This window comes from Candidatus Sodalis pierantonius str. SOPE, from assembly GCF_000517405.1.
GTDB lineage: Bacteria > Pseudomonadota > Gammaproteobacteria > Enterobacterales > Enterobacteriaceae > Sodalis_C > Sodalis_C pierantonii.
Window position 1 is genome coordinate 980418 of the sequence record NZ_CP006568.1, and the last position, 230686, is coordinate 1211103.

Here is a 230686-nt window from a genome sequence, read left to right on the forward strand (position 1 = left end):
GCAGTGCGGCGACAAACTTCTGGTGGGCGCCTTCTTGCACAATGCGCAACTGGCCTTCATCGCAGGCCACGCGCAGACCGCCGGCGGTAAAGGTGCCGCCGAATACCATTTTTTTGGAGTTTTGACTGATGTTGATAAATCCGCCAACGCCGCGCTTTGTTGAATAAATCCGAAATTTTTGACGACTTCCTCCCTATCAGGGCGATTGTTACATGATGCGGACGCTGTTTGGCATTCCTAACAACGTGATCCGGTTAAGCGCTTTGACCATTGCCATAGCCTCACCTACCTGCGCGTCATAGTCATGCAGACTCAGATGACCACCCAGAAGTATTTTAAACCGGAACATGGCCGTTTCAGCCAGTGAACGCCGGTGATAACCTACTTTCTTTTTCCAGGTATCGTTATTGCCGCTCAGATGCTGATTTGCCACCGCATGGTTACGCTCATGGTATCGAGCTGGCCAATATTGCGCACCACTTCGCGGTGGGATAAGCGGCTTTATTTTTTTCCTCAGCAGAGCATCATGACAGTAACGCGTATCGTAAGCACTGTCAGCCGACGCTTCCCTGATTTTCCGGTGGGTTTGGTTAATCAGCCCGGGCAGCGCCTGCGCATCTGTCGTACCGCTTAGCGATAAATCGGCACAGATAATTTCATGTGTCGCGCTATCTACTGCCAGATGAAGCTTGCGCCATACTCTGCGCCTCTCAGCCCCATGCTGCCTGACTTTCCATTCGCCTTCGCCGAAGATTTTCAGGCCGGTGCCATCGATGACCAGGTGTGAGATTTCGCCGCGGGTTGGCGTTTTTATGCTGATGTCGACGGTTTTTGCTCGCCGGCTGACCAGAGAGTAATCTGGGCAGCGCAGCGACAGCCCCATCAGTTTAAAAATCGAGTCAACGAAACCCTGTAACGCCCGGAGCGAAAGGTTAAACACGCGCTTTATCATCAGAACCGTGGTAATGGCCATATCGGTGTAGTGAAGCGGCCGGCCACGATGTTCAGGTGGTGTACTCTCAGTCCATGCAGCAATGGCTGACTCATCAAGCCATACTGTCAGGTCCCCCCGCTGCCTGAGCGCATTGTTATATGCGGGCCAGTTGGTAATTTTAAACTTTTGCTTTGCCATGGGGACCTGATGTTGAAACGAATGTAGTGATCATAGCCGCCAGTCACCTAAAAGTTCGATTTATTCAACAAAGCCCCAACGCCGATGAGTTTCTTGGCGAAGCGGCTGATATTGACGCTGCCGCCGGCGTCGATTTCCGCCGCCGACAGAAAGGCGATATCAATCCCGCCGTCATCATAAAAGTCGAACTGATAGGGCTGATCCACCAACGCGCTGTAATTGCGCGCGGCACCGGCGTCCAGCCCGGCGGCGGGCGCGCCGCCGATAAGGGCGCCGGACAGTTCTCGGCACATGGCAATGCCGGAAAACCGATAACGGGTGGGAAATAAATTTGAGAGAAAATCCCCCTGTGCGCCGCCGGTGCATCCCCAACTGATGCCATAAATCGCACTGACGCCAAGCGCCGCCAGCAAGGTATTTTTGGTATCTACGAGATAAAACAGCGGATAGACAAAGAACAACGCAAACAGGGCGCCGTAAATAAATATTTTGACGCTGCCATAGCGGTCGGCCAACCATCCGCCAATCGGTCCGCAAATAAGCGTAAACGTCAACGCGATGATTAATACCATCAGGCCGTCCGTTTTCGACATGCCGAGGGTGTTTATCATATAACTGAGCGCTAAGGTGTTAAGGACATAGGTCAGCGCCTGATGCCCCCCCATGGCGAAGAAACCACAAAGCAACTCGCGTGGACTCTCCCTAAACAGTTGGCGTATCGGGCATTTTGCTGCTGACGCTGGCGCTGCGTTTTATCCATGGCATTTACGTATTCCGGCGTTTCGGCCAGCTTGGAGCGAATATAAAACGCTATCACAAACAACAGCACCGAGAGCGGGAAATGCACGCGCCATACCCAGCTTAATAACGTCTCTTCCGGCAGCCAGGAGAAAAACAGGAATGTCAGAGTCGCGATCAAAACGCCGAAATTGGTGGCGGTATTGGGGATGGCGGTAAAAAAGCCGCGTCGTTTAACCGGCGTGTATTCCGCGACCAAAGTAATGGCGCCCGCCAGTTCGGCGCCGGCGCCGAAACTCTGCAAAATGCGCAGGAAAATTAATAATATCGGCGCCCATATGCCAATGCTGTGCCATGTCGGCAGCAGACCGACCCCGACGGTGGCCACCCCCATAATGGAAATACAGAAGATGAGGGCGGGTTTACGGCCAAACTTATCGCCAATATGTGAAATAACGATGCCGCCCACGGGGCGGATAATAAAGCCGATGGCGAAGGTGGCAAAGGCCGCCAACATACCGCCGAGCTGGCTGAGCTGAGGGAAGAACAGTTTATTAATAATCAGCCCGGAGGCGGCGGCATATAATCCGTAATCGTACCACTCGATAATGGTTCCCAGCGTTGATGCAAAAATGCGCTTTGTTGAATAAATCCGAAATTTTTGACGACTTCCTCCCTATCAGGGCGATTGTTACATGATGCGGACGCTGTTTGGCATTCCTAACAACGTGATCCGGTTAAGCGCTTTGACCATTGCCATAGCCTCACCTACCTGCGCGTCATAGTCATGCAGACTCAGATGACCACCCAGAAGTATTTTAAACCGGAACATGGCCGTTTCAGCCAGTGAACGCCGGTGATAACCTACTTTCTTTTTCCAGGTATCGTTATTGCCGCTCAGATGCTGATTTGCCACCGCATGGTTACGCTCATGGTATCGAGCTGGCCAATATTGCGCACCACTTCGCGGTGGGATAAGCGGCTTTATTTTTTTCCTCAGCAGAGCATCATGACAGTAACGCGTATCGTAAGCACTGTCAGCCGACGCTTTCCTGATTTTCCGGTGGGTTTGGTTAATCAGCCCGGGCAGCGCCTGCGCATCTGTCGTACCGCTTAGCGATAAATCGGCACAGATAATTTCATGTGTCGCGCTATCTACTGCCAGATGAAGCTTGCGCCATACTCTGCGCCTCTCAGCCCCATGCTGCCTGACTTTCCATTCGCCTTCGCCGAAGATTTTCAGGCCGGTGCCATCGATGACCAGGTGTGAGATTTCGCCGCGGGTTGGCGTTTTTATGCTGATGTCGACGGTTTTTGCTCGCCGGCTGACCAGAGAGTAATCTGGGCAGCGCAGCGACAGCCCCATCAGTTTAAAAATCGAGTCAACGAAACCCTGTAACGCCCGGAGCGAAAGGTTAAACACGCGCTTTATCATCAGAACCGTGGTAATGGCCATATCGGTGTAGTGAAGCGGCCGGCCACGATGTTCAGGTGGTGTACTCTCAGTCCATGCAGCAATGGCTGACTCATCAAGCCATACTGTCAGGTCCCCCCGCTGCCTGAGCGCATTGTTATATGCGGGCCAGTTGGTGATTTTAAACTTTTGCTTTGCCATGGGGACCTGATGTTGAAACGAATGTAGTGATCAGAGCCGCCAGTCACCTAAAAGTTCGATTTATTCAACAAAGCCGCAAAAATGGCGCGTTTGACATTGTTATCGATTTTTTCGGGTTGCTGCGATATCGGGTTCATCGAACGTTCTCCTGCACACAGGACGTGAAGTTCTTCCTCACAACATAATAAGAAGAGCGTTTAGCCTTATGGGATCTTATTGCCGCCGCGGGGCGGCCGGCAAAGATCTGATATTGCGGGCGTGGTGTCCTTTGAAAGGAAACGCCAGCCTGCGCCGGGTGTGTCACGATCGTTGTTGGCTAAACGTCTCCGCGCCTTGTTGGTAATTGCTGACGGCAAAGCATAAGGTGGTCAATTCGTTCTCATATTGCATGCCGGCTTCCAGCGGCATGGATAACGAGGCGCGAACGGCGCTCTTGACGGCCTGGACCGCTAACGGATGATGTTCAGCCAATCGCTGGCATAAAGACAGGGCGGTGTCGTTGACCTCATTATCCGCCACCAGGTATTCCACCAAGCCAATGCACCAGGCCTCCTGTGCGTCGATGTTGTCGCCGCTTAACAATAACCTCATCGCCTGACCATAGCCCACCAGCCGCGGCAGTAATTGCGAGGCGCCGCCGCCGCCCACCCAGCCGCGCACCACCTCCGGCGCGCCGAATTTGACGCTATGGCCCGCCACGCGGATATCCGCCGCCAGCATCATTTCCAGGCCACCGCCAAGCACCCAGCCTTTAAGCGCCGCCACTACCGGCTTGCGCGCGCGGCGCACGGTCGTGCCGTAATCGGTGCGTTGGCGGAAATCCATGGCTGAATGATAGCTGGAGAGCGTTCGCAAATCGCTGCCGGCGCTGAAGGCCCGTTCGCCTTCGCCTCTCAGCAGGATGACATGCACCGCGTCCTCCTCATTGAGCCGGGTAAACAGCAACGCCAGGGCTTCACTCATTTCCGGCGTCATGGCGTTCATTTTCTCCGGCCGGTTGATCACCACTTCAGCCACGGCCCCATGCCGGTATAAAGCGATATTATCGCTCATAATGTGTCCTCATCGTGTTGGGCGGGGGTAGCGCGTAAGTAGTTACACTTACTTACTAGTAAGTAAGTGGTGATCAACATAACATTTTTATAACTTGGTCATTACCTCATGATGCTTTTCTCGGGAATTAACTGGGACGCGGCGTCGTTTGGACGTCCTGGACGGCGGTCTGGGTGAGGAGCACTTTCTGCTGTGACGGATAGATAAGGCGCATGCATAACCATGCCGCGATATAGGTGAAGCCGCAGATGATAAACAGAACGTTGTAGCCCAAACCGATTTTGCCCAACACCTTGAAATGATCGAGCACCGCGCCGACCACAAACGGAAACAGCGCCGAGGTCAAGCCGCTCGCCATACCGCCAATGCCCACGACCGACGCCACGACCCGTTTGGGAAACATATCGGACGCCAGGGTAAACATATTGGCCGACCAGCCCTGATGCGCCGCCACGGTCAAGCTCAGCAATCCGACAATGATCCACATATTATCAATCCACGGCGCCGTCATTAGCGGCATGACCAGCACCGCAAGCCCCAGCATCGTCGTTTGGCGGGCGCGGCTCACGGACCAGCCCCGGGCGATAAACGTCGACGCCGCCCAACCGCCCAACACGCTACCGATGTAGGTGGACACATACACAATGATGAGCGGCAGACCGAGGCGCTGCAAATCCAGATTAAAGCGGCTATTGAAATAAGAGGGCAGCCAGAATAATAAAAACCACCAGATGGGGTCGGTCATGCCTTTACCGACCACGATTGACCAGGTGGCGCGGTGTTTGAACAGCGAAAACCAACCGACGGTTTGCCCGTCATCCTTTTCCTGGACCGTCTCTTTATCCTGTCGAATGACCTGTAATTCCTGCGGGGTGACGCGAGGATGTTTCTGCGGCGCATAATACATGACATACCAGAAGGCAAACCAGATGAAGCCTGGAATACCGGTCAACAAAAAGGCGCTTTGCCAGCCGAAGCTTACCGCGAGCCAGGGGAACAACGCCGGCGCTAATACGGCACCGATACTGGTGCCGGAGGTAATAATGCCCACGGCCAATGACTGCTCTTTGCGCGGAAACCATTCCGACACCGCTTTTACCGCACAGGGAAAACTGTCCGCCTCCGCCAGGCCGAGAAAGGCGCGCATAACGCCGAATCCCAACATGTTGCGGATAATAGCATGACCGCAGCAGGCTAGGCTCCAAACCAACACGCAGACGCTGTAGCCCATCTTGACGCCGAACCGGTCGGCGAATTTTCCGGCGAAAACCATGCCAAGCGCGTAGCAAAAGGCAAATATCGTTACGACATAGCCGTAATCCGTTTCGGTCCAGTGAAATCTCGCCGCTAATTCGGGTTTGAGAATACCGAGCACCTGGCGATTAAGGTAATTGATGCTGATGGCAACAAAGAGTAGGGCGCAAATACGTCACCGATAATGCCTTAAAACGTTTTTCATTGTTATTACCTTCAGTAGATTACTGCCGTCAGATAACCCATCCGTCGCTTAACGGCAGAACGCGTTAACGGCCATAGACCGCCAGCCCGCGCTGCCTTTCGTTGCCCGTGCTGGTTCCGGTCACATCCGATCACTGATTCCGATTTCACCCGATCACTAATTCTGATTTCATCCGATCACTGATTCCGGTCGCCCGATCAGCGATTCCGATTCTGTCCGATCGCTCATCTTCTGTTCCGCCATACTCTGGAGACTTTTAGCTTCCGGGGGCATGGCATGGCACGTAAAAAAAAGAAAGCGAGAACGGAAATGTGCATCTATATTAATATCTTACGTATGAAATTCGAGCAGCGTCGCTCGAATCGCACTATCGCAGCAGCGCTCGGCATAGGCTGTACTACCGTGCACGATATCCTCGGCCGATTCACGGTAGCTAACCTGGTCTGGCCATTGCCGGCGGAACTGTCCCCCGTCGACCTCGACCGCCTGCTCTATCCCGGCAAATCCGGAAAAGTTATCAATACCTTACCCAGCTGGCTTGATATCGATACCGAGTTAAGCCGCAAGGGCATGACCAAGCAGCTGCTCTGGATGGAATATCAGTCCGCCGTGGGCGGTGATGCCCTCGGTTACTCACAGTTTTGTGCACTGTTCCGTGACTGGAAAAAGAAGCAGCGGCGTTCTATGCGCATGGAGCACAAGGCTGGCGAAAAGCTCTTCATCGACTTCTGTGGCCCCACCGTACCTATCGTCAACCCTGCGACCAGTAGCGTACGCCAGGTCGCTATCTTCGTCGCTGCCATGGGCGTGTCAGGCTATGCGTATATCGAAGCCTGCGAAGGCCAGGACATGGCATCGTGGCTCAACGCCAATAGCCGCTGTCTGCACTTCATGGGTGGGGTTCCGGAGCTGATGATACCTGATAATCTGCGCAGCGCTGTCAGCACCCCTGACCGCTATGAGCCGGTCATAAACCAGAGCTACCAGGCGCTGGCAAATCACTATGAGACAGTGGTGCTACCGGCGCGCCCGAGAAAACCGAAAGACAAGGCGAAGGCAGAATCAACTGTGCAGCTGGTAGAACGCTGGGTTTTGGCCCGGTTGCGTAAACGTAGGTTCTACTCGCTGGCCGAACTCAACCAGGTGATACGAGAACTCAATCATGAGTTGAATCTGCGCCCGATGCGTCATTACGGCGGACAAAGTCGCCTTGAACGCTTCGAGCAGCTGGACAAACCGGCTCTTGGGCCTCTACCGCCCACACAATGGGAATACAGTGAGTATCTCGTTGCCCGAGTGGGACCTGATTACCACATAGACTACGGCAAAAACTGGTACTCGGTGCCGCATCCGCTGGTTGGCGAGCGCGTTGACGTCATCGCCACCCAACGGCTGGTGCAAATCCACCATAAGGGCGTCTGCGTGGCTACGCACCCTCGCAGCGATAACTCCTATAGGCACACGACTCAGGCGGCGCACATGCCGGCTAACCATAAGGGGCAGAGTCAGTGGACGCCGGAAAGGCTGTGCAGTTGGGCGCTGTCGGTGGGTGTGTGCACACTGAAAGTGGTCGAGTCCATCCAAAAGAGCAAAGCCCATCCGGAGCAGGCTTACCGCTCCGTGCTGGGGCTACTCAATCTGCAACGGCGCTATGAGACGACGCGACAGGAAAAGGCCTGCGCGCTGGCGTTGGAGAAAGGGTGCATTAACCGCTCTTTCATAGCCAACGTATTGAAACACGGTCGTGAAAGTGAGGTCACCCAGGACGGAGCCGGCGTATCAATGCTGGTTCACGAAAACCTCCGAGGTCCGGATAGTTATCACTAAGGAGAATAAATATGGATACACTGTTAATGGCTCTGCGAGAGCTGAAGTTGTCGGCAATGGTCCAGGCGTTGGAGACGCAACGCGAACTCCCGGGGAGTTATGGGGAACTGGGGTTCGAGGAGCGGTTGTCGCTGATGGTAGAAGCGGAAAATTTGCATAGAAAAAACAACAACATATTCCGTCTTCGACGGCAATCGCAAATGCGCTTGCAGGCAAAACCGGAAGATATCCGCTATATCCCTAGCCGAGGAGTGACACCGGAACAGATGCGAGATCTGCTAGGGGGACAATATCTGAAATATCAGAAAAGCATACTCATCACGGGGCCGACAGGTACGGGCAAAACCTGGCTCAGTTGTGCGCTTAGTGAGCAGGCATGCCGGCAGCAATATAGCGTGCGTTACTGGCGAGTGGGTCGGTTGCTGGCCCATCTTCACCAGTGTCAGGTAGACGGGACCTATCTAAAACAGCTTAAGCAGTTAGAAAAAATAGAGTTACTGATCTTGGACGATGTGGGCCTAGAATCAATAAGTCCGATGCAGGCAACGATGCTGTTGGAGGTGATGGAAGATCGCTACGACAAAAGCAGCAGCATCCTGATCAGTCAACTGCCGGTGAAAAAATGGTATGGACTGATAGAAAACCCCACGACAGCTGACGCGTTACTCGATCGGTCAGTACACCCCAGCTATAGACTGGAACTTAAAGGCGAATCACTACGCAAAGAGCAAGGAGTAGCCAGCACAGGAAAAATAGACTAAACTCGAGTCAGAAGATGAGCGAACACGTGATCGAATATCACTGGAATGGGTGATCGGAAAATATCGGAATAACTGATCGGATGTCGCCGGAACAGCTGATCGGATACGTCGGAATCTGCAGCCCGCAGGGCGTTATTCGGCCCGGTATCGCGCGGGAGGGGCGCGAGCTCCTGATCGCGGCCAAAATCAGCCGGGCGTTTTTCACGAAACGCCGCGACGCCTTCCCGCGCATCTGCCGTCCCTTTGCAAACCGACGCGGCTAACTCATGGGCGACATCCAGCGCCGGCGGTTTAATCATGCGCATCAGCCGCTTTCCGACGGCGAGCGCCGCAGAGAAACGCGAGGTCAACCGCGCGCAGATTCCCCATTCCAGCGCCTGCTGCGCGGTAATTCACCCAACATGACGAGGTGATGCATTCTGCCGGCCCCCGCCAGGGTATACAGCCGCTGCGCGCCCAGCCAACCGGGAATGGCGCCGAGCGAGGCTTCGGGCAACCCAAGTTTGATCCCCTCGGCCGCATAGCGGAAATCACAGGCCAGCGCCAGTCCCAACCCTCCGCCGAGGGCATGGCCGGACATGACCGCAATGGTGGCAACGTCCATCTCCCGAATACGGCGAAAAACGCGATTGCCGGCGCGGATAAACAGGCTGCCCATTTTTTCAGGGTCAATATCCCCCCCCCACTCTTTGATATCCGCGTCGCTGCAAAAAAACGCTCGCTGGTTGAGGAAAAGACAATACACCGGATGTCATCCCTCGCCTCCAATTGGGCGAGGCCCGCATCCAGCGCGCGCAGCATGTCGAGGGTGAGTGCATTGTGCGTCGCGGATTTATTGAGCGTGAATCTGGCGATGCCCTGTTCGACCTCAAGCTCTATGTCATGATGTAGCGCCATAATCGTCCTCTTATTCGCATGTAACGAACTTGTTCGTTACTTAAGCTGGCATCCCTTTTTGTCGCTCTCAAGAGGCCAACGCCTTTCGCTAACCCCGGCATCGGAAAAAAGTTTCAATGTGGGATAGCGATCAAATTTTGCCAGCACGTTAGCCGTTCGAGCACGGCTTGCTAGCAGAAATAACGCCAGGGGGTTTAGGGGCGTTTTCCCCACAGTGACACCCTGCATTGGGCGAAGCGCAGGCGGGATATTCTTGTCCAAACGGTGCAAAACAACCGGAATTTAGCGTATAGTTTTCATTAAAATTGAATAAATAAGCTGAGCCTATGCAACAGAACCCGCCAAAAAAAAGCGTCCGCGCGATTCGGTGCAGACGAAAGCGCTGATCCTTGCGGCGGCGATGGATGAATTCGCCGGTCTTGGGCTGGGAGGGGCGCGCATCGACGGTATAGCGGCCAAGGCAGGCGTGAACAAGCGTCTGATCTATGAATATTTCAGGGTCTTCCCCTGTTGTGGTGGCTCAATCGACAGTTCTGCATTTTTACTTTACTTATTCTTTTGGCTGGAACTTGGACTTCTATATGGATGACAAACGTATTTACGTTTAAAGGAATAACGTTCATGTCATGCTTAAAAAAATATGCATATACCCCATTTATCTTACTGCTTCATGGTATTGCAGCATCGGCCTCACCAAATATGATGTATGACACTGATAATAAAGACTATTCACTGTCACCAGAGGTAACGCCAAAATTATCTTGGGAGAAAAGTGAGTCTCAAGTTGATAAAACTCAATATTGTCTTACCCCTAGCGATCCGGGATGCAGCAATATGTGGCAAAAGGAAAAAGAAAAGGAGAATGACGAGCGAATACAACATCACCAGCAAAAAAAATTTTATAACTCCCTTAAATGATTGCTCAAAAATTCATATTTAGTTTCCCATAGTGGAACATTACGCCCAGCTTGAAACGTTCTTTGTTCCTGAAGCCCCGTGACTTGATCCTGAGCAGCCGTATTTTGCTGTTCAGGGACTCCGCATTCCCATTTGATACCCGGTTTTTCATTGCATTCAGAATGCCGTAAAGGCGTTTTGCCACCATGCGGGCAATGCTGGCCATGAGCGGTATGCCGGTGTCTTTAGCCATCGCCATCCATTCCTGCCACAGCTTACGGCTATGATTGTCATAGCGGCGGTGCCACAGATCGCGAGCAAGCTCTTTCATTACCCAGCACTGGCTCGTTTGGGGTAACACCAGCCGGGCAACTTCTAACCTCTCTGCCCGGCACCCGAGGCGATTTTGTTTGCTGTAAAACCATAGATAGCGTGAGCGGTGGGCGTCTTTCCTGTCTGACGACGGGATCTGTTTCATCTCAGCCTGACGGGTTTTATCAACGACGGCGCACAACATTTTTGCCACATGGAAGTGATCGAAAGCGATTTTATCGACGGCATTGGGGAGATGGATGCGGGCTGCATTGATATAGGCCATGTTCATGTCCATAGACAGCGTTTTTATCTCATCAAGCTGGTGATCTCTCAGGCTGCGCAGATAACTGGCAAGGCTTTCTACACCGCGGTTGTCGGTCAGTTGCAAAGCGCGTCCCTGCCTGTCAGAGATAACGGTGACGTACTGGTGTCCTTTTTTGAACCCGACTTCATCCACGCAGAGGTGACGGGCGGATAAGGGTTGTTTTATCCGGGCCAAGCCTCGTTTGACTGCGCGCATCATGATGCCGTCAACGGCATTCCAACTGAGTTTGAGCTGCTTTCTGACAGCATCCACGGTGCTGACTTTCAGCCATGAAAGAACAAAGGCTTCGAACAACAAGGTGTAGCGGCTGCCTGACCCTGCCCAGGGAACAGGCAGTGTCTGGCAACCGTGCTCGGGGCAGTCAACACGGGGGACATTAGCCTCAACCAGCGTGGTGAACTGACAGGTATCGAGGTGACGCCATTTACGACGCCGGTGATCATGTATGGAGCAGGATTTACCGCAGGTTGGGCAGGCCAGTTGTGTGTGCTCGGCAATGCCGACAATTACCGTCACTGATCCAGATTTTTCATCAAGAGAAAGGGATTGTACCTGCCACGGTGCGGACAGGTTAAGGATGAGCCTGTTTAGAAATTTGTGTATTTGCCTGATTTTGATATGTTCAATCCAACATCAAAAACAGGTTAATTTATGGACGAAAAACAGTTGCAGGATCTGGCTAACGAACTGGCCAAAAATCTCAAAACCCCTGAAAATCTCAGTCACTTCGATCGGCTGCTGAAAAAAATCAGCGTCGAAGCAGCTCTCAATGCCGAAATGACCCATCACCTCGGCTACGATAAAAATCAGCCTAAACCGGGGGCCAACGCCCGCAACGGCTATTCCACAAAAACCGTTACCACTGGCGATGGCCCGCTGGCACTGCGTACTCCGCGCGATCGTGACGGTTCCTTTGAACCGCAACTGGTGAAGAAGAACCAGACCCGGATTACCGGGATGGATAACCAGATTTTATCGTTGTACGCCAAAGGGATGACTACCCGCGAGATCGCCGCCGCGTTCAAGAGCTGTATAACGCCGATGTCTCGCCGGCGCTGGTCTCAAAGTCACCGATGCGGTCATGGAGCAGGTTGTCGAATGGCAAACCGGCCTCTTGATGCAGTCTATCCCATTGTTTATCTTGACTGTATCGTTCTAAAAGTCCGGCAGGACAGCCGCATCATCAACAAATCTGTGTTCCTGGCGCTGGGCATCAACATCGAAGGCCAGAAAGAGTTGCTAGGTATGTGGCTGGCCGAAAATGAAGGCGCAAAGTTCTGGCTGAACGTGCTGACAGAGCTGAAAAACCGCGGCCTGAACGATATCCTTATCGCCTGCGTTGACGGCCTGAAAGGTTTCCCTGACGCTATTAACGCGGTGTATCCGGAGGCGCGGCTCCAGCTGTGTATCGTACATATGGTGCGCAACAGCCTGCGGTTCGTCTCCTGGAAGGACTACAAGGCCGTCACCCGCGACCTGAAAGCTATCTATCAGGCCCCTACGGAAGAAGCCGGCTTGCAGGCGCTGGAAGCGTTCTCCAGTGCCTGGGACATCCGCTACCCGCAAATAAGTCGAAGCTGGCAGGCAAACTGGGCCAATCTGGCCACGTTCTTTGCCTACCCAACGGACATTCGCAAGGTGATCTACACGACCAACGCCATCGAGTCGTTAAACAGCGTGATCCGGCATGCCATCAAAAAGCGCAAGGTGTTCCCGACGGATGACGCAGTGAAAAAGGTGGTGTGGCTGGCAATCCAGGCGGCGTCACAGAAATGGACAATGCCTTTGAGGGACTGGCGCATTGCAATGAACCGCTTTATTATCGAGTTCGGTGAACGCCTGGACGGTCACTTCTGAGAAAAGGCATTTACACAGAATCGTGTACAGGGTCTTTAAACTCCCTTTTTTCTTGCGGTTAGATTCTGCCATCTCTTGATAAATTGAATCCGTTGCACGGGGTAACCGCCTTCCTGCTGAACGATGGTGTTCCAGCCTCTCTCTGAAATAAGATCGCAGGTCTTCCGGTTGCTCGATCTCAACTTGTGACGGCCTTACAGAGACATATTCATGCGTTCTTTGTAAGCAACAGCAGCGGCGGTCAAATCAACATTCACCTTATCCATCTCCTCTTTGGGTAGAATCACTAAATTAAATGATTTTGTTTTTTTCATTGGTGCGCCTGCATCATCACAAATTCAATAAACGCTTCTATCTTGGCTTTATCCTCATTCGATAATGCGGCATAGCGGGAGCGGTCATAATTGATGACCGTTGGGTCTTTATGCTGCAGCAGGAGTTCATAGCCACGCCGCCCGAAAGCTTTGGCGATTGCTTCCAAATTATTCAGAGTGATATTGCCTTCTCGGTTTAGGACACGGTTAATGGTCGTCTGCCCAACCCCCGCTGCTTTGGCTATTTTCGTCTGGCTGGGAAGCTCACGGCTGCTGCTCATCCACAACTCAAGATTGCGAGCAACAACAGCACCAACCTCGGTTTCTCCAGCTCCGGGTTCATCACCTGCAGCTATAGCGAGAAAGTGATCACGGTCAAGCCAGTGGAGCGGTTTATTCGCAACTTTTTCCAGCTTACGTGCAATCGCATCCCCTATGTTCTTGTGATTCTTGTCAGTCTCAGGTTTCAACCACCGACTAATCAAATTAGGTGTTATGCCCATCTTTTCGGCCAGCCGGATCTGCCGGTTATCAAAGTCTTTGCCGATGATGTCCCGAAGGTTCTCTCGGCGAATATCATGGATACTTTTCATGTTTGTACTCTTTTGAATGTTGCTTTAGTTGAGTGCATTTAAAACAAAATTACCCTATCGGTAAACAAACCAATAAGGTAATAAACCTTTACTATCCACACCATTTAGGTAATCATCATGCGATTAAGATGGATTTATATGGTGGTTTTATGAACGAATTTAACTTCAAAAAATTCTGGCTATCTCTTAGCTTTGAGGAAAGAAAAACGCTAGCCAATGAGGCGGGAACAACAGCAAATTACATCATGACGCACGTTCAGCGCAGAGAGAAAATACCCGGAATAGTCCTTATGTGCAGGCTTTTTGAAGCATGTGAACGTCTAAATCCCGGACTTGAAAAAGGGCAGTTTCTCGCGTTCTTTTACTGATGTTGATCACCTTTTCCACAGGCCGCTTATGCGGCCTTTTTTGTGTCTGCAATGTATAAGGTAATATTTATTTTTTTTCGGTTGATCTTTTCGCATTGGCGTGCAAAATAGTCGTAATCCTAAATCATGCAGTGAGGCTAAACAGTGAAAATCATTACCCGCGTCGAGGCAGCAAAGCTTGGTTTGTCGCGTTACTACACAGGAAAGCCTTGTTTACATGGACACCATAGCGAGCGCTGGACTTATAACGGCCATTGCGTGGCTTGCACAATAGAAAGCAACAAACGGCGACGAGCAGAAATCAGGGAAATGATGAAGGCTGCCCAGGGGGTGAGCTGATGGCTCACATATGAACAGTAAAGCCTGATTTTTGGACAGATGAAAAAGTCGTCGAATGTTCATTCGAGGCCCGTCTTTTGTTTATTGGGCTTTTTAACTTCGCTGATGACAACGGGAACATGGTTAACTCACATCGCCGGATTAAAATGCAAATTTTTCCGGCTGATGTCATCGATTATAAACCACTGATCGACGAACTGATAAAACATGGATTAGTTATTTCTTATAAATTTAATGGGATTAACTATCTGAATATAAAAGGTTTCAAGAAACATCAGTACATAAAAAAACCATCTAAAACGACCCTGTACACGATTCTGTGTAAATGCCTTTTCTCAGAAGTGACCGTCCAGGCGGTCACCGAACTCGATAATAAAGCGGCTCATTGCCATGCGCCAATCCCTCAAAGGCATTGTCCATTTCTGTGAGGCCGCCTGTATCGCCAGCCACACCACCTTTTTCACTGCGTCGTCGGTCGGGAACACCTTGCGCTTTTTGATGGCATGCCGGATCACGCTGTTTAACGACTCGATGGCGTTGGTCGTGTAGATCACCTTGCGGATGTCCGTTGGGTAGGCAAAGAACGTGGCCAGATTGGCCCAGTTTGCCTGCCAGCTTCGACTTATTTGCGGGTAGCGGATGTCCCAGGCACTGGAGAACGCTTCCAGCGCCTGCAAGCCGGCTTCTTCCGTAGGGGCCTGATAGATAGCTTTCAGGTCGCGGGTGACGGCCTTGTAGTCCTTCCAGGAGACGAACCGCAGGCTGTTGCGCACCATATGCACGATACACAGCTGGAGCCGCGCCTCCGGATACACCGCGTTAATAGCGTCAGGGGAACCTTTCAGCCCGTCTACGCAGGCGATAAGGATATCGTTCAGGCCGCGGTTTTTCAGCTCTGTCAACACGTTCAGCCAGAACTTTGCGCCTTCATTTTCGGCCAGCCACATACCTAGCAACTCTTTCTGGCCTTCGATGTTGATGCCCAGCGCCAGGAACACAGATTTGTTGATGATGCGGCTGTCCTGCCGGACTTTTAGAACGATACAGTCAAGATAAACAATGGGATAGACTGCATCCAGAGGCCGGTTTTGCCATTCGACAACCTGCTCCATGACCGCATCGGTGACCTTTAAGACCAGCGCCGGCGAGACATCGACGTCATACAGCTCTTTGAACGCGGCGGCGATCTCGCGGGTGGTCATCCCTTTGGCGTACAACGATAAAATCTGGTTATCCATCCCGGTAATCCGGGTCTGGTTCTTCTTCACCAGTTGCGGTTCAAAGGAACCGTCACGATCGCGCGGGGTACGCAGCGCCAGCGGGCCATCGCCAGTGGTAACGGTTTTTGTGGAATAGCCGTTGCGGGCGTTGGTCCCCGGTTTAGGCTGATTTTTATCGTAGCCGAGGTGATGGGTCATTTCGGCATTGAGAGCTGCTTCGACGCTGATTTTTTTCAGCAGCCGATCGAAGTGACTGAGATCTTCAGGGGTTTTGAGATTTTTGGCCAGTTCGTTAGCCAGAGCCTGCAACTGTTTTTCGTCCATAAATTAACCTGTTTTTGATGTTGGATTGAACATATCAAAATCAGGCAAATACACAAATTTCTAAACAGGCTCGCTGTATACTAGTGGCGCTGAGAAATTTCCTTGGCGCCACCCTGTATTCTACTGGATTGTATGCGCTGCTCGTCGAGCAATGTATCAGCGCTGTCTGAACGAAGCTGAAGTCGAAAAGTACGCAGCGAAGAAGCTAGACGAGTGGTCGGAAAGGTAGCCGATGGTGAATCTATCCCTGAACCGATCAAGGGGATTGATGTTAAACCCGATCTTAAATCGGAGACGATGGAGACAACGAAGCATCAGGGGGCTACAAACGTAGATACATGCCCAATGCAGCAATGCTTGGCTCGGTAACGCCAGCCCAATGGCTTTACGCCGAGTACAAACGGAAAAAAGCTGCTGAAATAGCAACGCCTCGGGCGGATACGGATTTTTGATAGCCAAAGTCCGAACTGAGCGGGACATGGTGAGCATATCTCGATGCAACCCAAGTCACCCTATATCATCAATAATGTAAGCCAATAGAGAGCCGTATAGAGCGTTTTAGGACATATGCGATTTGTGAGAGCAATCGCCATTTTTTATTTGATATTAGTTACCAATTGGTAAATACTATTTAATTTGGTAACTATTTGGAGAAGATCGCTTGCAACGTAAACATCCGCATTCTTTTGCCACTAGGACGCTTAAAAGCAGGGCTAATGAACAAGACCGAAGAGGCGTACAGTCGATACCTAGAGATCAAAAAATCAGCAGGATTGCTTGTCTGGTTCAAGTTTGAAGGAGTAAAGCTGCGTCTGGCCGACAACACATTCTACACGCCTGATTTTGTCGTGATGAACAGCGATGGCACTATGGAAATGCACGAGATTAAAGGATTCTGGACCGATGACGCTAGGGTCAAAATCAAAGTCGCTGCTGACATGTACCCATTCAAATTTTTGGCCATCAAGGCTCAGAGCAAAAAAGCTGGCGGGGGCTGGCAAATCGAAGAGTTTTAATTATGTCAAATGGTGAATAATTTCTTGTTTTTCCTCATGCCTGGTGAGTTCAATAAATCTGCAGGATATGGCGACATGAGAGACATTAAGTATGTGTTAGAAAGCTGGGGAGCATGGGTAGTCAACTCGAGTGATAATTCCATAGCCAAGTCTTTGTCAGGCCTGATCCCGCACAAAATTAAGTCCAGAAAACGATGTTCAGATGATGACGGTATATGTATTTCTAATTGCATGACATCACTTCATGAGAAAAATCCTGAAGCGTATGATTTGTTATCGCTTTGTTGAATAAATTCGAAATTTGTGACGACTTCCTCCCTATCAGGGCGATTGTTACATGATGCGGACGCTGTTTGGCATTCCTAACAGCGTGATCCGGTTAAGCGCTTTGACCATTGCCATAGCCTCACCTACCTGCGCGTCATAGTCATGCAGACTCAGATAACCACCCAGAAGTGTTTTAAACCGGAACATGGCCGTTTCAGCCAGTGAACGCCGGTGATAACCTACTTTGAGCTTGTTTAGAAATTTGTGTATTTGCCTGATTTTGATATGTTCAATCCAACATCAAAAACAGGTTAATTTATGGACGAAAAACAGTTGCAGGCTCTGGCTAACGAACTGGCCAAAAATCTCAAAACCCCTGAAAATCTCAGTCACTTCGATCGGCTGCTGAAAAAAATCAGCGTGGAAGCAGCTCTCAATGCCGAAATGACCCATCACCTCGGCTACGATAAAAATCAGCCTAAACCGGGGACCAACGCCCGCAACGGCTATTCCACAAAAACCGTTACCACTGGCGAGATGGCCCGCTGGCGCTGCGTACTCCGCGCGATCGTGACGGTTCCTTTGAACCGCAACTGGTGAAGAAGAACCAGACCCGGATTACCGGGATGGATAACCAGATTTTATCGTTGTACGCCAAAGGGATGACCACCCGCGAGATCGCCGCCGCGTTCAAAGAGCTGTATGACGCCGATGTCTCGCCGGCGCTGGTCTCAAAGGTCACCGATGCGGTCATGGAGCAGGTTGTCGAATGGCAAAACCGGCCTCTGGATCCAGTCTATCCCATTGTTTATCTTGACTGTATCGTTCTAAAAGTCCAGCAGGACAGCCGCATCATCAACAAATCTGTGTTTCTGGCGCTGGGCATCAACATCGAAGGCCAGAAAGAGTTGCTAGGTATGTAGCTGGCCGAAAATGAAGGCGCAAAGTTCTGGCTGAACGTGCTGACAGAGCTGAAAAACCGCGGCCTGAACGATATCCTTATCGCCTGCGTAGACGGGCTGAAAGGTTTCCCTGACGCTATTAACGCGGTGTATCCGGAGGCGCGGCTCCAGCTGTGTATCGTGCATATGGTGCGCAACAGCCTGCGGTTCGTCTCCTGGAGGGACTACAAGGCCGTCACCCGCGACCTGAAAGCTATCTATCAGGCCCCTACGGAAGAAGCCGGCTTGCAGGCGCTGGAAGCGTTCTCCAGTGCCTGGGACATCCGCTACCCGCAAATAAGTCGAAGCTGGCAGGCAAACTGGGCCAATCTGGCCACGTTCTTTGCCTACCCAGCGGACATCCGCAAGGTGATCTACACGACCAACGCCATCGAGTCGTTAAACAGCATGATCTGGCATGCCATCAAAAAGCGCAAGGTGTTCCCGACCGACGACGCAGTGAAAAAGGTGGTGTGGCTGGCGATACAGGTGGCCTCACAGAAATGGACAATGCCTTTGAGGGACTGGCGCATGGCAATGAGCCGCTTTATTATCGAGTTCGGTGACCGCCTGGACGGTCACTTCTGAGAAAAGGCATTTACACAGAATCGTGTACAGGGTCGAAAACCTGCATAAAGCCATTCATGTCAAACGATCTACACGTTTTGCCCTGCTGCACGTGAATTTTGTCGGCAGGATCAAACGCATCCTGGATCGCGGCGTGGCGGCCGGCGTCTTTCGCGCGGGCGTGGATCCTGGGCAGCTGTATATTACGATGGCGTCGGTAGGGTATTATTATTTGAACAATCGCTATACTCTCGAAGTCATATATGACCAGAATTTCGTTTCAGACGACGCCCTCGACGCGCGCTTTGCCTTTAACGTCGATACCATTTTGCGTCTTCTCAAGCCCTGACACAGGCGATTGGCGCAAGCGGCTTGGCCCGCGCTCACCTCGCGAAGGCGTCACGGCAACCTCAACCCGCCCCCCGCTGTAGCGCAGCCCGTCGGGCGCAAAAGCCAAAAGCCCGGAAGACGGCCATCACGGCCTGTCACCAGGTAGGCGCCTGCCCTTTCGCGTCAGCGAAGGGGCGCACCCCTGAGCGATCGGCGGCCCATGCCACCAAGGAGATCGGCGCCCGCCGCTGCCGCCGGCGGCGTGAAAAGCCGGGCTGCCCGTCGATGCCATCAATCGCCCCGGTCGAGCGCCTCAATCGCGCCGATGGGCGCGAGGCATCCCCCTAAGGCGACGCCACGAATAGTACTTGCGGAATGATTCATGTTACTTATATAATTAAATAATTATCATTTACTTTTATGTCCAAGCGTTATGTCGCCGGGCGCGACGGTCTGTCATGGGTTAGCCGACAGGCACAGCCCGCCGCCGTGACGGCGAGCGCCGGATTACCGCCATCGTCATGATATATCACACACATTTTGCCAGGACGCGCACGCTGCGCCCGCGAATCAGATAGAGCCTATGCCTAACGCAAACCCACCATCACACGCTCATTTTAGCCTGCGCGGGCTTAGCTTTGCCGTGCCCGGCCGTATGCTGCTGCATCCGCTAGATTTCTCCTTTCCGCCCGGCCAGGTGTGCGGTCTGATTGGCCATAACGGCTCCGGTAAATCGACGCTTTTGAAGATCCTCGGCCGTCATCAACCGGCCAGCGGCGGCGAAGCGCGGCTCAATGACCGGCCGCTGGCGGAATGGGACAGTAAGGCATTCGCCCGGCAGGTGGCCTATTTGCCGCAGCAATTGCCCGCCGCGGAAGGCATGACGGTGCGGGAGCTGGTGGCGCTGGGGCGCTACCCGTGGCATGGCGCCCTTGGCCGTTTTAGCATCGCCGATCGCGAGCATGTGCAGGAGGCTATCGAACTGGTGGGGCTGGACGCTTTCGCCGATCGGTTGGTGGACAGTTTGTCCGGCGGCGAGCGGCAGCGCGCCTGGCTGGCGATGACGATGGCGCAGGACAGCCGTTGCCTGCTGCTGGACGAGCCGACCTCGGCGCTGGATATTGCGCACCAGGTGGAAGTGTTGGCGCTGGTGCAGCGGCTGAGTCGCCAGCGTGGCCTCACCGTGATTGCCGTCCTGCACGATATCAATATGGCGGCGGGCTACTGCGACCACCTGGCGGCGTTGCGCGAAGGCCGGCTGATTGCCAAGGGATCGCCGTCGCAGCTGATGTGCGGCGAGGTACTGGAGCGTATTTACGGGATTCCCATGGGCATTCTGCCCCATCCCGGCGGCGGTGCGCCGGTGAGCTTTGTCTACTGATGGCCCACCTCTTATCTACCCCCTGTCTCCCACGCAGGCGGTTATTGAGCGCGATACTGCTGGCGCGATAAGCCCTGGCCACGCCGTTGCCGGCCGCGCCGCGCATCGTGGCGGTCGAATGGCTGCCGGCCGAGCTGTTATTCGCCCTGGGCATTACCCCTATTGCGGTGGCGGATATCGTCTCTTATCGCCAGTGGGTGCAACAGCCGGTGCCGCCGCCGGAGGTGATTGATGTCGGGGAGCGCGTGACGCCCAATCTGGAGTTGATAGCGGCATTGCAGCCGGACATGATCCTCTATTCCGCCGGCTACGGTCCGCGTGCGGCGCAGCTGAAGGCCGTCGCGCCCGCGATGGGATTCGCCTACACCGATGCCGCGGGAAAACCGCTGGATATGGCGCGCGTCTCCATTATGGCGCTGGCGCGAAGGCTCGATCGCGAGGCCGTCGGTAGGGCGCATTTAGCCTGATTCGACCGGCAACTGGCGCAGGCGGCGCCGACGTTGGCATCTTATCGGCGGCAGCCGCTATTGGTCTTCTCGGTGATGGATGAGTGCCACGCGCTGGTGGTCGGGCGTAATCACCTGTTCCAGCAGGTGCTGGATCAACTGGGCATCGACAATTTATGGCAGGGTGAGACCAATTTCTGGGGCACCGCGGTAGTGGGTATCGAGAAGTTAATCGCGTTAGCGCCGGGCCGCGCCATTTTACTCGAGCAGGACGACGGCGCTTTGCGTCGGCGCATAAGCAAAACGCCGCTGTGGCAGGCCATTCCCTTTGTGCGGCAGCAGAGTTGGCGGCCGGCGCCGGCGATTTGGTATTACGGCGCCACCTTGGCGGCACTGCGTTTTTGCCGGTTGCTTGAGCAATTGGAAGGGGAGTGGTCATGAAAACCGAGGTGAATATCGCCGTGCCTTCCCGCCGCAGCGTGGGTAAACGGGGAACGGCTTATGTGCTGCTGGGGCTTTTCGCGCTGGTGGCGCGCGCTTTGGTTCCCGGATGCGGCCGATGTGACGCAGCTGATTTTTCACTACAGCTTGATGCCGAGGCTGGCGGTGGCGCTGTTGGTGGGGGGCGGACTGGGGTTGGCCGGCGTCCTGTTTCAGCAAGTATTGCGCAATCCGCTGGCGGAGCCGTCGACACTGGGGGTGGCCAGCGGCGCGCAATTAGGCGTCACGGTGGCGACTCTGTGGCTGCTGCCTGGCGGCGAAACCACGCGGCAGTTGGCGGCGCTATTGGGTGCGCATGCTGGGCTTCCATAAACTGGTGGCGCAGGGGCTGATGGCCTCGGCGATCGGCGGCCTGCTGATGATGTTCGCCGACTGGTGCGGGCGCATGGTGATGTTCCCCAATCAAATTCCCGTCGGATTGCAGGCGACCTTTATCGGCGCGCCGTATTTCATCTGGCTGCTGCGCCGCCAGGGGCGGTAACGCGGTGGTGACGATCTCCGCCGCGTTGTGACGATATCGCTAGCGCGGCGTCGACAGGGAGAGCCGCGCCGGGAAAGAGGCGCCCCGCGTTTGGGGCGGTGTTGCTTCCGGCCACGGCCGCAGGGGAGAGCGGCGGAAAAACCGCGCAAGCCTGGCCCGCGCGGCAAACCGGTTACAACTGGGCGAAACTCTGTGCGGCGGCCTCCAGCGTGAGGCGAATCTCGGCGTCACCGTGCGCCAGCGACATAAAGCCGGCTTCATACGCCGACGGCGCCAGATAAATCCCCGCCGACAGCATGGCGTGGAAGAACCGCTTGAAACGTTCCTCGTCGCACGTCTGTACGTCCTGGAAGCAGGTAACGCACGGCAAATCGGTGAAAAACAGACCGAACATGCCGCCGACGCGGTTGACCACCAACGGCACGCCCGCCGATTCCGCCGCCGACAGTAGCCCCTGCGCCAGACGCTCTGTCTGCTGCGTTAACTGTTGATGTACGCCCGGCCGGGCGACCTCGCGCAGGCAGGCATAACCGGCCGCCATGGCGACCGGATTGCCCGACAGAGTGCCTGCCTGATAGACCGGTCCCGTCGGCGCCAGCGCCGCCATCACCTCCCGACGGCCGCCAAAGGCGCCGACCGGCATGCCGCCGCCGATGATTTTGCCCAGACAAGTCAAATCCGGTTTCACATCGTAATAGGCCTGCGCGCCGCCCAGCGCCACGCGAAAACCGGTCATCACCTCATCGATAATCAACAGCGCGCCAAACTCGTCGCACAGCGCGCGCAGACCGGACAAAAACCCGGGCAGCGGCGGAACGCAGTTCATATTCCCCGCCACCGGTTCGACGATGATGCAGGCGATATCGCGGGGATAAAGCGTGAATGCCTCGCGCACCGACTGCAAATCGTTATAGCTGCAGGTGAGGGTATATTTGGCGAAATCGGCCGGTACGCCGGGAGAACTGGGCTGCCCCAGGGTGAGCGCGCCGGATCCGGCCTTGACCAGCAGCCCGTCCGCGTGGCCGTGATAGCAACCCTCAAATTTAATCACCCGATCGCGGCCGGTATAGCCGCGCGCCAGCCGGATGGCGCTCATGGTGGCTTCGGTGCCGGAGTTGACCATGCGCACGCTCTCGATAGACGGCACCAGCTCGGTCACCAGCCGCGCCATTTTCACTTCGATTTCGGTGGGTGCGCCGAAGCTAAGGCCGCGCTGTACGGCGTCCAGCACCGCCTGGCGGACCGCCGGATGGTTATGGCCCAGCACCATGGGGCCCCAAGAGCCGACATAGTCGATATAGCTGTTACCGTCGGCGTCGGTGATGCGGGCGCCGTCGGCGCTGGCGATAAACCGCGGCGTACCACCAACGCCATTGAATGCACGCACCGGTGAATTGACCCCGCCGGGGATCAGCTGTTGCGCCTCGGCGTACAAACTTGCGGAATGACTCATCAATCGGCTCCTGAATGGCAAAATAAACCTAATCCCTGTAGTGTAATCAACTGGCGGGCATTGTGAAATCATCCTCTTGACGCGCGCCTGCAGATTCCGACGTATCCGATCAGCTGTTCCGGCGACATCCGATCAGTTATTCCGATATTTTCCGATCACCCATTCCAGTGATATTCGTTCACGTGTTCGCTCATCTTCTGACTCGGGTTCAGTCTATTTTTCCTGTGCTGGCTACTCCTTGCTCTTTGCGTAGTGATTCGCCTTTAAGTTCCAGTCTATAGCTGGGGTGTACTAACCGATCGAGTAACGCGTCAGCTGTCGTGGGGTTTTCTATCAGTCCATACCATTTTTTCACCGGCAGTTGACTGATCAGGATGCTGCTGCTTTTGTCGTAGCGATCTTCCATCACCTCCAACAGCATCGTTGCCTGCATCGGACTTATTGATTCTAGGCCCACGTCGTCCAAGATTCAGTAACTCTATTTTTTCTAACTGCTTAAGCTGTTTTAGATAGGTCCCGTCTACCTGACACTGGTGAAGATGGGCCAGCAACCGACCCACTCGCCAGTAACACACGCTATATTGCTGCCGGCATGCCTGCTCACCAAGCGCACAACTGAGCCAGGTTTTGCCCGTACCTGTTGGCCCCGTGATGAGTATGCTTTTCTGATATTTCAGATATTGTCCCCCTAGCAGATCTCGCATCTGTTCCGGTGTCACTCCTCGGCTAGGGATATAGCGGATATCTTCCGGTTTTGCCTGCAAGCGCATTTGCGATTGCCGTCGCATACGGCATATATGGTTGTTTTTTCTATGAAAATTTTCCGCTTCTACCATCAGCGACAACCGCTCCTCGAACCCCAGCTCCCCATAACTCCCCGGGAGTTCGCGTTGCGTCTCCAACGCCTGGACCATTGCCGACAACTTCAGCTCTCGCAGAGCCATTAACAGTGTATCCATATTTATTCTCCTTAGTGATAACTGTCCGGACCTCGGAGGTTTTCGTGAACCAGCATTGATACGCCGGCTCCGTCCTGGGTGACCTCACTTTCACGACCGTGTTTCAATACGTTGGCTATGAAAGAGCGGTTAATGCACCCTTTCTCCAACGCCAGCGCGCAGGCCTTCTCCAGTCGCGTCGTCTCATAGCGCCGTTGCAGATTGAGTAGCCCCAGCACGGAGCGGTAAGCCTGCTCCGGATGGGCTTTGCTCTTTTGGATGGACTCGACCACTTTCAGTGTGCACACACCCACCGACAGCGCCCAACTGCACAGCCTTTCCGGCGTCCACTGACTCTGCCCCTTATGGTTAGCCGGCATGTGCGCCGCCTGAGTCGTGTGCCTATAGGCGTTATCGCTGCGAGGGTACGTAGCCACGCAGACGCCCTTATGGTGGATTTGCACCAGCCGTTGGGTGGCGATGACGTCAACGCGCTCGCCAACCAGCGGATGCGGCACCGAGTACCAGTTTTTGCCGTAGTCTATGTGGTAATCAGGTCCCACTCGGGCAACGAGATACTCACTGTATTCCCATTGTGTGGGCGGTAGAGGCCCAAGAGCCGGTTTGTCCAGCTGCTCGAAGCGTTCAAGGCGACTTTGTCCGCCGTAATGACGCATCGGGCGCAAATTCAACTCATGATTGAGTTCTCGTATCACCTGGTTGAGTTCGGCCAGCGAGTAGAACCTACGTTTACGCAACCGGGCCAAAACCCAGCGTTCTACCAGCTGCACAGTTGATTCTGCCTTCGCCTTGTCTTTCGGTTTTCTCGGGCGCGCCGGTAGCACCACTGTCTCATAGTGATTTGCCAGCGCCTGGTAGCTCTGGTTTATGACCGGCTCATAGCGGTCAGGGGTGCTGACAGCGCTGCGCAGATTATCAGGTATCATCAGCTCCGGAACCCCACCCATGAAGTGCAGGCAGCGGCTATTGGCGTTGAGCCACGATGCCATGTCCTGGCCTTCGCAGGCTTCGATATACGCATAGCCTGACACGCCCATGGCAGCGACGAAGATAGCGACCTGGCGTACGCTACCGGTCGCAGGGTTGACGATAGGTACGGTGGGGCCACAGAAGTCGATGAAGAGCTTTTCGCCAGCCTTGTGCTCCATGCGCATAGAACGCCGCTGCTTCTTTTTCCAGTCACGGAACAGTGCACAAAACTGTGAGTAACCGAGGGCATCACCGCCCACGGCGGACTGATATTCCATCCAGAGCAGCTGCTTGGTCATGCCCTTGCGGCTTAACTCGGTATCGATATCAAGCCAGCTGGGTAAGGTATTGATAACTTTTCCGGATTTGCCGGGATAGAGCAGGCGGTCGAGGTCGACGGGGGACAGTTCCGCCGGCAATGGCCAGACCAGGTTAGCTACCGTGAATCGGCCGAGGATATCGTGCACGGTAGTACAGCCTATGCCGAGCGCTGCTGCGATAGTGCGATTCGAGCGACGCTGCTCGAATTTCATACGTAAGACATTAATATAGATGCACATTTCCGTTCTCGCTTTCTTCTTTTTACGTGCCATGCCCCCGGAAGCTAAAAGTCTCCAGAGTATGGCGGAACAGAAGATGAGCGATCGGACAGAATTGGAATCAGTGATCGGATGAAATCAGAATTAGTGATCGGGTGAAATCGGAATCAGTGATCGGATGTGACCGGAACCAGCAGCGCCCGCGCAACGGGGTATTTAAGCGACGCCGGCGACAGCGCCGTTCGGGTCACTCAAACTGACGTGGTGGACTTACAGGCAATTTATCTTTATGGCAAAAACAACTCCTTCCTACACCTCGGTACCGCGGGAGCGGCAGGCGCGCCGGCATATGTTTCGCAAACTTCTCTATCGCGATAAGACGCCGGTGCTGATCCTGTTCATGGCCGCTTTAGTGGGCGTGTTTGCCGGGCTCGTGGGCGTGCTGTTCGAGAAAGCGGTCAATGGCGTACAGGCTTTACGTATCGCAGCGCTGGCGGAGCTGGGGCAGCAGACCTGGCTGCTGGCGTCGGCGGCGTTTGTCCTCTCTGCGTTGCTGACGATGATGGGATACTTTCTGGTATGCCGTTACGCCCCGGAGGCCGGCGGTTCCGGCATTCCTGAGATTGAAGGCGCGCTGGAGGACCTGCGACCGGTGCGTTGGTGGCGGGTTATTCCGGTGAAGTTTATCGGCGGCATGGGGACGCTTGGCGCCGGCATGGTGCTGGGGCGGGAGGGGCCTACGGTGCAATTAGGGGGCAATCTTGGCCGTATGGTAGTGGATGTTTGCAGGCTGCGCGGCGCGGAAGCGCGCCACACGCTCCTGGCGACCGGGGCGGCGGCCGGATTGACCGCGGCGTTCAATGCGCCGTTGGCGGGGATTTTGTTCATCATTGAAGAGATGAGGCCGCAGTTTCGTTACAATTTGATCTCGATTAAAGCAGTGTTTATCGGCGTCATTATGGCCAGCATTGTGTTTCGGCTGTTCAACGGCGAGCGGACCGTTATCGCGGTGGGCAAATTGGCCTTCGCGCCGGTCAATACTTTGTGGCTTTATCTGCTACAGGGCGCTATTTTCGGCGCGGTGGGCGTCCTGTTCAATGCGCTTATTCTTGCGCGTACAGGCCGTTTTCTTACGCCTGCACGGCGGCGACTGGCGCAAAATCATCGCCATAGGCGGTCTGCTGGGGGGGGGGGGCGGTTGCGGCATCCTGACGCTGATAGGTCCGTTTGCGGCCGGCGGCGGCTTTAATCTGATCCCGCTGGCCGCCGCCGGGCATTACACGTTCAGCCTGCTGCTCTTCATCTTTTTGGCGCGCATGCTTACCACGCTGCTGTGCTTTTGTTCGGGCGCGCCAGGGGGCATCTTCGCGCCGATGCTGGCGTTAGGGACTTTGCTCGGCACGGCGTTCGGCGTCGGCGCCATGACCTTATTGCCGGAAGACGGTTTACAAGCCGGCACTTTTGCCATCGCCGGCATGGGGGCGCTGTTCGCCGTCTCGGTGCGCGCGCCCTTGACCGGCATCGTGCTGGTGCTGGAAATGACGGATAACTATCAACTGATTTTGCTGATGATTATCACCTGTCTGGGCGCAACCCTGGTGGCGCAATTTCTGGGCGGTAAGCCGCTGTACTCCTTCCTGTTGGCCCGCACGTTGCAGCGCCAGGAGCAGGAAAATCATGCCCAGCAAACGCACACGGAAATAAACGCGATTTCACCGATGCGCGATACTTGAACGTAAACGATGCCTAACGGATAATAGCCTTAACGATCGGGTTGACATGCCTTCAGCCTGACGATGGCCCGGGAGTAGAATTATGAGTGAGACGGCAGCATTGCCATTACAGTTTACCGATTCAGCGGCAAGCAAGGTCAAAAACCTTATCGCGGACGAAGATAATCCGAATCTGAAATTGCGGGTCTATATCATCGGCGGCGGCTGCAGCGGCTTCCAGTATGGTTTCACCTTTGACGATAAAGTGAACGAAGACGACTTCACCATCGAGAAACAGGCTGTAGCGCTGGTGGTCGACCCTATGAGCCTGCAATACCTGGTGGGCGGGTCGGTAGATTACAGCGAAGGGCTGGAAGGGTCGCGTTTTATCGTCACCAATCCCAACGCCAAAACCACCTGCGGTTGCGGGTCGTCATTCAGCATCTAGCGCGCCGCGCGTTTAGCCGGCAAGACCGCAACGCTACGCGTGCCGGTTTTTTATGCCCGCAAAATGGCCTAGGTCGGTTGCGGCGGCGCGGCGGTCCGCGCTAGTCGCGGTTATGAAATTCAAACACCGGCAGCTTCAGATGCCAGCGGATGGCCGCCAGCCGAATAAGCAGCGTCGTCGCCATTCCCAGCATGGCGGCGTGCTTGAGGGGGAAATGCCACTCGCTGTAGGTCACGGTATGCACAATACCGCCGGCGATGCAGGCGGTGGCGTAAATTTCGGTGCGCAGGACAAGCGGGATCTCCCGCGCCAGCACGTCCCGCAGCATGCCGCCGCCCACGCCGATAATTACCCCCATACACACCGCAATGAGCGGCACGGCGCCGCTGGCGAACGCTTTATTGACGCCGATACCGACAAACACCGCCAGTCCGATGGCATCAAGCACCGGCAGGATCCATTTCGGCGGCTGGCACGCCTGGCCGATGGTCAGGAGGGTGACGAAACAGGTGATAATCGCCACCACCAAATCGGTGGGATCGCTTACCCAGAATACCGGTCCGTTAGCCAGCGCCATATCGCGGATCGTGCCGCCGCCAACCGCGGTCACCACGCCGAGCACCAGCACACCGAACGGATCCATCCGAAGTTTGCCGGCCAGCAGGACGCCGGAAATGGCGAACACCGCCGTACCCAGAATATCGAGCCAATAGAGCATCAGGGCGCCTCAACCGGAAGGGCGGAACGGAGTTGCGCCGGCTGCGCGCAGAGCTGCCGCGCCGCCAATAGGATACGCGGTCCCGGACGGGTAAAGCTGTCTTCGTTGACGGCAATCACCGGCACCGTTAACTGCGGCCGCCAAAAATCGCTCACCTGGCGGGCGGCGGTGGCGTCGCCCGGCGCGATAATGACTTGGGGATGCCGTATCAGCACCTGCTCGCGGCTTACCTGCGGCCAGGGGACCGGGCTTGCGGCGAAGACATTGCGCCCGCCGCACAGGGCGAGGATCTGGCTTTGCAGCGTTGCGCCGCCGGCATAACGTTTCGCGAGCGTCGCCTGTTGGTTACGCAGCGCGCTCGCCGCCTGACGCGCCTGCGCCGGATGCGGGCTATATAGGCGGCCAATGTCTCCAGCACGCGCTGCGGATTGCCGCCGCGCCAGCCCAGCACCAGATCCGGTTTCAGCGCCAGGATGCGCTCGATGTTCACGCCCTGCCACGAGGCGACCTGCTCAAGGCGCCGCGCCGCGGGAGGGTAATCCGACCAGTCGCTGGCGGCCACCAGTACCTCGCCCATGCCGGCGGCGTAGGCCAACTCCGTCGCGTGAGGCGCCAGGCTTATCACCCGCCGCGCCGCCAGCACCGGCCAGACCAGCAGTAGGCAAAGTAACGCGGCCAGCGCCGCACGTCCGTGGCGCATTTACCGCTGGCCGGCCAGCGCGTGCACCATTTCCTCGACCAGGCGGGAGGAGCTTTGTGCCGCCACGGTGAGGAACTCTTCAAAGCTCAGATGGGACGCTTGATCCGCGACATCAGAGATGGCGCGCACCACGACGAAGGGTACGGCAAATTGGTGGCACACATGGGCGATGGCGGTAGCCTCCATTTCCACGGCGATCGCCTGCGGGAAGGTCCGGCGGATACGGGCCAGCCCTTCTGCGCCGTTGATAAAAGCGTCGCCGCTAACCACCAGACCGCGTACTGCATGCATGCCGAGGCGATCGATGATTTCCTCCGTCAGCGCCACCAGCGACGGGGCGGCATTAAACGACGCTGGACACTGCGCCATCTGGCCGGGCTCATAGCCGAAGGCGGTGACGTCGACATCGTGATAGCGCACTTCATGGGACACCACAATATCGCCGACTTTCAGCGACGGCGCCAGACCGCCGGCGGAACCGGTATTGATGACCAGCTCAGGCTTGAAATGATCCAGCAGCAGCGTGGTCCCCAACGCGGCGGAAACCTTGCCGATGCCGGATTTCACCAGCGCTATCTCAACGCCGTGTAGCTGACCGGTATAAATTTCACATCCCGCCTGCTGATGGAGGGTAGAGTGGCTCAAGCGGTCGCGCAGCAGCGCGACTTCCTGTTCCATTGCGCCGATAATGCCAATTTTTATACAAAGCGTTCCTGTTAACAAAATAGCGGGTTTAAATGATAGCGGGTATTCATAGGGTGCATTCTAGCACGCCTGCCGCGGGGAAATAACGGCCGGTAGGGTTGCGTTTGCCGGCGGGCATTGGTATTACGGTAGGGTGCGGATCTCATGCGGGGAAAACATGTCCGATATCAACTTCAGCCATAAAATCAGTTTCCAACGTCCTTTCAGTCCGGCGATAAGCGCCCAGGATGATTATGCTATTATCCGCCAATTTGAAAGCGACCGCGGGCGCATTATCAATTCCGCCGCAATACGCCGGCTACAGCAAAAAACCCAGGTTTTTCCCCTTGAGCGCAATGCCGCGGTGCGCTCGCGCCTGACCCACTCGCTGGAGGTACAGCAGGTGGGCCGCCATATCGTTAAAGAGATCTTTCATCGCCTCAAAAGCGACGGGCGCATTGGCGCGTTGGGTTTATCGCAGATGGAAGCGCCCTGCGAGAGCATGGTGGAGATGACCTGCCTGATGCACGATATCGGTAATCCGCCGTTTGGTCATTTCGGCGAAGCGGCAATCAACGACTGGTTTCGCCGCCGGCTGGATATCGCCAGCCTGGAGCAGGACGCCCTCGGTAACGATCGGTGCCAGGTGGTCAGCCTGCGCCTGCGAGCCGGCGACGAAGACAACAATGCGCTGCGCGGCCGCATTCGTCTCGATTTGTGCCATTTTGAAGGCAACGCCCAGGCCATCCGTATGGTGCATAGTCTGCTTAAGCTTAATTTGACCTATGCGCAGGTCGGCTGCATTCTTAAGTACACCCGCCCGGCCTACTGGCAGGGCCCGTCGCCGGCGGCGTTCAGCTATCTAATGAAGAAACCGGGTTTTTATCTCTCGGAAGAAGAGTATGTCCAAACGCTGCGGCGCAAATTATCGCTAGGGGAATTTCACCGTTTTCCGCTGACGTATATTATGGAAGCCGCCGACGATATTTCCTATTGTATTGCCGACCTGGAAGATGCGGTAGAGAAAAAAATCTTTACCGTGGAGCAACTGTATCTTTTCCTGCAAAAAGAGTGGGGCAGCGTCGTTAAAGGCGATCTATTCGATAAAGTGATAGGCCAGGCGTTCAACAAAATAAGACGTTATCAAGGGCTGCGCAGCGGCGATCAGTTTTTTATGTATTTACGCGTCAATACCGTGGCGCGGTTAGTGCCGCATGCGGCGCAGCGTTTTCTGGATAATCTGGCGCCCATTTACGACGGCAGTTTCAATCAGGCGCTGCTGGAGGACTCGAGTCCGGCGTTTCGGCTGTTAAAGATATTTAAAAGTGTTGCTTTCAAGCATGTGTTTAATCATCCTGAAGTCGAGCAGTTGGAACTGCAGGGCTATCGGGTGATAAGCGGGCTGCTGGAAATTTATAACCCCTTGCTTGACATGTCGCAGCAGGATTTTCAACGGTTGGCGGCGGAGGATTATCACCCCGCGCATCCCATCGCCAGCCGCCTGTATCATAAACTGTCCGCCAAACATCGTCTGGCCTATGGCGAGGCGATGGAGACGGTCAACCGCTATCCCGCTGGCCAGCAACCCATGATGGAATTTTATTATCGCGCGCGTTTAATCCAGGATTATATTAGCGGTATGACCGATCTTTATGCCTGGGATGAATATCGTCGGCTGATGGCCGCCGAGTAGCCGCGAACACTGTGGTCATTTGTAAAGCGGATCAATATTTTTTTACCTTTGCCGCTTTTTTTGCGCTGAACTACGGGGTATTTCATAACTCTCATGGAGAAACGCAGCACGTTCTGCATAGTGCCCCCTTACTATTAAGTCGAGATAATCACAGATGAAAAAATCCACATTGGTCCTGACGGCGCTTGCTCTCAGTCTGGGCATGGCGCTCAGTCCCGTCTCTGTCTTTGCGGCAGAAACCGCCGCGACCCATCAACAGTTGCCCAGCCTGGCGCCGATGCTGGAAAAAGTCATGCCCTCCGTGGTGAGTATCAGCGTCGAGGGCAGTACGCCGGTCACGTCGCGGCAAATGCCCGATCAACTCAAGCAATTCTTCGGTCAAAATTCGCCGCTGTGCCAGGACGGCTCGCCCTTCCAGGCGTCACCGTTGTGCCAGGGCGGCGATGAGGGGAGCGATGACGGTGGTGATAAAGGCGGCGCGCCGGCCCAGGAAAAATTCCAGGCGCTGGGAGCCGGGGTCATTATCGACGCCGATAAGGGCTATGTGGTGACCAACAATCATGTAGTGAATGACGCGTCTAAAATACAGGTACAGCTCAACGACGGACGTAAATTCGACGCCAAGCTTATCGGTAAGGATCCGCGATCCGATATTGCGCTGGTGCAGCTGATTGACTTCAAAAACCTGACCGCCATCAAAATGGCCGATTCCGATCAACTGCGGGTCGGGGATTATACCGTGGCTATCGGCAATCCCTACGGGCTGGGGGAAGCGGCGACCTCCGGTATTGTCTCGGCGCTCGGACGCAGCGGGTTGAATATCGAAAATTATGAGAACTTTATCCAGACCGACGCGGCCATCAACCGCGGCAATTCCGGCGGCGCGCTGGTGAATCTGAACGGCGAGCTTATCGGTATTAATACCGCCATATTGGCGCCGGACGGCGGTAATATCGGCATCGGTTTTGCCATACCGAGCAATATGGTCAAAAACCTGACCAAGCAAATTGTTGAATTCGGTCAGGTAAAACGCGGCGAAATTGGCATCCTCGGCACCGAGTTGACGCCGGAACTGGCGAAAGCTATGAAGATCGATGCCCAGCGCGGCGCATTCGTCAGCCAGGTAATGCCGAAATCCGCCGCGGAGAAAGCCGGCGTGAAAGCGGGGGATGTGATCGTCACCATGAACGGTAAGGCGCTGAACAGCTTCGCCTCGTTCCGGGCCGACATCAGCTCGCAGCCGGTGGGCACCAAAATGACCCTCGGCCTGCTGCGCGACGGTAAACCGGTCACGGTCACCGTTACCCTGGAGCAAAGCACGCAATCCCAGGTGGATTCCGGGATGGTCTTTACCGGCATCGAAGGCGCGGAGCTCAGCAATACCGAGCTTGACGGCCAGAAAGGCGTGCGGGTAGATAACGTCAAGGCCGGCAGCACCGCCGAGCGGGTCGGGCTGAAGAAGGGCGATGTTATTCTCGGCGTGAATCAGCAGTCGGTGGAAAATATCGGCGAGCTGCGCAAAATTCTCGACACCAAACCCAATGTGCTGGCGCTGAATATTCGCCGCGGTGATACTTCGCTGTATCTATTGGCGCAATAACTGACTGCATGACACTGGCCGGACGGCCATGACGCCGTCCGGTTTTTTTTGCCCGCAAAAAAACGTGATGCTCACCACAACTTGCGTGCGTGGTCTCTGATTTTGTGCGTTTGCACAATGCTAGGAGGCGCGGCTGTGGGTATGCTGCAAAGATTGAGCAATCAGCGGTGAGGATGGCGATGGCGACTTATCATCTTGATGCCAAGCTGGCGCAGGAAATCGTGGCAAGAACCATGCAGATAATCGACAGCAACATTAACGTGATGGACACCCGTGGCCGGATAATCGGCAGCGGCGATCGGGAACGTATCGGCGAGCTGCATGAGGGCGCGCTGCTGGCGCTGTCCCAGGCGCGGGTGGTGGATATCGACGACGGGGTGGCCAAGCATTTGCATGGCGTGCGTCCCGGGATTAATCTGCCACTGAAAATCGACGGTAATATCGTTGGCGTCATCGGGTTAACCGGTAATCCCGGCCAGCTGCGCCAATATGGCGAACTGGTGTGCATGACCGCCGAGATGATGCTGGAGCAGGCGCGGTTGCTGCATATGCTGGCGCAGGACAGCCGGCTGCGAGAAGAATTAGTGCTGAATCTTATCCGCGCCGAAGAAGTGACGCCGGCGCTGTCCGAATGGGCGCAGCGCCTGGGGATCGATATTCATCAGCCGCGCGTGGCGGCGGTGGTGGAGGTGGACAGCGGGCAGTTCGGCGTCGATAGCGCCATGGCCGAGCTGCAACAGTTACAGACCCTGTTGATTACCCCTGAGCGGGACAATCTTATCGCTATCGTCTCCCTGACCGAAATGGTGGTTTTGAAGCCGGCGCTGAACAGCCACGGCCGCTGGGATGCCGACGAGCACCGGCGCCGCGTGGATAGTCTATTTTCCTGCATGACCGAGGGTGCGTATTGCGCTAGGTAACTTTTTTACCGGACCGGGAGGGATCGCCCGCTCCTGGCGCACCGCCGTTACCACTATGGCGGTGGGCAAGCAGCGCCACCCGGACGAGCGCCGCTATTTTTATCCCGATTTGATGTTGCCGGTGTTATTGGACAGCCTGCGCGGCGGTTGGCAAGCCAATAAGCTGGTGCGGCCGCTGGTCAAACTCAAAGCCATGGACAGCAATGGTTTATTGCGGCGAACCCTTATCGCCTGGTTTCGCCATAACGTTCAGCCGACGCCCACCTCGCGCGCGCTGTTTATTCACCGCAATATGCTGGAATACCGTTTGAACCGCATTTCCGAAATGACCGGCCTGAATCTGGCCAACTTTGACGATCGGCTGCTGCTGTATGTAGCGCTACAGCTGGATGATAATGTCTGAGATGCGGATATTGATGCGATGCCAATGCTGATAATGATGCGATTACAGATACCAAAGCAGATATCAGTGTAAAGGCGAAGGCTAGCGGTAGTAAGACGAACAACGGTAAAGGCTAGCGCAGGTTTAAAAGCAAATGAAGAGGCAGAAGCGCAGGCGGATGCCGGCGTAAAGGTAAACGCAGTGGGTATAGACTGAACCGTAAACCGTAAACCGTGCGGGGGCATAAAGTCGCGCAGGCCGGGAAGCGCCCTGTGGGGCGCCTCCCGGGTTCCCAGGCCGCGAGAGGTTTTAGCTCCAGGCGCTGGATTTTGCCGACGATAAACAAATAGCTAACGATAACCATCAAGCCGTTGGCGGCGACATAAATCAGCACGCCGTCAAAGGAGCCGGTACGCTGTAGAATGTAGCCAATCACGATGGGCGTGGTAATGGCGCCGATTTGGGTCACCAAATTCAAAACCCCGCCGTTGAGGCCGACAATCTGCTTTGGTGCGGTGTCGGCGTTCACCGTCCAGCCGAGTGCGCCGATGCCCTTGTCAAAGAACGCCAGGCTCATGGCCGCCACCACCACATCGGAGGTGGTGTAATTGCAGATAACCATACTGGTGCATAATAGCATGCCGACGATGATGGGCGTTTTGCGCGCCACCGACAGCGAATAACCGCGGTTGAGCAGATAGTCGGAAAACACGCCGCCCAGCACGCCGCCGATACAGCCGCAAATCGCCGGCAGCGCCGCGACAAAACCCGCCTCCAGAATCGACATGCCGCGTCCTTTAACCAAATAAATGGGAAACCAGGACAGGAAGAACCAGGTAATCGCGTTAACGCAATAATTGGCCAGATAAATACCTAACAGCATACGGCTGGACAGCAACTGTTTGATATAGCCCAACTGCGGCGCGCGATCCGCCTTGGGACCCGCCGCGGCGTCCATCTCCACCAGCGCGCCGCCCGCGCGCAGATATTCCAGTTCGCTTTGGCTCACCCGCGGATGGTTCAGTGGGCTGTACATGGTTTTCACCCATACCGCCGACAGCACAATCCCCACCACGCCCATCACGATAAACACATATTCCCAGCTGACCTCTTGGGTGATCCAGCCCAGCAGCGGGTTGAACACCACCAGCGTGGCATATTGCGAGATGTTGAATATCGCCGAGGCGGTACCGCGTTCCCGCACCGGAAACCAGGCGGAAACGATGCGGCTGTTGGCCGGCATGACCGGCGCTTCGGCAAAACCCACCATGAAGCGCAATATGAACAGCATCATGGCGGCATTGGCGAAGAAATGGACAAAGCCCTGTCAGAAGGTAAATACCGACCAGATCAAGATCGCGCAACCGTAGACTTTTTTGGATCCGAACTTATCCAGCAACCAGCCACCCGGCAGCTGAGCGAGGGTATACGCCCAGCCGAAGGCCGAGAAGATATAGCCCATTTGCAGCGGATCCAGACCCAAATCCCGCGCCACATGCGGGCCGGCGATGGACAAAGTGGACCGGTCGGCGTAGTTGACGGTGCTGATGATGAATAACACCGCCGGGATCCAAAAGCGCGAGCGTGTTTTATGCGCGCTGGCGTCTATCACCATGTTATCCATGGTAGGCGCCTCCCGGTAGTGAGCCCGCAGGGGATGTCGCGCGGCGAGTCAAAACCCGGTGTCCGCAGCGGACGGTGTACATGACGATCCATTGGCTGAATAGCTGCATAGTAGTGTCCTGAACGGTAGGGAAGTAAGAATGAACGTTTTTTAATCTAAATAGCGGTTCAGCAGCAGTATAAGAGTTAATGTCCCGGCAGACATTGGGCTTATGACTGAATGCGGGGGCGGATGCGCGGGCTTTTTACAGCAAAGCGCTAGAGGGAAGTGATATCGATCACTTATCGCCACGGCCTTGCGGATAATTAAAAAGAGGTTTCATTTTTGGTCTTAGACAAGCCTGTTTAGAAATTTGTGTATTTGCTTGATTTTGATATGTTCAATCCAACATCAAAAACAGGTTAATTTATGGACGAAAAACAGTTGCAGGCTCTGGCTAACGAACTGGCCAAAAATCTCAAAACCCCTGAAGATCTCAGTCACTTCGATCGGCTGCTGAAAAAAATCAGCGTCGAAGCAGCTCTCAATGCCGAAATGACCCATCACCTCGGCTACGATAAAAATCAGCCTAAACCGGGGGCCAACGCCCGCAACGGCTATTCCACAAAAACCGTTACCACTGGCGATGGCCCGCTGGCACTGCGTACTCCGCGCGATCGTGACGGTTCCTTTGAACCGCAACTGGTGAAGAAGAACCAGACCCGGATTACCGGGATGGATAACCAGATTTTATCGTTGTACGCCAAAGGGATGACCACCCGCGAGATCGCCGCCGCGTTCAAAGAGCTGTATAACGCCGATGTCTCGCCGGCGCTGGTCTCAAAGGTCACCGATGCGGTCATGGAGCAGGTTGTCGAATGGCAAAACCGGCCTCTGGATGCAGTCTATCCCATTGTTTATCTTGACTGTATCGTTCTAAAAGTCCGGCAGGACAGCCGCATCATCAACAAATCTGTGTTCCTGGCGCTGGGCATCAACATCGAAGGCCAGAAAGAGTTGCTAGGTATGTGGCTGGCCGAAAATGAAGGCGCAAAGTTCTGGCTGAACGTGCTGACAGAGCTGAAAAACCGCGGCCTGAACGATATCCTTATCGCCTGCGTTGACGGCCTGAAAGGTTTCCCTGACGCTATTAACGCGGTGTATCCGGAGGCGCGGCTCCAGCTGTGTATCGTACATATGGTGCGCAACAGCCTGCGGTTCGTCTCCTGGAAGGACTACAAGGCCGTCACCCGCGACCTGAAAGCTATCTATCAGGCCCCTACGGAAGAAGCCGGCTTGCAGGCGCTGGAAGCGTTCTCCAGTGCCTGGGACATCCGCTACCCGCAAATAAGTCGAAGCTGGCAGGCAAACTGGGCCAATCTGGCCACGTTCTTTGCCTACCCAACGGACATTCGCAAGGTGATCTACACGACCAACGCCATCGAGTCGTTAAACAGCGTGATCCGGCATGCCATCAAAAAGCGCAAGGTGTTCCCGACGGATGACGCAGTGAAAAAGGTGGTGTGGCTGGCAATCCAGGCGGCGTCACAGAAATGGACAATGCCTTTGAGGGACTGGCGCATTGCAATGAACCGCTTTATTATCGAGTTCGGTGAACGCCTGGACGGTCACTTCTGAGAAAAGGCATTTACACAGAATCGTGTACAGGGTCCCTTAGACGTCTGGCGGCGGCCGGTTTGTGAACTCGCGCCTATCGCCTTGGGCATCCGCTGCAATCCATCGCCGCTCTTGGCCTTTTTTATTATGATGATGCCCAATGAAAAGGGCGCGATAATGTCCTTATACTGAGGTATTAATTGCTTAAACCCTGGGCTTCCCCGCGTCCGGCGGAGAAGCGACAGCGTTTTTTCGTATGAGGAAGAGTCAATGGCCAATACCTAAAGCGGTCCCGTGATTACCGAGATGAAAGTGATCCCGGTCGCGGGACATGACAGCATGCTGCTGAATATCGGCGGCGCGCACAGTGCTTGGTTTACCCGCAATCTCGTGGTGGTTAAGGACAGCGCCGGCCATACCGGCGTCGGCGAAGCCCCGGGCGGCGAAGTCATCCTAAAAACGCTGCAAGAGGCGACTCCGCTGGTGGTCGGCACCGAAGTGGCGCGGATGAACCGGCTGGTGCAACAGGTGCATTTGGGTAATCAATCCTTTGACTTCGACGCCTTCGGCGGCGGCGCCTGGACGTTTGAACTGCGGGTCAACGCGGTGGCGGCGCTGCTGGACTTGCTGGGGCAGTGCCTCGGCGTGCCGGTGGTGGAGCTGCTCGGTCCGGGCAAGCAGCGCGACGCGGTGACGGTGCTAGGCTATCTGTTTTATGTCGGCGATCGCGAGCGTACCGATCTCCCCTATCAACGCGGCGAACAAGGCGGCCATGACTGGTATCATTTACGCCATCAAAAAGCCATGGATAGCGCGGCGGTGGTGCGGCTGGCGGAAGCGGCGCAGGATCGCTACGGCTTTAAGAACTTCAAGCTAAAGGGCGGCGTTTTCCCCGGCGAGCAGGAAATCGAGGCGGTAACGGCGCTGGCGAAGCGTTTCCCCGACGCGCGTATCACCCTTGATCCCAACGGCGCCTGGTCGCTGCGCGAGGCCATCGAGCTCGGTAAATCCCTGCGCCACGTGCTGGCCTACGCCGAGGATCCCTGCGGCGCCGAACAGGGTTTTTCCGGCCGCGAAGTGATGGCCGAATTCCGCCGCGCTACCGGCCTGCCGACCGCCATCAATATGATAGCCACCGATTGGTGGCAAATGTGTCATGCCATCGCGCTACAGGCGGTGGATATTCCGCTGGCGGATCCGCATTTCTGGACAATGCAGGGCGCCGTCCGGGTTGCCCAGCTTTGCCATGCGGCCGGATTGACGTGGGGATCGCATTCCAATAATCATTTTGATATTTCGCTGGCGATGTTTACCCATGTGGCCGCCGCCGCTCCCGGCGCGATCACCGCCATTGATACCCACTGGATCTGGCAGGAAGGCAATCAGCGCCTGACCAAGACGCCGCTGGTGATTAGCGGCGGCAAGGTGACGGTGCCGTCGACGCCGGGGCTCGGCGTCGAGGTGTCGAGGTGGATAGGGATCGGATCATGCAGGCCCATGCGCTATACCGCCGCCATGGATTGGGGGCGCGCGACGATGCCGCCGGGATGCAGGCGCTGATCCCCGGCTGGAGATTTGACGCAAAACGTCCCTGTATGGTGCGCTAACTTCAGGGCGTCATGAGGTCGCTCGCTGTTGGCCTCATGTCATTCCCCCCTGCGGTTCAGAATCGTCGTCCCGCCGAACATCAATTGCTGCGTCATCGGACGGCCCATGAACCGCGCCGGGAAGATCGGCGCCAGGGCGCTGGCCTTTTCCAAGCGGTCGCATTGATGCTCAGGGAAGACGACGGACAGGGCTTTAAAGTTGTCTTCGGCTTGCTCCAACGTGCGCGCCCCCACAATTGGCGCGACCACGGCCGGATTAAGCAGCGTCCACGCCAGCGCCACCTGCGAGCGCGAGGCCCCCAGTTCATCGGCGATTTCGCCCACGACATCGGCGATATCCAGCGCCTGCGCGTTGAGGTGCCCGGTAGAGGCAATGATCCCTTTGCGGGTGGGTGATACGTCGGCGACGTTCTCCTCCGACAGGTCGGCGCGACGGTATTTGCCGGTCAAGATACCCCCGCCGAGCGGAGACCAGGGTAGTACACCCAGACCCAGCGCCTGCGCCATCGGCAACAGCTCATGCTCAACAGATCGCTCGACCAGGCTGTATTCTACCTGTAGCGCGACGAAAGGGGACCAGCCGCGCAGGTCGGCCAGGGTTTGCATCTGTGAGATGCGCCAAGCGGGTGTATTGCAGATGGCGACATAGAAGATTTTCCCCGCCCGCACCATGTCATCAAGCACACGCATTACCTCTTCGGGCGTTGTGGTAAAGTCCCAGGCATGCACGTGCAGAAGGTCGATGCGATCCGTGTCGAGTTGGCGCAAACTGTCCTCCACCGAGCGGACGAGATTATAGCGATGGTTACCGTCCGAATTGGGATTGCCCTGCTCGCGAGCCATGGTGAACTTGGTTGACAGGACGAGACGCTCTCGCTTGTCCTTGATCATCCCCTCGAGGATTTTCTCGGCGCTGCCGTTAGTATAGTTGACCGCGGTGTCAATGAAATTGCCGCCGCGATCAACATAGGCATCAAAGATGCGCTTTGCCTCACCCTCCGCCACCCGGCATCCGCCAAGGAGGAGAGCCCCCCTCTTGCTGGGTTAACGTTGAACAAAATCTCCCCTCAATTGCTTGATGCGACAATCCGCCTGCTCGGGCTGCTGGATACACCCGATGACATCAATGCCCTCGCGCCGCTTACCCTGCGTGAAATCCTCTATCGTCTCCTGGTCGGGCCCAGTGGGGACATCATCAGGAACATGGCGCTGGCGGACAGCCGGCTCAATCAAATTGCCCGAGCGATCCTGTGGATCAGAGCACACTTTCGCGAACCTTGTCGTATTGCCTATGCCGCCGAGATTGCGGGAATGAGCCGCTCCACCTTCCACCTTCATTTCAAGGCGGTGACGACCTTAAGTCCTATTGAGTTCCGCACGCACCTGCGGCTACAGGAAGCGCGGCGGCTGATGGTGAGTGAGGCAGCCGACGCGGCCAGCGCTGGCTTCCAGGTGGGTTATGAAAGCCCTTCACAGTTCAGCCGTGACTATGCCCGCGTATTCGGCATCTTCCCGGCCAAGCATGCCCACCGGTTGAGACAGGCACAGGGCAGCCAGACGGCCGCAACTTAAAAATCACTCTACGCTGCCGGTAACGGATTGCCTTACGCCTGGCATAATATCAATGATGTGAATAACGATTTTTCTGCCAGCCGTAGGCGGCTGATGCCGACGGGCAAAGCCCCGGTCAGCGGGCGCGGGGCCGTGGGATATACAGGCCGGCGTACAACGCCAGCATCGCGCTGGCGTCCTTCGCGTCAGGTTACTGGCGCCGGATTGAATACCGACAGCGCGTTATGGATCACCCATTGGTCAGACCAGGTTTTCTTCCGGCCGCTGGCAATCTCCAAGATAAAGTGGAACAGCTGCCAGCCGACGTCCTCAATGGTGGCCTCGCCGGTGGCGATAGTACCGGCATTAATGTCCATCAAATCATACCAGCGGTCCGCCAGCGCCGTGCGGGTCGCCATTTCAATCACCGGCACCGCCGCCAGGCCGTAAGGCGTCCCGCGTCCGGTGGTGAATACTTGCACCGTAACCCCGGACGCCAGCTGCTGGGTGCCGCAAATAAAATCGCTCGCCGGCGTGGCGGCATAAATCAGGCCGCGTCGGGTGGGGCGCTGACCGGGAGAGAGTACTTCGACGATGGCGCTGGTGCCGGATTTGGCGATTGAGCCGAGCGTCTTTTCCACCACGTTGGCCAATCCGCCCTTTTTGTTGCCGGGAGAGGGGTTGGCGCTGCGGTCGGTCTGGCCCAGGCTGAGATAATTGTCGTACCAGGCCATCTCCTCCAGCAGGCGGCGGCCCACGGCTTCATCGGCGGCGCGGGGGGTCAGTAGATGGATAGCGTCGCGCACCTCGATAACTTCGGAAAACATTACCGTAGCGCCGCAGCGCACGAGCAAATCCGAGGCGAACCCCACCGCCGGATTGGCGGTCACGCCGGAAAACGCGTCGCTGCCGCCGCACTGCATGCCCACCACCAGCTCCGACGTCGGGCACGTTTCGCGCTGGCGGCCGTTAAGATGCTGAAGATGACGCTCCGCCACCGCCAGAATATCCGCCACCATCGATTGAAAACCAACGTGCTTTTCATCTTGCAAACGCACAATGCTTGCCGCTTCCATCGCAATCGGCTGTACGTCTTCGGTATCGGCCAGCAGGCGCTCCGGCTGGAGTTTTTCGCAGCCCAACCCAACGACCATCACCTCGCCGCCGAAGTTGGGATTAAGGGCGATATTATGAATCGTGCGAATGGGTACCACCGCGGCCGGCGCATTGATCGCCACGCCGCAGCCGTACAGATGATTCAGGCCCACCACGCCGTCAACGTTCGGGTATTTCGGCAGTAAATCGCGTTCGATAAGCTTCACCACGAACTCCACCACGCCGGCAACGCAATGAACGCTGGTGGTGATGCCGAGCAGGTTCTTGGTGCCGACGCTGCCGTCGGGGTTGCGATAGCCCTCGAAGGTGTAGCCTTCCAACGGAGGCAGCGGCGGCGGCACCTTGGTCGCCAGCGGCAGGGTTTCCAGCGCCGGCGCCACCGGCAGCTCTACCAACGATTCATCAATCCCACTGCCACGCGCGATGGCGCGCAGCGCATAGCCAATGATTTCGCCGTAGCGAATAATGGCGCCGCCTTTGGCGATATCGTTCAGCGCGACTTTATGTCCCTGGGGAATATGCTCAATTAATTCCAGTCCGTCCGGAAAACGGCTGCCGGCCGACAAGTCATGATCATTGACGATAATGGCCACATTATCGGTATCGTGCACTTTTATATAGAAGGCTTGCTCAGCGCTTCGCGTATGAATAACAGACATAAAGGTCTCCGTAACAACAGCTAGGGTGGGTTGACCTGAAAGTGAGGACGATAAGCGATAACAACACGGTTTATGCCGTTATTATAATCTCAATGCCGACGGCTGGCATTGTGCAAATGACCTGTTTTATACTCATGAAACGGCAATTTATCAGGCGGATGATGAACGGGATGTGACTAGGGTCACTAAGGCGCGGCGGGACTGGCCTCGCGCTAAGATAACGTGACGCGCATCGACTCGCGCTGGATATCGGCACGAAAATACCACGTTATTCAGGGTTATTGTTGTGCAAACGCATAATATTATTTCCAGCGGTGATTTTTATACTAAACGGGCCTTATTAAGTGAAGGCACTAGCAATACGGTGAAAAAAATAGCCTCTTACGAGAATAGTAAACCCTGGATAGCGCACGCATACCCTTTTGCCTTTTATTTTCGCGCGTCGTTATCGCCTGATTAGGGCCTGACCTATGAGTATTGCACCTCTGACCGCTAATAAAACCAAGACCCATATACGTTACTGGATTTTGTTCATCATCTTTATGGTCACCGCCATCAACTATGCCGACCGGGCCACCCTGTCGATTGCGGGAACCGATATTGCGAAAGAACTCGGCCTGGATGCCGGCCAAATGGGGCAGATTTTCTCGGCCTTCGGCTGGGCGTATTTGATTATGCAAATTCCTGGCGGCTGGTTACTAGACCGATACGGATCGAAAAAGGTCTACAGCTACAGTCTGTTTTTCTGGTCGCTGTTTACCTTTTTACAAGGGTTCGTCGGTTTCTTCCCTATCGCCTATGCCGCCATGACGCTGTTTTTCCTGCGCTTTATGCTAGGATTTTCGGAGGCGCTGTCATTTCCGGCTAACGCCCGTATCGTCGCCGCCTGGTTCTCGACCCGCGAGCGCGGTACCGCCTCGGCCATCTTCAATTCGGCGCAATACTTCTCGCTGGCGATTTTCTCGCCGCTGCTGGGCTGGTTGACCTATACCTGGGGCTGGGAACATGTCTTTACCGTGATGGGGGCCGTGGGCTTCGTCCTGACGGTGATATGGATTAAATTTATCCATAACCCGAATAAGCATCCCCAGGTGTCGGCGCAAGAGCTGGAATATATGTCCGCCGGCGGCGCGGTAGTGGATATGGACTCGCCCGCGGCCGGTAAAAAAGAGGGGCCGCACTGGAGCGATGTGCGCCAGATGTTGACCAGCCGCATGATGCTCGGCGTGTTTTTCGGCCAGTATTTTATCAATAGTATCACCTGGTTCTTCCTCACCTGGTTTCCCATTTACCTGGTACAGGACAAGGGGATGTCGATACTGAAAGTCGGCCTGGTGGCGTCGATTCCGGCGCAGTGCGGTTTCGCCGGCGGCGTGTTGGGCGGCATTGTGTCGGATAATTTGCTGCGGCGCGGGTTTTCGCTGACCGTGGCGCGTAAAATTCCCATCGTGCTGGGCATGCTGCTGGCGACCAGCATTATCTTGTGCAACTACACCGACAATACCGTTGTCGTGGTAGCGTTAATGGCGCTGGCGTTCTTCGGTAAAGGCTTCGGCGCGCTCGGCTGGCCGGTGGTGGCGGATACCGCGCCGAAAGAGATGATCGGGCTGTGCGGCGGGCTGTTTAACGTGTTCGGTAACGTTGCCTCCATCGTCACGCCGCTGGTCATCGGCTATATGGTCAAAGAGTTGCACTCCTTCAATATGGCGCTGGTGTTTGTCGGCTGCTCCGCCCTGGCGGCCATGTTCTCCTATCTGGTGGTGGTAGGCGAAATCAAACGTCTGGTGCTGAAAAAATCCTGACGAGGCGGCCGGCGACCGGCCGGCCGCGCCGCACTTTAATCCAAATGTAAGAGGATCATTATGAACAATCCATTACTGCCGAACCGTTTTCGTCAGCGTTTACTGCAAGGGGATACTCTGAATCGGCTGCTGGTGTGCGCTGGCCAATCCGGTGTCCACCGAAGTGCTGGGGCTGGCGGGATTCGACTGGCTGGTATTGGACGACGAACACGCGCCCAATGATATCACGACCTTCGTTCCGCAGCTGATGGCGCTCAAAGGCAGCCCCAGCGCGCCGGTGGTGCGCCCGCCCACCAACGAACCGGTGATAATCAAGCGTCTGCTGGATATTGGTTTCTATAATTTTCTCATTCCTTTCGTCGAAACCGAGGAGCAAGCGCTGCGGGCCGTGTCGTCCACTCGCTATCCGCCCGCGGGCATCCGCGGCGTCTCGGTGTCCCACCGCTGCAACAATTACGGCACCGTGCCGGAGTATTTTTCGCTAATCAACGACAACATTACCGTGTTGACGCAAATCGAGAGCCAGGACGGGATGGACAATATCGATGCCATCGCCGCGGTGGATGGCGTGGACGGTATTTTTGTCGGCCCGGGGGATTTGTCGGCGGCGCTGGGCTACCTCGGGGCGCCTAATCATCCCGAAGTGCAGCGGGTGATCCAGCATATTTTCGCCCGTGCGCGGGCGCAGGGCAAACCGAGCGGCATTCTGGCGCCGGCCGATGCCCGGCGCTATCTGAAATGGGGCGCGCGCTTTGTCGCCGTCGGCAGCGATTTGGGCGTGTTTCGCAGCGCGACCCAGTCTCTGTGCGACAAATTCAAAGGCTGAGCGCCTGGCGCTAAACGCAAAATGCTGAACGCCGAGCGCTAAACGCCGCGCCGCGTCAATTACACGAGTCAAGAGGATGTTACGATGAAGATTGGATTTATTGGCCTGGGGATCATGGGTAAACCGATGAGTAAAAACCTGCTGAAGGCGGGTTACGCATTGGTCGTGCTGGATCGCAACACCGAATCGGTTGAGGAAGAGTTGGCCGCCGGCGCCGAGCGGGCGACGTCGCCGAAAGCGGTGGCCGAGCAGTGCGAGATTATCATTACCATGCTGCCTAACTCACCCCATGTCAAAGAGGTGGTGCTCGGCGAAAATGGCGTGATAGAGGGAGCCAAAGCCGGCAGCGTGGTCATCGGTATGAGTTCAATCGCGCCGCTGGCCAGCCGGGAAATTGCCGCGGCTCTGGTCGAGAAACAGATACAAATGCTGGACGCGCCGGTAAGCGGCGGCGAGCCGAAGGCTATCGACGGCACGCTGTCGGTGATGGTCGGCGGCGATAAAGGCATCTTCGAGCGCTATGTGGACATGCTCAAGTCGATGGCCGGCTCGGTGGTGCATACCGGCGACATTGGCGCCGGTAATGTCACCAAACTGGCGAATCAGGTGATTGTGGCGCTGAATATCGCCGCCATGTCGGAAGCGATGGTGCTTGCCACCAAGGCCGGCGTGGATCCGGAACTGGTGTATCAAGCAATCCGCGGCGGTCTGGCCGGCAGCACCGTGCTGGATGCCAAAGCGCTGATGGTGCTGGACCGCAATTTCAAACCCGGTTTCCGTATTGATCTGCACATCAAGGATTTGGCCAATGCGCTGGATACGTCCCACGGCGTGGGCGCACAACTGCCGCTGACCGCCGCGGTGATGGAAATGATGCAGGCGCTGAAGCAAGACGATTTGGGCAACGCGGATCATAGCGCGCTGGCCTGCTATTATGAAAAATTGGCTCATGTTGTCGTGCAGCGGCAATGACGGCCTCGGGCGCCTGCCGGGCGCTCCTTCAACCGGTGGAACGCCCACTCCGCCGGCTTCAGCTCTCAACAGGCGTAGCGGGTAGTTTATGAAAATAGTCATCGCTCCGGATTCATATAAAGAGAGTTTATCGGCGTTGGAAGTCGCGACGCAGATCGAAAAAGGATTTCGTGAGGTGTTTCCCGACGCCGATTACGTCAAGCTGCCGGTGGCGGATGGCGGATGGCGGATGGCGGATGGCGGATGGCGGATGGCGGTGAGGGCACCGTGGAGGCCATGGTAGCGGCCACCGGCGGCGAAATTATCCGCGTGCAGGTCACGGGGCGCCTCGGCGGTCTTAGGCCCGCAAAAGGGGGCAACGCCGGTGATGATCCGCGAATTGGATGTGGCGTTAAAACATTATGCCGACATTATTAAGCGCGATTTGGATCAGGATGTCGATCGGGTGTCCGGCGCCGGCGCGGCCGGCGGAATGGGCGCCGGTTTGCAGGCGTTTTGCGGCGCCGAGTTGCGCAAGGGAATCGAAATTGTCACCGAAGCGCTGGGGCTGGAGCAATTGGTGAAAGATGCGTCGCTGGTGATTACCGGTGAAGGGCGTATCGACAGCCAGACGTTGCAGGGCAAGGTGCCGATCGGCGTCGCGCGGGTGGCGAAACGGTACCACAAACCGGTTATCGGCATCGCCGGCAGCCTGACCGCCGATGTGGGCGTGGTGCATCAGCACGGCCTGGATGCGGTATTCAGCGTACTGTATAGCATTTGTACGCTGGAGCAGGCGCTGGACAACGCCGGGGAGAATGTGCGTATGGCGGCGCGCAATATCGCTGCTACGGTGAAGCTCGTCCAGACGCGAGCGCGCAGCCCGCTAACCGCTAAGCCAGGCGCGGGCGGCGATGCGCACGTTCTCAATTTCGTCGAGCATTTCCAGCCATTCCGGCTCCAGCGCCGCGACCTCAACCCCGCTGCGCAACTGCTGCTCAATATTGGCGCACAGCCGCCGCAGCCGCGGCACACCGCTGTAGCTGCAACTGCCGTGCAGTTTGTGGATCAAGCTGCCGATGTGCTCGTCGTGCGCGCCGCTCGCCACCGCTTTCACCCGCTGTTTGATTTCGGGTAAAAACTCCAGCAGCATCCCCAGCATTTCCCGCGCCAAATCCGGTTTGTCCGCCGCCTGACGCAGCGCCAGCTGCCAATCGAGCGAAACATCCTGATTGCCGGCCGGCGCCGGCGGCGGTCTGACGTCGCCCGGCCCCTCGCGCGGCCCCGCGAGCGCCGCGCTATCGTGCACGCCGTGGTGCGATAGTAGCCGGCGCAGCATCGCTTCATCGATAGGTTTGGCTAGACAATCAATCATGCCGGCATCCAGCAGTCGCTGCCGTTCATCGCTAATGGTATGGGCGGTGACCGCTACGATCGGCGTATGGGCGTGAAGCGGCAGTTGGCGAATCAGCTCCGCGGCGCGCAGACCATCGATTTCCGGCATCTGGATATCCATCAAAATAATATCCAGCGGCTTTTTGCCGGCGTAGGCGATAACTTCGGCGGCGCTGTTACATAAAATGGTGTGCTCCACCTGCTCTTGTAGCAGGGCGCCGATCAGTTTGAGATTAGCGGGATTATCATCTACCGCCATCACGGTTAGCGGCAGGCAGGGCGTGCCGGCCTCGGGCTCGTCGCCCGATCGCGGGGCCGGCGGCGATTGCAGCAGCGGCAGCAGGCGCTGGCCGGACACCGGCTTGGTCAGACAAGCGTCCGCGCCCATTTGTTTTAGCAGCTCCGCCTCCACCATCCATGCGCCCGGCAGCGCCAGGATGATACAGCGGGCATGGCCGCTGGCCCGCAGCAGCTCGTAGCGTATTTCCGGCAGCGACAGCGTCGCGGTCACCGGTTTACCGATGAGTAAAATATCCACCTGCGCATCGCCCAGCGCGTCCATATCGGGATAGTGACTGACCTCGAGCGGCGTGTCCGCCAAAAGCTCGAGGGTGGCCTGCGCCGACGCGCTGTTGGCCTCGATCAACGCCAGACGCTTATGCATCAGGGCATCGTAGCGATGCGGGTCCACCCAGGCGTGGCAGTTGATCTGTAGCGGAATATGGAACCAAAAGGTTGAGCCCCGGCCGGCGCGGCTGCGGAAGTTGATCTCTCCGCCCATCTCCCGCACCAGCTTTTGCGTAATCACCAGCCCCAGACCGGTACCACCGTGGCGGCGGGTAATGCTGGCATCGGCCTGGCGGAAAGCCTGGAACAGCTGCGATTGCTGGCGTTCGGCGATGCCGATACCGGTATCGCGGATCTGCACGTTGATCTCCACCCGCTCCCGCTCGTGGCCCTGGCGGCTGACGCGAATGATGATATGCCCTTGCTCGGTGAATTTAATAGCGTTACCGATAAGGTTGGTCATCACCTGCTGGAGCCGCAGCGGATCGCCGATGACATATTCCGGCACTTCGCGCTGTACCTGTAAAATCAGCTCCAGGCCCTTTTCGTGGGCGGTATGGGCCAGCAGGATCACCACCTCATCCATTGTGGCGCGCAGCGCGAAGGGGATCGTTTCCAGCATCAGTTTGCCGGCTTCCAATTTGGAGAAGTCCAGCACGTCGTTAATAATGCTGAGTAAATGATTGCCAGATCGCTCAATGGTTTGCAGGTAGTCGCGCTGGGTGGAAGTGAGCGGTGTTTTCAGCGTCTGGCGGGTAAAACCGATAACGCCGTTGAGCGGCGTGCGCAGCTCGTGGGACATATTCGCCAGAAATTCCGACTTGATACGCACCGCCTCCTGGGCGCGTTTTTTCGCCAGATCCAGTTCGACGTTCTGGATTTCCATTTGCTCGAGGGTCTCACGCAGATCCGAGGTTGCCTGATCGATATTCTGCTGCAGCTCTTCGTGGTAGGCGCTAAGCGACATCGCCATGGCGTTAATGCCGTTTTTCAACATATCCAGTTCGCCGAGCATGTAGCCCTCCACCCGGCTGTCCAACTGGCCGCGGCGGATGCGATCGACGGTGCTGACCATATTGCGGATAGGGCCCGTGACATCGCGCATCAGCCGGTAGGCAAACAGCCCGGCGCAACAAAGGCACAACAGCAACAGTAGCGTGGAAATAAACGCCTCTTTGTACTGCTGCAGCCGCACCGCGTCCATATCCAGTTCGATGGCGATATAACCAAGCGGTTTTATCGCATCGCTGGCCGCACCGTACGCGCGCTCGCCGTCCGGCAGACTGTCTTCGCGCACGATGGGCGTGAGCATGATGAGCGACGACCCCGAGCGCAACAACGTTAGCCCCTCGGGCAGCGGCGCGCCGTCCGGCAGCTTTAGCCGCGCCATATTCTGTTGATAATTGGAGGTGACGAACAGGGTATTGTTGACGTCGAACAGCGAGATGGACCGCACAATATCCGAGTGGTGGCGATGCAGCAGATTAACCAGATGGCGCACCGATTCGCGATTGTGAAACGTCATACCGTATTTGCTGGACAGCGCCAGCGGCTCGATAATGCTGGCGCCGGCGTCCACCAATTGATGTTGCAGCTCATTATAGCGGTGGACGACAAAAAAAGCGCTAAGCAGTAAGCCAATGAAAAGCGTCGGAGCCAGGATCAGTATCATCATCTGCGCGCGCAAGCTGTATTTGGTCATAGCGGTCCAATATGGGAGAATAGCGTCAGGCTCATTTCGCAAAGGCGTTTCCGGCAATCTATGGCGCAATTCTACTCTGCAAACCGTCGCGTGGCGACCCGGGAAAGGGTCATGGTCCTGTGTGACCAACTGGATGCGTTCGGCCAGGGGCTGGCGCGCCACCGGGGCAAGGTCATGTTCATCCCCGGGCTGTTGCCGGGGGAGCAGGCCGAGGTGCGTCTCACCGAGGATAAGCGCCAATACAGCCGCGGCGAAGTGGTCCGCCGCCTGAACGATGCCCCCGACCGGGTCGCTCCCCGCTACCCCCATTATGGGGTGTGCGGCGGCTGTCAGCAGCAGCATATCAGTCAGGCGCTGCAGCAGCGCACCAAGGCGGCGGCGCTGGCGCAGCTGTTTGCGCGCGAACAGCCAGGCGCGGTGCCCGAGGTGGCGCAAATCGGATCCAGCGCCTATGGTTACCGGCGTCGCACGCGCCTGGGGTTGGTCTATCGCCCGAAATCCCGCCAACTTAGCATGGGTTATCGGCAGGCAAAGTCGAGCGATTTAGTCGATATTCACGCCTGCCCGATTTTGCGACCGGCGCTCGAGCGGCTCATCGCGCCCTTGCGCGCCTATCTACAGGGGTTGCGGGCCGTGGCGCAACTGGGGCATGTCGAACTGGCGGCGTCGGATAACGGTCCGTTGATAGTGCTGCGCCACCTGCAACCGCTGGTGGAGGAGGATCGTCGCCGGCTGCTGGATTTCGCCGCCGCCCAGCAGGTCAGCGTATGGCTCGCGCCCGATAGCGAACGCCTGGAATGCCTCAGCGGCGAGCCGCCCTATTATCGGGTAGCGGCGTTGACGCTGCGTTTCAGTCCGCGCGACTTCATCCAGATCAATGACGAGGTCAACCGGCAAATGGTGGCCCAGGCGCTGGATTGGCTGGCGCCGGCGCCCGGCGAACGGGTGTTGGATCTCTTTTGCGGCATGGGCAATTTTACCCTACCGCTGGCGCGTTTGAGCGGGCAGGTCACCGGCGTTGAGGGGGTTGCGGCGCTGGTAGCGAATGGGCAATATAATACGCAGAGTAATTCACTAAGCAACGTGACTTTTTTTCACGAAAATCTTGAGCAAGATGTGATGCATCAACCGTGGGCCGTGGGCGGATTTGATAAGATATTGCTCGACCCGGCCAGAGCGGGTGCGGCCGGCGTGATGCCCCTATTGGCGGCGTGGGCGCCGTAGCGCATTGTCTACGTTTCTTGCAATCCGGCGACCCTTGCGCGGGATAGCAAAATTTTATTGGCGGCAGGCTACACCCTGGCACGCCTGGCGATGCTGGATATGTTTCCGCATAGCGGCCATCTTGAGTCGATGGCGTTATTTATCAAGCGTTCCGGCATCTCTGCAAGATAGGGAGTGGGTATGGTTGCGGTAAGAAGTGCACATTTGAACCCGGCGGGCGAGTTTGCCGTGGACGACTGGGTTGCCAGTCTGGGCCTCGCCAATCCGCAATCAAGTGAACGGCTGGCCGACACCTGGCGCTACTGCGAGCAGCGGTGCAAGGACCATCTTGATGCCCCTCTGCTGCTGTGGCGCGGCATTGAAATGGTGGAAATTCTGTCCATGCTCAGTATGGACAACGACAGCCTGTGCGCGGCGCTATTGTTCCCGCTGGCCGATGCCGGTGTGGTGGAAGAGACGGTGCTGGAGGCGGAATTCGGCAAGAGCATCGTCGAACTGGTTCACGGCGTGCGCGATATGGACGCCATCCGCCAGTTGAAGGCAACCCATAATGATTCCATGGCGCCGGAGCAGGTGGACAACGTGCGCCGCATGCTGCTGGCGATCGTCGAAGATTTCCGCTGCGTGGTGATAAAGCTCGCCGAGCGTATCGCCCATTTGCGCGAGCTGAAGGATGCGCCCGAAGACGAACGGGTGCTGGCGGCGAAAGAGAGCACCAATATTTATGCCCCGCTCGCCAACCGTCTCGGCATCGGCCAGCTCAAGTGGGAGCTGGAAGATTTCTGCTTCCGCTACCTGCATCCCGAAGAATACAAGCGCATCGCCAAGTTGTTGCACGAGCGGCGTATCGACCGCGAACAGTATATCGAAGATTTTGTCGCCTCCTTGCGCAAGGCCATGCAGGAGGAAGGGCTGAAGGCCGATATCTACGGCCGGCCGAAACACATCTATAGCATCTGGCGCAAAATGCAGAAAAAGACGCTGGAATTCGACGAGCTGTTCGACGTGCGCGCGGTGCGGGTGGTGGTGGAACGCCTACAGGACTGCTATGCCGCCCTCGGCATTGTGCATACCCATTTTCGCCATTTGCCGGATGAGTTCGACGACTACGTCGCCAACCCGAAACCCAACGGCTATCAATCGATCCATACCGTGGTGTTGGGCCCGCGCGGCAAAACGCTGGAAATCCAGATCCGCACGCGTCAGATGCATGAGGACGCCGAGCTGGGGGTGGCCGCGCACTGGAAGTATAAAGAGGGCGGCACCGCCCTGACCGGCGGCCGATCCGGCTATGAGCAGCGCATTGCCTGGCTGCGCAAGCTGCTGGCTTGGCAGGAAGAGATGGCGGACTCCGGCGAGATGCTCGACGAAGTGCGCAGCCAAGTGTTTGACGATCGCGTCTATGTGTTTACGCCTAAAGGGGACGTGGTGGATTTGCCGGCCGGCTCCACGCCGCTGGACTTCGCCTACCATATTCATAGCGATGTGGGCCACCGCTGTATCGGCGCCAAAATCAGCGGCCGTATCGTGCCCTTCACCTATCAGTTGCGTATGGGCGATCAGGTCGAAATTATCACCCAGAAACACCCAAATCCGAGCCGCGACTGGCTGAATCCCAATTTGGGTTATGTCACCACCAGCCGCGGGCGCTCCAAAATCCATAACTGGTTTCGCAAGCAGGATCGGGATAAAAACATTGTCGCCGGCCGCCAACTGTTGGAAGAGGAGCTGGAGCATCTGGATATCAGCATGCGCGAGGCGGAAAAACTGCTGCTGCCGCGCTACAACGTCAATACGCTCGATGAACTGCTGGCGTCCATCGGTGGCGGCGACGTGCGCATTAACCAGATGGTCAATTACCTGCAAAGCAAGCTGAACAAACCCAGCGCCGAAGAGGAAGACAAGCAGGCGCTGCGTCAGCTGACGCAGAAAACCCCGCCGGTGCCGCGCAACCGCGATAACGGCCGGGTGGTGGTGGAAGGGGTAGGCAACCTGATGCACCATATCGCCCGCTGCTGCCAGCCGATCCCGGGGGACGATATCAGCGGTTTTATCACCCAGGGACGCGGCATTTCCATCCATCGCGCCGATTGCGAGCAGCTGGCGGATCTGCAGGCCAACGCGCCGGAACGCATTGTGGACGCGGTGTGGGGCGAGAGCTACTCCAGCGGGTACTCGCTGGTGGTCAGAGTGACCGCCAACGACCGCAGCGGCCTGCTGCGCGACATCACCACCATTCTCGCCAACGAGAAAGTCAACGTGCTCGGCGTTGCCAGCCGCAGCGATGTGAAAAAACAGCTGGCCACCATTGATATGGATATCGAGATCTATAACCAGCAGGTGCTGGGGCGGATGCTGTCGAAACTCAACCAACTGCCAGACGTCATTGACGCGCGTCGGCTGCACGGTAACTGACTCGTCAAAGGATGCTCTATGTCTGAACCGCATGCCGCAACGGCGCTGCACCGGCTGTTAACCATCATGACCCGTCTGCGCGACCCGCAGGCGGGCTGCCCCTGGGATAAAAGCCAGATTTTTGACTCCATCGCGCCCTGCACGCTGGAGGAGACCTATGAAGTACTCGACGCCATCGCACGGCGCGACTTTGGCGACCTGCGCGCTGAGCTGGGCGATCTGCTGTTCCAGGTGGTGTTTTACGCCGAGCTGGCGTGCGAGCAGGGGCGATTCGATTTCACCGCTATCTGTGAGGCCATCAGCGATAAGCTTGAGCGCCGGCATCCGCACCTGTTCAGCGCCGCGCCAGTCGCGCCGGTGGATCATCGCGCGCAGTGGGAACGGCTGAAGGCACAGGAGCGGGCGGAAAAATCCCGCCCGTCGCCGCTGGACGATATCCCCGCCGCGCTGCCGGCGCTGATGAAAGCCCAGAAAATCCAGCAACGTTGCGCGGCGGTGGGTTTTGACTGGTCAACTCTCGGGCCGGTGCTGGCGAAAGTACATGAAGAGATCGATGAAGTCATGCATGAGGCGCGTCAGCCGGAGGTGGACTCGGCCAAGCTTGCGGAGGAGGTAGGCGATTTGCTGTTCGCCACGGTAAGCCTGTCGCGCCATTTGGGCCAGACGGCGGAAGTGGCTCTGCAACAGGCCAACCGCAAATTCGAGCGCCGCTTCCGCCAGGTAGAAGCCATTATTGACGCACAGGGGCTTACGCTTGCGCAGGTAAGCCTGGCGCAAATGGAACAGGCCTGGCAGCAGGTCAAGCGCCGGGAAAAAGAGGCGTGAGCGTTCACCGTCGAGCCAGCCCGCGACTTTTCGACAAGGGCGGAGGTTCCGGTCGCCGCTGACGCGCCGCGACAGGGGATACGGCCCGTTTGTTGTTTATGGGATTGTTATTTAACCGGTTTGTCATCATCTCGCTGGGCGACGCGGCGCGCAATCGGCAATGGAGCGCGGGCGGATGAGCAAAACGAATATTTGTGGCGCAATGCGGCTTCAGGTATACTGTTTTCCCGTCTTGGTTATTCCGTCTTTACACCTAATTTCTCAGGTTCAGCATGACAACAAACTATATTTTTGTAACCGGCGGGGTCGTCTCCTCCTTGGGTAAAGGCATTGCCGCAGCCTCCCTGGCGACTATTCTCGAAGCCCGGGGCCTTAACGTTACCATCATGAAGCTGGACCCCTACATCAATGTGGATCCGGGTACCATGAGCCCTATTCAACACGGCGAAGTTTTCGTCACCGAAGACGGTGCCGAAACGGATTTGGACTTAGGGCACTATGAGCGCTTCATCCGTACCAAAATGTCGCGCCGCAACAACTTCACCACCGGCCGTATCTATTCCGACGTGCTGCGCAAAGAGCGCCGCGGCGACTATCTGGGCGCCACCATTCAGGTGATTCCCCACATTACTAACGCCATTAAAGAACGCATTATCGAAGGCGGCGAAGGCCATGATGTGGTGCTCGTGGAAATTGGCGGTACGGTGGGGGATATTGAATCGCTGCCGTTTCTGGAGGCCATTCGCCAAATGGCGGTGGAAGTCGGGCGCGAGCACACCCTCTACATGCACTTGACCCTGGTGCCCTATATGGCGGCGTCGGGGGAGGTGAAAACCAAACCGACCCAGCATTCGGTGAAAGAGCTGCTGTCCATCGGTATCCAGCCTGACGTGCTGATATGCCGTTCCGATCGGTCGGTGCCCAACAACGAACGGGCGAAAATTGCTTTATTCTGTAACGTGCCGGAAAAGGCGGTGATTTCGCTTAAAGATATTGATTCAATTTATAAAATCCCGGCGCTATTGAAATCGCAAGGGCTGGACGATTATATTTGTAAACGATTCATCTTGAACTGTCCCGATGCGGATCTGTCAGAATGGGAGCAGGTGATTTACCAGCAGGCGAATCCGGTCGGTGAAGTGACCATTGGCATGGTCGGAAAATATATCGAGTTACCGGACGCCTATAAATCGGTTATCGAGGCCCTGAAACACGCCGGACTGAAAAATCGCCTGACGGTAAATATCCGCCTGATCGATTCTCAGGATGTTGAAACCCGCGGTGTCGAAATATTGAAAGATTTGGACGCTATCCTCATCCCCGGCGGCTTCGGCTATCGCGGCGTGGAGGGGAAAATCCTGACCGCGCAATACGCGCGCGAGCAAAAGATCCCCTACCTGGGCATCTGCCTGGGCATGCAGGTGGCGTTAATCGAATTTGCTCGCCATATGGCGGGGATGCAGGATGCAAACTCCACCGAATTTGTGCCAGACTGTAAGTATCCGGTGGTGGCGCTTATCACCGAATGGCGCGATGAGGACGGCAATGTGGAAATGCACAGCGAGCAAAGCGACCTGGGCGGCACCATGCGCCTCGGCAGCCAGCCCTGCCACCTGGCGGACGGCAGCCTGGCGCGTGCGTTATACGGCGAGGCCACCATTATGGAACGCCACCGCCATCGCTATGAAGTCAACAATATGCTGTTGAAACACATTGAGGCCGCCGGGCTGCGCGTCGCCGGCTGGTCTGGAGATAATAAGCTGGTGGAGATTATCGAATACCCGGATCATCCGTGGTTTGTCGCCAGCCAGTTCCACCCGGAGTTCACCTCGACGCCCCGTGATGGTCATCCGTTATTCGCGGGCTTCGTCAAAGCCGCGGGCGACTATCAAAAACGGGCGCAGAAATAAAAACAAGGGGCGGCCAGAGCGCGAGCGGCGCCGGCAGCCCGTCAGGAATTGTGTTTTAACTTGTACTGAGGAAATACGAATGTCCAAAATTGTAAAAGTCATTGGCCGTGAAATCATCGACTCCCGCGGAAATCCGACCGTAGAAGCAGAAGTACACCTGAAGGGTGGTTTCGTTGGTCTGGCTGCTGCGCCGTCGGGCGCCTCCACCGGTTCGCGCGAAGCGCTGGAGCTGCGTGACGGCGACAAATCCCGTTTCCTGGGCAAAGGCGTCACCAAAGCGGTTGACGCGGTGAACGGTCCTATCGCTCAGGCCCTGACCGGTAAAGACGCCAAAGATCAGGCCGCGCTGGATAAAACCATGATCGACCTGGACGGCACCGAAAACAAATCCAAGTTTGGCGCCAACGCCATTCTGGCCGTGTCGCTCGCCGCCGCCAAAGCCGCCGCCGCCTCAAAAGGCATGCCTTTGTATGAGCATATCGCGGAGCTGAACGGCACCCCTGGCAAATTCTCCATGCCGCTGCCGATGATGAACATCATCAACGGTGGTGAACACGCCGATAACAACGTCGACATCCAGGAATTCATGATCCAGCCGGTCGGCGCGAAAACCATCAAAGAAGCGGTACGTATGGGCTCAGAAGTGTTCCACAATCTGGCCAAGGTACTGAAGGGCAAAGGCATGAACACCGCCGTGGGTGACGAGGGCGGCTATGCGCCGAACCTGGAATCCAACGCCGCGGCGCTGGCCGCTATCAAGGAAGCGGTTGAGAAAGCCGGTTACGTGCTGGGTAAAGACATCACCCTGGCGATGGACTGCGCGGCCTCTGAGTTCTTTGAAGAATCTACCGGTAACTACAACTTGAAAGGCGAAGGCAAAACCTTTACCTCGCAGGAGTTCACCCATTACCTGGAAGATCTGACCAAACAGTACCCGATCGTTTCCATTGAAGATGGCCTGAACGAGTCCGACTGGAACGGTTTTGCTTACCAGACCAAAGTGCTGGGCGACAAAATCCAGCTGGTGGGCGACGATCTGTTCGTGACCAATACCAAGATCCTGAAAGAAGGTATCGACAAAGGTATCGCCAACTCCATCCTTATCAAATTCAACCAGATTGGTTCGCTGACTGAAACGCTGGCGGCAATCAAGATGGCCAAGGATGCCGGTTATACCACCATCATTTCCCACCGTTCCGGCGAAACCGAAGACGCGACCATCGCCGACCTGGCGGTAGGGACCGCGGCTAGCCAGATCAAAACCGGTTCGATGAGCCGTTCCGACCGCGTGGCAAAATACAACCAGCTGATTCGTATCGAAGAAGCCCTAGGTGACCGCGCGCCGTTCAACGGTCTGCGTGAAGTGAAAGGCCAGGCGTAAGCCCGGTAGTCGACTCCGCTCTGGGTCCAAACGCCTCGGGCCGGAGCCTGAAAGCGCTCCGGCCCGCTTCGGCGGGCTTTTTTTTATTCACAGCGGCGGCCCCCGCTGGCGATATCCGACGGGCAGGCAATACTCAGTCTTATTCGCAGCCGTCATCACGAGAAATGTATGCAGTACCCGCTTAACGAAATTTTCCAGACCCTCCAGGGAGAAGGCTATTTTACCGGCGTGCCGGCGATCTTTATTCGTCTGCAGGGGTGTCCGGTGGGATGCAGCTGGTGCGATACCAAACATACCTGGCAACAGGACGAGACCGATCATGTGCCGGCGGGGGAAATACCGCTGAAGACCGCCGACAGCAGCCGTTGGGCCAGCCTCACGGCGGAGGAGATGATCGCGATGATCGCGATGATCGCGCAGCAGGGCTGGACCGCCCGGCACGTCGTGATAACCGGCGGCGAGCCCTGTTTGCATGATCTGATGCCCCTGACCCACGCCCTGGAACAGCAGGGATTCAGCTGCCAGATTGAAACCAGCGGTACCCAGGACGTTCACTGCACGCCGCAAACCTGGGTGACGGTGTCGCCGAAAATCAACATGCGCGGTGGCTTGCCGGTGCTGGCGCAGGCGCTGGGCCGCAGCGATGAAATCAAGCATCCGGTGGCGCGTCAGCGCGATATCGACGAGTTGGATGCGCTGTTGCAGACTCTGCATGATACAAAACAGCGGGTTATCGCGCTCCAGCCCATCAGTCAGAAAGAGGCGGCCACCCGCTTGTGTATCGAGACCTGCATCGCCCGTAACTGGCGGTTATCGATGCAAACCCACAAGTACCTCAACATCGCCTAGGGGCGGTCCGCCACCGTCTTGATGTTTTCATTTCTTGTAGGATAAAAAGATAACTCACTGTTCCGATTATCAGAGCGATAAACGCGGTAGGCAGGTCGCTTTAGCGTTCTTCCTGACGGATACCCGCAAGGGAACGCCCTTTTCCCCTAACAACTGACATAGAGTAATCTACCGGGGGTAACACGCTGAATCCGAGGAAAGTCGTGATTTTCAAAACCCGTGAGGATAGGGTACTTTGCCCGAGCGGGCGGGCGGGCGGAGCGGGTCCTTTGCCAAGGGCGTCTTTATTGGCCGCGGTAGACGCAGCCCGCGGTACAGGTTTCTTTGACGGTCACGGCGCTTAACAGCGGCAGTTGCGGTTTTAGCTGCTACCAGATCCATTGCGCCAGCACTTCGCTGGTAGGATTCTCCAGGCCAGGGATATCATTAAGATAATAATGATCTAGCCGGTTGAGGATGGGTTTAAAGGCGGCCTTCAAGTCGGCGAAATCCATAATCCAGCCGGTGTGGGGATCCACTTCGCCGGTCACTTCCAGGCGCACTAAAAAGGAGTGTCCATGCAGTCGGCCGCACTTATGTCCCGCGGGGACATGGGGAATACGGTGGGTGGATTCAAAGGTAAAATCTTTATATAACGTGGTAATCACTGTCGCTTCTCTTCTACTACATTGACTGCATAATAACGGTTAGCGCGCTATGATGCCATGGATCGCGCCGCCGGCAACCCTCCCAACGGAAAATAAGATGATTTGGCGCGCTGCCCGCGCGGCTGACGGTGTCATCCCCCGCGTAAAGATCAGGGGATCCTGGGGGGCTATTCTATCGGTAATTACGGTAAGTTTAACCTTATTTATACCTTATGATGTTTAGTTATTTATTATTCACATCGCATCCTTTATTGTAAACCGGCGAGTGGTTAACCTTACAAACTCTAATGGTCTTTATTGCCCGGCCTGGCGTGCCGGCCCAAGGAACTTCCTACCCCCATGACGAAACAGGTCCCCTCTTCCACAGTGCTGCCGCTAAGCGCGGAGCAGCTGGATCGCTTGCAGACAGCGACCAGTGATTTTTCTCCCCTGCAACTGGCCTGGATTTCCGGTTATTTTTGGGGACGGGTAGCGGAAGGCCAGCCCTCGGGCGTCGCGGCGCCCGCACAGCCTCAGGGGGCCGCCGCCGCGGCGCCGATTACGCTGCTGAGCGCCTCGCAGACCGGCAACGCGCGCCGGCTGGCGGAGCAACTGCGCGATGATTTGATCGCCGCGCAGCTTGATGTGGTGCTGATTAACGCGGGCGACTATAAATTCAAACAGATCGCGCAGGAAAAACTGCTGCTGGTGGTGACCTCCACGCAGGGTGAGGGGGATCCGCCGGAAGAGGCGATCGCGCTGTATAAATATCTTTTCTCTAAAAAGGCGCCGGCGCTGCCGGATACCCAATTCGCCGTGTTCGGCCTGGGCGACAGCTCCTATGAGCATTTTGCCAAAACCGGCAAAGATTTCGACAGCCGACTGGCGGCGCTGGGAGCGCAGCGTTTGTACGACCGGGTGGACGCCGATGTGGACTACCAGTCGCAGGCCGAGGCCTGGCGCGCCGCGATGGTGGAACGGCTGAAGGCGCGGGTGGCGATCGCCAGTCCGGCGCAGCAGCAATTGGCGGTCAGCGGCAATGTCAACGAAGTGGACTCCAGCCCCTACACCAAAGACGCGCCGCTCAGCGCGCATTTGTCGGTGACTCAGAAGATAACCAGCCGGCAATCGCACAAAGATGTGCGCCATCTGGAGATCGATCTGGCGGATTCCGGGCTGCGTTATCAGCCAGGCGATGCGCTGGGGATATGGTACGAAAACGACCCGGCGCTGATTGGCGAATTGCTGGCGCTGCTGTGGCTTAAGGGCGACGAGCCGGTCGAGGTGGCGGGGCAGACGCTGTCCCTCGGCGAGGCGCTGCAAAAACATTACGAGCTAACGCAAAACACCCCGGCCATCGTAGAGAGCTATGCCGCCCTCGCGCGGGTTGAGGCGCTGTTGGCGGTCGTGGCGGACAAAGCGCAATTGCAACAATTTGCGCTTGCGACGCCTATCGTCGATATGGTGCGCCGCGCGCCCATTGAACTGCGCGCCGAGCAGCTTTTGGGGCTGCTGCGCCCGCTGACGCCGCGCCTGTATTCCATCGCGTCGTCGCAGGCGGAGGTGGGCGAAGAGGTGCATATTACCGTGGGCGTGGTGCGCTATGAAATCGATGGCCGGCCGCGCACCGGCGGCGCCAGCGGCTTTTTGGCCGACAGGCTGGCGGAAGACGATGAGCTGCGGGTATTTATCGAGCACAACGATAATTTCCGTCTGCCGAGCGATCCCAACACGCCGGTGATTATGATAGGACCGGGCACCGGGATCGCGCCGTTCCGGGCGTTCTTGCAGCAGCGCGAGGCCGACGGCGCGCCGGGGCAAAATTGGCTGTTCTTCGGCAATCCCCATTTCATCGATGACTTTCTTTACCAGGTGGAATGGCAGCGCTATGTCAAAGAGGGGCTGCTGACCAAAATTGATCTTGCCTGGTCGCGGGATCAGGCGGAAAAAATCTACGTGCAGGATAGAGTGCGCGAGAAGGGCGCCGAAGTGTGGCGCTGGATCCAACAGGGCTCGCATATTTATGTCTGCGGCGACGCCAACCGTATGGCCCGTGATGTCGAGCAGGCGCTGGTGGCGGTGGTGGCCGAGCACGGCGGCATGGATGTTGAGCAAGCGGACGAATTTTTAAGTGAGCTGCGCATTGAGCGCCGTTATCAGCGGGATGTCTATTGATGAGCGAACAACAACCGAAAGCCAAATTCTCCGACAACGAACGGTTAAAAAGCGAAAGCAATTTTCTGCGCGGTACCATCGCGCAGGATCTGCAGGACGGGCTGACCGGCGGCTTCAATGGCGATAATTTTCAGTTGATCCGCTTTCACGGCATGTACCAGCAAGACGATCGCGACCTGCGCGCCGAGCGCGCCGAGGCGAAGCTGGAGCCGCTGATTAATATGATGCTGCGCTGCCGCCTGCCGGGCGGGGTGATCACGCCGCAGCAGTGGCTGGGTATCGACGCGTTCGCCGCCGAAGAGACTTTCTACGGCAGCATCCGCCTGACTACCCGGCAAACGTTCCAGTTTCACGGCGTGCTTAAGCCGAAGCTGAAAGGCATGCATCAACTGCTGCACCGCCTGGGACTGGACTTTATCGCGACCGCCGGCGACGTTAACCGTAACGTACTGTGCACCTCCAATCCCATCGAGTCGGTGCTGCATCGGCAGGCCTGGGAATGGGCGAAGAAGATCTCCGAACATCTGCTGCCGAAAACCCGCGCCTATGCGGAAATCTGGCTGGACGGCGTAAAGACCGAAACCACCGACCAGGAACCGATCCTGGGGCCGACCTATCTGCCGCGTAAATTTAAAACCACGGTGGTGGTGCCGCCGCTGAACGATGTAGATTTGCACGCCAACGATCTGAACTTTGTCGCCATCAGCGATAACGGCCAATTGGTGGGGTTCAACGTGCTGGTGGGCGGCGGCCTGGCGATGACCCACGGCGATAAGAGCACCTATCCGCGCAAGGCCAGTGAGTTCGGCTTTATCGCCCTGGAGAATACGCTGAAAATCGCCGAAGCGGTGGTGACCACGCAGCGTGACTGGGGCAACCGCGCCAATCGCAAGAACGCCAAGACCAAATATACCCTAGAGCGTGAAGGCGTCGGCGCGTTCCGCGATGAAGTGGAAATCCGCGCGGGCGTTCAATTCGCCCCTATCCGCCCTTATGCTTTTACCGAACGCGGCGATCGCTTCGACTGGGTCAAGGGGATCGATAACCAATGGCATCTGACGCTGTTTATCGAAAACGGCCGCATCCTTGATTACCCGGACCGCACGCTAAAAACCGGCCTGGCGGAAATCGCCCGCATCCATAAAGGGGATTTCCGTCTGACCGCCAACCAAAACCTGATTATCGCCGGCGTCGATAAGAAGGATAAAGCGGCTATCGAAGCGCTGGCGCGGCGCCACGGGCTGATTAACGATGATGTCAGCGCGCAGCGTAAGGCATCCATGGCCTGCGTGGCGTTTCCCACCTGTCCGCTGGCGATGGCCGAAGCAGAGCGTTTCCTGCCGCAGTTTGTCAGTAAGGTGGAGAACATCATGTCGGGTCACGGGCTGGGAGACGACGAGATTATCCTGCGCGTGACCGGCTGTCCAAACGGCTGTGGTCGCGCGATGCTGGCGGAAATCGGGCTGGTGGGTAAAGCCATTGGCCGCTATAACTTGTATTTGGGCGGCGATCGCATTGGTACCCGCATTCCGCGCATATATCGGGAAAATATTACCGAAGACGAAATCCTGAGCATCATCGATGACACCGCGGGCCGCTGGGCGCGTGAGCGCCAGCCGCGTGAATCCTACGGCGATTATGTGGTGCGGGCCGGCATAGTTCGCCCGGTGGTGGATTCGGCGCGCGACTTTTACGATTAATCGGAGGGTGACGGTATGAGCGATTGGGATCTCGGCGAATTAACCGCGCTGGACAAGACGCAGCAAACGGCGGCGCTGGCGGCGGTCAATCAGCAGTTGGAAAGCCAAACGGTGGAACAGCGGGTCGCCTGGGCGCTGGAGCATCTGCCCGAGCAGGCGGTGCTGTCATCAAGTTTTGGTATTCAGGCGGCGGTCAGTCTGCATCTGGTGACCCGCCAGCGTCCGGATATTCCGGTGATTTTGACCGACACGGGTTATCTGTTCCCGGAAACTTACCGCTTTATCGATGAGCTGACCGAGACTCTGGGGCTTAACCTACAGATCTTCCGCGCCAACACTTCCCCCGCCTGGCAGGAGGCGCGCTACGGCAAGCTGTGGGAACAGGGTGTCGAGGGTATTGAGCGCTATAACCAACTCAACAAAGTAGAACCGATGAACCGCGCGCTGGCGACCCTTGGCGCCGGGACCTGGTTCGCGGGTCTGCGGCGCGAGCAGTCCGGTAGCCGCGCCCGGTTACCGGTGCTGGCGATCCAGCGCGGCGTGTTTAAGCTACTGCCGATTATCGACTGGGATAATCGGCAGGTTTATCACTATCTCACCCGCCACGGCCTGAGCTATCACCCGCTGTGGGAGCAGGGCTACCTGTCGGTGGGCGATACCCATACAACGCGCAAATGGGAGCCGGGCATGAGCGAGGAGGGGACGCGCTTTTTCGGGCTGAAACGCGAGTGCGGCCTGCATGAAGGCTAACGGCGCGCCGCGCTAAGCCTGCCTGCCGACGCGGTCACGGTTCGCCGCGGCTTTGGTCTGCGCGGCGCCGGTAAGATCGCGCAGAAGCGGCCGCAGCAGGATCAGGCGGGTGCGGCGTGCCAGCTGCCCGTGAAGGTGGCGGTCAAGCCACAATACATTATCGCGCTGGCTCTGATAACGTACCGTGCCCTGAGGGAAGTGGGCGCTGACTTTCCGCTCTAGGCAGCTGTCGCCGGCCACCCCGGAAGTCATCTCCAGCACCGGCAGCCCGGCGCGGGCGAACGGCAGCAGCAGCGACGGGCATGCCGGACGATCGCGCAAACCTTTGCTGAGCAGCAGCGGTATGCCGGCGCGGCGGGCCTGCGCGCACAGGGCGTTGATCTGCGCCGACAGCGCGCTTGTGCCCGCCGGCAGCTGATAATCCACGCGCAGCTTTTCGCCGGCGATCAGCTGCTGCAAATTCACTACCAGCCGCGTTTGTTGTTTCTCCCGTGGCGACATGCGGTCCAGATAATCCTGGCTGCCCGCTAGGTCGGGAACGCCGGCGCTCAAGGCGACAAAACGCACGCCGACCTGCAGCGGCAGCTGACCCAGTTCGCGCGCCAGGGCCAGCATGATACCCAGCCCGGCGGCACTGTCGTCCACCCCCTGTAGCGTCACACCACCCAGAATGAGGTTCAGATCGCGATCGCTGCGCGGCAGGTAAGTGTCGAGGTGGGCAATGACCAGAATCTTCCCTTTTCCGGCCTGGCCGGCTTTGGCGGCGATGGTGGAACTGGCGGTAATGCGGCGCCAGTCCACTTTGTCGCCCGGCGTGCCGTAGCGATAGCGGGTATTGAAGGCGCTCAGGTCGCTTTGATAGCCCAGCGCGCGAAATTGCTGCTGCAATTGCTCGGCGGCCAGCAACTCCGTGGAACTGCCCGCCATACGGCCGGGAAAATAGGTGGCGATAGCGCGTGTTTGCGCTTGGGCATAGCGTTCAGGGGAGGGCGTGGAGTCGGCCTGGACGGCCGGCGGCGGCAACGCGCTGACCAAGAGCCAGAACGCAACACGCAGGCAAGCGGGGTAACGCATAACGGAAAGTCCTTGTTTACCGGAACGGCCTCAATATTCGGCCGCGCAACTGTCGGCTATAGTATGGGGCGGCGACGGCGGCAAAACAATCCCACTTCGCTGGAAAGTCAATGGTGTCGTTATTCCATAAAGGTAAATGAAATTCCAATTAAGAATTTCATTTACCAGAAATGGTCGACGTATAGTCATAATATTGCTAAACACGAATAGAAAGGTTGCTGTGGAATATTTACCGCTATTTGCCGATCTCAGGCGACGTCCGGTACTGGTGGTTGGCGGTGGCGATGTTGCCGCGCGCAAAATTCAGCTGTTAATGCGCGCCGGCGCCCAAATCAGAGTGGCGGCGCGGGCGTTATGCCCGGCACTGACGGAAATTCACCGCGCCGGCGGCCTGTCATGGCTAGGCGAATCGTTTGAACCGGCCATGCTGGACGACGTCTTCCTGGTCATTGCCGCCACCGATGACGCGGCGCTGAACGCCCAGGTCTCGCAGTGCGCGGAACAGCGCCATTTGCTGGCCAACGTGGTGGACGACCAGCCGTACTGCTCATTCATTTTTCCCTCGATTATCGATCGCGCGCCCATCGTGGTGGCCATCTCCTCCGGCGGCACGGCGCCGGTGCTCGCGCGCATCCTGCGCGAGAAACTTGAATCGATGCTGCCGACGTTTCTCGGCCCCATGGCGGCCATGGCGGGCGCCTGGCGCGGTCGGGTAAAGCAGCGGATCCGCAGTATGGCCGGCCGCCGCCGGTTTTGGGAGAAAGCGCTCAATGGCCGCTTCGCCAGTCTGGTGGCGCAGGGACGGTTGGAACAGGCCGAGCAAGCGCTGGAGCAGGCTCTCTATGCCGACCCGGAACACGGAGGCGAGGTGGCGTTGGTCGGCGCCGGTCCCGGCGACAGCGGGCTATTGACGCTGCGCGGACTGCAACTGATGCAGCAGGCGGATGTGGTGCTGTATGACTACCTGGTAAGCCAAGAGATCCTTGAGCTGGTGCGCCGCGATGCGGATCGGATCTGCGTGGGCAAGCGCGCCGGCGAGCAGTCGATGCCGCAGCAGGAGATCAATCGCCTGCTGGTGACGCTGGCGCAGCAGGGCAAAAAAGTGGTGCGGCTCAAAGGGGGCGATCCTTTTATATTCGGCCGCGGCGGCGAAGAGCTGCAAGCCGTGGCGGCGGTGGGCATACCTTTTCAAGTGGTGTCCGGCATCACCGCCGCCGCGGGCGCCACCGCCTATGCCGGCATCCCGCTGACCCATCGTGAGCATGCCCAGAGCATTACCTTTATTACCGGGCATGTGCGCGACGGCGCCGATGCCCTGGATTGGCAGGCGCTGGCGCGCGGGCGTCAGACGTTGGCGATATACATGGGGGTGGTCAAGGCGGCGGAAATCAGCAGCCAGCTCATTCGCCACGGCCGGTCGACGCAAACCCCGGTGGCGGTGATAAGCCGCGGGACCCGCAGCAGCGACCAGTACGTGCAAACGGGGACCCTGGCGGCGCTGGATCAACTGGCGCAGGGGGCGCCGACCCCCGCATTGCTGGTGATAGGCGAAGTGGTCGCCCTTCATCATGAAATCAATTGGTTTGGTCAGCAAAACCTGGAGGCGCAAAAGCGCGCGTCGGTGGTCAATCTGGCGTAAGGATGTCATTTATGGATCAACAACGTTTTACCCATCTGCGGCAGCTGGAGGCTGAGAGTATCCATATTATCCGTGAGGTGGCTGCCGAATTCAGCAATCCGGTGATGATGTACTCCATCGGCAAAGACTCGTCCGTGATGCTGCATCTGGCGCGGAAGGCCTTTCATCCCGGCAAACTGCCGTTTCCGCTGCTGCATGTGGATACCGGCTGGAAATTCCGCGAAATGTATGCATTTCGCGATCACACAGCCAAGGCCTACGGTTTCGAGCTGCTGGTGCATAAAAACCCGGAAGGGGTGGCGATGGGCATCAACCCCTTCGTTCACGGCAGCGCCAAGCATACCGATATCATGAAGACCGAAGGCCTGAAGCAGGCGCTGAATCAATACGGCTTCGATGCCGCCTTTGGTGGCGCCCGGCGCGATGAGGAGAAATCCCGCGCCAAGGAACGTATTTACTCGTTCCGCGATCGCTTTCATCGCTGGGATCCGAAAAATCAGCGTCCGGAGCTGTGGCACAACTATAACGGTCAGATCAACAAGGGGGAGAGCATTCGCGTGTTCCCGCTCTCCAACTGGACCGAGCTGGATATCTGGCAATACATTTTTCTGGAAAACATCGACATCGTCCCGCTGTATCTGGCCAAGAAACGGCCCGTGCTGGAGCACGACGGCATGCTGATGATGGTGGACGATGACCGTATCGACCTACAGCCGGGAGAAGTGATCGAACAGCGCATGGTTCGCTTTCGCACGCTCGGCTGCTGGCCGCTGACCGGCGCGGTGGCGTCGAGCGCGCAGACCCTGCCTGAAATTATCGAGGAGATGCTGGTCTCCACCACCAGCGAGCGTCAGGGCCGGGTTATCGATCGCGATCAGTCCGGGTCGATGGAAATGAAAAAGCGTCAGGGTTATTTTTAAGGAGCCATCGACATGAACAATGCCATAGCCCAACAAATCGCCGAGCAGGGCGGGGTAGAAGCGTATCTACACGCCCAGCAGCATAAAAGCCTGCTGCGTTTTTTGACCTGCGGCAGCGTCGATGACGGCAAAAGCACCCTGATAGGCCGCCTGCTGCACGATACTCGGCAAATCTACGAAGATCAGCTATCGACGCTGCACACCGACAGCAAGCGCCTTGGCACTCAGGGCGACAAGCTGGATCTGGCGCTGCTGGTGGACGGTCTGCAGGCCGAGCGCGAGCAGGGCATCACTATTGATGTCGCCTATCGTTATTTTTCGACCGAAAAACGCAAATTTATCATTGCCGACACGCCAGGCCATGAACAATACACCTGCAATATGGCCACCGGCGCCTCGACCTGCGACCTGGCCATCCTGCTTATCGATGCGCGCAAAGGCGTGCTGGACCAGACCCGGCGCCACAGCTTCATCAGCACCCTGTTAGGCATCCGCCATTTGGTGGTGGCGGTGAACAAAATGGATCTGGTGGCGTTCGGCCAGCAGGTATTCGAGCGTATCCGCCAGGATTATCTGCGCTTCGCCGAACAGTTACCGGTGGATTTGAACATCACTTTTGTGCCGCTGTCGGCGCTGGAGGGCGATAACGTCGCCGCACCGGCCACCCACATGCCCTGGTATGCCGGCCCCACGCTATTGGACGTGCTGGAAACGGTGGAGGTGGTCAACCTAAACGAGCGGCAGCCGATGCGCTTCCCGGTGCAGTACGTCAACCGACCCAATCTGGATTTTCGCGGCTACGCCGGTACCGTGGCGGCGGGCGTCGTGCAGGTGGGGCAGGCGGTGCAGGTGCTGCCGTCCGGTGTAACGTCCACTATCAGCCGCATCGTGACCTTCGACGGCGATTTGCCGGAGGCCTGGGCCGGCGAAGCGGTTACGCTGGTCCTGGCGGATGAGGTGGACATCAGCCGTGGCGATCTGCTGGTGGACGCCAGCGAGACTCTGCCGGCGGTGCACAACGCCCAGGTGGATGTGGTGTGGATGACCGACCAGCCGCTGGTGGCGGGCCAGAGTTTCGATATCAAGATTGCCGGCAAGAAAACCCGCGCGCGGGTGTACAATATCCAGTATCAGGTGGATATTAATACGCTGACCCAGTGCGTGGCGGACAGTCTGCCGCTAAACGGTATCGGCCTGGTAGAGCTGGTGTTTGATGAACCGATGATCCTGGATAAGTATGCCGATAACCCGACTACCGGCGGCATGATTTTCATCGATAGGTTGAGTAATGTCACCGTCGGCGCCGGCATGGTACGCCAGCCGCTACAGGACGTTTATCGTGAACCCGGTCCCTACGGTGAATTCGAGCTGGCGCTGAACGCGCTGGTGCGCCGCCATTTCCCCCATTGGGGCGCGCGCGACCTGCTGGGAGGTAAATGATGGCCGACGCCGCCGGGCTTCCGCTTAATGAAAATGTGGTGTGGCACCCGCACCCGGTGACCCGCCAGGATCGCGAGGCATTGCATAAGCACCAGGGCGCGGTGCTGTGGTTTACTGGTCTGTCCGGTTCGGGGAAATCCACCCTGGCCGGCGCGCTGGAGCAGGCGCTGCATCAGCGGGGCGTCAGTACGTATTTGTTGGACGGCGACAACGTGCGCCACGGCCTGTGCCGCGATCTGGGCTTCGGCGATGATGACCGACGCGAGAATATCCGCCGGGTGGGCGAGGTGGCGCGGCTGATGGTGGACGCCGGCCTTATTGTGCTGACGGCCTTCATTTCCCCCCACCGCGCCGAGCGGCAGCTGGTGCGCGATATGCTGCCCGCCGGCCGCTTTATCGAAGTGTTTGTCGATACTCCGCTGGCCGTTTGCGAGGCGCGCGATCCCAAAGGGCTATACCAAAAAGCCCGCGCCGGCGAGCTGCGTAATTTCACCGGTATCGACGCAGTTTACGAGGCGCCGCAGCGGCCGGATTTGCATCTGGACGGCGAACAATTGGTAACAAATTTGACCGGCCGTTTATTAGATCTGCTGGACGAGCACGTTATTATCGAGTCCTGAATGCGCTGCCGGCGAAAGGGGAACCTTCGCCGGCGTTTACCAGCCAGAGACAGGTCTTGATGCCGAACGTTACCGAGATAAAACGCGCTCTCCCTTTCAAATTCAGCCTAGCGCCTGACCGTACGCTTCGCCGGGATGAGCCGCCATACGCCCTGTGGGGCGGCATCGCCAGGTTTATCTTTTACTGGCTGGCTTTTGCCGCGCCTATCCTGCAATTTGGCGCCAATGCCCTGTTTTTCCTGCTCTACACCTGGCCTTTTTTTCTGGCGCTGCTGTTAGTGTGCGTGTTGGTGGGGGTGGTCTTTAGCGTGCTGCTCGGCGGCAAATTATGGCTGACGGTGCTGGTCACCGGCCTGTCGGTGTTCTGTCTGTTCTGGCTAGTGTTTACCTTTCTCTCGGGGTGGTAAGCGCCTCGGTGCCCCCGGTCCGGTAACAAAGCGTAAAAAATCGGTAAAAAAGTCCCACAACCGCCGGCTTTTTGGTGGTTTTGCCGCGGTATTTGCCGGCTGGTGTGGAGTCCGGCCGCAAGTTATGGGATGATTATGCCGTCATTCAGGGGGCGGGATGGGAAAACTTACGCTGCTATTATTAGTATTGCTTGGCTGGTTGCAGTATTCACTGTGGCTGGGTAAAAACGGTGTGCACGATTTGGTGCGCGTTGAGAGCGACGTCGCGGCGCAACAAAGCAATAACGCGCAGCTCAAAGCGCGCAACGATCAACTGTTCGCCGAAATTGACGATCTCAACAGTGGCCAGGAAGCTATCGAGGAACGCTCACGCAACGAACTTGGCATGATTAAGCCGGGCGAGACCTTCTATCGCCTGGTACCAGAGCAGGCGAAACGGCAGCCGGCGGCGCCCGCAACGCAAGACAATCAATAATGACCTTATCAGTGGGGCCTGTCCTTGACGTTATCGCTATACTGCCGGCGGCCGGAATCGGCAGCCGTATGCAGACCGCCTTGCCCAAACAATATCTCACCATCGGCGACAAAACCCTGCTTGAGCACGCTATCGACGCGCTGCTGCGCCAACCCTGCATCCGCGAGGCGATCGTGGCGATAAGTCCCGCGGATCGCTGGTATCACCAACTTCCGGTGGCTGCCGACCCGCGGGTTCGTGTGGTCACCGGCGGCGAAGCGCGCGCCGATTCGGTGATGGCCGCGCTGCGCCGCGTGTGCACGGCGTCCTGGGTGCTGGTGCATGACGTCGCGCGTCCCTGCCTGTATCAAGACGATTTGCGCCGCCTGCTGGCGATCACCGCGCACACCGAGGTGGGTGGGCTGCTGGCGTCGCCGGTGCGCGACACCATGAAACGCGCCTGCGCCGGTACCGACATTATCGCGAGCACCGTCGAGCGCGAGGATTTATGGCATGCGCTAACGCCGCAGCTGTTCGCGCGCGATCTGCTGAAAAACTGCTTGGAGCGTGCGCTGGCGGAAGGCGCGACGGTGACCGATGAAGCCTCGGCGCTGGAGTATTGCGGCTACGCGCCGCTGCTGGTGCCGGGGCGCGCGGACAACATCAAAGTGACCCGCCCGGAAGATTTGGTGTTGGCCCGCTTCTTTTTTTCTCAATTGGCTAATACGGAGAGCGCGTAAATGCGTATCGGACACGGTTTCGACGTGCACCAGTTCGGCGGCGAAGGCCCGCTTATTATCGGCGGTGTGCGTATCCCTTATCCGCAGGGTCTGTTGGCGCATTCCGATGGCGATGTCGCGCTGCACGCCGCGACCGATGCCCTGCTGGGCGCCGCCGCCCTCGGCGATATCGGCAAATTATTTCCCGATACCGATCCGGTCTACAAAGGGGCCGACAGCCGCGCGCTATTGCGCGAAGCCTGGCGGCGGATTGTGGCCAAGGGGTACCGTCTTGGCAACTTGGACATCACCCTTATCGTCCAGGCGCCGAAGATGGCGCCGCACATTCCGCAAATGCGCGTGCATATCGCCGAGGATCTCGGCTGCCATATGGATGATATCAACGTCAAGGCGACCACCACCGAACGGCTGGGCTTTACCGGCCGCGGCGAAGGCATCGCCTGCGAGGCGGTAGCGCTACTGGTCTGAACGGCATGACCGACGACCTGTACTATCACCGGCTGCACCGGCTGCATTGGCTGCTCGGCAAGCCCGCCGCGACCGGTCGCGTGAAGGCCGAGGCGGCGGATTTCCAGGTGCGCGGGCAGCTTGGTTTCGCGCCCGATGGCGAAGGGGAGCACCTGCTGGTGCACCTGCGTAAAACCGGCTACAACACGCCCGACGTCGCCGAGGCGCTGGCCGGCGTTCGCCGGCATCCCCGCCCGCGCGGTCAGCTACGCCGGGCTCAAAGATCGCCACGCCGTCACCGAACAGTTGTTTTGCCTGCATCTGCCCGGCAAAAGCGATCCCGACTTCGCGGCATTTCAACTCGCCGGCTGCGCTATCCTCGCCGCCGACCGCCACCGACGTAAACTGCGTATCGGCGCCCTCAAGGGCAACGCCTTTACCCTGACGCTACGTGAGATAAGCGATGGTGAGGACGTTGAGGCGGGGCTGAACCGCATCTGCGATGAAGGGGTGCCAAACTATTTCGGCCATCAGCGCTTTGGTCATCAGGGCAATAATCTGACGCTGGCGTGGCGCTGGGCGAATAACGAATTGCGCATCAAAGACCGCAGCAAACGCAGCTTTACGCTTTCTGCCGCCCGCAGCGCGTTGTTCAATAGGGTGGTCAGCCAACGCTTGGCGCAGTTGGGGCCGGCGCGCCTATTGAACGGAGACGCCCTGCAATTGACCGGCCGGGGTAGTTGGTTTGTGGCAAGCACGGCGGAGATGCCGGCGTTGACCGCGCGGCTGGCGGCGGGGGAGCTCTCCCTAACGGCGCCGATGCCGGGGGAGGGCGCACTGGGCGCCCTTGACGAAGCCGAGGCGTTTGAACACGCCTGCCTCGCGACGCAGCCGGCGCTGATGGCGTTGCTGGCGCGTGAACGGCTAACGCCCGCGCGGCGCGCGCTGTTGCTTCAGCCAGAAGGGCTAAGCTGGCGCTGGCAAGATCCCGCGACGCTGACGCTTTCTTTCAGCTTGCCTGCCGGCAGTTATGCCACAGCGGTAGTGCGTGAATTGCTGGACGCTCCCGCCGATATCGCCCACTAGTCCGCCGCCGGCCCGCTGACGCCAGCACGAAACCTTTCAGCTGGAGCATTCCCGACGCGGTCAGCGCGCTACTTCGCCGGCGCGAGAGGCACGTCGCGCAACGGCTAAATTTGCTGCAACCACTGAATTGACGGCTTCACCACGGTGACGTTTCATGCCATTATTGTTTTATATTCCCGCCCTGATCTTTCGCCGGTGTTGCTGACCGGCGGCGGGCCAGGCCGGTTTTTTGCCTTTCACCGCAGGGCGGCGTGGTGCGGGTGATTTTCTTATAAAGTCAAAAAACACTATGCACATACTTTTAAGCAATGATGATGGCATTCATGCGCCGGGCATTCAGCAGCTGGCGGTCGCGTTGCGCCAGCTTGCCACCGTACAGATTGTGGCGCCGGACCGTGACCGCAGCGGCGCGTCCAATTCGTTGACGCTGGACGCGCCGCTGCGCACGCAAACCCAGCCCAACGGCGATATCGCTATCCTCTCCGGCACGCCCACCGATTGCGTCTATCTCGGCGTTAATGCCTTAATGCGTCCCGGCCCGGATATCGTCGTGTCGGGCATTAACGCCGGGCCGAATCTGGGCGATGACGTCATCTATTCCGGCACCGTCGCCGCCGCGATGGAAGGACGTCATCTGGGCTATCCGGCGCTGGCGGTGTCGCTCGACGGCAGCCGTCATTTCGCCACCGCCGCCGCCGTCACCTGTCGCCTGCTGCGTGCATTGACCCGCGCGCCGCTGCGCACCGGCAAGATCCTCAATGTCAACGTCCCTGACCTGCCGCTATCGTCAATCAAGGGCTGCAAAGTGACCCGCTGCGGCAGCCGTCATCCCGCCAGCGAAGTCATCCGCCAGACGGATCCGCGCGGCCGCGAGATGCTGTGGATCGGCCCCCCGGCCGGCTCGTTTGATGAAGGGCCGGGCACCGATTTCGAGGCCGTCAGTCAGGGCTATGTCTCACTGACGCCGCTACAGGTGGATCTCACCGCCAACGCCGCGCTGCCTGTGCTGAGCGATTGGCTCGACGATACCGAGGGGCTCGCTCCATGGTAGACGGACGGACGCAGACGTTGCTGGCGCAGCTGCGTCAGCAAGGCATCCGCGATGAACGCCTGCTACAGGCGATGGAGGCGGTGCCGCGCGAACGTTTTATCGACGAGGCTTTCGAGCATAAAGCCTACGATAACACCGCGCTGCCCATCGGGCTCGGGCAAACCATTTCCCAACCTTATATCGTGGCGCGTATGACCGAGCTGCTGGCGCTGCGGCCGGAATCGCGGGTGCTGGAAATCGGCACCGGCTCCGGCTATCAGACCGCCATTCTGGCCCATTTGGTGAAGCACGTCTGTTCGGTGGAGCGGATCAAAAAATTGCAGTGGCAGGCCAAGCGCCGGCTGAAACTGCTTGATTTACATAATATCTCTACCCGTCACGGCGACGGTTGGCAGGGCTGGCCGTCGCGCGGGCCGTTTGACGCCATCATCGTGACGGCGGCGGCGCCGGAAATTCCCCAGGCGCTGATGGCGCAACTGGATGAGGGCGGCGTGATGGTGCTGCCGGTCGGCGAAGAGCAGCAGCATTTGACGCGGGTGTGGCGCAAGGGCGGAGAATTCGTGGTCGACACCGTGGAGGCAGTCCGATTCGTGCCGCTGGTGAAAGGCGAACTGGCCTGACGCCGACGCTTAAATTTCTATACAAGTATTTAATGGCGTGCGCGACCGGTTGTTAATAGCATTAATGTCAGTATAATTATTATCTAAGGAATATCTGAAAATACTCCTGTTACTGGGACAATAAGCATTAAAAGGATGTATAACACATAATGTCTGGCCTATTTGGAATGATGACTGGCGTTGCTGCCATAGGGGAGAATTGAGCATGGGAAGCCCGAAGTGCGCGTTGCGCCGCGTTGCGGTCTGTGCCATGGCGAGTATGTGGCTGGCGGGATGCGCCAACAATGAAACCAGCGCACCGATAAGCGGCGTGGGCGGCGGTAACGACGCCGGCGGCTACAGCGGCAATGCCGCCACCGTCGAGAGCGCACCCCCGCTGACCGCGGCCGCGGTCAGCGGGGGTGCGCAGAGCCAGGTGAATGTCTCCCCACAAGGAAATATTGTTTACAATAGGAGCTATGACAGCATTCATAAAGGTTCCTATTCCGGCGCGACGTATCAGGTAAAACGTGGCGATACGCTGTTCTATATCGCCTGGATTACTGGAAATGACTACCGGGATTTGGCGCAAAGGAACAATATTCCGGAACCATACAGTCTCAACGTAGGTCAGACTTTGCAGGTGGGTAACGGAACGACGCCGATTACCGGCAATGAGCCGGCGGGAACCGTTCTGGCGTCCAACGCCAATCAGGCCAATACCGGCGTCGTGGTAGCGCCCGTTCCTACCGCGAATACACAATTGACAGAATCAAGTGTTGATTCTAATAAAAACAATGGTTATTCTGAAAGTTCAAGTAAACAGAGTGTAGGTAACATTTTGCCATCATCCAATGGCAAAATGTTACCTACCGCTGGCACCGTTGTTACCACAACCGCGCCGGTTGCAGCACCCAGCACGGCACCAGCCGCCACGGCGTCTGGCAGCACGGCAATCACCGGTTGGCGTTGGCCGACGGATGGGAAGATCATTGACAACTTTTCCGCCGCAGAAGGCGGTAACAAAGGGGTTGATATCTCCGGTTCCCGAGGACAGCCAATTTTGGCGACCGCCAACGGCAGAGTGGTTTATGCCGGCAACGCCTTGCGGGGATACGGTAATCTCATCATTATCAAACACAATGATGATTACTTGAGCGCCTACGCCCACAACGATACGATGCTGGTCCGAGAACAAAAAGAAGTCAGGGCGGGGCAAAAAATCGCTACCATGGGTAGCACCGGAACCAGCACAACCAGATTACATTTTGAAATTCGTTACAAGGGGAAATCCGTAAACCCGCTGCGTTATCTTCCGCAGCGATAAATTGGCGGAATGTCTCGACGTTCTGTCCTGGGATCACGGGTAGGGGCCACTATGAGCCAAAATACGCTGAAAGTTAACGAGTTACATGAAGAGGCCGAATTCGATGAGAATGGGGCTGAAACATTTGACGAGAAGGCGCTAGTCGATGAGCCTGCTGATAATGATTTAGCTGAAGAAGAGCTGCTGTCTCAGGGGGCAAGCCAGCGTGTTCTGGACGCCACGCAGCTCTATCTGGGCGAGATTGGATACTCCCCGCTTCTTACCGCTGAGGAAGAGGTCTACTTTGCACGGCGCGCACTTCGGGGTGATATTGCCTCACGTCGCCGGATGATCGAAAGCAACCTGCGGTTGGTGGTGAAAATTGCCCGTCGTTACAGTAATCGCGGACTGGCGTTACTGGATTTAATCGAGGAAGGCAACCTCGGTCTGATTCGTGCGGTTGAGAAGTTCGATCCGGAACGGGGATTTCGTTTCTCGACCTACGCCACCTGGTGGATTCGCCAGACGATCGAACGGGCCATCATGAATCAAACCCGGACTATCCGTCTGCCGATCCATATCGTGAAAGAGCTGAACGTCCATTTACGCACCGCGCGTGAACTGTCGCACAAGCTCGATCACGAGCCGAGCGCGGAAGAAATCGCCGAGCAGCTGGATAAGCCCGTGGAAGACGTTAGCCGTATGCTGCGCCTGAATGAGCGTATCACCTCGGTGGATACCCCGCTGGGGGGCGACTCCGAGAAGGCGTTGCTGGATATTCTGTCCGATGAAAAAGGCAGCGGTCCGGAAGACACCACGCAGGACGATGACATGAAGCAGAGCATCGTTAAGTGGCTGTTCGAGCTGAATGCCAAGCAGCGTGAAGTGCTGGCCAGACGTTTCGGCCTGCTGGGCTATGAAGCCGCGACGCTTGAAGATGTAAGCCGTGAAATCGGTCTGACCCGCGAACGCGTGCGTCAGATTCAGGTGGAAGGGTTGCGTCGTCTGCGGGAGATCCTGCAGGGTCAAGGTTTGAATATCGAAGCACTGTTCCGCGAATAATCGCAGCGTCATTCCGTGAAATCATGGCAGCACCGTTTCGTCGCGCATTGCGAGGCGCAGTAGTCGGAATAGGTGTGTTGTAATAGTTCTGTCGCTGGCGCCGAAGGGCGCCAACCTATCAACTCCGCCGGGGTGAGTCGGTTTTCGCACCGGCAGCAACCAAAACGATGAGGTAATCCTCACGTTTTTTTTGCCGCGGCTCCGCTAGCCGATTATTTTTTTCAACCGATACAGCCATTCCAGCGCCTGGCGCGGCGAAAGCGCGTCGGGATCCAGATTTTCCAGCGCCTCGACCGCCGGCGAAACAGGCGGCTCTTCCGGTTGCAGTAGCGAGAGCTGCGAGCCGTCCACGCTGCCTGTCGCCGCGCCGCTGGATAACGTTTCCAATTCCCTGAGCTTCTGACGCGCGCGCTTGATAACCTCTCGCGGCACCCCCGCCAGCGCCGCCACCGATAGGCCGTAACTCTTGCTGGCGGCCCCCTCCTGCACGCTGTGCATGAAGGCGATGGTGTCGCCATGCTCCACCGCGTCCAGATGCACGTTGACCACCCCCTCCATTTTCTCCGGCAGGGTAGTTAGCTCGAAATAGTGCGTGGCGAACAAGGTCATGGCCTTGATGCGGCCGGCCAGATTCTCCGCGCAGGCCCAGGCCAGCGACAGCCCATCGTAGGTCGAGGTACCGCGGCCGATCTCATCCATCAACACCAGACTCTGACGCGTGGCGTTATGCAATATGTTGGCGGTCTCGGTCATCTCCACCATGAAGGTGGAGCGGCCGGAAGCTAGATCGTCCGCGGCGCCGACGCGGGTAAAGATGCGATCCACCGGCCCTATGACGGCCTGCTCGGCCGGGACAAAACTGCCGATATACGCCAACAGCACGATCAGAGCGGTTTGGCGCATATAGGTGCTTTTACCGCCCATATTGGGCCCGGTAATGATCAGCATACGCCGCGCGTCGGACAGCATCAGCGGATTGGCGATAAAGGGCTCGCTCAGCACCTGCTCCACGACGGGATGGCGGCCGCCGATGATATGGATGCCCGGCCGGGCGTCCAGCGTCGGACACACATAGTTCAGCGTTTCAGCGCGCTCGGCCAGATTGCACAGGACATCCAGCTCCGCCAGCGCCGCGGCGCTTTGTTGCAGCGCCGCCAGATGGGGCAATAGCAGATCGAAGAGCTCATCATACAGCGCTTTTTCCAACGCCAGCGCCTTGCTCTTCGAGGTCAGGACCTTGTCTTCGTATTCCTTCAGCTCAGGAATGATGTAGCGTTCGGCGTTTTTCAGCGTTTGGCGCCGCACATAATGGATGGGCGCCAGATGGCTTTGGCCGCGGCTGAGCTGAATAAAATAGCCGTGCACGGCGTTGAAGCCCACTTTCAGCGTCTCCAGCCCGGTTTTTTCCCGCTCGCGCAGCTCAAGACGGTCGAGATAATCGGTCGCGCCCGCCGCCAGACCGCGCCATTCGTCCAGTTCGGCATGGTATCCCGGGGCGATGACGCCGCCGTCGCGCACCAGCACCGGCGGCGACTCAATGATGGCCCGCGCCAGCAAATCGCGCAGCGTCTCAAACTCTCCGACCCGATCCAGCAACTGCGGCAAATAGGCATGTGATTTGCCCTCGAGCAGCGTTTGCATGGCCGGCAGCTGTGCAAAGGCATGGCGCATGCGCGCCAGATCGCGCGGACGCGCCGAACGCAGCGCCAGACGCGCCAGCACCCTCTCCAAATCCCCGACCTGACGCAGCAGCGGCTGTAGATCCGCCACCTGATCCTGTAATGCGCGAATAGTTTCCTGGCGGTGGGTGAGGGTAGTGATCTCGCGGGTAGGCATGTGCAGCCAGCGTTTCAGCATCCGGCTGCCCATGGGCGTGACCGTGCGATCGAGCACGTCCGCCAGCGTATTTTCGTCGCCGCCGCTGAGGTTTTGCGTCAACTCCAGATTACGCCGTGTCGCGGCATCCATCACGATACCGTCCTGCTGACGCTCCAGGGTGACGGTGCGGATGTGCGGCAGTGAGGTGCGCTGGGTATCCTTGGCGTATTGCAGTAGACAGCCGGCGGCACACAGGGCCAGCTGCGCCCGCTCAATGCCAAAGCCGGTTAAATCGCGGGTACCGAACTGCATGGTGAGCTGCTGGCGGGCGGTATCCAGCTCGAATTCCCACAGCGGGCGGCGCCGCAGGCCGCGGCGGTGCTCAATGAGCGTCATATCCTCCAGCATTTCGGGATAGAGCAGCTCGGCCGGATTGGTGCGCTGTAGTTCCGCGGCCATGGCCTCGCGGTCCGCCGGCTCCGAGACTAGGAAGCGGCCCGAGGTGATATCAAGCGTTGCGTAACCAAAGCCCTGCGGCGCCTGCCAGAGGGCGGCCAGCAGGTTATCCTGGCGTTCGTTGAGCAGCGCTTCGTCGCTCAGGGTGCCGGGGGTGACGATGCGGACCACGCGACGCTCCACCGGCCCTTTGGTGGTGGCGGGATCCCCTATCTGTTCACAGATAGCCACCGACTCCCCCAGCGCCACCAGCTTGGCCAGATAATTTTCGACCGCATGATAGGGGATGCCGGCCATGGGAATCGGTTCACCGGCGGAAGCGCCCCGCTTGGTCAGGGAGATGTCCATCAGCTGCGACGCGCGTTTGGCGTCGTCATAAAATAACTCGTAAAAGTCCCCCATTCGATAGAACAGCAGGATATCCGGGTGCTGCGCCTTCAGTTTCAGGTACTGCTGCATCATCGGGGTGTGGGCTTCAATGCCATTATCCTCTTTATTTTTCAATTGATTACGCTTCCTTTATTATTTCTTGGGGCGCTATTGGGGCTTTTTCAGCATGTCCCATTGCTTCGAGCGCTTCCCAAATTCGTAAATTTTCTGCACAACTTTCGTTTTCCATCCAGCGACCATATACACGGATTAGCATTGAGTAGTCAGCGTGGCCCATCTGTTTAGCGATAAATGCGATGTTGCCGTGTGCCGTCAAATTCCAACACGCGAACGTATGCCGGAGCTGGTAAACGGTTCTGTAGCGGATCCTTGATCGTCGTACTATGTTTTTCCACAACACCCTTATGCTAGTTGTTCGATATAAAATATTAAACTGATTATTTCTACATGTTGTGGCTGGTAAAAAGACGGGGTGAATGTCAATAGCCTCTGGTTTTTTGTGCAATCCCTCCATTTTTACTTGTAATGCAGGAAGCATCTCAGTAAATTTTCTCTGCCCTGAAAGGGCGGATAGCGCAGGGGGAGAAAGTTGAATTGTTCTGATCTCATCTGTTTTTGGTTTTTTTATCTTACCATCAGAATACACTCTTGAAACGGTAAGTGTTTTTTTTACCAAGTCGATATCTTCCCACGCTAGTGCACTGATCTCACCAGGGCGCATACCAGTATAAACCATTAGCGTTATCATATTTTCATGAGCTTCATGTGTGCACGCGGTTTGTGCTCTTCTAAATTCGTCTAGTGTGAATGGATCAGGGTCAGAGGTTGATTTTTTGGCTGACCGTAGCTCATTCGCTAAATGATTTTTGGTGTAACCATTCTGCTCAGCAAAACGTAAAAATCCTCGCATCGCTGCCATGTAATGGTTTGTTGTGCTGGTCGCACGAGTGTTAAGTAGTTCAGAGGGCTTTGTTGAATAAATCGAACTTTTAGGTGACTGGCGGCTCTGATCACTACATTCGTTTCAACATCAGGTCCCCATGGCAAAGCAAAAGTTTAAAATCACCAACTGGCCCGCATATAACAATGCGCTCAGGCAGCGGGGGGACCTGACAGTATGACTTGATGAGTCAGCCATTGCTGCATGGACTGAGAGTACACCACCTGAACATCGTGGCCGGCCGCTTCACTACACCGATATGGCCATTACCACGGTTCTGATGATAAAGCGCGTGTTTAACCTTTCGCTCCGGGCGTTACAGGGTTTCGTTGACTCGATTTTTAAACTGATGGGGCTGTCGCTGCGCTGCCCAGATTACTCTCTGGTCAGCCGGCGAGCAAAAACCGTCGACATCAGCATAAAAACGCCAACCCGCGGCGAAATCTCACACCTGGTTATCGATGGCACCAGCCTGAAAGTCTTCGGCGAAGGCGAATGGAAAGTCAGGCAGCATGGGGCTGAGAGGCGCAGAGTATGGCGCAAGCTTCATCTGGCAGTAGATAGCGTGACACATGAAATTATCTGTGCCGATTTATCGCCAAGCGGTACGACAGATGCGCAGGCGCTGCCCGGGCTGATTAACCAAACCCACCGGAAAATCAGGGAAGCGTCGGCTGACAGTGCTTACGATACGCATTACTGTCATGATGCTCTGCTGAGGAAAAAAATAAAGCCGCTTATCCCACCGCGAAGTGGTGCGCAATATTGGCCAGCTCGATACCATGAGCGTAACCATGCGGTGGCAAATCAGCATCTGAGCGGCAATAACGATACCTGGAAAAAGAAAGTAGGTTATCACCGGCGTTCACTGGCTGAAACGGCCATGTTCCGGTTTAAAACACTTCTGGGTGGTCATCTGAGTCTGCATGACTATGACGCGCAGGTAGGTGAGGCAATGGCAATGGTTAAAGCACTTAACCGGATCACACTGTTAGGAATGCCAAACAGCGTCCGCATCATGTAACAATCGCCCTGATAGGGAGGAAGTCGTCACAAATTTCGGATTTATTCAACAAAGCGTCGTGACGTTTATTAAAATACTCAGCAATAGCAATGGACGTTGTAACAGCTTTTCCATCGTTGATGGTAACAACAGGCGAAATTTGGGTGGGGGTAGTAGTCATTATGACAGCCTCCATGGTAGTGTTGTTACTACCACCGACAGCTGTGAAACTGTAACTGGTGGCAGCCCAGACGGGATTCACAGTACCGGCTACCTTGGAATCCGGCGCTCCCGAAGAAGCTCCCGCCTGAGCTACCATTGAACAGATAACTACAGGCAACAAAAAACACGCTTCGGGTGCGTGTTTAGGCACCAAGATAAGTAACAGGCTGTGAAACCCGACAGCGGAATTTGCCGCTGCAAGGAGCCCGTACCGGATTCTGTGTAAATGCCTTTTCTCAGAAGTGACCGTCCAGGCGGTCACCGAACTCGATAATAAAGCGGCTCATTGCCATGCGCCAGTCCCTCAAAGGCATTGTCCATTTCTGTGAGGCCGCCTGTATCGCCAGCCACACCACCTTTTTCACTGCGTCGTCGGTCGGGAACACCTTGCGCTTTTTGATGGCATGCCGGATCACGCTGTTTAACGACTCGATGGCGTTGGTCGTGTAGATCACCTTGCGGATGTCCGTTGGGTAGGCAAAGAACGTGGCCAGATTGGCCCAGTTTGCCTGCCAGCTTCGACTTATTTGCGGGTAGCGGATGTCCCAGGCACTGGAGAACGCTTCCAGCGCCTGCAAGCCGGCTTCTTCCGTAGGGGCCTGATAGATAGCTTTCAGGTCGCGGGTGACGGCCTTGTAGTCCTTCCAGGAGACGAACCGCAGGCTGTTGCGCACCATATGCACGATACACAGCTGGAGCCGCGCCTCCGGATACACCGCGTTAATAACGTCAGGGAAACCTTTCAGCCCGTCTACGCAGGCGATAAGGATATCGTTCAGGCCGCGGTTTTTCAGCTCTGTCAGCACGTTCAGCCAGAACTTTGCGCCTTCATTTTCGGCCAGCCACATACCTTGCAACTCTTTCTGGCCTTCGATGTTGATGCCCAGCGCCAGGAACACAGATTTGTTGATGATGCGGCTGTCCTGCCGGACTTTTAGAACGATACAGTCAAGATAAACAATGGGATAGACTACATCCAGAGGCCGGTTTTGCCATTCGACAACCTGCTCCATGACCGCATCGGTGACCTTTGAGACCAGCGCCGGCGAGATATCGGCGTCATACAGCTCTTTGAACGCGGCGGCGATCTCGCGGGTGGTCATCCCTTTGGCGTACAACGATAAAATCTGGTTATCCATCCCGGTAATCCGGGTCTGGTTCTTCTTCACCAGTTGCGGTTCAAAGGAACCGTCACGATCGCGCGGAGTACGCAGCGCCAGCGGGCCATCGCCAGTGGTAACGGTTTTTGTGGAATAGCCGTTGCGGGCGTTGGTCCCCGGTTTAGGCTGATTTTTACCGTAGCCGAGGTGATGGGTCATTTCGGCATTGAGAGCTGCTTCGACGCTGATTTTTTTCAGCAGCCGATCGAAGTGACTGAGATCTTCAGGGGTTTTGAAATTTTTGGCCAGTTCGTTAGCCAGAGCCTGCAACTGTTTTTCGTCCATAAATTAACCTGTTTTTGATGTTGGATTGAACATATCAAAATCAGGCAAATACACAAATTTCTAAACAGGCTCTTTTATGGAAGAAGGACCGTTAACAATTTGCTAACGGTCAAGTCAATGCTAACTGAAATATTCATGCGAGGTATCAACATGATATCTAATAATTTATCAGTTAATCATAACCTTGTCACTGATAGAAGCATCGATAGCCAATCATTGCTTGAGATGGTCAATTCGGCGCGGAAGGAGTACGGAGAACCGCCGATTCGCAACAACAAGTTCATTGAAAAAGTTATAGATGAACTAGACGGAGAGACCTACACAAAAAGTGTAGGTCAAAAAAACGGAGCTGATATTGAAATTATCCATATGACGCTCAAGCAAGCCCTGCGCGTTGCGGCACGTGAATCCAAAGCAGTACGTCGCTCGCTGATTGATAAGCTGGAGCAACAGAGTACGCCGCAAAGCCCCAATGAAATCATTGTGGCTATGGCACTGGCTAACGTCGCCCAGGAGCGCCGCCTGAAATCGGTGGAAACGCAAGTCGAGCAGGTTGCCGAAGAAATCGACCATATCAAGCAAGGCACTATCCCCGCTGGCTATCAGGGTTACAGCTATCTGCAAGCGACTTACGGCCTCAGTAATGCCAAAAGCAAGCAGCTGGTCATGGCGTGGGGAGTCCCGCATAAAAAAATTCCCCATGTTGCGCCGGGCGGTCAGGTTACGCAAATGTCCGTTGTTCTCGAAGATAGTTTCATTTCTGCACTGAACCGCATGATATGCGAGGCTGAGCAGCGCGGCACTCAGTGGTATCATCCGCACATGGGACGCTTTTCTATTGCCGGATGGGACATCCCAAAAGGCGATAGTAAGTGAATTTGACTCTTCCGTTTCCACCGAGTGTTAACGGCTACTGGCGAGCACCGAATCGGGGAAAGCTTGCAGGTCGGCATCTTGTCAGTGAGCGGGGCAGAAAGTATCGGGCTGAGGCAGTCGCCGAAATTCTTGAGCTGCTGCGCGGTATGCCTCAGCCAGTGAAGGGCGATTTAGCCGTATCGGTGACGCTTTGTCCACCGAGCAGAGCAAAGCGGGATCTTGATAATTATTCCAAGGCATTGTTTGATTCGGTGACCAATGCCTGTATCTGGATTGACGATAGCCAGATCAAAAAGCTTGAAGCTGAGTGGGGACCAGTGACGAAGGGTGGTAGAGTGTACCTGTCCATTGTTGAAACGCCACAGAATTTAATAAATGCATGAGTAAGGTAATGATTTGTGGCCGATAGAGGATTTGTTGTTAACCAAAAATCCAAAGGAGAAATTTGTACAGCAAAAAACAGAAAGGAGCCTGTTTAGAAATTTGTGTATTTGCCTGATTTTGATATGTTCAATCCAACATCAAAAACAGGTTAATTTATGGACGAAAAACAGTTGCAGGCTCTGGCTAACGAACTGGCCAAAAATCTCAAAACCCCTGAAGATCTCAGTCACTTCGATCGGCTGCTGAAAAAAATCAGCGTCGAAGCAGCTCTCAATGCCGAAATGACCCATCACCTCGGCTACGATAAAAATCAGCCTAAACCGGGGACCAACGCCCGCAACGGCTATTCCACAAAAACCGTTACCACTGGCGATGGCCCGCTGGCGCTGCGTACTCCGCGCGATCGTGACGGTTCCTTTGAACCGCAACTGGTGAAGAAGAACCAGACCCGGATTACCGGGATGGATAACCAGATTTTATCGTTGTACGCCAAAGGGATGACCACCCGCGAGATCGCCGCCGCGTTCAAAGAGCTGTATGACGCCGATGTCTCGCCGGCGCTGGTCTCAAAGGTCACCGATGCGGTCATGGAGCAGGTTGTCGAATGGCAAAACCGGCCTCTGGATGCAGTCTATCCCATTGTTTATCTTGACTGTATCGTTCTAAAAGTCCGGCAGGACAGCCGCATCATCAACAAATCTGTGTTCCTGGCGCTGGGCATCAACATCGAAGGCCAGAAAGAGTTGCTAGGTATGTGGCTGGCCGAAAATGAAGGCGCAAAGTTCTGGCTGAACGTGCTGACAGAGCTGAAAAACCGCGGCCTGAACGATATCCTTATCGCCTGCGTAGACGGGCTGAAAGGTTTCCCTGACGCTATTAACGCGGTGTATCCGGAGGCGCGGCTCCAGCTGTGTATCGTACATATGGTGCGCAACAGCCTGCGGTTCGTCTCCTGGAAGGACTACAAGGCCGTCACCCGCGACCTGAAAGCTATCTATCAGGCCCCTACGGAAGAAGCCGGCTTGCAGGCGCTGGAAGCGTTCTCCAGTGCCTGGGACATCCGCTACCCGCAAATAAGTCGAAGCTGGCAGGCAAACTGGGCCAATCTGGCCACGTTCTTTGCCTACCCAACGGACATCCGCAAGGTGATCTACACGACCAACGCCATCGAGTCGTTAAACAGCGTGATCCGGCATGCCATCAAAAAGCGCAAGGTGTTCCCGACCGACGACGCAGTGAAAAAGGTGGTGTGGCTGGCGATACAGGCGGCCTCACAGAAATGGACAATGCCTTTGAGGGACTGGCGCATGGCAATGAGCCGCTTTATTATCGAGTTCGGTGACCGCCTGGACGGTCACTTCTGAGAAAAGGCATTTACACAGAATCGTGTACAGGGTCAACAGAAAGCAGCACAAACAGCTATTCCTCCGAGCAACTTGGCGATAGGTAAGAATTCATTATAAGCAACTCGCATTATATCGCGCAAAGATACCTTTTCTTTATTTTCCTTTATTTATTATGGGCCTCACGATAAACACATAAAACGATATAATCGCAGTTAAAATATAAGAAATAAAAAAGCAATATTTGAGGCCATATATACCTTCAATTAAAGCAATTTAATAATTGCAGTTGCTATGGTTACCGAAATCCCAACTATTGCAAGCATGACCTTGCTTAGCTTGATAAACAAGCCACTAGCCAAAGCTTCAACATCTTTGCGCAACAATGCCATCTGAGCGTCGTTTTTAGCTTCTGTCTTCTCAAAGCGAGCGTGCATATCCTTGCGAACATCGGCTATCTGAATCGTCAGGTCTTTGCGAACTTCAGCTATATCGGCTGAAAGCTCTTTGCGCACGTCCTCAAGGTCACGCTTTACATCTTTGATGTCTGCTTTGGTAGCAAGATCGGCAACCTCATGCGATTCACGCACGACAAGGGTTATCGCTTTGGCTTGCTCTCTGTTAAGGCCGGCGTTTTCCAGCTTTTCGACGAACTCTTGTGTATCAAATGCGACTTGGCCCATATGCGTATCCTCTTGGTGATGCAGGTAGTATAGCGGTGAGCGGCATGGCAAGGCAACTTTGCAGGTAATTTGCTATAATCACCACGCCAGCCTGAACAACTGGCCTCCCTAACCCAACTGCTGTGCCGTCCAACCCAGGGGTTTAAGATGGCGCAGGCGGCATATCGAAAAACGAGACCTACCACACTGACCACGGCAACAGTCGAGGCCGGCGGGGTGTTGCGACTGACAAAAACACGCTCTCAGGGTCGCGCGCACGCGCGTTTTAGGGGGAAGCCGTGCCGGTAGTTGCAACGGTCAAAACCGACTGGTTCCGGGTGATAAACGACATTACCCGCGCCGGGATCCCGCTACAGGAAATCGCCAGAGAGCTGGATGTCTCCAAGTCCGCGATTATTGGCTGGAAGCAGGGCGCGGCACCTAATTATCACACCGGCGAGGCGCTGATTGACTTCTGGTGCTACGTGATGCATCGCCAGCGTACAGAGCTGCCTGTGCAGGTCTCATCGCGGCGCTTTGTGTACGCCTGGCGCAACAAACGCTAGCTCCACTTCCGCAAGAGGGTATTTGGTCGGGATCCCGACCGGGCATCCCTTTCACACTGGCGGCTATATTATCGACAGGAGCCACGACAATGGCACGAAAAAGAAAAGCCGTCGAAGTCCCAGGGCAGGAATCCACAACCGCCGCAGACGTTGCTACAGACGAACTGGCGGGCAATCAGACATTGCCTGAGGGTGTCGGTATTGCCGATGAGCGGACCCTGCCGCAGAGTTTTTCTGCACTGCCAGACAGCACGGCGCAGGCTGAGCGTAACGCTATCCTGTCCACGTTTGACGAGCCGGCCGCAGCACTCATCACCCGCTTTGAAGCGCTAGGCTTTACTGATATGGCCGACCAGAAGCTGACCGATAATCTCTATTTCCTTGAACTCGTCAAGAAAGCCACCACGGCAGCCCCCGTCGCGCCGCTTGGCGTTGTGACGAATGAAGAGGGTAAACGTCAGCCCGTACCGGGTAAGCTGATTTTAACGGAACACGGCTGGCACGTGCCGGGCTAAGGAGAGCGTGATGTGTGGAGGGAGTGCACCCCAGGTCGTACGAACGGATCCGCAGGCTGAAGCCAATGCGGCGGCTGACGCCGCGGCAAAGGCGGCGAACGTAGATGCTGCCGCGCGCAAGAAGCGCAAGAAAAGCTCGTCTTTGCTGGCCAGTGGTGCAGAAGGGGCCGCGGACTCAGGCAGCTCTTTGTTGTCTTCGGGCGCGCAGCCGGCGCAGAAAAAGGCATTAGAGGCGTAACCGATGGATGAACTCGCCGTCAAGCTGATTAAGCGTGCTGATGCGCTAAAATCCCACCGCCAGCGGCATGAAAGCGTTTGGCTCGAGTGCTACGACTACACCTATCCGTTGCGTGGCGCGGGTTTTGCGGCTGACGTGCTGGACGCACAGAGCGCTAAGTCGAAGGTGGCGAAACTGCTGGACGGCACCGCCACCGATAGCGCCCGCATGCTGGCGTCGGCGCTTATGTCTGGCATGACCCCGGCCAATGCGCAGTGGCTCAATCTCGACAGTGAAGCGCTGGCTGACGAGGACAAGGCCTGGCTCTCCACCTGTGCCACATTGGTATGGGAGAACATCCACGCCGCCAATTTTGACGCGGAAGGATATGAGGCGAATCTTGACGTCGTGCGCGCGGGCTGGTTCGTGCTGTACATCGATGAGAACCGGGAGGAGGGCGGCTATATGTTTCAACAGTGGCCGCTATCGCAATGCTACGTTGCGTCAACCCGCAAAGACGGCATTGTCGATACGATTTATCGCTGCTATCAGATGACCGCCGAGCAGGCCATTGCTGAGTTCGGAGAGCAGGGCGTCAGCGAGAAAATACGCCGTGCGGCCAAGGATAAGCTGGATGACAGGTTTGATTTCCTGCACGCGATATTCCCGCGTACGAATTATGTGGTAAACGCCCGTCTGGCTAAGCATTTACGCTTTGCCTCTTTTCACGTGGAGAGGCAGGGAAAGCGCATAGTGCGAGAATCGGGTTACCACGAATTCCCGGTTTGCGTACCGCGCTGGATGAAAATCCCTGGCGGCGCGTACGGCATTGGCCCGGTATATGATGCGTTGCCAGACTACAAGGAGCTGAACGAAACCAAACGCATGGAGAAGGCCGCGCAGGATTTGGCCATTTCGGGCATGTGGATTGCCGAGGATGACGGTGTAATAAATCCGTACTCCGTCAAGGTCGGCCCGCGCCGTATTATTGTCGCGAGCAGCGTGAACAGTATGAAGCCCTTACTTACCGGGGCTGATTTTCAGGTTGCGTTTACCGCAGAAGACCGTCTGCAGGCCAGCATTCACAAAATCATGATGGCCGACCAGTTGCAACCACAGGATGGTCCGGCGATGACCGCGACCGAAGTCCATGTTCGTGTGGCCTTGATTCGCCAACTGCTGGGGCCGGTCTACGGCCGGTTTCAGGCGGAATACCTGCAACCGCTGGTTGAGCGCTGTTTCGGTATTGCCTTCCGCGCAGGCGTCTTCCCGCCTCCCCCGGACAGCATGCAAACCACGCATTTTAATGTGCGCTATATCTCTCCGCTGGCCCGCGCACAGAAGCTGGAGGATGTGACTGCGATTGAACGTCTTGGCGCGAACGTGGCGCAGCTCTCCCAGGTTAGCCCGGAGGTCGTAGATCTGGTTGACACCGATGAGGCGACGCGCGTGGTGGCCGATGCGCTAGGCGTACCGGCGAATGTGATCCGCTCGGCGGCGGATGTCACCAGCCTACGCGACCAGCGCGCCAAGGCGCAGCAACAGCAAGCAAAACAGCAGCTGATGATGCAGGCCGGGCAAGGAGGCCGCCAGCGCCGCCGGGCAGGCCGCGGGGAGCGCAATGGGCCAAAGATTGGCGGAGGGACAATGAGAAAACCCGTGCTACCGGGCGATTACAAACGCCTGTTTGAAGAGACGGCGGGCGGCCCTGAAGTGCTGGCGGAATTAGCCCGGCGATTCGGGCGGGCCGTCTACGTGGAGGGCGACCGCGCAACGTGCTACAGAGCCGGGCAGCGTGCCGTGCTCGATTTTATTCTCATGAGAATTAACCAGGCTGACGGAGTATACGACGATGTGGACGATTAAACCGCTATTCATGAACGCCGATGCTGGCGAGGACGCGGGGGGCAACGGTGGCGACGAATCTGTTAATCCTGATGCGGGTCATTCTTTGCTTGGCACCGGTGCACAGGCGCCAGTGGACGAGGCGGATTGGGTACCGGAAAAATTCCACGTTATGGGCGATGACGGCAAGCTCAACGTGGAAAGCTTTGCGCGCAAACTGGCAGAGTCCTATACGCATCTTGAGAAGCGTTTAGGTCACGGTGACGCCCCGCCGAAGTCCTTTGATGACTACGCGCCGAAGGTAGACGCAGAGGGGTTTCAATGGGATGAATTCAAAGCCGATCCTGAGATGCAGGGCTTTCTCAGAGCCGCTCACGCCAAGGGAATCACGAATGACTAAATGGGCTTTATTCTGGACGAGTACCTGCAACGTGCCCCGGCGTTAGTGAACGGTGCGGCCGAGCTGGATGCGGACGCCGCGGGGACACAATTACGCGCGGTGTGGCAATCTGACGCTGAATTTAACAAAAACATCGGTCTGGCCTACCGTGCGTTTCATGCGCTGGCCGATGAAGGTGACAAAGATCGCCTGGATGATATCGGCAATAATCCGCTGGTTATCCGCATGCTGGCGAAAGTGGGGGCGGAGATGCAGGAAGATACGCCGGCGGGGGCGGACGCTAACCCGACAGCGCAGCAAGTCATCCGTGACCTGATGAAGTCGGAAGCCTATGCCGATCCGAAAGACCCTGTACACGATTCTGTGTAAATGCCTTTTCTCAGAAGTGACCGTCCAGGCGGTCACCGAACTCGATAATAAAGCGGCTCATTGCCATGCGCCAGTCCCTCAAAGGCATTGTCCATTTCTGTGAGGCCGCCTGTATCGCCAGCCACACCACCTTTTTCACTGCGTCGTCGGTCGGGAACACCTTGCGCTTTTTGATGGCATGCCGGATCACGCTGTTTAACGACTCGATGGCGTTGGTCGTGTAGATCACCTTGCGGATGTCCGTTGGGTAGGCAAAGAACGTGGCCAGATTGGCCCAGTTTGCCTGCCAGCTTCGACTTATTTGCGGGTAGCGGATGTCCCAGGCACTGGAGAACGCTGCCAGCGCCTGCAAGCCGGCTTCTTCCGTAGGGGCCTGATAGATAGCTTTCAGGTCGCGGGTGACGGCCTTGTAGTCCTTCCAGGAGACGAACCGCAGGCTGTTGCGCACCATATGCACGATACACAGCTGGAGCCGCGCCTCCGGATACACCGCGTTAATAGCGTCAGGAAAACCTTTCAGCCCGACTACGCAGACGATAAGGATATCGTTCAGGCCGCGGTTTTTCAGCTCTGTCAGCACGTTCAGCCAGAACTTTGCGCCTTCATTTTCGGCCAGCCACATACCTAGCAACTCTTTCTGGCCTTCGATGTTGATGCCCAGCGCCAGGAACACAGATTTGTTGATGATGCGGCTGTCCTGCCGGACTTTTAGAACGATACAGTCAAGATAAACAATGGGATAGACTGCATCCAGAGGCCGGTTTTGCCATTCGACAACCTGCTCCATGACCGCATCGGTGACCTTTGAGACCAGCGCCGGCGAGACATCGGCGTCATACAGCTCTTTGAACGCGGTGGCGATCTCGTGGGTGGTCATCCCTTTGGCGTACAACGATAAAATCTGGTTATCCATCCCGGTAATCCGGGTCTGGTTCTTCTTCACCAGTTGCGGTTCAAAGGAACCGTCACGATCGCGCGGAGTACGCAGCGCCAGCGAGCCATCGCCAGTGGTAACGGTTTTTGTGGAATAGCTGTTGCGGGCGTTGGTCCCCGGTTTAGGCTGATTTTTATCGTAGCCGAAGTGATGGGTCATTTCGGCATTGAGAGCTGCTTCGACGCTGATTTTTTTCAGCAGCCGATCGAAGTGACTGAGATCTTCAGGGGTTTTGAGATTTTTGGCCAGTTCGTTAGCCAGAGCCTGCAACTGTTTTTCGTCCATAAATTAACCTGTTTTTGATGTTGGATTGAACATATCAAAATCAGGCAAATACACAAATTTCTAAACAGGCTCCCGAAAACATGTCGATCATGATCGTGTTGCTGCACAGATACGTGCATTTTACCAGAAGACGTACGGCACGCATTCTGTCGCGTGACCCGCAACAGGCCGGCTGCGTGGCTGGCCTCGTTTCATTTGGTCGGGATCCTGACCACACATCACACTCACAATCCCCACAAAGCAGCCCGGCTGGGTAGCCGGATACCTGATCCCCTCTGTCCGTCAGCGCCAACCGGGCAGCGTTGAAACGAGCCGGGAGATCGACACCTCGCAGGCGATTAATCACTATTCGGAGTGTGCATTATGGCTTTTGATGCCAACAAGAACATGATCACCGCTGCGTTTGTGCAGCAGTTCCATGATTCGTTTGAAATTGCCTCGCAGCAAAAAGACTCTCGCCTGCAGGGCGCCGTCACTGACCTAGGCCATATTACCGGGGCATCCTTCACCATCAACGATATGGGCACTATCGAGATGACCCAAATCACTACGCGGTTCGGTGATACGGTCTGGGATGTCCCTGAAGCGGGAACGCGTAACGCCTTGATGGCGGACTGCGGGGTCTTCGTGCCGGTGGAGAAGCGTGACCTGCGCAAACTGATTGCCGATCCGCAGGGACCCTATTTGCGACTGACCCTGGCTGCGGCTAACCGCAAAAAGGACGACATTATTTATCGGGCGTTGCTCGATACCGTTTTGCGCAAAACATCGGATACCGGTGCTTATGCGCCCGTCGCCCTGCCGACCACGCAAAAGATTGTCGCAAGCAAAACTGGTATGACCAAGGCCAAGCTTATCGCCGCCAAGGCCATGTTTCGCCGTAACGAGTGCTATGAACAGAACGGTGAGGCGCTGTATATCACCTACAACGCCGACATGTTGACGCAGATCCTCAGCGATACCACGTTGACCTGCGCCGACTTTATGGCGGTGAAGATGCTCCAGGAGGGCGCGGTGTCCAGTACCTGGTTGGGCTTTAAGTGGCTGGCGTACGAAAAGCTGGACGAAGCGAAAGCAGGCGAGCCTGCCGTCAGAGCCTGTTTAGAAATTTGTGTATTTGCCTGATTTTGATATGTTCAATCCAACATCAAAAACAGATTAATTTATGGACGAAAAACAGTTGCAGGCTCTGGCTAACGAACTGGCCAAAAATCTCAAAACCCCTGAAGATCTCAGTCACTTCGATCGGCTGCTGAAAAAAATCAGCGTCGAAGCAGCTCTCAATGCCGAAATGACCCATCACCTCGGCTACGATAAAAATCAGCCTAAACCGGGGACCAACGCCCGCAACGGCTATTCCACAAAAACCGTTACCACTGGCGATGGCCCGCTGGCGCTGCGTACTCCGCGCGATCGTGACGGTTCCTTTGAACCGCAACTGGTGAAGAAGAACCAGACCCGGATTACCGGGATGGATAACCAGATTTTATCGTTGTACGCCAAAGGGATGACCACCCGCGAGATCGCCGCCGCATTCAAAGAGCTGTATGACGCCGATGTCTCGCCGGCGCTGGTCTCAAAGGTCACCGATGCGGTCATGGAGCAGGTTGTCGAATGGCAAAACCGGCCTCTGGATGCCGTCTATCCCATTGTTTATCTTGACTGTATCGTTCTAAAAGTCCGGCAGGACAGCCGCATCATCAACAAATCTGTGTTCCTGGCGCTGGGCATCAACATCGAAGGCCAGAAAGAGTTGCTAGGTATGTGGCTGGCCGAAAATGAAGGCGCAAAGTTCTGGCTGAACGTGCTGACAGAGCTGAAAAACCGCGGCCTGAACGATATCCTTATCGCCTGCGTAGACGGGCTGAAAGGTTTCCCTGACGCTATTAACGCGGTGTATCCGGAGGCGCGGCTCCAGCTGTGTATCGTGAATATGGTGCACAACAGCCTGCGGTTCGTCTCCTGGAAGGACTACAAGGCCGTCACCCGCGACCTGAAAGCTATCTATCAGGCCCCTACGGAAGAAGCCGGCTTGCAGGCGCTGGAAGCGTTCTCCAGTGCCTGGGACATCCGCTACCCGCAAATAAGTCGAAGCTGGCAGGCAAACTGGGCCAATCTGGCCACGTTCTTTGCCTACCCAACGTACATCCGCAAGGTGATCTACACGACCAACACCATCGAGTCGTTAAACAGCGTGATCCGGCATGCCATCAAAAAGCGCAAGGTGTTCCCGACCGACGACGCAGTGAAAAAGGTGGTGTTGCTGGCGATACAGGCGGCCTCACAGAAATGGACAATGCCTTTGAGGGACTGGCGCATGGCAATGAGCCGCTTTATTATCGAGTTCGGTGACCGCCTGGACGGTCACTTCTGAGAAAAGGCATTTACACAGCATCGTGTACAGGGTCCACCTACCTGCACGTCATAGTCATGCAGACTAAGATGACCACCCAGAAGTGTTTTAAACCGGAACATGGCCGTTTCAGCCAGTGAACGCCGGTGATAACCTACTTTCTTTTTCCAGGTATCGTTATTGCCGCTCAGATGCTGATTTGCCACCGCATGGTTACGCTCATGGTATCGAGCTGGCCAATATTGCGCACCACTTCGCGGTGGGATAAGCGGCTTTATTTTTTTCCTCAGCAGAGCATCATGACAGTAACGCGTATCGTAAGCACTGTCAGCCGACGCTTCCCTGATTTTTCGGTGGGTTTGGTTAATCAGCCCGGGCAGCGCCAGCGCATCTGTCGTACCGCTTAGCGATAAATCGGCACAGATAATTTCATGTGTCGCGCTATCTACTGCCAGATGAAGCTTGCGCCATACTCTGCGCCTCTCAGCCCCATGCTGCCTGACTTTCCATTCGCCTTCGCCGAAGATTTTCAGGCCGGTGCCATCGATGACCAGGTGTGAGATTTCGCCGCGGGTTGGCGTTTTTATGCTGATGTCGACGGTTTTTGCTCGCCGGCTGACCAGAGAGTAATCTGGGCAGCGCAGCGACAGCCCCATCAGTTTAAAAATCGCGTCAACGAAACCCTGTAACGCCCGGAGCGAAAGGTTAAACACGCGCTTTATCATCAGAACCGTGGTAATGGCCATATCGGTGTAGTGAAGCGGCCGGCCACGATGTTCAGGTGGTGTACTCTCAGTCCATGCAGCAATGGCTGACTCATCAAGCCATACTGTCATGTCCCCCCGCTGCCTGAGCGCATTGTTGTATGCGGGCCAGTTGGTGATTTTAAACTTTTGCTTTGCCATGGGGACCTGATGTTGAAACGAATGTAGTGATCAGAGCCGCCAGTCACCTAAAAGTTCGATTTATTCAACAAAGCCGATCTGAAAGTAAAAGGCAGCGCGCCTCGACGCTAAAAATCGGCACCAAAGTGAAGAGTATTCGATTAGTGTAAGGAGACCACAATATCGACTGTAAGATCGACGGATTCGGCGCCATGAAGCTGAAATTGGAATTTGTGAAGAAAATATAACTTTCCGTTTCGCAGGACGTGGTTTTCTATTTGTTCTGAGGTGACAATGAATTACCATAGCGTTACTTTTATCAGCTTTGGTACATGGATCCCCAATGCGTCACCTGGCAGCCCTTGTTCCTTTAATTGCTCTGCTTGCCGCGTGCAGTAGTAAGCCATCCTCCTCCGATATGGCCTCGCAGGAAGCACCTTTAACCGGTGGGTTCCTGCGTCAGCCGCAGGCGGGCGCCGCCAGCCCCGAGCTGTATGGCGATTTCGCCGCCAATCCCAACGCCGAGCGTTTTATCGATAAAATGGTCAATGAGCATGGCTTTGACCACCAGGAGCTGCATAACCTGCTGGCCCAAACGCAGCGGCTGGACTCGGTACTGCGGCTTATGGAGCGGCAGGCGCGCGCGCCTGTTGCGCAAGCGCCTGCCGGACCGAACGGCGCCTGGCTGCGCTATCGTAAAAAATTCATCACCCCGGACAACGTGCAAAACGGCGTCGTGTTCTGGAACCAGAACGAAGACGCTTTGCAGCGTGCCGCGCGCCAATATGGCGTACCGCCGGAAATTATTGTCGGCATTATAGGCGTCGAGACCCGCTGGGGAAGGGTGATGCGCTGGCGACGCTGGCGTTCGAATATCCGCGCCGCGGCGACTATTTCGCCGCCGAGCTGGAAACGTTTTTGCTAATGGCGCGCGATGAGGGCGACGATCCGCTCGCGCTGCGCGGCTCCTATGCCGGTGCGATGGGTTACGGTCAATTTATGCCTTCCTCTTTCAAACAGTACGCCGTGGATTTCGACGGTGATGGCCATATCAATCTGTGGGATCCGCAGGACGCCATCGGCAGCGTCGCCAATTATTTCCATGCCCACGGCTGGGTACCGGGAGGCTTGGTGGCGGTGCCCGCCAGTGGTCAGGCGCCCTGGTTACAAAATGGCTATGACACGTGTTACACCCTGGCGACGCTGTCCGCCACGGGGCTGCCGCCGCTTGCGCCGCTCGGGACTGAACAACAGGCCAGCCTGCTGCGTCTGGATATCGGCACCGATTACCAGTATTGGTACGGGCTGCCGAACTTCTATGTCATTACCCGCTACAACCACAATACCCATTACGCCATGGCGGTATGGCAACTGGGCGAGGCGGTGAGCCGGGCGCGGCTGGGCGGCTAACGCTTAGGGGTAAAAAACGGGCGCTGGTCAACAGCGCCCGTCGAGGTCGGTCAAATATAATGGGGTGGCAACGACGGTTATTCGTAGCGGCGGAAATAGCGCTCCAAGCGGTTTTGCACCTTACCCAGCGCCGTGCTGAACAACAAATAAATCGCCGCCGCTTCGATATAGAGAATCAACGGCTCATAGGTCACCGACACAATGCGCTGCGCGGCCAGAAACATTTCCGGCACGGTAATGACCGCCGCCAGCGACGTGTCTTTGATAAGCGAGATAAATGAATTGGCCAGCGGGGGTATGGAGACAAACACCGACTGCGGCAAAATGACCCTGCGCATTGCTGGTTCCGGTCACATCCGATCACTGATTCCGATTTCACCCGATCACTAATTCTGATTTCATCCGATCACTGATTCCGGTCGCCCGATCAGCGATTCCGATTCTGTCCGATCGCTCATCTTCTGTTCCGCCATACTCTGGAGACTTTTAGCTTCCGGGGGCATGGCATGGCACGTAAAAAGAAGAAAGCGAGAACGGAAATGTACATCTATATTAATGTGTTACGTATGAAATTCGAGCAGCGTCGCTCGAATCGCACTATCGCAGCAGCGCTCGGCATAGGCTGTACTACCGTGCACGATATCCTCGGCCGATTCACGGTAGACCTGGTCTGGCCATTGCCGGCGGAACTGTCCCCCGTCGACCTCGATCGCCTGCTCTATCCCGGCAAATCCGGAAAAGTTATCAATACATTACCCAGCTGGCTTGATATCGATACTGAGTTAAGCCGCAAGGGCATGACCAAGCAGCTGCTCTGGATGGAATATCAGTTCGCCGTGGGCGGTGATGCCCTCGGTTACTCACAGTTTTGTGCACTGTTCCGTGACTGGAAAAAGAAGCAGCGGCGTTCTATGCGCATGGAGCACAAGGCTGGCGAAAAGCTCTTCATCGACTTCTGTGGCCCCACCGTACCTATCGTCAACTCTGCGACCGGTAGCTGTACGCTAGGTCGCTATCTTCGTCGCTGACATGGGCGTGTCAGGCTATGCGTATATCGAAGCCTGCGAAGGCCAGGACATGGCATCGTGGCTCAACGCCAATAGCCGCTGTCTGCACTTCATGGGTGGGGTTCCGGAGCTGATGATACCTGATAATCTGCGCAGCGCTGTCAGCACCCCTGACCGCTATGAGCCGGTCATAAACCAGAGCTACCAGGCGCTGGCAAATCACTATGAGACAGTGGTGCTACCGGCGCGCCCGAGAAAACCGAAAGACAAGGCGAAGGCAGAATCAACTGTGCAGCTGGTAGAACGCTGGGTTTTGGCCCGGTTGCGTAAACGTAGGTTATACTCGCTGGCCGAACTCAACCAGGTGATACGAGAACTCAATCATGAGTTGAATCTGCGCCCGATGCGTCATTACGGCGGACAAAGTCTCCTTGAACGCTTCGAGCAGCTGGACAAACCGGCTCTTGGGCCTCTACCGCCCACACAATGGGAATACAGTGAGTATCTCGTTGCCCGAGTGGGACCTGATTACCACATAGACTACGGCAAAAACTGGTACTCGGTGCCGCATCCGCTGGTTGGCGAGCGCGTTGACGTCATCACCACCCAACGGCTGGTGCAAATCCACCATAAGGGCGTCTGCGTGGCTACGCACCCTCGCAGCGATAACGCCTATAGGCACACGACTCAGGCGGCGCACATGCCGGCTAACCATAAGGGGCAGAGTCAGTGGACGCCGGAAAGGCTGTGCAGTTGGGCGCTGTCGGTGGGTGTGTGCACACTGAAAGTGGTCGAGTCCATCCAAAAGAGCAAAGCCCATCCGGAGCAGGCTTACCGCTCCGTGCTGGGGCTACTCAATCTGCAACGGCGCTATGAGACGACGCGACTGGAGAAGGCCTGCGCGCTGGCGTTGGAGAAAGGGTGCATTAACCGCTCTTTCATAGCCAACGTATTGAAACACGGTCGTGAAAGTGAGGTCACCCAGGACGGAGCCGGCGTATCAATGCTGGTTCACGAAAACCTCCGAGGTCCGGACAGTTATCACTAAGGAGAATAAATATGGATACACTGTTAATAGCTCTGCGAGAGCTGAAGTTGTCGGCAATGGTCCAGGCGTTGGAGACGCAACGCGAACTCCCGGGGAGTTATGGGGAGCTGGGGTTCGAGGAGCGGTTGTCGCTGATGGTAGAAGCGGAGAATTTGCATAGAAAAAACAACTACATATGCCGTCTTCGACGGCAATCGCAAATGCGCTTGCAGGCAAAACCGGAAGATATCCGCTATATCCCTAGCCGAGGAGTGACACCGGAACAGATGCGAGATCTGCTAGGGGGACAATATCTGAAATATCAGAAAAGCATACTCATCACGGGGCCGACAGGTACGGGCAAAACCTGGCTCAGTTGTGCGCTTGGTGAGCAGGCATGCCGGCAGCAATATAGCGTGCGTTACTGGCGAGTGGGTCGGTTGCTGGCCCATCTTCACCAGTGTCAGGTAGACGGGACCTATCTAAAATAGCTTAAGCAGTTAGAAAAAATAGAGTTACTGATCTTGGACGACGTGGGCCTAGAATCAATAAGTCCGATGCAGGCAACGATGCTGTTGGAGGTGATGGAAGATCGCTACGACAAAAGCAGCAGCATCCTGATCAGTCAACTGCCGGTGAAAAAATGGTATGGACTGATAGAAAACCCCACGACAGCTGACGCGTTACTCGATCGATTAGTACACCCCAGCTATAGACTGGAACTTAAAGGCGAATCACTACGCAAAGAGCAAGGAGTAGCCAGCACAGGAAAAATAGACTAAACCCGAGTCAGAAGATGAGCGAACACGTGATCGAATATCACTGGAATGGGTGATCGGAAAATATCGGAATAACTGATCGGATGTCGCCGAAACAGCTGATCGGATACGTCGGAATCTGCACGCATCGCCTGGGTCGAATTCATGCCGATGGCCCATGCCGCTTCCCACTACGTCTTGGGTTCCGAGACGATGGCGTCGCGGATTATCTCCGAGCTGTAAGCGTCGACGCTCAGGGTGAAACCAATCAAAGCCGCCGGGAAGGCGTCCAAAGTGACGCTGGCGCTGGGTAAACCATAGAAAATCAAAAACAGCTGCACCAGCAGCGGTGTTCCCCGGATAACCCAGACATAAAAATCAGCAATTCCTTTTAGCGGTTGGAGCCTGTTTAGAAATTTGTGTATTTGCCTGATTTTGATATGTTCAATCCAACATCAAAAACAGGTTAATTTATGGACGAAAAACAGTTGCAGGCTCTGGCTAACGAACTGGCCAAAAATCTCAAAACCCCTGAAGATCTCAGTCACTTCGATCGGCTGCTGAAAAAAATCAGCGTCGAAGCAGCTCTCAATGCCGAAATGACCCATCACCTCGGCTACGATAAAAATCAGCCTAAACCGGGGACCAACGCCCGCAACGGCTATTCCACAAAAACCGTTACCACTGGCGATGGCCCGCTGGCGCTGCGTACTCCGCGCGATCGTGACGGTTCCTTTGAACCGCAACTGGTGAAGAAGAACCAGACCCGGATTACCGGGATGGATAACCAGATTTTATCGTTGTACGCCAAAGGGATGACCACCCGCGAGATCGCCGCCGCGTTCAAAGAGCTGTATGACGCCGATGTCTCGCCGGCGCTGGTCTCAAAGGTCACCGATGCGGTCATGGAGCAGGTTGTCGAATGGCAAAACCGGCCTCTGGATGCAGTCTATCCCATTGTTTATCTTGACTGTATCGTTCTAAAAGTCCGGCAGGACAGCCGCATCATCAACAAATCTGTGTTCCTGGCGCTGGGCATCAACATCGAAGGCCAGAAAGAGTTGCTAGGTATGTGGCTGGCCGAAAATGAAGGCGCAAAGTTCTGGCTGAACGTGCTGACAGAGCTGAAAAACCGCGGCCTGAACGATATCCTTATCGCCTGCGTAGACGGGCTGAAAGGTTTCCCTGACGCTATTAACGCGGTGTATCCGGAGGCGCGGCTCCAGCTGTGTATCGTACATATGGTGCGCAACAGCCTGCGGTTCGTCTCCTGGAAGGACTACAAGGCCGTCACCCGCGACCTGAAAGCTATCTATCAGGCCCCTACGGAAGAAGCCGGCTTGCAGGCGCTGGAAGCGTTCTCCAGTGCCTGGGACATCCGCTACCCGCAAATAAGTCGAAGCTGGCAGGCAAACTGGGCCAATCTGGCCACGTTCTTTGCCTACCCAACGGACATCCGCAAGGTGATCTACACGACCAACGCCATCGAGTCGTTAAACAGCGTGATCCGGCATGCCATCAAAAAGCGCAAGGTGTTCCCGACCGACGACGCAGTGAAAAAGGTGGTGTGGCTGGCGATACAGGCGGCCTCACAGAAATGGACAATGCCTTTGAGGGACTGGCGCATGGCAATGAGCCGCTTTATTATCGAGTTCGGTGACCGCCTGGACGGTCACTTCTGAGAAAAGGCATTTACACAGAATCGTGTACAGGGTCAGCGGTTGCGGGCCATACAAACGTACCAGCGCCACCAGAAACCCTATCACCCTGTCGCCGACAAACGACAGCAGCGCCAGCGGCAGGGTAAACATCAGCCCGGCTGTAAACAAACGCCAAAAGGAGTCGTACATTAATTGCAGCCATGGCGGCATCGGTATGACTCCCGGAGAAAAAAATTACTGAGAAACGTCCTGGCCGAAATAGCGCAGCGAAATAGTTTTATAGGTGCCGTCGGCTTTAATCTCATCCAGGGCTTTATTGATGGCGTCCACCAGGGCGGTTTGGTTTTTACGCACCAGAATGCCCGATGGCGCATTGGCGGGTTCAGAGGCGGCCACTTTCACTTTAGCGTTCGGCTGGTGTTTTTTGAAATCCAGGAACGACAAATTGTCATTAAGCGTGGCGGCCGCGCGCCCGGTGATGACCAGACCCACAGATTGCGTAAAGCCGTCGGTCGGCACGATATCGGCGCCGTATTTGCTGGCCAGCTGCGAATAATTGCTGGTCAAACTTTGTGCGGATTTTTGACCTTTCAGGTCGCTGAAGTTTTTGATCGTGGTATTGTCGTCGCGGGTAATCAACACCACTTTTGAATCGATATAAGGTTTGGAGAAATCATATTTCGCCTGGCGTTCCGGCGTGATGCCCACCTGATTAATGACCGCGTCATAACGTTTACCGTCCTGACCGGCGATAAGACCATCCCAGCGACCTTCGATAAATTTGGCCTTGACGCCCAGCTTCTCGGCTACCGCGTGCCCCAGATCCACGTCAAAGCCCACCAGTTTGTCGCTCTCGTCGTGAAACGTATAAGGCGCATAGGTCCCCTCGGTGCCAAAGGTTATGGTGCCGGCGGACTTAATGGCCGCCAAATCGTCTGCGGCCTGAACTTGCGCTGCGGTAAATGCGAGGGTACTGAATAACAGTGCCAAAGTTATTTTTTTCATGATTATTCCTGAAAAGAGCGTATTAAGAGGCGAACACCGCTTCGGGAACCGGCAATGATAAACTATTTTACTTTCAGGTCTAAAGCATTTTATGTCATTAGTCATTGCGTTTGGTTATACAATCCACGTACGTTTGCAACTGTAGTGCATCGCGCTCAGCGTGACAAGGGCGCCGGCGGCGGCGGTCCCGAAAGTAAAAGTTGGAACGCGACGCTTATAAACACCTATTGACAGCCAGGCCGCCTAGTCTGCACGATCGCAGTAAGCCACATCGGTTCAGGATAAGAATATGATAAACGACAGCGAACTCTATGCGCTTAGCGTGCGGCTGGGCGCGGCGCTCAAGCGGGACAATAAGTCTATTACCTGCGCCGAGTCCTGCACCGGCGGCTGGGTGGCCAAGACCATTACCGACGTTTCCGGCAGCGCCGGCTGGTTTGAGCGCGGCTTTGTCACCTACGGCAATCAGGCTAAAACCGATTTGCTAGGTGTGCGCCCCCGGACCCTGGAACAGCACGGCGCGGTGAGCGATCTGGTGGTGCAGGAGATGGCCTGCGGTGCGCTGCGCGCTGCATCCGCCGACTACGCGGTGGCGATAAGCGGTATCGCCGGCCCCGACGGCGGCACGATTGAAAAACCGGTGGGTACGGTCTGGTTCGGTTACGCCGCCGCGCAGGGCGTTCCCTTTTCCCAACTGATGCATTTCGAGGGCGACAGGGACGCGGTGCGCCGTCAGGCGGTGCATTTTGCGCTCACCACATTGCTCGCGACATTTCTCTAAAATCCGCTTGATACTGTACAGTCATGGGTCTTCCCCTGTTGTGGTGGCTAAGGGCATTATGATGGCAGTCTTGATTTTTGAGGAGTCTGCCATGGACGAAAAGTCTCTCTATGCCCATAACCTGTCCGTACCGTGGCAGGTACAATCCCTTTCTCTTGATGAAAAATCTGGATCAGTGACGGTAATTGTCGGCATTGCCGAGCACACACAACTGGCCTGCCCAACCTGCGGTAAATCCTGCTCCATACATGATCACCGGCATCGTAAATGGCGTCACCTCGATACCTGTCAGTTCACCACGCTGGTTGAGGCTGATGTCCCCCGCGTTGACTGCCCCGAGCACGGTTGCCAGACACTGCCTGTTCCCTGGGCAGGGTCAGGCAGCCGCTACACCTTGTTGTTCGAAGCCTTTGTTCTTTCATGGCTGAAAGTCAGCACCGTGGATGCTGTCAGAAAGCAGCTCAAACTCAGTTGGAATGCCGTTGACGGCATCATGATGCGCGCAGTCAAACGAGGCTTGGCCCGGATAATACAACCCTTATCCGCCCGTCACCTCTGCGTGGATGAAGTCGGGTTCAAAAAAGGACACCAGTACGTCACCGTTATCTCTGACAGGCAGGGACGCGCTTTGCAACTGACCGACGACCGCGGTGTAGAAAGCCTTGCCAGTTATCTGCGCAGCCTGAGAGATCACCAGCTTGATGAGATAAAAACGCTGTCTATGGACATGAACATGGCCTATATCAGTGCAGCCCGCATCCATCTCCCCAATGCCGTCGATAAAATCGCTTTCGATCACTTCCATGTGGCAAAAATGTTGTGCGCCGCCGTTGATAAAACCCGTCAGGCTGAGATGAAACAGATCCCGTCGTCAGACAGGAAAGACGCCCACCGCTCACGCTATCTATGGTTTTACAGTAAACAAAATCGCCTCGGGTGCCGGGCAGAGAGGTTAGAAGTTGCCCGGCTGGTGTTACCCCAAACTAGCCAGTGCTGGGTAATGAAATAGCTTGCTTGCGATCTGTGGCACCGCTGCTATGACAATCATAGCCGTAAGCTGTGGCAGGAATGGATGGCGATGGCTAAAGACACCGGCATACCGCTCATGGCCAGCATTGCCCTCATGGTGGCAAAACGCCTTTACGGCATTCTGAATGCAATGAAAAACCGGGTATCAAATGGGAATGCGGAGTCCCTGAACAGCAAAATACGGCTGCTCAGGATCAAGTCACGGGGCTTCAGGAACAAAAAACGTTTCAAGCTGGGCGTAATGTTCCACTATGGGAAACTAAATATGAATTTTTGAGCAATCATTTAAGGGAGTTATAAAATTTTTTTTGCTGGTGATGTTGTATTCGCTCGTCATTCTCCTTTTCTTTTTCCTTTTGCCACATATTGCTGCATCCCGGATCGCTAGGGGTAAGACAATATTGAGTTTTATCAACTTGAGACTCACTTTTCTCCCAAGATAATTTTGGCGTTACCTCTGGTGACAGTGAATAGTCTTTATTATCAGCATCATACATCATATTTGGTGAGGCCGATGCTGCAACACCATGAAGCAGTAAGATAAATGGGGCATATGCATATTTTTTTAAGCATGACATGAACGTTATTCCTTTAAACGTAAATACGTTTGACATCCATATAGAAGTCCAAGTTCCAGCCAAAAGAATAAGTAAAGTAAAAATGCAGAACTGTCGATTGAGCCACCACAACAGGGGAAGACCCACAGTTCATACAGTATAATTAGCACTCAGTACCGCCGGTACATATCGTTGGCGAAATAGGGTGGCGATGTCGCTCCCCGCTTGATAGGAGTTGAAATGGCTATTGATGAGAATAAACAAAAGGCGTTAGCGGCAGCACTGGGTCAAATTGAAAAGCAATTCGGCAAGTGTTCGATCATGCGCCTGGGTGAAGATCGCTCCATGGATGTTGAAACGATCTCCACAGGTTCTCTGTCTCTGGATATTGCGTTGGGCGCCGGTGGGCTGCCCATGGGCCGTATCGTTGAAATCTACGGCCCGGAATCATCGGGTAAAACCACTCTGACCCTGCAGGTTATCGCCGCGGCGCAGCGCGAAGGCAAAACCTGCGCCTTTATCGATGCCGAGCATGCCCTGGACCCTATCTACGCCAAAAAGCTGGGCGTCGATATCGATAATCTGTTGTGCTCCCAGCCGGACACCGGCGAACAGGCGCTGGAAATCTGCGATGCTCTGACCCGCTCCGGCGCTGTAGACGTCATCATCGTCGACTCCGTGGCGGCACTGACGCCGAAAGCGGAAATCGAGGGTGAGATCGGCGATTCCCATATGAGGCTGGCCGCCCGTATGATGAGCCAGGCGATGCGCAAACTGGCGGGTAATTTGAAAAACGCCAATACGCTGCTGATTTTCATTAACCAGATCCGCATGAAGATCGGCGTCATGTTCGGTAACCCGGAGACCACGACCGGTGGTAATGCGCTTAAGTTTTACGCATCGGTTCGTCTGGATATTCGCCGTATCGGCTCGGTGAAAGAAGGCGATGTGGTGGTGGGCAGTGAAACCCGCGTCAAAGTCGTGAAGAACAAAGTCGCCGCGCCGTTTAAACAGGCCGAATTCCAGATCATGTACGGCGAAGGCATCAACATTCGCGGTGAGCTGGTCGATCTGGGCGTCAAGCACAAGCTGATAGAGAAAGCGGGCGCCTGGTACAGCTATAACGGCGAGAAGATCGGTCAGGGCAAGGCCAATGCCTGCACCTTTCTGAAGGACCATCCCGAACTGGCGGCGGAGCTGGACAAAAAGCTGCGCGACATGCTGCTGCATAGCGCCGATGGCAACAGCCTGGTCAGCGACGTGGAAAGCGAGGACGAAAGCGCCAGCGAGCGTAATGAAGAGTTTTAATCGACGGGCGGTGAAGACGACGGCGCAACCCGCGACCGCGGTAAGCCAGGACGAGATCGACCAGGCGATCGCTTATTGTCATGACCACGACTGGCTTGACGATGGGCGCTTCGCACGGCGCTATGTCAGCCGCCGCAGCAAACAAGGCTATGGCGAACAGCGCATTCGTATGGAACTGCTGCAGAAAGGAATCAACAGGGACGACATCAATGCGGCCTTCGCCGAAGCGGAGATCGATCGTACGGCGCAGGCGTTCGCCGTGGCGGTGAAAAAGTTCGGGCAGCCACTGCCGGCCGAGCCGCAGTCCAAAATCAAAGTGCAGAGTTATCTACTCTCCCGCGGCTTTTCCTTTGACGAAATCCGGTCTATTTATACAAATTTATAAATAGATGGCGTGCGGGATTTTACTTCGCACCAAAGAAAATTTATCTTATTCCCACTTTTTACGATCCTGAACGCTACTGCAGCGCCTTACTACTGCGCTATTCTGTTCACGATTCGATCTTTTTTTTGCATGATTCCGGGACAACTATGAGCAAGAGCACTGCTGAGATCCGTCAGGCGTTTCTCGATTTTTTCCATAGCAAGGGACATCAGGTGATGGCAAGCAGCTCACTGGTGCCTGATAACGATCCAACATTGCTGTTCACCAACGCCGGCATGAACCAGTTCAGGGATGTGTTTCTGGGCCTGGATAACCGTTCCTACCGGCGTGCTACCACATCGCAGCGCTGCGTGCGGGCGGGCGGCAAGCACAACGATTTGGAAAACGTCGGCTACACGGCGCGCCACCACACCTTTTTCGAGATGCTGGGGAATTTCAGCTTCGGCGACTATTTCAAACATGATGCTATCCGGTTCGCCTGGGAACTGTTGACCGGTGAACAATGGTTCAACTTGCCTAAAGAGAAGCTGTGGGTGACGGTGTATGCCACCGATGATGAAGCCTACAACATCTGGGCCAGCGAGGTGGGGGTACCCGCCGAGCGCATCATCCGTATCGGCGATAATAAAGGTAGCGCCTATGCCTCCGATAATTTCTGGCAAATGGGCGACACCGGTCCCTGCGGTCCCTGCTCGGAGATCTTTTATGATCACGGCGAGCATATCTGGGGCGGCCCACCGGGAAGCCCGGAAGAAGACGGCGACCGCTACATCGAGATCTGGAACCTGGTGTTCATGCAATTTAACCGCCAGGCCGACGGCACCCTGTTGCCGTTGCCGAAACCCTCGGTGGATACCGGTATGGGGCTGGAGCGTATTGCCGCGGTATTGCAACATGTCAACTCGAACTATGATATCGACCTGTTCAAGAAGCTTATCGCCGCCGCGGTCCAGGCAACCGGCGCCCGCGATCCCGACAGCAAATCGCTGCGCGTTATCGCCGATCACATTCGCTCTTGCGCGTTCCTGGTCAGCGACGGCGTCGTGCCGTCCAACGAGGGCCGGGGCTATGTCCTGCGCCGCATCATCCGCCGCGCGATTCGTCACGGCAACATGCTGGGCGCCAGCGACACCTTTTTCTATAAGCTGGTCGCGCCGCTCATCGAGGTGATGGGCAGCGCCGCGAGCCAGCTGCAGCCGCAACAGGCGATGGTGGAGCAGGTGCTGCGCGCCGAGGAAGATCAGTTCGCCCGCACGCTGGAGCGCGGCCTGACGCTGCTGGACGAAGAGTTGTCCAAACTGACTGGCGACACCCTCGACGGCGAAACCGCTTTCCGCCTGTATGATACTTACGGTTTCCCGCTGGATTTGACCGCCGATGTCTGCCGGGAACGCAACCTGCGCGTCGACGAGTCGGGCTTTGAACGCGCCATGGAGGCGCAGCGCAAACGCGCGCGCGAGTCGAGCGGTTTCGGCGCCGACTACAACAGCCTGCTGCGCGTGGACGAAACTACCCGGTTCTTCGGCTATGAACAGCTTGCGCACCAGGGACGGGTGACCGTGCTGTTCCGCGACGGCCAGCCGGTAGAGGTCATCCGTCAGGGTGAAGAGGCGGTGGTGGTGCTTGACGAAACGCCGTTCTATGGCGAATCGGGCGGACAGGTGGGCGACCAGGGCGAATTAAAAACGGCTTCCGGGGTGTTTGAGGTAGCAGACACGCAGAAATACGGCAAGGCATTTGGCCACCTGGGCAAGCTTAGCTACGGTGAACTGAAATTGGGCGCGCAGGTCGCGGCGCAGGTAGATAGCGCGCGCCGCGAGCGCATCCGCTTGAATCATTCGGCCACCCATTTGCTGCATGCGGCGCTGCGTCAGGTGCTCGGTAAACATGTCGGGCAGAAGGGGTCGCTGGTGAACGATCACTACCTGCGTTTCGATTTCTCCCATAATGAAGCCATGAAACCCGAACAGATCCGCCGGGTGGAAGATATCGTAAATGCGCAGATCCGCCGCAACCTGCCCATCCAGACGGAGATTATGGCGCTGGAAGACGCCCGCAATAAAGGGGCCATGGCGCTGTTCGGTGAAAAATACGAGGCGCAGGTCAGGGTGCTGAGCATGGGTGATTTCTCCACCGAGCTGTGTGGCGGGACCCACGCCAGCCGCACCGGCGATATCGGCCTGTTCCGCATCACTTCGGAATCCGGCACCGCCGCCGGTATCCGCCGTATCGAAGCGGTCACCGGCGAAGGGGCGCTGGCGTCGCTTCATCAGCAGAGCGATTTGGTGCATCATATTGCTCAGTTGGTGAAAGGCGACAGTCAAACGCTGGTGGATAAAGTACGGGCGCTACAGGAGCGTTCTCGCCAGTTGGAAAAGGATCTCCAGCAATTGAAAAACCAGCAGGCCGCGCAGGAAAGCGCATCGCTCGGCCGAAACGTGCGCGATATCAACGGCGTCAAGGTCCTGGTGAGCCAACTGGATAATGTCAAGTCGAAAATGCTGCGCACCATGGTGGACGACCTGAAAAACCAATTGGGTTCGGCGGTCATCGTTCTCGCCACGGCGGCGGAAGGTAAAGTTAGCCTGATAGCCGGCGTGACCAAGGATTTGACCGAGCGGGTCAAAGCGGGTGATATTGTCGGTCACCTCGCGCAGCAGGTGGGGGGGAAAGGCGGTGGACGCCCCGATCTGGCGCAAGCGGGCGGCAGCGACATCACCGCTTTGCCGGCCGCGCTGGCAAGCTTAGATGCGATGCTGGCCGCAAGACTCTGAGTAGAATAAGAATACATTATAATAAACACCCTAACTTTCTGTTAAGTTAGGGTGTTTCAATACATACTCTTCCGGGAAACAAAAGTTAGGCGCGAAGCTGGTCATATCGACTAAACTTATACCAGATATGGAAAGCGCCCGGCCGGCCGGCGTGTGTCGCATGCATACTACACGGCTTACGCTTTCACGGTATATGATGGATAATGGCGGGAAACTGAGAGACCCGACTCTTTTAATCTTTCAAGGAGCAAAGAATGCTTATTCTGACTCGTCGAGTTGGTGAAACCCTCATGATAGGCGATGAGGTTACGGTTACTGTTTTAGGCGTCAAAGGCAACCAAGTCCGTATCGGTGTTAATGCTCCTAAAGAAGTTTCTGTGCACCGCGAAGAAATATACCAGCGTATCCAGGCTGAGAAGTTGCAACAGACTCCTTACTGATCCCTTTTCAGCGCCTTGCCCCGTGCGAGGCGCAGCCCCGTGATAACCCCGTTATCAGCGTCTTTCTTTTTCTTCAGCTTGTTTCCTCTGCTTTCCAAAAATGGCCAAGAGACGGTTATTTTACCGCTATTTAGCTGCCAATCTGCGCAAGTTGCATGGGAATTGCGCAATCGCTTCCCGGCGGGCAAAAAAGGGTTTGACTTATCAAGCCCAGAAAGTAATATGTGCGCCACGCAGTGCCGATGAGCTTCAACAGCGGTGCGTAGGTGAGGTGGCCGAGAGGCTGAAGGCGCTCCCCTGCTAAGGGAGTATACGGTCAAAAGCTGTATCGAGGGTTCGAATCCCTCCCTCACCGCCATTTACAATGCATCCGTAGCTCAGCTGGATAGAGTACTCGGCTACGAACCGAGCGGTCGGAGGTTCGAATCCTCCCGGATGCACCATTCCTCATACCGTTACCTGCTGCTTTGTCTCATATCTTTGTGGCTTAGTCCTAAGCCGGTTGCCTTCTGCACCGTTTTGCGAGCCTGTTTAGAAATTTGTGTATTTGCCTAATTTTGATATGTTCAATCCAACATCAAAAACAGGTTAATTTATGGACGAAAAACAGTTGCAGGCTCTGGCTAACGAACTGGCCAAAAATCTCACCCCTGAAGATCTCAGTCACTTCGATCGGCTGCTGAAAAAAATCAGCGTCGAAGCAGCTCTCAATGCCGAAATGACCCATCACCTCGGCTACGATAAAAATCAGCCTAAACCGGGGACCAACGCCCGCAACGGCTATTCCACGAAAACCGTTACCACTGGCGATGGCCCGCTGGCGCTGCGTACTCCGCGCGATCGTGACGGTTCCTTTGAATCGCAACTGGTGAAGAAGAACCAGACCCGGATTACCGGGATGGATAACCAGATTTTATCGTTGTACGCCAAAGGGATGACCACTCGCGAGATCGCCGCCGCGTTCAAAGAGCTGTATGACGCCGATGTCTCGCCGGCGCTGGTCTCAAAGGTCACCGATGCGGTCATGGAGCAGGTTGTTGAATGGCAAAACCGGCCTCTGGATGCAGTCTATCCCATTGTTTATCTTGACTGTATCGTTCTAAAAGTCCGGCAGGACAGCCGCATCATCAACAAATCTGTGTTCCTGGCGCTGGGCATCAACATCGAAGGCCAGAAAGAGTTGCTAGGTATGTGGCTGGCCGAAAATGAAGGCGCAAAGTTCTGGCTGAACGTGCTGACAGAGCTGAAAAACCGCGGCCTGAACGATATCCTTATCGCCTGCGTAGACGGGCTGAAAGGTTTCCCTGACGCTATTAACGCGGTGTATCCGGAGGCGCGGCTCCAGCTGTGTATCGTGCATATGGTGCGCAACAGCCTGCGGTTCGTCTTCTGGAAGGACTACAAGGCCGTCACCCGCGACCTGAAAGCTATTTATCAGGCCCCTACGGAAGAAGCCGGCTTGCAGGCGCTGGAAGCGTTCTCCAGTGCCTGGGACATCCGCTACCCGCAAATTAAGTCGAAGCTGGTAGGCAAACTGGGCCAATTTGGCCACGTTCTTTGCCTACCCAACGGATATCCGCAAGGTGATCTACACGACCAACGCCATCGAGTCGTTAAACAGCGTGATCCGGCATGCCATCAAAAAGCGCAAGGTGTTCCCGACCGACGACGCAGTGAAAAAGGTGGTGTGGCTGGCGATACAGGCGGCCTCACAGAAATGGACAATGCCTTTGAGGGACTGGCGCATGGCAATGAGCCGCTTTATTATCGAGTTCGGTGACACCGCCTGGACGGTCACTTCTGAGAAAAGGCATTTACACAGAATCGTGTACAGGGTCCGTTTTGCGTTTTCCTCTCGTGCGTTGTCTGCGGCTCCATCATTATCGCCATGGCCATCCCTGCCGTATCGCCTGATTGATGGCGATCGCCATCCTCGCGGCTTCTCGCATTATCGCCGTCGCGCGCGTTCGTTTCTTTCTCTCACTCTCAGCGTCTCTCGTTGCCCCTCACCACGTCGGCGTTTCTCTCTGTGTGTTTTTAACGGTGTCGGTGTTCCCAACCTCTGCCGTTAAGTGACCAAGATGGCCCGCCGTGGCGTATCCGCCCTGAGTCCGGTGAACGACTTCTTTTCGGCTGAGACCGTTCAGCCATCGCGCATCCTCTGCGCCTGTCTCGCCTGGGTATGCGCCTGCCGCGGCGCGCCATTCCAAACCGCGAGGCACATCCGGCGCCAACAGAATCAGCGACAATGTTACGAGATTGCGCTAAAGTAAACGCTTATATTACAGCTTCAGGTGAGCAACGATGTACGATCAGTACCAAGGATCGATCTTCGATATGGATGGCGCGCTGCTTGATGCGAAACCGACGCACCGCAAAGCCAGGCGCCAGGCGCTGGCGCCTTACGGGATGCAGTTCGACGAGGCGGCCGTGGTCTCGTTAAACGGATCGCCGACCTGGCATATTGCGAAAATGATCATTGAGCATCATCAATCGCCCATCGATCCCCATCAGTTGGCCCGTGAAAAAACCGCGGCGCTGCATAACATTCTCTTTGACGATGTGACCGCGCTGCCCCTTATCGACGTCGTCAAGCGCTACCATGGTAAACGTCCGATGGCGGTGGGGACCGGCAGTGAACATGCGATGGCGGAGGCCCTATTGCGCCATCTCGGGCTGTTGCACTATTTCGACGCTATCGTCGGCGGCGCCGATGTCAGCCGTCATAAACCCGATCCGCAAACCTTCCTGCGCTGCGCGGAGCTGATCGGTGTTCCGCCCGAAGCCTGCGTAGTTTTTGAGGACGCCGACTTTGGTATTATGGCCGCGCAAGCGGCCAAAATGGCGTTTGTCGATGTTCGGGCCTTGAGCGCGTGACGTTAATCAACCATGGCCTTGAACGAGCCGGAACCCTTATGCTAAGCCCAAACACTGTCAACTGCGGGAGGTCAATTTGATCCCGGATGTATCAAACGCGCTTTCCTGGCTGGAAGCCAACCCTCAAGCACTGAAGGGCATTCGTCGCGGCGTCGAGCGTGAAGGGCTGCGCATCAATGCCAACGGAAGCCTGGCGCAGACCCCCCATCCCGAGTCCCTCGGCTCGGCGCTGACCCATAAGTGGATCACAACCGATTTCGCCGAGGCGCTGCTGGAGTTTATTACGCCGGTTGACGACGATATCGGCCATATGCTGACGCTGCTGCGCGATATACATCGTTATGTCGCTCGCCACCTGGGGGATGAACGCCTGTGGCCGATGAGCATGCCGTGTTTCATTGACGGCGCTCAGCCCATCGAATTGGCGCAATACGGCAGTTCTAACATCGGGCGTATGAAGACGCTGTACCGCGAAGGATTAAAGAATCGCTATAGCGCCCTGATGCAGGTGATAGCCGGCGTGCATTACAATTTCTCCCTGCCGCTGGCCTTCTGGCAGGCCTACGCCGGTATTCGCGACGAGGTAAGCGGCAAGGAGGCGATCTCCGCCGGCTACCTGCGGCTTATCCGTAACTATTATCGATTCGGCTGGATTATCCCTTACCTATTTGGCGCCTCGCCGGGCATCTGTCCGTCTTTCCTCAACGGCCGCACAACCGATCTGCCGTTTGAGCACGCGCTGTCGGGGCTGATTTATCTGCCCTACGCCACCTCGTTGCGCTTGAGCGATTTAGGCTATACCAATAAGTCGCAAAGTCAGCTGGGCATTACCTTCAACCATTTGGATGAGTATGTCCGCGGTCTGAAACAGGCGATTAAAACCCCCTCCGCCGACTACCAGCGCATGGGGTTGCAATGGGACGGCCGTTATCTGCAGCTGAATACTAATGTGTTGCAAATTGAAAACGAACTGTATGCGCCGATACGGCCCAAGCGGGTGACGCGGAATGACGAATCCCCGTCCGACGCGCTGATGCGCGGCGGTATTGAGTATGTGGAAGTGCGCTCTCTGGATATCAACCCTTTCTCGCCGATGGGCGTTGACGAAGAGCAGGCGCGCTTTCTGGATCTTTTTCTGATTTGGTGTACGCTGGCTGAAGCGCCGGAGATGAGCGCGGAAGAGTTACTCTGTACCCGCAGCAACTGGAATCGGGTGATCCTCGAAGGGCGCAAGCCCGGCCTGATGCTCGGTATTGACTGCGGCAGCACCGAGCAGCCGCTGACCACCCTCGGCAAATCGCTGTTTAGCGATCTGCGGCGCGTGGCCGAAACCCTCGACAGCAATAATGGTGACACGCACTACCAGCAGGTGTGCGATAAACTGGTGGCGGGTTTCGATTATCCCGAGCTGACACTCTCCGCCCGTTTTCTGGATCAATTAATCGAGCACGGTATTGGCGGGCAGGGGTTGATATTGGCCAACGATTATCGCCAAACGCTGTGCGATGAGCCGCTAGAGGTGCTGAAGGAGGCCCAGCTTGATGATGAACGGATACGCTCCTGGCAGCGGCAGCGTGCTCTGGAAGCGGCGGATAGCCTGAGTTTCGATGAATTTTTAGCGAGCCAGAACGGGCGCTGAAAAAAGAAAAGGCCACAGAAACTGTGGCCAAATTAACATTCCTGTTAACAGGGATGATGATAACAAATGCGCGTCTTTCATATGTTATGACCCACGGCGGGGAAAAAGGGTTTCCTTACATTCGCAAAAAAATAAATTATTTTTAAAAGGAGGTGACATCATGCCACTTTTGGATAGCTTTACCGTAGACCATACCCGTATGGTGGCGCCTGCGGTCCGTGTTGCGAAAACCATGAAGACACCTCATGGCGATACTATCACCGTCTTTGATCTGCGTTTCTGCCGGCCAAACCTGGAAGTGATGCCGGAGCGGGGCATTCATACGCTGGAGCACCTATTTGCGGGCTTTATGCGCAACCATTTGAACGCAGAAGGCGTTGAAATGGTTGATATTTCTCCGATGGGCTGCCGTACCGGTTTCTATATGAGCCTTATCGGCGCGCCGGATGAGCAGCGTGTGGCCGATGCCTGGAAAGCGGCGATGGCCGATGTGCTGAAGGTAAAAGACTAAAAGCAGATCCCCGAATTGAACGAGTACCAGTGCGGCACGTATCAAATGCATTCGCTCAAGGAAGCGCAAGATATCGCGCAACACATTCTTGATAACGCTATCCGCGGTAATCAGAACGACGAACTGGCGCTGCCGAAAGAAAAGCTGGCGGAGCTGCATATCTAGTTGGCGCGAAGCGCGCCTTGCCGGCGGCCAGCGCGGCGGATAACCGCTGCGGGTTCGCCCGCTATCGCGGCCGGCAGCGGTGTTCAACCTTAGACCGCCTAAGAGTAGTAAGGCTCACCCGAGGGTGAGCCTTTTTAGTTACTGCCTGAAGGAGATCATAAACCCAACCCCGCCGTCAGCAACGGTCGGATGGCCCAGGGGGCAGGTAAAACGGCTGGTTTGAGCGGCGGCGTGCCCGGCGGGCGCGCTTAATTCCCGTCGACGCCTTGCTTTAACGGCTTTATGGGCGTGATGCGCACCTGCTTTATCATATTGTCCTGCACAGCCAGTATATCGATCTGATAGCTGCCAATATGCGTATGGGTATTGGCCAGCGGTATATCTTCCAGCAGCATATCGTTAATGGTACGTGCTTCCTCTTCCGGTAACGACCAGTTAAACGCCTTGTTAAGCTCGCGGATACTGGCGCCGCCCTCGATGATCACCGAACCGTCGCTTTGTGGAATGACCTCCTCCGCCAGGCTGGGAGACATGGAGGTAGTAAATCCCCCACGATCTCCTCAAGAATATCCTCCACCGTCACCAGCCCCTGGATATCGCCGTACTTGTTGACGATAATGCCCACCTTTTCTTTATTGCGTTGGAACTTCACTAACTGGACATTGAGCGGGGTGCCTTCGGGCACATAATAAATCTCATCCGCGGCGCGCAGCAGATTCTCTTTGGTAAATTCCTGTTTTTCCGTCATCAGACGGTAGGCCTCGCGAACCCGCAGCATGCCGATGGCGTCATCAAGATTATCGCGGTACAGCACGATACGGCCGTGGGGCGAATGGGTTAGCTGACGAATAATGGAACGCCACTCGTCGTTGACATTAATGCCGACGATCTCATTGCGCGGCACCATGATGTCGTTAACGGTCACTTTTTCCAAATCCAGCACGGAAATCAGCCTGTCCTGGTTGCGGCGGGAAATCATCGAGCGGGATTCCGTCACGATGGTGCGCAGCTCTTCCTTGCTCAGCGCATCGCGTACATTGGAGGGAAGTCTGATGCCCATCAGCCGCATTAATACGCGAGTAATCAGATTAAGCAGCTACACGACGGGCAACATCAGCTTTTGCAGCGGCACCAGCAGCAGGCTGCTTGGAAACGCGATACGTTCCGGGTAAAGCGCCGCCACGGTTTTCGGCAGTACCTCAGCGAACAGCAGTACCACGAACGTCAATACCCCGGTGGCAATGGCGACGCCGAGATCGCCATAAAGACGCATACCGACGATGGTCGCCAGCGCGGAGGCGAGAATATTGACCAGGTTATTGCCAATAAGCACCAGACTCAGCAGTTGGTCCGTTCGCCGCAGCAATTTCTCTACGCGGCGGGCGGGCGGCGCGATTACCCTGTTTTGCCTGATGGCGCAGACGATAGCGGTTTAGCGTCATCATGCCGGTTTCGGAAGCGGAGAAATAGGCAGAAACCAATACCATGATAACCAGAATGATCAGCAGCGTACTGGTTGAAACATGTTCCAAAGAGGGCTTTCCTTATCGGCGTCGCATTACGCCATTACGTTTTGCCAGATCCGGCTGCCGAAATAGGCCAGCGTCAATAACAGCACACCCAGCACGCTGAGCCACACCACCCGGCGACCGCGCCAGCCCTGCCGGTAATGACCCCATAGTATTACAATATAGACCAGCCAGGCGATGAAAGAGAGAACCGCCTTATGCCGGTTCTCGGCGACGAACAGATCCCGCATGAAAAAAAGACCGGTGGCGAGCGTCAATGTTAACAGCACCACCCCGACCTGGGTGATGTGAAACATTTTGCGCTCAATGCCCATCAGCGGCGGCATGTCGGAATGGAGACTCAGTTTCTTATTTTTCAGCAGGTAATCAAGCCACGTCAGCTGGAACGCGTACAGGGCGGCGATAATCAGCACCGCATAAGAAAATAGCGCCAGGCCGATATGGACCATCAGACCGAGCGTGGCTTCCAGATGGGTAATGAATTCCCCCGGCATCAGGGTAATAAACGCCACATGGATCATCGCGAAGATATAGACGATGGGCAGCAAAAACCAGCCGCGGTTGCGCGACGCCGCCACCGTCATGATCACGCAGATGATAAGGCTGATGAGTGAGCCCACGTTCAACAAGCTCAAATTCTGCCCCGCCTGCACGCCAAAGATGCGCAGCCAAATCAGCGCGCCGTGTCCCAGCATCGCCACCGCCGCCGACAGCAGGGCCAGCCGGCGATAAGCGCTATTGCGGCGTAAAATGCTGGGCAAGATCAGGCCGAGGCTCAAGGAATAGGCAATAAAGGCCAGAAGGGAAATCCAGGACATAGCAGCGTCATCGTCTGACTTAAATAAAAGAGGCGACCAGTATAGCCTCCAGCGCGCCATGCTCCAACCGTTGTCGTAAGGGGGGCAGCGATCCCGGCCTGCTTCGTGTTATACTGCCGCCAATAATGTCGCGCAAGCGGCCGGACGCCAGGTTGAGTAAAAACGATGTTTGACAATTTATCCGATCGATTATCGCGCACGTTGCGCAATATCAGCGGCAGAGGCCGCCTGACTGAAGACAATATCAAAGAAACCCTGCGCGAAGTGCGCATGGCGCTGTTGGAAGCGGATGTGGCGCTCCCGGTAGTGCGGGACTTCATCAGCCGGGTCAAAGAGAGCGCGCTGGGGCAGGAAGTCAATAAAAGCCTGACGCCGGGGCAGGAATTCGTCAAGATCGTGCGCGCCGAGCTGGTGAACGCCATGGGCGACGAAAACAACGCCCTGAATCTGGCGGCGCAGCCGCCGGCGGTGGTGCTGATGGTGGGCCTGCAGGGGGCGGGGAAAACCACAAGCGTCGGCAAGCTCGGTAAATATCTGCGCGAAAAACAGAAGAAAAAAGTGCTGGTCGTGTCTGCCGACGTGTATCGCCCGGCGGCTATCAAGCAGCTTGAAACGCTGGCGAACACGGTGGGCGTCGATTTTTTCCCGTCCGACGCCGCGCAAAAACCGCTCGATATCGTCAATCAGGCGCTGAATCAGGCCAAGCTCAAATTTTATGATGTGCTGCTGGTGGACACCGCCGGCCGCCTGCATGTAGATGAAACGATGATGGCGGAAATCATCGCTATCCACGCCGCCATCCACCCGGTGGAAACGCTGTTTGTGGTGGATGCCATGACCGGCCAGGACGCCGCCAATACCGCTAAAGCTTTTAATCAGGTGCTGCCGCTGACCGGGGTTATCCTGACCAAAGTGGACGGCGATGCGCGCGGCGGCGCGGCGCTTTCCATCCGCCACATTACCGGCAAACCCATCAAATTCATGGGCGTCGGCGAGAAAACCGACGCGCTGGAGCCCTTTTATCCCGATCGCCTGGCCGGGCGGATACTTGGCATGGGCGATGTGCTGTCCCTTATCGAGGATATTGAAAGCAAGGTCGATCGCGCCCAGGCGGAGAAGCTGGCCAGCAAGCTGAAGAAAGGCGACGATTTCGATTTGACCGACTTCCTGGATCAGCTCAAGCAGATGCGCAATATGGGCGGCATGGCCAGCATGATGAGCAAGCTGCCCGGCGTCGGCCAGCTGCCGGACAACGTCAAATCGCAAATGGACGATAAAGTCCTGGTGCGCATGGAGGCTATCATCAATTCCATGACCGCCAAAGAGCGCGTTAGCCCGGACATCATTAAAGGCTCGCGTAAACGCCGTATCGCCGCCGGCTCCGGCATGCAGGTCCAGGATGTTAACCGCCTGCTGAAACAGTTCGACGACATGCAGCGCATGATGAAGAAAATGAAAAAGGGCGGTATGGCGAAAATGATGCGCAATATGAAGGGTATTATGCCGCCCGGTTTCCCCGGTCGTTAACTATCGATTGCTTTTTACCCCGAAACGAGTAGAATTTTGGGGCTTTTTATACGGCAACCGGGCCCCGTTCCCCGACAGGGTCCGGTTGTTTTATTAACTAAAGAGGATGTTATGGTAACAATTCGTTTGGCACGTGGCGGCGCTAAAAAACGCCCATTCTATCAAATCGTCGTGACCGACAGCCGCAATGCGCGCGACGGTCGCTTTATTGAACGTATTGGCTTTTTCAACCCGATCGCTACCGGTCAGGCTGAAGATCTGCGTTTGGATCTGGATCGTATTGAACATTGGGTTGGCCAGGGCGCAACGGTTTCCGAACGCGTTTCCGCGCTGATCAAAGACGCGAAAAAAGCAGCATAGACGCGAAAAAAGCAGCATAACGCCTGCTGGTGGTGAAAATGAGCAAACAACTCCGTATCGCAGCACCCGTTGAGCCGGTAGTCGTGGGCAAGATGGGCTCGGCGTATGGCATTCGCGGTTGGCTCAGAGTGTTTTCATCCACTGAAGAAGCCGAAAGCATTTTTGATTACCAGCCCTGGTTCATCAAAAGGGCCGGTGAGTGGCAGCCGATTGGGCTGGAAAGCTGGAAGCGCCACAATCAGGACCTGATCATCAAGGTCAGGGACATCGAAGACCGGGAAGCGGCGACGCTTTTGACCAATTGCGAAATCGTCGTCGACGCGTCGCAATTGCCGGACCTTGACAACGGCGAGTACTACTGGAAAGACCTCCTGGGGTGCCAGGTCGTCACCGTCGGCGGTTATCAGCTGGGGGAAGTCATTGATTTGATGGAAACCGGCTCGAACGATGTTCTGGTGGTGAAAGCCAACCTGAAAGATGCCTTTGGCATTCAAGAGCGGTTGATTCCGTTTCTCGACGGGCAGGTGATTAAGAACGTCGATCTCACGGCCCACGTCATTGAAGTTGACTGGGATCCGTGCTTTTGACCCCCGATTCTGAGGGTGGCGATAGCGGAAGCGGCGGGATGTGGATTGGTGTTATCAGCCTGTTTCCCGAAATGTTCCGCGCCATTACCGATTACGGGGTGACCGGCCGGGCAGTGAAGAATGGCCTGCTGCGGGTGCAGTGCTGGAGCCCGCGTGAATTTACCCCCGATCGGCACCGTACCGTGGACGATCGCCCTTACGGCGGCGGACCGGGTATGCTGATGATGGTGCAGCCCTTGCGGGATGCGATTCACGAGGCAAAAAACAAGGCAGGCGAAGGGGCGAAGGTGATTTATCTCTCCCCTCAGGGTCGTAAGCTCGATCAGCAAGGCGTGAGCGAGCTGGCCGCCAACCCAAAGATGATTTTGGTCTGCGGCCGTTACGAAGGTATTGATGAGCGTTTAATCGCCACCGAGATTGATGAAGAATGGTCAATGGGTGATTATGTGCTCAGCGGCGGTGAATTAGCGGCGATGGCGCTGATTGACTCGGTTTCCCGGTTTATTCCGGGCGTACTGGGGCATGAGGCCTCCGCGGCGGAGGACTCCTTCGCCGAAGGGCTGCTGGATTGCCCGCACTATACCCGTCCTGAGGTGTTGGTCGGCATGGAGGTTCCGCTAGTTCTGCTGTCGGGCAATCATGCTGAGATTCGTCGCTGGCGTCTAAAACAGTCTTTGGGCCGTACCTGGCTGAGAAGACCTGAACTTCTGGAAAGCCTAGCTCTGACTGACGAGCAAGCAACGTTGCTAACCGAATTCCAGCGGGAATATCGGGTGATGCAACAAGATGATTAAAGGGATCGGCCGGCTGGCCGGTTAGCCTGAACTATCAGTTTACCTAGGGTAAGAGACCAATTATGAGCAACATTATTAAGCAAATTGAACAAGAACAGATGAAGCAGGACGTACCGTCCTTCCGCCCCGGCGACTCGGTGGAAGTTAAGGTATGGGTTGTTGAAGGCAGCAAAAAACGTCTGCAGGCATTCGAGGGCGTGGTTATCGCTATTCGTAATCGCGGTCTGCATTCTGCATTAACTGTTCGCAAAATCTCCAACGGCGAAGGCGTTGAGCGCGTGTTCCAGACGCATTCTCCGGTCATCGACAGCATTACCGTGAAACGCCGTGGTGCCGTTCGTCAGGCCAAACTGTATTACCTGCGTGAACGTACCGGTAAGGCAGCGCGTATTAAAGAGCGCCTGAACTAAGGTATGCTTTCGCAACATCCGAAAGTGTTTAGTTAGTCAAGGGTCAACCAATGGGTTGACCCTTTTTTTTTGGCGCGGTGGTGTAGGTTGTCATCTCACTGAGCAAAGATAATCATAACACTAAACGCCATAAATAACCTGGTGGCGGGAAAACGCTTAGGTGTTCAGCCATAGAGGGAAAACCAATAAAAAAGTTTATCGGCCACGTGAAAAAAGGCGAGAAGACAATGAATAAATAGAGTGCAAGTGCTGAGTAGCGTTAATTGACATCAAATTTAGGCAAATCAGGAATAATAATCCTAACTATAGGAGGTCTGATATGCCTGAAGTAAAACTACACGGTCACGTTGCGTCAATGAGAAAGATTTTCGAGCAACAATCACCCAAGGACGCAGCAAAAGACACGCTTGTCAACGAGCGTAATTCACTTAATTCTAACCTAAATTTTTTGTATAGCCTACTTGATGGCAAGGATAGCAAGCGGCCCGAAAAGCAAACCCTTACTGAATCTTCCGAACGCCGTGACCCGCCATCGGTGTATGGTAAGAGGGAGGGGTTCGAGGCGATCTACGATAAGCTGAACCCGTTGGAAAAAAACCGGTCAATGGATAGCGATCAGCATTCTTCGCCAGAGGCGATAAACGCGGCATTGCTGTCGAAAAGCCAACCGGAAATAAAAGACGTGTCGCCCACTTCCGGCAAAGGGGTGGCGCCTGAGATCGCCTTAAGAGACATGAATGTGTCAGAATGCGCCCAGTCAATTAATGAGCTTACCGAGTATCAACTTGGGGTAATTGAGACGACAATACTGGCCTATAAACAGCTTGAAATACTTCAGCCAATGGAGAGAAAGGGGAGATCTGCCAGCGCCGAGAATAGCATCCATGACCATATTATTGCCAGCCGCGAACACTTGGCGGAATTGAAAAAAACGATGGAGGGCAAATTCGCTGAAATTAAACAAGATCGTAATGCCCATCCCGACGAGTTAATGGACGCCGCTAAGCTACGCAAAGAGATGCTGGCGATGCTCACCAGTGAATATCAGAAGATGGGCATCAAGCCGCAAGAAGCCAAAAAACGCGCTCTCGTCGCTTATAATGCGGCGCGTACTGATACTCTCAATAATGCCCCCTGGAAAACGATACAGCGGGAGATAAGCCATAACGGCAACCAGTATAGTAGTCTCCAGCGCCCTGTCGCCGAGATGAAACTGGGGGACAGGAGCCTGTTTAGAAATTTGTGTATTTGCCTGATTTTGATATGTTCAATCCAACATCAAAAACAGGTTAATTTATGGACGAAAAACAGTTGCAGGCTCTGGCTAACGAACTGGCCAAAAATCTCAAAACCCCTGAAGATCTCAGTCACTTCGATCGGCTGCTGAAAAAAATCAGCGTCGAAGCAGCTCTCAATGCCGAAATGACCCATCACCTCGGCTACGATAAAAATCAGCCTAAACCGGGGACCAACGCCCGCAACGGCTATTCCACAAAAACCGTTACCACTGGCGATGGCCCGCTGGCGCTGCGTACTCCGCGCGATCGTGACGGTTCCTTTGAACCGCAACTGGTGAAGAAGAACCAGACCCGGATTACCGGGATGGATAACCAGATTTTATCGTTGTACGCCAAAGGGATGACCACCCGCGAGATCGCCGCCGCGTTCAAAGAGCTGTATGACGCCGATGTCTCGCCGGCGCTGGTCTCAAAGGTCACCGATGCGGTCATGGAGCAGGTTGTCGAATGGCAAAACCGGCCTCTGGATGCAGTCTATCCCATTGTTTATCTTGACTATATCGTTCTAAAAGTCCGGCAGGACAGCCGCATCATCAACAAATCTGTGTTCCTGGCGCTGGGCATCAACATCGAAGGCCAGAAAGAGTTGCTAGGTATGTGGCTGGCCGAAAACGAAGGCGCAAAGTTCTGGCTGAACGTGCTGACAGAGCTGAAAAACCGCGGCCTGAACGATATCCTTATCACCTGCGTAGACGGGCTGAAAGGTTTCCCTGACGCTATTAACGCGGTGTATCCGGAGGTGCGGCTCCAGCTGTGTATCGTGCATATGGTGCGCAACAGCCTGCGGTTCGTCTCCTGGAAGGACTACAAGGCCGTCACCCGCGACCTGAAAGCTATCTATCAGGCCCCTACGGAAGAAGCCGGCTTGCAGGCGCTGGAAGCGTTCTCCAGTGCCTGGGACATCCGCTACCCGCAAATAAGTCGAAGCTGGCAGGCAAACTGGGCCAATCTGGCCACGTTCTTTGCCTACCCAACGGACATCCGCAAGGTGATCTACACGACCAACGCCATCGAGTCGTTAAACAGCGTGATCCGGCATGCCATCAAAAAGCGCAAGGTGTTCCCGACCGACGACGCAGTGAAAAAGGTGGTGTGGCTGGCGATACAGGCGGCCTCACAGAAATGGACAATGCCTTTGAGGGACTGGCGCATGGCAATGAGCCGCTTTATTATCGAGTTCGGTGACCGCCTGGACGGTCACTTCTGAGAAAAGGCATTTACACAGAATCGTGTACAGGGTCCCAGCGCTTGTTATTGGCGTGCCACTCTCGGGCAATGTACTCAAATGTAAATTCTCCTGTTGCTTCGGCCATCTCCTCCTGTTGAACTTTCTTTGGATCTACGTTTTTTGCCAATAGCTTCTTGGCTTCATCCCGTTTTGCTCTTGCCTCTGCCAATGAGACAGTGGGGTAAACTCCAAAAGCTAGTTTATCCTCTTTTTTGTCTCCTGGGCGTCGGTACTTCATGCGCCAGTACTTGGAGCCGCGTGGCACAACTTCAAGATACATTCCGCCACCGTTGACAATTTGTAGGGCTTTTCTTTGGGTTTGGCGGTCTCTACCTGCCGAGGATTTAGCTTCATAGGGGGCCTTTTTGCATCGAACCGAAATGGATCCACAAACAAATAGTGCCCCCAACTAAGGGTAGATTGCAATAGACCTCAGTCTTACTCTATAAGAGTGAATGTTCTTTTTAGATAAGGCTTTGTGGGAGGGTTGTAGACTTTAGAATACCACTATAAACGTGTTAGTGGTGCCCGGACTCGGAATCGAACCAAGGACACGGGGATTTTCAATCCCCTGCTCTACCGACTGAGCTATCCGGGCAACGGGCCGCATTAAACCGTATTGGCTCGATTTCGTCAACGGGTTTATCCGAGAATTACGTGAAACCGCCGTCAATTGCTGAGTTTTCAGGCAAAACGCGGAAAATTCAACTCAAAGCGCCGTTTTTCCGGCACAGTGCCAGACGTAAAATATCTTCCGCCAGACGGCGCGCTACCGCTACATCCTGAGCGTTGTGTTTGACCAGCAGTTTGCTCAAGCAGCCCTCTAACACCAGCTCCATTTGCTGGGCGACCATGGTCGGATCGTCAGCCTCAAGCTCTACCAGTAGCGCCCGGGTGTAGCGGTAGGACGCCTGTTTTTGCTGGTCCGCCAGTTGATGGATGGGGTGCGCCGTTGCGGGATAAAAGCTGCAGGCGGCGATAAACAGGCAGCCAGGATAACGCTGTTGCTCAACATGTTCCGCCAAGATCTGATAGCGCGCCAGCAATTTTTGCTGCGCATCCATCGCATCATCTTGGCGTACGCGGTTGCGCCATTCGTCCACTTGGCCGGCATGGTAGCGCAAGCAGTCATAATGCAGCGCCTCGCGATCCGGCCAGTAGACGCTCAACTGCGCTAGCGGCAGCGCCAGCTCATCGGCCAGCATCGGCAGTGATACCCGCGCGAAACCCCGTTGCTCAAGCAGGCTCAGCGCCCGGTCCCGTATATGTTCTCGTTGCACATTTCCTCCTGGTTAACCGGCGGTTGCCTAACTGAGTGTCGCTCACGGCGCCAGTTTCCGCAAATGCTGCGCAAAATCCGCCGCGTTCATAAAACCGGTTACCCGCGAGCCGGGGATCTCGTTGCAGCGGCTATCGAAAAACAAAATTGTCGGCAGCCCCATCACCTGCAGCTGGCTGAGCAGCATTTTTTGCGCGGGCGCATTAGCGGTAACATCCGCCTGAAGCAGAGTCAGGCGATGCATTTGCTCGGCCACGGCGGGATCGCTGAAGGTGTATTTATCGAACTCTTTACAGGCCACGCACCAATCGGCGTACACATCCAGCACCACCGGCTTGCCGGGGGCGGCATTTAGCGCCCGCGTGATTTGCTCAAGCGTTTGCACCGGCTGGAATGCCGGCGCCGCGCCGGTGGTCAACGGCGTGCCAGAGGGCGCTCCCCATAGCCAATCCTGCAGCGGCCGCGCGCCTATCAGCGTCAGGCCAAGCAGCAGCACCGCCAGCAGGCGGCCGCGGGCCTGCAGGCACAGCATAAATCCCCAGCCGAAAAACGCGACCGCCAGGAGGCTCCATAGCCGCGCCCCCCAGTTATCGCCCAAGATGCGCTCCAGCAAGAATACCGGCAGCGCCAGAATAACAAAACCGAACCCCTGTTTGACCTGTTGCATCCAGGGGCCGCTTTTGGGCAGCATTCGATGGCCGAACAGCGCAACCAGCACCAACGGAATACCCATGCCTACCGCATATAGCCACAGCGTAAAACCGCCGAACCACAGATTACCGCTTTGGGCGATGTACAGCAAAATGGCGCTCAGGGGCGCGGTGGTGCAGGGGGAGCAAAACAGGCCCGCCAGCGCGCCCATGATAAAGACGCCGGGTAAGGTGCCTTGACGCTGACGGTTGCTCCAAAGCGTCAGGCGGGTCTGTAGCGCCGGAGGGAGTTGCAGGGTAAACACGCCGAACATCGACAACGCCAGCAGGATAAACAGCACGGCAAGTCCAATCAGCAGCGCGGGCTGTTGCAGCGCCGCCTGGAATTGCAGGCCGGCGGCCGCCACCGCCACGCCCAGCAGGGTATAGGTAATGGCCATCCCCATAACGTAGACCACCGCCAACAGGAGTACCCGGGTGGCGCTAAGCCGCACTCGATTGCCGAGAATGACGGCGGAAATCAGCGGATATATCGGCAGCACGCAGGGCGTGAAGGCGATACCGATGCCAATAAGCAGTGCCCACAGCGGCGAAAACGGCACTCTGTCGCTTTGGGGCGAAGGTGTCGGGACGAGGGCGGTGCTGCCGGGGCCTTTCGCGTCAGCCGGCGCCGCGACGACGGCTGATAAGGGAATGACCTGGGTTTCCGGCGGGTAGCAAAAGCCCGCTTCCGCGCAGCCTTGCCAACTGACGCGCAGCTGGCTGTCGTTTTGCGCCTGCGTCAGCGGCAGCGTGATGCGCAGGTCATCGCGGTAGATCGCCACATCGCCGTAAAACTCATCGTGATGGCGGCTGCCGGCGGGCAGCGTGAAGGCGCCAAGGGTGGCGTTTATCGGCTCCAGCCGGATCTGCTGACGGTACAAGTAGTAGCCGGGATGGACGTCCCAGCTCAGCGTCAATTGCGATCCCTGCTGACGAAAATCGAAGCGGAACGCCTGATCCACCGGAATGAACTGGTTGCCGTGAGTATTGCCGAACAAGGCGGCCTGGGCGGGCGGCGGCAGGCATGCCAGCCACGCCAGCAAGATCAGCGTAAAGAGTCGTTGAGCCATGATAGATAATCGGGGTCGCTGCCGGTGACGGGCAGTACCAATAACTCCGGGGTTTGATAAGGATGATGGGATTTGATGTGCGTGAATACCGCCTGCCGCAGGGCCATGCGGCTTTTGATAAGCAGTTGCACCTCGGCCTGCTGTTCGAGCTCTCCCTGCCAGTAGTAAAGCGACGTGGCGCCAGGCAATAGCGTGACGCACGCGGCGAGGTTGCCGGCCAATAAGCGCTGGGCGATGGCGCGGGCGCAGGCGTCGTCGGGCGCGGTGCAAAGAATGATACACAATCCGGCATCGTCGGGCTGTGGGAGAACGCCTTCCGGCTTGCCGTCTGGGTTATCTGCCATTATCACCCCCTGTGTGGAAAACGCCGGCGGGCATTATAGCCTGTTCGCGCCGCCGGCGACAGTGCAGGGTCAGGACGGGGTATCCTCAGGATAGCGTTTGGCTTTGTATTCAGGATGCATCAAGTTTTGCAGCGAGAAGATATCATCCAGTTGCGCCGCGGTGAGCAGGCCGCGCTCGAGCACGACCTCGCGCACGCTTTTACCGGTCTCGGCACAGATTTTACCGACGATATCGCCGTTGTGGTGGCCGATAAACGGGTTAAGATAGGTCACGATACCGATGGAATTAAAAACATATTGTTCGCAAATAGCCTGGTTGGCGGTAATCCCGCCAATGCATTTGTCCTGTAGATTGAAGGGTCTTCCCCTGTTGTGGTGGCTAAGGGCATTATGATGGCAGTCTTGATTTTTGAGGAGTCTGCCATGGACGAAAAGTCCCTCTATGCCCATATCCTTAACCTGTCCGCACTGTGGCAGGTACAATCCCTTTCTCTTGATGAAAAATCTGGATCAGTGACGGTAATTGTCGGCATTGCCGAGCACACACAACTGGCCTGCCCAACCTGCGGTAAATCCTGCTCCATACATGATCACCGGCGTCGTAAATGGCGTCACCTCGATACCTGTCAGTTCACCACGCTGGTTGAGGCTGATGTCCCCCGCGTTGACTTCCCCGAGCACGGTTGCCAGACACTGCCTGTTCCCTGGGCAGGGTCAGGCAGCCGCTACACCTTGTTGTTCGAAGCCTTTGTTCTTTCATGGCTGAAAGTCAGCACCGTGGATGCTGTCAGAAAGCAGCTCAAACTCAGTTGGAATGCCGTTGACGACATCATGATGCGCGCAGTCAAACGAGGCTTGGCCCGGATAAAACAACCCTTATCCGCCCGTCACCTCTGCGTGGATGAAGTCGGGTTCAAAAAAGGACACCAGTACGTCACCGTTATCTCTGACAGGCAGGGACGCGCTTTGCAACTGACCGACGACCGCGGTGTAGAAAGCCTTGCCAGTTATCTGCGCAGCCTGAGAGATCACCAGCTTGATGAGATAAAAACGCTGTCTATAGACATGAACATGGCCTATATCAGTGCAGCCCGCATCCATCTCCCCAATGCCGTCGATAAAATCGCTTTCGATCACTTCCATGTGGCAAAAATGTTGTGCGCCGTCGTTGATAAAACCCGTCAGGCTGAGATGAAACAGATCCCGTCGTCAGACAGGAAAGACGCCCACCGCTCACGCTATCTATGGTTTTACAGCAAACAAAATCGCCTCGGGTGCCGGGCAGAGAGGTTAGAAGTTGCCCGGCCGGTGTTACCCCAAACGAGCCAGTGCTGGGTAATGAAAGAGCTTGCTCGCGATCTGTGGCACCGCCGCTATGACAATCATAGCCGTAAGCTGTGGCAGGAATGGATGGCGATGGCTAAAGACACCGGCATACCGCTCATGGCCAGCATTGCCCGCATGGTGGCAAAACGCCTTTACGGCATTCTGAATGCAATGAAAAACCGGGTATCAAATGGGAATGCGGAGTCCCTGAACAGCAAAATACGGCTGCTCAGGATCAAGTCACGGGGCTTCAGGAACAAAGAACGTTTCAAGCTGGGCGTAATGTTCCACTATGGGAAACTAAATATGAATTTTTGAGCAATCATTTAAGGGAGTTATAAAATTTTTTTTGCTGGTGATGTTGTATTCGCTCGTCATTCTCCTTTTCTTTTTCCTTTTGCCACATATTGCTGCATCCCGGATCGCTAGGGGTAAGACAATATGGAGTTTTATCAACTTGAGACTCACTTTTCTCCCAAGATAATTTTGGCGTTACCTCTGGTGACAGTGAATAGTCTTTCTTATCAGTGTCATACATCATATTTGGTGAGACCTATGCTGCAACACCATGAAGCAGTAAGATAAATGGGGCATATGCATATTTTTTTAAGCATGACATGAACGTTATTCCTTTAAACGTAAATACGTTTGACATCCATATAGAAGTCCAAGTTCCAGCCAAAAGAATAAGTAAAGTAAAAATGCAGAACTGTCGATTGAGCCACCACAACAGGGGAAGACCCAGATTGAAACAGACATTGGTAAGAATATGCATCGACTCGAACATGGCCTGGCCGATAACCGGCTCCATGACGTTTAACTGCAACTGCCCCGCTTCCGCCGCCATGGTGATGCAGGTATCGTTGCCGATCACCTTGAAGCACACCTGATTTACCACCTCCGGCAGCACGGGGTTGACCTTGGCGGGCATGATAGATGATCCCGCCTGTAGTCGGGCAGATTGATCTCATTCAAGCCGGCTCGCGGGCCAGAAGACAGCAACCGCAGGTCGTTGCATATCTTGGACAGTTTCACCGCCAGGCGTTTCAGCGCGCTGTGGACCATGACATAGGCGCCGCAGTCGGAGGTGGCCTCAATTAAATCCTCGGCCGGGATGCAGGGCAGCCCGCTTATCTCCGCCAGCTTCTCCACCGCCAGCGTCTGGTACCCTTCAGGGGTGTTCAGGCGGGTACCGATAGCGGTCGCGCCGAGGTTCACCTCTAGCAGCAATTGCGCGGTGCGCAGCAGGTTTTTGTTCTCTTCCTTCAGCAGCACGTTAAAGGCGTGGAACTCCTGGCCGAGCGTCATTGGAACCGCGTCCTGCAACTGGGTTCTGCTCATCTTGAGAATGCCGTTGAATTGCTGCGCTTTTTTCTCAAAACCCGCCCCCAGATAATCTATCGCTTCCACCAAGCGCTGGAGCGCGTGATAGACCGCCAGGAGGAAACCGATGGGGTAGGCGTCATTGGTGGACTGACATAAGTTGAGGTGATCGTTGGGATTAAGGAATTGGTATTCCCCTTTTTGGTGCCCCATCAGCTCCAGGCCGATATTCGCCAGCACTTCATTGGTATTCATATTAACGGAGGTGCCGGCGCCACCCTGAAATACATCCACCGGAAACTGATCCATGCAGCGGCCCCGGACCAGAACTTCATCACAGGCGCGGGCGATGATATCGGCGATATCCCGCGGTAGCGTCTTAAGATCTTTATTGGCCAGTGCAGCGGCTTTTTTGACCATCACCATACCGCGTACCAGCTCGGGAATATCGCTGATACGCGTATTGCTGATGTAGAAATTTTCACTGGCGCGCAGGGTATGAATGCCATAATAGGCGTCGGCCGGCACTTCACGGGTGCCGAGCAGGTCTTCTTCTATACGGATGAGGGTTGACATGCGTCTTCCTTGTAATTGTCGGTCTTTATCATTAATGTTAAAAGAAAATGGGTTAATATCTACTCTATATAGTGTCTTAAACTGACGTTGGTTTTATTTTTGCCATTATATTCTGTCATTAAGACAAGACCATTAAGCCGATCACGCTTAGTTAATCGTTTTTACTTAACCAGTTAGCGCGGGAGGTGAAGGGCGCTTGCAGGCCACGACTCGGCGTATCGCTTGAAAATTGTCTTAAGGGATACCATTACATTAAGACAAGCCGGCAACAAGGCGCATTTTTTGCGGTGGCGAATTTTATCGCTTTGGGCGGATACTCTCGCGGCGGCAATCGATAACACAGGAGAATTCGGTGCGTTGGATCCCGTTATTAATCATTTTTATCATCACCTACATTGAGATTTCCTTTTTCATCCAGGTCGCCCATGTGCTTGGCGTACTGGCAACGTTGCTGCTGGTGATCGCGACGTCATTTATCGGTGTATTGCTGGTACGGGCCCAGGGGCTGCGTTTTCTGGGGCAAATGCAGATCAAGCTGGCCCGCGGTGAGAGTCCCGCCGGCGAGATGATCAAAAGCGTCTCGCTGTTGCTCGCGGGATTTCTGCTGCTGCTGCCCGGCTTTTTCACTGATTTCCTCGGCCTGCTGCTGTTATTGCCGCCGATACAGAATCTGTTGACGCTGCGCCTGCTGCCTTATTTGCGTTTTCAGCGCGGTCCCGGCGCCGGCGGTGAGACCTTTGAGGGCGAGTACCACCGTCATGATCTTCCTCACGACAGATTAAACGACCGGCGTGACGATGAAAAATAGGTAAAAAAAGAGGGTGGGGTGATAACATGTAACATGTTGATTAAAATAATATTAAATTTTTTATGGCTAAAATTCCATCGCTTAAGTGAAAAAATTTTTTTTCCCCCCTTGAAGTTTCTCTGAACGCCCCCATCTTATTCACCACGAGGCCGGGCATGGCATCGTGCCGAGTATTCATCCCAAAAAAACTGATACGGACTTTCTCAAAGGAGAGCTATCAATGAAAATTCGTCCATTACATGATCGCGTTATCGTCAAGCGTAAAGAAGTTGAAGCCAAGTCTGCGGGCGGCATCGTGCTGACCGGTTCCGCAGCGGGCAAGTCCACTCGCGGTGAAGTACTGGCTGTGGGCCACGGCCGTATTCTGGAAAACGGCGAAGTGAAAGCGCTGGACGTGAAAGTTGGCGACATCGTGATTTTCAATGACGGATATGGAGTGAAGGCTGAGAAAATCGACAACGATGAAGTGCTGATTATGTCCGAAAGCGACATTCTGGCTATCGTTGAGCAGTAATCCGCGAGTAATCATCTGAACTGAACGAATTTAAGGGAAATCGAAATGGCAGCTAAAGACGTAAAATTCGGTAACGACGCTCGCGTAAAAATGCTTCGCGGCGTAAATGTTCTGGCCGACGCGGTAAAAGTGACCCTGGGTCCTAAAGGCCGTAATGTAGTGCTGGACAAATCCTTCGGCGCGCCGGTCATCACTAAAGACGGCGTATCAGTCGCACGTGAAATCGAACTGGAAGATAAATTCGAGAACATGGGCGCCCAGATGGTGAAAGAAGTTGCCTCTAAAGCCAATGACGCTGCAGGCGACGGCACCACCACCGCGACCGTGCTGGCTCAGTCTATCGTTAACGAAGGCCTGAAAGCCGTGGCCGCCGGCATGAACCCGATGGACCTCAAGCGCGGTATCGATAAAGCCGTTATCGCCGCTGTAGAAGAGCTGAAAAAACTGTCCGTACCTTGCTCCGATTCCAAAGCGATCACTCAGGTGGGTACTATCTCCGCCAACTCCGATGAAACCGTCGGCACCCTGATTGCTGAAGCCATGGCGAAAGTCGGCAAAGAAGGCGTCATCACCGTGGAAGAGGGTTCGGGTCTGCAGGATGAGCTGGACGTGGTTGAAGGGATGCAGTTCGATCGTGGTTATCTTTCCCCTTATTTTGTCAACAAGCCGGAAACCGGCGCCATTGAACTGGAAAGCCCGTTCATTCTGCTTGCCGACAAGAAAATCTCCAATATCCGCGAAATGCTGCCAGTGCTGGAAGCCGTTGCCAAAGCAGGCAAACCGTTGTTGATTATTGCTGAAGATGTTGAAGGCGAAGCGCTGGCTACGCTTGTGGTAAACACCATGCGCGGTATCGTTAAAGTCGCTGCCGTGAAGGCGCCGGGCTTCGGTGATCACCGTAAGGCCATGCTGCAGGATATCGCTATCCTGACCGCGGGTACCGTTATTTCCGAAGAAATCGGCCTTGAGCTGGAAAAAGCTACCCTGGAAGATATGGGGCAGGCCAAGCGTGTTGTTATTACCAAAGACACCACCACCATCATCGACGGCGTGGGCGACAAGGCCCTTATCGATAGCCGCGTTACGCAAATCAACCAGCAGCGCGACGAAGCCACCTCCGATTACGATCGTGAAAAACTGCAAGAGCGCGTGGCCAAACTGGCTGGCGGCGTTGCGGTTATCAAAGTAGGTGCCGCTACCGAAGTCGAAATGAAAGAGAAGAAAGCCCGCGTTGAAGACGCCCTGCACGCTACCCGCGCCGCAGTGGAAGAAGGCGTGGTCGCCGGCGGCGGCGTGGCGCTGATTCGCGTAGCCAACAGCATTGCTGAACTGCGTGGCGACAATGAAGATCAGAACGTCGGCATCAAAGTTGCGCGTCGCGCGATGGAAGCGCCGCTGCGTCAGATCGTCGCCAACGCCGGTGAAGAGCCGTCCGTCATCGCCAATAAAGTGAAAGCGGGTGAAGGTAATACCGGTTACAACGCGGCGACCGAAGAGTACGGCAACATGATCGACATGGGTATCCTGGATCCGACCAAGGTAACCCGTTCCGCGCTGCAGTATGCGGCTTCCATCGCCGGTCTGATGATCACCACCGAATGTATGGTGACCGATCAGCCGAAGGAAGACAAACCTGACCTGGGCGGCATGGGCGGCATGGGCGGCATGGGCGGTATGGGCGGTATGATGTAATCCTCCCGTATCGCTAATGGCGTTGAAACCCCCGGCAAGCCGGGGGTTTTTGTTTTTTTGGTAAAAAATTATCAACCAAGCGGGATTTAGGGTATAAATTCAGGGCGTCCACAGGACGGGCCGCCGGATAAAACGCGCCAGCGGGGAGCGTGGCGCGCACAGCAAATTTGCCATACCCTTCAGGAATTCATTAGGAAAAAGATGCGGACCAAATTCTTAATGATGTTTTGTGCCGGCAGTCTGTTGGTAGCGGGATGCAGCAGTACGCATGATTTAACGGCAGCCGGCCAATCGGTGCGTTTCACCGATACCCAGCCCGGTAGCGAGTGCCGCCTTTTGGGCGAGCTTACCGGTACTCAGAGTAACTGGTTTTCCGGCCAGAACGGCGAAAACAGCGCCATGCGTGGGGCCGCGAATGATTTGAAGAACCGCGCGGCCACAATGGGCGGCAACGTTATCTACGGCGCCACCAGCCCGGTCAGTAAAAAAGAAACCTACCTGGCGAGCTTTGTGCCGCTGGACAGCAAGATTCAGGGCCAGGTGTATAACTGCCAGTAAAGCCCGGAGCTGCTGATATGCCCGGTGGCCACGGTAGAGACCGTTTACCGCCTGTTGTGCACCGCCGGCAGGCATCGGGCCATGACGCGCCCTCTCCGGGAAGCCTAGGGTAATGGCGCGCCGCTCGACCTAGGCTGGCTGGGCCGCGACCCGGCAATCCCGCACGCACCGGCGCCAGTCTCCGGGCAGCCACTAACGCCAGGCTGGGGGCCATTCTTCCCACTCTGGCGCGTAGCCGCTGGGCAGCCAATGCCGTCAGCGTTGCCGCAGTCCCAGATCCAGCGGTGTCTTGCTGCGCTCGCCGCCGATTTCCCGCGCTAGCCGTGGCACCAGATAGCCTGATACTTTCTCCAGCAGTTGCCGCATAATCTCTCGTGCTTGGGTATCCTGCACCATAAAATGCGCAGCCCCCTGTACCCTATCCAGCACATGCAGGTAATAGGGCAAAATGCCGGCGGCGAAAAGCGTTTCACTGAGCGCGGCCAGCGTAGCCGCGTTGTCATTGACGCCGCGCAGCAGTACGCTTTGGTTGAGTAATGTCACCCGCGCATTGCGCAACCGTGTCATACTGTCGCACACGGCGGCATCGATTTCGCGGTCGTGGTTGATGTGGGTCACTAGCACCACCTTCAGCCGGCAGCCGGCCAGGCGCTGGCAAAGACGCGCAGTAATACGTGCCGGGATGACGACCGGCAGCCTGCTGTGAATGCGTAGGGTGGTCAGGTGGGGGATTTCTTCCAACAAACAAATCAGCTCATCCAGCTCATGATCTTTAGCCATTAACGGGTCGCCACCGGAAAGAATGATCTCATTCAGTTCAGGATGTTGCCGGATATAGGCCACGGCGCGCAGCCAATTCGTTTTGTTGCCCTGATTTTTCTGATAGGGAAAATGGCGCCGAAAACAGTAGCGGCAATTGACCGCGCCGCCGCCTTTCACCAGCATCAGCGCGCGGTTTTGGTATTTATGCAGCAGGCCGGGCACCACGCTGTGCTGCTCGTCCAGCGGATCGGTGCTGAATCCCGGCGCTCGATCGAATTCCTCACGTGCCGTAATCACCTGGCGCAAGAGCGGATCGTTCGGGTCGCCCGGCAGCATGCGCGCCGCAAAAGCTCGGGGAACGCGAAACGGGAACAGGCGCCGCGCCTCGGCGCCCTCGCGCAGGTCAGGGTGTTGCTCGAGCCCAAGGTGCTCTAGGAGTTGCACGGGGTCGGTGATGACATCGGCAAGTTGATGTAACCATTGTTCTCTAGCGGGCGTATTTCGGGTTATAATATGTGCCATTTTTTGGCTTAATGACCAAGTTTATATTTAAGAGGACCACCATGGCGTCTTATAGTAGTACCAATGAATTCCGTTCCGGTCTTAAAATCATGCTTGATGGCGAGCCGTGCGCGATCATTGAGAATGAATTCGTGAAGCCCGGCAAAGGCCAGGCGTTCAACCGGGTCCGTCTGCGCAAGCTGGTTTCCGGCAAAGTGCTGGAAAAAACCTTCAAATCCGGTGACTCGGTGGAAGCCGCCGATGTGATGGATATCAACCTGACTTACCTGTACAACGACGGTGAGTTTTGGCATTTCATGAATAATGAAAACTTTGAACAGCTGGCCGCCGATGCCAAAGCCGTCGGCGACAATGCCAAATGGCTGGTCGAACAGGCCGAATGCGTGCTGACATTGTGGAACGGCCAGCCGATTGCCGTGACGCCGCCTAACTTCGTGGAGCTGGAAATCACCGAAACCGATCCGGGCCTCAAAGGCGATACCGCCGGCACCGGCGGCAAACCCGCCATGTTGACCACCGGCGCGGTGGTGAAAGTACCGCTGTTCGTTCAGATTGGTGAAGTGATCAAAGTCGATACGCGCTCCGGCGAGTATGTCTCCCGGGTTAAATAACGCGTTACGGGAAACGCCGTCCCAGAGGCGGCGGTAGCTGACTTTTGGCATTCGTGGATTTTTGGAACCTGGTTGGCAAAAATGACCAAGCTATTGTTGCTCGTCGTTCTGGCATTAAGAGCCTGTTTAGAAATTTGTGTATTTGCCTGATTTTGATATGTTCAATCCAACATCAAAAACAGGTTAATTTATGGACGAAAAACAGTTGCAGGCTCTGGCTAACGAACTGGCCAAAAATCTCAAAACCCCTGAAGATCTCAGTCACTTCGATCGGCTGCTGAAAAAAATCAGCGTCGAAGCAGCTCTCAATGCCGAAATGACCCATCACCTCGGCTACGATAAAAATCAGCCTAAACCGGGGACCAACGCCCGCAACGGCTATTCCACAAAAACCGTTACCACTGGCGATGGCCCGCTGGCGCTGCGTACTCCGCGCGATCGTGACGGTTCCTTTGAACCGCAACTGGTGAAGAAGAACCAGACCCGGATTACCGGGATGGATAACCAGATTCTATCGTTGTACGCCAAAGGGATGACCACCCGCGAGATCGCCGCCGCGTTCAAAGAGCTGTATGACGCCGATGTCTCGCCGGCGCTGGTCTCAAAGGTCACCGATGCGGTCATGGAGCAGATTGTCGAATGGCAAAACCGGCCTCTGGATGCAGTTTATCCCATTGTTTATCTTGACTGTATCGTTCTAAAAGTCCGGCAGGACAGCCGCATCATCAACAAATCTGTGTTCCTGGCGCTGGGCATCAACATCGAAGGCCAGAAAGAGTTGCTAGGTATGTGGCTGGCCGAAAATGAAGGCGCAAAGTTCTGGCTGAACGTGCTGACAGAGCTGAAAAACCGCGGCCTGAACGATATCCTTATCGCCTGCGTAGACGGGCTGAAAGGTTTCCCTGACGCTATTAACGCGGTGTATCCGGAGGCGCGGCTCCAGCTGTGTATCGTGCATATGGTGCGCAACAGCCTGCGGTTCGTCTCCTGGAAGGACTACAAGGCCGTCACCCGCGACCTGAAAACTATCTATCAGGCCCCTACGGAAGAAGCCGGCTTGCAGGCGCTGGAAGCGTTCTCCAGTGCCTGGGACATCCGCTACCCGCAAATAAGTCGAAGCTGGCAGGCAAACTGGGCCAATCTGGCCACGTTCTTTGCCTACCCAACGGACATCCGCAAGGTGATCTACACGACCAACGCCATCGAGTCGTTAAACAGCGTGATCCGGCATGCCATCAAAAAGCGCAAGGTGTTCCCGACCGACGACGCAGTGAAAAAGGTGGTGTGGCTGGCGATACAGGCGGCCTCACAGAAATGGACAATGCCTTTGAGGGACTGGCGCATGGCAATGAGCCGCTTTATTATCGAGTTCGGTGACCGCCTGGACGATCACTCTGAGAAAAGGCATTTACACAGAATCCGGTACGGGCTCCCCCGGTTTAGGCTGATTTTTATCGTAGCCGAGGTGATGGGTCATTTCGGCATTGAGAGCTGCTTCGACGCTGATTTTTTTCAGCAGCCGACGCTTTGTTGAATAAATCCGAAATTTTTGACGACTTCCTCCCTATCAGGGCGATTGTTACATGATGCGGACGCTGTTTGGCATTCCTAACAACGTGATCCGGTTAAGCGCTTTGACCATTGCCATAGCCTCACCTACCTGCGCGTCATAGTCATGCAGACTCAGATGACCACCCAGAAGTATTTTAAACCGGAACATGGCCGTTTCAGCCAGTGAACGCCGGTGATAACCTACTTTCTTTTTCCAGGTATCGTTATTGCCGCTCAGATGCTGATTTGCCACCGCATGGTTACGCTCATGGTATCGAGCTGGCCAATATTGCGCACCACTTCGCGGTGGGATAAGCGGCTTTATTTTTTTCCTCAGCAGAGCATCATGACAGTAACGCGTATCGTAAGCACTGTCAGCCGACGCTTCCCTGATTTTCCGGTGGGTTTGCTTAATCAGCCCGGGCAGCGCCTGCGCATCTGTCGTACCGCTTAGCGATAAATCGGCACAGATAATTTCATGTGTCGCGCTATCTACTGCCAGATGAAGCTTGCGCCATACTCTGCGCCTCTCAGCCCCATGCTGCCTGACTTTCCATTCGCCTTCGCCGAAGATTTTCAGGCCGGTGCCATCGATGACCAGGTGTGAGATTTCGCCGCGGGTTGGCGTTTTTATGCTGATGTCGACGGTTTTTGCTCGCCGGCTGACCAGAGAGTAATCTGGGCAGCGCAGCGACAGCCCCATCAGTTTAAAAATCGAGTCAACGAAACCCTGTAACGCCCGGAGCGAAAGGTTAAACACGCGCTTTATCATCAGAACCGTGGTAATGGCCATATCGGTGTAGTGAAGCGGCCGGCCACGATGTTCAGGTGGTGTACTCTCAGTCCATGCAGCAATGGCTGACTCATCAAGCCATACTGTCAGGTCCCCCCGCTGCCTGAGCGCATTGTTATATGCGGGCCAGTTGGTGATTTTAAACTTTTGCTTTGCCATGGGGACCTGATGTTGAAACGAATGTAGTGATCAGAGCCGCCAGTCACCTAAAAGTTCGATTTATTCAACAAAGCCAGCAGCCGATCGAAGTGACTGAGATCTTCAGGGGTTTTGAGATTTTTGGCCAGTTCGTTAGCCAGAGCCTGCAACTGTTTTTCGTCCATAAATTAACCTGTTTTTGATGTTGGATTGAACATATCAAAATCAGGCAAATACACAAATTTCTAAATAGGCTCTTTGGCATTCCTAACAGCGTGATCCGGTTAAGCGCTTTGACCATTGCCATAGCCTCACCTACCTGCGCGTCATAGTCATGCAGACTCAGATGACCACCCAGAAGTATTTTAAACCGGAACATGGCCGTTTCAGCCAGTGAACGCCGGTGATAACCTACTTTCTTTTTCCAGGTATCGTTATTGCCGCTCAGATGCTGATTTGCCACCGCATGGTTACGCTCATGGTATCGAGCTGGCCAATATTGCGCACCACTTCGCGGTGGGATAAGCGGTTTTATTTTTTTCCTCAGCAGAGCATCATGACAGTAACGCGTATCGTAAGCACTGTCAGCCGACGCTTCCCTGATTTTCCGGTGGGTTTGGTTAATCAGCCCGGGCAGCGCCTGCGCATCTGTCGTACCGCTTAGCGATAAATCGGCACAGATAATTTCATGTATCGCGCTATCTACGTGCCAGATGAAGCTTGCGCCATACTTTGCGCCTCTCAGCCCCATGCTGCCTGACTTTCCATTCATCTTCGCCGAAGATTTTCAGGCCGGTGCCATCGATGACCAGGTGTGAGATTTCGCCGCAGGTTGGCGTTTTTATGCTGATGTCGACGATTTTTGCTCGCCGGCTGACCAGAGAGTAATCTGGGTAGCGCAGCGACAGCCTCATCAGTTTAAAAATCGCGTTAACGAAACCTTGTAACGCCCGGAGCGAAAGGTTAAACACGCGCTTTATCATCAGAACCGTGGTAATGGCCATATCGGTGTAGTGAAGCGGCCGGCCACGATGTTCAGGTGGTGTACTCTCAGTCCATGCAGCAATGGCTGACTCATCAAGCCATCCTGTCAGGTCCCTCCGCTGCCTGAGCGCATTGTTGTATGCGGGCCAGTTGGTGATTTTAAACTTTTGCTTTGCCATGGGGACCTGATGTTGAAACGAATGTAGTGATCAGAGCCGCCAGTCACCTAAAAGTTCGATTTATTCAACAAAGCCCGTACATGCCGCTATCATCAATGTAGTGTGGCGTAATGTTGGAATCATAAACGGTAAAGGTAAGAGCACTCATCAAGTTTTGAACTTTTTCAGGATAGTGAAATGTGCTCATGGCGCCACCAAATAAAAAAGCCACTAGTAATCCAAAGTAATATAATAGAATTATCCTGATAACTCTATTAATATAATAAAAAATTTTTTTGATGACTGAAAACCATGTGGATAATAATGAGTGGTATAAACCATAATGAATCCGCTGATAACAAAGAAAACATCAACACCTATTATTCCTTTCCCTAAAATAATATCCCATACGGAAGTGCCGATTTCATCATTATCACGAAGATAAAAACGGTAATGAAAAAAAAGACTAATAAAGCGGCTTTGTTGAATAAATCGAACTTTTAGGTGACTGGCGGCTCTGATCACTACATTCGTTTCAACATCAGGTCCCCATGGCAAAGCAAAAGTTTAAAATTACCAACTGGCCCGCATATAACAATGCGCTCAGTCAGCGGGGGGACCTGACAGTATGGCTTGATGAGTCAGCCATTGCTGCATGGATTGAGAGTACACCACCTGAACATCGTGGCCGGCCGCTTCACTACACCGATATGGCCATTACCACGGTTCTGATGATAAAGCGCGTGTTTAACCTTTCGCTCCGGGCGTTACAGGGTTTCGTTGACTCGATTTTTAAACTGATGGGGCTGTCGCTGCGCTGCCCAGATTACTCTCTGGTCAGCCGGCGAGCAAAAACCGTCGACATCAGCATAAAAACGCCAACCCGCGGCGAAATCTCACACCTGGTCATCGATGGCACCGGCCTGAAAGTCTTCGGCGAAGGCGATTGGAAAGTCAGGCAGCATGGGGCTGAGAGGCGCAGAGTATGGCGCAAGCTTCATCTGGCAGTAGATAGCGTGACACATGAAATTATCTGTGCCGATTTATCGCTAAGCGGTACGACAGATGCGCAGGCGCTGCCCGGGCTGATTAACCAAACCCACCGGAAAATCAGGGAAGCGTCGGCTGACAGTGCTTACGATACGCGTTACTGTCATAATGCTCTGCTGAGGAAAAAAATAAAACCGCTTATCCCACCGCGAAGTGGTGCGCAATATTGGCCAGCTCGATACCATGAGCGTAACCATGCGGTGGCAAATCAGCATCTGAGCGGCAATAACGATACCTGGAAAAAGAAAGTAGGTTATCACCGGCGTTCACTGGCTGAAACGGCCATGTTCCGGTTTAAAACACTTCTGGGTGGTCATCTGAGTCTGCATGACTATGACGCGCAGGTAGGTGAGGCAATGGCAATGGTTAAAGCACTTAACCGGATCACACTGTTAGAAATGCCAAACAGCGTCCGCATCATGTAACAATCGCCCTGATAGGAAGGAAATCGTCACAAATTTCGGATTTATTCAACAAAGCGGACCAAAGGTCATCGGCAGCGCCACGCGCAGCCTTTCAGGCACTTTAGTGCCGAGAAATGCACCGACAAGCCCCCCTATCAGCACGGCGCTCCCATTGACAAACGGGCCCACTACCATTATTAACTCCTTCTTTCTTCTATTTTTTTCACCCCAGCGCGTGAGGCCCCCAACGTCCAGATCAAAAAGATCCAGCGCGCGGGCTACGCTGTGATGAACGATGTCATCCACCGATTGGGGTTGTTGATAAAAGGCGGGAACGGGGGGATAGATAATCCCGCCCATTTCGCTCACCAGATGCATATTTCTAATCTGTGTCAGATTAAGCGGTGTCTCACGCACCATTAGCACCAGGCGCCGACGCTCTTTTAGAATAACGTCCGCCGCCCGGGTTAACAAATTACCGGCTAACCCGTGGGCAATGGCGGCTAATGAATTCATAGAGCAAGGCGCGATAATCATGCCAAGGGTTTTAAAGGAGCCGCTGGCAATAGCGGCGCCGAGATGATGAATGCTGTGGACCTCATCGGCCAGGGCGACCACCTGCTCCCGCTGCCAGTGGATTTCCATCGCGCGGGTGACTTCCTCCCCTTTGGTCACCACCAAATGCACTTCGATATCTTGGTCACGCAGCAGCATTAGCGCTTTCATGCCGTACTGAAAACCGGATGCGCCGCTGATATCCACGATAATGTGCCTTTTGCCCACGGCCGCCTCTCTTATACAAAATCTGGCAGAAAACGTTTCACATCAACCCGTTTGAACTTGGAACGTTCAAAGTGCGCCTTGAGGTGCCAGGGGACGGTACAGTCAAAAATCGTCTTGCACGTCATCCCTTGCTACAAAATGCTCGGGCTGTAGGCAGGCATTTGCGATGGGTCGAGCGGATGGCAGCGCACGCCGGGAATGAAAACGGTATCGACGTCACCCTGATAACGCGTCTGCATCGCCCAAAGAATGTCGTCGGTGTCAAAAAAGTCGACATCCTCATCTACCACAATCACCTGCTTAAGTTCCGAGAATGCGGCAAAGGCAATAAGCGCGGCCTGCCGCTGGCGGCCTTCATCCACCGGCGAGGCTTTGCGAAATTGCAGCACCGCCAGTAGCTTACCGCCGCCGGCGGTATGCGCGTTCACGTTCAGGACACGCCCCGGCATGGCGCGGTCGAGCATATCGAGAATGCTGGCCTCGGTCGGAATGCCCGCCATGCTGACATGCTCGCCGCTGGGGCCGAGCGTGGTTTGTAAAATTGGCTGACGGCGGTGAGTTACCGCTTTTACTTTAATCACCGGCAGCGCGTCTTTGGCCTCGCCGGTGTAGCCCGGAAACTCCGGCATGGCTTTACCGGTATGGGTATTCTGGTCCTCACGTACGCGCACATGCGGCAACAGCTCGCCTTCAATAACGATTTCCGCCTGGGCGATGGCGCGTTCATCAATGGTCAGGCACTGCGCCAGTTCCACCGGTTTACCGCGTAGCGCGCCGGCAATACCGAGTTCATTAAAGCCCAGCGGCGTGGTGGGCGGCTCGAAGCAGGCGGCGATTTCAATCGCCGGATCGACGCCGATGTTAATAGAAATCGGCAACGCCCTGCCCGCCTTCTCCGCTTTTTCGCGGAAAGCATCAATATGACGGCCGGGCGTCAGCCACATCGACAGTTCATCCCGGCTTTGAATACACAACCGGTGAATGGTGATATCCGATTCGCGCGTGTCGGGATCAGAGGCGTAGCACATGCCCATCGTGAAATAAGGGCCGGCATCCTCTTCCGTATTGGTGGGCGCAGGCAGTAACGTACGCAAATCAAAGGCCGGATCATCGGCATAATGGACGACTTCCTGGCAAACCGGCGCACTAGAGGCCAGCACCGGGGCGATGGCACGTTGAACAGAGTCACGCAGCAAAAAGCCCAGCTTTTCCGGCGCACAATCGAGCAAATGGCCGACGCGTTTGCGGGTGGACATCAGACCGGTCACCACGCGCACCTCGGGAAAACCTTTAATCTTGTTGAACATCATGGCCGGCCCCTTACGGATCGGACGTTCGCAAGTCCTCCCCCGCCTCGACATAACGATAAACGCCGAATAATTCGGCGTGGGGATCGACTTCGGTATCGGTGCTGACAAATTCACCGTCTCTTTTTTTTAGTAATTCAATGGCTGAGCGTAAATCATAGGGGACCGTTTCTTTGTGACTTGACATATTCCCTCCGGCGAATAATGCGAAACGCAATAATTGGCAAGAACTATAGCGCCAATAAAATGAAGGGAAAACTACCGTTTATATTTCCTCCCCAAACCTTTTTGGTTTAGGAGAGAAATAACCCGTATCAACGTGAGTCAAAGAATACAGCCACGGATAAGAAAATTAATAAAAATACTTAAATATCAACTGATTTCTATTTTCTTGACGGCTTCATCCAGCGAATAGATTATGGCATGTAGGGCGGCCTTGGATATATTGGCTTGTGATAGTCGCGTATTTAACGCAGTTTTCATATTATGAATGGCTTTGTTGAATAAATCGAACTTTTAGGTGACTGGCGGCTCTGATCACTACATTCGTTTCAACATCAGGTCCCCATGGCAAAGCAAAAGTTTAAAATCACCAACTGGCCCGCATATAACAATGCGCTCAGGCAGCGGGGGGACCTGACAGTATGGCTTGATGAGTCAGCCATTGCTGCATGGACTGAGAGTACACCACCTGAACATCGTGGCCGGCCGCTTCACTACACCGATATGGCCATTACCACGGTTCTGATGATAAAGCGCGTGTTTAACCTTTCGCTCCGGGCGTTACAGGGTTTCGTTGACTCGATTTTTAAACTGATGGGGCTGTCGCTGCGCTGCCCAGATTACTCTCTGGTCAGCCGGCGAGCAAAAACCGTCGACATCAGCATAAAAACGCCAACCCGCGGCGAAATCTCACACCTGGTCATCGATGGCACCGGCCTGAAAATCTTCGGCGAAGGCGAATGGAAAGTCAGGCAGCATGGGGCTGAGAGGCGCAGAGTATGGCGCAAGCTTCATCTGGCAGTAGATAGCGCGACACATGAAATTATCTGTGCCGATTTATCGCTAAGCGGTACGACAGATGCGCAGGCGCTGCCCGGGCTGATTAACCAAACCCACCGGAAAATCAGGGAAGCGTCGGCTGACAGTGCTTACGATACGCGTTACTGTCATGATGCTCTGCTGAGGAAAAAAATAAAGCCGCTTATCCCACCGCGAAGTGGTGCGCAATATTGGCCAGCTCGATACCATGAGCGTAACCATGCGGTGGCAAATCAGCATCTGAGCGGCAATAACGATACCTGGAAAAAGAAAGTAGGTTATCACCGGCGTTCACTGGCTGAAACGGCCATGTTCCGGTTTAAAATACTTCTGGGTGGTCATCTGAGTCTGCATGACTATGACGCGCAGGTAGGTGAGGCTATGGCAATGGTCAAAGCGCTTAACCGGATCACGTTGTTAGGAATGCCAAACAGCGTCCGCATCATGTAACAATCGCCCTGATAGGGAGGAAGTCGTCACAAATTTCGGATTTATTCAACAAAGCGCCTTTTCTGCGGTTAATGGCAACGTTCAGATAGCTAATGACAAGCCGTTATTTTTGCGATGGAGCAGTGTAAGCACGATGGCAGCAGTGGGAATGGCGTATTTTGTGTCAAAATCAGGAAAGGCGAAGGCTCTGCCGAGGCAATGGCGGTACGATAGAGAAGAATTGGAGCGGGAAACGAGGCTCGAACTCGCGACCCCAACCTTGGCAAGGTTGTGCTCTACCACTGAGCTATTCCCGCTTGGGCGTAACGTGAAAGTCTGGCGTTACGGGGAGCGAATTATACGGAAAACGCCACCGGCTGCAAGCCTTTCAGCGACAAAATGGGGTTTCGCCGGTGCGATTGACGCAAAAATAACCACACCGGCGCCATTTTCACCGCAAAGCGGCTATAGACGGATAAAATGCTCGCGATAGTAGGCCAATTCCGCCACCGACTCGCAGATATCGTCCAGCGCCTGATGGGTATTTTTTTTCTTCAGTCCGGCCAGAATTTCCGGCTTCCAGCGGCGGGCCAGTTCTTTAAGCGTACTGACATCCAGATAACGGTAGTGGAAATACGCTTCCAGCGCCGGCATATAGCGGAACAAGAAGCGCCGGTCCTGGCCAATGCTGTTGCCGCAAATCGGCGACTTGCCGGCAGGGACCCATTCGGCCAAAAAGGCCAGCGTCTGCGCCACCGCCGCCTCTTCATCCAGTTGGCTGTGACGGACCCGGTCAACCAGTCCGCTGGCGGTATGGGTACGCACATTCCATTCATCCATCAGCGCTAACTGGGCGTCGGATTGATGTATCGCCAGCACCGGCCCTTCCGCAAGAATAGCCAGATTGGCGTCGGTGACAAGCGTCGCGATTTCAATAATGCGATCGCGCTCGGGATCCAGCCCGGTCATTTCCAGATCAATCCAAATCAGGTTGTTATCATTTACCGGCATGATTTTCTCGTAGTAAGGGATTTTACGGCTTATCTGATAGAATACCCTGTATGATAGCCGTTTTCGTCGCCACGGGCGATGCATCCGTACTAAGTGAGGCGCAGTGAGCAAAAATAAACTGTCCAAAGGTCAGGAGCGCCGGGTACAGGCCAACCATCAGCGCCGCCTGCAGCAGCGTGAGCGCGGCGCCGCCCAATGGGACGACCAGCAATTGGGGGAAGCCCAGAAGGGGGTGGTCGTTAGCCGGTTCGGCATGCATGCCGACGTGGAGGACGCCGCGGGCCGCATTTACCGCTGCAATCTGCGCCGCACGCTGAAATCCCTGGTCACGGGTGATCGGGTGGTCTGGCGCGCGGGTAGCCCTCAGCCGTCCGGGGTCAGCGGTATTGTAGAGGCGGTCCATCCGCGCCGTTCGGTGCTGACTCGTCCCAATGTGTATGACGGCGTCAAACCCATCGCGGCAAATATGGACCAAATCGTCATTGTCTCCGCGCTTTTGCCCGAGCTGTCTTTGAATATTATCGATCGCTATCTGGTAGCGTGCGAAACGGTGGAGGTGGAGCCGCTTATCGTTTTGAATAAAATTGACCTATTGACGGCGGCATCGCGGGCGGACGTGGAGCGGCAAATGGCTATCTATCGCCGCATCGGCTACCGGGTGCTGATGGTGTCAAGCCATACCGGCGAGGGGATGGATCCTTTCCGGGAGACGCTGGCCGGGCGAACCAGTATTTTCGCCGGTCAGTCGGGGGTGGGCAAATCGAGCCTGCTCAATGCGCTGCCGCCGCCGGATCACGAGAAGATTTTGGTCAATAGCGTCTCCGATAACTCGGGGCTCGGGCAGCATACCACCACCACCGCCCGGCTATATCATTTCAGCCACGGAGGCCATTTGATTGACTCCCCGGGGGTACGGGAATTTGGTTTGTGGCATCTGGCGCCGGAACTTATTGCCCGCGGTTTCGTCGAATTCAGGGATTATCTGGGCACCTGTAAATTCCGCGACTGCCGCCATGATACCGATCCCGGCTGCGCGATCCGGGGGGCGGTGGAAAGCGGCGCCATCGCCCGCGAACGCTTCGATAACTACCATCGTATTCTCGACAGTATGGCGCAGGTCATACGCCCGTAAGGCGTTTTGATGGCCTGATCGCTGACATTTATTGCCGCCGCCGGTACAATGCGGCCCCCTTTGGCTATCCATTGAAACAGGAAAGAGGTCCCCGTGCTGGACAGGATAAAGATAGCTCTACAACACCTACTGCCTAAGTGCTGGCTGACGGAGCTGGCCGGCTGGGGCGCAGAACGCCGCGGCGGTTGGCTTACCCGCTGGGTTATTACGCTGTTCGTGCGCTGCTATAAGGTCGATATGCAGGAAGCGCAGCAGCCGGATGTCGCCGCCTATCCCGCCTTTAACGCCTTCTTTGTCCGGCCGCTGCGCGACGACGCGCGGCCCATTGATGCCGACCCGGCGGTAATGGTCTTGCCGGCGGATGGGATCATCTCGCAGCTCGGCCCCATTGAGGGAGAGCAGATATTCCAGGCGAAGGGGCACCATTACAGTCTGGAAGCGCTGCTGGCCGGCAATGAGCCGATGATCGCCCACTTTCGCGACGGCAACTTCGTCACGACTTATCTGGCCCCGCGCGATTATCATCGCGTGCATATGCCTTGCAACGGCGTGCTGCGCGAAATGCTGTACGTGCCGGGGGAGTTGTTTTCGGTGAATCCGCTGACCGCGGCCAATATCCCCAACCTATTCGCCCGTAACGAGCGCGTTATATGCCTGTTCGATACCGAGTTCGGCCCGATGGCGCAAATTTTGGTGGGCGCGACCATTGTCGGCAGTATCGAGACCGTCTGGGCGGGCACCGTCACGCCGCCGCGGCAGGGGATTATCAAACGCTGGCGCTACCCGCGGGCGGACGCCGACGAGGCGGTGGTACTGCTGAAAGGACAGGAAATGGGGCGCTTCAAACTGGGTTCCACCGTCATCAACCTGTTTGCCGGCAAAAACGTGCTGCTGGGCGATCATCTGTCCACCCGCTATGTCACCCGCGTCGGCCAGCGGCTGGCCCACGGCACCACGCAAACCGACAGCCCGCTGACCTGAATCCTCTACGGTTAACAAGAGAGTCCTCACCTTGCGCCCGATTACACTTTTTCTCCTGGGGTGGCTGCTGGCCTCCCCGGCCTTCGCCGCCAACCAGCCAGACGAGGGCCAGCTCAAAAAGGAACTGCAGCAGGCGCAGGATGATAAAACCGCGCCGAACCAGGCGGCGATGGTCGAGGCGCTACAGTCAGCGCTGAACGCCCTCGCCGAGGGTAAAGCGTCCAGCGCCAAAATACGGGAATATCAGAAAGCCATCGACGACTTTCCGGCGCTGACACGCCAACTGCGGGATGAAAAAGACAGCGAACCGGATGAACCCGACCCTCTCAGCCCCAAACTCGCCAGCAGTGAACTGAATCAACGGCTGCTACAGGCCAATAGTCAATTGATGGATTTGGCCGGCCAGTTACAGCAAGAGCAGGATCAGGCGCGCGCCATCAGCGACTCGCTGGGCTTGCTGCCGCAGCAGCAGACCGAAGCGCGCAGGGCGTTAAGCGATGTGGAACAACAGCTCCAAGCGCTGCCCACCCCCGGCACGCCGCTTGAACAGGCGCAGGCCACCGCGCTACAGGCTGAACAGGCCGCCCGCCGCCTCAAGGTGGAAGAGCTGGATCTTGCCCAGTTAAGCGCCAATAACCGCCAGGAGTTGTCGCGCCTGCGCGCCGAGCTGCTCAAGAAACGTCATGACCGCGTGGATCAAGCGCTACAGGCGCTGCGCAACCAGCTTAATAGTCTGCGTCAGCAGGAGGCGGAGCAGGCCATCGAACACACCGAAATGCTGGCGGAACAGGTCGGCGAGCTGCCAAAGTCAATCGGCATCCCGTTGCAAACTAATCGCGAACTGTCCATTGCGCTGAATCAACAGGCGCAGCGCATGGATCTTATCGCCTCGCAGCAGCGGCAGGCCGCCTCGCAAAGATTGCAGGTCCGTCAAGCGCTTACGACGCTACGCGAGCATGCGCAATGGCTGGATGAGTCGCCGGCGCTCGGGGAAACTCTGCGCACCCAGGTGTCCAGGTTACCGGAGATGCCCAAACCTCAGCAGCTCGACAGCGATATGGCGCAGTTGCGCGTGCAGCGCCTGCATTTTGAAGACTTAATGAACAAGCTGCCGCAGTTTGCTCAGGGAACGCAGGACGACGGTTCCCCGCTGACGCCGGCGCAGCGCCGCATTCTTGACGCGCAGCTCGCCACCCAGCGCAACCTGCTCAATGCGCTGCTGACCGGCTGCGATACCCAAATCCTGGAGCTTACCAAGCTGAAGGTGGCCAATAGCCAGCTTGAAGAGGCGATGAATGAGATCCAGGAAGCGGCCCATCGCTACCTGTTCTGGGTGGCCGACGTCAGCCCGATTGGCCTTTCCTACCCGCTGCACGTCGGTCAGGATCTGCGCCGGCTGGTGACCCTGGATACGTTCAGCCAATTGACCCACGCGCTTGGCATGATGCTGACCAGCCAGGAAACGCTCATTCCGCTGTTAGGCGTGCTGTTGCTGGTTGGGTTCAGCCTCAGTTCCCGCCGGCATTATCATGCCTTTCTTGAGCGCTCCAGCGGCCGGGTGGGGAAGGTGAATCAGGACCATTTTTCCCTGACCCTGCGCAATGTGTTCTGGTCGGTACTGGTTGCCCTGCCGCTGCCGGTCCTGTGGGCGGCCCTAGGCTATGGCTTGCGCCACGCCTGGCCCTATCCGGTGGCGGTCGCTATCGGTGACGGCGTCAGCGCCACGGTGCCGGTACTGTGGGTGTTTATGGTATGCGCCCACTTCGCCCGCCCGCAGGGGCTATTTATCGTGCATTTTGGCTGGCCACAGCAGCAGGTGAAGCGCGCGCTGCGCTACTACACGCTGTCTATCGGTATGATCGTACCGTTGATTATGGCGCTGATATCGTTTGATGATTACAGCGAGCGGGAATTTGCCGGCACCCTGGGCAGATTATGCTTTCTCCTATTGTGCGCCTGTCTGGCGCTGGTGACCAGTAGCCTGAAACGCGCAGGCTTGCCGCTGTATCTTGATAAGCACGGCGCCGGCGATAATGTCGTCAACCGTTCGTTGTGGAATCTGATGATCTGCGCCCCCATCATCGCGGCCGCGGCGGCGTGTCTGGGGCATCTGGCGACCGCGCAGGCGCTGTTGGCGCGGCTGGAAACCTCGGTTGCGATCTGGTTCTTCCTGCTGATTATTTATCACATTATTCGCCGCTGGATGTTCATTCAGCGGCGGCGCATCGCCTTCGAGCGCACCAAGCAGCGCCGTGCGGAGATGCTGGCCCAGCGGGCGCGCAATGAAGAAGATTTGTCGCAATCCCAGCTGAATGATGCCGCCGCCGAAGTCGATGAAAAGGTGTTGGATCTCGATACCATCAGCGCGCAATCGCTACAGCTGGTACGTTCCATATTGACGCTGATTGCGCTGCTATCGGTGATTTTATTGTGGTCGGAGTTGCATTCGGCGTTCGGCTTCCTGGAAAACATTACCCTTTGGGATGCCACCTCCACCACTCAGGGCGTCGATAGCATCCAGCCGATTACGCTCGGCGCGGTGCTAATCGCCATTCTGGTCTTCATTATCACCACCCAGATAGTGCGCAACTTGCCCGCACTGTTGGAGCTGGCGCTGCTGCAGCATTTGGATTTAACCCCCGGCACAGGGTATGCCATTACCACCTTGACCAAATATGGCCTGATGCTGTTGGGGGGAATAATCGGTTTCTCCATGATAGGCATCGAGTGGTCGAAACTACAGTGGCTGGTGGCGGCGTTAGGCGTAGGGCTGGGGTTTGGCCTGCAGGAGATCTTCGCCAACTTTATCTCCGGCCTGATGATCCTGTTTGAAAAACCGATTCGGATTGGCGATACCGTTACCATTCGCAATCTGACCGGCAACATTACCCGTATCAACACCCGCGCCACCACCATTACCGACTGGGATCGAAAAGAGATCATCGTGCCCAACAAGGCCTTTATCACCGAACAGTTCGTCAATTGGTCGCTATCCGATACCATCACGCGCGTCGTGTTGAGCGTGCCCGCCCCCGCGGGGGCCAATATCGAGCAAGTGGCGCACATTCTGGTGCAGGCGGCGCGCCGCTGCCCGCTGGTGTTGGAGCTGCCGGCGCCGGAAGCTTTCCTGGTGGATTTACAGCAGGGTTTACCGCTATTTGAGCTGCGTATGCACGCCGCCGAAATGGGACACCGGATGCCGCTGCGCCATCAGGTCCACGCGCTGATCTTGGAAGGCTATCGTGAGCACGGCATGGAATTGCCCTTCCCGCCCTTCCAGCTGCGCAAGGATCAAATCAAGGCCGATAATACCCCTGGCAACCGCATCAAGCCGGAAAGCGGCTCGCTCTGACGGGGGACGGCTCGCCGTCCTCTACACTGAGCGCGCGGGCGGCGAAACGCATCAGCCGCTTTGCGAGCAAACGCCGGCAAAGCCGGACGCGGCACCTGGCGGTGCTACCGGGCAGTCAGTAACGGCGGTGGTCCCGTCAACACGGGGCGGACAGAACCTGCGATAGCGTCTACGCCGGCAAAGGCCTTTGGCGTTGCCGCACCAACGGGGGCGCTTAGGCGCGCTCCACCGGAAAGGCGATCACATTACTCAAGCGCTCGGCCTTCAGCGCCAGCATGACCAGTCGATCCACGCCTAACGCCACCCCGGAACACTCCGGCATACCCTGCGCCAGGGCCGCCAGTAAATTTTCATCGATAGGCTGTTCGGTCAGGCTCATCGCCACCCGCTTGCGGTTATCCTGCTCGAAGCGCTGGCGCTGCTCGCGCGCATCGGTTAATTCACGGAAACCGTTGGCCAGCTCAATGCCCTTAAAATAGACTTCAAACCGGTCCGCCACCCGATGATCCTCGGTGCTGATTTCCGCCAGCGCAGCCTGAAAAGCGGGAAAATGGTAAACAAAAGCCGGCTTATCGCGCCCGATGTTGGGTTCGACCACCATAGCAAACAGCAATTGCAGCAGGGTATCGCGATCGTCCTCGGCAGAAGTCGCCTCACCGAGATCCCATTTAACCGCCGCCTCATACAACTGCCCTTTGTCCGCCGATAAAGGATCAATACCCACATGTCGGGTAAAGGCCTGCTGATAAGAAAGCGTTTCCGCACTGTCGCAATCCAGGATCTGCTGCAGGAGATCGTCAACCTCATTCATCAGGCGGTACATATCATAATGGGGGCGATACCACTCAAGCATGGTAAATTCCGGATTATGATAACGACCGGCTTCCTCATTACGAAAGCTGCGGAAAAGCTGGAATATAGGGCCGCTACCGGCCGCCAGCAGGCGCTTCATGTGATATTCGGGACTGGTCATCAAATACAGCGGCATACCGCCGGCCGCGCCTGGCCCGATAAAGCGGGTCTGGAATGGAACAAGATGGATATCCGTCACCGTTGCCTGGCTCATGGCCGGCGTTTCTACTTCAAGTAATCCGCGATCGCTAAAAAACCGCCGGATCTGGCCCACAATTGCAGCACGCTTTAACAAGTTGGTAATGGGCGCGCTTGGTTGCCAGCTGGCCGAATCGCTCATATTTTTCCCTCCGTTAAACAGGGGATGCAGTCTACCCGTATCTTTGAGCGCAAACAAATATCACCGTCGCCCTTTTTAACGTTGGCCACGCCTTAGAAAAGGGGTGGGTTAGCGCTTTCCATTCTTAATACAACGACCTGTACCGTTTCGCATCAGTCGCCTTCCCCGCTTTTTTTATCGGGCCGGCTACACATTCGTGGCGGATTACTACACTTATTTCTTTTCCCTAATGGATTATGCGCTATGTCTGCATGGCGAACCTTTTCGCTGCTCATCTCTTCGCTGCTGTCTTTATCCTGTAGCGTATCGCCGCCCGCCGGCGTGCTACCGGTTGAGCCTTTTGCCGTCGACCGCTATTTGGGGACCTGGTATGAAATCGCCCGTCTCGATCACCCCTTTGAGCGCGGCCTGGATCATGTTACCGCCCAATACATCCTTCGTTCTGACGGCAGTATCAAGGTCATCAATTCAGGATTCTCCGCCGCCAAACAACGCTGGAAGCAAAGTATCGGAAAGGCGCGTTTTCTTGGCTCGCCGCAGACCGCCTTGCTAAAGGTCTCTTTTTCGGCCCCTTCTACGGCGGCTATCACGTTATCGCCCTGGATGAAGGTTACCGTTATGCGCTGGTTGCCGGACCGAGCAGTGATTATTTGTGGATTTTATCGCACACGCCAATGCTGGATGCACAGGCGAGGCAAGCGCTGCTGCACACCGCCAGGGAACTCAACTTTCCGGTGGACAGCCTGATTTGGGTTAAGCAGGACATGCCGCCGCCGGTATAAGCGTTGTTGGCGCCCTCATAGTGAAACGCGTTGACGCTGGCAAGGAAGCCGGATGTATGGATACCGATAAGCGAACCTGACGTATTGACGCCGACAACGATAAGGGGTTCATCGGCGCTGGGAAATCAAAGAAAATAAGAACACGCTCCGGGAAATTGGACAACAGCCAGCAGCCGACAGCCCACAGGCAGCAGGCAGCAGGCGCAACGGTACACTGTTCGCGGTGGGGGTAAACTGAGAAAACGGCTGACCACTTTGATAACGGTCAGGAAAATCACGAGTAACGTCACAAACCAGCGTCAATGAACGTCACAAACCCGCATCAGTGTCAGTGTCAACGAGAGCGTGAATAAGAAGACGAGCGGTGAAAGCAGAGAGGGGGTAAATATCATACAAAGCAAAGGGATACGGCCAAGCACTTTCTCTGGTCGTACCCCCTCGGACATCGCTTGCGCTACATCATCCTAAGCCTTTGAGGGGCGCGGTGCGCAAAGGTGAAGCTTTAATCGCTACCGAATTGCCGTTACTGTGCTGCGCGCTGAATCGCCTCACCACCCGCAGAGACGTCTTCACCGGCACCACGGGTGGTGTTACACGCGGTCAGGGAAGACAACACCACAACTGATAACAGGGCAATGACAGTTTTTTTCAACATAGTATTATCCTTATAATGAACACCAAACGTGATTCACTATAAGCATAGTTTAACTATCCCGTTTCTGTAGCCAACATGCTCAATTTCAGACTTTTTACGCACTGAGATCAGCTGGCGACCTGGGAAATGGCCCCGCCGAGATGTTGTACATCTTCGCCGAAGCCGCGGGTGGTATTACACCCGCTTAAAGTCGTTAATGCCGAGCCCGTACCGGATTCTGTGTAAATGCCTTTTCTCAGAAGTGACCGTCCAGGCGGTCACCGAACTCGATAATAAAGCGGCTCATTGCCATGCGCCAGTCCCTCAAAGGCATTGTCCATTTCTGTGAGGCCGCCTGTATCGCCAGCCACACCACCTTTTTCACTGCGTCGTCGGTCGGGAACACCTTGCGCTTTTTGATGGCATGCCGGATCACGCTGTTTAACGACTCGATGGCGTTGGTCGTGTAGATCACCTTGCGGATGTCCGTTGGGTAGGCAAAGAACGTGGCCAGATTGGCCCAGTTTGCCTGCCAGCTTCGACTTATTTGCGGGTAGCGGATGTCCCAGGCACTGGAGAACGCTTCCAGCGCCTGCAATCCGACTTCTTCCGTAGGGGCCTGATAGATAGCTTTCAGGTCGCGGGTGACGGCCTTGTAGTCCTTCCAGGAGACGAACCGCAGGCTGTTGCGCACCATATGCACGATACACAGCTGGAGCCGCGCCTCCGGATACACCGCGTTAATAGCGTCAGGGAAACCTTTCAGCCCGTCTACGCAGGCGATAAGGATATCGTTCAGGCCGCGGTTTTTCAGCTCTGTCAGCACGTTCAGCCAGAACTTTGCGCCTTCATTTTCGGCCAGCCACATATCTAGCAACTCTTTCTGGCCTTCGATGTTGATGCCCAGCGCCAGGAACACAGATTTGTTGATGATGCGGCTGTCCTGCCGGACTTTTAGAACGATACAGTCAAGATAAACAATGGGATAGACTGCATCCAGAGGCCGGTTTTGCCATTCGACAACCTGCTCCATGACCGCATCGGTGACCTTTGAGACCAGCGCCGGCGAGACATCGGCGTCATACAGCTCTTTGAACGCGGCGGCGATCTCGCGGGTGGTCATCCCTTTGGCGTACAACGATAAAATCTGGTTATCCATCCCGGTAATCCGGGTCTGGGTCTGGTTCTTCTTCACCAGTTGCGGTTCAAAGGAACCGTCACGATCGCGCGGAGTACGCAGCGCCAGCGGGCCATCGCCAGTGGTAACGGTTTTTGTGGAATAGCCGTTGCGGGCGTTGGTCCCCGGTTTAGACTGATTTTTATCGTAGCCGAGGTGATGGGTCATTTCGGCATTGAGAGCTGCTTCGACGCTGATTTTTTTCAGCAGCCGATCGAAGTGACTGAGATCTTCAGGGGTTTTGATATTTTTGGCCAGTTCGTTAGCCAGAGCCTGCAACTGTTTTTCGTCCATAAATTAACCTGTTTTTGATGTTGGATTGAACATATCAAAATCAGGCAAATACACAAATTTCTAAACAGGCTCTACCATGCTGCACAACGGTCTTGATCGTCTTACCGTGATGAAAATGATCGGTTTGTCCGGCGATGACCTGCAGCAGCTGCGCCACTGACAGGCTATTTCCGGCCCGTACGTCAGTGCGGGCATCTGCCTTATTTGACCTCAATAATATTCTTGGGCAACTTTAATGCGCTGCGCCCTATCATTCTCTTTCCCGTCAACGTGCTTCACTCTACTGCTCAGTTGCCCCGGACTATGACGTACATACTAAATGCAGCATGCTACCAGAGTGATGCATTGTAAAGAATTCACTAGGATTTACAGTAATTGAGAGCGTCGCTGACTACCGATCAACGACAGATACGGTACGGCAGCGGCTGTTATCTTCCTCCCACGCAGTGTTCACATCACTTAATGGGCGCATTTGAAACGGAATTGAAAAATCCTGCAGCGCCGCAGTTTGCAACATTTCGCCGATCGAGGCAATCAGCTCCGCGTTCGCTAAACTGCCCAGACCACTGCCCATTAGGGTAAGCCCTGAGCTACGGAGTAGCTTGCTGTGTAGAGATAGCGCCTGGCCGCTTAACGAACCAATTTGCACAAAACGCACCACTTTTTCTGCACCGGCAGCGGCAGCTGTCATGATATCGAGTGCGCTCGGGCCCCAGAGATAGTCCAAAACAACATCAATACCTTCAGCCATAAGCGCCAGCAAACTGGTCGGCAAAGCCTCCAGCGGCAATGTGATATCTGCACCCTGTGCGCGCAGTTTGTCTAACGCATCAACATTGCGGCCAATCGCGATAATTTTCCCGGCGCCTAGGTGACGTGCGATACGGACTGCCAGGCTTCCGGAGGTGCCGGTTGCGCCGTTAATGAGTACAGTTTCTCCCGTGCGCAACTGCGCTCGACGCGTTAATGCTGCCCAAGAAGACATCCCCGGGTTTGCTAGCGCGGCAGCCAGTACGGGGTCGAGTGTCGCAGGTAATGGCACAATATGGTTGACCTGCGTCAGCGTTTTCTCCGCCATACTTCCCCAAGGAGTGCCAAATGTTAGAAAGTAGACCGGCTCGCCATGACTGAGATAACCCGTGCCATCGATACCGGCAATGAATGGATAGTGCATTCTTGAACTGTAGTGGGTGCCGGCTGTACGCGACTTAACCAACTGGCTCACTGCGGCGGCTTTCACATTAATCATTACATGGTCGGCGTCGACAAGGGGTTCGATAAAATCACCGTATTCGGGAAGTTTTCCAGCTGAATAAACAATGGCTGCTTTCATTAATTAAACCTCCAGTTCACAGATAAATATGTGTAATATGCACACATTGATCATCAGAATCTAAGGTGTCAATAAATATATATATAATACACATAAAAACTTTAACCTTGAGGATTTGCATGATGCGTTACTGACGATCGTAGGGACCTTCAACCGTCCTCAACGTGATGAACTTATGATAAAAGAATCCGGTATTCAGCTTGATCGCGCTCTGTTTCCGCTTCTGGTACAGATTGGCCGCTTTGGTCCCATTGGCATCGTCGAACTGGCCGATCGTGTGGGGCGTGATTACACGACCGTAAGCCGTCAGGTAGCGAGGCTGGAAGAAACCGGTTTGGCGCAGCGGCAAAAGAATCCCAAAGACCGGCGGATTAATGAAGCGGCCATCACCCTCGCCGGCAAAGGGATGACAGATAAAATTGATACCGCACGCGCGCAGATTTATAGAGGTATTTTTCAGCAATGGTGTGAAGATGATTGCATAGCACTAACGAGACTACTCCAAAAGTTCGTTGTTGATTTCACCGCTAAAGAACAGGGTAGAAATGATGAAACGGTGAATCCCCCGGCCTGACGCTTGTACCTTACGCGGCATCAAACGTGCTCACGCTGGTATGTTTGACACCTAGCTGGGGCTTTGTTGAATAAATCGAACTTTTAGGTGACTGGCGGCTCTGATCACTACATTCGTTTCAACATCAGGTCCCCATGGCAAAGCAAAAGTTTAAAATCACCAACTGGCCCGCATACAACAATGCGCTCAGGCAGCGGGGGGACCTGACAGTATGGCTTGATGAGTCAGCCATTGCTGCATGGACTGAGAGTACACCACCTGAACATCGTGGCCGGCCGCTTCACTACACCGATATGGCCATTACCACGGTTCTGATGATAAAGCGCGTATTTAACCTTTCGCTCCGGGCGTTACAGGGTTTCGTTGACGCGATTTTTAAACTGATGGGGCTGTCGCTGCGCTGCCCAGATTACTCTTGGTCAGCCGGCGAGCAAAAACCGTCGACATCAGCATAAAAACGCTAACCCGCGGCGAAATCTCACACCTGGTCATCGATGGCACCGGCCTGAAAATCTTCGGCGAAGGCGAATGGAAAGTCAGGCAGCATGGGGCTGAGAGGCGCAGAGTATGGCGCAAGCTTCATCTGGCAGTAGATAACGCGACACATGAAATTATCTGTGCCGATTTATCGCTAAGCGGTACGACAGATGCGCAGGCGCTGCCCGGGCTGATTAACCAAACCCACCGGAAAATCAGGGAAGCGTCGGCTGACAGTGCTTACGATACGCGTTACTGTCATGATGTTCTGCTGAGGAAAAAAATAAAGCCGCTTATCCCACCGCGAAGTGGTGCGCAATATTGGCCAGCTCGATACCATGAGCGTAACCATGCGGTGGCAAATCAGCATCTGAGCGGCAATAACGATACCTGGAAAAAGAAAGTAGGTTATCACCGGCGTTCACTGGCTGAAACGGCCATGTTCCGGTTTAAAACACTTCTGGGTGGTCATCTGAGTCTGCATGACTATGACGCGCAGGTAGGTGAGGCTATGGCAATGGTCAAAGCGCTTAACCGGATCACACTGTTAGGAATGCCAAACAGCGTCCGCATCATGTAACAATCGCCCTGATAGGGAGGAAGTCGTCACAAATTTCGGATTTATTCAACAAAGCGCCTAGCTGGGAGAAAATCATACTTGAAAGGGCATGTTTCAAATCGGTTTATAAATTGTCTAAAGGTTGTGGGCATGCGGTCGTGAGTGAATTTTCGTCACGGCGTCAATACTTCCACAGCCTGATTCTAGGCTATCGAAAATACGGGTTATGATGGCATTCGCTTTCACCCGGCGATAGTCTGACGAGGGAAAACGGCTAAATATTTTAGCAAGGCCGTTTGGGATAAGCCCGGCAAACTAAAGTCGCTCGGGTGATGGGTTGGATTGAGGTGTTTGCGGCCGTCGGTAAGCCATCGCTCACGGTGGGTGGGCGGATGATGAAACATTAACGATGGTTAACGCTCGTAATAACAAAATCCTCTTAGATTTTATGACCAAATGCTGTAGAAATTTACGGCTGAATTCATTCTGGAATGGTTATCGTCTAATGCGTTTGCCATCACGAATAGCCACATGTATCTTATAATACCCTCACTCATTAAAAATGCTTGTTACACTAGGTATTTATCAAGCTTTTCATTGGTTATATTGATTGACGGAATGTGTTGATATCAGTAAAGTGAAAATATCACTGCAGCATCCGCAGCCAGGATCTGCAGCTCATAGAAAACTCTGATGGGGGAGGATCGTCGCTCTTTGCGACTGCACCGGGTGCACTCAAAGTCAAAGTCAACGCTGGACGGGATAGATGTGCCGCACAGCGCACCGATGCTATCCGCTTGTTCAGTTCGCCACATGACGTTGGGTGGTGATACCTAAATTGGTAACTGGAAGGGGGCTGCCATGTATAACGGCAATAAGAATACCGAACAATCTTTTCTCGTTAATCATTCAGGCAAGTCAAATTTAACCAAACAAACAGTATCGAAAGTCAATGTGCCTGACGATCCTACACTGAAGGTAAATAGCCAAAATCACAATATTATATCCTATCTTAACTCGTCCAATTCATTAATATCCTTTATAAAAAATAGCTCTGATCACTGGCTTATAAAAGATAATGATGCAAAATATGTCTTTGTGAATGATTCTGCTTCAAGTTTCTTTAAGTTTCCTAAAAATTTCGATGTAGAAGGAAAATCTGCGAAGGAAATGCCTACTGATATATGCCAGGAGCTTTGGCCAGAATTGACAAAGAGTGATAAAAAGGTGGTTGAAAAGAACAAGAAAATAATATCTATTGCAATTCATCATTATGGCAAAGGCAATACTAGCGAGCTAGTGCCGCATTACATGGAAAGAGAGCCTCTTTATGATGATAACAACACATTAATCGGTATTGTCAGTTATGGAAGGCGGCTTGATATACCAGAATTATTATGTTACATGAGCCGACTTGGCAGGAAAACCATTCAAACTGATGCTCCTGATAACTTATTTACTAAAAGAGAATTAGAAGTCATTTTTTGGGCCCAGCAAAGATTAGGTGTAAAAGAAATTGCCAAAAGGCTGAATATAGCCTGTAAAACGGCCGAAGTACATTTGATGAACATCTATCACAAAGCTGATGTGCACAGCAAATATCAACTCATTGAATACTGCAAACAAACCGGGCTTGATCAATATATTCCGTTAGATTTTATTAGAAAAGGTGTGCGGCTTATTGATTAGTAATCCAAAACTTAATAATGTAGATCTTATCTAAGCTAGCCGTAGGTGGCCATGCCTATAGGCCGTAGCTTACGCGATCTTATGTCCAGGGTAACAGCGCTTACCGGTTACTATTCGCATCGGGGGTCCTTAGCGCCGTCCACGACGAAAGCAAGTAGAGGTATTGATTGAGCTCATAGTTGCGTACGGCCTCAAGCAGGTGGAATGCAAGACATTACGATAAACGCCAGCCCTTAACTAGCATCAGCCCGGTCTGTCGCACAGGTTGTTGACACGGGCGTCGCTTCACTTTGTTGAATAAATCCGAAATTTGTGACGACATTCCTCCCTATCAGGGCGATTGTTACATGATGCGGACGCTGTTTGGCATTCCTAACAGCGTGATCCGGTTAAGCGCTTTGACCATTGCCATAGCCTCACCTACCTGCGCGTCATAGTCATGTAGACTCAGACTCAGATGACCACCCAGAAGTGTTTTAAACCGTAACATGGCCGTTTCAGCCAGTGAACGCCGGTGAGAGCCTGTTTAGAAATTTGTGTATTTGCCTGATTTTGATATGTTCAATCCAACATCAAAAACAGGTTAATTTATGGACGAAAAACAGTTACAGGCTCTGGCTAACGAACTGGCCAAAAATCTCAAAACCCCTGAATATTTCAGTCACTTCGATCGGCTGCTCGCTTTGTTGAATAAATCCGAAATTTGTGACGACTTCCTCCCTATCAGGGCGATTGTTACATGATGCGGACGCTGTTTGGCATTCCTAACAGTGTGATCCGGTTAAGTGCTTTAACCATTGCCATTGCCTCACCTACCTGCGCGTCATAGTCATGCAGACTCAGATGACCACCCAGAAGTGTTTTAAACCGTAACATGGCCGTTTCAGCCAGTGAACGCCGGTGATAACCTACTTTCTTTTTCCAGGTATCGTTATTGCCCCTCAGATGCTGATTTGCCACCGCATGGTTACGCTCATGGTATCGAGCTGGCCAATATTGCGCACCACTTCGCGGTGGGATAAGCGGCTTTATTTTTTTCCTCAGCAGAGCATCATGACAGTAACGCGTATCGTAAGCACTGTCAGCCGACGCTTCCCTGATTTTCCGGTGAGTTTGGTTAATCAGCCCGGGCAGCGCCTGCGCATCTGTCGTACCGCTTAGCGATAAATCGGCACAGATAATTTCATGTGTCACGCTATCTACTGCCAGATGAAGCTTGCGCCATACTCTGCGCCTCTCAGCCCCATGCTGCCTGACTTTCCATTCGCCTTCGCCGAAGATTTTCAGGCCGGTGCCATCGATGACCAGGTGTGAGATTTCGCCGCGGGTTGGCGTTTTTATGCTGATGTCGACGGTTTTTGCTCGCCGGCTGACCAGAGAGTAATCTGGGCAGCGCAGCGACAGCCCCATCAGTTTAAAAATCGAGTCAACGAAACCCTGTAACGCCCGGAGCGAAAGGTTAAACACGCGCTTTATCATCAGAACCGTGGTAATGGCCATATCGGTGTAGTGAAGCGGCCGGCCACGATGTTCAGGTGGTGTACTCTCAGTCCATGCAGCAATGGCTGACTCATCAAGCCATACTGTCAGGTCCCCCCGCTGCCTGAGCGCATTGTTATATGCGGGCCAGTTGGTGATTTTAAACTTTTGCTTTGCCATGGGGACCTGATGTTGAAACGAATGTAGTGATCAGAGCCGCCAGTCACCTAAAAGTTCGATTTATTCAACAAAGCCCTCAAACAGCAAAGCGGCAGCCAAGAGGGCTTACTCAAGCCGTTTTTGCCGTCAATGCACGGCAGCTCCCCTTGGCTTATTGGTGGCGATAACACTTTCAGGGTTTGCAGCCACTCTTCTGGGTAAAAATCGCTTTGTTGAATAAATCCGAAATTTTTGACGACTTCCTCCCTATCAGGGCGATTGTTACATGATGCGGACGCTGTTTGGCATTCCTAACAGTGTGATCCGGTTAAGTGCTTTAACCATTGCCATTGCCTCACCTACCTGCGCGTCATAGTCATGCAGACTCAGATGACCACCCAGAAGTGTTTTAAACCGGAACATGGCCGTTTCAGCCAGTGAACGCCGGTGATAACCTACTTTCTTTTTCCAGGTATCGTTATTGCCCCTCAGATGCTGATTTGCCACCGCATGGTTACGCTCATGGTATCGAGCTGGCCAATATTGCGCACCACTTCGCGGTGGGATAAGCGGCTTTATTTTTTTCCTCAGCAGAGCATCATGACAGTAACGCGTATCGTAAGCACTGTCAGCCGACGCTTCCCTGATTTTCCGGTGGGTTTGGTTAATCAGCCCGGGCAGCGCCTGCGCATCTGTCGTACCGCTTAGCGATAAATCGGCACAGATAATTTCATGTGTCGCGCTATCTACTGCCAGATGAAGCTTGCGCCATACTCTGCGCCTCTCAGCCCCATGCTGCCTGACTTTCCATTCGCCTTCGCCGAAGATTTTCAGGCCGGTGCCATCGATGACCAGGTGTGAGATTTCGCCGCGGGTTGGCGTTTTTATGCTGATGTCGACGGTTTTTGCTCGCCGGCTGACCAGAGAGTAATCTGGGCAGCGCAGCGACAGCCCCATCAGTTTAAAAATCGAGTCAACGAAACCCTGTAACGCCCGGAGCGAAAGGTTAAACACGCGCTTTATTATCAGAACCGTGGTAATGGCCATATCGGTGTAGTGAAGCGGCCGGCCACGATGTTCAGGTGGTGTACTCTCAGTCCATGCAGCAATGGCTGACTCATCAAGCCATACTGTCAGGTCCCCCCGCTGCCTGAGCGCATTGTTATATGCGGGCCAGTTGGTGATTTTAAACTTTTGCTTTGCCATGGGGACCTGATGTTGAAACGAATGTAGTGATCAGAGCCGCCAGTCACCTAAAAGTTCGATTTATTCAACAAAGCCGGTAAAAATATATCGGACGTATTAGGCGCAATGACGGGCGGCCTAAAATGATGAGAAAACCAGCAAGGAAAATAAATTTAAATCGCCGGGCGCTATTTAGACGACCTGAAATGACCCCATCCTGATGATAATTAGGGAGAGTGGGGCAAACCTGAACAATGCACTACCTTTGGCTAAATGCCTGCAATGCGAGGGGTAAATCGCGAAGAACTACCCCTCCGCTAGCGCTAAAGCGGTGCGCCGCAGAGCGTAATTTTCCCTGTCAGCATGGATTACCGTCAACAATAGGGGAAACGGTTCAGTGTGCATTAACTCGTCCCCAAAGAGTGATCCGCCCTAGCCGCCTAGTGAAGATTTATGGAAATGGGCCGGCGTTAAAACGAAAAAATGCCCGCGCAATGCGGGCAATGCAAAGGACGTACAGCGCTATCTGGTTATATGACGCCTGAGAAGTATGGGGTGAATAAATGACGGCAAGATGACAAACAGGGAAGCATGTGCGGTTATCAAAACCCGCGATTCACCTTAGGTGCGGCACTGTTGGCGCTAGCGTTGACAACGCGCTATTCGCCCCGTGCGGCACCCGCGCCGATCGCTGTATGGTGAACAGGCAAAGAGTGATAACATTTTAGGATTATTCTTTATATTAATAATCACATGTTGTGATAGATTAAATTTTAGTCACACTGGGGAATTATAACAACGCTTCTTCTGCTAGCCCGCTTCGACGGGCATTTTTTTTACCTGTTTCCAAAGCGGGGGCAGCGGCGCCAGCCTGCGCAATACTCGCTAGCCGTCTCTGTCCTTAGCCGAGCAGCCCACTGTGCGGCTCACTCCAATGGCCGTTGGCCCGCGTCCGGCCCTGTTACCCATGGCCTTGGCCGGTGGGCCCTGCCACCAGCATTAACCCCATCACGGCTGCCCACACCGGCGTCATGGCGATGTTGCCGTTTCGCGCTGCGATGGCGTTATGCTTTTTCTGGCGCAGATGACGCTTCGCGCGTTATCCTTTTGGCCTACGGGTCGCGTGCCACGGCTTTTTTTCTGCCGCCGACCTGCGTCAAATCGCGGTAAGATAATCGTGCGCGTAACGGCAAGAGCGCCGGCACGACGGTGCAGGGTTTTGCCGCGCAGCCAGGATGACCAGTAGGGCCCATGATGCCAGGCATGCCAGCCAAGGTTCACCTTGAAACAAACCGTGCCCAGTTCCGTTTGCCGCCTGGTCTGGATGGCGTGGAGCTTTACCGGGCGCATATGCTGAGCCATACCTTTGAACCTCATAGCCATGATGCGTTTGGCTTAGGTATTATCGACGCTGGGGCGGAACGGTTCCGCTATCGCGGCGCGCTGCACCTTGCTCCCCGCCAATCGCTGGTGATGATGAATCTCGACGAGCTGCATACCGGCGAGGCGGTGACCGAGGAAGGCTGGCGTTATCGTATGATATACATTGCACCGCCTACGCTTTTTGCGCTCAGCGGCGAGAGTGGATGGTGGTTTGGCGACGCGGTACGCCAGGATCCGGCGCGCGCCCTCGCCTTATCGCGGCTGCTGGATGCACTGTGGCACGGTCAGGATGCGCTTTGCTGCGCCGGCCTGTTGCTCGAGATAGCCTGTTTGTTGCGTCCCCATGCGCGCGTGCCGGAGCGGCCGCGGCAGGAGGCGCCGCACCGTCTCGATAGGGTCCGCGACTACATCGTGGCGTATTATGGCCACGTCATCACCCTCAAAGAAATGGCGAGTCTGATCTCTATGAGCCCCTACCATTTTTTGCGTCAATTCAAGGCGCGGTTTCACGCTACGCCCCATCAGATGCTAATGGCCTACCGGCTGAACCAGGCCAAACGGATGTTCGCGCGCGGTATGGCTGCGGCTGACGTTGCCGCCGCCGCGGGCTTGACCGATCAGGCGCATCTTACCCGCACATTTGCTTTGCGTTACGGTACTACGCCGGTCCGCTATCAAAAGCAGGTAGTGTCGGCGGCATGCTGATCGCAATCTCATACAATATTTTACTGTTTGAACCAGGCACACTCAGGGACGATCCTTACAAACAACAGGAAACATGATGATAACAGGGATATTTTTCGCGCTTGGCGCGGGCTTATCATGGGGACTGATTTTCGTGGGTCCCCTGCTGGTACCGGATTACCCCGGCGCCTTGCAATCAGCGGGGCGCTATGTCGCCTTTGGGCTTATCGCCCTGCCGCTGGCCTGGTATGACCGGCATCGCTTAAAGCGGTTGCAGCGACAGAACTGGGTGGAGGCGGTGAAATTATCGCTGGTCGGTAATTTGATTTATTACACTTGCCTGAGCAGCGCCATACAGCGCACGGGAGCGCCGATTTCCACCATGATTATCGGCACGCTGCCGGTAGTGCTGGCGGTGAGCGCCAATGTCGCCTACGGTCGTGACGAAGGCACATTGCCGTGGGGACTGCTGTCGCCGGCTTTATTATTAATCGCCGCCGGTCTGACGTGCGTGAACGCCGCCGAGTTAAGTCAGGGCGCGCAACCGTTCCACCTGTGGCGCTACTTGAGCGGCATTGCCCTGGCGCTTATCGCCGTGGTGTGCTGGACCTGGTACCCCTTGCGCAACGCGCGCTGGCTACGGCGCCACCCCTGCCATAAACCTACTACCTGGGCCACGGCGCAGGGGCTTGCTACGCTGCCGCTGGCCGCGGCGGCCTATGGGATTATTTGCCTGGGGCTGGGGTTCACCCACCCGACGTTCTCCCTGCCGTTCGGTCCGCGGCCGCTGGTGTTCGTGCCGTTGATGATCGCCATCGGTTTGTTGTGCTCCTGGCTGGGGGTGTTTTGCTGGAACGAGGCAAGCCAGCGCTTGCCCACGGTGCTGGTGGGGCCGCTTATCGTATTTGAAACGCTGGCCGGCCTGACCTATACCTTTTTGCTGAGACAGGCATGGCCGCCGATGTTATCCCTTACCGGCATCGCCTGCCTGATCATCGGTGTCGCCTATGCGGTCAGTATCAAACCGCAGCCGGTGAAAAAAATCGTTTCGCTCTAAGCGCCAGACGACCACCGGCGCGGCGGTCGTTTTAGACGCCCTTGGCTTTTTCTTTTCTCGGCCGCAGCGCGCCGGTATGATCATAGTAGCGGCTCGGCCAGATCTCCGCCGCCGGCACGCCGATAACCTCGGCTATCACTCTTTCCCCCTTAGGCCACGGACGGTGTAGCGTGTTGGACAACGTAGTGGAGCTTAAGCCAAAGGCGCGGGACAGGGCGGCCAGGGAAGTACCGCGTTTACGTAATGCAGCTATAATATCTGCCTTGTGCCAGTCTTCCTTCATGCACACTTCTCCTGTGGTGTTTGAATCTCCTGCTACAATACTACGTTATTCGTAGTTATAATGACAAACCAAAACTACGATTATCGTAACTATGATCACACGACCCTCTTATCTTGATGTCTTTTGCCGGAGGTTGAAACAGGCGCGGCAGGCCAAGGGTCTCTCTCAGAAGCAGTTGGGTATTGCGGCGGGTATCGATGAATTTGTCGCCAGTACGCGTATCAATCGCTATGAGAAGGGCGTCCATGAGGCCAACATTCAGATTGCCCAGCATTTGGCAACGGTACTCGGCGTGCCACTCGCTTACCTGTATACCGAAGACGATGAGCTAGCGGAGTTGATGCTTATCTTTCTGGTGCTGGCGAAGCCGGGTCGCGGGGAAGTGATGAACGTCGCGCGCCGCCAGCGGTCAGAGTAATGCAAGGGCCGAATAATCTGGGCGGGCTCTTCGTTGAGGAATTTTAACCATAAAAAAAGCTGCCGCGGCAGCTTTTTTTTCGTCGCAAGGACGCTGTTACATCATGGCGCCGGGCGGCACATCTTTAACGGTGTTCAGGTAAGACGCCAGGATTTTTTTGATAAAGTTACGGAATTTCATCTTGTTCCTCGACCAGTTCGGTTTGTTGCCAATCATTAATTCTACTGCGGTCATAATATGACCTTCATCACAATAATGCAAATTTTTGTGATGCGAATCACGCAAAAAAATAGCCAGATCCCTCTTTTTAGCCCGCCATTAGCCGCCACTGACGCCGACACGCAACATCATGACAACCTGAGCGCGGTCGTCTGCGGCACCCCTGCATCGTTGCGCTAAGGTTTGCTCCGTGGCTCCTACATTGAACGCTATTCACCCAATAAGCGGGACTGGAGGCAAAAATGATTCAGGATGAAGCAGCAATGTTGTTAGACGGCGGGGAGGGGAGATGAGGGGGGTTACAGGTATGCTTAAAAGCGTCGGTCATGGCCGCCACTCGCTCAGTAAATGGACCCAAGCCATCGCCTTTTTAACCTGTACAGGCGTTATATGCTGGTACTCCTACCATTTGCGCCTCAGTGAATGGATGTTCGGTCTGTACTTTGGGGTCGCGGTAGGGGCGAACGTCCTGAATAAAAAAATCGCCATGGATAAGGCGCTGGAGGATAAACGCGTTGATGTCGCTTCCGTTGTCGCCGATGCCTGTCAGCCGGCGGGAGAAAATCAATGACAACGCTATTGTCATGTCCTGGCATCATCGCCACCCTACTCGGGGCGGTGATGATGGGGTTACTGATGGTGGCATTCGGTTGTGGCCGCGCGCGGGGGCGTGCCGCGGTGCAAAAACGGGCCGCGGCGCAGCGCGAGGCGATAGCGCATATCGTCCAGCGGCAACATGAGGTTGCCAAGACGGCAGGGGGGATCAAGCATGAAATTAATCGTTTGTCTGCTGGCGATGTCGATAGCCGGCTGCGGAAAAAATGGCGCTATCCCGATGCCGCCGGCGATCGTTGATACCGGTTGCAGTTAGGTGACGCCGCTGTATCTGACCGGCAGGGATATCGACCTGCTGGATGCGCGTACCAAAAAAGCGCTGCTAATGCATAACGAAACCGTGGAGAAAAATTGTGGCGCCTCGGGCACCGAGACGCTATCCAGGTCGTCAGCGGCCGAGAAGTGCGGGTCGCGCTACCTTATTCCTGGCGACGACGATGCAATAAATATTTCCCCCGGCGCGCTAGATTGACCCCTAGGCGCAAGGAGGGCACCGCGCACCGCCAAACAGTGCGTGGAGCAACGGAGGGCGAGGCCGGCGGTTTGTCCAGCGCACTTTGGCCGGTGTGGCCGGGGGTTAGCCGATTCCATAGTAATGACGTTCAAAGTTGCTGATGGACGTTATTGCTCCCTGTGCCATTGCGTCAAAGCCGTCTGGATAAACCATGTGATAGCTGGCAGAGTGGAACATCGGCTGTCCGCTGACGTGCAGCCACAAGCGCCGCAGCGGATTATGGGCAACTTGATAGCGCGGCATGATATCGCCGCCGGCGAAGCCTTCGGCAAAAACCGACTTTACCGTGAAGAGCAAGTTATCATAGGCCGCCACCGGCAGGCCCAGGACATTGGCCACCTCGTGCGCCGCGCCGCTGCGCGCGCCATAGCAGGCCAGCAGCAGCAACGGTTCATTAGGAGAAAATACCTGCTGCTCGGTCTTCATGGCGACGTCCAGCAGCGGCTGAATATACTCATAGGCAACCGTCGCGGCGGAAACCATCTGCCCTTCAGGATTTTGCAGCAGCGCGCCTGTCGGCGAGCCGTGGGTTTGAAACGCCAGGATGTGGCGGTTGGCGTAATTGGTATACAGCCCCATCTCCGATTTGTTGAGATGGTAAATCGGCCGCGGCGCAAAGCCCGCGCTTTCTATCGCCATGGCTTCTCTGGCCGCGATCGCCTCGCCAATACCGCTGGCGGCCAGCGCGATACCCAATGAACACAGTGACAACACGCCGGCCACGTGCGGATACTGTCGATCAGCATGCCCGCGGCGATAGCGAGGATGCTGCTGGTCAATTGGGTGGCGGATAACGTGAGCGCGGTCGCTAAACCCGCCGGACCGGCGGCCAGGAAAACCACCGGTGCCATCAGCGTGGCGCCCGCGCCATAGGCGTAATTTACCCAGGCATTCCAACTCAAGCGGCCATCGGGATCGTAGCGATTGATAGGATCGCCGCGACCGTAAAGATAGCGGTTAATCCCCGTCAGACCGCCTACCCGTAGGTTATCCTGGGTGGTAAAGCCCTGGAGATCGGGACGATAAAGCCGGTAGCCGCTGCCGAGGAAGTAGCCGCCGCTCGCCGTATCGTACAATTCGCCTTGCCACAGCGGCAGATAGCGCGGCAATGGACTGGCGCAAGCGGCATCAAACGAAGACGTCGCAGCAGCAGGGGTGCCCCAGGCGAGGTAGTGCAGGGTGGGTTTGCGGCCGTAGCGCCGGATCCGGCCGCGGCTATCCGTCGCGGTGAGTAAAATATCCGTTCCGAGCGCGGAGAGGGTTTTCACCGCCGCCAGACCGGCGGCGTGGACATAGCTGACCCGGTCAATCTCCTGCGCCGGCCTGGTGGGACAATGGTGTTTGATATGCGTCAAGCGGCGGCCGTGATAAAAGTGCAGGGAGGTTGCGTCTTCGCCGCTCTGTCCCTGCAACCGATTAAATGCGTCGTAGCAATAAAATGTCTCGGGAAGGCCGTCGCCGGAGACCGCTTGCAATCGCCCAAGGGGATCGTAACGATAGCGCCGCCGATGACCGTCATCTGTCAGGCGGCCTTGCGGATCATACACCAGTTGGACGGTGCGGGCGTCGGCGCCGCCGTACTGGATGCTGGTGCGGCGAGAGGGGCAGTCGGGATGGTGGTAGCCATAGCGGGCCGTTTGTTCGGCGGGACAGCCGGTTTGTGTGGGTTGTGCATAGTGTATCGTCGCCTCGGTAAGGTTGTTTAGCGCATCCCAGGTAAACGTTTCGGCGATCACCTGCTCAAATTGCTCGCCCACCACCGCCAGCAGCGACAACTCGCCGGCGTAGCGGCAGGCGGTAAGGCAACCGCGCGCGCTATAGTCAAAACTTTCGTAGCGCCGTAACGACTTTCCGCCCCTGCGTTCTTGCAACGTGCGTTTGACGATCTGATCCAGGCCATTAAACTGCTGGCTAATGATGAGTTCCACCGGCGTTTCCGCGCCCGTTTGGCTGGTGACCAAGATATTGACCGGGCGGTTGAAAGCATCAAACAGCCACCGGGTAGTCACGTTTTCCTGACCGGGCAGTCTTACCTGCCGGCGCGTCATGCGGTCGAGATGATCGTAAACAAAATGGACTTCCATATAATTGTCGCGTACGGAACTCAAGCGACCGGCGACGTCATAGCGATAGCGTATCCTCGCTATCGCGCACGCTTAGGAGCCTTCTCGCGAGGCTGTACCGGTAATAGACCTCATACAGCAGTTGATCCCGCGCGCTGAAAATCATCTCCTGCACCCGCTGACCCTGTGAATTGTAGCGCAGGGCGAGGCGTCGGTACGGTATTCGGTGCAGCCAATAAGATACCCGGTGGTGTTATCGTAATGGAGCTCGCGGTGGTCTCCCTCCCAACTTTGCCGGATCAAGGCGTTATGCTTGGGATGAAAATCGAACCGCGTGATCGTGCCATCGGCATGTTGGACTGCCGTGGGTAGCGGGCTCAGGACGGCATAATAGACGTGGGTCGCCGTGGGCGCTTCCCCCTCGCGCGATGCCGTCATCTGCCCCCAGCGATCGGTCTCGCAGCTGTACAACGTTTGCTGAGGCGCCGTGGGCCCCGCGCTGATGCCGATAAAGGACGGGCTGTCGTCCGGCGAGCGGTAACGATAATGCAGCAGGCTGCCGTCCTGCAGCGTCTGCTACGCTACCTGATTGTCATCATTATAGCGCCAACGGATGGCCTGGCCTGTCCCCCGTTCGTTCACCGCGCTCAAACGGCATTGATCGTCATAATTCAGACGCAGTTCACTGATAATGACGGAGGCTTTGCCGTCAGGCTGCGGCAGCAGACGCAATTGCCGCAATGGCTTACCGTGCCGGTAACGTTCGTAGAGGATACCCGAATACTGCGGCGCAGCATTGCCATGGCGGCCGCTGCGGTAGTCGCTGCGCGTTTGTTTGCTGCTTTTCTGTTTAATGATGTCCAGATGATGGTAATGGCAAACACCCTGCTGGCCGTCGTGATCGACGCTTGTATAACGGTGACCCCAGTGATCCCAGGCGCAATCGTTGTAGCGGGTGACAAGCGGGCGAATGGGACCTTCCTCATCGCTATGGTCGTAGGTTGTGAGGCGGGAAAGCCGTCCCAGCGGATCATACTCGCGCTGCTCGATAGGTAGCCGATTCAAGGGATGCTGGCGACATTGATAATAGCGGCGGTGTAGCCGACCGAAACCGTCAATATGGCTGATGATACGGTTGCCCTGAATATCGGTACGGGTCAGGGTAATTAGCCCGTTCTGGCGGAAGCTCTCCTCCAGCCAACGGTGGCTGACCGAGGCGTAGGGGGTATCGGCATGGTGTTCCGTTTTCTCCAGATAACCCTCCGGGGCATAGTGATAGCGGGTCGTGTTGCCGTAGGCATCGGTAAATGACAGCAACGCATAGCTGGCATGACGCCATACCCGAGTGGTGGTGAGCGGCGCCGCATCGTCCAGATGGCGCAACTGCGTTTCCCGCTGCAGGTGCGCATCGGTGTCGTTTTTGCCCGCGGGAATAATTTTGCTCCAGCGGTAGGTTTCGCTAAACGTGTTCGGGGTATTCTCCGGGTAGTGGGTATAGGTTTTTTTTATCAAGCGGCCGTGTTCATTATTGCCGCCGTCGGGCTGCATGTGATAATCGAAGCGCTGTAGCAGCCGGCCCGGTACTTCTTCAGCGATGCAGAGGATCATTTGCCGCTCCGCCAGCGGCGAGCCGCTTCGGCCGGGGAAGCCGCGGTAGCGATAGAAGACGGTTCTGCCCGTGGCCGGATCCCCCCTCCACGGCAATGGATTACGCTTTTGATGAAGCGGATAAAGCCCTGAGGCTCGGCGGGGTAGTGTTCCTCCCCCGCCGGCGAGTAGTAGGTGATGCGTTCGCTGCTGCCGTCGGGATAAACATGCTGGATGAAATTGCCCACATTATCATACTCATAGCGGGATATTTCGCAGCGATAGCGGGGCAGATATTGGGCACCGGCCCGTTTTCATCCCAGGTGACCCGTTTTTCTCGCGCCAGCGCGTAGCGCGCGCTTTGATCGGCCAGCGCCAGCGCATCGTCACAGTAATAAGCCCATTGCGTGCTTGTTCGTCCTCGTCGCCGTTGTCCGCAGACCTGCGTTTCGCGGATCTCCTCCTTCGTCACCAGTAAATGCAAGCGATTGTAGCGGTGGATAATCGTCTGGATCTCAGGTGCGCCGTCGTCGGAATGCAGAACGTTTTCCGCCGGCATGGGCAGGATACGGGTAATCACCGACTGATAAGGGGGCGGGGCTTCCGCGGTGGCGCCAGGATGATGATGACGGGTCGGATTCGGGGCAACCGTATCGCTGTGGCTGATACTGAAGGTTTCGGTCAGGCAATACAGGCGATTATCGCCGTCGCTGACGGTGGTGGTATGGCCGTTGACAAGGGGGAACACTGCATCCTCTGCGTAGCCAAACGATTCGCACACGCCGCCGGACAAGTTAACCTGTTGTATTACCCCCAAGGTGGGGTGATAGGCGATACGGCATAAAATCCGTTCCCCCGTGGGTCCCCTGGATAGCTGAATCAGTCTGCCTCCGGCGACGGTCAACAGGGTGGTGACGGGGGCCTGCGATGCGGGAAAGCAGGTAAAAACCAGCTCTGCGTTTATCGCAGACTCTGTGTCGGTCTTTGCATCGGCCTTGGCCCCTGCCCGGGCACTGGCGTTTGCCTGCACAAATGCTTCTGACGCCGGATTTCGCGCGCTCCGGGCGTTGGCCTCGATGTCAGCAATAAATTCGGCCTGCGCAGGGGATCCGCCTTCAGCATCCATCCTGGCGCGCGCCTTTTCCCCGGCGGGTGGCAATAACCGCAGCGACGTGCGCAGCAATTCGCCGTCGTCATCGGCAACGGAAATCAACAGCGCCAGATGCTGCCGCCATCCCCAACTGAGCGTTAGGGCGTTTCCTCCCGCAGAAAGCCGCGTTTGCAGTCGCCACAGTTCATCGTCGGCGGGTTGCTGCGGCGAACGGGAGACTATTTCGATTGCGCCGTTGCGATAATAAATTCACAGGCTGTCTTGGCGCGTAGCCAACTTGATGTGCTGCGGGGACGGAGAAAGGAAAGCCCATTCCCCGTCTCGTCGGGTAAGCCCGAAACGCGCGCCGCCGTCAGTTTGCAACTGCCGGGTCTGCGGATTGAACCACGACAGAGTATCGCGGAAACCCTGACCGTACAGGCTAGGCTGCGTTTCCAGCGGGAGATAGTCCAGCATCAGGCTGAGCGCCGGACCCATGTGGTCATTGCCGATAAGGTGCAGCAGCGGTAACTGAAAGCGAATCAAACCGGTGCGCGGGTCAATGCACGGTGAAGTAAATGTATTCATACATTCTTGTTCTGGGGTCAAAAAGCGCCGGGAAAATAGCGCGTCATGGCGGTCGTTGCTTCCGATAGCGGGCGGCCGCCGGCGAAATGGCCGTCGGGATAGAGCAGCGGATAGCACATTGTCGGGGCAGGGCGATAGCCCATGAAAAAAAGGTAAGCATGGGCCGCGCCACCTTGCGCCGCAGAGGGAAATGACCCATCGCGCTGAACACTTGGCGCGAAACCCTCGGCAGCAAAAGCAATCGCGGGCCGTAACGCGAGCGTGAATGCCGCCATTGGCCGGCTAAGGAGATCGGCGAGCTGCCGGGCGGATTCGGTGCCGGCGGCGTAGCTGGCAAGCATTAACAGCGGATGATCGACGCTTATCCACGGTTCTTCGCTCGCCAGCATAGGCAGAAGGCTTGGCCAGGGGGTAGCGATTGAGCGTTGGCTCGTCGGCAATAAACTGCCGTGATGCCCACGTTGCAGGATGTTTTGCAACGTGGAGCAGGAGGCCTGCGCCAACTGGTTCTGGTACCGATAGTGGCTGAAATAATTTACTTGGTTGTTGCCATTTTTCAAACATGAAAGGGATAGGCTTTGAAACGCGTCCAGCGGTGACTGCCGGCGGCGGTGTTCCCCCACGACCGGCTCGTCGCAGCCGGCGGCCAGCGCCAGCATTTTTGACGACCACAGCAGGGCGCAGCTGACCATCGGGTCTTTGTACTCCAGCGATCCCGACGCAATAGCGGAGGCGGCCCAGCTAAAGTCTGTTGCGGTTAACATGATATGCAGAGGAGGCGTGGCGCTCAACAACGTATCGAAGGCGGGGGTGCGTCAGCGGAGGCGCTTCTTTGCCCGACGGCTGCGTCATCCGTCCCCTGAGGTTGCCCCGCGCGTTGGGAAACGCCTGGTTAACGGGATCGTTCATCATGAAGGTATAAGGGTTCAGTCCCGCCACGCCGGGAAAACGCAGAGCGGCGGGGGAAATGAACCGCCGGAACTCGGGCTGATACAGCCGGTGATCGCTGCCCATAAAGTAGCCGTTGACGGCGCTATCGAGCAGGCAGCCCTGATAACGGGGCATGTCTTCAGGCAGGGTAGCGTCGGTTGCGACGCCCTCCGTATGCTCATTGTCCAGCCCCCAGGGAAGATAATCGATCCGCGCATTGCCGCCGGCCTGCACGGTATTTCCTTGCTGATCGGCGGCCAGCAACAGTACTGACGGCCAGCCCGGTTGACGCTCGCAGCGGGTGATAAGCGCATGGGTATTGCCGTAGTGAAATAGCGTTGCGTGCGTCAATCCTTTCTTGCGCTTATCCAGGTTGATATGCGCCGTTAGCCCGTTGATGGCGCCGGCCACATTGGGCACATTGTCTTTTTTGATAGCATCAAGCACCGTCTGCGGCGGAAATGGCGTGTCGCGCGTATAGCGTTTGACATGGGTTAAGCGATTCTGGCTGTAAAGATAAACCGTCTCACCCCGTTCATCGCCGCAGGCGAAAAGGCGGCCGGCGGGATCATAATGGTAGAATTTATAGTCGTGATTCGGGGTGAGGGTTAAAATCAAATGGCCAAAGCGGTCGTAATAGTAGCGAAGGCCCTGATGATCCTGAACTAGCCTGCCGCAACTGTCGTAAAGCAGCATGTTTTTTAGCGCAGGCTTCGCGTAATGCGACAGGTCGGTGAGGCGGGTGGGAGCTTCGCCGTTATGATAGAAATAGCGGGTGGTGAGGGGGGCTTGGCCGCACCGCTCGCGGTCGCGTCGCCGAGTGGCACGGCTACGGTTTCCACCTCGGTGAGATTGGCGAGATCGTCGTACTTGAATTCCTGGCTGAGCACTTGCCTATCCGTTTGCCCATCGTTAGCTAGCAGCGGCAAATTCCCGTGATAATGGCAATTCGTCAGACAGCCGCGTCGGTCATAGGAAAATGTTTCCTGACGCGTGCGGCCTACGCCCCCCGATGTTTCCGTTACCGTTCTGGCGATGATGTTATCCAATTCATCATACTTGAGCGTTATCTGTAGCGTTTTGGCGTCGGCCTTATGCGGCCCGCAGGGCGTGATAACGATTTTGGTCACCCGATTAAAAAAACCGTAGCGCAGTTCGCGCCTGACGCCTTTGCCCGTGGCGCGCTCGGTGACGGTATGTTGCGCCAGGCGCCCAAAGGCATCATAGTCCAGCGATAGCTCGACTTCGCTGCCGGTCAATGTTATCAGCCGTCCCGCTCGGTTATAACGATAGAGATGCGTCTGGCCAAGGCTATCGCGGGATTGCAGCAGTCGACCGGCCAGACTGTAGTCATACTCGGTCCAAAACTCCTTTTCGTCCTCCGGCCCACAAACCGTTTCGCGGATCACTTGGCCTTCAGAATTATATTCGTAGCGTAAACAAGGGCCGGCCAGATCGTCGAGGAAATGATCCTGTACCGCCGTCACTTGACCGGCATTATCATAGTGAAACCGCCGCAGGCCATCGGCATACTTCATTTCAATCAACGCATGCTTCAAATGACGATGGTAGCGAAAGTGGAAAGTATTATGGCCGGCATCGGTATAGCCGATCGGGCGGGGGTGGGCACCCTCATAGCGCCAGGTGTTAGCGCCTTGCCCGAGATGTTTTTCGCTCAGTATCCGCCCCCAGCCATCGAGGCTGCGTTCATAGAGCTGATAATGGTCCGCGGCAGGAGCCGGTAAAGGTTGGCGCGACGACAACGGGGGGAAAAGCGAATCTGGGTTGGCGGGCCATCCTGACGGTCATAGACATAGCGAAAATTACCGGTGTCGCCAATACTAATTAGGCATAAGCGATCCTGATAATCATATTGATAATTAACGTAATGCTGCGATAGCGTTTCGGTGACGGCGATAATGCGCTGCATATCGTCGTGGACAAACTCAACGGCGCTGATAAGCTTGCCGAGGTTGTCTACTTCGCATGCCGCCTCGTCTAATGGCAAGGCTAGGTCGGGCAGTGCAGACGCCTCCTCCCCCGCTGGTGGTCTTTTGTTGACAGAGCGAAATCCCTCTAAGGTTATGGCACTGCGCGTTTCACGCAATAGCTTTAGCGGTCTGTTTAATATGTCGTAATGCTCTTCAATCACGCCTGAGGCACAGGCGCGTAGATCGACCGAACGTGATGCAACATCGTAAGGAAATTGTTCGCGGGTTTGTCTGTCGTCAAAAATAGCATTTTCGATGAGGTGATATTGCCCTCGCTCGCCGTCATGATGCAAGATGACGTTAAGCTGCTCCCACTCATCGTAGTAATATTCACTGCGGTGTTGCGCGATTTGTTGCGTGGGCGTCAGGGTGGTCGCCGCAATATGCCAATCATTCAGCGTCGCCTCGATTAACCTGCCGGCGCCGTCATAGCGTCGTTCTTCCAGCGTGACCGGATTATCCGCCCGTCGGGCGCTGCAATAGGTTTTTCTGTGCAGGCGGCCGAAACCGTCAATATAATGATGAACGCCATTGCCGAGAGAATCGGTTTCACTGATATGTACCAGTGAGTTCTGTTGCAGATCATAGCGGATATTGCGGCACTGTTTGGGGGCGCAGGGCGTCTGGGCGTGGCGGGTAAGGAAAAAATCCAGATCGTTATTTTGATAGCGGTAGTCGGTCTGGTTGCCTTGGGCATCGATAGTGGTTATTTGATGATAATCGGGCAGAGACCAAATAGAGGTGGTGGTAAGCGTCTGCTGTGCCTCGTTGGCCGTCCGTGCAGACGTCGTCTGAGGGGCGTCATCTTCCGGCGTCGACCCTTGTGGCACGGCCGTCTCCGGCGCCGCCTTGGGGTCCGGACGGGTACGGCTGACGCTGAAATGGCAGGTGCAGACCAGCTCATAGTCGGTGGGAGTATTGTCCCTGGCGGAGCGTTTTTCCCAAAAATAGTCTTTGCTTACCACCGTCTTTTCCGGCTCGCTGGTATAGGTCATACGCTGGGACTTCAGCCGGCCGTGGCGCGAACCGAAGGTGGCTTCCGGTTCATCATAGTAGCTTACTTCCAACGTTTTCACGTCCACCCGAGACGGCACATCACGCACGTTTTTGATGGCGGTGTCTTGCGCTGGCGCCCGTCCAGCGTCGGCGGCGGGGGCTTTTAAGGGAAAGTTATAGATGAAATAGGTGACCTTATGGCAAAGCACCAGCGTGTCATGCGGCAGCACCGACGGGCGGTGACAGAAAAGGGCGCCATAGTGGTAGTAGATGCGGCGAATCTGCGTCGTCGGGATATCCCCTGGGGGAATTTCATAACTGACTTCGGCGGCAAAGCGACGAAAACCCAGCGGATCGGCAGGACAGTCGCTATCACTGCCATCAGCGCTAAAATAATTAAGAGTGAACTGACTCCCATCGGGATACACGCAGAGGGTTAAATTGCCATCAGCATCGTAATTGTAGTGGGTAATAGCCTTTTTCTGCGGTTGCTGATCGGGGCGTTGCGGGGTGTTGACGATAGGCGGGATGCGCCAGTGTTCTTCTTTTCTTGTCGGTAAACAATAGGTGCGGGCTAATTGCGCCAGCGGGGTAGTCGTCGCGGCGTCGACGGGGGCGCGATAGCTTAAAAGGAGGGTGTGCTCACTTTCCTTAAGTTGATTATTCATAGTGATCTTCGTCTGGTGCTTCTCGCTGACCAGACGGTGATAACTATCATAGTGGCGCGTAATGATTTTGCTGCCGGTCTCCTGCGCTTCCGGGCCCAGTGGGCTGCGGTTTTCACGACGGATCGTGATTTTCGATGATAGATTTTCCCCGGCGTGAGCATATCGGGCCGGCTATAAGAGGGGCGTTTGCGGTGAGAAAATCCACATCGGTAAACTGAAATGTCTGCGTCTGCCGATATAACTCCCGCTGGTTATCGGTGACGCGGGTGGTATGGCTTGCAATACAGGGCAGAGGTCTGACGGCACCGTCCGCGCAATAGACAAAGTCCTCGTTGATGCCGCCGGGCAGGCGCAGCGATGTCAGGCGATCCCGGTTGTCATAACCTATCTCGCAAAGTGCGCCGGCGCGGCAGCGCGCGTTGTCGACACTGTCCTTTTCGCACTGGCTAACGCGTGTCAGTTTTCCCTGATCTTTTTGCAGCAACAGGCTGTAGCTTTGCGCTAAGTCGGGCCAGACGGTGAGAATGATGTGATTTGGCGCGGGCGGCTGGCCATCGACCTGATGCAGAGGCGGCCATTTTATTTCTACCAGGCTTTGCTGCGCATCTTTTATTTGCGCGAGACGCAGACGACCGTTGAAGACGATGTAGATGAAAAGTATTTCATGGCCGGCGGGAGAAAAAAACCGGTTGAGCAGATAATACTTTTGCGCGATGCCTTTTGCCTGAGGAATAATGAGCTGTTCAACAGCACCGCTTTTGTAATAAATCCAAAGTGCGCCATTGAGCATTTTCAACCGGATATAAAGCGGGGCCGGCGGACAAAATGCCGGTTCGGACGCCTCGCCCTCAAGGCGATATTGTTCACCGTTGGAGAGCGTTAATAGGCGGCTCTCCGGATCATATCGGCTGAGATTATCGTCGAACCCTTTGCCATAACCCACGTCCTGGAGATGCAACAAAGAATAACTCAACGATAGTGTGAACTCAAGCCCTAAATGGTCATTACCGATAGCGGTAACAAGGGGGAGGCGAAATTGTAATAAGCCGGTGCGGGGGTCGACCTGCGCTGCAAAAGGGTGGTGCATAGCGATATCCTTATCGTGGGTAATAGATACGAGCCATCACGGCAAAGGCGATGGCGTTGCCAGCGCAATGACCCGTGCAAGGCCGTGCGGTTTGCAGTCTCTTTGATAATCGTCGGCGCAATAGCCGCCGGTGGTGGGGCGTTGCCGGAGGTACCCTTTTCCTTTTCGGTCAGACGGTAAATTTTTATAACATGGGCGGATGGCGGGCACCACCTGACCTCTGCGGGACGCGGGGGGTTACCAGGGCCATGCAAAGGGGCGGTATGAACGCATGGGGTCGAGGTGTCGCCAGCGGGCGCACGGCGGGTAAACGGCGGCGGCGAGCGCAACGGGTCAGCATAGAACCACGGCAAGGCTGCGGGTCCCGCCGCCGGCTGCCATCAGTCTGGAACACCGCCAGGCAGAGCGGATGGCTTACAGGGTGCGGCGTCATTGTTATGGCGGTGGGCGGTCGATTGACAGCCGGTCGAACCGTCGCGTTGTGTGGCGCATCGACCGCTGATTAACCCCCCCGGCTAGAGTCGCCGCCGTCCAGGTAATTTGCGCGTGCCGGATAATGTATTTATAGTGAATTTATTCTAGGAGTAAATAAATTTCTGAGAGCAATACGTGACATAAATAAAAAAGAATCCGGACTGTTATATCAATCGGAAAAATCGTGAAATTCATAATCCGCCGCGCATTGGTTGAGCTTTCGTTATTTATGCCGTTGCTAGGATATTCTCTTTGCGCTAGGAAAAGTCCCTATGAAAAAAATAATATTGCTCTTGGGCGTGCTAGGATTGACGGGATGCGCGGTGCATCAATACGCGGAAAAACCGGCGACCACCTTGATTGATCACGGCGATTATGCAGTGGATACGTCCTATCCCTCTCAATCACAGGATGATCGCGTCCGATTTCTCATATTCCATTATACCGCCGTCGATGATAATGAATCCCTGCGGCTGCTTACGCACGGCAGCGTGAGCGCCCATTATCTTATTCCCTCCCATCCTACCGAAATTCACGGTAAACCGGTGGTATTACAGTTGGTGCCGGAAAATAAACGGGCTTGGCACGCGGGCGTAAGCGGCTGGGCCGGGCGCAATAATATTAACGATACTTCCATTGGTATTGAGATCGTTAATGACGGGTTTCATGAGAGCCCTACCGGGAAGCAGTGGATCCCCTATCATAAAGAACAGACGGTGTTAGCGGCCCGCCTGGCACGGGATATTATCGCCCGTTATCAAATTAAGCCGCAGAACGTGTTGACGCATAGCGATATCGCGCCGTTGAGGAAAATCGATCCAGGTCCGCAGTTTCCGTGGCGGGAAATGGCGCAGCAGGGCATAGGGGCCTGGCCGGATGCGGCGACGGTGGACAACTATTTGCAGGGCAAACATCGCTGGTCCGCCGGCAATGTCGCGCTCATCCAACAGGCGCTGGCCGCCTACGGTTACACCATCCCGCAAACGGGCACGCTGGATAAAGAGACACTCCGCGTCATCAGCGCCTTCCAGATGCATTTCCGCCCCAGCAATTTCACGGGCGTAGCGGATAAGGAAACCGAAGCGATCGCCCAGGCGCTGGTGGAAAAATACTGCAATCCCGCCTGAAACCGGCCATGACGACACGTCCGGTTACATATCATCCGGCTTAAATTGCATTTATCCCGGCGCGGCGGCGGTAGCGGCCGTCGTGCCGTGTGGTAAGGCTTACAGGGTTTTTTTTGCTATTTCTTTGCGCTGACGCCGGGTTTTTGGTTGTAATTTGCGCAATTGTTCAGACGCCAGACGCACGATTTGATAAAATTGAAGTTCGTTACAGGCAAAAGAGAGAGACTAATGGAGGTTATCCTGTCATGAATCCTGGTACTTCATCCCCTTCTGAAAGCGCTGAACAACCCGTTACGACGTTGTCAGGCGTGATTACCAAATCACCTAGCCGAATCAAAAATACCGCCGGTCGGCCGATGGTGAAAGCGACCATTTTGGCGGAGAGCAAAAAACGCAGTGCTTACCCTCTGACCGTGGTGGGCTTTGATATTATGGCGCTGGAACTCATGGCGCATTTGCGCGGCGAACGCCTAACGGTGACCGGGCGCATGGAGTGGAACGGCGGGTATTCCCTCATCGCCGATCGGATAGTCAGTATGTCGTGATACCCCCCGGCGCGGTAGAGCTCCCTTCGCTAACGCACCCTCCCTTTTTATAACCTCGATACCACCGTCTTCCCGACGTGATGATGACCGCAGGTTGCCGTCTGTCCGGGAGGGGCGTGCCCGTGCGCTGGCCACGGTTGCCGGGGCCAAGCGAGAGGGCGATGGCCAGGCGGCCAAAAAAGGGGCTAAACCGACGAGGTATTTAATGCTAACATTTCGGCTCTCTTTCACAAGGATCTGAATATGAAGCGAACTCCCGTCATGTTACTACTGGCGGCGGCCCTGAGTGGATGCGCCGGCGCGCCGGAATATACCAAGGTCGTGGCGGCCCCGGCACCGCCGGGCTATGCCGGCATCTGGACCAGCACCACGCCGCAGAAGGCGCTTATTAGCCCCGAGGCGGTGGCTAGCTTGATAATCAGTCGGTCGGGGACCACGCTGGATTGCAGAAGTTGGCAGCGGACGATCATCAGGCCGGGTAAACTGACCGCGCGCGATGCCCGTCTGTATAACATCAACGAGAAAAACGAATTGAGCGCGCTGAGACTGGACCGTGATGTTTTACATTACGGCAATCTCACTTTGCAGCGCAGCGCGTCACCCACCGCACAATGCCAGCCGTTCATCTCCGGGCAAGGGGATAATTGGGTATTTAGCGCCGCGGCGCCGACGGCAAAAGTCCCCGGCAGCGGGGCGCATAAAAAGACCGGCGTGGTGAGATAACCCGGCTAAGACCGATGCCGTGCTGGTTCCGGTCACATCCGATCACTGATTCCGATTTCACCCGATCACTAATTCTGATTTCATCCGATCACTGATTCCGATTCTGTCCGATCGCTCATCTTCTGTTCCGCCATACTCTGGAGACTTTTAGCTTCCTGGGGCATGGCATGGCACGTAAAAAGAAGAAAGCGAGAACGGAAATGTGCATCTATATTAATGTGTTACGTATGAAATTCGAGCAGCGTCGCTCGAATCGCACTATCGCAGCAGCGCTCGGCATAGGCTGTACTACCGTGCACGATATCCTCGGCCGATTCACGGTAGCTAACCTGGTCTGGCCATTGCCGGCGGAACTGTCCCCCGTCGACCTCGACCGCCTGCTCTATCCCGGCAAATCCGGAAAAGTTATCAATACCTTACCCAGCTGGCTTGATATCGATACCGAGTTAAGCCGCAAGGGCATGACCAAGCAGCTGCTCTGGATGGAATATCAGTCCGCCGTGGGCGGTGATGCCCTAGGTTACTCACAGTTTTGTGCACTGTTCCGTGACTGGAAAAAGAAGCAGCGGCGTTCTATGCGCATGGAGCACAAGGCTGGCGAAAAGCTCTTCATCGACTTCTGTGGCCCCACCGTACCTATCGTCAACCCTGCGACCGGTAGCGTACGCCAGGTCGCTATCTTCGTCGCTGCCATGGGCGTGTCAGGCTATGCGTATATCGAAGCCTGCGAAGGCCAGGACATGGCATCGTGGCTCAACGCCAATAGCCGCTGCCTGCACTTCATGGGTGGGGTTCCGGAGCTGATGATACCTGATAATCTGCGCAGCGCTGTCAGCACCCCTGACCGCTATGAGCCGGTCATAAACCAGAGCTACCAGGCGCTGGCAAATCACTATGAGACAGTGGTGCTACCGGCGCGCCCGAGAAAACCGAAAGACAAGGCGAAGGCAGAATCAACTGTGCAGCTGGTAGAACGCTGGGTTTTGGCCCGGTTGCGTAAACGTAGGTTCTACTCGCTGGCCGAACTCAACCAGGTGATACGAGAACTCAATCATGAGTTGAATTTGCGCCTGATGCGTCATTACGGCGGACAAAGTCGCCTTGAACGCTTCGAGCAGCTGGACAAACCGGCTCTTGGGCCTCTACCGCCCACACAATGGGAATACAGTGAGTATCTCGTGCCCCGAGTGGGACCTGATTACCACATAGACTACGGCAAAAACTGGTACTCGGTGCCGCATCCGCTGGTTGGCGAGCGCGTTGACGTCATCGCCACCCAACGGCTGGTGCAAATCCACCATAAGGGCGTCTGCGTGGCTACGCACCCTCGCAGCGATAACGCCTATAGGCACACGACTCAGGCGGCGCACATGCCGGCTAACCATAAGGGGCAGAGTCAGTGGACGCCGGAAAGGCTGTGCAGTTGGGCGCTGTCGGTGGGTGTGTGCACACTGAAAGTGGTCGAGTCCATCCAAAAGAGCAAAGCCCATCCGGAGCAGGCTTACCGCTCCGTGCTGGGGCTACTCAATCTGCAACGGCGCTATGAGACGACGCGACTGGAGAAGGCCTGCGCGCTGGCGTTGGAGAAAGGGTGCATTAACCGCTCTTTCATAGCCAACGTATTGAAACACGGTCGTGAAAGTGAGGTCACCCAGGACGAAGCCGGCGTATCAATGCTGGTTCACGAAAACCTCCGAGGTCCGGACAGTTATCACTAAGGAGAATAAATATGGATACACTGTTAATGGCTCTGCGAGAGCTGAAGTTGTCGGCAATGGTCCAGGCGTTGGAGACGCAACGCGAACTCCCGGGGAGTTATGGGGAGCTGGGGTTCGAGGAGCGGTTGTCGCTGATGGTAGAAGCGGAAAATTTGCATAGAAAAAACAACCACATATGCCGTCTGCGACGGCAATCGCAAATGCGCTTGCAGGCAAAACCGGAAGATATCCGCTATATCCCTAGCCGAGGAATGACACCGGAACAGATGCGAGATCTGCTAGGGGGACAATATCTGAAATATCAGAAAAGCATACTCATCACGGGGCCAACAGGTACGGGCAAAACCTGGCTCAGTTGTGCGCTTGGTGAGCAGGCATGCCGGCAGCAATATAGCGTGCGTTACTGGCGAGTGGGTCGGTTTCTGGCCCATCTTCACCAGTATCAGGTAGACGGGACCTATCTAAAACAGCTTAAGCAGTTAGAAAAAATAGAGTTACTGATCTTGGACGACGTGGGCCTAGAATCAATAAGTCCGATGCAGGCAACGATGCTGTTGGAGGTGATGGAAGATCGCTACGATAAAAGCAGCAGCATCCTGATCAGTCAACTGCCGGTGAAAAAATGGTATGGACTGATAGAAAACCCCACGACAGCTGACGCGTTACTCGATCGGTTAGTACACCCCAGCTATAGACTGGAACTTAAAGGCGAATCACTACGCAAAGAGCAAGGAGTAGCCAGCACAGGAAAAATAGACTAAACCCGAGTCAGAAGATGAGCGAACACGTGAACGAATATCACTGGAATGGGTGATCGGAAAATATCGGAATAACTGATCGGATGTCGCCGGAACAGCTGATCGGATACGTCGGAATCTGCATGCCGTCCATCGCCGACTTTAACGCCGCACCCGATGCTCTGCGCTTTCGCTTTCCCCATCAGAGCTTATCGAGTTAAGCCGCGCCCGGGGCCGTCCACTTCAGGCTGCCGGCCGTGCGCTGGCGGTGGCTGACGTAGGTATTGGTAAAAATAATTTACCTGTCTTTACGGGTATCCGCGCCCGCATTCTGATATGCTTCCTTCGCGCTTGAAGCGATCCGCTCTTCCTTGTCCCGTCTTTCGCCGTTGCCGGACTCATAGCCTTTCATGCTATGGGCTGGTTGAATCGTGAAGCCCGAACCTGAGGCCGGCCGTCAGGCATAGATGCTGGTTAATTGAACCGCTGATTCATGTATAGATGCCGGTTAATTAAACCGCTGATTCATGTAAAGAAATGAAAGATTACAATTTTTCGGCGAATAACTCACGCCGGAGGGTGTCATAGTTGCAACCTGTATCGCTATTGATGTTTTTTCTGATTGATGCGTTACGTAATGCAACTCATCATTAGGAAAAATTGATGCTGCAACCACAGAAGTTTACCCTTGCCCTGCTGCACCCGCGCTATTGGCTCACCTGGTTCGGTTTGGGCGTGCTCTGGCTGCTGGTGCAGTTGCCGTATCCGCTGCTGCGGCGGTTGGGCGGCCTCCTCGGCCGTATGTCCAAGCCGTTTTTGCAACGTCGGGTGTGCATTGCCCGGCGCAATCTTGAATTGTGCTTCCCCGATATGGACAGTGAGCGTCTGGAAGACACGGTCAACAATAACTTTACCTCCCTGGGCATGGGCCTGATGGAAACGGGGATGGCCTGGTTCTGGTCTGATGCGCGCGTCAAACGCTGGTTTGACGTTTCTGGCTTGCAGCACCTGCAACAGGCCAGCCGGCACGGCAGTGGCGTGATGGTCATCGGCATCCATTTCATGTCGCTGGAGCTCGGCGGGCGGGCGATGGGGCTGTGCCAGCCGATGATGGCCATGTACCGGCCCCATAACAATAAGGTGATGGAGTTCATTCAGACCTGGGGCCGTATGCGCTCCAATAAAGCCATGCTGGATAGAAAAGACCTGCGCGGTATGGTCCACGCCTTGAAGAAGGGCGAAACGGTGTGGTTTGCGCCGGACCAGGACTACGGTCCGCGGGGCAGTATTTTTGCGCCGTTCTTTGCTGTTCCCCAGGCGGCCACCACCCGCGGCACCTATACGCTGGTCCGGCTGGCGCAGCCGCAACTGGTCCCGGTGGTGCTTATCCGCAAGCAAGATGGGTGCGGCTACCAACTGTTGATTCAGCCGCAGCTAAGGGACTACCCGCAGGACGATGAAATGGCGGCCACCTGCTATATAAATCGGATTGTGGAGCAGGAGATACTGCGCGCGCCGGATCAATATCTTTGGCTGCATCGCCGTTTCAAAACCCGGCCGCGTGGCGAGCTGTCGCTGTATGTGTAAACATGCTGCCGGTCCGCCTGATTGCTTTATCTAGAGGGCCATGGGGGGAGGTATCGCGGTTCCAGAATTATCCGAACACGGCCGGCCTGTGGATAACTGGGGCGATGAAAGAGAACAGGGTTACCGCTAATTTATTTATTAATCTAATTATTCCTGCTAATGTGTCCTAGTACGTTCTGTCCCCGCTCCTGTTTCTTCAACTTTTCGGCTTTTCTCTCAATTTTTGTTACCAATATTACAAAAAATTACTAGTACAGCGGCGGCTTCGTTTGGCTACACTGATGAACTTTAAATGCGCATTACCCTTTTTCGCCAATTTGACAGGTATCTTATGTTACGCAATAAGCGCTTCCGGGCACTCTCTCTGTTTACCACCCTTGGCATGTCGCTAGCCAGTTTCAACACCTTCGCCGACACCGATATCTTTACCGCACTCGATGATCCTTCCACCGCCAAAAAAGCTTTGATGGTGATGCTCAGGCAAGCTACAACGCCCAGAGCGGCAATACCCGCAATTCTAATCTGGCCGCCAGCACCACCATGACCTGGTTCCAGCAGTCGAATGCCTATAGCCTTTGGGGGGAAGCCGCCAACAACTCGTCCGACGATCAGCGCAGCTCGGAGAAATATCAGGCCGGCGCCCGTACCCGCCATAACCTCAGCACGCAAAACTTTCTGTTCGCTCAGGGGAGTTGGTTGAGCGATCGCTATAACGGCTACCGTTCGCGCGATACGCTGGTTGCCGGCTACAGTCGCCAAGTGCTGACCGGGCCTATCCACACCCTGCGCGTCGAAGCGGGTCCTGGCGTGCGCCATGATGAATACCAGGGCGGCGGCAATTCCACCAAAGCGCTGGGTTATGCGGCGGCCTCGTACAGCTACTAGTTGACCGACAACACCAAATTTATTCAGGGGCTGTCGCTGCTCGCCAACGATGACACCACGGTGAACTCGGAAACCGGGCTGAATGTCGATATCAACGATCATTTTGCGCTGAAAGTCGCTTACAACGTGACCTGGAACCAAAATCTGCCGGATAGCGCGCCGAAGCATACCGATACGAAAACGTCGGTCTCGCAGGTCTATAAAATGCAGTGACTGCTTACCGGCGCTGCCGGGATAAGCGTTACCCGTCGGTCGTGCCCGATGTTCGATGTAATGTAGGCGCCACGGCGCCTTTTTTTATGCACCATCCACCACCGCATTTCCCGCGCCGCCCATCGTCGCTTTTCAGCTGCTGCCGTTGCTGCGGCTAAGCACCGTCCATAGCGGTGTTTTCCGAACGCGGAGCAGATTCTTTCAGTGGCCGACTGGCGAACGCGAGATAACGTGCAGAAGGGGCAGCGCGCGCCGCTTTGGCTGTTCTCGCAAGGGGAAACGGCCTTGGCGTCAGCAGATGCCCCACTCTGTCAGCGTGATCCGCAGGTTAAAATGTTTTTTTAGCAATATTTATCACGGATTACTGATCTAATGCTGGACAAAAAGCTTGCCAATTGCTGTACTATTCGACGGCACAGAGTTTGTGTCTATCATTTATTTAAAGGTAAGTTTGATGTCTAAGATTAAAGGTAACGTTAAGTGGTTTAATGAGTCCAAAGGATTCGGTTTCATTACGCCTGAAGATGGCAGCAAAGATGTGTTCGTACACTTCTCCGCCATCCAGAGCAACGGTTTCAAAACCCTGGCTGAAGGTCAGCGCGTAGAGTTTGAAATCACCAATGGCGCCAAAGGCCCTTCGGCTGCTGACGTTACTGCTATTTAATTAGCCAGTTTCTTGAAAAACCCGCCCTGGTGCGGGTTTTTTTTCGCCTTGCTTTCAGCGTAGCGTAGGGGATCACGGCGTGCGGACATGGCCGGCAAAGCCCTGCGGCGGGCCGCCGAGTTAAATCGGCAGCGGTGGCGGCGGCCAGTTTACCACGCCCATCGCCACCGCCGTCATCAGCAGCGAGCCGAGCAGGTTGAGCAAGATATTCCCCGCGGCCCAAAAGATCTGCCCGCCGGCCAACAGCGCCACTACTTCGGCGGAAAAGGTGGTTAAGCCCCCGCAGAAACCGGTGGTCAGCAGCAACTTCCAGGCCGGATCCAACTGCGGCATCCGGGGGAAGAGCGCAAGCGCCAGACCAATGATGAACGCGCCGACAAGATTGACGAGCAGTGCGCCGGTGGGGAAGGGCAAACCCGAGTGGGTTAATTTGACGCTAACATACCAGCGCAGAACACTACCGATACCGCCGCCGATGAAGACGGCCGAAAATAAGGCAAACATAGCAACCTTTCACAATGAGAGTGGGTTAAAACCCGGAAAGGAAAACGTGACGCCACGTTCCCCAATACCTGCGGGCGAACGTAGACATCATCAGCCAGAACGGCGGTTATTAAGGAGGAATGTCATCTCCTGAAGGGTCAGTATAACAGAATACGCGGCGGGGAAAAGCGGTTGACGGGGGGAGGCAACAGGCGTAACGGGTGGCAATCTGTTACACATATCGCTTGTATTGCAGCCGCATTAGCGGTAAAAAACAGGTAATATTCATTCACTGCTGAAGTTATCAGCCAGCGTTAACCCGGAAGGTGGTTATGGAAGGTTTAAGCATTACCAAATTGTTAGTCGTCGGCGCCCTGATCGTGTTGTTGTTCGGCACTAAAAAGCTGCGCTCGCTGGGCGGCGACCTGGGTGCGGCCATTAAAGGCTTCAAGAAGTCCATGAACGATGATTCGGCGCCGGCGCAGCAGACGCAGGCTGATGATGCAGCGCGTATCGCAGACCGCAAAGAATAAGTCTTCGCGGCAAAGAAGGGGGGTCGCCGGTGGCGCCCGCCCTTTTTTTTGCCCGCGCGCCGGCGTTTTATTTGACTTCGATGCCTTTGGCCTGCAAATCCGCGTGGTAGGACGAGCGCACGAAGGGCCCGCAGGCGGCATGGGTAAAGCCCATCGCCAGCGCTTCTTGTTTTATCTCGTCAAATTCCTGCGGGCTTACATAGCGTTTAACCGGCAAATGATGGCGGCTGGGCTGCGAATATTGGCCGAGCGTAAGCATCGTGACACCGTGACGGCGTAGATCGCGCATCACCTCAATAATTTCAGCGTTGGTTTCACCCAGTCCGACCATCAGGCCAGATTTGGTCGGCAGATGCGGGTTCGCGGCCTTGAAATTCTCCAGCAGCTTGAGCGACCAGTGATAGTCGGCGCCGGGGCGCACCTGGCGATACAGACGCGGCACGTTTTCCAGATTGTGGTTAAAAACATCGGGCGGCGCGGCATTGATGATATCCAGCGCGCGATCCATACGGCCGCGGAAGTCGGGCACCAGCGTCTCGATGCGGATGCTGGGATTTTTGGCGCGGATGGCGCTAATACAATCGGCAAAATGCTGGGCGCCGCCGTCGCGCAGATCGTCACGATCGACGGAAGTTACCACCACGTAGCGCAGCCCCATATCGGCGATGGTTTGCGCCAGTTTTTCCGGCTCGTTGGCATCCGGGGTGACGGGGCGGCCGTGCGCAACATCGCAGAATGGGCAACGCCGGGTACAGATAGCTCCCAGGATCATAAAAGTCGCGGTGCCGTGGTTGAAACACTCCGCCAGGTTCGGGCAGGACGCTTCCTCGCACACCGAGTGCAGGCCGTTTTTACGCATCGCGGCCTTGATGCCCTGAATGCGACTCGAGTCGGCGGGCAGTTTAATTTTCATCCAGGAGGGCTTGCGCAAGATTTCCTGACGTTCCACCGCGACGGTTTTGATGGGAATTAACGCCATTTTGTCAGCGTCACGGTATTTAACGCCGCGTTCCATCTGTATCGGTTTACTCATAATGGTGCAGGTTCAGTCCCGAAGTCGACAGCCTGAAGAGTAGGTAAATCAGTCTGTTACGTGAATATTAAACGAGTATCAAAAAAATTTTAAAAATTATAACATGTTGTTCACATCGGGTGAATGCAAAACGTGGCCTGATGGGCCAATGCGCTTCTGCAGGACATCGCGCCGCGGTTCAAGCGCCGTAGTGCGCCGCATCCCACCCCTGTATTTCGCCGGCCGTAGCGTCCAACAGCCGCAGGCATTCTGCGAGGAGCACCGGCGCCACATCGTTCATGCCGGTGCCGGGGGACAGATCGCTCACCTGTGTCATGCGTAGACCGGCATAGCCGCAGGGGTTGATACGCAGAAAAGGCGAGAGATCCATGGCCACGTTCAACGCGAGTCCGTGGAAGGAGCAGCCTTTGCGGATACGTAAACCGAGCGAACAGATTTTATCGGCGCCGACGTAGACGCCCGGCGCGTCGGCGTGGGCGTGGGCGGAAATAGCGAAGCACGCCAGGGTGGCGATGACCGTTTGCTCCAGCAGGGTAACCAGATCGCGCACCCCAAGCCGGCGGCGGCGCAGGTCCAGAAGGACATACATCACCTGTTGTCCTGGACCGTGGAAGGTCACCTGACCCCCGCGATCGCTTTGGATGACCGGGATAGCGCCCGGCTGCAACAGATGCTCAGCCTTACCGGCCTGGCCTTGGGTAAAGACCTGCGGATGCTGCACCAGCCAGATCTCATCGGAGCTGGCGGCGTTGCGCTCATCGGTGAAGCGGTGCATCGCCCGCGACACCCGCTCATAAGGCTGCAGACCCAACTGGCGGATAACCAGGTTCTCTGACACGATGATCCCCCGGCTTACAGCACCATACGTACGATGTCTATTTTACCCAGCTCTTCGTACAGCGTTTCTACCTGTTCGATATGGGTGGCGGTAATGGTAATGGAAACGGAGTGGTAATTGCCTTTGCTGCTGGGTTTAACCTGCGGCGAATAGTCGCCCGGCGCGTGGCGCTGCACCACTTCCACCACCTGATCCACCAATTCCGGCTGGGCGCTACCCATCACTTTATAGGTAAACGGGCAGGGGAATTCGAGCAATTCATTCAGTTTGGTTTTCATAAGGACTCCCGGTGACCGGCATGGATATACCGCAGCGGCGGCAGGCGCCGGCGCTCCCGCCGCTGCGGGGGCAGATGGAATAGGGTTATTATAGGGGCGCGGATCCGTCCCTGACAAGGGATGAACGGATTAACCGAACCAATGGTGGAACATGAACTTGACATAATCGACCATGCGGCTGAAGAAATTGCCTTCTTTCACTTCATTAAGCACCACTAGCGGGCGTTGTTCGATGGTTTTACCGTCCAGTTGGAAATTGATGGTACCGACGCGCTGATTTTTCGCCAGCGGCGCGTGTAATTCCTGATTATCCAGCACATAGCTGGCTTTGAGATCCTTCATCCGGCCGCGCGGGATAGTCAGATACGCATCGCTGTCCACCCCCAGCTTCACGCTGTCGCTATCGCCAAACCACACCGGCTCGGCGGCGAATTCTTTGCCGGCCTTCAGCGGCGCCACGGTTTCAAAAAAGCGAAAACCCCAGGTCAGCAGCTTGCGGCTTTCGTTTTCACGGCCTTTCATGGAATGTCCGCCGAGTACCGCGGAAATAAGGCGCATCTGGCCTTCGGTCGCCGAGGCGACCAAATTGTAACCCGCGGATTCGGTATGGCCGGTTTTGATGCCGTCGACGTTCAGATTGCTGTCCCACAGCAGGCCGTTGCGGTTCATCTGACGAATGTTGTTAAAGGTAAATTCTTTTTCTTTATAGGTGGCGTATTCGTCCGGCACGTCGTGGATCAGCGCTTTACCGATCATGGCCATATCCCGGGCGGAGCTGAACTGTCCGGGCGCATCCAGACCGTGGACGGTTTCAAAATGGGTATTTTGCAGCCCCAGCGCGCTGACATAATTATTCATCAGCCCCACGAACGCATCCTGACTGCCGGCGACGTAGTCCGCCATCGCTACGCAGGCGTCATTGCCCGACTGGAGAATAATGCCGCGGTTGAGCTGCGACACCGGTACCCGATCGCCCGGTTTCAGGAACATCAGCGAGGAGCCTTTGAACACGGGATTGCCGGTGGCCCAGGCGTCTTTGTTTACCGTAACCACATCATTCGGGGTAATTTTGCCGGCTTTGATGGCTTGGCCGATGACATAACTGGTCATCATTTTGGTCAGGCTGGCGGGGTCGCGGCGCGCGTCAGCATTCATCTCCGCCAGCACTTTACCGGAATTGTAATCGATGAGGATGTAGGATTCGGCGTCGATTTGCGGCACGCCCGGAATCATGGTCTTCAGATTGACATCGTCGGCAAAGCTTGCGGAAACAACGCCCATGACCAAAACGGTACTCAAGGCTAACCGACTGAATAAGCGGGGTGTAGTTACATTCTTCATGTCAGGATAACGGCATCCGTGGGGGTAAGTTAAAATCGTGCCACACTATACCAGATGTCAAAAATGGCGGCATCAGGCAAAACGGCACCGCGTGCGGCTGAGGCAAATAATTTTGTTTCAGGGGTTTACACGGTGCATCGACTTATTGACAAACGGCCGGCGGCCCGGTCAGATCGCGCTGGCCGGGAACAGGCAGACGGCGCCGGTCGGAAGCGGTAGACGGTGGTCGGGAACGGTCAGGCGGCGTCGGTTGTGGCATTATCGATCGCGGCGGCTATTGCGCCGTGATAAAGGCCTGTTGCTGGGCTTCGCTTTGCAATCGCTGCACCAGCGCCAGCGCCTGCTGACGACTCTGGAACGGGCCTAATTGCACGCGGAATAAATTGCCGTTGGCCGAGACTCTACCCGGCACGCTGAAGCGATTACTGAGGTTTTTTTGCCAATTGGCGGCGGCGCGGGTCAGATCGATGATGCGTCCCGGCGTGTAAGGGCCGCGGTCGTTAACGCGCACCACCAGTTGGCGGCCGTTGCTCAGGTTGGTCACCCGCACGTAGCTGGGCAGCGGTAGCGTCGGATGGGCGGCAGCCAGCGCGTAGGCGTCGAATGGCTTGCCGCTGGCGGTGCGGGAATTGCCGCTGCTTTCGCTGTCGTACCAGGCGGCAAGGCCCGTTTGGCTAAAATTTAGCGGGTTTTTAACGATGCTGTAGCGCTTGCCATTGGCCTCGTAATCCTGCATGTTGTCCGGATTATAAGGCTCATAACGTGGTTCAGCGCCGCTGATTTCAACAACGGGCCCGGTGTAGGCCGGCTAGGCCGGCGCCGAGGGTTGGGTCTCCTGCTGGGTGGTACAGGCGCTGAGCGCTAATCCCATCATGCCGATAACACACCAAAGCTTTCGCATTGCTCACCTCTATAAACTTTTAGACAACATTTTTCGATGCGTATGTATCGACATGACGATACCAAACCCCGCCATTAGCACGATCAGCGCCGAGCCGCCGTAGCTCACCAGCGGCAGCGGCACGCCAACCACCGGTAAGATACCACTAACCATACCGATATTCACGAACACATAAACGAACAAAATCAGCATTAAACCGCCGGCCATGACCCGCCCGAAAGTGTTCTGCGCCCGCGCCGCGATGACCAGACCGCGCATGATGACCCCCAGGTAAAGGGCCAGCAGCACCAGGACGCCGATAAGTCCCAGCTCCTCCCCCAGCACCGCGAAAATAAAGTCGGTGTGGCGCTCGGGCAAGAACTCCAGCTGCGACTGGGTGCCGTGCAGCCAGCCTTTGCCGGACAGGCCACCGGAGCCGATGGCGATTTTCGACTGGATGATATGGTAGCCGGCGCCGAGGGGGTCGGTTTCAGGATCCAGCAGCATCATGACCCGGTCGCGCTGGTAATCATGCATCAAAAAGAACCACAGCACGGGGATAAACGCCGCCACCAGCAGCGCCGCCACGGCGATCAGTTTCCAGCTCAACCCGGACAAAAACAGCACGAACAGGCCCGACGCGGCGATAAGGATGGCGGTGCCCAGATCGGGCTGCGCCGCCACCAGCAGCGTGGGCACGAAAATTAGCACCAGCGCGATAGCGGTATTTTTCAGCGACGGCGGGCAGCTGTCGCGGTTGATAAAGCGCGCAACCATGAGCGGTACGGCGATTTTGGCGATTTCCGACGGTTGAAAGCGGATAAAACCCAGATCCAGCCAGCGCTGCGCGCCTTTACTGATTTGCCCGAAGGCATCCACCAGCACCAGCAGAAACACACAGAAAATATACAGATAGGGCGCCCAGGCCTCATAGACGCGGGGCGGCACCTGCGCCATCACCAGCATCACCAGCAGGCCCATAACAATCTGGGCAATCTTACGTTCCATCATGCCCACATCTTGGCCGCTGGCGCTCCACACCACCAGGGCGCTGTAGACCAGCAGCAGAGTGACGAAAAACAGCAGCATTACGTCAATGTGCAGCTTGTTCCACAGGGAGGTTTGTTGCGGATTATCAGTCATGATCGGTTAATCACTCTCACTGCCGGGCGGGGCGGGCGGCTCCGCCGGTAAGTCCGTGGTGTTATCGCCCAGGAGGATATGATCCAAAATCTGGCGGGTGATGGTGCCCACTGCCGGGCCGACGCCGCCGTTTTCCAGTATCACCACCACCCCCACCGTTGGCTTGTCATAGGGGGCAAAAGCAGTCATCAGCTTATGATCACGCAAACGTTCGGCGATTTTGTGCGCATTGTAGGCTTCGTTGGCCTTCAGGCCATACACCTGGGCGGTACCGGATTTGGCCGCCGCCTTGTAAGGGGCGTCGGCAAAACTTTTGCGCGCCGTACCGTTCGGCCGGTTGGCGACGCCATACATACCGTCTTTGGCGATCTCCCAATAACCGGAATGAGGATCGCCGATTTGCTCATGTTCCGGTTGTCGATAGGGGACCTGGCGGCCGTTTTCCCGCGTACCGTAGAGCAGATGCGGCGTGCGTACCGCGCCGTCATTAATTAACGTCATTAACGCTTTAGACATTTGCACCGGCGTGGCGATCCAATAGCCCTGGCCGATGCCAACGGGGATGGTGTCACCTTGATACCAGGGTTTTTTGAACCGCGCGATTTTCCAATCGCGGGTCGGCATCACGCCGGCGCGCTCCTCGGACAAATCGATGCCGGTATACTGGCCGTAGCCAAATTTGGTCATCCATTCGGAAAGCCTGTCGATGCCCATATCATAGGCCACCTGATAAAAGAAGGTATCCGCCGACTCCTCCAGCGCCCGGGTGACGTTCAACCGCCCGTGTCCCCAGCGCTTCCAGTCGCGGTAACGTTTTTCCGAACCGGGCAATTGCCACCAGCCCGGATCAAACAGCGAGAAATTTTTATTGATAACACCCAGGGTGAGCGCCGAAACCGAGATATAGGGTTTTACGGTAGAGGCGGGCGGGTACACCCCCTGGGTGGCGCGATTGATAAGCGGGCGGTTTTCGTCTTCCAGCAGCGCGTGGTAATCCTTGCTGGAAATACCGTCGACAAACAGGTTCGGGTCGTAGCTGGGGTTGGACACCAGCGCGCGGATGCCGCCGTCGCGGGGATCGACCACCACCACCGCGGCGCGGCTGCCGGCCAGCAGTTTCTCAATATATTGTTGCAGGCTGAGATCCAGCGTCAGGGTAATATCCTTACCCGCCTGCGGCGGCTGCTCGTGCAACTGGCGGATCACCCGGCCGCGGTTATTGACCTCGACTTCTTCGTAACCGGTTTTACCGTGCAGCGTACTTTCATAGTAACGTTCGATACCCAACTTACCGATATCGTGGGTGGCGGCATAGTTTGGCAAGATGCCCTCTTTATCCAGGCGTTCCACGTCGCGGTCATTGATTTTCGACACATAACCGATAACGTGGGTAAGCGCGGAGCCATAGGGATAGTAGCGGCGCTGGTAGCCCTTGACTTCGACGCCGGGAAAACGGTACTGGTTAACGGCGAAACGGGCCTGCTGCACATTGGTCAAACCCACTTTAAGCGGTAGCGAGGTAAAGCGGCGGGAACGTTTACGCTCTTTTTCAAAATTGGCAATATCGTCATCGGTTAAATCGACAATCGGGCGCAGGGCGGCGATGGTTTGGGCTAAATCGTCCACCTTTTCCGGCACCAGCTCCAACTGATAGATGGTGCGATTCAGCGCCAGCGGGGTCCCGTTGCGGTCGTAGATGATGCCGCGGCTGGGCGCGATGGGAACCAGTTTGATGCGGTTTTCATTGGAGCGGGTGCGGTAATCCTCGAAGCGGACAATTTGCAAATGGTACAGATTGACGATAAGTATGCCGGTCAGCAGCAATATGCCGGCGAACGCTATCAGGGCGCGGCGCACGAACAGCGCCGACTCGGCTGAATAGTCGCGGAAGGGGTTACGTTCTATTTTCATTCAGCGGAATTATTTCACGTTAACCATCTTCACCGCTTCACTCGCGGTGATAAGGGTGATTGGTAGTAATGCTCCACGCACGATACAGGCTCTCCGCGACCAGCACCCGCACCAGCGGATGCGGCAAAGTTAACGGGGACAGCGACCAGCTTTGCTCGGCGGCTGCCTTGCAGGCGGGGGCCAGCCCTTCGGGCCCGCCGACAAGGAGACTGACGTCGCGCCCGTCATGCTTCCAGCGTTCAAGCTGCTGCGCCAGCTGCGGCGTCTCCCAGCGTGCGCCGGGGATATCCAGCGTGACGATCCGATTTCCTTTCGCTACCGCGGCCAGCATCAGTTCCCCTTCCTTTTCCAGAATGCGCGCGGTATCCGCATTCTTGCCGCGCTTACCGGCCGCAATTTCCGTCAGCTCGAAGGGCAGCTCTTTGGGAAAACTCTTGAGATAGTCGGTAAACCCGGTGTGCACCCAACCCGGCATTTTGGTCCCGACGGCGATAAGCTGCAGTTTCAAACCTCAGCTCCAGAGTTTTTCCAGCTCGTACAGGCGGCGACTTTCTTCCTGCATCACATGCACAATCACGTTGCCTAGATCGACGACGATCCAGTCGGCGGCATTTTCCCCCTCCACGCCCAGCGGCATCAGGCCGGCTGCGCGCGACGCCTGCACCACATGATCGGCGATGGACATGACGTGGCGGCTGGATGTCCCGGTGCAGATAACCATGCAATCCGTAATGCTCGACTTGCCGCGCACGTCGAGGGTAATAATGTCTTGCCCTTTCAAATCGTCTATCTTGTCAACAACAAAATCTTTGAGCATGGTATCTAGCAAAGGTTCCCCCTCCGGTATGCTTCGCGCGCGCCACGCGGGAAACGGGTGGCGCAATAGTCAATGGGATAGCTGCCAGGCGCCGGTTGACCGCGGAATGAACTTGGCATCACAGCGCCGGCCTGGCCGGCGGGCGAAGATAAGGCGCATAGCATAGCATGGCGCGCACACTAACGGTATAAGCCCTGTTCGTCAATATAACCTTGCACCGCGGGGGGGAGTAGGCCATCGCAGGTGCGGCCTTCCCGGTAACGTGCCCGGATGTCGCTGGCGGAAATGGCAAGTTGCGGCGTGTCCGCGCAATAGATAAGCCCCGCCGGCTGCCGATGCAGCGCCTGCGGATCCCGGGTTAGCCGACGGGTGAGCCAGCGGTTGTCGCTCTCGCCGTCCAGCCCGTCGCCATAGCCGGGACGGGCGCACACCAGCAGATGGCAAAGGTCCGGCAGCGCCAGGCAGCGGTGCCATTGCGGCAGGGTGAGCAGCGAATCCTGGCCGATTATGAAGCCCAGCGGCGCGTCGGGACCATATTCGCGGCGCAGTTCTTCAAAGGTATCGACCGTCCAGGAGGGGGTTGGGCGGCGAAGTTCACGATCATCAAGGGTGAACAGCGCGTCCGGTACCTCGGCGATCGCCAGGCGTGCCATCGCCAACCGCTGCTGCGCTGACGCCACCGGCTGCGGCCGGTGCGGCGGGACATTGTTCGGTAGGAGGATCACTTGCTGCAGGTTGACAAGGCGCGCCAGTGCAATAATGGGCCGCAGATGCCCGTAGTGGATAGGGTCAAAGGTGCCGCCGTAAAAGGCCCTCAGAACGCGGTCAGCCATCAAGCATCGCCGCGGGCAGCGTTTTGCCGCACAAGAGCAGCGCCAACGCGTTCAGATCAGACCATACGGGATAGCCATAATCCTGCTTAAGCGCCAATTCAATGTGGGTCATTAACGCCACCGCGTCCCGCAGCTGAGGCAGGGTAAGCCGCCCTAACGCCTGTGTAAGCAGCGGCCGGCGGTTCTGCCACACTTTATGGCGGTCGAAGAGCGTGCGCATCGGCGCGGCGGCCATTTGCCGTTTAAGCGTCAGCAATTGCAGAACTTCGCGCTGAATGCTGCGCAGCAGGATCATGGGCTCCGCGGCTTCCAGCCGCAGCTGACGCAGAATGTGCGCGGCGCGTTTGCTCTTACCCGCCAGCGCGGCGTCGACCCAGTGAAACGGGGTAAAATGCGCGGCGTCGTTTACCGCCGCATCGACCCGCGGCAGCGTCAGACTGCCGTCCGGGTAGATCAGCGACAGTCGCTCCAGCGCCTGGGCCAGCGCCAGCAGATTGCCCTCATAGCAATAGCATAGCAGTTGGCAGGCGGCGTTATCCAGCGGCAGCTTCATGCTTTTGGCGCGCTTCGCCACCCAGCGCGGCAATTGCCCCTGCTCCGGCGTGGTGCAGCTCACCAGCACCGCCCGTGGGCTAAGCGCTTTAAACCAGGCGGTGTTCCCCAAGGCGCGGGTCAGCTTGCTGCCGCGCAGGATCAGCAGCAGATCCTCATGGAGCAGCGACGCCAGCTGAAGCAGCTTTTCCCCCATGGCGGCCTGAACGCCACCGTCCGGCAGGACAAGCAGCAGCGTCTGGCGGCTGGCGAACAGGCTGCGCGCCTGGCACAGGCTGAAGATCGCGTCCCAGTCGGTGCCGGCGTCCAGCGTGACGCTGAAATGTTCGTCGAACTGCTGCTCCTGGGCCCGATCGCGAATACCATCCTGGCTTTCCTGTAGCAGCAGCGGATCGTTGCCGAACAGCAAGTAACAGGGGCGCAGCGACTCTTGCAACTGCGCGCCCAACTGCTCGGCATACAGCCGGATCATAGTGCCGCCCGCCGAGACACAGAGCGCTGGTTCATCAGGACGCCGGCGCCGCCGTCGGCCGCGGTTGCTGCTGTTTCAATTTCGCGTCCAGCGCATTATCCGCCTCCTCGGCGGCATGCACCGTCAGCAGTTTACGCACCAGCTGCTGCGCCGCCTGCTGACGCAATTCTTGACGGATGATGTCCCCTTCGGCATCTTTCGCCAGCGCCGTCAGCGGGTTGTCAAAGAACGAACGATAAACTTTCACATCGATGGGGTAGTAATCTTTGCCGGGCATCAACACCTGTGCCTGTACGCTTAGCGTCATTTGATATTCGGCGGTTTTCCCGTCCTGGAATACCGACGCGGTCACCTGACTTTCCGACGAATTGACAATCCTAAGCGACGGCAGCGTTGCGTTTTTGTCCTTGGCGTCGTCAAGCAGTGTCACATCGTTCAGGCGCAGTTCAGCGCGCACGGCACGGGCCAGCGGGCCGTAAGGATCATAACTGTTCAATGTCATGGTTTTCATTTCGGTCGGCACCTGGGCGGTGGTACCGCGCAGGTGATAACCACAGCCGGCGGTGGTCATCACCGCCAAGCCCAGTATCAGTGCTAAAGTCCGATATCGCACAACGTCTCCTTCTGTTAACCCACGACCAGGTTAAGCAGTTTACCCGGTACATAAATTACCTTGCGTACCGTGGTCCCTTCCAGATGTTTCGCCACCAGATGTTCCTGAGAGGCGCGCTCACGTACCAAGGCTTCGTCTGCGTCTGCGGGCACGGTAATTCTGCCGCGCAGCTTGCCGTTGACCTGAATAACCACCAGTTTGGCATCTTCCACCATAGCGGCGTCGTCAGCGACAGGCCACGGGGCGTTATCGATATCCCCTTCGCCCCCCAGCGCCCGCCAAAGCGTGAAGCAGGCATGGGGAGTGAACGGATAAAGCATCCGCACCACCGTCACCAGGGCCTTCTGCAGCAGCGCGCGATCCTGCTCGGTCTGCTGCGGCGCGCGCGCCAGCTTGTTCATCAGTTCCATAATGGCGGCGATGGCGGTGTTGAACGTCTGGCGGCGGCCGATATCGTCGGTGACCTTGGCAATAGTTTTGTGCACTTCGCGACGCAGCGCTTTTTGCTCGTCGTTCAAGGCGGCGATATCCAGCGTACCCACCGGGCCCAGCTGCGTATGCTCATACGCCAGTTTCCATACGCGTTTCAAAAACCGATTGGCGCCTTCCACGCCGGATTCCTGCCATTCGAGCGTCATTTCCGCGGGGGAGGCGAACATCATAAACAGGCGCACGGTATCGGCGCCGTATTTCTCCACCATCTCTTGTGGGTCGATACCGTTGTTTTTCGATTTCGACATCTTGCTCATGCCGGCATAGACCAGCTCGCGGCCCGTGGCATCAGTCGCTTTGACGATGCGGCCTTTCTCATCGCGCTCCACGCTGACTTCCACCGGCGAGACCCAAATGCGTTCGCCGCAGTCCCGAAGGTAGTAGAAGGCGTCGGCCAACACCATACCCTGACACAGCAGGCGCTTGGCCGGCTCGTCGGAGGTGACCAGTCCGGCATCGCGCAGCAGCTTGTGATAGAAACGGAAATACATCAAGTGCATGATGGCGTGTTCAATACCGCCAATGTACTGATCCACCGGCAGCCAATAGTTGGCGGAGGCGGGATCGAGCATGCCGCGGTCATAATCCGGGCAAGTATAGCGCGCGTAATACCAGGAGGATTCCATGAAGGTATCGAAGGTATCGGTTTCACGCAGCGCCGGCTGGCCGCGGTAGGTGGTTTTGGCCCACTCGGGATCGGCCTTCAGCGGACTGGTAATACCGTCCATTACCACGTCTTCCGGCAGCACGACCGGCAGTTGGTCTTCCGGTGTCGGCACCACGGTGCCGTCTTCGAGGGTCATCATCGGGATCGGCGCCCCCCAATAGCGCTGGCGGGAAACCCCCCAGTCGCGCAGGCGATAGTTCACCTTGCGCTCGCCGACGCCGCGCGCCACCAGCGCATCGGCAATAACATTGAAGCCGGCCTGGAAATCCAGACCGTCGAATTCGCCGGAATTGAACAGCACCCCTTTGTCGGTCATCGCCTGAGCGCTGATATCCGGCTCGCTGCCGTCGGGGGTGCGGATGACCGGCTTGACGGGCAAGTCATATTTGCGGGCAAACTCAAAATCGCGCTGGTCGTGACCCGGTACCGCCATCACCGCGCCGGTGCCGTAATCCATCAGCACGAAATTGGCCACCCAGACCGGCAACGTCTCGCCGGTTAGCGGATGCAGCGCGTGCAGGCCGGTATCCATTCCCTTTTTTTCCATCGTGGCCATGTCCGCTTCCGCCACTTTGGTAGTGCGGCATTCCTGGATGAAATCGGCCAGCGCCGGATTGGACGCCGCCACCTGCAGGGAAAGCGGGTGACCCGCCGCGACCGCGACGTAGGTGGCGCCCATAAAGGTATCCGGGCGGGTGGTGTAGACCGTGAGCGTCTCTTCGCTGTCGACGACCTGGAAGGTGATTTCCACCCCTTCCGAACGGTCGATCCAGTTGCGCTGCATGGTTTTCACCTGCTCAGGCCAGCTCTCCAGCTTATCCAGATCGTACAGCAGTTCGTCGGCGTATGCGGTGATTTTCACGAACCACTGCGGGATTTCCTTGCGCTCGACCTTGGTGTCGCAGCGCCAGCAGCAGCCGTCGATGACCTGCTCGTTGGCCAGCACCGTCTGGTCCTGCGGGCACCAGTTGACCACCGAGGTCTTTTTATATACTAGGCCCTTTTCATACAGGCGGGTAAAAAACCACTGCTCCCAACGGTAATATTCCGGGCGGCAGGTGGCGAGTTCACGATGCCAGTCGTAGCCGAAGCCCAACAGTTTCAGCTGGCTCTTCATATAATCGATATTGGCATAGGTCCACGGCGCCGGCGCGGTATTGTTTTTTACCGCGGCCCCTTCGGCGGGCAGGCCAAACGCGTCCCAGCCGATAGGCTGGAGGACATTTTTGCCCAGCATGCGCTGATAGCGGGCTATCACGTCGCCGATGGTGTAGTTGCGCACATGCCCCATATGCAGGCGGCCGGAAGGATAGGGCAGCATGGATAGGCAGTAGTATTTTTCCTTGCCAGGGTCTTCGGTGACCTTGAACGTATTATTTTCATGCCAGTGTTGCTGGACGGTGGATTCTATCTCTTCCGGGCGATAAAGCTCTTGCATGGCAGCCAGTGGTCCTTAAGTGAAATACGGCGACGCTCGCGCAGGGAGCGTATTAAAGCATAATGCTAGGATCCGGCTAGCATAGCTGATAAGCGATAGCGGCAACAACACTCAGCGCCCGGCTGGGCCGTTTTTCTAACAATATTCGCGGCGCGCGCGGCAAATCCGCTTCGTAAACGGCCTCGGCGCCCCGCGGGCAGACAGATTTGAACTAACATTATGAGGATAATATCAACATGCCGGCAGCGCCGCCGGTCAAGGAGAGAAGAATGGACAAGGTCGCGCATCATTACCATCAATTGCTTACTTCGCTGACCCAGCGGCTGGAACAGGGAGAACGGGATATCGACGCGCTTGAGGCGGATGCCCGCCGGCGCCTGCTGGCCAGCGGTGATCTTACCCCCATTGAGGTGGAAAACGTGACCCGCGCGGTGCGGCGCGATTTGGAAGAGTTCGCCCGCAGTTACGATGAAAGCCGTGAGCACGATGACGAAAGCGTTTTTCTACGGGTCATTAAAGAGAGCCTGTGGCAACGGCTGGCGGAGATTACCGACCGGACACAGCTGGAGTGGAAAGAGGTGTTTAAGGACGTTAACCATCATGGCGTTTACCACAGCGGCGAGGTGGTCGGTTTGGGCAATCTGGTGTGCGAGCGCTGTCATCATACCCTGGCGTTTTATACCCCGGAGACGTTACCGCTCTGCCCGGATTGCGGTTTCGATGAATTCCATCGCCAACCTTTCCATTAACGATCTCGGCGGCAACAGGGGTCGGTCAGGGACGCCAACCGAAGACCCACTCTGCCATTAAGTCTCAGGGAGGGCATCGTGGGACAAGGGACGTCATCAAGAGAATGAGACGGCGCCGTGGGACAAGCAGCGATAGCTGCCGCTTAAGGCGTGGGGGAAATACCCTCAAGGTATAAGCCCTTTGGCGCTGCCGTGCGCCGGGCAGGGGAGGCGAGCGCCGCCGGGCAGGGGCAATGGACACCCTGTCCGACCTGCGGCAGCCTTAATGCAGGATTTTCGCCAGGAAGTCGCGGGCGCGGTCCGATTGGGGATGGGCAAAGAACGCTTCTTTGGGCGAGTCCTCGATAATGCGTCCCTCATCCATGAAAATCACCCGGTTGGCCACTTTACGCGCAAAGCCCATTTCATGGGTGACCACCATCATGGTCATCCCTTCCTGAGCCAGCTCCACCATGACATCCAATACTTCGTTTATCATCTCCGGATCCAGTGCGGAGGTAGGTTCGTCGAACAGCATCGCCACCGGATCCATGCACAGCGCGCGGGCGATCGCCACGCGCTGCTGCTGGCCACCGGACAGCTGACCGGGGAACTTATTAGAGTGCGCCGCCAGGCCAACCCGCTCCAGCAGGGCAAGGCCTTTAGCGCGCGCCGCGTCTTTCTCGCGTTTCAGAACCTTGACCTGCGCCAGCGTCAAATTGTCAATAATCGACAAATGGGGAAAGAGCTCAAAGTGTTGGAACACCATCCCCACTTTGCTGCGCAGCTGTGCCAGATTGGTGCGTTTATCGCTGACGCTGATGCCATTAACGCGAATCTCCCCCTCTTGAATGGGTTCAAGGCCGTTGACGGTTTTGATTAACGTCGATTTACCGGAGCCGGAAGGGCCGCATACCACCACCACTTCTCCTTTATTGACCTCGGTGGTGCAGTCGGTCAGCACCTGAAAGTGACCATACCACTTGGAAATATTTTTCAGGGAAATCATCTAACCGTCCTTTTTTTCAAATAATTCACCAGCGTGGAGGCGCTCAGGCTGATGATAAAATAAACCAAACCGGCAAACAGCACCATTTCCACCTGCGTACCGTCACGCTCGCCGATAGAGGAGGCGGTACGGAAGAAGTCGGCCAGGCTTAATACGTAAACCAACGAGGTATCCTGAAACAGCACGATGCCCTGTGTCAGCAGCAGCGGCACCATTGCGCGGAAGGCCTGCGGCAAAATTATCAGCTGCATGGATTGCCCGTGCGTCATGCCGAGCGCCAACGCGGCGGAGGATTGCCCACGGGCGATACTGACTATACCGGCGCGGATGATTTCCGAATAATAGGCCGCCTCAAAGAGCGAAAACGCAATCATGGCGGAAATAAGCCGGATATCGGTTTGCGGCGATAGGCCCAGTCCCTTTTGCAGCAGGCTCGGCACGACCAGATAGAACCACAGCAGCGCCATTAACAGCGGCACCGAGCGGAAAAGATTGACGTAGATTTTGGCGAACCAACAGATGGGTTTTACCGGTGAGAGACGCATCACCGCCAAAAGGGTGCCCCAGATAATGCCCACTACCACCGCGGTAAGGGTAATTTTTAACGTAATGGCCATCCCCTGCAGCATATAAGGCAGGCCCGGCTGTATGGAACTCCAGTCGAATTCGTACATTATTTGCTCCCCAGATTATTGCCCGGCAGGCGCACTTTTCGTTCGACAAAATGCATAACCAGCATAATCACGGCGTTGATGAGCAGATAGCCCAGGGTAATGGCGGTAAAAGATTCATAGGCGTGGGCGAAATAGTCCAGCAATTTGCTGGCCTGCGCCGCCATCTCCACCAGGCCAATGGTGGAGGCGACCGACGAGTTTTTAACCAGGTTGAGCATTTCCGAAGTCATCGGCGGCACGATGATCCGATAGGCATTAGGCAGCAAGACATAGCGATAGGCCTGCCCCAGCGTGAGCCCCATCGCCAGCGCGGCGTTCAGCTGCCCCTTGGACAGCGACTGAATGCCCGAGCGTACCTGCTCGCACAGACGCGCGGCGGTGAACAGCCCCAGGCACAGCATGGAGGAGACAAAAAACTGAATGGTGGGATCCAATTCGGCTTTAAACCAGGTGCCAATGGACGCCGGCAGCAGCTCTGGCACCACCAGATACCAGATAAACAGCTGCACTATCAGGGGAATATTACGGAACAACTCTACATAACAGGTGCCTATCCCCGCCAGAAACCGATTAGGCAGGGTGCGCAAGATACCGAACAGGGAACCCACTACGAAGGCAATAATCCAGGCGTAGAACGACACGGCGATGGTGACCTGGAATCCCGACCATAGCCAGCCTAAATAGGTGGTGTTGCCGAACGGGACCGCTTCAAAAAAGATTCCCAAGTTCCAATTTGTTGACATAAAAACTCCGGTAAAAAAGGGTAACGAGCGCTACCCTGAAGATTGATGAATGGCCCTCTCTTGCCGCGCTTCGGGGAACGGCCTTAGCGCGTCTGTCTGTCCGGGCCTTTGGTCAGCAATCAGTAGGGCGGGCAATCCCGCCCTTATTATCGTTATTAGTTTACGGCTTTATCGTTAGGCGCTTTGAATAGGGCTTTCATATCGTCCGACATGGAAAAGTTCATGTTCAGATCCTTCGGCGGAATAGGCTGTTTAAACCACTTGTCGTACCATTTCTCCGCTTCGCCGGAGGTCTGGATATGGGCGATAGTGTCGTCCATGAGCGTTTTGAACGGCGCGTCATCTTTGCGCAGCATGCAGCCGTAGGCTTCTTTCGATTGCGGCGTGCCGACGATATCCCATTGATCGGGTTTACGCGATTTGGCGCGTTCGCCGGCCAGCAGGGCATCATCCATCATCATCATAAAGGCCACCGCGCGGCCGCTTTCCAGGGTACGGAACGAGTCGCCGTGATCCTTGGTGCTGATGATGCGCATCTTCATCTGCTTCTCATCGTTAAGCTTGTTGAGCAGCACCTCAGAGGTGGTTCCGGCGGTGACGACGACGGTCTTGCCGGCCAAGTCGCTAAAATCTTTGATGGGGCCGCCTTTTTTCACCGCCAGGCGGGTACCGATAATGAACAGCGTATCGGAGAAGTCCACCTGCTTCTGGCGCTCCAGGTTATTGGTAGTGGAGCCGCATTCAAAATCATAGGTGCCGTTTTGCAGCAGCGGGATACGGTTGGAGGAGGTGATAGGCAAATATTTCACCTGCAGATTCGGTGCGTCGATTTTCTTTTTAATGGCATCAACGATGGCGTTGGAGTAGTCCTGCGAATAGCCCACCACTTTCTGCTGGTTGTCATAATAGGAGAAAGGAACGGACGATTCGCGGTGGCCTACCACGATGACGCCGTTGTCTTTGATTTTTTTCAGCGTGCCCGTTAATTCCTCAGCATGAGCCTGGCTGGCGGCAATGCCGATCATCACTAACGATAACGCCAATTTGCGCATGTGCATCTTCCTTGTAGCGATGCAATCAATTCTGGACTAATTTGCAAACAATTCTGGACTCCCATAACCCCTAAAAAATGGCTATTTTGGACAGTCCAGAATTGTTTGCAAACAGGAAATCAGGCGAAATTACGAATGACCAACTCGCGTCTACTATGACGGTTCTTGCCTAATGAGTATTTTAGGTCAACAACGTCGATATGAAGGTTTTTGAAGATGAGCCTCATTTCTGGGATATCATTAACTGAAATCACCATTCTTCCTGCTATTGAATGAGCAAGGCTATCAATGATGCTATATTGCTCCAGGCCAAACGCTGCGCCATAGCCTTGAGTCTTCCAGTAAGGTGGATCAAGATAGAACAATGAATGTGGCCTATCATATTTTTCAATACAAGCCTGCCACCCAAGATGCTCTATGGTTGCATGGGATAAACGCAGGTGAGCCTGTGATAGCTGTTCTTCGATTCTTAAGAGGTTCAATGACTGTGATCGTACAGCCGAAGTACCAAAGTTCTGCCCGCTCACTTTGCCACCAAATGTGAGCTGCTGAAGACAGTAAAAGCGGGCGGCTCGCTGTATATCGGTCAGCGTTTGCGGAGGTATTTCTTTCAGCCAATCAAACAGCTGCCTGCTGCTCAAAGCCCACTTGAACTGGTGGACGAATTCCTCCAAATGGTACTTGACTACCCGATAGAGGTTTATCAAATCCCCGTTGATATCGTTCAACACTTCGACTGTGGATGGATCCTTGCTGAAAAACAGCGCAGCTCCTCCACAGAATGGTTCAACGTAGAATTTGTGCGCAGGAAAGCACGGTAAAATATGTTTAGCCAGCCTCCGCTTTCCTCCCACCCATGGTATGATTGGTGTATTCATCAATATAGTTCCTACATATAAATATAAGTTTTACCGATCAATTATTGGTTATTGATCGTCAAAATAATTATCACTCATGCAGAAATATGCAGATACAAACAGAGCCGTAGAGTATAAATATCGCTATCCATTTTTCTGTGTCACTGCTGCTGGTTCCGGTCACATCCGATCACTGATTCCGATTTCACCCGATCACTAATTCTGATTTCATCCGATCACTGATTCCGGTCGCCCGATCAGCGATTCCGATTCTGTCCGATCGCTCATCTTCTGTTCCGCCATACTCTGGAGACTTTTAGCTTCCGGGGGCATGGCATGGCACGTAAAAAGAAGAAAGCGAGAACGGAAATGTGCATCTATATTAATGTCTTACGTATGAAATTCGAGCAGCGTCGCTCGAATCGCACTATCGCAGCAGCGCTCGGCATAGGCTGTACTACCGTGCACGATATCCTCGGCCGATTCACGGTAGCTAACCTGGTCTGGCCATTGCCGGCGGAACTGTCCTCCGTCGACCTCGACCGCCTGCTCTATCCCGGCAAATCCGGAAAAGTTATCAATACCTTACCCAGCTGGCTTGATATCGATACCGAGTTAAGCCGCAAGGGCATGACCAAGCAGCTGCTCTGGATGGAATATCAGTCCGCCGTGGGCGGTGATGCCCTCGGTTACTCACAGTTTTGTGCACTGTTCCGTGACTGGAAAAAGAAGCAGCGGCGTTCCATGCGCATGGAGCACAAGGCTGGCGAAAAGCTCTTCATCGACTTCTGTGGCCCCACCGTACCTATCGTCAACCCTGCGACCGGTAGCGTACGCCAGGTCGCTATCTTCGTCGCTGCCATGGGCGTGTCAGGTTATGCGTATATCGAAGCCTGCGAAGGCCAGGACATGGCATCGTGGCTCAACGCCAATAGCCGCTGCCTGCATTTCATGGGTGGAGTTCCGGAGCTGATGATACCTGATAATCTGCGCAGCGCTGTCAGCACCCCTGACCGCTATGAGCCGGTCATAAACCAGAGCTACCAGGCGCTGGCAAATCACTATGAGACAGTGGTGCTACCGGCGCGCCCGAGAAAACTGAAAGACAAGGCGAAGGCAGAATCAACTGTGCAGCTGGTAGAACGCTGGGTTTTGGCCCGGTTGCGTAAACGTAGGTTCTACTCGCTGGCCGAACTCAACCAGGTGATACGAGAACTCAATCATGAGTTGAATCTGCGCCCGATGCGTCATTATGGCGGACAAAGTCGCCTTGAACGCTTCGAGCAGCTGGACAAACCGGCTCTTGGGCCTCTACCGCCCACACAATGGGAATACAGTGAGTATTTCGTTGCCCGAGTGGGACCTGATTACCACATAGACTACGGCAAAAACTGGTACTCGGTGCCGCATCCGCTGGTTGGCGAGCGCGTTGACGTCATCGCCACCCAACGGCTGGTGCAAATCCACCATAAGGGCGTCTGCGTGGCTACGCACCCTCGCAGCGATAACGCCTATAGGCACACGACTCAGGCGGCGCACATGCCGGCTAACCATAAGGGGCAGAGTCAGTGGACGCCGAAAAGGCTGTGCAGTTGGGCGCTGTCGGTGGGTGTGTGCACACTGAAAGTGGTCGAGTCCATCCAAAAGAGCAAAGCCCATCCAGAGCAGGCTTACCGCTCCGTGCTGGGACTACTCAATCTGCAACGGCGCTATGAGACGACGCGACTGGAGAAGGCCTGCGCGCTGGCGTTGGAGAAAGGGTGCATTAACCGCTCTTTCATAGCCAACGTATTGAAACACGGTCGTGAAAGTGAGGTCACCCAGGACGGAGCCTGCGTATCAATGCTGATTCACTAAAACCTCCGAGGTCCGGACAGTTATCACTAAGGAGAATAAATATGGATACACTGTTAATGGCTCTGCGAGAGCTGAAGTTGTCGGCAATGGTCCAGGCGTTGGAGACGCAACGCGAACTCCCGGGGAGTTATGGGGAGCTGGGGTTCGAGGAGCGGTTGTCGCTGATGGTAGAATCGGAAAATTTGCATAGAAAAAACAACAACATATGCCGTCTGCGACGGCAATCGCAAATGCGCTTGCAGGAAAAACCGGAAGATATCCGTTATATCCCTAGCCGAGGAGTGACACCGGAACAGATGCGAGATCTGCTAGGGGGACAATATCTGAAATATCAGAAAAGCATACTCATCACGGGGCCGACAGGTACGGGCAAAACCTGGCTCAGTTGTGCGCTTGGTGAGCAGGTATGCCGGCAGCAATATAGCGTGCGTTACTGGCGAGTGGGTCGGTTGCTGGCCCATCTTCATCAGTGTCAGGTAGACGGGACCTATCTAAAACAGCTTAAGCAGTTAGAAAAAATAGAGTTACTGATCTTGGATGACGTGGGCCTAGAATCAATAAGTCCGATGCAGGCAACGATGCTGTTGGAGGTGATGGAAGATCGCTACGACAAAAGCAGCAGCATCCTGATCAGTCAACTGCCGGTGAAAAAATGGTATGGACTGATAGAAAACCCCACGACAGCTGACGCGTTACTCGATCGGTTAGTACACCCCAGCTATAGACTGGAACTTAAAGGCGAATCACTACGCAAAGAGCAAGGAGTAGCCAGCACAGGAAAAATAGACTAAACCCGAGTCAGAAGATGAGCGAACACGTGATCGAATATCACTGGAATGGGTGATCGGAAAATATCGGAATAACTGATCGGATGTCGCCGGAACAGCTGATCGAGCCTGTTTAGAAATTTGTGTATTTGCCTGATTTTGATATGTTCAATCCAACATCAAAAACAGGTTAATTTATGGACGAAAAACAGTTGCAGGCTCTGGCTAACGAACTGGCCAAAAATCTCAAAACCCCTGAAGATCTCAGTCACTTCGATCGGCTGCTGAAAAAAATCAGCGTCGAAGCAGCTCTCAATGCCGAAATGACCCATCACCTCGGCTACGATAAAAATCAGCCTAAACCGGGGACCAACGCCCGCAACGGCTATTCCACAAAAACCGTTACCACTGGCGATGGCCCGCTGGCGCTGCGTACTCCGCGCGATCGTGACGGTTCCTTTGAACCGCAACTGGTGAAGAAGAACCAGACCCGGATTACCGGGATGGATAACCAGATTTTATCGTTGTACGCCAAAGGGATGACCACCCGCGAGATCGCCGCCGCGTTCAAAGAGCTGTATGACGCCGATGTCTCGCCGGCGCTGGTCTCAAAGGTCACCGATGCGGTCATGGAGCAGGTTGTCGAATGGCAAAACCGGCCTCTGGATGCAGTCTATCCCATTGTTTATCTTGACTGTATCGTTCTAAAAGTCCGGCAGGACAGCCGCATCATCAACAAATCTGTGTTCCTGGCGCTGGGCATCAACATCGAAGGCCAGAAAGAGTTGCTAGGTATGTGGCTGGCCGAAAATGAAGGCGCAAAGTTCTGGCTGAACGTGCTGACAGAGCTGAAAAACCGCGGCCTGAACGATATCCTTATCGCCTGCGTAGACGGGCTGAAAGGTTTCCCTGACGCTATTAACGCGGTGTATCCGGAGGCGCGGCTCCAGCTGTGTATCGTACATATGGTGCGCAACAGCCTGCGGTTCGTCTCCTGGAAGGACTACAAGGCCGTCACCCGCGACCTGAAAGCTATCTATCAGGCCCCTACGGAAGAAGCCGGCTTGCAGGCGCTGGAAGCGTTCTCCAGTGCCTGGGACATCCGCTACCCGCAAATAAGTCGAAGCTGGCAGGCAAACTGGGCCAATCTGGCCACGTTCTTTGCCTACCCAACGGACATCCGCAAGGTGATCTACACGACCAACGCCATCGAGTCGTTAAACAGCGTGATCCGGCATGCCATCAAAAAGCGCAAGGTGTTCCCGACCGACGACGCAGTGAAAAAGGTGGTGTGGCTGGCGATACAGGCGGCCTCACAGAAATGGACAATGCCTTTGAGGGACTGGCGCATGGCAATGAGCCGCTTTATTATCGAGTTCGGTGACCGCCTGGACGGTCACTTCTGAGAAAAGGCATTTACACAGAATCGTGTACAGGGTCATTTTTTGTTAAAATAGCAAGTGTAAAACTGTTTAAACGGCCTTCAAACTTACTCAAACTACGACCAATCCAGTCCAGAATATAGTGCAAAAAAATCATTTTTTGCTCATTTTTTTGCGACGAGTCCAGAATCCTTAAAATCGCTGTAAGCCTCGCCAGTAAAGGGCTTCCGGCTTAATCCATCGTTCCCCTTGAGAGTCCAGAAATGATTGCCACCCCACAGGCCTTATTGGCGGAAGGCGGTCAGTCCCGGGCGCAGCTTGAGCGCGATTTGGCGGTGCTGCGCGCGGCGCGGCCGACCGCGGTAAATTTGATGAATAATCTCTCGCGCATGGCGCAGGCGTTGGCGCAGTCTGATTTCGTCACCGCGATGGGGCAGGAAGCGCTGCGATTGGTGGAGGAAGATCGGGCGCTGTGCGACGCCATTGCCCGGCACGGTGCCGCGCTGGTCAAACCGGGAAGCCGCCTGTTGACCCACTGTAATACCGGCGGGCTGGCAACGGCCGGCACCGGTACCGCTCTGGGCGTGATTGCTCTCGCTCATCGCCAGGGCAACATCGCGCAGGTATGGGTGGACGAAACCCGGCCGCTGCTACAGGGCGGCCGTCTCACCGCCTGGGAACTGGGAGAGCTGGGAGTACCTTACCGGCTGATATGCGATGCGATGGCCGCGGACCTGATGGCGCGCGGACAGGTGGACGCCGTTTGGGTCGGCGCGGACAGAATCGCCGCCAACGGTGATGTCGCCAATAAAATCGGTACCTATAGCCTGGCGGTGCTAGCCCGCTGGCACCGTGTGCCGTTCTACGTGACGGCGCCCCATACCACCTGTGACGCCAGTTGTCCCAGCGGCGATGCCATTCCCATTGAGCAGCGCGACGCTGCTGAAGTGACCGGCGTAACCGGCAGCTTTGGCCAATGCCGATGGGCGCTGGACGGCGCGGACGTTTACAACCCCGCCTTTGACGTCACCCCGGCAGCGCCGATTGACGGCTGGGTGCTGGATACCGGTATCGTTACACCGCAGCAGGTAGGAGAGGGCCTGTTCAGCCGGCCGTTGCGCTCAGAGGGAGCCGTCTGAGGCCGCCGAGGCTTTACCCGACGGCGAAACGACTGGCTTAGCGGCTAACGATAGCCGCACCGGTTGATGGGCTGACGATGGCTGCATTGATTGATGGGCCTACGCGTCGGCGACGATAGGCTTGCGGAACCAGCCTGGCATGCGGCCGGCCTGGGCTTAACGGCGCTGCCAGCTCAGCGCCTCAGGCGCGGATACGCGTCAGCGATAGCATCGCCGGTAAAGCGGGCAATCCAGCCCTCTGGATAATCAAACACTTGGATAGCGGTAAAATAAGGCGCCTCGCCCATATCAAACCAGTGCGGCGTGCCCGCCGGCACCGAAATCAAGTCATTCTTTTCGCACAATATCTGATAGATTTTTCCCTGCACGTGCAGGCAGAACAGACCGGCGCCTTCGACGAAAAACCGCACTTCATCCTCACCATGGGTATGCTCCGCCAGGAATTTCGCGCGCATGACCTCGCGCTGCGGATTATCCGGACGCATGCTGATGACATCCCAGCTTTGATAGCCCTTTTCTGCCACTAAACGATCGATGGCGTGTTGATAGGCGGCAATCACCCTCTCGGCGTCGGGATTTTGCCCCAGTTCGCCGTCGGCCTGCCAACGCTCGAAACGAACGCCGATAGCGTTCAGCTCACGTTGAATGGCGTCCCCCTCGCGGCTTTGCCAACGCGGCGCCGAAGCATCGGTATCGGAATAAACGGTCAATGCGCTCATTAAACAAACTCCTGGAGGGTTATCTCGTCAAAACGACGCGCCTGCGGATGGCTTCCGCTGGCGCAATGATCGTCGCGAATCAGCTGACAGGTGCGCCATCCGGCGTCACGGGCGGCATCAAGCTCCTGATAGATATCGGATAAAAATAAAATAGCCGCTGGCGGCAGCGCCAGTTCAGCGGCGATAGCTTGATAGGCGGCGCTCTACCGCTTAGCGCCGACGCGCGTATCAAAATAGTGGCTGAACAGCCAACGCAAGTCGCCCTTGACGCTGTGGCCAAATAGCAGCTGCTGTGCTTCCACCGATCCTGAGGAATAAACGCCGAGCGCTACCCCCTGCCGACGCCAGGCCGTCAGTTGCAGCACCACATCGTCGTAAACATGGCCGAAAAAGTCCCCCTGTCGGTAGCCGTCACGCCAGATAATACCCTGCAAAGTTTTTAGCGCGGGGGATTTACGATCCTCCGCCATAAAGCCGTACAGCACCGTCAGCAAATCATCGCCATCGGCATCGGGCCTGCCAATCTCGGTGCGCAGAGCCTGTAATGCCGGCGCGATCTCGCTATCGTTGGCACGCTGGTGCACCACCTCGGCCAGTCGTTGCCGGGCGTAGGGAAATAGCACCTCATGGACGAAACGGATATCGCTGGTGGTACCCTCGATATCGGTGATTACCGCCTGGATCATTTGGCCTCCAGCAAACGGCGACGCCACTCGCACTCAAACAGAAATTCGAGGCCTTCTAGATGGCGCCGGGCCTCGCGCACATCCCGCCCCCAGCAGGTCAAACCATGGCCGCGCATCAAAAAGCCATAGCGCAAAGGGGTAATTTCATCCCGCTGTGCGATGCGCTGACCCAGCGCCGGGATGTCCTGAGCATTATCGCAAACGGCAATCGCCACCTCATTTTGGTGATCCGATTGGCCCGCCAGCGCTTTTTGCATCTCGTAGCCGGACAGCCGCAGGGCGCTTCCCTGCTCCGCCCGCGATAGCACGGTGGCGCTGACCGAATGGGTGTGGAGCACGCAACCGACCTCGGGGAAACGCCGTTAGAGAAAAGCATGCAAGCCGGTTTCCGCGGAAGGCCGGCGCCCGGACTGCGTCTCGCCGGTATGGATATCCACCGTAATAAAATCGTCAGGACCGAGGTCGCCCTTGTCCAGCCCGGAGGCGGTGACAAAACAGCTGTGCGCGTCTCGCCGCTGCGACATGTTGCCGCCGGTAGCCGGGATCCAACCCCGCGCGCCTATCCAGCGGCAGGCGGCGACCAGTTCAGCCAAAGGTTTATTTTCCGCCATGAGCGTCCTTGTTGTGATCCGCCGAAATCAGTGCCGTCCAGGAATCTAGCCATCTGTATGTCTTGATAGCCAAATACTACCATCGACGCCTGGCGGCAGCAACCGACAGACCGAAGCATCCGCCATCCGCAGAGAGGCGGGGTCGAGAATTTGGCGTTAATGTCCTTCAAGGGTGAAACGCCGGCGATAGGCGCTGCAAGTCGGAAAGGTTTGAGGCAAAAATAGCGCTCGGCAGCCCGCGGTGCGTTACGCCAGCCATTATCGCCAGAACGCCAGCGTTAGTATGGACCCTGAAATAGGACGACGCCTCATGGCTATGCCGACAGGGAAGCATTCGGCATGCTATGCATAGACTGCAAAGCAGGTGTTTAACGCGCCGCGAGCAGGCTGCAAAGGCGATTTTGGCCAACCGCCGTGAAAAGCCCCCCTATACGCCTGGGAAGACGCACAGCGTAGTGACACGGGATCGACTACCCATCCCCGCGCCGCAATAAAACCTGCTGCCGCGGCCCGAAGCTTGCGGCATTCTGAGACGAACGCCGGAGATATCCCTCGAGGTTTACACCTCGATTTCCGCTTCGTCGCCCTTTTCCTGCAACCAGTTGCGGCGGTCTTCGGCGCGCTTTTTCGCCAGCAGCATATCCATCATCGCCAGCGTCTGCTGCACATCGTCCGCCCCTACCGTTAACTGCACCAGCCGGCGGGTATTGGGGTCGAGAGTGGTTTCGCGCAACTGCAACGGGTTCATTTCCCCCAGCCCTTTAAATCGCTGTACGTTGGGTTTGCCCTTTTTGCGTTTCAACTGCTCCAGCACGCCGGTCTTCTCTTCCTCATCCAGGGCGTAATAAACCTCTTTACCCAAATCGATGCGGTAGAGCGGCGGCATCGCCACGTAAACATGCCCCTCCTCCACCAGCTTGCGGAAATGCTGCATAAACAAGGCGCACAGCAGCGTGGCGATATGCAGGCCATCGGAGTCGGCATCCGCCAGGATACAAATTTTACCGTAGCGCAGCTGGCTGAGATCGTTGCTATCGGGATCGATACCCAACGCCACCGAAATATCATGGACTTCCTGCGATGCCAGCACCTCGTCGGAGGAAACCTCCCAAGTATTAAGGATCTTCCCCTTCAGCGGCATGATCGCCTGATATTCCCGATCGCGCGCCTGTTTGGCGGACCCGCCCGCCGAATCCCCTTCCACCAGGAACAATTCCGTACGCGCCAGATCCTGGGTAGTGCAATCGGCCAGCTTGCCCGGCAGCGCCGGCCCGCTGGTCAATTTTTTACGCACCACCTTCTTCGCCGCGCGCAAGCGACGCTGGGCACTGGCGATAGCCAGTTCCGCCAGTTGCTCCGCCACCTGGATATTCTGATTCAGCCACAGGATAAAGGCATCTTTCACCACGCCGGAAACGAAGGCGGCGCTTTGCCGCGACGACAGCCGCTCTTTGGTTTGGCCGGCAAACTGCGGATCCTGCATTTTCACCGACAGGACACAGGCGCAGCGCTCCCAAATATCGTCAGCCGACAGCTTGACGCCGCGCGGCAAAATATTGCGGTATTCGCAAAACTCGCGCATCGCGTCCAGCAGGCCCTGACGCAGTCCGTTAACGTGGGTCCCGCCCTGCGGTGTGGGGATCAGATTCACATAGCTCTCGGTCAGGAGTTCCCCCCCTTCCGGCAGCCACAAGAGCGCCCAATCCACCGTTTCGGTATCGCCGCTTACCGCGCCCACAAAGGGCGCTTCGGGCAGCGTGATAAGCCCATTTATCGCTTCGTTGAGATAATCTGTCAGGCCCGCCTGGTAGCACCAGCGCTGCTCGGTGTTATTGACCTGATCCTGGAAGACGATTTCCACGCCGGGACACAGCACCGCCTTCGCCTTCAGCAAATGGGTCAAACGGGATATTGAGAAGCGGGGGCTATCGAAGAAGCGCTCGTCCGGCCAGAAATGGACGCTGGTGCCGGTATTGCGCTTGGGACAGGTGCCGACCACGCTCAGATCTTCGACTTTATCGCCATTCTCGAACGCGATGCAGTAGACATTGCCGTTGCGGCGCACCGTCACCTCGACCCGGGTGGACAGGGCGTTGACCACCGAAATCCCCACCCCGTGCAGACCGCCGGAAAACTGATAGTTTTTATTGGAGAACTTGCCGCCGGCGTGCAGATGGCAGAGGATTAACTCCACCGCCGGCACGCCCTCTTCGGGATGGATATCCACCGGCATACCGCGGCCGTCGTCGGTGACCTCCAGCGACTGATCGGCATGCAAAATCACATCAATGCGCCGGGCGTGGCCGGCAAGCGCCTCGTCGACGCTGTTATCGATGACTTCCTGTCCAAGATGATTGGGCCGCGAGGTGTCGGTGTACATCCCCGGACGGCGGCGGACCGGTTCCAGTCCGCTCAGTACTTCTATCGCGTCAGCGTTATAGCTTGATTGAGTCATGGCTTGAATCATATTTCGTGACAAATTGTTGGAGAGCCTACCGCAAAGGTCGGCCTTCGGGAAGCAGATATTCTGTGCGGCGTCGATTGCGGTCTCACCCGATGGTAAGCCCCAAAAAATGCACGATGGAGGAGAAATAATGGTCAAAACCGACGAAAGCGTGGTTGCCGCCCGACTCGACGGTCTGGCGACAATGGGTGTAGTAGGCCACCGCCTGGCGATAATCGAGCATCTCGTCGCCGCTTTGCGCCAGCAACCAGATAAGATCCGGCGACTCTAACACTTCGACCTGCATCACCTTTAAATCATAGATATGCCGCGGCGCCAAAACATATTTCTCGCCGGTATAGGGGTTCAGGTTTTCCCCCAGATAGCCCGTGAGCAAATCAAACGGCCGCACCGCCGGATTGACCACCAACGCCGGCAGCAGAAACGATTGCGACAGCCAGGTGGCAAAATAACCGCCGAGGGACGAGCCCACCAGCCCCAGCGTTTCTCCGGCCCGCTCCATCACCAGCGTTTCCATCATTTCCGCCGCATCGGCGGGGTACACCGGCAACTGCGGCACCAGCAGCTCGATATCGGGATGGTGGCGCGCCAGCCAGGCGCCTAGGGCGGTGGCCTTGGCGGAAAAGGGAGAACTGTTGAAACCGTGGAGATACAAAAGCGTCGCCATCAGTAGCCTTCATAATCGGTGTCGGGCATATGTTCAATCCCGTCCAGCCGACGGACTTCGGTCTGCACCGCGCCGCCCGGCAGCAGGTCGAGATAGCGCCAGCCGGGCCCCAGGGTGTCGATGGTGAAGTTGGTACAGTGCGGTTTGAACTGCACGCAGGTGGAAGGCGTCGCCAGCACGCGCCGGCCCAGCCAATCAACGTCCAGTTCCTGATGAATGTGGCCGCACAGCAGGGTCTTCACCCGCTGATGGGGCTGTAGCACCTCCGCCAGCATGTGGGCGTTGCGCAGGCTGTGCTGATCAAGCCAGATACAGCCGGAAGGGAAAGGATGATGGTGCAGCAACAGCAGCGTATGACGCTCAGGCTGGCCGGCCAGCGCCTGCGCCAGCCACTCCAGTTGATAGTCGCTCAATTCACCGTGGGGCACGCCGTAGACCTGGCTGTCCAGCAGCAGCAACTGCCACTCGTCGCCGATTAACACCTGTTTGGCGCAGGAAATCCCGCACTCCGCCAGCACATCAACCATCGCCGGCTGAAAGTCATGATTGCCCGGCAGCCAGACGCAGGGCGCGGGCAGGCGCGCGATCCGGGTGGCGAAATGCCGATAGGCCTGGGGCGAGTGATCCTGCGCCAGGTCGCCCGTGGCGACCACTAAATCAAAATGCCGCTGTTCAGCCTGTACCGCCTTCAGCACCGCGCTGTAGCTGCACAAGGTATTCACCCCGAGCAACGTCTCATCCTCACCCGCAAACAGGTGAGTATCGGTGATTTGTAAAATCCTGATATTGGCCCCACGCGCCACAAGAAGTTTCAACAGACTTTCCAAAGATTGTCCTTGGTTATCGAAATCTGCCTAACAAACAGGAACCGCCATAGCACCATACGCCAAACAATAGCGTAACCAGTCCGCGAGGAACTGGTTGATTTGATGTTTCTCATCACGTTGATGTAACTTTTTACCCGGATAATCATAACGCGCTTTGAAGCGAGAGATCTGCTGACTGGAACACACTTCCGCAACCGTGGCGTCATGGTAGCGCCTGACGGTCATTAAAGGCAGGCTCCAGTAGCTGGCGACAGGCGCGGTCTGGGTGATTTCCACAAGCGTTGTGTAGCGGGTGGACTCCTGAATGGTCAGCCGGTAGCTGGCGCCATGCACCTGATAGGCGACGGTTTCACCCACCTGATTCATCGGCGGGAGCAACCGGCGCAGCTGGGCGAAGTTGGTTTCGCACAACCGCATCATTTCAGGGAAATCGGGCGTGTAGCGCTTTATCATTAATCGGCCCACTTTTTTCTCAAGGATTCATGGTGTAATGCCAGCCATTGCAGGGCAATGACAGAGGCGGCGTTATCGATAACTCCCTCCTCCACCCAGCGGTACGCCTGTTCGCGGCTCACCGCATGGAGACGGATATCTTCATTTTCCTCCACCAGTCCATGGATACCCTCGGCTTTCAGCGCGTCCACTTCCCCCACCATCACCGTCAGGCGTTCGCTGGTGCCGCCAGGACTGGCCAGATAGCTTAGCATCCGTTTACAGCGGCCCACCGCAAGTCCCGTCTCCTCAACCGCTTCGCGCCGGGCAACCTGCTCCAGCGTTTCTCCCGGCTCAATCATACCGGTCACCAGCTCCAGCAGCCAGGGGGTCGGGCTGCTGTCATAGGCGGCGATGCGGATTTGCTCCAATAATATCACCTGGTCACGCCGCGCATCATAGGGTAATAGGACGACCGCATGCCCGCGCTCGAAGATTTCCCGAGTCACCGTCTGGCTCATGCCGCCATTAAACAGCCGGTGGCGGAAGTGGTAAAGTTCCATCTTGAAAAAGCCGTTATATAACGTCTCACGGGAAAGCATTTCAACATCATCATGGTCAAATGTCACCGGCGTGACAAAAGAAGAGGTCATCATAGCGCTCCTATTGGCAAATAACGCCGCCGGCCAGCCAGCTAAATCAGTCTGCCGGAAACTGACGGTTTATGATGGATTTTGTAAATAGCGCCGGCATGGCACGTTAAGCCACCTATTCCGTCCGGCAGTGTCTGCTAGAATTAGCCACAATTTTTTTAGTAGCGCTACCCTAGCAATTTTGCTGTTTCAAAAGGAATGCAAATGAAGAAACTGCTCCCCCTCCTTATTGGACTGAGTCTTGGTGGCTTCAGTGCAATGAGTCAGGCAGAAAATCTGCTACAGGTGTATCAGCAGGCGAGACTGTCCAATCCGGATCTTCGCCGTTCCGCCGCCGATCGCGATGCAGCCTTTGAGAAAATCAATGAAAAGCGCGCCCCGCTGCTGCCTCAATTGGGATTGGGAGCAGATTATACGTACACCCAGGGTTTTCGCGGCAACCGTGATATCAACTCTAACGCGTCCAGCGCCGCGCTACAGTTGACTCAGACCATTTTCGACATATCCAAATGGCGTGCCCTGACCCTCCAGGAAAAAACGGCGGGTATTCAGGATGTCTCGTATCAAACCGACGAGCAATCGTTAATTCTTAATACCGCTACCGCTTATTTTAACGTATTGAGCGCCATTGATACACTGTCTTATACCGAAGCGCAGAAGCAGGCGCTTTATCGCCAGTTGGATCAAACCACCCAGCGCTTTAACGTCGGCCTGGTGGCCATTACGGATGTGCAGAATGCGCGCTCGAAATATGACACAGTTCTGGCTTCGGAAGTGAGCGCCCGTAACGATCTGGACAATGCGCTAGAAGCGCTGCGCCAGATAACCGGCATTGATTATCCGCAGTTGGCGACGCTGAATATCGCAAGCTTCAAGACCCAGCGTACCGATGCGATTACCAATCTGTTGAAAGAAGCGGAAAACCAGAACCTCAGCCTGTTATCGGCGCGCCTGTCGCAGGATCTGGCCCGTGAACAAATTCGCTACTACCAGACCGGTCATATGCCGACGCTTGATCTCAACGCCTCGTCGACCGTCAGCAATACCGACTACAATGGCTCGCGCAATAATTCCGTCACCAATCCCGATAAGCATATCGGCGAAAACGCTATCGGTCTGAATCTGAACGTGCCTCTGTATAGCGGCGGTTCCGTCACTTCCCAGGTAAAGCAGGCGCAGTACAATTTCGTCAGCGCCAGCGAGCAGCTTGAAAGCGCGCATCGCACCATGGTCAGAACCCTGCGCTCGTCGTTCAACAATATTTCCGCCTCCATTAGCAGCATCAATGCTTATGAACAGGCGGTAGTGTCGGCGCAAAGCTCCCTGGACGCCTCGGAAGCCGGCTACCAGGTGGGTACCCGCACTATCGTTGATGTGCTGGACGCCACTACCACGCTTTATGATCGCAAGCGGAATCTCTCACAGGCGCGCTACGATTATCTGATTAATCAATTAAACCTCAAATCCGCTCTCGGCACGCTGAACGAAGCGGATCTGGTGACGCTGAATAATACGCTCGGCAAAATAGTACCGACCGATCCGCAGACGGTAGCGCCGGAAAACGCCACGCAGGAAGCCCGGGCCGATGGCGCCGATATGTCGCGCAACGCCAATACCGCGCGAGCGATCACAGGGAAGTGTATAACTACGTAAAGATCCCGGATGTAGGCGGCCCATGCTTCATTTATCACCGTTTTTCCCCTATTCTACAGTGACTTCTCTGGGTCGCAGTGACTATTAATAAAGCAGGAACATAATGAAACGCACTAAACAGATTAATCACGCCAGCTTTCGCAAGCATTGGCGCGTTTACCGTATGGCGCCCATCGCGCTGGCCGTCGGTGCCGTTTTTGTACTGGCCGGCTGTGAAAAAAGCGACGAAAACGTTTCGCTGTACATGAACAGCGACGACTGTACGCGCGCCAAACCCTCACTGAGCGAACAGTGCACCACCGCTTATAACAGCGCGCAGCAGGAAGCGGTGAAAACCGCCCCCAAATACGCCTCCCGCGCCGACTGCGTGGCGGAGTTCGGCGAAGATCAATGCACCCAGGTCCCGGCGCAGGCCGGCATGGCGGCGGAATCCCAGCACAGCGGCGGCATGTGGATGCCGTTGATGGCGGGCTATATGATGGGCGGCGGTTATGCGCAGCAGCCGCTGTTCAGCTCGCGCGCCGCCAATAGTCCGGCGCGCGGCCAGTTTGTCGACGCCAGCGGCCGCAGCTACGGGGCGGCCACCAGCGGCCGGTTGATGACCGTGCCCAAGACCGCCCTGGCGCCTAAGCCGGCAACCACTCAGACCATTACCCGCGGCGGCTTCGGCGAGACCGTCGCCAAACAGAGCGCCATGCGCACCAGCAGCGGCACCACGCACCGCACCATGGGCGGCTAACGGGACATGAAACGAGTTACCCTCAGCGAAAGGCCGGACTGGCGCGAGAAAGCCACCGAGTACGGCTTTAATTTTCATACCCTATACGGCGAGCCTTACTGGTGCGAGGACGCTTACTATCAGTTCACCCTGGCGCAAATCGAAACGCTGGAGGACGCCACCGCCGAGATTCATCAGATGTGCTTGCAGGTGGTGGATAAAGTGGTGGCCAGCGACGAGCTCATGACCAAATTCCGGATCCCCCGGCATACCTGGTCGTTTGTACGCAACGCCTGGCAAACGCGTCAGCCGTCGCTCTATTCGCGCCTGGATCTGGTCTATGACGGCCAGCACCCGCCAAAACTGTTGGAAAACAATGCCGATACGCCCACCTCCCTGTACGAAGCGGCGTTCTTTCAATGGATTTGGCTGGAGGATCAATTAAACGCCGGGCAGTTGCCGGCCAACGCCGACCAGTATAATAGCCTTCAGGAGAAGCTTATCGGCCGCTTCGCCGAACTTCAGTCGCAGCACGGTTTCAGCCTGCTGCACCTGGCCTGCTGCCAGGATACCGAAGAAGATCGCGGCACGGTACAGTATCTCCAGGATTGCGCCACGGAAGCCGGGTTGCCCAATACGTTTCTTTATATTGAAGAGCTGGGGCTGGGGGAGAAAGGGCAATTTACCGATATGCAGGATCAGGTCATCAGCAACTTGTTCAAGCTCTATCCGTGGGAGTTCATGCTGCGCGAAATGTTCTCTACCAAGCTGGAAGACGCCTGCGTGCGCTGGCTCGAACCCGCCTGGAAATGCATTTTGTCCAACAAGGCGCTGCTGCCGATGCTTTGGCAGATGTTTCCCGACCATCCCAATTTGCTGCCGGCCTATTTTTTTGCCGAAGACGATTTCCCGCCGATGGACAACTATGTCGTGAAACCGCTGTTCTCGCGGGAAGGCGCTAACGTGCGGGTCTTCGAGCAAGGGCGGGAGACCGCGCGGGTGGAGGGCCCCTACGGCGAAGAGGGGTCGATTGTCCAGGCCTTTTGCCCGCTGCCCCGCTTCGGCGACAGCTATACGGTGATCGGCAGCTGGCTGGTTAACGATCAACCTTGCGGCATCGGTCTGCGCGAAGACAGGCAGATCATTACCCAGGATCTCTCCCGCTTTTATCCTCACATTATCGTTGATTGATCCTGCGGTGGCGCAGTGATGCCGCGCCGCCGCCTTAGCCCACCTGCACCGACAGCATACTGATGGACCCCAGCGTGATACCGTCCACGGGTACAGTGACCGGCTCATCGCCGATCCGGCTGCCCAGCACATACAGCAAAGGCAAAAAGTGCTCCGGCGACGGGTTGGACAGCGCAGCATCCTGATGCTGCCGATACTCTATCAGCGGATGCGGTTCCTCTTGCGCACTGAGGTTTCCGCGCACAAACTGATCGAACGACAGTGCCCATGGGTAAGGTTCAGCCTCGTCCTGCCAGCGTACCGTGCGCAGGTTATGTACTACAATTGCCGCTGTCCACCAGCATCACGCCTTCATCGCGCAGCGCGGCCAGTTTTCTCCCGAGGGCGAAATGGTAAGCGGCATCGCGCGTCGCGTCGATGCTGAGTTGCACCACCGGAATATCCGCCTCGGGATACATTTTAATGAGTACGCCCCAGATGCCGTGGTCCAACCCCCATTCGCCGGTATCGGCATGCACCGCCACCGGCGCCAGCAGAGACTGTACTTGTTGCGCCAGCGCAGGCGATCCCGGCGCCGGGTAACGCTTATCGAATAGCGCCTGCGGAAACCCGCCGAAATCGTGTAGGGTGCGCGGCTGCGCCATGGCGGTGACGGCGGTGCCCTGCGTATACCAATGGGCCGAAATGGCCACGATGGCCTTCGGCCGCGGCAGTGTCTGACCCAGCTGTTGCCAGGTATGAGTATAGCGGTTGTCTTCCAGCACGTTCATCGGACTGCCGTGACCGAGGAAAAGGGCGGGCATGCGTGGGCTACTCATCGGGTATCCTTATTCGTTGTGCGTCGCTTACGGCGGCTGATGACATCACATTAGCGCTTTTCGCCGCGCAAAGAATCGAGATAACGATGATGAAGATAATCAGGAAAATTGAATAACCGAGGCCAACAAATGAAAACAGCATTGCTATTTGGCGCCAGCGGATTAGTGGGCGGTAATCTTTTGTCCATCTTGTTAGGTCATCGCGTCTACGGGCAGGTCATCACGGTAGTTAGGCGAGAGCTGCCGCTGCGCCATCCGCAGCTGACACAACTCATCGGCGATATCGACACGCTGCCCGCCCAGGCGGACGCGCTGGCGGCGGAGGATGTGTTTATCGCCCTCGGGACTACCCGCAAAAATAGCCCCGATCGGTGAGACTATTACCGCATCGATCATGATTATCCCCTGCTGGCGGCGCGGCTGGCTCTCGAACAGGGCGCGCGTTCGCTATCGCTGGTGTCAGCGGTGGGCGCGAGCGTCGGCTCTTACGCGTCGTATCTGCGTATTAAAGGGGAAACGGAACGGGATATTATTGCCCTACACCCTACACCCTACACCCTACACCCTACACCCTACACGGACGCATCTTTTTCGGCCCGGCATGATCCTGGGCGAGCGGCAAGAGCGCCGCCCGCTGGAGAGAGGGCTCAACCGCGTATGGCCGCGGCTGGATCCGGTACTGCGGGGACGGGCGAAAAAATACCGCGCCATAACGGCGGCGGATATCGCGGCGGCGATGGTTGCCGCCGTGCAGCTCTCCACAGATGAAGTGATGATTTACACCTGGCAGGAAATGCGGAGCTTAGCGCTGGCGACCCACTGACGCACCCCCAGCCAGGACGGTCAGCTTACTTCGCGCGCCAGAGCGCGACGATAGGTCACCAGATCTTCAATGGTGAGCACCGGCATGTCGTGGCGCCGGGCAAAGGCCACAATTTCCGGCGCATGCGCCATAGTGCCATCGTCATTGGTCACTTCGCACAGCACGCCCGCCGGCTTCAGGCCGGCGAGGGTGGTTAAATCCACGGCCGCTTCGGTATGCCCCCCGCGCACCAGTACGCCGCCCGGCTGCGCGCGCAGCGGGAACACATGCCCAGGACGGTTAAGATCGGTGGGTTTGGCGTTATCTTTGATGGCGGCCCGAATTGTCGTCAGGCGATCGGCGGCGGATACCCCGGTGCTGACCCCTTCAGCGGCTTCGATAGTGACGGTAAACGCTGTCTGATAATGACTGCTGTTACGTTCAACCATCATCGGCAGCGCCAATTGCTGTCGGCGCTCTTCAGTCAGGCACAGGCACACGATACCACTGCCGTGGCGAATGGCTAGCGCCATCTGCTCAACGGTCATGTTTTCCGCGGCGAATATCATATCGCCTTCATTTTCACGATCTTCATCGTCCAGTACCAGTACTCCGCGGCCGTTGCGCAGCGCCTTCAGCACGTTTTCCACGCGTTGGAGCGGAGAACCGAATTCGGAAAGAAGCGTCTGATTCATGGTAAATAAAACCTCATAATTGATATGGATTACCAGAATCAGGGCAGACTTAGGAGCGGCCGCGAACGGGCCAAAAAATAACTCCCATCCGGACTATCACCGTCGGCCCCGGAATTACACCGGATCTGCTGACCTCAGATTGCACGCAACCTGAGCGCTCGCGGGCTTCCTGTGCAATAATTTAGCCAGGTTTACCGCCGGTGGGGAATTGCACCCCGCCCTGGGAATAAGCAGAAATACTATAGCGCCAACCCGCTGCCGAGGCAATTAGCAAACGCATAATTTCAATGAATGCTTTTGTTTCCACTCAGGGGGAACTGGCATTACACTTAATGCATTCTGACCAGTTAGGGAGCCGACGATGATTGATCCAAAGAAACTTGAACAGCTTGCCCGCCAGGTGCAGGAATCGCTGCCGAAAGGCATTCGCGATTTGGGCGACGATGTGGAAAAAAAGATCCGTCAGGTGCTGCAAAACCAGTTCAGCCGAATGGACTTGGTCAGCCGCGAGGAATTTGACGTGCAGACCCAGGTGCTGTTGCGCACCCGAGAGAAACTGAGTCAATTGGAACTGCACCTTAACGCGCTGGAAACCATGCCGAAAAGCGATCCGCTGGTCAGCCCGGCGGCGCCTGCCGGAGCCGCGGCGGGAGCGAAACCAGCGAGCGTGAGCGGCGTGGACGACACCACCAGCGTTTCCCCCGCTGAACAGGCGGTGCCGGAGGGCGGCAGCGCGGCCGACAAGCCGGCCAAAGACACCTTCAAGAAGCTATAACGGCCCTAGCCCCTTGCGGCGTCAGCGGCAACGATGCCCCGCTGACGTGCCGCTCGCCTCGACCAGGACGGCCCCCCCCCCCGGCGCGCGCCTTATCCTCGCTCGCCGCGTTTAATGGCGTTGATGATATTGGTGGTGGAACAGCCGTCTTCAAAATTCAGCACCAGCACGTCGCCCCCGTTGTCCCAGACCTCCTTGCTGCTGGCGATCTGATGCGGCTGATAGTCGCCGCCCTTGACCAGCACATCCGGCAGTACGTCGGCAATTAACCGCTGCGGCGTGTCCTCACTAAAAGGCACCACCCAGTCCACCGCTTCGAGCGCCGCCAGGACGGTCATGCGCTGCGCCAGAGGATTTACCGGGCGGCTTTCCCCTTTGAGACGCTTGGTGGAATCATCGCTGTTTACCGCCACGACAAGCCGGTCGCCCAACCTGCGGGCGTTGGCGAGATAGCTGACGTGGCCCGCATGCAAGATGTCGAAGATACCGTTGGTCATCACCACCTTTTCGCCGCGCTGGCGCGCCAGCGCCACGGCCTGCTTCAGTTCGCTTTCGGTCATGACGCCAAAGCCCGTTTTGGCGCGGCCGCGGATGGCGTTTTCCAACTCGATGGGGCTGACGGTCGACGTACCCAATTTCCCGACCACCACGCCCGCCGCGGCATTGGCCAGAAAACAGGACTCCTCCAGGCTATTGCCAGCGACCAGCGCGGCGGCCAGCACGCCAATGACCGTATCCCCGGCGCCGGTCATATCGTAGACCTCCTGCGCCTGGGTCGGTAAATTCAACGGATCTTTACCCGGCTGCAGTAGGGTCATCCCCTGCTCCGACCGGGTAATCAGCAGCGCCGAAAGCTGATAGTCGGCGATGATTTTCATGCCGCGGCTCACCAGCGTTTCCTCATCTTTGCAAGCCCCTGCCACCGCCTCGAACTCGGACAGGTTTGGCGTCAGCAGCGTCGCCCCTTGATAGCGGCTGAAGTCGGTACCTTTCGGGTCGACAAGCACCGGCACGCCGGCGGCCCGCGCCAGCGTAATCATCTCGCGCACGCGCGCCAGCGCGCCTTTTGCATAGTCGGACAGCACCAGCGCGCCGGTTTTCGGCAACGCGAGCTGGATACACTCTAACATGGGAGCGGCGTCGACATCGTCGAAGCCCTGCTCGAAATCCAGGCGGATAAGCTGTTGATTACGTGATAACACCCGCAGCTTGGTTATCGTGGGATGGGTAGCAACGGCAACAAAATCGCAGATCACCGCCACTTCGCTAAGCCGCGCGCCCAGGGCGCGGGCGGCGTCGTCAATGCCGGTCAGGCCGACCAGGCGCGAATGACAGCCCAGCGCGGCGATATTCATCGCGACGTTGGCGGCCCCGCCGGGACGCTCCTCAATAGCGTCCACTTTTACGATAGGCACCGGCGCTTCCGGTGAAATCCGGCTGGTAGGACCGTACCAGTATCGGTCCAACATCACATCGCCCACGACCAGCACGCTCGCCCGGCGGAAATCAGGCAAGGTCACTTTCATCCACTCGCTCCAAAGAGATCCTGTTCAAGGGGCGCAATAATATCACAGGCGGGAGAAATTCGCCCCCTGCGGCGCCTGGCGCTGGCCCGCCCGCGCCAGCGCCGCGTAGTCGAACCCTTGCTGCGTACCAATGCCGAGTGCAGCGCGCACCCGCGAACACATGGCGCTTCGCGATTGCGGCAGCCACGGCGCCCCTCAGTCCAGCCATTGGCGCCAGCAGCGGCCGATCAAGGCGCGCTCGCGGGCGAACTGCGCTACCGGTACCCGACCGGGCAGCGCCAGATGATGAAGGGTATCGTGCAGCGTGGTGTAACTGGCGCGCAGCCCATCAGCATCGTCGCCGTCAATAATCCCATGTTGGGCCATCAGCTCGAAGATACGCACATTATCCGACCAGCGCGTCAGTTCGGGCTTTTCGGCGGCGTGGCGCAACACCAGATACTGCGCCAAAAACTCGATATCGATAATACCGCCCTCGTCCGTTTTGATATCGAAAACGTCAGATTGCTTACTGGCCAAATGTTGCCGCATCTTGGCGCGCATTTCACTGACCTCGCGGCGCAGCGTAGCGGGATCGCGCCCGCGGCACAGCACGCGGCGGCGAATAGCGTTAAACCCCTCTTGCAGAGCCGAGGTACCATAAACCATCCACGCGCGCACCAGCGCCTGATGCTCCCAGGTCCAGGCTTCATTGAGCTGATAATCCTCGAACGCCGCAAGCGTACTGACCAGCATACCGGCGGAGCCGGAAGGGCGCAGCCTGGCGTCCACTTCATACAGTACCCCCGCCGGGGTCCGGGTACTGAATAAATGCATCACCCGCTGCGCCAGCCGCAGATAAAATTGCCGGCCATTGATGACGCGTGGCCCGTCAGTGATGGCGTCATCCGGGCACTGATGTAAAAACAGCAGGTCCAGATCGGAGCTATAGCCCAGCTCCCAGCCACCGAGTTTCCCATATCCGATAACCGCAAATCCGGCGTCCTGGCCGGCGGCAAAATGCGAAGGACGCCCGTGACGCGCCACCATTGACTTCCACGCCTGCTGGATAACGGCGTGGATCATGGCTTCCGCCAGATACGTCAAGTGATCGCTGACCTGCATCACCGGTAGCACGCCGGCAATATCGGCGGCGGCAATGCGCAACTGCTGCGCCTGCTTGAATTGGCGCAGCGCCTCCAGCTGCTGCTCCTCGTCCTCTTCAGGCACCCGCAACAGGTATTGGCGTAGCTCGTCGCCATAGGCCGACGGCGCCGGCGGGTGGTAGAGGGTGGCAGAATCGAGTAATTCATCCAGCAGCAGCGGATGTCGCGCCAGCTGGCTGGCGATCATCGGCGACGCGGCGCACAGGCGAATCAAGTGCCCCAGCGCGCCGGGGTACTCCAGCAGCAGCTCCAGGTACGTGGTGCGGGAGACGATACTGAGCAGCACAGGCGCCAAGCGTTCAAACGCCACGTCCGCCGTGTCGCCATCGCCGATATGCGTCAGCAATCGCGGCATCAGCGCGTCCAGCAATTCCCGCCCGCGCGGGCCGAGCGTGCGTTTCGCCACATCGCGACGGAAATCGGCGACATGCTGCGCCAGGCGGGGCCAGGGAACCCCTGCGACGTCGGCCTCCGACGCTTGCGACATCGGCTCCTGCCACAACGCGGCCGCGGCGCCGGGCGTATCATTATCTTCGGCGTCGGGCGCATCATCGCCTATGAGCTCATCAAACACCGCCCTCACCGCCTGCATATGGGCGGCCAGCGTCCGGGTGAGCTGCGGCCAGTCCGACTCGTCCATACCCCAGGCCAGACGCGCCTGATTAAGCGCGTTGACGGGCAGCGTTTGGGTCTGCTGGTCGTTGATGCCCTGCAACAGATTTTCCAGCCGCCGCAGGTAAAGATAAGCTTCGCCCAGGCGCGCGCTTTGCGCCGGCGCGAGCAGACCCAGTTCGCCTATTGCCGCAAGCGTCGGCAACAGCGCGCGCCTGGAGGCGCGGTTCGCGGCCGCCGCGGATCAATTGAAACACCTGGGCGATAAACTCTATTTCACGGATACCGCCGGCGCCCAGTTTGATATTGTCCTTCAACCCGCGCCGCCGCACCTCACGGGCGATCATCTGTTTCATATTACGCAGCGACTGGATAACGCTGAAGTCAATGTAGCGGCGGAAGATAAAAGGACGCAGCATACTGCGCAGTTCCTGGCTGTAGCGATCGTCGTCGCCGCCCATCAGCCGCGCCTTAATCATCGCATAGCGTTCCCAGTCCCGGCCCTGTTCTTGATAATAATCTTCCAGCGCGGCAAAGCTCAGTACCAGCGGCCCGCTGTCGCCGAACGGCCGCAATCGCATATCCACCCGATAAACAAAACCGTCGACGGTAGGCTGGTCGAGCGCCTTAATCACCCGTTGACCGAGCCGGGTGAAAAACTGGGCGTTATCCAGCCCGCGGCGGCCGCCGCGGGTGAAACCGTTTTCTGGGTAAGCGAATATCAGATCGATATCGGAGGAGAAATTCAGCTCACCGCCGCCCAGTTTGCCCATGCCCAAAATCAGCAGCGGCTGAGGGGTACCGTCGGCGCCGTAGGGCGTGCCCCATTCGCGACAACACGCCTGCCACAGCCAGTCGCGCGCGGCGATAATCAGGGTTTCCGCCAGCTGGCTGAGCTGGGTCAGCGTTTCGCCGGTGTCACACAGGCCGAGGATCTGCGCCCAGCCGATACGTACCAGCGTACGGCGCCGGAACAGTCGCCGCTCGCGCATTAGCGCGGTCTCATCATCCACCGCCGCCAGGCGAGAGGCCAACAGTCCGGCATAATCCCGCCACTCGCCCGGTCGAGGCGGCTGCGCCGCCAGCTACTGCAGCCATGCCGGATGACTTATCAGCGCGTCGCTGATGAAATCGCTCATGGCCAGCGCAGAGATGGCTACGTCGTCCGCCGGCGCCGGCAATGCGGCCGCCGTCTGCTGCCCTTGCTGTTGCAGGATCGGCGGTAGAGGTCGCGTCATCATCAAAGAAACTCCTTGCAGACAAACAGGGCTTAACGGCGGCCCGGTGGCCGCTAACACGTTTTTGCTGCTATTTCAGCCAGAATCCCACCTGCGCCAGCGCTTGCCGACGCAAATGCTCCCTATTCTCGGGTCCTTGCTACACGATTGATTGATGCAACGCTTTCCAGTGCATCAGATAGGCCACGACCTCGGTCGGCCGATAGGCGCCGGATAAGACATGAAATGCCATCAGCCGCCGTTCCAGCCGCGGCAACTGTTGCAGGTATTCTTCATCGGACAGCGTGCGGCCGAACGCGACCTTCAATTCCGCGCCGCAGCGCGCAAGCGTCATGTCGGCGAACTGCCGGTAGGCGCCGGCGAGTTTTTTGCGTGTATCCTCATCGGCGGTATTCTGCCAGACGCTGAACATTAGCCAGGAGGTCAACGCCAGTTTGGTTTGCAGATAGACGGGCAGATAACAGATCGCCTGCGGATCCGCCCGTTCAGCGGCGATCAACGGCATAATATCCGCCAGCAGCGCGCGCAGCGCGGTCGTCGCTTTCCGGCGCACCAGGTTACCCATCACGCGGAAGGTCTCGCGTATCAGCGTGATGCCCTCCAGCACGCCGACCTTGGCCTGCGGATCGCCGCGCAGCCAGAGCTCCTCATGGTATTGCCAATGATCCAGCGCCAGATGCAGCGCCGCGCTCATTCCCTCCTCCACCGTCGCCCGCGCGGCGGGATTAAGCAGCGGCAGCGGCCGGATGGCGCGCGCAGGATTTCCCCGCTGAAGATGATAACCGCGCGCGGCCTTGCTCAGGCTACCCAAACGAAGGCCGCCGGCATCGCTCAGCGTCCTGGCGAAGGTAAATAGATCGCGCGCGTTGCCGCTCAGCAATTCCATTTCCAGTTCGCAGATCGGCTCGCTTAGAGGGCCAGCGCTGACCTCACCTCGATCCAGCACGACCTCAATCTGGCTTTCACCCTGCGTCACCCGCCATTTCTCACGAGCGAAATCGGTGGTGAACAGCGGCTTAAGGCGCGATTGCAGCGTGGCGGGACTCAGCCCCTCCGGCCACGCCTGCGCCGGCAGCCGTTGCAGTTCCAGCATCGGCCCCAGCAGCGGTACATTATATTCAGGGTGCTGATGTAATCCGCCGATAACCTGCCCAGCGGTTTTCATCGTCATCTTATATTGCCCGTCCACCTAACGAATGCGTAACCCTATGCCGTGGCGGCGTAAATCAAAACCGTCCGTCTCAAAATAGCTATTGGTCAATTGCCGGAGCGAATGACCGTCATGGCCCGTCGCCGATAACCGCTGCCGCAGTGCGGGCAGCGTCTCGGGCTGAACGATAAATTTTAACTCGATTTCTTCATTCATAGTTTTAAATGGCCATACCGGTGAAGTTCATTGACGCTTAAGCCATCCCTTGATGAGATCAACCACTTGAGATGACAAGTGTTAACGCCTAATCATGGCCTTAATGGACAAAACGGACAAGCCCAACGGCACTTTTCGTGCCAGGCGTGGTCAAAAGTTTTCATCGCTTTTGACGCGTTTTGTCATTTTCATCCCTCACAACCGCCACCGGCGGCGAAGAGGGCACGCCGCGCCCGTAGCCGCGCGGCGCCGGCCCGTGGATGCCGGCCTCATCGTGTAGCGGCATCGGCAACGGCCTGGCGCGGGTCCGAGAGTTAAGAGTGTTCTCATTTCGGACCCGACGTTGCGTCGTCAAA

186 protein-coding genes, 4 tRNA genes, 49 pseudogenes and 2 riboswitches (1 of these 241 running past the window's edge) are annotated in these 230686 nt (G+C 56.0%); of the genes and pseudogenes, 131 read left to right on the forward strand and 108 right to left on the reverse strand.

What is annotated here, in order from left to right:
* The 7 genes from SOPEG_RS05120 to SOPEG_RS05145 form a co-directional block, all read right to left on the reverse strand.
* Window positions 1-109 carry the start of a hypothetical protein gene (locus SOPEG_RS05120; RefSeq protein ID WP_025244535.1) on the reverse strand. 305 nt of this gene lie to the left of the window's left edge, so 109 of the gene's 414 nt are visible here — the first part of the coding sequence; its start codon is at window positions 107-109; its stop codon lies off the left edge, out of view.
* A gap of 99 nt (window positions 110-208) precedes the next feature.
* Complete coding sequence (locus SOPEG_RS05125; protein WP_025243834.1) at window positions 209-1132, reverse strand: IS5-like element ISSoEn1 family transposase; 924 nt, start codon at window positions 1130-1132, stop codon at window positions 209-211.
* 47 nt (window positions 1133-1179) lie between these two features.
* On the reverse strand, window positions 1180-1797 hold the full coding sequence (locus SOPEG_RS30185; protein WP_051419490.1) for an MFS transporter: 618 nt from the start codon (window positions 1795-1797) through the stop codon (window positions 1180-1182).
* Complete coding sequence (locus tag SOPEG_RS30190) at window positions 1776-2522, reverse strand: MFS transporter (protein ID WP_081742936.1); 747 nt, start codon at window positions 2520-2522, stop codon at window positions 1776-1778. Before SOPEG_RS30190 ends, SOPEG_RS30185 begins: the two co-directional genes overlap by 22 nt.
* Window positions 2523-2561: 39 nt before the next feature.
* Entirely contained in the window at window positions 2562-3485 is a 924-nt protein-coding gene (locus SOPEG_RS05135) for an IS5-like element ISSoEn1 family transposase (RefSeq protein ID WP_025244536.1), read from the reverse strand.
* A 300-nt stretch (window positions 3486-3785) separates the two neighbouring features.
* Window positions 3786-4538 (reverse strand): enoyl-CoA hydratase/isomerase family protein, encoded by a 753-nt coding sequence (locus tag SOPEG_RS05140; RefSeq protein ID WP_038468275.1) that lies wholly within the window; start codon window positions 4536-4538, stop codon window positions 3786-3788.
* Between the two features lie 127 nt (window positions 4539-4665).
* On the reverse strand, window positions 4666-5964 hold the full coding sequence (locus SOPEG_RS05145) for an MFS transporter (RefSeq protein ID WP_071882134.1): 1299 nt from the start codon (window positions 5962-5964) through the stop codon (window positions 4666-4668).
* A 309-nt stretch (window positions 5965-6273) separates the two neighbouring features.
* On the opposite strand from SOPEG_RS05145, the gene istA (SOPEG_RS05150) reads away from it, so the two are divergent.
* Window positions 6274-7824 (forward strand): IS21-like element ISSoEn3 family transposase, encoded by a 1551-nt coding sequence (gene istA / locus SOPEG_RS05150; protein WP_025244537.1) that lies wholly within the window; start codon window positions 6274-6276, stop codon window positions 7822-7824.
* An 11-nt stretch (window positions 7825-7835) separates the two neighbouring features.
* The gene (istB, locus tag SOPEG_RS05155) at window positions 7836-8585 is read left to right on the forward strand and encodes an IS21-like element ISSoEn3 family helper ATPase IstB (protein ID WP_025244538.1); all 750 of its coding nucleotides are present in this window, start codon (window positions 7836-7838) and stop codon (window positions 8583-8585) included.
* Here istB (SOPEG_RS05155) and SOPEG_RS28670 read toward each other — a convergent pair.
* The gene (locus SOPEG_RS28670; RefSeq protein ID WP_071882135.1) at window positions 8582-8935 is read right to left on the reverse strand and encodes a hypothetical protein; all 354 of its coding nucleotides are present in this window, start codon (window positions 8933-8935) and stop codon (window positions 8582-8584) included. The two genes, istB (SOPEG_RS05155) and SOPEG_RS28670, sit on opposite strands and share 4 nt — an antisense overlap.
* Entirely contained in the window at window positions 8932-9330 is a 399-nt protein-coding gene (locus tag SOPEG_RS28675; protein WP_071882136.1) for an enoyl-CoA hydratase/isomerase family protein, read from the reverse strand. The genes SOPEG_RS28670 and SOPEG_RS28675 overlap by 4 nt, the downstream gene beginning before the upstream one ends.
* A gap of 519 nt (window positions 9331-9849) precedes the next feature.
* Between SOPEG_RS28675 and SOPEG_RS05165 the strand changes: the two genes are divergently transcribed.
* Together SOPEG_RS05165 and SOPEG_RS27150 are read left to right on the forward strand one after the other, a co-directional pair.
* A complete protein-coding gene (locus SOPEG_RS05165; RefSeq protein ID WP_025244539.1) occupies window positions 9850-10071 on the forward strand; it encodes a TetR/AcrR family transcriptional regulator in 222 nt (73 codons plus the stop codon).
* Between the two features lie 32 nt (window positions 10072-10103).
* A complete protein-coding gene (locus SOPEG_RS27150; RefSeq protein WP_148296998.1) occupies window positions 10104-10400 on the forward strand; it encodes a hypothetical protein in 297 nt (98 codons plus the stop codon).
* 4 nt (window positions 10401-10404) lie between these two features.
* On the opposite strand, the gene SOPEG_RS05170 is transcribed toward SOPEG_RS27150, so the two are convergent.
* Window positions 10405-11622: an ISL3 family transposase gene (locus tag SOPEG_RS05170; RefSeq protein WP_038468285.1), complete on the reverse strand. Its 1218-nt coding sequence runs from the start codon at window positions 11620-11622 to the stop codon at window positions 10405-10407.
* 48 nt (window positions 11623-11670) lie between these two features.
* Between SOPEG_RS05170 and SOPEG_RS05175 the strand changes: the two genes are divergently transcribed.
* The gene (locus SOPEG_RS05175) at window positions 11671-12876 is read left to right on the forward strand and encodes an IS256 family transposase (RefSeq protein ID WP_081742937.1); all 1206 of its coding nucleotides are present in this window, start codon (window positions 11671-11673) and stop codon (window positions 12874-12876) included.
* 96 nt (window positions 12877-12972) lie between these two features.
* Here the strand turns inward: SOPEG_RS05175 and SOPEG_RS27155 are convergent.
* A pseudogene (locus tag SOPEG_RS27155) lies at window positions 12973-13190 on the reverse strand (DNA polymerase III subunit theta); the annotation flags it as partial.
* Window positions 13187-13783 (reverse strand): helix-turn-helix domain-containing protein, encoded by a 597-nt coding sequence (locus SOPEG_RS05185; protein ID WP_025244541.1) that lies wholly within the window; start codon window positions 13781-13783, stop codon window positions 13187-13189. The gene SOPEG_RS05185 and the pseudogene SOPEG_RS27155, both read right to left, overlap by 4 nt.
* A 128-nt stretch (window positions 13784-13911) precedes the next feature.
* Between SOPEG_RS05185 and SOPEG_RS05190 the strand changes: the two genes are divergently transcribed.
* Window positions 13912-14151: a hypothetical protein gene (locus tag SOPEG_RS05190; protein WP_236851625.1), complete on the forward strand. Its 240-nt coding sequence runs from the start codon at window positions 13912-13914 to the stop codon at window positions 14149-14151.
* Window positions 14152-14295: 144 nt separating this feature from the next.
* The gene (locus SOPEG_RS24165) at window positions 14296-14490 is read left to right on the forward strand and encodes a hypothetical protein (RefSeq protein WP_038468289.1); all 195 of its coding nucleotides are present in this window, start codon (window positions 14296-14298) and stop codon (window positions 14488-14490) included.
* A gap of 335 nt (window positions 14491-14825) precedes the next feature.
* Here SOPEG_RS24165 and SOPEG_RS05200 read toward each other — a convergent pair whose 3' ends face one another.
* Entirely contained in the window at window positions 14826-16034 is a 1209-nt protein-coding gene (locus tag SOPEG_RS05200; RefSeq protein WP_025244543.1) for an IS256-like element ISSoEn2 family transposase, read from the reverse strand.
* A 70-nt stretch (window positions 16035-16104) separates the two neighbouring features.
* On the opposite strand from SOPEG_RS05200, the pseudogene SOPEG_RS30790 reads away from it, so the two are divergent.
* The 3 genes and pseudogenes from SOPEG_RS30790 to SOPEG_RS30795 all read left to right on the forward strand — a co-directional run.
* Window positions 16105-16293: pseudogene (locus tag SOPEG_RS30790) on the forward strand (replication protein P); the annotation flags it as partial.
* A gap of 457 nt (window positions 16294-16750) precedes the next feature.
* Window positions 16751-17050 carry a DUF1064 domain-containing protein gene (locus tag SOPEG_RS05205; RefSeq protein ID WP_051419496.1) on the forward strand — a complete coding sequence of 100 codons (300 nt, stop codon included), beginning with the start codon at window positions 16751-16753 and terminating at the stop codon, window positions 17048-17050.
* A gap of 75 nt (window positions 17051-17125) precedes the next feature.
* On the forward strand, window positions 17126-17338 hold the full coding sequence (locus SOPEG_RS30795) for an antiterminator Q family protein (RefSeq protein ID WP_417903447.1): 213 nt from the start codon (window positions 17126-17128) through the stop codon (window positions 17336-17338).
* A gap of 45 nt (window positions 17339-17383) precedes the next feature.
* Here the strand turns inward: SOPEG_RS30795 and SOPEG_RS27160 are convergent.
* A pseudogene (locus SOPEG_RS27160) lies at window positions 17384-17569 on the reverse strand (IS5/IS1182 family transposase); the annotation flags it as partial.
* A gap of 66 nt (window positions 17570-17635) precedes the next feature.
* Between SOPEG_RS27160 and SOPEG_RS26020 the strand changes: the two are divergent.
* The 6 genes and pseudogenes from SOPEG_RS26020 to SOPEG_RS05245 all read left to right on the forward strand — a co-directional run bounded on the left by SOPEG_RS26020 (window position 17636) and on the right by SOPEG_RS05245 (window position 21964).
* Window positions 17636-18846: pseudogene (locus tag SOPEG_RS26020) on the forward strand (IS256 family transposase).
* A gap of 22 nt (window positions 18847-18868) precedes the next feature.
* Complete coding sequence (locus tag SOPEG_RS05225) at window positions 18869-19174, forward strand: hypothetical protein (protein ID WP_051419498.1); 306 nt, start codon at window positions 18869-18871, stop codon at window positions 19172-19174.
* 564 nt (window positions 19175-19738) lie between these two features.
* Window positions 19739-20536, forward strand: coding sequence for a Fe3+-hydroxamate ABC transporter ATP-binding protein FhuC (fhuC, locus tag SOPEG_RS05230; RefSeq protein ID WP_025244547.1), 798 nt, complete (start codon window positions 19739-19741; stop codon window positions 20534-20536).
* A 107-nt stretch (window positions 20537-20643) separates the two neighbouring features.
* Window positions 20644-21423: pseudogene (gene fhuD / locus SOPEG_RS05235) on the forward strand (Fe(3+)-hydroxamate ABC transporter substrate-binding protein FhuD).
* 12 nt (window positions 21424-21435) lie between these two features.
* Window positions 21436-21774: pseudogene (locus SOPEG_RS05240) on the forward strand (iron chelate uptake ABC transporter family permease subunit); the annotation flags it as partial.
* A 4-nt stretch (window positions 21775-21778) separates the two neighbouring features.
* Entirely contained in the window at window positions 21779-21964 is a 186-nt protein-coding gene (locus SOPEG_RS05245; protein ID WP_025244549.1) for an iron chelate uptake ABC transporter family permease subunit, read from the forward strand.
* Between the two features lie 172 nt (window positions 21965-22136).
* Here the strand turns inward: SOPEG_RS05245 and hemL are convergent, their stop codons facing one another.
* The 3 genes and pseudogenes from hemL to istA (SOPEG_RS05260) form a co-directional block, all read right to left on the reverse strand.
* Window positions 22137-23417, reverse strand: a complete 1281-nt coding sequence (hemL, locus tag SOPEG_RS05250) for a glutamate-1-semialdehyde 2,1-aminomutase (protein WP_025244550.1) — start codon at window positions 23415-23417, stop codon at window positions 22137-22139.
* A 208-nt stretch (window positions 23418-23625) separates the two neighbouring features.
* Window positions 23626-24376, reverse strand: a pseudogene (istB, locus tag SOPEG_RS05255) (IS21-like element ISSoEn3 family helper ATPase IstB).
* Between the two features lie 11 nt (window positions 24377-24387).
* Window positions 24388-25938 (reverse strand): IS21-like element ISSoEn3 family transposase, encoded by a 1551-nt coding sequence (gene istA, locus SOPEG_RS05260; protein WP_081742938.1) that lies wholly within the window; start codon window positions 25936-25938, stop codon window positions 24388-24390.
* A gap of 235 nt (window positions 25939-26173) precedes the next feature.
* Here istA (SOPEG_RS05260) and clcA point away from each other — a divergent pair.
* Both clcA and erpA read left to right on the forward strand, forming a co-directional pair.
* Window positions 26174-27617: pseudogene (gene clcA / locus SOPEG_RS05265) on the forward strand (H(+)/Cl(-) exchange transporter ClcA).
* A gap of 82 nt (window positions 27618-27699) precedes the next feature.
* A complete protein-coding gene (gene erpA, locus SOPEG_RS05270; protein WP_025244553.1) occupies window positions 27700-28044 on the forward strand; it encodes an iron-sulfur cluster insertion protein ErpA in 345 nt (114 codons plus the stop codon).
* 100 nt (window positions 28045-28144) lie between these two features.
* Here the strand turns inward: erpA and SOPEG_RS05275 are convergent, their stop codons facing one another.
* The 3 genes and pseudogenes from SOPEG_RS05275 to mtnN form a co-directional block, all read right to left on the reverse strand.
* Window positions 28145-28765, reverse strand: coding sequence for a TRIC cation channel family protein (locus SOPEG_RS05275; RefSeq protein ID WP_025244554.1), 621 nt, complete (start codon window positions 28763-28765; stop codon window positions 28145-28147).
* Window positions 28762-29462: pseudogene (locus tag SOPEG_RS05280) on the reverse strand (ABC transporter substrate-binding protein). Before SOPEG_RS05280 ends, SOPEG_RS05275 begins: the two are co-directional and overlap by 4 nt.
* Entirely contained in the window at window positions 29463-30164 is a 702-nt protein-coding gene (gene mtnN / locus SOPEG_RS05285; protein ID WP_025244555.1) for a 5'-methylthioadenosine/S-adenosylhomocysteine nucleosidase, read from the reverse strand.
* A 160-nt stretch (window positions 30165-30324) separates the two neighbouring features.
* Here mtnN and dgt point away from each other — a divergent pair, with 160 nt between their 5' ends.
* The 3 genes and pseudogenes from dgt to SOPEG_RS05300 all read left to right on the forward strand — a co-directional run bounded on the left by dgt (window position 30325) and on the right by SOPEG_RS05300 (window position 34762).
* On the forward strand, window positions 30325-31839 hold the full coding sequence (gene dgt, locus SOPEG_RS05290; protein ID WP_025244556.1) for a dGTPase: 1515 nt from the start codon (window positions 30325-30327) through the stop codon (window positions 31837-31839).
* A gap of 154 nt (window positions 31840-31993) precedes the next feature.
* Entirely contained in the window at window positions 31994-33439 is a 1446-nt protein-coding gene (gene degP / locus SOPEG_RS05295; protein WP_025244557.1) for a serine endoprotease DegP, read from the forward strand.
* A 179-nt stretch (window positions 33440-33618) separates the two neighbouring features.
* Window positions 33619-34762 (forward strand): annotated as a pseudogene (locus SOPEG_RS05300) (CdaR family transcriptional regulator).
* A 277-nt stretch (window positions 34763-35039) separates the two neighbouring features.
* On the opposite strand, the pseudogene SOPEG_RS05305 reads toward SOPEG_RS05300, so the two are convergent.
* Window positions 35040-36365, reverse strand: a pseudogene (locus tag SOPEG_RS05305) (MFS transporter); the annotation flags it as partial.
* Between the two features lie 408 nt (window positions 36366-36773).
* On the opposite strand from SOPEG_RS05305, the gene SOPEG_RS05310 reads away from it, so the two are divergent.
* A complete protein-coding gene (locus SOPEG_RS05310; protein ID WP_025244558.1) occupies window positions 36774-37982 on the forward strand; it encodes an IS256-like element ISSoEn2 family transposase in 1209 nt (402 codons plus the stop codon).
* Window positions 37983-38267: 285 nt separating this feature from the next.
* A pseudogene (locus SOPEG_RS05315) lies at window positions 38268-39568 on the forward strand (enolase C-terminal domain-like protein).
* Window positions 39569-39607: 39 nt separating this feature from the next.
* Here the strand turns inward: SOPEG_RS05315 and SOPEG_RS05320 are convergent.
* Window positions 39608-40576: pseudogene (locus tag SOPEG_RS05320) on the reverse strand (aldo/keto reductase); the annotation flags it as partial.
* Here SOPEG_RS05320 and SOPEG_RS05325 point away from each other — a divergent pair.
* Window positions 40541-41140 carry an AraC family transcriptional regulator gene (locus SOPEG_RS05325; RefSeq protein ID WP_417903448.1) on the forward strand — a complete coding sequence of 200 codons (600 nt, stop codon included), beginning with the start codon at window positions 40541-40543 and terminating at the stop codon, window positions 41138-41140. The pseudogene SOPEG_RS05320 and the gene SOPEG_RS05325 overlap by 36 nt on opposite strands.
* 185 nt (window positions 41141-41325) lie before the next feature.
* On the opposite strand, the gene garD is transcribed toward SOPEG_RS05325, so the two are convergent.
* Window positions 41326-42894 carry a galactarate dehydratase gene (garD, locus tag SOPEG_RS05330; RefSeq protein WP_025244561.1) on the reverse strand — a complete coding sequence of 523 codons (1569 nt, stop codon included), beginning with the start codon at window positions 42892-42894 and terminating at the stop codon, window positions 41326-41328.
* A gap of 470 nt (window positions 42895-43364) precedes the next feature.
* On the opposite strand from garD, the gene SOPEG_RS05335 reads away from it, so the two are divergent.
* From SOPEG_RS05335 to SOPEG_RS26025, 4 genes and pseudogenes are all read left to right on the forward strand, one after another.
* Window positions 43365-44696 carry an MFS transporter gene (locus SOPEG_RS05335; protein WP_025244562.1) on the forward strand — a complete coding sequence of 444 codons (1332 nt, stop codon included), beginning with the start codon at window positions 43365-43367 and terminating at the stop codon, window positions 44694-44696.
* Window positions 44697-44756: 60 nt separating this feature from the next.
* Window positions 44757-45522: pseudogene (garL, locus tag SOPEG_RS05340) on the forward strand (2-dehydro-3-deoxyglucarate aldolase).
* A 78-nt stretch (window positions 45523-45600) separates the two neighbouring features.
* Window positions 45601-46494, forward strand: a pseudogene (gene garR / locus SOPEG_RS05345) (2-hydroxy-3-oxopropionate reductase); the annotation flags it as partial.
* Window positions 46495-46582: 88 nt separating this feature from the next.
* Window positions 46583-47341 (forward strand): annotated as a pseudogene (locus SOPEG_RS26025) (glycerate kinase); the annotation flags it as partial.
* A gap of 18 nt (window positions 47342-47359) precedes the next feature.
* On the opposite strand, the gene barA reads toward SOPEG_RS26025, so the two are convergent.
* Complete coding sequence (gene barA / locus SOPEG_RS05355) at window positions 47360-50137, reverse strand: two-component sensor histidine kinase BarA (protein WP_025244566.1); 2778 nt, start codon at window positions 50135-50137, stop codon at window positions 47360-47362.
* 60 nt (window positions 50138-50197) lie between these two features.
* Between barA and rlmD the strand changes: the two are divergent.
* The 6 genes and pseudogenes from rlmD (at window position 50198) to queE (ending at window position 58741) form a co-directional block, all read left to right on the forward strand.
* A pseudogene (gene rlmD / locus SOPEG_RS05360) lies at window positions 50198-51532 on the forward strand (23S rRNA (uracil(1939)-C(5))-methyltransferase RlmD).
* 9 nt (window positions 51533-51541) lie between these two features.
* Complete coding sequence (relA, locus tag SOPEG_RS05365; protein ID WP_025244567.1) at window positions 51542-53776, forward strand: GTP diphosphokinase; 2235 nt, start codon at window positions 51542-51544, stop codon at window positions 53774-53776.
* Between the two features lie 18 nt (window positions 53777-53794).
* A complete protein-coding gene (gene mazG / locus SOPEG_RS05370) occupies window positions 53795-54601 on the forward strand; it encodes a nucleoside triphosphate pyrophosphohydrolase (protein ID WP_025244568.1) in 807 nt (268 codons plus the stop codon).
* A 272-nt stretch (window positions 54602-54873) separates the two neighbouring features.
* On the forward strand, window positions 54874-56511 hold the full coding sequence (gene pyrG / locus SOPEG_RS05375) for a glutamine hydrolyzing CTP synthase (protein WP_025244569.1): 1638 nt from the start codon (window positions 54874-54876) through the stop codon (window positions 56509-56511).
* A gap of 79 nt (window positions 56512-56590) precedes the next feature.
* The gene (gene eno / locus SOPEG_RS05380; RefSeq protein WP_025244570.1) at window positions 56591-57892 is read left to right on the forward strand and encodes a phosphopyruvate hydratase; all 1302 of its coding nucleotides are present in this window, start codon (window positions 56591-56593) and stop codon (window positions 57890-57892) included.
* A gap of 168 nt (window positions 57893-58060) precedes the next feature.
* Window positions 58061-58741: a 7-carboxy-7-deazaguanine synthase QueE gene (gene queE, locus SOPEG_RS05385; RefSeq protein WP_025244571.1), complete on the forward strand. Its 681-nt coding sequence runs from the start codon at window positions 58061-58063 to the stop codon at window positions 58739-58741.
* Window positions 58742-59025: 284 nt separating this feature from the next.
* Here queE and queD read toward each other — a convergent pair.
* Window positions 59026-59388, reverse strand: a pseudogene (gene queD / locus SOPEG_RS05390) (6-carboxytetrahydropterin synthase QueD).
* 339 nt (window positions 59389-59727) lie between these two features.
* Here queD and cysJ point away from each other — a divergent pair.
* From cysJ to SOPEG_RS05405, 3 genes are read left to right on the forward strand one after another with little or no spacing between them, the layout of a single operon-like run.
* Window positions 59728-61542, forward strand: a complete 1815-nt coding sequence (cysJ, locus tag SOPEG_RS05395) for an NADPH-dependent assimilatory sulfite reductase flavoprotein subunit (RefSeq protein ID WP_025244572.1) — start codon at window positions 59728-59730, stop codon at window positions 61540-61542.
* Window positions 61542-63242: an assimilatory sulfite reductase (NADPH) hemoprotein subunit gene (gene cysI, locus SOPEG_RS05400; RefSeq protein WP_025244573.1), complete on the forward strand. Its 1701-nt coding sequence runs from the start codon at window positions 61542-61544 to the stop codon at window positions 63240-63242. The genes cysJ and cysI overlap by 1 nt, the downstream gene beginning before the upstream one ends.
* Window positions 63243-63257: 15 nt before the next feature.
* Window positions 63258-63992: a phosphoadenylyl-sulfate reductase gene (locus SOPEG_RS05405; RefSeq protein WP_025244574.1), complete on the forward strand. Its 735-nt coding sequence runs from the start codon at window positions 63258-63260 to the stop codon at window positions 63990-63992.
* Window positions 63993-64004: 12 nt separating this feature from the next.
* On the opposite strand, the gene SOPEG_RS05410 is transcribed toward SOPEG_RS05405, so the two are convergent.
* Window positions 64005-65066, reverse strand: coding sequence for a M28 family peptidase (locus tag SOPEG_RS05410; protein WP_025244575.1), 1062 nt, complete (start codon window positions 65064-65066; stop codon window positions 64005-64007).
* Window positions 65067-65286: 220 nt separating this feature from the next.
* Here SOPEG_RS05410 and cysG point away from each other — a divergent pair, with 220 nt between their 5' ends.
* The 13 genes from cysG to rpoS all read left to right on the forward strand — a co-directional run bounded on the left by cysG (window position 65287) and on the right by rpoS (window position 76837).
* Entirely contained in the window at window positions 65287-66705 is a 1419-nt protein-coding gene (cysG, locus tag SOPEG_RS05415) for a siroheme synthase CysG (RefSeq protein ID WP_025244576.1), read from the forward strand.
* Window positions 66706-66716: 11 nt separating this feature from the next.
* Complete coding sequence (gene cysD, locus SOPEG_RS05420) at window positions 66717-67625, forward strand: sulfate adenylyltransferase subunit CysD (RefSeq protein WP_025244577.1); 909 nt, start codon at window positions 66717-66719, stop codon at window positions 67623-67625.
* Between the two features lie 12 nt (window positions 67626-67637).
* Window positions 67638-69065: a sulfate adenylyltransferase subunit CysN gene (gene cysN / locus SOPEG_RS05425; RefSeq protein WP_025244578.1), complete on the forward strand. Its 1428-nt coding sequence runs from the start codon at window positions 67638-67640 to the stop codon at window positions 69063-69065.
* Window positions 69065-69685 (forward strand): adenylyl-sulfate kinase, encoded by a 621-nt coding sequence (gene cysC, locus SOPEG_RS05430; RefSeq protein ID WP_025244579.1) that lies wholly within the window; start codon window positions 69065-69067, stop codon window positions 69683-69685. Before cysN ends, cysC begins: the two co-directional genes overlap by 1 nt.
* A gap of 59 nt (window positions 69686-69744) precedes the next feature.
* Window positions 69745-70092, forward strand: coding sequence for a DUF3561 family protein (locus tag SOPEG_RS05435; RefSeq protein ID WP_025244580.1), 348 nt, complete (start codon window positions 69745-69747; stop codon window positions 70090-70092).
* A gap of 157 nt (window positions 70093-70249) precedes the next feature.
* Entirely contained in the window at window positions 70250-70567 is a 318-nt protein-coding gene (gene ftsB / locus SOPEG_RS05440) for a cell division protein FtsB (RefSeq protein WP_025244581.1), read from the forward strand.
* Window positions 70567-71286, forward strand: coding sequence for a 2-C-methyl-D-erythritol 4-phosphate cytidylyltransferase (gene ispD / locus SOPEG_RS05445; RefSeq protein ID WP_025244582.1), 720 nt, complete (start codon window positions 70567-70569; stop codon window positions 71284-71286). Before ftsB ends, ispD begins: the two co-directional genes overlap by 1 nt.
* Complete coding sequence (ispF, locus tag SOPEG_RS05450; RefSeq protein WP_038468298.1) at window positions 71287-71754, forward strand: 2-C-methyl-D-erythritol 2,4-cyclodiphosphate synthase; 468 nt, start codon at window positions 71287-71289, stop codon at window positions 71752-71754.
* A gap of 135 nt (window positions 71755-71889) precedes the next feature.
* Window positions 71890-72819 (forward strand): tRNA pseudouridine(13) synthase TruD, encoded by a 930-nt coding sequence (gene truD / locus SOPEG_RS05455; RefSeq protein WP_236851773.1) that lies wholly within the window; start codon window positions 71890-71892, stop codon window positions 72817-72819.
* 289 nt (window positions 72820-73108) lie between these two features.
* A complete protein-coding gene (gene surE, locus SOPEG_RS05460; RefSeq protein WP_025244583.1) occupies window positions 73109-73870 on the forward strand; it encodes a 5'/3'-nucleotidase SurE in 762 nt (253 codons plus the stop codon).
* Complete coding sequence (locus tag SOPEG_RS05465; protein WP_025244584.1) at window positions 73864-74490, forward strand: protein-L-isoaspartate(D-aspartate) O-methyltransferase; 627 nt, start codon at window positions 73864-73866, stop codon at window positions 74488-74490. The genes surE and SOPEG_RS05465 overlap by 7 nt, the downstream gene beginning before the upstream one ends.
* A gap of 199 nt (window positions 74491-74689) precedes the next feature.
* Window positions 74690-75796, forward strand: a complete 1107-nt coding sequence (nlpD, locus tag SOPEG_RS05470; RefSeq protein WP_025244585.1) for a murein hydrolase activator NlpD — start codon at window positions 74690-74692, stop codon at window positions 75794-75796.
* A gap of 51 nt (window positions 75797-75847) precedes the next feature.
* Window positions 75848-76837, forward strand: a complete 990-nt coding sequence (rpoS, locus tag SOPEG_RS05475; protein ID WP_025244586.1) for an RNA polymerase sigma factor RpoS — start codon at window positions 75848-75850, stop codon at window positions 76835-76837.
* 204 nt (window positions 76838-77041) lie between these two features.
* Here the strand turns inward: rpoS and mutS are convergent, their stop codons facing one another.
* Window positions 77042-79573 (reverse strand): DNA mismatch repair protein MutS, encoded by a 2532-nt coding sequence (gene mutS / locus SOPEG_RS05480; RefSeq protein WP_051419996.1) that lies wholly within the window; start codon window positions 79571-79573, stop codon window positions 77042-77044.
* 46 nt (window positions 79574-79619) lie between these two features.
* Window positions 79620-80420, reverse strand: a complete 801-nt coding sequence (locus SOPEG_RS05485; protein WP_025244588.1) for a tyrosine-type recombinase/integrase — start codon at window positions 80418-80420, stop codon at window positions 79620-79622.
* 121 nt (window positions 80421-80541) lie between these two features.
* On the opposite strand from SOPEG_RS05485, the pseudogene SOPEG_RS05490 reads away from it, so the two are divergent.
* Window positions 80542-81465: pseudogene (locus SOPEG_RS05490) on the forward strand (IS5 family transposase).
* Here SOPEG_RS05490 and SOPEG_RS05495 read toward each other — a convergent pair.
* Together SOPEG_RS05495 and SOPEG_RS05500 are read right to left on the reverse strand one after the other, a co-directional pair.
* The gene (locus SOPEG_RS05495) at window positions 81458-81817 is read right to left on the reverse strand and encodes an ash family protein (protein ID WP_236851774.1); all 360 of its coding nucleotides are present in this window, start codon (window positions 81815-81817) and stop codon (window positions 81458-81460) included. The pseudogene SOPEG_RS05490 and the gene SOPEG_RS05495 overlap by 8 nt on opposite strands.
* An 85-nt stretch (window positions 81818-81902) precedes the next feature.
* Complete coding sequence (locus SOPEG_RS05500) at window positions 81903-83111, reverse strand: IS256 family transposase (RefSeq protein WP_025244590.1); 1209 nt, start codon at window positions 83109-83111, stop codon at window positions 81903-81905.
* Window positions 83112-83210: 99 nt separating this feature from the next.
* Between SOPEG_RS05500 and SOPEG_RS29205 the strand changes: the two genes are divergently transcribed.
* The 3 genes from SOPEG_RS29205 (at window position 83211) to SOPEG_RS05520 (ending at window position 85735) form a co-directional block, all read left to right on the forward strand.
* Window positions 83211-83987, forward strand: a complete 777-nt coding sequence (locus SOPEG_RS29205) for a hypothetical protein (RefSeq protein WP_417903435.1) — start codon at window positions 83211-83213, stop codon at window positions 83985-83987.
* On the forward strand, window positions 83984-84370 hold the full coding sequence (locus SOPEG_RS05515; protein WP_025244592.1) for a RusA family crossover junction endodeoxyribonuclease: 387 nt from the start codon (window positions 83984-83986) through the stop codon (window positions 84368-84370). Before SOPEG_RS29205 ends, SOPEG_RS05515 begins: the two co-directional genes overlap by 4 nt.
* A 156-nt stretch (window positions 84371-84526) precedes the next feature.
* A complete protein-coding gene (locus tag SOPEG_RS05520; protein WP_025244030.1) occupies window positions 84527-85735 on the forward strand; it encodes an IS256-like element ISSoEn2 family transposase in 1209 nt (402 codons plus the stop codon).
* A 245-nt stretch (window positions 85736-85980) separates the two neighbouring features.
* On the opposite strand, the gene SOPEG_RS05525 is transcribed toward SOPEG_RS05520, so the two are convergent.
* The gene (locus SOPEG_RS05525; protein WP_025244593.1) at window positions 85981-86397 is read right to left on the reverse strand and encodes a CCDC90 family protein; all 417 of its coding nucleotides are present in this window, start codon (window positions 86395-86397) and stop codon (window positions 85981-85983) included.
* A 278-nt stretch (window positions 86398-86675) separates the two neighbouring features.
* Here SOPEG_RS05525 and SOPEG_RS05530 point away from each other — a divergent pair, with 278 nt between their 5' ends.
* From SOPEG_RS05530 to SOPEG_RS29215, 7 genes and pseudogenes are all read left to right on the forward strand, one after another.
* Window positions 86676-86942: a hypothetical protein gene (locus SOPEG_RS05530; RefSeq protein WP_025244594.1), complete on the forward strand. Its 267-nt coding sequence runs from the start codon at window positions 86676-86678 to the stop codon at window positions 86940-86942.
* Window positions 86943-87031: 89 nt separating this feature from the next.
* Window positions 87032-87457 carry a hypothetical protein gene (locus SOPEG_RS05535; RefSeq protein WP_025244595.1) on the forward strand — a complete coding sequence of 142 codons (426 nt, stop codon included), beginning with the start codon at window positions 87032-87034 and terminating at the stop codon, window positions 87455-87457.
* 10 nt (window positions 87458-87467) lie between these two features.
* Entirely contained in the window at window positions 87468-87695 is a 228-nt protein-coding gene (locus tag SOPEG_RS05540) for a hypothetical protein (protein ID WP_025244596.1), read from the forward strand.
* Window positions 87696-87698: 3 nt separating this feature from the next.
* A pseudogene (locus SOPEG_RS05545) lies at window positions 87699-89325 on the forward strand (portal protein).
* Complete coding sequence (locus SOPEG_RS30540) at window positions 89322-89540, forward strand: Bbp19 family protein (RefSeq protein ID WP_025244597.1); 219 nt, start codon at window positions 89322-89324, stop codon at window positions 89538-89540. The pseudogene SOPEG_RS05545 and the gene SOPEG_RS30540 overlap by 4 nt, the downstream one beginning before the upstream one ends.
* 10 nt (window positions 89541-89550) lie before the next feature.
* On the forward strand, window positions 89551-89919 hold the full coding sequence (locus SOPEG_RS29210) for a hypothetical protein (protein WP_236851629.1): 369 nt from the start codon (window positions 89551-89553) through the stop codon (window positions 89917-89919).
* Entirely contained in the window at window positions 89920-90288 is a 369-nt protein-coding gene (locus SOPEG_RS29215) for a hypothetical protein (RefSeq protein WP_236851632.1), read from the forward strand. It begins immediately after the preceding gene.
* A 10-nt stretch (window positions 90289-90298) separates the two neighbouring features.
* On the opposite strand, the gene SOPEG_RS05560 is transcribed toward SOPEG_RS29215, so the two are convergent.
* Window positions 90299-91507, reverse strand: coding sequence for an IS256 family transposase (locus SOPEG_RS05560; protein WP_025244598.1), 1209 nt, complete (start codon window positions 91505-91507; stop codon window positions 90299-90301).
* A gap of 363 nt (window positions 91508-91870) precedes the next feature.
* On the opposite strand from SOPEG_RS05560, the gene SOPEG_RS05565 reads away from it, so the two are divergent.
* Window positions 91871-92632, forward strand: a complete 762-nt coding sequence (locus SOPEG_RS05565; protein ID WP_025244599.1) for a phage capsid protein — start codon at window positions 91871-91873, stop codon at window positions 92630-92632.
* 40 nt (window positions 92633-92672) lie between these two features.
* Complete coding sequence (locus tag SOPEG_RS05570) at window positions 92673-93881, forward strand: IS256-like element ISSoEn2 family transposase (protein ID WP_025244600.1); 1209 nt, start codon at window positions 92673-92675, stop codon at window positions 93879-93881.
* 35 nt (window positions 93882-93916) lie between these two features.
* Here the strand turns inward: SOPEG_RS05570 and SOPEG_RS05575 are convergent.
* Window positions 93917-94765, reverse strand: a pseudogene (locus SOPEG_RS05575) (IS5-like element ISSoEn1 family transposase); the annotation flags it as partial.
* A gap of 75 nt (window positions 94766-94840) precedes the next feature.
* On the opposite strand from SOPEG_RS05575, the pseudogene SOPEG_RS27165 reads away from it, so the two are divergent.
* Together SOPEG_RS27165 and mltB are read left to right on the forward strand one after the other, a co-directional pair.
* A pseudogene (locus tag SOPEG_RS27165) lies at window positions 94841-94992 on the forward strand (PhnA domain-containing protein); the annotation flags it as partial.
* Window positions 94993-95087: 95 nt separating this feature from the next.
* Window positions 95088-96154, forward strand: a pseudogene (gene mltB / locus SOPEG_RS05580) (lytic murein transglycosylase B).
* A 77-nt stretch (window positions 96155-96231) separates the two neighbouring features.
* Here the strand turns inward: mltB and SOPEG_RS05585 are convergent.
* A pseudogene (locus SOPEG_RS05585) lies at window positions 96232-96495 on the reverse strand (ABC transporter permease subunit); the annotation flags it as partial.
* Between the two features lie 165 nt (window positions 96496-96660).
* On the opposite strand from SOPEG_RS05585, the pseudogene istA (SOPEG_RS05590) reads away from it, so the two are divergent.
* Both istA (SOPEG_RS05590) and istB (SOPEG_RS05595) read left to right on the forward strand, forming a co-directional pair.
* A pseudogene (istA, locus tag SOPEG_RS05590) lies at window positions 96661-98209 on the forward strand (IS21 family transposase).
* 11 nt (window positions 98210-98220) lie between these two features.
* Window positions 98221-98970 (forward strand): annotated as a pseudogene (istB, locus tag SOPEG_RS05595) (IS21-like element ISSoEn3 family helper ATPase IstB).
* Between the two features lie 170 nt (window positions 98971-99140).
* Here istB (SOPEG_RS05595) and SOPEG_RS05600 read toward each other — a convergent pair.
* Window positions 99141-99347, reverse strand: a pseudogene (locus SOPEG_RS05600) (ABC transporter permease subunit); the annotation flags it as partial.
* 72 nt (window positions 99348-99419) lie between these two features.
* On the opposite strand from SOPEG_RS05600, the gene SOPEG_RS05605 reads away from it, so the two are divergent.
* Complete coding sequence (locus SOPEG_RS05605; RefSeq protein WP_025244030.1) at window positions 99420-100628, forward strand: IS256-like element ISSoEn2 family transposase; 1209 nt, start codon at window positions 99420-99422, stop codon at window positions 100626-100628.
* A 213-nt stretch (window positions 100629-100841) separates the two neighbouring features.
* Here the strand turns inward: SOPEG_RS05605 and SOPEG_RS05615 are convergent, their stop codons facing one another.
* Complete coding sequence (locus SOPEG_RS05615; RefSeq protein WP_025244604.1) at window positions 100842-101612, reverse strand: amino acid ABC transporter substrate-binding protein; 771 nt, start codon at window positions 101610-101612, stop codon at window positions 100842-100844.
* 292 nt (window positions 101613-101904) lie between these two features.
* Here SOPEG_RS05615 and pncC point away from each other — a divergent pair, with 292 nt between their 5' ends.
* Together pncC and SOPEG_RS05625 are read left to right on the forward strand one after the other, a co-directional pair.
* A complete protein-coding gene (gene pncC / locus SOPEG_RS05620) occupies window positions 101905-102393 on the forward strand; it encodes a nicotinamide-nucleotide amidase (protein WP_025244605.1) in 489 nt (162 codons plus the stop codon).
* A 91-nt stretch (window positions 102394-102484) separates the two neighbouring features.
* A pseudogene (locus SOPEG_RS05625) lies at window positions 102485-103699 on the forward strand (ISL3 family transposase).
* A 4-nt stretch (window positions 103700-103703) separates the two neighbouring features.
* Here SOPEG_RS05625 and SOPEG_RS27175 read toward each other — a convergent pair.
* Window positions 103704-104126 (reverse strand): hypothetical protein, encoded by a 423-nt coding sequence (locus SOPEG_RS27175; protein ID WP_148297002.1) that lies wholly within the window; start codon window positions 104124-104126, stop codon window positions 103704-103706.
* A gap of 93 nt (window positions 104127-104219) precedes the next feature.
* On the opposite strand from SOPEG_RS27175, the gene recA reads away from it, so the two are divergent.
* The 4 genes from recA to csrA all read left to right on the forward strand — a co-directional run bounded on the left by recA (window position 104220) and on the right by csrA (window position 108886).
* Complete coding sequence (gene recA, locus SOPEG_RS05630; protein WP_025244606.1) at window positions 104220-105287, forward strand: recombinase RecA; 1068 nt, start codon at window positions 104220-104222, stop codon at window positions 105285-105287.
* Entirely contained in the window at window positions 105274-105672 is a 399-nt protein-coding gene (locus tag SOPEG_RS05635; RefSeq protein WP_025244607.1) for a regulatory protein RecX, read from the forward strand. Before recA ends, SOPEG_RS05635 begins: the two co-directional genes overlap by 14 nt.
* A gap of 146 nt (window positions 105673-105818) precedes the next feature.
* Window positions 105819-108446 (forward strand): alanine--tRNA ligase, encoded by a 2628-nt coding sequence (alaS, locus tag SOPEG_RS05640; protein WP_025244608.1) that lies wholly within the window; start codon window positions 105819-105821, stop codon window positions 108444-108446.
* A 254-nt stretch (window positions 108447-108700) separates the two neighbouring features.
* Window positions 108701-108886 carry a carbon storage regulator CsrA gene (gene csrA, locus SOPEG_RS05645; RefSeq protein WP_025244609.1) on the forward strand — a complete coding sequence of 62 codons (186 nt, stop codon included), beginning with the start codon at window positions 108701-108703 and terminating at the stop codon, window positions 108884-108886.
* Here csrA and SOPEG_RS27180 read toward each other — a convergent pair.
* Complete coding sequence (locus tag SOPEG_RS27180) at window positions 108880-109119, reverse strand: hypothetical protein (RefSeq protein ID WP_148297003.1); 240 nt, start codon at window positions 109117-109119, stop codon at window positions 108880-108882. The two genes, csrA and SOPEG_RS27180, sit on opposite strands and share 7 nt — an antisense overlap.
* Window positions 109120-109151: 32 nt before the next feature.
* Between SOPEG_RS27180 and SOPEG_RS05650 the strand changes: the two genes are divergently transcribed.
* The 6 genes and pseudogenes from SOPEG_RS05650 to luxS all read left to right on the forward strand — a co-directional run bounded on the left by SOPEG_RS05650 (window position 109152) and on the right by luxS (window position 114078).
* A tRNA-Ser gene (locus SOPEG_RS05650) sits at window positions 109152-109244 on the forward strand.
* A gap of 8 nt (window positions 109245-109252) precedes the next feature.
* Window positions 109253-109329 (forward strand) — tRNA-Arg (locus SOPEG_RS05655).
* 152 nt (window positions 109330-109481) lie between these two features.
* A pseudogene (locus SOPEG_RS05660) lies at window positions 109482-110690 on the forward strand (IS256-like element ISSoEn2 family transposase).
* Between the two features lie 500 nt (window positions 110691-111190).
* The gene (gene yqaB, locus SOPEG_RS05665) at window positions 111191-111763 is read left to right on the forward strand and encodes a fructose-1-phosphate/6-phosphogluconate phosphatase (RefSeq protein ID WP_025244610.1); all 573 of its coding nucleotides are present in this window, start codon (window positions 111191-111193) and stop codon (window positions 111761-111763) included.
* A 76-nt stretch (window positions 111764-111839) separates the two neighbouring features.
* The gene (gene gshA, locus SOPEG_RS05670) at window positions 111840-113402 is read left to right on the forward strand and encodes a glutamate--cysteine ligase (protein ID WP_025244611.1); all 1563 of its coding nucleotides are present in this window, start codon (window positions 111840-111842) and stop codon (window positions 113400-113402) included.
* A gap of 160 nt (window positions 113403-113562) precedes the next feature.
* Window positions 113563-114078 (forward strand): annotated as a pseudogene (luxS, locus tag SOPEG_RS05675) (S-ribosylhomocysteine lyase).
* A 248-nt stretch (window positions 114079-114326) separates the two neighbouring features.
* Here luxS and SOPEG_RS05680 read toward each other — a convergent pair.
* Together SOPEG_RS05680 and SOPEG_RS05685 are read right to left on the reverse strand one after the other, a co-directional pair.
* Window positions 114327-115610, reverse strand: a pseudogene (locus SOPEG_RS05680) (HlyC/CorC family transporter).
* A 26-nt stretch (window positions 115611-115636) separates the two neighbouring features.
* A complete protein-coding gene (locus SOPEG_RS05685) occupies window positions 115637-116425 on the reverse strand; it encodes a cytochrome C assembly family protein (RefSeq protein ID WP_025244612.1) in 789 nt (262 codons plus the stop codon).
* Window positions 116426-116590: 165 nt separating this feature from the next.
* Between SOPEG_RS05685 and ffh the strand changes: the two genes are divergently transcribed.
* The 7 genes from ffh (at window position 116591) to SOPEG_RS05720 (ending at window position 122608) form a co-directional block, all read left to right on the forward strand.
* Window positions 116591-117952 (forward strand): signal recognition particle protein, encoded by a 1362-nt coding sequence (gene ffh, locus SOPEG_RS05690; RefSeq protein WP_025244613.1) that lies wholly within the window; start codon window positions 116591-116593, stop codon window positions 117950-117952.
* A gap of 111 nt (window positions 117953-118063) precedes the next feature.
* Window positions 118064-118312 (forward strand): 30S ribosomal protein S16, encoded by a 249-nt coding sequence (gene rpsP / locus SOPEG_RS05695; protein ID WP_025244614.1) that lies wholly within the window; start codon window positions 118064-118066, stop codon window positions 118310-118312.
* 38 nt (window positions 118313-118350) lie between these two features.
* A complete protein-coding gene (rimM, locus tag SOPEG_RS05700; RefSeq protein ID WP_025244615.1) occupies window positions 118351-118899 on the forward strand; it encodes a ribosome maturation factor RimM in 549 nt (182 codons plus the stop codon).
* A gap of 38 nt (window positions 118900-118937) precedes the next feature.
* The gene (trmD, locus tag SOPEG_RS05705) at window positions 118938-119693 is read left to right on the forward strand and encodes a tRNA (guanosine(37)-N1)-methyltransferase TrmD (RefSeq protein ID WP_025244616.1); all 756 of its coding nucleotides are present in this window, start codon (window positions 118938-118940) and stop codon (window positions 119691-119693) included.
* Between the two features lie 62 nt (window positions 119694-119755).
* Complete coding sequence (gene rplS, locus SOPEG_RS05710; protein ID WP_025244617.1) at window positions 119756-120103, forward strand: 50S ribosomal protein L19; 348 nt, start codon at window positions 119756-119758, stop codon at window positions 120101-120103.
* 319 nt (window positions 120104-120422) lie between these two features.
* Window positions 120423-121490 carry an inositol phosphate phosphatase SopB gene (locus tag SOPEG_RS05715; RefSeq protein WP_025244618.1) on the forward strand — a complete coding sequence of 356 codons (1068 nt, stop codon included), beginning with the start codon at window positions 120423-120425 and terminating at the stop codon, window positions 121488-121490.
* Window positions 121400-122608, forward strand: a complete 1209-nt coding sequence (locus tag SOPEG_RS05720; protein ID WP_025244619.1) for an IS256-like element ISSoEn2 family transposase — start codon at window positions 121400-121402, stop codon at window positions 122606-122608. Before SOPEG_RS05715 ends, SOPEG_RS05720 begins: the two co-directional genes overlap by 91 nt.
* Before the next feature lie 34 nt (window positions 122609-122642).
* Here the strand turns inward: SOPEG_RS05720 and SOPEG_RS05725 are convergent.
* The 6 genes and pseudogenes from SOPEG_RS05725 to aspA all read right to left on the reverse strand — a co-directional run.
* Window positions 122643-122983 (reverse strand): annotated as a pseudogene (locus tag SOPEG_RS05725) (Arm DNA-binding domain-containing protein); the annotation flags it as partial.
* Window positions 122984-123151: 168 nt separating this feature from the next.
* Window positions 123152-123227, reverse strand: a tRNA-Phe gene (locus tag SOPEG_RS05730).
* Between the two features lie 106 nt (window positions 123228-123333).
* Window positions 123334-123909 carry a division control transcriptional repressor DicD gene (gene dicD / locus SOPEG_RS05735; protein WP_025244359.1) on the reverse strand — a complete coding sequence of 192 codons (576 nt, stop codon included), beginning with the start codon at window positions 123907-123909 and terminating at the stop codon, window positions 123334-123336.
* Between the two features lie 42 nt (window positions 123910-123951).
* Complete coding sequence (locus tag SOPEG_RS05740) at window positions 123952-125670, reverse strand: protein-disulfide reductase DsbD (RefSeq protein WP_025244360.1); 1719 nt, start codon at window positions 125668-125670, stop codon at window positions 123952-123954.
* Window positions 125646-126014: a divalent cation tolerance protein CutA gene (gene cutA / locus SOPEG_RS05745; protein WP_025244620.1), complete on the reverse strand. Its 369-nt coding sequence runs from the start codon at window positions 126012-126014 to the stop codon at window positions 125646-125648. Before cutA ends, SOPEG_RS05740 begins: the two co-directional genes overlap by 25 nt.
* A 69-nt stretch (window positions 126015-126083) precedes the next feature.
* Window positions 126084-126371, reverse strand: a pseudogene (aspA, locus tag SOPEG_RS05750) (aspartate ammonia-lyase); the annotation flags it as partial.
* Between the two features lie 66 nt (window positions 126372-126437).
* Between aspA and SOPEG_RS05755 the strand changes: the two are divergent.
* The gene (locus tag SOPEG_RS05755; RefSeq protein ID WP_025244362.1) at window positions 126438-127658 is read left to right on the forward strand and encodes an ISL3 family transposase; all 1221 of its coding nucleotides are present in this window, start codon (window positions 126438-126440) and stop codon (window positions 127656-127658) included.
* A 424-nt stretch (window positions 127659-128082) separates the two neighbouring features.
* Here the strand turns inward: SOPEG_RS05755 and SOPEG_RS05760 are convergent.
* Window positions 128083-129239, reverse strand: a pseudogene (locus SOPEG_RS05760) (aspartate ammonia-lyase); the annotation flags it as partial.
* A gap of 352 nt (window positions 129240-129591) precedes the next feature.
* Between SOPEG_RS05760 and SOPEG_RS05765 the strand changes: the two are divergent.
* The 4 genes from SOPEG_RS05765 to SOPEG_RS05780 all read left to right on the forward strand — a co-directional run bounded on the left by SOPEG_RS05765 (window position 129592) and on the right by SOPEG_RS05780 (window position 132811).
* The gene (locus SOPEG_RS05765) at window positions 129592-130047 is read left to right on the forward strand and encodes an FxsA family protein (protein ID WP_025244363.1); all 456 of its coding nucleotides are present in this window, start codon (window positions 129592-129594) and stop codon (window positions 130045-130047) included.
* A gap of 220 nt (window positions 130048-130267) precedes the next feature.
* On the forward strand, window positions 130268-130561 hold the full coding sequence (locus SOPEG_RS05770; protein WP_025244364.1) for a co-chaperone GroES: 294 nt from the start codon (window positions 130268-130270) through the stop codon (window positions 130559-130561).
* 45 nt (window positions 130562-130606) lie between these two features.
* Window positions 130607-132253: a chaperonin GroEL gene (gene groL / locus SOPEG_RS05775; protein WP_025244621.1), complete on the forward strand. Its 1647-nt coding sequence runs from the start codon at window positions 130607-130609 to the stop codon at window positions 132251-132253.
* 201 nt (window positions 132254-132454) lie between these two features.
* Window positions 132455-132811 (forward strand): DUF4156 domain-containing protein, encoded by a 357-nt coding sequence (locus tag SOPEG_RS05780; RefSeq protein WP_025244366.1) that lies wholly within the window; start codon window positions 132455-132457, stop codon window positions 132809-132811.
* A 255-nt stretch (window positions 132812-133066) separates the two neighbouring features.
* On the opposite strand, the gene epmB is transcribed toward SOPEG_RS05780, so the two are convergent.
* Window positions 133067-134095 (reverse strand): EF-P beta-lysylation protein EpmB, encoded by a 1029-nt coding sequence (epmB, locus tag SOPEG_RS05785; protein WP_025244622.1) that lies wholly within the window; start codon window positions 134093-134095, stop codon window positions 133067-133069.
* Between the two features lie 41 nt (window positions 134096-134136).
* Between epmB and efp the strand changes: the two genes are divergently transcribed.
* Window positions 134137-134706, forward strand: coding sequence for an elongation factor P (gene efp / locus SOPEG_RS05790; protein WP_025244368.1), 570 nt, complete (start codon window positions 134137-134139; stop codon window positions 134704-134706).
* A 190-nt stretch (window positions 134707-134896) separates the two neighbouring features.
* A pseudogene (locus SOPEG_RS05795) lies at window positions 134897-136099 on the forward strand (IS256-like element ISSoEn2 family transposase); the annotation flags it as partial.
* A gap of 186 nt (window positions 136100-136285) precedes the next feature.
* Here the strand turns inward: SOPEG_RS05795 and SOPEG_RS05800 are convergent.
* From SOPEG_RS05800 to SOPEG_RS28180, 3 genes and pseudogenes are all read right to left on the reverse strand, one after another.
* Complete coding sequence (locus SOPEG_RS05800; RefSeq protein WP_025244624.1) at window positions 136286-137209, reverse strand: IS5-like element ISSoEn1 family transposase; 924 nt, start codon at window positions 137207-137209, stop codon at window positions 136286-136288.
* 229 nt (window positions 137210-137438) lie between these two features.
* Window positions 137439-138351 (reverse strand): annotated as a pseudogene (locus SOPEG_RS26045) (IS5 family transposase); the annotation flags it as partial.
* Window positions 138352-138588: 237 nt separating this feature from the next.
* Window positions 138589-138855, reverse strand: a complete 267-nt coding sequence (locus SOPEG_RS28180; protein WP_025244625.1) for a hypothetical protein — start codon at window positions 138853-138855, stop codon at window positions 138589-138591.
* Window positions 138856-138881: 26 nt separating this feature from the next.
* Between SOPEG_RS28180 and SOPEG_RS05820 the strand changes: the two genes are divergently transcribed.
* Entirely contained in the window at window positions 138882-139805 is a 924-nt protein-coding gene (locus tag SOPEG_RS05820; RefSeq protein WP_025244626.1) for an IS5 family transposase, read from the forward strand.
* A gap of 201 nt (window positions 139806-140006) precedes the next feature.
* Here the strand turns inward: SOPEG_RS05820 and SOPEG_RS05825 are convergent.
* Window positions 140007-140567 (reverse strand): annotated as a pseudogene (locus SOPEG_RS05825) (UbiX family flavin prenyltransferase); the annotation flags it as partial.
* Between the two features lie 11 nt (window positions 140568-140578).
* Window positions 140579-142061, reverse strand: a pseudogene (locus SOPEG_RS05830) (UbiD family decarboxylase).
* Between the two features lie 380 nt (window positions 142062-142441).
* Here SOPEG_RS05830 and SOPEG_RS05835 point away from each other — a divergent pair.
* A complete protein-coding gene (locus SOPEG_RS05835) occupies window positions 142442-143365 on the forward strand; it encodes an IS5-like element ISSoEn1 family transposase (protein ID WP_025243834.1) in 924 nt (307 codons plus the stop codon).
* Window positions 143366-143586: 221 nt separating this feature from the next.
* Here SOPEG_RS05835 and SOPEG_RS05840 read toward each other — a convergent pair.
* Together SOPEG_RS05840 and orn are read right to left on the reverse strand one after the other, a co-directional pair.
* Window positions 143587-143661 (reverse strand) — tRNA-Gly (locus SOPEG_RS05840).
* Between the two features lie 148 nt (window positions 143662-143809).
* A complete protein-coding gene (orn, locus tag SOPEG_RS05845) occupies window positions 143810-144355 on the reverse strand; it encodes an oligoribonuclease (protein ID WP_025244628.1) in 546 nt (181 codons plus the stop codon).
* 103 nt (window positions 144356-144458) lie between these two features.
* On the opposite strand from orn, the gene rsgA reads away from it, so the two are divergent.
* The 3 genes from rsgA to mscM all read left to right on the forward strand — a co-directional run bounded on the left by rsgA (window position 144459) and on the right by mscM (window position 149820).
* Window positions 144459-145487 carry a small ribosomal subunit biogenesis GTPase RsgA gene (gene rsgA, locus SOPEG_RS05850; protein WP_025244629.1) on the forward strand — a complete coding sequence of 343 codons (1029 nt, stop codon included), beginning with the start codon at window positions 144459-144461 and terminating at the stop codon, window positions 145485-145487.
* Window positions 145488-145580: 93 nt separating this feature from the next.
* Window positions 145581-146468 carry an archaetidylserine decarboxylase gene (asd, locus tag SOPEG_RS05855; RefSeq protein WP_025244630.1) on the forward strand — a complete coding sequence of 296 codons (888 nt, stop codon included), beginning with the start codon at window positions 145581-145583 and terminating at the stop codon, window positions 146466-146468.
* A gap of 31 nt (window positions 146469-146499) precedes the next feature.
* Window positions 146500-149820, forward strand: a complete 3321-nt coding sequence (mscM, locus tag SOPEG_RS05860; RefSeq protein ID WP_025244631.1) for a miniconductance mechanosensitive channel MscM — start codon at window positions 146500-146502, stop codon at window positions 149818-149820.
* Window positions 149821-150034: 214 nt separating this feature from the next.
* On the opposite strand, the gene epmA is transcribed toward mscM, so the two are convergent.
* Complete coding sequence (gene epmA / locus SOPEG_RS05865) at window positions 150035-151012, reverse strand: elongation factor P--(R)-beta-lysine ligase (RefSeq protein ID WP_025244632.1); 978 nt, start codon at window positions 151010-151012, stop codon at window positions 150035-150037.
* A gap of 243 nt (window positions 151013-151255) precedes the next feature.
* Here epmA and SOPEG_RS24205 point away from each other — a divergent pair.
* Window positions 151256-151794, forward strand: a pseudogene (locus SOPEG_RS24205) (lipocalin family protein).
* 523 nt (window positions 151795-152317) lie between these two features.
* Here the strand turns inward: SOPEG_RS24205 and SOPEG_RS24210 are convergent.
* The 4 genes from SOPEG_RS24210 to SOPEG_RS05875 all read right to left on the reverse strand — a co-directional run bounded on the left by SOPEG_RS24210 (window position 152318) and on the right by SOPEG_RS05875 (window position 155232).
* Window positions 152318-152449, reverse strand: a complete 132-nt coding sequence (locus SOPEG_RS24210) for an entericidin A/B family lipoprotein (protein WP_025244633.1) — start codon at window positions 152447-152449, stop codon at window positions 152318-152320.
* A 107-nt stretch (window positions 152450-152556) separates the two neighbouring features.
* Window positions 152557-152676, reverse strand: coding sequence for an entericidin A/B family lipoprotein (locus tag SOPEG_RS24215; protein WP_200867887.1), 120 nt, complete (start codon window positions 152674-152676; stop codon window positions 152557-152559).
* 8 nt (window positions 152677-152684) lie between these two features.
* The gene (locus tag SOPEG_RS05870) at window positions 152685-153899 is read right to left on the reverse strand and encodes an IS256 family transposase (protein ID WP_025244634.1); all 1215 of its coding nucleotides are present in this window, start codon (window positions 153897-153899) and stop codon (window positions 152685-152687) included.
* A gap of 391 nt (window positions 153900-154290) precedes the next feature.
* On the reverse strand, window positions 154291-155232 hold the full coding sequence (locus tag SOPEG_RS05875; protein WP_025244635.1) for a quinone oxidoreductase family protein: 942 nt from the start codon (window positions 155230-155232) through the stop codon (window positions 154291-154293).
* 115 nt (window positions 155233-155347) lie between these two features.
* On the opposite strand from SOPEG_RS05875, the gene SOPEG_RS24220 reads away from it, so the two are divergent.
* The 3 genes and pseudogenes from SOPEG_RS24220 to SOPEG_RS05890 all read left to right on the forward strand — a co-directional run bounded on the left by SOPEG_RS24220 (window position 155348) and on the right by SOPEG_RS05890 (window position 158531).
* Entirely contained in the window at window positions 155348-155806 is a 459-nt protein-coding gene (locus SOPEG_RS24220) for a MarR family winged helix-turn-helix transcriptional regulator (RefSeq protein ID WP_025244636.1), read from the forward strand.
* 134 nt (window positions 155807-155940) lie between these two features.
* Window positions 155941-156863, forward strand: a pseudogene (locus tag SOPEG_RS05885) (IS5-like element ISSoEn1 family transposase).
* Between the two features lie 840 nt (window positions 156864-157703).
* Window positions 157704-158531 (forward strand): PAS and helix-turn-helix domain-containing protein, encoded by an 828-nt coding sequence (locus tag SOPEG_RS05890; protein ID WP_025244637.1) that lies wholly within the window; start codon window positions 157704-157706, stop codon window positions 158529-158531.
* Window positions 158532-158874: 343 nt separating this feature from the next.
* Here SOPEG_RS05890 and SOPEG_RS27185 read toward each other — a convergent pair.
* A pseudogene (locus tag SOPEG_RS27185) lies at window positions 158875-159054 on the reverse strand (IS5/IS1182 family transposase); the annotation flags it as partial.
* Window positions 159055-159121: 67 nt separating this feature from the next.
* On the opposite strand from SOPEG_RS27185, the gene SOPEG_RS28185 reads away from it, so the two are divergent.
* Window positions 159122-159274 (forward strand): hypothetical protein, encoded by a 153-nt coding sequence (locus tag SOPEG_RS28185; RefSeq protein WP_025244638.1) that lies wholly within the window; start codon window positions 159122-159124, stop codon window positions 159272-159274.
* Here SOPEG_RS28185 and SOPEG_RS05905 read toward each other — a convergent pair.
* Together SOPEG_RS05905 and SOPEG_RS05910 are read right to left on the reverse strand one after the other, a co-directional pair.
* Complete coding sequence (locus tag SOPEG_RS05905; protein ID WP_038468319.1) at window positions 159267-160190, reverse strand: IS5-like element ISSoEn1 family transposase; 924 nt, start codon at window positions 160188-160190, stop codon at window positions 159267-159269. The two genes, SOPEG_RS28185 and SOPEG_RS05905, sit on opposite strands and share 8 nt — an antisense overlap.
* A 261-nt stretch (window positions 160191-160451) precedes the next feature.
* Window positions 160452-161375 (reverse strand): IS5-like element ISSoEn1 family transposase, encoded by a 924-nt coding sequence (locus SOPEG_RS05910; protein WP_025244639.1) that lies wholly within the window; start codon window positions 161373-161375, stop codon window positions 160452-160454.
* A 1233-nt stretch (window positions 161376-162608) separates the two neighbouring features.
* Here SOPEG_RS05910 and SOPEG_RS05915 point away from each other — a divergent pair.
* Together SOPEG_RS05915 and SOPEG_RS05920 are read left to right on the forward strand one after the other, a co-directional pair.
* Entirely contained in the window at window positions 162609-163442 is an 834-nt protein-coding gene (locus SOPEG_RS05915) for an AraC family transcriptional regulator (RefSeq protein ID WP_025244640.1), read from the forward strand.
* Between the two features lie 76 nt (window positions 163443-163518).
* A complete protein-coding gene (locus SOPEG_RS05920) occupies window positions 163519-164478 on the forward strand; it encodes a DMT family transporter (RefSeq protein ID WP_025244641.1) in 960 nt (319 codons plus the stop codon).
* Window positions 164479-164509: 31 nt separating this feature from the next.
* Here SOPEG_RS05920 and SOPEG_RS05925 read toward each other — a convergent pair whose 3' ends face one another.
* Window positions 164510-164761, reverse strand: coding sequence for a helix-turn-helix domain-containing protein (locus tag SOPEG_RS05925; protein ID WP_025244642.1), 252 nt, complete (start codon window positions 164759-164761; stop codon window positions 164510-164512).
* Between the two features lie 91 nt (window positions 164762-164852).
* Between SOPEG_RS05925 and SOPEG_RS05930 the strand changes: the two genes are divergently transcribed.
* The gene (locus SOPEG_RS05930) at window positions 164853-165179 is read left to right on the forward strand and encodes a helix-turn-helix domain-containing protein (RefSeq protein WP_025244643.1); all 327 of its coding nucleotides are present in this window, start codon (window positions 164853-164855) and stop codon (window positions 165177-165179) included.
* A gap of 96 nt (window positions 165180-165275) precedes the next feature.
* Here SOPEG_RS05930 and azuC read toward each other — a convergent pair whose 3' ends face one another.
* Window positions 165276-165413, reverse strand: coding sequence for a stress response protein AzuC (gene azuC, locus SOPEG_RS05935; protein WP_148297004.1), 138 nt, complete (start codon window positions 165411-165413; stop codon window positions 165276-165278).
* Window positions 165414-165416: 3 nt separating this feature from the next.
* On the opposite strand from azuC, the gene SOPEG_RS28190 reads away from it, so the two are divergent.
* The 4 genes from SOPEG_RS28190 to SOPEG_RS28490 all read left to right on the forward strand — a co-directional run bounded on the left by SOPEG_RS28190 (window position 165417) and on the right by SOPEG_RS28490 (window position 166485).
* Complete coding sequence (locus tag SOPEG_RS28190) at window positions 165417-165578, forward strand: hypothetical protein (RefSeq protein ID WP_158382330.1); 162 nt, start codon at window positions 165417-165419, stop codon at window positions 165576-165578.
* Window positions 165579-165705: 127 nt separating this feature from the next.
* Window positions 165706-165969 carry a hypothetical protein gene (locus SOPEG_RS05940; RefSeq protein WP_025244645.1) on the forward strand — a complete coding sequence of 88 codons (264 nt, stop codon included), beginning with the start codon at window positions 165706-165708 and terminating at the stop codon, window positions 165967-165969.
* 50 nt (window positions 165970-166019) lie between these two features.
* On the forward strand, window positions 166020-166253 hold the full coding sequence (locus SOPEG_RS27190) for a hypothetical protein (RefSeq protein ID WP_038468324.1): 234 nt from the start codon (window positions 166020-166022) through the stop codon (window positions 166251-166253).
* Window positions 166254-166269: 16 nt separating this feature from the next.
* Window positions 166270-166485: a hypothetical protein gene (locus tag SOPEG_RS28490; RefSeq protein WP_038468327.1), complete on the forward strand. Its 216-nt coding sequence runs from the start codon at window positions 166270-166272 to the stop codon at window positions 166483-166485.
* Between the two features lie 105 nt (window positions 166486-166590).
* Here SOPEG_RS28490 and SOPEG_RS05955 read toward each other — a convergent pair whose 3' ends face one another.
* The 10 genes from SOPEG_RS05955 to SOPEG_RS06005 form a co-directional block, all read right to left on the reverse strand.
* Window positions 166591-167223 (reverse strand): hypothetical protein, encoded by a 633-nt coding sequence (locus SOPEG_RS05955; protein ID WP_025244647.1) that lies wholly within the window; start codon window positions 167221-167223, stop codon window positions 166591-166593.
* Window positions 167157-168611 carry an RHS repeat domain-containing protein gene (locus SOPEG_RS05960; RefSeq protein WP_025244648.1) on the reverse strand — a complete coding sequence of 485 codons (1455 nt, stop codon included), beginning with the start codon at window positions 168609-168611 and terminating at the stop codon, window positions 167157-167159. The genes SOPEG_RS05955 and SOPEG_RS05960 overlap by 67 nt, the downstream gene beginning before the upstream one ends.
* 555 nt (window positions 168612-169166) lie before the next feature.
* Entirely contained in the window at window positions 169167-170198 is a 1032-nt protein-coding gene (locus SOPEG_RS05970) for a hypothetical protein (RefSeq protein WP_148297005.1), read from the reverse strand.
* A 100-nt stretch (window positions 170199-170298) separates the two neighbouring features.
* Window positions 170299-171390, reverse strand: a complete 1092-nt coding sequence (locus SOPEG_RS05975) for a hypothetical protein (RefSeq protein ID WP_025244650.1) — start codon at window positions 171388-171390, stop codon at window positions 170299-170301.
* Between the two features lie 147 nt (window positions 171391-171537).
* Complete coding sequence (locus SOPEG_RS05980; protein ID WP_025244651.1) at window positions 171538-171855, reverse strand: hypothetical protein; 318 nt, start codon at window positions 171853-171855, stop codon at window positions 171538-171540.
* 17 nt (window positions 171856-171872) lie between these two features.
* Window positions 171873-172619, reverse strand: a complete 747-nt coding sequence (locus SOPEG_RS05985; protein WP_025244652.1) for a hypothetical protein — start codon at window positions 172617-172619, stop codon at window positions 171873-171875.
* Window positions 172597-173481 (reverse strand): RHS repeat-associated core domain-containing protein, encoded by an 885-nt coding sequence (locus SOPEG_RS05990; protein ID WP_025244653.1) that lies wholly within the window; start codon window positions 173479-173481, stop codon window positions 172597-172599. The genes SOPEG_RS05985 and SOPEG_RS05990 overlap by 23 nt, the downstream gene beginning before the upstream one ends.
* 5 nt (window positions 173482-173486) lie before the next feature.
* Window positions 173487-174332, reverse strand: a complete 846-nt coding sequence (locus tag SOPEG_RS05995) for an RHS repeat domain-containing protein (RefSeq protein WP_148297006.1) — start codon at window positions 174330-174332, stop codon at window positions 173487-173489.
* Window positions 174333-174460: 128 nt separating this feature from the next.
* Complete coding sequence (locus tag SOPEG_RS06000; RefSeq protein WP_025244655.1) at window positions 174461-176440, reverse strand: RHS repeat domain-containing protein; 1980 nt, start codon at window positions 176438-176440, stop codon at window positions 174461-174463.
* A gap of 112 nt (window positions 176441-176552) precedes the next feature.
* Entirely contained in the window at window positions 176553-177527 is a 975-nt protein-coding gene (locus tag SOPEG_RS06005) for a hypothetical protein (RefSeq protein ID WP_025244656.1), read from the reverse strand.
* Between the two features lie 746 nt (window positions 177528-178273).
* Between SOPEG_RS06005 and SOPEG_RS06010 the strand changes: the two genes are divergently transcribed.
* The 8 genes and pseudogenes from SOPEG_RS06010 (at window position 178274) to cspE (ending at window position 186200) form a co-directional block, all read left to right on the forward strand.
* A complete protein-coding gene (locus SOPEG_RS06010) occupies window positions 178274-179128 on the forward strand; it encodes an N-acetylmuramoyl-L-alanine amidase (RefSeq protein WP_025244657.1) in 855 nt (284 codons plus the stop codon).
* 113 nt (window positions 179129-179241) lie between these two features.
* The gene (locus tag SOPEG_RS29225; protein ID WP_236851639.1) at window positions 179242-179673 is read left to right on the forward strand and encodes a hypothetical protein; all 432 of its coding nucleotides are present in this window, start codon (window positions 179242-179244) and stop codon (window positions 179671-179673) included.
* A 261-nt stretch (window positions 179674-179934) separates the two neighbouring features.
* Window positions 179935-180396: a lipoprotein YedD gene (gene yedD / locus SOPEG_RS06020; protein ID WP_071882144.1), complete on the forward strand. Its 462-nt coding sequence runs from the start codon at window positions 179935-179937 to the stop codon at window positions 180394-180396.
* Window positions 180397-180563: 167 nt separating this feature from the next.
* Window positions 180564-182114 carry an IS21-like element ISSoEn3 family transposase gene (istA, locus tag SOPEG_RS06025; protein ID WP_081742941.1) on the forward strand — a complete coding sequence of 517 codons (1551 nt, stop codon included), beginning with the start codon at window positions 180564-180566 and terminating at the stop codon, window positions 182112-182114.
* 11 nt (window positions 182115-182125) lie between these two features.
* Complete coding sequence (istB, locus tag SOPEG_RS06030) at window positions 182126-182875, forward strand: IS21-like element ISSoEn3 family helper ATPase IstB (RefSeq protein WP_025244661.1); 750 nt, start codon at window positions 182126-182128, stop codon at window positions 182873-182875.
* 639 nt (window positions 182876-183514) lie between these two features.
* Complete coding sequence (gene lpxP / locus SOPEG_RS06035; RefSeq protein ID WP_025244662.1) at window positions 183515-184438, forward strand: kdo(2)-lipid IV(A) palmitoleoyltransferase; 924 nt, start codon at window positions 183515-183517, stop codon at window positions 184436-184438.
* Window positions 184439-184769: 331 nt separating this feature from the next.
* A pseudogene (locus SOPEG_RS06040) lies at window positions 184770-185536 on the forward strand (DUF481 domain-containing protein).
* Between the two features lie 454 nt (window positions 185537-185990).
* Window positions 185991-186200: a transcription antiterminator/RNA stability regulator CspE gene (cspE, locus tag SOPEG_RS06045; protein ID WP_025244663.1), complete on the forward strand. Its 210-nt coding sequence runs from the start codon at window positions 185991-185993 to the stop codon at window positions 186198-186200.
* A 120-nt stretch (window positions 186201-186320) separates the two neighbouring features.
* Here the strand turns inward: cspE and crcB are convergent, their stop codons facing one another.
* Window positions 186321-186704: a fluoride efflux transporter CrcB gene (gene crcB / locus SOPEG_RS06050; protein ID WP_025244664.1), complete on the reverse strand. Its 384-nt coding sequence runs from the start codon at window positions 186702-186704 to the stop codon at window positions 186321-186323.
* Between the two features lie 74 nt (window positions 186705-186778).
* Window positions 186779-186843: riboswitch (Fluoride riboswitch) on the reverse strand.
* A 172-nt stretch (window positions 186844-187015) separates the two neighbouring features.
* On the opposite strand from crcB, the gene tatE reads away from it, so the two are divergent.
* Complete coding sequence (gene tatE, locus SOPEG_RS06055; RefSeq protein WP_025244665.1) at window positions 187016-187216, forward strand: twin-arginine translocase subunit TatE; 201 nt, start codon at window positions 187016-187018, stop codon at window positions 187214-187216.
* A gap of 67 nt (window positions 187217-187283) precedes the next feature.
* Here tatE and lipA read toward each other — a convergent pair whose 3' ends face one another.
* From lipA to leuS, 13 genes and pseudogenes are all read right to left on the reverse strand, one after another.
* Entirely contained in the window at window positions 187284-188249 is a 966-nt protein-coding gene (lipA, locus tag SOPEG_RS06060) for a lipoyl synthase (protein ID WP_025244666.1), read from the reverse strand.
* A 178-nt stretch (window positions 188250-188427) separates the two neighbouring features.
* Window positions 188428-189087 carry a lipoyl(octanoyl) transferase LipB gene (gene lipB, locus SOPEG_RS06065; RefSeq protein ID WP_025244667.1) on the reverse strand — a complete coding sequence of 220 codons (660 nt, stop codon included), beginning with the start codon at window positions 189085-189087 and terminating at the stop codon, window positions 188428-188430.
* Between the two features lie 14 nt (window positions 189088-189101).
* On the reverse strand, window positions 189102-189365 hold the full coding sequence (ybeD, locus tag SOPEG_RS06070) for a DUF493 family protein YbeD (RefSeq protein ID WP_025244668.1): 264 nt from the start codon (window positions 189363-189365) through the stop codon (window positions 189102-189104).
* A gap of 129 nt (window positions 189366-189494) precedes the next feature.
* A complete protein-coding gene (gene dacA / locus SOPEG_RS06075) occupies window positions 189495-190706 on the reverse strand; it encodes a D-alanyl-D-alanine carboxypeptidase DacA (protein ID WP_025244669.1) in 1212 nt (403 codons plus the stop codon).
* A gap of 274 nt (window positions 190707-190980) precedes the next feature.
* Window positions 190981-191607, reverse strand: a pseudogene (gene rlpA, locus SOPEG_RS06080) (endolytic peptidoglycan transglycosylase RlpA).
* Between the two features lie 9 nt (window positions 191608-191616).
* Window positions 191617-192729, reverse strand: a complete 1113-nt coding sequence (gene mrdB / locus SOPEG_RS06085) for a peptidoglycan glycosyltransferase MrdB (RefSeq protein ID WP_025244671.1) — start codon at window positions 192727-192729, stop codon at window positions 191617-191619.
* 6 nt (window positions 192730-192735) lie between these two features.
* The gene (gene mrdA / locus SOPEG_RS06090; RefSeq protein WP_025244672.1) at window positions 192736-194640 is read right to left on the reverse strand and encodes a peptidoglycan DD-transpeptidase MrdA; all 1905 of its coding nucleotides are present in this window, start codon (window positions 194638-194640) and stop codon (window positions 192736-192738) included.
* A gap of 37 nt (window positions 194641-194677) precedes the next feature.
* Complete coding sequence (rlmH, locus tag SOPEG_RS06095) at window positions 194678-195148, reverse strand: 23S rRNA (pseudouridine(1915)-N(3))-methyltransferase RlmH (protein WP_025244673.1); 471 nt, start codon at window positions 195146-195148, stop codon at window positions 194678-194680.
* Window positions 195149-195151: 3 nt separating this feature from the next.
* Window positions 195152-195457: a ribosome silencing factor gene (gene rsfS / locus SOPEG_RS06100; protein ID WP_038468341.1), complete on the reverse strand. Its 306-nt coding sequence runs from the start codon at window positions 195455-195457 to the stop codon at window positions 195152-195154.
* 179 nt (window positions 195458-195636) lie between these two features.
* Window positions 195637-196290 (reverse strand): nicotinate-nucleotide adenylyltransferase, encoded by a 654-nt coding sequence (nadD, locus tag SOPEG_RS06105; RefSeq protein WP_025244675.1) that lies wholly within the window; start codon window positions 196288-196290, stop codon window positions 195637-195639.
* A complete protein-coding gene (gene holA, locus SOPEG_RS06110; RefSeq protein WP_025244676.1) occupies window positions 196283-197314 on the reverse strand; it encodes a DNA polymerase III subunit delta in 1032 nt (343 codons plus the stop codon). Before holA ends, nadD begins: the two co-directional genes overlap by 8 nt.
* A gap of 34 nt (window positions 197315-197348) precedes the next feature.
* Window positions 197349-197927, reverse strand: a complete 579-nt coding sequence (gene lptE, locus SOPEG_RS06115; RefSeq protein ID WP_025244677.1) for an LPS assembly lipoprotein LptE — start codon at window positions 197925-197927, stop codon at window positions 197349-197351.
* A 14-nt stretch (window positions 197928-197941) separates the two neighbouring features.
* Window positions 197942-200524, reverse strand: coding sequence for a leucine--tRNA ligase (gene leuS / locus SOPEG_RS06120; RefSeq protein WP_025244678.1), 2583 nt, complete (start codon window positions 200522-200524; stop codon window positions 197942-197944).
* A gap of 269 nt (window positions 200525-200793) precedes the next feature.
* On the opposite strand from leuS, the gene SOPEG_RS06125 reads away from it, so the two are divergent.
* Window positions 200794-201273: a zinc ribbon-containing protein gene (locus tag SOPEG_RS06125; protein WP_025244679.1), complete on the forward strand. Its 480-nt coding sequence runs from the start codon at window positions 200794-200796 to the stop codon at window positions 201271-201273.
* A 262-nt stretch (window positions 201274-201535) separates the two neighbouring features.
* On the opposite strand, the gene SOPEG_RS06130 is transcribed toward SOPEG_RS06125, so the two are convergent.
* From SOPEG_RS06130 to SOPEG_RS06150, 5 genes are all read right to left on the reverse strand, one after another.
* On the reverse strand, window positions 201536-202261 hold the full coding sequence (locus SOPEG_RS06130) for an amino acid ABC transporter ATP-binding protein (RefSeq protein ID WP_025244680.1): 726 nt from the start codon (window positions 202259-202261) through the stop codon (window positions 201536-201538).
* A complete protein-coding gene (gene gltK, locus SOPEG_RS06135; RefSeq protein ID WP_025244681.1) occupies window positions 202258-202935 on the reverse strand; it encodes a glutamate/aspartate ABC transporter permease GltK in 678 nt (225 codons plus the stop codon). Before gltK ends, SOPEG_RS06130 begins: the two co-directional genes overlap by 4 nt.
* The gene (locus SOPEG_RS06140) at window positions 202935-203678 is read right to left on the reverse strand and encodes an amino acid ABC transporter permease (protein ID WP_025244682.1); all 744 of its coding nucleotides are present in this window, start codon (window positions 203676-203678) and stop codon (window positions 202935-202937) included. The genes gltK and SOPEG_RS06140 overlap by 1 nt, the downstream gene beginning before the upstream one ends.
* Before the next feature lie 155 nt (window positions 203679-203833).
* Window positions 203834-204736 (reverse strand): amino acid ABC transporter substrate-binding protein, encoded by a 903-nt coding sequence (locus SOPEG_RS06145; protein WP_025244683.1) that lies wholly within the window; start codon window positions 204734-204736, stop codon window positions 203834-203836.
* A gap of 113 nt (window positions 204737-204849) precedes the next feature.
* A complete protein-coding gene (locus SOPEG_RS06150) occupies window positions 204850-205608 on the reverse strand; it encodes a DNA adenine methylase (RefSeq protein ID WP_038468165.1) in 759 nt (252 codons plus the stop codon).
* Window positions 205609-205923: 315 nt separating this feature from the next.
* Between SOPEG_RS06150 and istA (SOPEG_RS06155) the strand changes: the two genes are divergently transcribed.
* The 4 genes from istA (SOPEG_RS06155) to mtnA all read left to right on the forward strand — a co-directional run bounded on the left by istA (SOPEG_RS06155) (window position 205924) and on the right by mtnA (window position 210732).
* Window positions 205924-207444, forward strand: coding sequence for an IS21 family transposase (gene istA / locus SOPEG_RS06155; RefSeq protein ID WP_081742942.1), 1521 nt, complete (start codon window positions 205924-205926; stop codon window positions 207442-207444).
* Window positions 207445-207485: 41 nt separating this feature from the next.
* Complete coding sequence (istB, locus tag SOPEG_RS06160) at window positions 207486-208235, forward strand: IS21-like element ISSoEn3 family helper ATPase IstB (RefSeq protein ID WP_025244685.1); 750 nt, start codon at window positions 207486-207488, stop codon at window positions 208233-208235.
* Between the two features lie 173 nt (window positions 208236-208408).
* Window positions 208409-209617: an IS256-like element ISSoEn2 family transposase gene (locus SOPEG_RS06165; RefSeq protein ID WP_025244030.1), complete on the forward strand. Its 1209-nt coding sequence runs from the start codon at window positions 208409-208411 to the stop codon at window positions 209615-209617.
* 239 nt (window positions 209618-209856) lie between these two features.
* A complete protein-coding gene (mtnA, locus tag SOPEG_RS06175; RefSeq protein ID WP_025244686.1) occupies window positions 209857-210732 on the forward strand; it encodes an S-methyl-5-thioribose-1-phosphate isomerase in 876 nt (291 codons plus the stop codon).
* A gap of 173 nt (window positions 210733-210905) precedes the next feature.
* Here mtnA and SOPEG_RS06180 read toward each other — a convergent pair whose 3' ends face one another.
* From SOPEG_RS06180 to nudF, 8 genes and pseudogenes are all read right to left on the reverse strand, one after another.
* Complete coding sequence (locus tag SOPEG_RS06180) at window positions 210906-211451, reverse strand: 1,2-dihydroxy-3-keto-5-methylthiopentene dioxygenase (protein WP_025244687.1); 546 nt, start codon at window positions 211449-211451, stop codon at window positions 210906-210908.
* Window positions 211451-212137 (reverse strand): annotated as a pseudogene (gene mtnC, locus SOPEG_RS06185) (acireductone synthase). The gene SOPEG_RS06180 and the pseudogene mtnC overlap by 1 nt, the downstream one beginning before the upstream one ends.
* Window positions 212134-212748: pseudogene (locus SOPEG_RS06190) on the reverse strand (methylthioribulose 1-phosphate dehydratase). Before SOPEG_RS06190 ends, mtnC begins: the two co-directional pseudogenes overlap by 4 nt.
* Window positions 212749-213307: 559 nt before the next feature.
* On the reverse strand, window positions 213308-215203 hold the full coding sequence (gene parE, locus SOPEG_RS06195; RefSeq protein WP_025244688.1) for a DNA topoisomerase IV subunit B: 1896 nt from the start codon (window positions 215201-215203) through the stop codon (window positions 213308-213310).
* A 94-nt stretch (window positions 215204-215297) separates the two neighbouring features.
* On the reverse strand, window positions 215298-215879 hold the full coding sequence (yqiA, locus tag SOPEG_RS06200) for an esterase YqiA (protein WP_025244689.1): 582 nt from the start codon (window positions 215877-215879) through the stop codon (window positions 215298-215300).
* Entirely contained in the window at window positions 215879-216706 is an 828-nt protein-coding gene (cpdA, locus tag SOPEG_RS06205) for a 3',5'-cyclic-AMP phosphodiesterase (protein ID WP_025244690.1), read from the reverse strand. Before cpdA ends, yqiA begins: the two co-directional genes overlap by 1 nt.
* 27 nt (window positions 216707-216733) lie before the next feature.
* A complete protein-coding gene (locus tag SOPEG_RS06210) occupies window positions 216734-217159 on the reverse strand; it encodes a DUF1249 family protein (protein ID WP_025244691.1) in 426 nt (141 codons plus the stop codon).
* The gene (nudF, locus tag SOPEG_RS06215; RefSeq protein WP_025244692.1) at window positions 217159-217791 is read right to left on the reverse strand and encodes an ADP-ribose diphosphatase; all 633 of its coding nucleotides are present in this window, start codon (window positions 217789-217791) and stop codon (window positions 217159-217161) included. Before nudF ends, SOPEG_RS06210 begins: the two co-directional genes overlap by 1 nt.
* A 204-nt stretch (window positions 217792-217995) precedes the next feature.
* On the opposite strand from nudF, the gene tolC reads away from it, so the two are divergent.
* The 3 genes from tolC (at window position 217996) to SOPEG_RS06230 (ending at window position 221353) form a co-directional block, all read left to right on the forward strand.
* The gene (tolC, locus tag SOPEG_RS06220) at window positions 217996-219444 is read left to right on the forward strand and encodes an outer membrane channel protein TolC (RefSeq protein ID WP_025244693.1); all 1449 of its coding nucleotides are present in this window, start codon (window positions 217996-217998) and stop codon (window positions 219442-219444) included.
* A gap of 103 nt (window positions 219445-219547) precedes the next feature.
* Complete coding sequence (locus SOPEG_RS06225; protein WP_038468348.1) at window positions 219548-220183, forward strand: DUF1190 family protein; 636 nt, start codon at window positions 219548-219550, stop codon at window positions 220181-220183.
* 6 nt (window positions 220184-220189) lie between these two features.
* Complete coding sequence (locus SOPEG_RS06230; RefSeq protein ID WP_025244695.1) at window positions 220190-221353, forward strand: glutathionylspermidine synthase family protein; 1164 nt, start codon at window positions 220190-220192, stop codon at window positions 221351-221353.
* 34 nt (window positions 221354-221387) lie between these two features.
* On the opposite strand, the pseudogene ygiD reads toward SOPEG_RS06230, so the two are convergent.
* Window positions 221388-222171: pseudogene (ygiD, locus tag SOPEG_RS06235) on the reverse strand (4,5-DOPA-extradiol-dioxygenase).
* Between the two features lie 180 nt (window positions 222172-222351).
* Here ygiD and SOPEG_RS28690 point away from each other — a divergent pair.
* On the forward strand, window positions 222352-222546 hold the full coding sequence (locus SOPEG_RS28690; protein WP_200867866.1) for a Rossmann-fold NAD(P)-binding domain-containing protein: 195 nt from the start codon (window positions 222352-222354) through the stop codon (window positions 222544-222546).
* Between the two features lie 226 nt (window positions 222547-222772).
* The gene (locus SOPEG_RS28695; protein WP_200867867.1) at window positions 222773-222994 is read left to right on the forward strand and encodes a hypothetical protein; all 222 of its coding nucleotides are present in this window, start codon (window positions 222773-222775) and stop codon (window positions 222992-222994) included.
* Between the two features lie 20 nt (window positions 222995-223014).
* Here the strand turns inward: SOPEG_RS28695 and ribB are convergent, their stop codons facing one another.
* Window positions 223015-223668, reverse strand: coding sequence for a 3,4-dihydroxy-2-butanone-4-phosphate synthase (ribB, locus tag SOPEG_RS06245; RefSeq protein WP_025244696.1), 654 nt, complete (start codon window positions 223666-223668; stop codon window positions 223015-223017).
* 76 nt (window positions 223669-223744) lie between these two features.
* Window positions 223745-223900: riboswitch (FMN riboswitch) on the reverse strand.
* Window positions 223901-224029: 129 nt separating this feature from the next.
* Between ribB and ubiK the strand changes: the two are divergent.
* Window positions 224030-224281 (forward strand): annotated as a pseudogene (gene ubiK, locus SOPEG_RS27195) (ubiquinone biosynthesis accessory factor UbiK); the annotation flags it as partial.
* Between the two features lie 254 nt (window positions 224282-224535).
* Here ubiK and hldE read toward each other — a convergent pair.
* From hldE to SOPEG_RS06265, 4 genes and pseudogenes are all read right to left on the reverse strand, one after another.
* Window positions 224536-225969, reverse strand: a complete 1434-nt coding sequence (gene hldE, locus SOPEG_RS06255) for a bifunctional D-glycero-beta-D-manno-heptose-7-phosphate kinase/D-glycero-beta-D-manno-heptose 1-phosphate adenylyltransferase HldE (protein WP_025244698.1) — start codon at window positions 225967-225969, stop codon at window positions 224536-224538.
* 195 nt (window positions 225970-226164) lie between these two features.
* A pseudogene (gene glnE / locus SOPEG_RS06260) lies at window positions 226165-228760 on the reverse strand (bifunctional [glutamate--ammonia ligase]-adenylyl-L-tyrosine phosphorylase/[glutamate--ammonia-ligase] adenylyltransferase).
* A 51-nt stretch (window positions 228761-228811) separates the two neighbouring features.
* Window positions 228812-229024, reverse strand: coding sequence for a hypothetical protein (locus SOPEG_RS30800; RefSeq protein WP_417903436.1), 213 nt, complete (start codon window positions 229022-229024; stop codon window positions 228812-228814).
* 10 nt (window positions 229025-229034) lie between these two features.
* Window positions 229035-230330, reverse strand: a pseudogene (locus SOPEG_RS06265) (CYTH domain-containing protein).
* Window positions 230331-230686: the final 356 nt, after the last annotated feature.

Excerpts from the sequence above, each read along its gene's own strand:
- SOPEG_RS05125 (WP_025243834.1), bottom strand. The coding sequence starts at position 1,132 with ATGGCAAAGCAAAAGTTTAAAATTACCAACTGGCCCGCATATAACAAT.
- SOPEG_RS30185 (WP_051419490.1), bottom strand. The coding sequence starts at position 1,797 with ATGGGGGGGCATCAGGCGCTGACCTATGTCCTTAACACCTTAGCGCTC.
- SOPEG_RS05135 (WP_025244536.1), bottom strand. The coding sequence starts at position 3,485 with ATGGCAAAGCAAAAGTTTAAAATCACCAACTGGCCCGCATATAACAAT.
- SOPEG_RS05140 (WP_038468275.1), bottom strand. The coding sequence starts at position 4,538 with ATGAGCGATAATATCGCTTTATACCGGCATGGGGCCGTGGCTGAAGTG.
- istA (WP_025244537.1), top strand. The coding sequence starts at position 6,274 with ATGGCACGTAAAAAAAAGAAAGCGAGAACGGAAATGTGCATCTATATT.
- istB (WP_025244538.1), top strand. The coding sequence starts at position 7,836 with ATGGATACACTGTTAATGGCTCTGCGAGAGCTGAAGTTGTCGGCAATG.
- SOPEG_RS27150 (WP_148296998.1), top strand. The coding sequence starts at position 10,104 with ATGTCATGCTTAAAAAAATATGCATATACCCCATTTATCTTACTGCTT.
- SOPEG_RS05175 (WP_081742937.1), top strand. The coding sequence starts at position 11,671 with ATGGACGAAAAACAGTTGCAGGATCTGGCTAACGAACTGGCCAAAAAT.
- SOPEG_RS05185 (WP_025244541.1), bottom strand. The coding sequence starts at position 13,783 with ATGAAAAGTATCCATGATATTCGCCGAGAGAACCTTCGGGACATCATC.
- SOPEG_RS05190 (WP_236851625.1), top strand. The coding sequence starts at position 13,912 with ATGGATTTATATGGTGGTTTTATGAACGAATTTAACTTCAAAAAATTC.
- SOPEG_RS05200 (WP_025244543.1), bottom strand. The coding sequence starts at position 16,034 with ATGGACGAAAAACAGTTGCAGGCTCTGGCTAACGAACTGGCCAAAAAT.
- SOPEG_RS05205 (WP_051419496.1), top strand. The coding sequence starts at position 16,751 with ATGAACAAGACCGAAGAGGCGTACAGTCGATACCTAGAGATCAAAAAA.
- SOPEG_RS30795 (WP_417903447.1), top strand. The coding sequence starts at position 17,126 with ATGAGAGACATTAAGTATGTGTTAGAAAGCTGGGGAGCATGGGTAGTC.
- fhuC (WP_025244547.1), top strand. The coding sequence starts at position 19,739 with ATGCCTAACGCAAACCCACCATCACACGCTCATTTTAGCCTGCGCGGG.
- SOPEG_RS05245 (WP_025244549.1), top strand. The coding sequence starts at position 21,779 with ATGCTGGGCTTCCATAAACTGGTGGCGCAGGGGCTGATGGCCTCGGCG.
- hemL (WP_025244550.1), bottom strand. The coding sequence starts at position 23,417 with ATGAGTCATTCCGCAAGTTTGTACGCCGAGGCGCAACAGCTGATCCCC.
- istA (WP_081742938.1), bottom strand. The coding sequence starts at position 25,938 with ATGGCACGTAAAAAGAAGAAAGCGAGAACGGAAATGTGCATCTATATT.
- erpA (WP_025244553.1), top strand. The coding sequence starts at position 27,700 with ATGAGTGAGACGGCAGCATTGCCATTACAGTTTACCGATTCAGCGGCA.
- dgt (WP_025244556.1), top strand. The coding sequence starts at position 30,325 with ATGTCCGATATCAACTTCAGCCATAAAATCAGTTTCCAACGTCCTTTC.
- degP (WP_025244557.1), top strand. The coding sequence starts at position 31,994 with ATGAAAAAATCCACATTGGTCCTGACGGCGCTTGCTCTCAGTCTGGGC.
- SOPEG_RS05310 (WP_025244558.1), top strand. The coding sequence starts at position 36,774 with ATGGACGAAAAACAGTTGCAGGCTCTGGCTAACGAACTGGCCAAAAAT.
- garD (WP_025244561.1), bottom strand. The coding sequence starts at position 42,894 with ATGTCTGTTATTCATACGCGAAGCGCTGAGCAAGCCTTCTATATAAAA.
- SOPEG_RS05335 (WP_025244562.1), top strand. The coding sequence starts at position 43,365 with ATGAGTATTGCACCTCTGACCGCTAATAAAACCAAGACCCATATACGT.
- barA (WP_025244566.1), bottom strand. The coding sequence starts at position 50,137 with ATGACCAAATACAGCTTGCGCGCGCAGATGATGATACTGATCCTGGCT.
- relA (WP_025244567.1), top strand. The coding sequence starts at position 51,542 with ATGGTTGCGGTAAGAAGTGCACATTTGAACCCGGCGGGCGAGTTTGCC.
- mazG (WP_025244568.1), top strand. The coding sequence starts at position 53,795 with ATGTCTGAACCGCATGCCGCAACGGCGCTGCACCGGCTGTTAACCATC.
- pyrG (WP_025244569.1), top strand. The coding sequence starts at position 54,874 with ATGACAACAAACTATATTTTTGTAACCGGCGGGGTCGTCTCCTCCTTG.
- eno (WP_025244570.1), top strand. The coding sequence starts at position 56,591 with ATGTCCAAAATTGTAAAAGTCATTGGCCGTGAAATCATCGACTCCCGC.
- queE (WP_025244571.1), top strand. The coding sequence starts at position 58,061 with ATGCAGTACCCGCTTAACGAAATTTTCCAGACCCTCCAGGGAGAAGGC.
- cysJ (WP_025244572.1), top strand. The coding sequence starts at position 59,728 with ATGACGAAACAGGTCCCCTCTTCCACAGTGCTGCCGCTAAGCGCGGAG.
- cysI (WP_025244573.1), top strand. The coding sequence starts at position 61,542 with ATGAGCGAACAACAACCGAAAGCCAAATTCTCCGACAACGAACGGTTA.
- SOPEG_RS05405 (WP_025244574.1), top strand. The coding sequence starts at position 63,258 with ATGAGCGATTGGGATCTCGGCGAATTAACCGCGCTGGACAAGACGCAG.
- SOPEG_RS05410 (WP_025244575.1), bottom strand. The coding sequence starts at position 65,066 with ATGCGTTACCCCGCTTGCCTGCGTGTTGCGTTCTGGCTCTTGGTCAGC.
- cysD (WP_025244577.1), top strand. The coding sequence starts at position 66,717 with ATGGATCAACAACGTTTTACCCATCTGCGGCAGCTGGAGGCTGAGAGT.
- cysN (WP_025244578.1), top strand. The coding sequence starts at position 67,638 with ATGAACAATGCCATAGCCCAACAAATCGCCGAGCAGGGCGGGGTAGAA.
- cysC (WP_025244579.1), top strand. The coding sequence starts at position 69,065 with ATGGCCGACGCCGCCGGGCTTCCGCTTAATGAAAATGTGGTGTGGCAC.
- SOPEG_RS05435 (WP_025244580.1), top strand. The coding sequence starts at position 69,745 with ATGCCGAACGTTACCGAGATAAAACGCGCTCTCCCTTTCAAATTCAGC.
- ftsB (WP_025244581.1), top strand. The coding sequence starts at position 70,250 with ATGGGAAAACTTACGCTGCTATTATTAGTATTGCTTGGCTGGTTGCAG.
- ispD (WP_025244582.1), top strand. The coding sequence starts at position 70,567 with ATGACCTTATCAGTGGGGCCTGTCCTTGACGTTATCGCTATACTGCCG.
- ispF (WP_038468298.1), top strand. The coding sequence starts at position 71,287 with ATGCGTATCGGACACGGTTTCGACGTGCACCAGTTCGGCGGCGAAGGC.
- truD (WP_236851773.1), top strand. The coding sequence starts at position 71,890 with ATGGCGAAGGGGAGCACCTGCTGGTGCACCTGCGTAAAACCGGCTACA.
- surE (WP_025244583.1), top strand. The coding sequence starts at position 73,109 with ATGCACATACTTTTAAGCAATGATGATGGCATTCATGCGCCGGGCATT.
- SOPEG_RS05465 (WP_025244584.1), top strand. The coding sequence starts at position 73,864 with ATGGTAGACGGACGGACGCAGACGTTGCTGGCGCAGCTGCGTCAGCAA.
- rpoS (WP_025244586.1), top strand. The coding sequence starts at position 75,848 with ATGAGCCAAAATACGCTGAAAGTTAACGAGTTACATGAAGAGGCCGAA.
- mutS (WP_051419996.1), bottom strand. The coding sequence starts at position 79,573 with ATGATGCAGCAGTACCTGAAACTGAAGGCGCAGCACCCGGATATCCTG.
- SOPEG_RS05485 (WP_025244588.1), bottom strand. The coding sequence starts at position 80,420 with ATGGCAGCGATGCGAGGATTTTTACGTTTTGCTGAGCAGAATGGTTAC.
- SOPEG_RS05500 (WP_025244590.1), bottom strand. The coding sequence starts at position 83,111 with ATGGACGAAAAACAGTTGCAGGCTCTGGCTAACGAACTGGCCAAAAAT.
- SOPEG_RS05520 (WP_025244030.1), top strand. The coding sequence starts at position 84,527 with ATGGACGAAAAACAGTTGCAGGCTCTGGCTAACGAACTGGCCAAAAAT.
- SOPEG_RS05525 (WP_025244593.1), bottom strand. The coding sequence starts at position 86,397 with ATGGGCCAAGTCGCATTTGATACACAAGAGTTCGTCGAAAAGCTGGAA.
- SOPEG_RS05535 (WP_025244595.1), top strand. The coding sequence starts at position 87,032 with ATGGCACGAAAAAGAAAAGCCGTCGAAGTCCCAGGGCAGGAATCCACA.
- SOPEG_RS05540 (WP_025244596.1), top strand. The coding sequence starts at position 87,468 with ATGTGTGGAGGGAGTGCACCCCAGGTCGTACGAACGGATCCGCAGGCT.
- SOPEG_RS30540 (WP_025244597.1), top strand. The coding sequence starts at position 89,322 with ATGAGAAAACCCGTGCTACCGGGCGATTACAAACGCCTGTTTGAAGAG.
- SOPEG_RS29210 (WP_236851629.1), top strand. The coding sequence starts at position 89,551 with ATGAACGCCGATGCTGGCGAGGACGCGGGGGGCAACGGTGGCGACGAA.
- SOPEG_RS29215 (WP_236851632.1), top strand. The coding sequence starts at position 89,920 with ATGGGCTTTATTCTGGACGAGTACCTGCAACGTGCCCCGGCGTTAGTG.
- SOPEG_RS05560 (WP_025244598.1), bottom strand. The coding sequence starts at position 91,507 with ATGGACGAAAAACAGTTGCAGGCTCTGGCTAACGAACTGGCCAAAAAT.
- SOPEG_RS05565 (WP_025244599.1), top strand. The coding sequence starts at position 91,871 with ATGGCTTTTGATGCCAACAAGAACATGATCACCGCTGCGTTTGTGCAG.
- SOPEG_RS05570 (WP_025244600.1), top strand. The coding sequence starts at position 92,673 with ATGGACGAAAAACAGTTGCAGGCTCTGGCTAACGAACTGGCCAAAAAT.
- SOPEG_RS05605 (WP_025244030.1), top strand. The coding sequence starts at position 99,420 with ATGGACGAAAAACAGTTGCAGGCTCTGGCTAACGAACTGGCCAAAAAT.
- SOPEG_RS05615 (WP_025244604.1), bottom strand. The coding sequence starts at position 101,612 with ATGAAAAAAATAACTTTGGCACTGTTATTCAGTACCCTCGCATTTACC.
- recA (WP_025244606.1), top strand. The coding sequence starts at position 104,220 with ATGGCTATTGATGAGAATAAACAAAAGGCGTTAGCGGCAGCACTGGGT.
- SOPEG_RS05635 (WP_025244607.1), top strand. The coding sequence starts at position 105,274 with ATGAAGAGTTTTAATCGACGGGCGGTGAAGACGACGGCGCAACCCGCG.
- alaS (WP_025244608.1), top strand. The coding sequence starts at position 105,819 with ATGAGCAAGAGCACTGCTGAGATCCGTCAGGCGTTTCTCGATTTTTTC.
- csrA (WP_025244609.1), top strand. The coding sequence starts at position 108,701 with ATGCTTATTCTGACTCGTCGAGTTGGTGAAACCCTCATGATAGGCGAT.
- yqaB (WP_025244610.1), top strand. The coding sequence starts at position 111,191 with ATGTACGATCAGTACCAAGGATCGATCTTCGATATGGATGGCGCGCTG.
- SOPEG_RS05685 (WP_025244612.1), bottom strand. The coding sequence starts at position 116,425 with ATGTCCTGGATTTCCCTTCTGGCCTTTATTGCCTATTCCTTGAGCCTC.
- ffh (WP_025244613.1), top strand. The coding sequence starts at position 116,591 with ATGTTTGACAATTTATCCGATCGATTATCGCGCACGTTGCGCAATATC.
- rpsP (WP_025244614.1), top strand. The coding sequence starts at position 118,064 with ATGGTAACAATTCGTTTGGCACGTGGCGGCGCTAAAAAACGCCCATTC.
- rimM (WP_025244615.1), top strand. The coding sequence starts at position 118,351 with ATGAGCAAACAACTCCGTATCGCAGCACCCGTTGAGCCGGTAGTCGTG.
- trmD (WP_025244616.1), top strand. The coding sequence starts at position 118,938 with ATGTGGATTGGTGTTATCAGCCTGTTTCCCGAAATGTTCCGCGCCATT.
- rplS (WP_025244617.1), top strand. The coding sequence starts at position 119,756 with ATGAGCAACATTATTAAGCAAATTGAACAAGAACAGATGAAGCAGGAC.
- SOPEG_RS05715 (WP_025244618.1), top strand. The coding sequence starts at position 120,423 with ATGCCTGAAGTAAAACTACACGGTCACGTTGCGTCAATGAGAAAGATT.
- SOPEG_RS05720 (WP_025244619.1), top strand. The coding sequence starts at position 121,400 with ATGGACGAAAAACAGTTGCAGGCTCTGGCTAACGAACTGGCCAAAAAT.
- SOPEG_RS05740 (WP_025244360.1), bottom strand. The coding sequence starts at position 125,670 with ATGGCTCAACGACTCTTTACGCTGATCTTGCTGGCGTGGCTGGCATGC.
- cutA (WP_025244620.1), bottom strand. The coding sequence starts at position 126,014 with ATGGCAGATAACCCAGACGGCAAGCCGGAAGGCGTTCTCCCACAGCCC.
- SOPEG_RS05755 (WP_025244362.1), top strand. The coding sequence starts at position 126,438 with ATGGACGAAAAGTCCCTCTATGCCCATATCCTTAACCTGTCCGCACTG.
- SOPEG_RS05770 (WP_025244364.1), top strand. The coding sequence starts at position 130,268 with ATGAAAATTCGTCCATTACATGATCGCGTTATCGTCAAGCGTAAAGAA.
- groL (WP_025244621.1), top strand. The coding sequence starts at position 130,607 with ATGGCAGCTAAAGACGTAAAATTCGGTAACGACGCTCGCGTAAAAATG.
- SOPEG_RS05780 (WP_025244366.1), top strand. The coding sequence starts at position 132,455 with ATGCGGACCAAATTCTTAATGATGTTTTGTGCCGGCAGTCTGTTGGTA.
- epmB (WP_025244622.1), bottom strand. The coding sequence starts at position 134,095 with ATGGCACATATTATAACCCGAAATACGCCCGCTAGAGAACAATGGTTA.
- efp (WP_025244368.1), top strand. The coding sequence starts at position 134,137 with ATGGCGTCTTATAGTAGTACCAATGAATTCCGTTCCGGTCTTAAAATC.
- SOPEG_RS05800 (WP_025244624.1), bottom strand. The coding sequence starts at position 137,209 with ATGGCAAAGCAAAAGTTTAAAATCACCAACTGGCCCGCATATAACAAT.
- SOPEG_RS05820 (WP_025244626.1), top strand. The coding sequence starts at position 138,882 with ATGGCAAAGCAAAAGTTTAAAATTACCAACTGGCCCGCATATAACAAT.
- SOPEG_RS05835 (WP_025243834.1), top strand. The coding sequence starts at position 142,442 with ATGGCAAAGCAAAAGTTTAAAATCACCAACTGGCCCGCATATAACAAT.
- orn (WP_025244628.1), bottom strand. The coding sequence starts at position 144,355 with ATGCCGGTAAATGATAACAACCTGATTTGGATTGATCTGGAAATGACC.
- epmA (WP_025244632.1), bottom strand. The coding sequence starts at position 151,012 with ATGAGCGATTCGGCCAGCTGGCAACCAAGCGCGCCCATTACCAACTTG.
- SOPEG_RS24210 (WP_025244633.1), bottom strand. The coding sequence starts at position 152,449 with ATGTTGAAAAAAACTGTCATTGCCCTGTTATCAGTTGTGGTGTTGTCT.
- SOPEG_RS05870 (WP_025244634.1), bottom strand. The coding sequence starts at position 153,899 with ATGGACGAAAAACAGTTGCAGGCTCTGGCTAACGAACTGGCCAAAAAT.
- SOPEG_RS05875 (WP_025244635.1), bottom strand. The coding sequence starts at position 155,232 with ATGAAAGCAGCCATTGTTTATTCAGCTGGAAAACTTCCCGAATACGGT.
- SOPEG_RS05890 (WP_025244637.1), top strand. The coding sequence starts at position 157,704 with ATGTATAACGGCAATAAGAATACCGAACAATCTTTTCTCGTTAATCAT.
- SOPEG_RS28185 (WP_025244638.1), top strand. The coding sequence starts at position 159,122 with ATGGACGAAAAACAGTTACAGGCTCTGGCTAACGAACTGGCCAAAAAT.
- SOPEG_RS05905 (WP_038468319.1), bottom strand. The coding sequence starts at position 160,190 with ATGGCAAAGCAAAAGTTTAAAATCACCAACTGGCCCGCATATAACAAT.
- SOPEG_RS05910 (WP_025244639.1), bottom strand. The coding sequence starts at position 161,375 with ATGGCAAAGCAAAAGTTTAAAATCACCAACTGGCCCGCATATAACAAT.
- SOPEG_RS05915 (WP_025244640.1), top strand. The coding sequence starts at position 162,609 with ATGCCAGGCATGCCAGCCAAGGTTCACCTTGAAACAAACCGTGCCCAG.
- SOPEG_RS05920 (WP_025244641.1), top strand. The coding sequence starts at position 163,519 with ATGATAACAGGGATATTTTTCGCGCTTGGCGCGGGCTTATCATGGGGA.
- SOPEG_RS05925 (WP_025244642.1), bottom strand. The coding sequence starts at position 164,761 with ATGAAGGAAGACTGGCACAAGGCAGATATTATAGCTGCATTACGTAAA.
- SOPEG_RS05930 (WP_025244643.1), top strand. The coding sequence starts at position 164,853 with ATGATCACACGACCCTCTTATCTTGATGTCTTTTGCCGGAGGTTGAAA.
- azuC (WP_148297004.1), bottom strand. The coding sequence starts at position 165,413 with ATGACCGCAGTAGAATTAATGATTGGCAACAAACCGAACTGGTCGAGG.
- SOPEG_RS28190 (WP_158382330.1), top strand. The coding sequence starts at position 165,417 with ATGACCTTCATCACAATAATGCAAATTTTTGTGATGCGAATCACGCAA.
- SOPEG_RS05940 (WP_025244645.1), top strand. The coding sequence starts at position 165,706 with ATGCTTAAAAGCGTCGGTCATGGCCGCCACTCGCTCAGTAAATGGACC.
- SOPEG_RS27190 (WP_038468324.1), top strand. The coding sequence starts at position 166,020 with ATGATGGGGTTACTGATGGTGGCATTCGGTTGTGGCCGCGCGCGGGGG.
- SOPEG_RS05960 (WP_025244648.1), bottom strand. The coding sequence starts at position 168,611 with ATGGAAGTCCATTTTGTTTACGATCATCTCGACCGCATGACGCGCCGG.
- SOPEG_RS05970 (WP_148297005.1), bottom strand. The coding sequence starts at position 170,198 with ATGATCCTCTGCATCGCTGAAGAAGTACCGGGCCGGCTGCTACAGCGC.
- SOPEG_RS05980 (WP_025244651.1), bottom strand. The coding sequence starts at position 171,855 with ATGAATACATTTACTTCACCGTGCATTGACCCGCGCACCGGTTTGATT.
- SOPEG_RS05985 (WP_025244652.1), bottom strand. The coding sequence starts at position 172,619 with ATGTTAACCGCAACAGACTTTAGCTGGGCCGCCTCCGCTATTGCGTCG.
- SOPEG_RS05990 (WP_025244653.1), bottom strand. The coding sequence starts at position 173,481 with ATGCTGCTTTACGACAGTTGCGGCAGGCTAGTTCAGGATCATCAGGGC.
- SOPEG_RS06000 (WP_025244655.1), bottom strand. The coding sequence starts at position 176,440 with ATGAATAATCAACTTAAGGAAAGTGAGCACACCCTCCTTTTAAGCTAT.
- SOPEG_RS06005 (WP_025244656.1), bottom strand. The coding sequence starts at position 177,527 with ATGCACCACCCTTTTGCAGCGCAGGTCGACCCCCGCACCGGCTTATTA.
- SOPEG_RS06010 (WP_025244657.1), top strand. The coding sequence starts at position 178,274 with ATGAAAAAAATAATATTGCTCTTGGGCGTGCTAGGATTGACGGGATGC.
- yedD (WP_071882144.1), top strand. The coding sequence starts at position 179,935 with ATGTTACTACTGGCGGCGGCCCTGAGTGGATGCGCCGGCGCGCCGGAA.
- istA (WP_081742941.1), top strand. The coding sequence starts at position 180,564 with ATGGCACGTAAAAAGAAGAAAGCGAGAACGGAAATGTGCATCTATATT.
- istB (WP_025244661.1), top strand. The coding sequence starts at position 182,126 with ATGGATACACTGTTAATGGCTCTGCGAGAGCTGAAGTTGTCGGCAATG.
- lpxP (WP_025244662.1), top strand. The coding sequence starts at position 183,515 with ATGCTGCAACCACAGAAGTTTACCCTTGCCCTGCTGCACCCGCGCTAT.
- cspE (WP_025244663.1), top strand. The coding sequence starts at position 185,991 with ATGTCTAAGATTAAAGGTAACGTTAAGTGGTTTAATGAGTCCAAAGGA.
- crcB (WP_025244664.1), bottom strand. The coding sequence starts at position 186,704 with ATGTTTGCCTTATTTTCGGCCGTCTTCATCGGCGGCGGTATCGGTAGT.
- tatE (WP_025244665.1), top strand. The coding sequence starts at position 187,016 with ATGGAAGGTTTAAGCATTACCAAATTGTTAGTCGTCGGCGCCCTGATC.
- lipA (WP_025244666.1), bottom strand. The coding sequence starts at position 188,249 with ATGAGTAAACCGATACAGATGGAACGCGGCGTTAAATACCGTGACGCT.
- ybeD (WP_025244668.1), bottom strand. The coding sequence starts at position 189,365 with ATGAAAACCAAACTGAATGAATTGCTCGAATTCCCCTGCCCGTTTACC.
- dacA (WP_025244669.1), bottom strand. The coding sequence starts at position 190,706 with ATGAAGAATGTAACTACACCCCGCTTATTCAGTCGGTTAGCCTTGAGT.
- mrdB (WP_025244671.1), bottom strand. The coding sequence starts at position 192,729 with ATGACTGATAATCCGCAACAAACCTCCCTGTGGAACAAGCTGCACATT.
- mrdA (WP_025244672.1), bottom strand. The coding sequence starts at position 194,640 with ATGAAAATAGAACGTAACCCCTTCCGCGACTATTCAGCCGAGTCGGCG.
- rsfS (WP_038468341.1), bottom strand. The coding sequence starts at position 195,457 with ATGCTCAAAGATTTTGTTGTTGACAAGATAGACGATTTGAAAGGGCAA.
- nadD (WP_025244675.1), bottom strand. The coding sequence starts at position 196,290 with ATGGCTGACCGCGTTCTGAGGGCCTTTTACGGCGGCACCTTTGACCCT.
- holA (WP_025244676.1), bottom strand. The coding sequence starts at position 197,314 with ATGATCCGGCTGTATGCCGAGCAGTTGGGCGCGCAGTTGCAAGAGTCG.
- leuS (WP_025244678.1), bottom strand. The coding sequence starts at position 200,524 with ATGCAAGAGCTTTATCGCCCGGAAGAGATAGAATCCACCGTCCAGCAA.
- SOPEG_RS06125 (WP_025244679.1), top strand. The coding sequence starts at position 200,794 with ATGGACAAGGTCGCGCATCATTACCATCAATTGCTTACTTCGCTGACC.
- SOPEG_RS06130 (WP_025244680.1), bottom strand. The coding sequence starts at position 202,261 with ATGATTTCCCTGAAAAATATTTCCAAGTGGTATGGTCACTTTCAGGTG.
- gltK (WP_025244681.1), bottom strand. The coding sequence starts at position 202,935 with ATGTACGAATTCGACTGGAGTTCCATACAGCCGGGCCTGCCTTATATG.
- SOPEG_RS06140 (WP_025244682.1), bottom strand. The coding sequence starts at position 203,678 with ATGTCAACAAATTGGAACTTGGGAATCTTTTTTGAAGCGGTCCCGTTC.
- SOPEG_RS06145 (WP_025244683.1), bottom strand. The coding sequence starts at position 204,736 with ATGCACATGCGCAAATTGGCGTTATCGTTAGTGATGATCGGCATTGCC.
- SOPEG_RS06150 (WP_038468165.1), bottom strand. The coding sequence starts at position 205,608 with ATGAATACACCAATCATACCATGGGTGGGAGGAAAGCGGAGGCTGGCT.
- istA (WP_081742942.1), top strand. The coding sequence starts at position 205,924 with ATGGCACGTAAAAAGAAGAAAGCGAGAACGGAAATGTGCATCTATATT.
- istB (WP_025244685.1), top strand. The coding sequence starts at position 207,486 with ATGGATACACTGTTAATGGCTCTGCGAGAGCTGAAGTTGTCGGCAATG.
- SOPEG_RS06165 (WP_025244030.1), top strand. The coding sequence starts at position 208,409 with ATGGACGAAAAACAGTTGCAGGCTCTGGCTAACGAACTGGCCAAAAAT.
- mtnA (WP_025244686.1), top strand. The coding sequence starts at position 209,857 with ATGATTGCCACCCCACAGGCCTTATTGGCGGAAGGCGGTCAGTCCCGG.
- SOPEG_RS06180 (WP_025244687.1), bottom strand. The coding sequence starts at position 211,451 with ATGAGCGCATTGACCGTTTATTCCGATACCGATGCTTCGGCGCCGCGT.
- parE (WP_025244688.1), bottom strand. The coding sequence starts at position 215,203 with ATGACTCAATCAAGCTATAACGCTGACGCGATAGAAGTACTGAGCGGA.
- yqiA (WP_025244689.1), bottom strand. The coding sequence starts at position 215,879 with ATGGCGACGCTTTTGTATCTCCACGGTTTCAACAGTTCTCCCTTTTCC.
- SOPEG_RS06210 (WP_025244691.1), bottom strand. The coding sequence starts at position 217,159 with ATGATAAAGCGCTACACGCCCGATTTCCCTGAAATGATGCGGTTGTGC.
- nudF (WP_025244692.1), bottom strand. The coding sequence starts at position 217,791 with ATGACCTCTTCTTTTGTCACGCCGGTGACATTTGACCATGATGATGTT.
- tolC (WP_025244693.1), top strand. The coding sequence starts at position 217,996 with ATGAAGAAACTGCTCCCCCTCCTTATTGGACTGAGTCTTGGTGGCTTC.
- SOPEG_RS06225 (WP_038468348.1), top strand. The coding sequence starts at position 219,548 with ATGAAACGCACTAAACAGATTAATCACGCCAGCTTTCGCAAGCATTGG.
- SOPEG_RS06230 (WP_025244695.1), top strand. The coding sequence starts at position 220,190 with ATGAAACGAGTTACCCTCAGCGAAAGGCCGGACTGGCGCGAGAAAGCC.
- SOPEG_RS28695 (WP_200867867.1), top strand. The coding sequence starts at position 222,773 with ATGATCCTGGGCGAGCGGCAAGAGCGCCGCCCGCTGGAGAGAGGGCTC.
- ribB (WP_025244696.1), bottom strand. The coding sequence starts at position 223,668 with ATGAATCAGACGCTTCTTTCCGAATTCGGTTCTCCGCTCCAACGCGTG.
- hldE (WP_025244698.1), bottom strand. The coding sequence starts at position 225,969 with ATGAAAGTGACCTTGCCTGATTTCCGCCGGGCGAGCGTGCTGGTCGTG.